This is a genomic window from Cyclobacterium sp. SOCE241 (assembly GCF_056867545.1).
This window is the reverse complement of the sequence record NZ_CP149779.1, coordinates 2076170-2306855: the sequence shown is the minus strand read 5'-3', so window position 1 is coordinate 2306855 and position 230686 is coordinate 2076170. Positions and strand designations below refer to the sequence as shown.

220 protein-coding genes, 2 tRNA genes and 23 pseudogenes (2 of these 245 cut by a window edge) are annotated in these 230686 nt (G+C 38.3%); 139 read left to right on the top strand and 106 right to left on the bottom strand.

What is annotated here, in order from left to right; translation table 11 throughout:
- Together WG932_RS11400 and WG932_RS11395 are read right to left on the bottom strand one after the other, a co-directional pair.
- A protein-coding gene (locus WG932_RS11400) for an alcohol dehydrogenase catalytic domain-containing protein (RefSeq protein WP_483088023.1) crosses the window boundary here: on the bottom strand, positions 1-659 show its 5' portion. Its footprint begins 79 nt before the window's first position; 659 of the gene's 738 nt are visible here — the first part of the coding sequence; its start codon is at positions 657-659; the stop codon falls past the left edge of the window.
- A 12-nt stretch (positions 660-671) separates the two neighbouring features.
- Positions 672-1256: a helix-turn-helix domain-containing protein gene (locus WG932_RS11395; protein WP_483088022.1), complete on the bottom strand. Its 585-nt coding sequence runs from the start codon at positions 1254-1256 to the stop codon at positions 672-674.
- Between the two features lie 222 nt (positions 1257-1478).
- On the opposite strand from WG932_RS11395, the gene WG932_RS11390 reads away from it, so the two are divergent.
- Positions 1479-2657 carry a DUF5690 family protein gene (locus tag WG932_RS11390; RefSeq protein ID WP_483088021.1) on the top strand — a complete coding sequence of 393 codons (1179 nt, stop codon included), beginning with the start codon at positions 1479-1481 and terminating at the stop codon, positions 2655-2657.
- A 314-nt stretch (positions 2658-2971) separates the two neighbouring features.
- Here the strand turns inward: WG932_RS11390 and WG932_RS11385 are convergent.
- From WG932_RS11385 to WG932_RS11355, 7 genes and pseudogenes are all read right to left on the bottom strand, one after another.
- Positions 2972-3798 (bottom strand): annotated as a pseudogene (locus WG932_RS11385) (alkaline phosphatase family protein).
- A 713-nt stretch (positions 3799-4511) separates the two neighbouring features.
- A complete protein-coding gene (locus tag WG932_RS11380; RefSeq protein ID WP_483088020.1) occupies positions 4512-5693 on the bottom strand; it encodes a DUF6786 family protein in 1182 nt (393 codons plus the stop codon).
- A 261-nt stretch (positions 5694-5954) separates the two neighbouring features.
- Positions 5955-6554: a Uma2 family endonuclease gene (locus WG932_RS11375; RefSeq protein ID WP_483088019.1), complete on the bottom strand. Its 600-nt coding sequence runs from the start codon at positions 6552-6554 to the stop codon at positions 5955-5957.
- A 158-nt stretch (positions 6555-6712) separates the two neighbouring features.
- A pseudogene (locus WG932_RS11370) lies at positions 6713-7314 on the bottom strand (Uma2 family endonuclease).
- Positions 7315-7472: 158 nt separating this feature from the next.
- The gene (locus tag WG932_RS11365) at positions 7473-8075 is read right to left on the bottom strand and encodes a Uma2 family endonuclease (RefSeq protein ID WP_483088018.1); all 603 of its coding nucleotides are present in this window, start codon (positions 8073-8075) and stop codon (positions 7473-7475) included.
- Between the two features lie 227 nt (positions 8076-8302).
- Positions 8303-8683, bottom strand: coding sequence for a hypothetical protein (locus tag WG932_RS11360; RefSeq protein WP_483088017.1), 381 nt, complete (start codon positions 8681-8683; stop codon positions 8303-8305).
- Positions 8684-8730: 47 nt separating this feature from the next.
- Positions 8731-9204, bottom strand: a complete 474-nt coding sequence (locus WG932_RS11355) for a LytR/AlgR family response regulator transcription factor (RefSeq protein WP_483088016.1) — start codon at positions 9202-9204, stop codon at positions 8731-8733.
- Positions 9205-9924: 720 nt separating this feature from the next.
- Here WG932_RS11355 and WG932_RS11350 point away from each other — a divergent pair.
- From WG932_RS11350 to WG932_RS11310, 9 genes are all read left to right on the top strand, one after another.
- The gene (locus tag WG932_RS11350; RefSeq protein WP_483088015.1) at positions 9925-10518 is read left to right on the top strand and encodes a COG1470 family protein; all 594 of its coding nucleotides are present in this window, start codon (positions 9925-9927) and stop codon (positions 10516-10518) included.
- Positions 10482-10721, top strand: a complete 240-nt coding sequence (locus WG932_RS11345; RefSeq protein WP_483088014.1) for a COG1470 family protein — start codon at positions 10482-10484, stop codon at positions 10719-10721. Before WG932_RS11350 ends, WG932_RS11345 begins: the two co-directional genes overlap by 37 nt.
- Positions 10722-10728: 7 nt before the next feature.
- Positions 10729-11205 carry an ABC transporter ATP-binding protein gene (locus tag WG932_RS11340; RefSeq protein ID WP_483088013.1) on the top strand — a complete coding sequence of 159 codons (477 nt, stop codon included), beginning with the start codon at positions 10729-10731 and terminating at the stop codon, positions 11203-11205.
- Positions 11202-11696 carry an ATP-binding cassette domain-containing protein gene (locus WG932_RS11335; protein ID WP_483088012.1) on the top strand — a complete coding sequence of 165 codons (495 nt, stop codon included), beginning with the start codon at positions 11202-11204 and terminating at the stop codon, positions 11694-11696. Before WG932_RS11340 ends, WG932_RS11335 begins: the two co-directional genes overlap by 4 nt.
- A complete protein-coding gene (locus WG932_RS11330) occupies positions 11693-11983 on the top strand; it encodes a hypothetical protein (RefSeq protein WP_483088011.1) in 291 nt (96 codons plus the stop codon). Before WG932_RS11335 ends, WG932_RS11330 begins: the two co-directional genes overlap by 4 nt.
- Positions 11984-12004: 21 nt before the next feature.
- Positions 12005-12697, top strand: coding sequence for an ABC transporter permease (locus tag WG932_RS11325; RefSeq protein ID WP_483088624.1), 693 nt, complete (start codon positions 12005-12007; stop codon positions 12695-12697).
- Positions 12698-12938: 241 nt separating this feature from the next.
- Positions 12939-13253 carry a hypothetical protein gene (locus WG932_RS11320; protein ID WP_483088010.1) on the top strand — a complete coding sequence of 105 codons (315 nt, stop codon included), beginning with the start codon at positions 12939-12941 and terminating at the stop codon, positions 13251-13253.
- 377 nt (positions 13254-13630) lie between these two features.
- A complete protein-coding gene (locus WG932_RS11315; protein ID WP_483088009.1) occupies positions 13631-15793 on the top strand; it encodes a TonB-dependent receptor in 2163 nt (720 codons plus the stop codon).
- 230 nt (positions 15794-16023) lie between these two features.
- The gene (locus tag WG932_RS11310) at positions 16024-16440 is read left to right on the top strand and encodes a hypothetical protein (protein WP_483088008.1); all 417 of its coding nucleotides are present in this window, start codon (positions 16024-16026) and stop codon (positions 16438-16440) included.
- 608 nt (positions 16441-17048) lie between these two features.
- On the opposite strand, the gene WG932_RS11305 is transcribed toward WG932_RS11310, so the two are convergent.
- Both WG932_RS11305 and WG932_RS11300 read right to left on the bottom strand, forming a co-directional pair.
- The gene (locus WG932_RS11305; RefSeq protein ID WP_483088007.1) at positions 17049-18647 is read right to left on the bottom strand and encodes a calcineurin-like phosphoesterase C-terminal domain-containing protein; all 1599 of its coding nucleotides are present in this window, start codon (positions 18645-18647) and stop codon (positions 17049-17051) included.
- Positions 18648-19134: 487 nt separating this feature from the next.
- Positions 19135-19207, bottom strand: a tRNA-Gln gene (locus WG932_RS11300).
- Between the two features lie 365 nt (positions 19208-19572).
- Here WG932_RS11300 and WG932_RS11295 point away from each other — a divergent pair.
- Positions 19573-22323 (top strand): TonB-dependent receptor, encoded by a 2751-nt coding sequence (locus tag WG932_RS11295; RefSeq protein WP_149393498.1) that lies wholly within the window; start codon positions 19573-19575, stop codon positions 22321-22323.
- Between the two features lie 59 nt (positions 22324-22382).
- Here the strand turns inward: WG932_RS11295 and WG932_RS11290 are convergent, their stop codons facing one another.
- Positions 22383-23402, bottom strand: a complete 1020-nt coding sequence (locus WG932_RS11290; protein ID WP_483088006.1) for a hypothetical protein — start codon at positions 23400-23402, stop codon at positions 22383-22385.
- Between the two features lie 453 nt (positions 23403-23855).
- Between WG932_RS11290 and WG932_RS11285 the strand changes: the two genes are divergently transcribed.
- The 12 genes from WG932_RS11285 (at position 23856) to WG932_RS11230 (ending at position 32332) form a co-directional block, all read left to right on the top strand.
- The gene (locus tag WG932_RS11285; protein ID WP_483088005.1) at positions 23856-24425 is read left to right on the top strand and encodes a uracil-DNA glycosylase family protein; all 570 of its coding nucleotides are present in this window, start codon (positions 23856-23858) and stop codon (positions 24423-24425) included.
- A 157-nt stretch (positions 24426-24582) separates the two neighbouring features.
- Positions 24583-24744 (top strand): hypothetical protein, encoded by a 162-nt coding sequence (locus WG932_RS11280; RefSeq protein WP_483088004.1) that lies wholly within the window; start codon positions 24583-24585, stop codon positions 24742-24744.
- A gap of 35 nt (positions 24745-24779) precedes the next feature.
- Positions 24780-25238, top strand: coding sequence for a Gfo/Idh/MocA family protein (locus tag WG932_RS11275; RefSeq protein ID WP_483088003.1), 459 nt, complete (start codon positions 24780-24782; stop codon positions 25236-25238).
- Positions 25166-25924, top strand: a complete 759-nt coding sequence (locus tag WG932_RS11270; protein ID WP_483088002.1) for a hypothetical protein — start codon at positions 25166-25168, stop codon at positions 25922-25924. Before WG932_RS11275 ends, WG932_RS11270 begins: the two co-directional genes overlap by 73 nt.
- 154 nt (positions 25925-26078) lie before the next feature.
- Entirely contained in the window at positions 26079-26651 is a 573-nt protein-coding gene (locus WG932_RS11265; protein WP_483088001.1) for a hypothetical protein, read from the top strand.
- Complete coding sequence (locus WG932_RS11260) at positions 26648-27841, top strand: hypothetical protein (RefSeq protein WP_483088000.1); 1194 nt, start codon at positions 26648-26650, stop codon at positions 27839-27841. The genes WG932_RS11265 and WG932_RS11260 overlap by 4 nt, the downstream gene beginning before the upstream one ends.
- A gap of 380 nt (positions 27842-28221) precedes the next feature.
- Positions 28222-28647: a hypothetical protein gene (locus tag WG932_RS11255; RefSeq protein WP_483087999.1), complete on the top strand. Its 426-nt coding sequence runs from the start codon at positions 28222-28224 to the stop codon at positions 28645-28647.
- A 66-nt stretch (positions 28648-28713) separates the two neighbouring features.
- Positions 28714-29376, top strand: a complete 663-nt coding sequence (gene hxpB, locus WG932_RS11250; protein ID WP_483087998.1) for a hexitol phosphatase HxpB — start codon at positions 28714-28716, stop codon at positions 29374-29376.
- Between the two features lie 326 nt (positions 29377-29702).
- Positions 29703-30704: an alpha/beta fold hydrolase gene (locus WG932_RS11245; RefSeq protein ID WP_483087997.1), complete on the top strand. Its 1002-nt coding sequence runs from the start codon at positions 29703-29705 to the stop codon at positions 30702-30704.
- 323 nt (positions 30705-31027) lie between these two features.
- Positions 31028-31510, top strand: coding sequence for a hemerythrin domain-containing protein (locus WG932_RS11240; RefSeq protein WP_483087996.1), 483 nt, complete (start codon positions 31028-31030; stop codon positions 31508-31510).
- Between the two features lie 9 nt (positions 31511-31519).
- Complete coding sequence (locus tag WG932_RS11235; RefSeq protein ID WP_483087995.1) at positions 31520-31960, top strand: RrF2 family transcriptional regulator; 441 nt, start codon at positions 31520-31522, stop codon at positions 31958-31960.
- Between the two features lie 18 nt (positions 31961-31978).
- Complete coding sequence (locus WG932_RS11230; protein WP_483087994.1) at positions 31979-32332, top strand: group III truncated hemoglobin; 354 nt, start codon at positions 31979-31981, stop codon at positions 32330-32332.
- A gap of 446 nt (positions 32333-32778) precedes the next feature.
- On the opposite strand, the gene WG932_RS11225 is transcribed toward WG932_RS11230, so the two are convergent.
- The gene (locus WG932_RS11225) at positions 32779-33150 is read right to left on the bottom strand and encodes a BlaI/MecI/CopY family transcriptional regulator (RefSeq protein WP_483087993.1); all 372 of its coding nucleotides are present in this window, start codon (positions 33148-33150) and stop codon (positions 32779-32781) included.
- 306 nt (positions 33151-33456) lie between these two features.
- On the opposite strand from WG932_RS11225, the gene WG932_RS11220 reads away from it, so the two are divergent.
- Positions 33457-33786 carry a hypothetical protein gene (locus WG932_RS11220; RefSeq protein WP_483087992.1) on the top strand — a complete coding sequence of 110 codons (330 nt, stop codon included), beginning with the start codon at positions 33457-33459 and terminating at the stop codon, positions 33784-33786.
- A 2-nt stretch (positions 33787-33788) separates the two neighbouring features.
- Positions 33789-34499, top strand: coding sequence for a hypothetical protein (locus WG932_RS11215; protein ID WP_483087991.1), 711 nt, complete (start codon positions 33789-33791; stop codon positions 34497-34499).
- 220 nt (positions 34500-34719) lie between these two features.
- Here the strand turns inward: WG932_RS11215 and chrA are convergent.
- Positions 34720-35926, bottom strand: a pseudogene (gene chrA, locus WG932_RS11210) (chromate efflux transporter).
- Positions 35923-36913, bottom strand: a pseudogene (locus tag WG932_RS11205) (isopenicillin N synthase family dioxygenase). The pseudogenes chrA and WG932_RS11205 overlap by 4 nt, the downstream one beginning before the upstream one ends.
- 226 nt (positions 36914-37139) lie before the next feature.
- Here WG932_RS11205 and WG932_RS11200 point away from each other — a divergent pair.
- Positions 37140-37907, top strand: a complete 768-nt coding sequence (locus WG932_RS11200) for a hypothetical protein (protein ID WP_339677884.1) — start codon at positions 37140-37142, stop codon at positions 37905-37907.
- Positions 37908-38009: 102 nt separating this feature from the next.
- Here the strand turns inward: WG932_RS11200 and recO are convergent, their stop codons facing one another.
- Together recO and WG932_RS11190 are read right to left on the bottom strand one after the other, a co-directional pair.
- Positions 38010-38609 carry a DNA repair protein RecO gene (recO, locus tag WG932_RS11195; protein WP_483087990.1) on the bottom strand — a complete coding sequence of 200 codons (600 nt, stop codon included), beginning with the start codon at positions 38607-38609 and terminating at the stop codon, positions 38010-38012.
- Between the two features lie 11 nt (positions 38610-38620).
- A pseudogene (locus tag WG932_RS11190) lies at positions 38621-39198 on the bottom strand (thymidine kinase).
- A 433-nt stretch (positions 39199-39631) separates the two neighbouring features.
- On the opposite strand from WG932_RS11190, the gene WG932_RS11185 reads away from it, so the two are divergent.
- Genes WG932_RS11185 through WG932_RS11170 form a run of 4 tightly spaced genes read left to right on the top strand, consistent with a single transcriptional unit; the run spans position 39632 to position 41395 of the window.
- A complete protein-coding gene (locus WG932_RS11185; RefSeq protein WP_483087989.1) occupies positions 39632-40174 on the top strand; it encodes a hypothetical protein in 543 nt (180 codons plus the stop codon).
- Positions 40175-40182: 8 nt separating this feature from the next.
- Positions 40183-40698, top strand: a complete 516-nt coding sequence (locus WG932_RS11180) for a hypothetical protein (protein ID WP_483087988.1) — start codon at positions 40183-40185, stop codon at positions 40696-40698.
- Positions 40698-41018, top strand: coding sequence for a hypothetical protein (locus WG932_RS11175; RefSeq protein WP_483087987.1), 321 nt, complete (start codon positions 40698-40700; stop codon positions 41016-41018). The genes WG932_RS11180 and WG932_RS11175 overlap by 1 nt, the downstream gene beginning before the upstream one ends.
- Positions 41015-41395 (top strand): 2'-5' RNA ligase family protein, encoded by a 381-nt coding sequence (locus WG932_RS11170; RefSeq protein ID WP_483087986.1) that lies wholly within the window; start codon positions 41015-41017, stop codon positions 41393-41395. Before WG932_RS11175 ends, WG932_RS11170 begins: the two co-directional genes overlap by 4 nt.
- A 14-nt stretch (positions 41396-41409) precedes the next feature.
- Here the strand turns inward: WG932_RS11170 and WG932_RS11165 are convergent, their stop codons facing one another.
- Positions 41410-43275, bottom strand: coding sequence for a hypothetical protein (locus tag WG932_RS11165; protein ID WP_483087985.1), 1866 nt, complete (start codon positions 43273-43275; stop codon positions 41410-41412).
- A 4-nt stretch (positions 43276-43279) separates the two neighbouring features.
- Entirely contained in the window at positions 43280-44377 is a 1098-nt protein-coding gene (locus WG932_RS11160) for an acyltransferase family protein (protein ID WP_014018263.1), read from the bottom strand.
- A 76-nt stretch (positions 44378-44453) separates the two neighbouring features.
- On the opposite strand from WG932_RS11160, the gene WG932_RS11155 reads away from it, so the two are divergent.
- From WG932_RS11155 to WG932_RS11085, 15 genes are all read left to right on the top strand, one after another.
- Entirely contained in the window at positions 44454-45887 is a 1434-nt protein-coding gene (locus WG932_RS11155) for a family 20 glycosylhydrolase (protein ID WP_483087984.1), read from the top strand.
- 26 nt (positions 45888-45913) lie between these two features.
- Positions 45914-46228, top strand: coding sequence for a family 20 glycosylhydrolase (locus WG932_RS11150; protein WP_483087983.1), 315 nt, complete (start codon positions 45914-45916; stop codon positions 46226-46228).
- Positions 46168-47064 (top strand): chitobiase/beta-hexosaminidase C-terminal domain-containing protein, encoded by an 897-nt coding sequence (locus WG932_RS11145; RefSeq protein ID WP_483087982.1) that lies wholly within the window; start codon positions 46168-46170, stop codon positions 47062-47064. The genes WG932_RS11150 and WG932_RS11145 overlap by 61 nt, the downstream gene beginning before the upstream one ends.
- 470 nt (positions 47065-47534) lie before the next feature.
- Positions 47535-48062 (top strand): RNA polymerase sigma factor, encoded by a 528-nt coding sequence (locus tag WG932_RS11140; RefSeq protein WP_014018261.1) that lies wholly within the window; start codon positions 47535-47537, stop codon positions 48060-48062.
- Positions 48063-48489: 427 nt separating this feature from the next.
- The gene (locus tag WG932_RS11135; RefSeq protein WP_483087981.1) at positions 48490-49911 is read left to right on the top strand and encodes a hypothetical protein; all 1422 of its coding nucleotides are present in this window, start codon (positions 48490-48492) and stop codon (positions 49909-49911) included.
- Positions 49912-50058: 147 nt separating this feature from the next.
- Positions 50059-50217, top strand: a complete 159-nt coding sequence (locus WG932_RS11130) for a hypothetical protein (protein WP_483087980.1) — start codon at positions 50059-50061, stop codon at positions 50215-50217.
- A gap of 91 nt (positions 50218-50308) precedes the next feature.
- Complete coding sequence (locus WG932_RS11125; protein ID WP_483087979.1) at positions 50309-50647, top strand: hypothetical protein; 339 nt, start codon at positions 50309-50311, stop codon at positions 50645-50647.
- Positions 50644-51351 carry a hypothetical protein gene (locus WG932_RS11120; RefSeq protein ID WP_483087978.1) on the top strand — a complete coding sequence of 236 codons (708 nt, stop codon included), beginning with the start codon at positions 50644-50646 and terminating at the stop codon, positions 51349-51351. Before WG932_RS11125 ends, WG932_RS11120 begins: the two co-directional genes overlap by 4 nt.
- Before the next feature lie 325 nt (positions 51352-51676).
- Complete coding sequence (locus tag WG932_RS11115; protein ID WP_483087977.1) at positions 51677-54871, top strand: SusC/RagA family TonB-linked outer membrane protein; 3195 nt, start codon at positions 51677-51679, stop codon at positions 54869-54871.
- 17 nt (positions 54872-54888) lie between these two features.
- Positions 54889-55689 (top strand): RagB/SusD family nutrient uptake outer membrane protein, encoded by an 801-nt coding sequence (locus WG932_RS11110; protein ID WP_483087976.1) that lies wholly within the window; start codon positions 54889-54891, stop codon positions 55687-55689.
- Entirely contained in the window at positions 55689-56369 is a 681-nt protein-coding gene (locus tag WG932_RS11105; RefSeq protein ID WP_483088623.1) for a RagB/SusD family nutrient uptake outer membrane protein, read from the top strand. Before WG932_RS11110 ends, WG932_RS11105 begins: the two co-directional genes overlap by 1 nt.
- Positions 56370-56462: 93 nt before the next feature.
- Positions 56463-57974 carry a sulfatase family protein gene (locus WG932_RS11100; protein ID WP_483087975.1) on the top strand — a complete coding sequence of 504 codons (1512 nt, stop codon included), beginning with the start codon at positions 56463-56465 and terminating at the stop codon, positions 57972-57974.
- A gap of 43 nt (positions 57975-58017) precedes the next feature.
- On the top strand, positions 58018-59028 hold the full coding sequence (locus tag WG932_RS11095) for a hypothetical protein (protein ID WP_483087974.1): 1011 nt from the start codon (positions 58018-58020) through the stop codon (positions 59026-59028).
- Positions 59029-59070: 42 nt separating this feature from the next.
- A complete protein-coding gene (locus WG932_RS11090) occupies positions 59071-59244 on the top strand; it encodes a hypothetical protein (protein ID WP_483087973.1) in 174 nt (57 codons plus the stop codon).
- Positions 59231-60256, top strand: a complete 1026-nt coding sequence (locus WG932_RS11085; RefSeq protein ID WP_483087972.1) for a sialidase family protein — start codon at positions 59231-59233, stop codon at positions 60254-60256. The genes WG932_RS11090 and WG932_RS11085 overlap by 14 nt, the downstream gene beginning before the upstream one ends.
- A 335-nt stretch (positions 60257-60591) precedes the next feature.
- Here WG932_RS11085 and WG932_RS11080 read toward each other — a convergent pair whose 3' ends face one another.
- Both WG932_RS11080 and WG932_RS11075 read right to left on the bottom strand, forming a co-directional pair.
- Positions 60592-61467: an AraC family transcriptional regulator gene (locus WG932_RS11080; protein WP_483087971.1), complete on the bottom strand. Its 876-nt coding sequence runs from the start codon at positions 61465-61467 to the stop codon at positions 60592-60594.
- A 106-nt stretch (positions 61468-61573) separates the two neighbouring features.
- Positions 61574-62014: a c-type cytochrome gene (locus WG932_RS11075; protein ID WP_339677865.1), complete on the bottom strand. Its 441-nt coding sequence runs from the start codon at positions 62012-62014 to the stop codon at positions 61574-61576.
- Positions 62015-62240: 226 nt separating this feature from the next.
- On the opposite strand from WG932_RS11075, the gene WG932_RS11070 reads away from it, so the two are divergent.
- The 5 genes from WG932_RS11070 to WG932_RS11050 all read left to right on the top strand — a co-directional run bounded on the left by WG932_RS11070 (position 62241) and on the right by WG932_RS11050 (position 68368).
- Positions 62241-63428: an amidohydrolase gene (locus WG932_RS11070; RefSeq protein ID WP_483087970.1), complete on the top strand. Its 1188-nt coding sequence runs from the start codon at positions 62241-62243 to the stop codon at positions 63426-63428.
- Positions 63429-63904: 476 nt separating this feature from the next.
- A complete protein-coding gene (locus WG932_RS11065; protein ID WP_483087969.1) occupies positions 63905-65281 on the top strand; it encodes a hypothetical protein in 1377 nt (458 codons plus the stop codon).
- A 168-nt stretch (positions 65282-65449) separates the two neighbouring features.
- Positions 65450-66700, top strand: coding sequence for a N,N-dimethylformamidase beta subunit family domain-containing protein (locus WG932_RS11060; protein ID WP_483087968.1), 1251 nt, complete (start codon positions 65450-65452; stop codon positions 66698-66700).
- A 340-nt stretch (positions 66701-67040) separates the two neighbouring features.
- Entirely contained in the window at positions 67041-67928 is an 888-nt protein-coding gene (locus WG932_RS11055; protein WP_483087967.1) for a hypothetical protein, read from the top strand.
- Positions 67844-68368, top strand: a complete 525-nt coding sequence (locus tag WG932_RS11050; protein ID WP_483087966.1) for a hypothetical protein — start codon at positions 67844-67846, stop codon at positions 68366-68368. Before WG932_RS11055 ends, WG932_RS11050 begins: the two co-directional genes overlap by 85 nt.
- A 295-nt stretch (positions 68369-68663) precedes the next feature.
- Here WG932_RS11050 and WG932_RS11045 read toward each other — a convergent pair whose 3' ends face one another.
- The 13 genes and pseudogenes from WG932_RS11045 to WG932_RS10985 all read right to left on the bottom strand — a co-directional run bounded on the left by WG932_RS11045 (position 68664) and on the right by WG932_RS10985 (position 81713).
- A complete protein-coding gene (locus tag WG932_RS11045; RefSeq protein ID WP_483087965.1) occupies positions 68664-69041 on the bottom strand; it encodes a hypothetical protein in 378 nt (125 codons plus the stop codon).
- Positions 69042-69049: 8 nt separating this feature from the next.
- The gene (locus tag WG932_RS11040; protein ID WP_483087964.1) at positions 69050-69922 is read right to left on the bottom strand and encodes a hypothetical protein; all 873 of its coding nucleotides are present in this window, start codon (positions 69920-69922) and stop codon (positions 69050-69052) included.
- Between the two features lie 169 nt (positions 69923-70091).
- A complete protein-coding gene (locus WG932_RS11035) occupies positions 70092-70865 on the bottom strand; it encodes a sugar phosphate isomerase/epimerase family protein (protein WP_483087963.1) in 774 nt (257 codons plus the stop codon).
- Between the two features lie 204 nt (positions 70866-71069).
- Positions 71070-72041: a DUF6807 domain-containing protein gene (locus WG932_RS11030; protein WP_483087962.1), complete on the bottom strand. Its 972-nt coding sequence runs from the start codon at positions 72039-72041 to the stop codon at positions 71070-71072.
- Positions 72042-72162: 121 nt separating this feature from the next.
- Positions 72163-73505, bottom strand: a pseudogene (locus WG932_RS11025) (Gfo/Idh/MocA family protein).
- Positions 73506-73613: 108 nt separating this feature from the next.
- Positions 73614-75635, bottom strand: a complete 2022-nt coding sequence (locus WG932_RS11020; protein WP_483087961.1) for a RagB/SusD family nutrient uptake outer membrane protein — start codon at positions 75633-75635, stop codon at positions 73614-73616.
- 49 nt (positions 75636-75684) lie between these two features.
- Complete coding sequence (locus WG932_RS11015) at positions 75685-77379, bottom strand: TonB-dependent receptor domain-containing protein (RefSeq protein WP_483087960.1); 1695 nt, start codon at positions 77377-77379, stop codon at positions 75685-75687.
- Complete coding sequence (locus WG932_RS11010) at positions 77376-77762, bottom strand: hypothetical protein (RefSeq protein WP_483087959.1); 387 nt, start codon at positions 77760-77762, stop codon at positions 77376-77378. The genes WG932_RS11015 and WG932_RS11010 overlap by 4 nt, the downstream gene beginning before the upstream one ends.
- Positions 77726-78946, bottom strand: coding sequence for a carboxypeptidase-like regulatory domain-containing protein (locus WG932_RS11005; RefSeq protein WP_483087958.1), 1221 nt, complete (start codon positions 78944-78946; stop codon positions 77726-77728). The genes WG932_RS11010 and WG932_RS11005 overlap by 37 nt, the downstream gene beginning before the upstream one ends.
- 788 nt (positions 78947-79734) lie before the next feature.
- Entirely contained in the window at positions 79735-80499 is a 765-nt protein-coding gene (locus WG932_RS11000) for a hypothetical protein (protein ID WP_149393528.1), read from the bottom strand.
- Between the two features lie 19 nt (positions 80500-80518).
- The gene (locus WG932_RS10995; RefSeq protein WP_483087957.1) at positions 80519-80683 is read right to left on the bottom strand and encodes a hypothetical protein; all 165 of its coding nucleotides are present in this window, start codon (positions 80681-80683) and stop codon (positions 80519-80521) included.
- Positions 80668-81186 carry a hypothetical protein gene (locus WG932_RS10990; protein ID WP_483087956.1) on the bottom strand — a complete coding sequence of 173 codons (519 nt, stop codon included), beginning with the start codon at positions 81184-81186 and terminating at the stop codon, positions 80668-80670. Before WG932_RS10990 ends, WG932_RS10995 begins: the two co-directional genes overlap by 16 nt.
- Positions 81183-81713, bottom strand: coding sequence for an RNA polymerase sigma factor (locus WG932_RS10985; RefSeq protein ID WP_149393530.1), 531 nt, complete (start codon positions 81711-81713; stop codon positions 81183-81185). Before WG932_RS10985 ends, WG932_RS10990 begins: the two co-directional genes overlap by 4 nt.
- A gap of 1056 nt (positions 81714-82769) precedes the next feature.
- Here WG932_RS10985 and WG932_RS10980 point away from each other — a divergent pair.
- From WG932_RS10980 to WG932_RS10955, 6 genes are all read left to right on the top strand, one after another.
- Positions 82770-82970: a hypothetical protein gene (locus tag WG932_RS10980; RefSeq protein ID WP_483087955.1), complete on the top strand. Its 201-nt coding sequence runs from the start codon at positions 82770-82772 to the stop codon at positions 82968-82970.
- Positions 82960-83289: a type II toxin-antitoxin system RelE/ParE family toxin gene (locus WG932_RS10975; protein WP_483087954.1), complete on the top strand. Its 330-nt coding sequence runs from the start codon at positions 82960-82962 to the stop codon at positions 83287-83289. Before WG932_RS10980 ends, WG932_RS10975 begins: the two co-directional genes overlap by 11 nt.
- 354 nt (positions 83290-83643) lie before the next feature.
- Positions 83644-84579, top strand: coding sequence for a DUF4249 domain-containing protein (locus WG932_RS10970; protein ID WP_483087953.1), 936 nt, complete (start codon positions 83644-83646; stop codon positions 84577-84579).
- Positions 84566-86065, top strand: a complete 1500-nt coding sequence (locus WG932_RS10965) for a TonB-dependent receptor (RefSeq protein ID WP_483087952.1) — start codon at positions 84566-84568, stop codon at positions 86063-86065. Before WG932_RS10970 ends, WG932_RS10965 begins: the two co-directional genes overlap by 14 nt.
- Positions 86065-86961 carry a TonB-dependent receptor domain-containing protein gene (locus tag WG932_RS10960; RefSeq protein WP_483087951.1) on the top strand — a complete coding sequence of 299 codons (897 nt, stop codon included), beginning with the start codon at positions 86065-86067 and terminating at the stop codon, positions 86959-86961. The genes WG932_RS10965 and WG932_RS10960 overlap by 1 nt, the downstream gene beginning before the upstream one ends.
- Positions 86962-87022: 61 nt before the next feature.
- Positions 87023-87409 (top strand): hypothetical protein, encoded by a 387-nt coding sequence (locus WG932_RS10955; protein ID WP_483087950.1) that lies wholly within the window; start codon positions 87023-87025, stop codon positions 87407-87409.
- Positions 87410-88088: 679 nt separating this feature from the next.
- Here WG932_RS10955 and WG932_RS10950 read toward each other — a convergent pair.
- Together WG932_RS10950 and WG932_RS10945 are read right to left on the bottom strand one after the other, a co-directional pair.
- Positions 88089-89012 (bottom strand): hypothetical protein, encoded by a 924-nt coding sequence (locus WG932_RS10950; protein ID WP_483087949.1) that lies wholly within the window; start codon positions 89010-89012, stop codon positions 88089-88091.
- A 132-nt stretch (positions 89013-89144) separates the two neighbouring features.
- Positions 89145-89417 carry a hypothetical protein gene (locus WG932_RS10945; protein ID WP_483087948.1) on the bottom strand — a complete coding sequence of 91 codons (273 nt, stop codon included), beginning with the start codon at positions 89415-89417 and terminating at the stop codon, positions 89145-89147.
- Between the two features lie 1017 nt (positions 89418-90434).
- Here WG932_RS10945 and WG932_RS10940 point away from each other — a divergent pair.
- The 5 genes from WG932_RS10940 to WG932_RS10920 all read left to right on the top strand — a co-directional run bounded on the left by WG932_RS10940 (position 90435) and on the right by WG932_RS10920 (position 97338).
- A complete protein-coding gene (locus WG932_RS10940) occupies positions 90435-93491 on the top strand; it encodes a PVC-type heme-binding CxxCH protein (protein WP_483087947.1) in 3057 nt (1018 codons plus the stop codon).
- A 38-nt stretch (positions 93492-93529) separates the two neighbouring features.
- Complete coding sequence (locus WG932_RS10935; protein WP_483087946.1) at positions 93530-93793, top strand: glycosyl hydrolase family 28-related protein; 264 nt, start codon at positions 93530-93532, stop codon at positions 93791-93793.
- Entirely contained in the window at positions 93748-94938 is a 1191-nt protein-coding gene (locus WG932_RS10930) for a right-handed parallel beta-helix repeat-containing protein (RefSeq protein WP_483087945.1), read from the top strand. Before WG932_RS10935 ends, WG932_RS10930 begins: the two co-directional genes overlap by 46 nt.
- 31 nt (positions 94939-94969) lie before the next feature.
- Positions 94970-96253 carry a dienelactone hydrolase family protein gene (locus WG932_RS10925; RefSeq protein ID WP_483087944.1) on the top strand — a complete coding sequence of 428 codons (1284 nt, stop codon included), beginning with the start codon at positions 94970-94972 and terminating at the stop codon, positions 96251-96253.
- 62 nt (positions 96254-96315) lie between these two features.
- Positions 96316-97338 carry an alpha/beta hydrolase family protein gene (locus WG932_RS10920; protein ID WP_483087943.1) on the top strand — a complete coding sequence of 341 codons (1023 nt, stop codon included), beginning with the start codon at positions 96316-96318 and terminating at the stop codon, positions 97336-97338.
- A 339-nt stretch (positions 97339-97677) separates the two neighbouring features.
- Here the strand turns inward: WG932_RS10920 and WG932_RS10915 are convergent, their stop codons facing one another.
- The 14 genes and pseudogenes from WG932_RS10915 to WG932_RS10850 form a co-directional block, all read right to left on the bottom strand.
- The gene (locus tag WG932_RS10915; RefSeq protein WP_149393537.1) at positions 97678-98196 is read right to left on the bottom strand and encodes a DinB family protein; all 519 of its coding nucleotides are present in this window, start codon (positions 98194-98196) and stop codon (positions 97678-97680) included.
- Between the two features lie 239 nt (positions 98197-98435).
- The gene (locus tag WG932_RS10910) at positions 98436-99485 is read right to left on the bottom strand and encodes an aminotransferase class III-fold pyridoxal phosphate-dependent enzyme (RefSeq protein WP_483087942.1); all 1050 of its coding nucleotides are present in this window, start codon (positions 99483-99485) and stop codon (positions 98436-98438) included.
- Between the two features lie 11 nt (positions 99486-99496).
- On the bottom strand, positions 99497-100543 hold the full coding sequence (locus tag WG932_RS10905) for an amidohydrolase family protein (protein WP_483087941.1): 1047 nt from the start codon (positions 100541-100543) through the stop codon (positions 99497-99499).
- A gap of 77 nt (positions 100544-100620) precedes the next feature.
- On the bottom strand, positions 100621-100752 hold the full coding sequence (locus tag WG932_RS10900; RefSeq protein WP_483087940.1) for a hypothetical protein: 132 nt from the start codon (positions 100750-100752) through the stop codon (positions 100621-100623).
- A gap of 123 nt (positions 100753-100875) precedes the next feature.
- Positions 100876-103374 (bottom strand): sodium:solute symporter, encoded by a 2499-nt coding sequence (locus tag WG932_RS10895; RefSeq protein ID WP_483087939.1) that lies wholly within the window; start codon positions 103372-103374, stop codon positions 100876-100878.
- Between the two features lie 5 nt (positions 103375-103379).
- Positions 103380-104111, bottom strand: a complete 732-nt coding sequence (locus WG932_RS10890; protein ID WP_483087938.1) for a phytanoyl-CoA dioxygenase family protein — start codon at positions 104109-104111, stop codon at positions 103380-103382.
- 24 nt (positions 104112-104135) lie between these two features.
- On the bottom strand, positions 104136-104273 hold the full coding sequence (locus tag WG932_RS10885; RefSeq protein ID WP_483087937.1) for a hypothetical protein: 138 nt from the start codon (positions 104271-104273) through the stop codon (positions 104136-104138).
- 32 nt (positions 104274-104305) lie between these two features.
- Complete coding sequence (locus tag WG932_RS10880; RefSeq protein WP_483087936.1) at positions 104306-104827, bottom strand: 3-hydroxyacyl-CoA dehydrogenase NAD-binding domain-containing protein; 522 nt, start codon at positions 104825-104827, stop codon at positions 104306-104308.
- A gap of 10 nt (positions 104828-104837) precedes the next feature.
- Positions 104838-105050 carry a hypothetical protein gene (locus tag WG932_RS10875; protein ID WP_483087935.1) on the bottom strand — a complete coding sequence of 71 codons (213 nt, stop codon included), beginning with the start codon at positions 105048-105050 and terminating at the stop codon, positions 104838-104840.
- The gene (locus WG932_RS10870) at positions 105040-105474 is read right to left on the bottom strand and encodes a hypothetical protein (protein ID WP_483087934.1); all 435 of its coding nucleotides are present in this window, start codon (positions 105472-105474) and stop codon (positions 105040-105042) included. Before WG932_RS10870 ends, WG932_RS10875 begins: the two co-directional genes overlap by 11 nt.
- Positions 105447-106214, bottom strand: a complete 768-nt coding sequence (locus tag WG932_RS10865; protein WP_483088622.1) for an aspartate aminotransferase family protein — start codon at positions 106212-106214, stop codon at positions 105447-105449. Before WG932_RS10865 ends, WG932_RS10870 begins: the two co-directional genes overlap by 28 nt.
- Positions 106172-106351: a hypothetical protein gene (locus WG932_RS10860; protein WP_483087933.1), complete on the bottom strand. Its 180-nt coding sequence runs from the start codon at positions 106349-106351 to the stop codon at positions 106172-106174. The genes WG932_RS10865 and WG932_RS10860 overlap by 43 nt, the downstream gene beginning before the upstream one ends.
- Before the next feature lie 12 nt (positions 106352-106363).
- Positions 106364-107235: pseudogene (locus tag WG932_RS10855) on the bottom strand (3-hydroxyacyl-CoA dehydrogenase family protein).
- A gap of 574 nt (positions 107236-107809) precedes the next feature.
- A complete protein-coding gene (locus WG932_RS10850) occupies positions 107810-107998 on the bottom strand; it encodes a CsbD family protein (RefSeq protein ID WP_149393541.1) in 189 nt (62 codons plus the stop codon).
- A gap of 241 nt (positions 107999-108239) precedes the next feature.
- Here WG932_RS10850 and WG932_RS10845 point away from each other — a divergent pair, with 241 nt between their 5' ends.
- A complete protein-coding gene (locus WG932_RS10845) occupies positions 108240-109184 on the top strand; it encodes a tetratricopeptide repeat protein (protein ID WP_483087932.1) in 945 nt (314 codons plus the stop codon).
- 406 nt (positions 109185-109590) lie between these two features.
- Here the strand turns inward: WG932_RS10845 and WG932_RS10840 are convergent, their stop codons facing one another.
- Positions 109591-110607: an acyl-CoA reductase gene (locus tag WG932_RS10840; RefSeq protein WP_149393543.1), complete on the bottom strand. Its 1017-nt coding sequence runs from the start codon at positions 110605-110607 to the stop codon at positions 109591-109593.
- 215 nt (positions 110608-110822) lie between these two features.
- On the opposite strand from WG932_RS10840, the gene WG932_RS10835 reads away from it, so the two are divergent.
- The 5 genes and pseudogenes from WG932_RS10835 to cas6 all read left to right on the top strand — a co-directional run bounded on the left by WG932_RS10835 (position 110823) and on the right by cas6 (position 115028).
- Positions 110823-111170, top strand: coding sequence for a 4Fe-4S binding protein (locus tag WG932_RS10835; RefSeq protein WP_014018211.1), 348 nt, complete (start codon positions 110823-110825; stop codon positions 111168-111170).
- Between the two features lie 178 nt (positions 111171-111348).
- Positions 111349-111702, top strand: a complete 354-nt coding sequence (locus WG932_RS10830) for a DUF3276 family protein (RefSeq protein WP_014018210.1) — start codon at positions 111349-111351, stop codon at positions 111700-111702.
- 133 nt (positions 111703-111835) lie between these two features.
- Positions 111836-112926: pseudogene (locus tag WG932_RS10825) on the top strand (AI-2E family transporter).
- A gap of 5 nt (positions 112927-112931) precedes the next feature.
- Positions 112932-114029: a redox-regulated ATPase YchF gene (gene ychF / locus WG932_RS10820; protein WP_014018208.1), complete on the top strand. Its 1098-nt coding sequence runs from the start codon at positions 112932-112934 to the stop codon at positions 114027-114029.
- A 111-nt stretch (positions 114030-114140) separates the two neighbouring features.
- A complete protein-coding gene (gene cas6, locus WG932_RS10815; protein WP_014018207.1) occupies positions 114141-115028 on the top strand; it encodes a CRISPR-associated endoribonuclease Cas6 in 888 nt (295 codons plus the stop codon).
- 371 nt (positions 115029-115399) lie between these two features.
- On the opposite strand, the pseudogene WG932_RS10810 reads toward cas6, so the two are convergent.
- The 11 genes and pseudogenes from WG932_RS10810 to WG932_RS10760 form a co-directional block, all read right to left on the bottom strand.
- Positions 115400-116673: pseudogene (locus WG932_RS10810) on the bottom strand (type IX secretion system plug protein).
- 97 nt (positions 116674-116770) lie between these two features.
- A complete protein-coding gene (locus WG932_RS10805) occupies positions 116771-117112 on the bottom strand; it encodes an ABC transporter C-terminal domain-containing protein (protein WP_483087931.1) in 342 nt (113 codons plus the stop codon).
- Positions 117028-118038, bottom strand: coding sequence for an ABC-F family ATP-binding cassette domain-containing protein (locus tag WG932_RS10800; protein WP_483087930.1), 1011 nt, complete (start codon positions 118036-118038; stop codon positions 117028-117030). The genes WG932_RS10805 and WG932_RS10800 overlap by 85 nt, the downstream gene beginning before the upstream one ends.
- Positions 118035-118688 carry an ATP-binding cassette domain-containing protein gene (locus WG932_RS10795; RefSeq protein ID WP_483087929.1) on the bottom strand — a complete coding sequence of 218 codons (654 nt, stop codon included), beginning with the start codon at positions 118686-118688 and terminating at the stop codon, positions 118035-118037. Before WG932_RS10795 ends, WG932_RS10800 begins: the two co-directional genes overlap by 4 nt.
- 78 nt (positions 118689-118766) lie before the next feature.
- Positions 118767-119588 carry an aldose 1-epimerase family protein gene (locus WG932_RS10790; protein WP_483087928.1) on the bottom strand — a complete coding sequence of 274 codons (822 nt, stop codon included), beginning with the start codon at positions 119586-119588 and terminating at the stop codon, positions 118767-118769.
- Between the two features lie 161 nt (positions 119589-119749).
- Positions 119750-119831, bottom strand: a tRNA-Leu gene (locus WG932_RS10785).
- Between the two features lie 148 nt (positions 119832-119979).
- Complete coding sequence (locus tag WG932_RS10780; protein WP_483087927.1) at positions 119980-120450, bottom strand: hypothetical protein; 471 nt, start codon at positions 120448-120450, stop codon at positions 119980-119982.
- 80 nt (positions 120451-120530) lie between these two features.
- A complete protein-coding gene (locus WG932_RS10775) occupies positions 120531-121001 on the bottom strand; it encodes an RNA polymerase sigma factor (RefSeq protein ID WP_014018202.1) in 471 nt (156 codons plus the stop codon).
- A 424-nt stretch (positions 121002-121425) separates the two neighbouring features.
- Positions 121426-121887, bottom strand: coding sequence for a GNAT family N-acetyltransferase (locus WG932_RS10770; protein WP_483087926.1), 462 nt, complete (start codon positions 121885-121887; stop codon positions 121426-121428).
- Positions 121888-121937: 50 nt separating this feature from the next.
- Complete coding sequence (locus WG932_RS10765) at positions 121938-122423, bottom strand: methylated-DNA--[protein]-cysteine S-methyltransferase (RefSeq protein WP_014018200.1); 486 nt, start codon at positions 122421-122423, stop codon at positions 121938-121940.
- A 406-nt stretch (positions 122424-122829) separates the two neighbouring features.
- On the bottom strand, positions 122830-123525 hold the full coding sequence (locus WG932_RS10760; RefSeq protein WP_483088621.1) for an XRE family transcriptional regulator: 696 nt from the start codon (positions 123523-123525) through the stop codon (positions 122830-122832).
- A 119-nt stretch (positions 123526-123644) separates the two neighbouring features.
- Between WG932_RS10760 and dinB the strand changes: the two are divergent.
- Positions 123645-124833 (top strand): annotated as a pseudogene (dinB, locus tag WG932_RS10755) (DNA polymerase IV).
- A gap of 719 nt (positions 124834-125552) precedes the next feature.
- Here dinB and WG932_RS10750 read toward each other — a convergent pair.
- The 10 genes and pseudogenes from WG932_RS10750 to WG932_RS10705 form a co-directional block, all read right to left on the bottom strand.
- On the bottom strand, positions 125553-126017 hold the full coding sequence (locus WG932_RS10750) for a hypothetical protein (RefSeq protein WP_014018194.1): 465 nt from the start codon (positions 126015-126017) through the stop codon (positions 125553-125555).
- Positions 126018-126705: 688 nt separating this feature from the next.
- Positions 126706-127758: a 2-oxoacid:ferredoxin oxidoreductase subunit beta gene (locus WG932_RS10745; protein WP_483087925.1), complete on the bottom strand. Its 1053-nt coding sequence runs from the start codon at positions 127756-127758 to the stop codon at positions 126706-126708.
- Positions 127733-129598: a 2-oxoacid:acceptor oxidoreductase subunit alpha gene (locus tag WG932_RS10740; RefSeq protein WP_149393549.1), complete on the bottom strand. Its 1866-nt coding sequence runs from the start codon at positions 129596-129598 to the stop codon at positions 127733-127735. Before WG932_RS10740 ends, WG932_RS10745 begins: the two co-directional genes overlap by 26 nt.
- A pseudogene (locus WG932_RS10735) lies at positions 129595-131375 on the bottom strand (FAD-dependent oxidoreductase). Before WG932_RS10735 ends, WG932_RS10740 begins: the two are co-directional and overlap by 4 nt.
- Positions 131376-131715: 340 nt before the next feature.
- Positions 131716-132030, bottom strand: a complete 315-nt coding sequence (locus tag WG932_RS10730; RefSeq protein WP_483087924.1) for a hypothetical protein — start codon at positions 132028-132030, stop codon at positions 131716-131718.
- Between the two features lie 77 nt (positions 132031-132107).
- Positions 132108-132419 carry a hypothetical protein gene (locus WG932_RS10725; RefSeq protein WP_483087923.1) on the bottom strand — a complete coding sequence of 104 codons (312 nt, stop codon included), beginning with the start codon at positions 132417-132419 and terminating at the stop codon, positions 132108-132110.
- A 498-nt stretch (positions 132420-132917) separates the two neighbouring features.
- On the bottom strand, positions 132918-134063 hold the full coding sequence (locus tag WG932_RS10720; RefSeq protein ID WP_483087922.1) for a 6-bladed beta-propeller: 1146 nt from the start codon (positions 134061-134063) through the stop codon (positions 132918-132920).
- A gap of 210 nt (positions 134064-134273) precedes the next feature.
- Positions 134274-134597 carry a pirin-like C-terminal cupin domain-containing protein gene (locus WG932_RS10715; protein WP_483087921.1) on the bottom strand — a complete coding sequence of 108 codons (324 nt, stop codon included), beginning with the start codon at positions 134595-134597 and terminating at the stop codon, positions 134274-134276.
- Positions 134594-135151, bottom strand: a complete 558-nt coding sequence (locus WG932_RS10710) for a pirin family protein (protein WP_483087920.1) — start codon at positions 135149-135151, stop codon at positions 134594-134596. The genes WG932_RS10715 and WG932_RS10710 overlap by 4 nt, the downstream gene beginning before the upstream one ends.
- Before the next feature lie 55 nt (positions 135152-135206).
- Positions 135207-135812 (bottom strand): Crp/Fnr family transcriptional regulator, encoded by a 606-nt coding sequence (locus tag WG932_RS10705; protein WP_483087919.1) that lies wholly within the window; start codon positions 135810-135812, stop codon positions 135207-135209.
- Between the two features lie 283 nt (positions 135813-136095).
- Between WG932_RS10705 and WG932_RS10700 the strand changes: the two genes are divergently transcribed.
- From WG932_RS10700 to WG932_RS10685, 4 genes are all read left to right on the top strand, one after another.
- Positions 136096-137331, top strand: coding sequence for a sialidase family protein (locus tag WG932_RS10700; RefSeq protein WP_483087918.1), 1236 nt, complete (start codon positions 136096-136098; stop codon positions 137329-137331).
- Between the two features lie 181 nt (positions 137332-137512).
- Positions 137513-138616, top strand: coding sequence for an acyltransferase family protein (locus tag WG932_RS10695; RefSeq protein WP_483087917.1), 1104 nt, complete (start codon positions 137513-137515; stop codon positions 138614-138616).
- 19 nt (positions 138617-138635) lie between these two features.
- The gene (locus tag WG932_RS10690) at positions 138636-139454 is read left to right on the top strand and encodes a hypothetical protein (RefSeq protein ID WP_483087916.1); all 819 of its coding nucleotides are present in this window, start codon (positions 138636-138638) and stop codon (positions 139452-139454) included.
- A complete protein-coding gene (locus WG932_RS10685) occupies positions 139451-140743 on the top strand; it encodes an FG-GAP repeat domain-containing protein (protein ID WP_483087915.1) in 1293 nt (430 codons plus the stop codon). Before WG932_RS10690 ends, WG932_RS10685 begins: the two co-directional genes overlap by 4 nt.
- Before the next feature lie 426 nt (positions 140744-141169).
- On the opposite strand, the gene WG932_RS10680 is transcribed toward WG932_RS10685, so the two are convergent.
- From WG932_RS10680 to WG932_RS10655, 6 genes are all read right to left on the bottom strand, one after another.
- Positions 141170-141847: an alpha/beta hydrolase fold domain-containing protein gene (locus WG932_RS10680; RefSeq protein ID WP_483087914.1), complete on the bottom strand. Its 678-nt coding sequence runs from the start codon at positions 141845-141847 to the stop codon at positions 141170-141172.
- 50 nt (positions 141848-141897) lie between these two features.
- Positions 141898-142083 carry a hypothetical protein gene (locus tag WG932_RS10675; RefSeq protein ID WP_483087913.1) on the bottom strand — a complete coding sequence of 62 codons (186 nt, stop codon included), beginning with the start codon at positions 142081-142083 and terminating at the stop codon, positions 141898-141900.
- Positions 142084-142130: 47 nt separating this feature from the next.
- Positions 142131-142322: a hypothetical protein gene (locus tag WG932_RS10670; RefSeq protein WP_483087912.1), complete on the bottom strand. Its 192-nt coding sequence runs from the start codon at positions 142320-142322 to the stop codon at positions 142131-142133.
- Between the two features lie 44 nt (positions 142323-142366).
- Positions 142367-143038, bottom strand: coding sequence for a hypothetical protein (locus WG932_RS10665; protein ID WP_483087911.1), 672 nt, complete (start codon positions 143036-143038; stop codon positions 142367-142369).
- A gap of 77 nt (positions 143039-143115) precedes the next feature.
- Positions 143116-143445, bottom strand: a complete 330-nt coding sequence (locus tag WG932_RS10660) for a hypothetical protein (RefSeq protein ID WP_483087910.1) — start codon at positions 143443-143445, stop codon at positions 143116-143118.
- A gap of 103 nt (positions 143446-143548) precedes the next feature.
- Entirely contained in the window at positions 143549-144751 is a 1203-nt protein-coding gene (locus WG932_RS10655; RefSeq protein WP_483087909.1) for a hypothetical protein, read from the bottom strand.
- A 442-nt stretch (positions 144752-145193) separates the two neighbouring features.
- Between WG932_RS10655 and WG932_RS10650 the strand changes: the two genes are divergently transcribed.
- From WG932_RS10650 to WG932_RS10640, 3 genes are all read left to right on the top strand, one after another.
- Positions 145194-145337: a PLDc N-terminal domain-containing protein gene (locus tag WG932_RS10650; protein ID WP_221311882.1), complete on the top strand. Its 144-nt coding sequence runs from the start codon at positions 145194-145196 to the stop codon at positions 145335-145337.
- Positions 145338-145695: 358 nt separating this feature from the next.
- Positions 145696-146229, top strand: a complete 534-nt coding sequence (locus WG932_RS10645) for a hypothetical protein (protein ID WP_483087908.1) — start codon at positions 145696-145698, stop codon at positions 146227-146229.
- A gap of 147 nt (positions 146230-146376) precedes the next feature.
- On the top strand, positions 146377-146988 hold the full coding sequence (locus tag WG932_RS10640) for an alpha/beta hydrolase (RefSeq protein ID WP_483087907.1): 612 nt from the start codon (positions 146377-146379) through the stop codon (positions 146986-146988).
- A gap of 167 nt (positions 146989-147155) precedes the next feature.
- Here WG932_RS10640 and WG932_RS10635 read toward each other — a convergent pair whose 3' ends face one another.
- Both WG932_RS10635 and WG932_RS10630 read right to left on the bottom strand, forming a co-directional pair.
- Complete coding sequence (locus WG932_RS10635) at positions 147156-147455, bottom strand: XRE family transcriptional regulator (RefSeq protein ID WP_483087906.1); 300 nt, start codon at positions 147453-147455, stop codon at positions 147156-147158.
- Positions 147442-147741, bottom strand: coding sequence for a hypothetical protein (locus WG932_RS10630; RefSeq protein ID WP_483087905.1), 300 nt, complete (start codon positions 147739-147741; stop codon positions 147442-147444). The genes WG932_RS10635 and WG932_RS10630 overlap by 14 nt, the downstream gene beginning before the upstream one ends.
- Before the next feature lie 1142 nt (positions 147742-148883).
- On the opposite strand from WG932_RS10630, the gene WG932_RS10625 reads away from it, so the two are divergent.
- From WG932_RS10625 to katG, 10 genes and pseudogenes are all read left to right on the top strand, one after another.
- Positions 148884-150440: a hypothetical protein gene (locus WG932_RS10625; protein WP_483087904.1), complete on the top strand. Its 1557-nt coding sequence runs from the start codon at positions 148884-148886 to the stop codon at positions 150438-150440.
- Positions 150441-150716: 276 nt separating this feature from the next.
- Positions 150717-151544 (top strand): helix-turn-helix domain-containing protein, encoded by an 828-nt coding sequence (locus WG932_RS10620; RefSeq protein ID WP_483087903.1) that lies wholly within the window; start codon positions 150717-150719, stop codon positions 151542-151544.
- A 63-nt stretch (positions 151545-151607) separates the two neighbouring features.
- Positions 151608-152018, top strand: a complete 411-nt coding sequence (locus WG932_RS10615) for a DUF1761 domain-containing protein (protein ID WP_483087902.1) — start codon at positions 151608-151610, stop codon at positions 152016-152018.
- A 362-nt stretch (positions 152019-152380) separates the two neighbouring features.
- Positions 152381-153874, top strand: coding sequence for a hypothetical protein (locus WG932_RS10610; protein ID WP_483087901.1), 1494 nt, complete (start codon positions 152381-152383; stop codon positions 153872-153874).
- The gene (locus WG932_RS10605) at positions 153871-154017 is read left to right on the top strand and encodes a hypothetical protein (RefSeq protein WP_483087900.1); all 147 of its coding nucleotides are present in this window, start codon (positions 153871-153873) and stop codon (positions 154015-154017) included. Before WG932_RS10610 ends, WG932_RS10605 begins: the two co-directional genes overlap by 4 nt.
- A gap of 177 nt (positions 154018-154194) precedes the next feature.
- Positions 154195-155412 carry a right-handed parallel beta-helix repeat-containing protein gene (locus WG932_RS10600; protein ID WP_483087899.1) on the top strand — a complete coding sequence of 406 codons (1218 nt, stop codon included), beginning with the start codon at positions 154195-154197 and terminating at the stop codon, positions 155410-155412.
- Positions 155406-155990, top strand: a complete 585-nt coding sequence (locus tag WG932_RS10595) for a hypothetical protein (protein WP_483087898.1) — start codon at positions 155406-155408, stop codon at positions 155988-155990. The genes WG932_RS10600 and WG932_RS10595 overlap by 7 nt, the downstream gene beginning before the upstream one ends.
- Positions 155991-156216: 226 nt before the next feature.
- Positions 156217-156591 carry a BlaI/MecI/CopY family transcriptional regulator gene (locus tag WG932_RS10590; RefSeq protein ID WP_014018133.1) on the top strand — a complete coding sequence of 125 codons (375 nt, stop codon included), beginning with the start codon at positions 156217-156219 and terminating at the stop codon, positions 156589-156591.
- A gap of 243 nt (positions 156592-156834) precedes the next feature.
- Positions 156835-158004, top strand: a complete 1170-nt coding sequence (locus tag WG932_RS10585; protein WP_483087897.1) for a POTRA domain-containing protein — start codon at positions 156835-156837, stop codon at positions 158002-158004.
- 561 nt (positions 158005-158565) lie between these two features.
- Positions 158566-160696: pseudogene (gene katG, locus WG932_RS10580) on the top strand (catalase/peroxidase HPI).
- 383 nt (positions 160697-161079) lie between these two features.
- On the opposite strand, the gene WG932_RS10575 reads toward katG, so the two are convergent.
- Positions 161080-162255, bottom strand: a complete 1176-nt coding sequence (locus WG932_RS10575; RefSeq protein ID WP_483087896.1) for a dicarboxylate/amino acid:cation symporter — start codon at positions 162253-162255, stop codon at positions 161080-161082.
- 391 nt (positions 162256-162646) lie between these two features.
- Here WG932_RS10575 and WG932_RS10570 point away from each other — a divergent pair, with 391 nt between their 5' ends.
- The 21 genes from WG932_RS10570 to WG932_RS10470 all read left to right on the top strand — a co-directional run bounded on the left by WG932_RS10570 (position 162647) and on the right by WG932_RS10470 (position 178493).
- Entirely contained in the window at positions 162647-163030 is a 384-nt protein-coding gene (locus WG932_RS10570) for a beta-galactosidase (RefSeq protein WP_483087895.1), read from the top strand.
- Entirely contained in the window at positions 163020-163529 is a 510-nt protein-coding gene (locus tag WG932_RS10565; protein ID WP_483087894.1) for a hypothetical protein, read from the top strand. The genes WG932_RS10570 and WG932_RS10565 overlap by 11 nt, the downstream gene beginning before the upstream one ends.
- Positions 163530-163728: 199 nt before the next feature.
- A complete protein-coding gene (locus WG932_RS10560; RefSeq protein WP_483087893.1) occupies positions 163729-164472 on the top strand; it encodes an alpha-glucuronidase family glycosyl hydrolase in 744 nt (247 codons plus the stop codon).
- A complete protein-coding gene (locus tag WG932_RS10555; protein WP_483087892.1) occupies positions 164442-164840 on the top strand; it encodes a hypothetical protein in 399 nt (132 codons plus the stop codon). The genes WG932_RS10560 and WG932_RS10555 overlap by 31 nt, the downstream gene beginning before the upstream one ends.
- Before the next feature lie 80 nt (positions 164841-164920).
- Positions 164921-165157 (top strand): hypothetical protein, encoded by a 237-nt coding sequence (locus tag WG932_RS10550; protein ID WP_483087891.1) that lies wholly within the window; start codon positions 164921-164923, stop codon positions 165155-165157.
- A 23-nt stretch (positions 165158-165180) separates the two neighbouring features.
- Complete coding sequence (locus tag WG932_RS10545) at positions 165181-166065, top strand: hypothetical protein (RefSeq protein ID WP_483087890.1); 885 nt, start codon at positions 165181-165183, stop codon at positions 166063-166065.
- Positions 166066-166120: 55 nt separating this feature from the next.
- Positions 166121-166957: a dihydrodipicolinate synthase family protein gene (locus tag WG932_RS10540; RefSeq protein WP_483088620.1), complete on the top strand. Its 837-nt coding sequence runs from the start codon at positions 166121-166123 to the stop codon at positions 166955-166957.
- 317 nt (positions 166958-167274) lie between these two features.
- The gene (locus tag WG932_RS10535; RefSeq protein ID WP_483087889.1) at positions 167275-168447 is read left to right on the top strand and encodes a TIGR03862 family flavoprotein; all 1173 of its coding nucleotides are present in this window, start codon (positions 167275-167277) and stop codon (positions 168445-168447) included.
- Between the two features lie 230 nt (positions 168448-168677).
- On the top strand, positions 168678-169541 hold the full coding sequence (locus WG932_RS10530; protein WP_483087888.1) for an SDR family oxidoreductase: 864 nt from the start codon (positions 168678-168680) through the stop codon (positions 169539-169541).
- Between the two features lie 118 nt (positions 169542-169659).
- Positions 169660-170352 carry an FAD-binding oxidoreductase gene (locus WG932_RS10525; protein WP_483087887.1) on the top strand — a complete coding sequence of 231 codons (693 nt, stop codon included), beginning with the start codon at positions 169660-169662 and terminating at the stop codon, positions 170350-170352.
- 259 nt (positions 170353-170611) lie between these two features.
- A complete protein-coding gene (locus WG932_RS10520) occupies positions 170612-171427 on the top strand; it encodes an HpcH/HpaI aldolase family protein (protein ID WP_483087886.1) in 816 nt (271 codons plus the stop codon).
- The gene (locus WG932_RS10515; protein ID WP_483087885.1) at positions 171417-172364 is read left to right on the top strand and encodes an aldo/keto reductase; all 948 of its coding nucleotides are present in this window, start codon (positions 171417-171419) and stop codon (positions 172362-172364) included. The genes WG932_RS10520 and WG932_RS10515 overlap by 11 nt, the downstream gene beginning before the upstream one ends.
- 52 nt (positions 172365-172416) lie before the next feature.
- A complete protein-coding gene (locus WG932_RS10510; RefSeq protein ID WP_483087884.1) occupies positions 172417-172998 on the top strand; it encodes a Gfo/Idh/MocA family oxidoreductase in 582 nt (193 codons plus the stop codon).
- Positions 172982-173350 carry a hypothetical protein gene (locus tag WG932_RS10505; RefSeq protein ID WP_483087883.1) on the top strand — a complete coding sequence of 123 codons (369 nt, stop codon included), beginning with the start codon at positions 172982-172984 and terminating at the stop codon, positions 173348-173350. The genes WG932_RS10510 and WG932_RS10505 overlap by 17 nt, the downstream gene beginning before the upstream one ends.
- Complete coding sequence (locus tag WG932_RS10500; RefSeq protein ID WP_483087882.1) at positions 173340-173870, top strand: SDR family NAD(P)-dependent oxidoreductase; 531 nt, start codon at positions 173340-173342, stop codon at positions 173868-173870. Before WG932_RS10505 ends, WG932_RS10500 begins: the two co-directional genes overlap by 11 nt.
- Positions 173871-173887: 17 nt before the next feature.
- The gene (locus tag WG932_RS10495; RefSeq protein WP_483087881.1) at positions 173888-174115 is read left to right on the top strand and encodes an SDR family oxidoreductase; all 228 of its coding nucleotides are present in this window, start codon (positions 173888-173890) and stop codon (positions 174113-174115) included.
- Positions 174096-174914 carry an SDR family oxidoreductase gene (locus tag WG932_RS10490; RefSeq protein ID WP_149393579.1) on the top strand — a complete coding sequence of 273 codons (819 nt, stop codon included), beginning with the start codon at positions 174096-174098 and terminating at the stop codon, positions 174912-174914. Before WG932_RS10495 ends, WG932_RS10490 begins: the two co-directional genes overlap by 20 nt.
- Before the next feature lie 33 nt (positions 174915-174947).
- The gene (locus tag WG932_RS10485; RefSeq protein WP_014018118.1) at positions 174948-175337 is read left to right on the top strand and encodes a RidA family protein; all 390 of its coding nucleotides are present in this window, start codon (positions 174948-174950) and stop codon (positions 175335-175337) included.
- Positions 175334-176422 carry a dipeptidase gene (locus WG932_RS10480; protein ID WP_014018117.1) on the top strand — a complete coding sequence of 363 codons (1089 nt, stop codon included), beginning with the start codon at positions 175334-175336 and terminating at the stop codon, positions 176420-176422. The genes WG932_RS10485 and WG932_RS10480 overlap by 4 nt, the downstream gene beginning before the upstream one ends.
- Before the next feature lie 29 nt (positions 176423-176451).
- A complete protein-coding gene (locus WG932_RS10475) occupies positions 176452-177831 on the top strand; it encodes a hypothetical protein (RefSeq protein WP_483087880.1) in 1380 nt (459 codons plus the stop codon).
- A 194-nt stretch (positions 177832-178025) separates the two neighbouring features.
- The gene (locus tag WG932_RS10470) at positions 178026-178493 is read left to right on the top strand and encodes a transcription elongation protein SprT (RefSeq protein ID WP_483087879.1); all 468 of its coding nucleotides are present in this window, start codon (positions 178026-178028) and stop codon (positions 178491-178493) included.
- An 81-nt stretch (positions 178494-178574) separates the two neighbouring features.
- Here WG932_RS10470 and WG932_RS10465 read toward each other — a convergent pair.
- The 4 genes and pseudogenes from WG932_RS10465 to WG932_RS10450 form a co-directional block, all read right to left on the bottom strand.
- Positions 178575-179593, bottom strand: a pseudogene (locus WG932_RS10465) (DNA recombination protein RmuC).
- A 347-nt stretch (positions 179594-179940) separates the two neighbouring features.
- Entirely contained in the window at positions 179941-180450 is a 510-nt protein-coding gene (gene rlmB, locus WG932_RS10460; protein ID WP_483088619.1) for a 23S rRNA (guanosine(2251)-2'-O)-methyltransferase RlmB, read from the bottom strand.
- On the bottom strand, positions 180447-180638 hold the full coding sequence (locus WG932_RS10455) for an RNA methyltransferase substrate-binding domain-containing protein (protein ID WP_483087878.1): 192 nt from the start codon (positions 180636-180638) through the stop codon (positions 180447-180449). The genes rlmB and WG932_RS10455 overlap by 4 nt, the downstream gene beginning before the upstream one ends.
- Positions 180607-181911 (bottom strand): GWxTD domain-containing protein, encoded by a 1305-nt coding sequence (locus tag WG932_RS10450; RefSeq protein WP_483087877.1) that lies wholly within the window; start codon positions 181909-181911, stop codon positions 180607-180609. The genes WG932_RS10455 and WG932_RS10450 overlap by 32 nt, the downstream gene beginning before the upstream one ends.
- Before the next feature lie 75 nt (positions 181912-181986).
- Between WG932_RS10450 and WG932_RS10445 the strand changes: the two are divergent.
- A pseudogene (locus tag WG932_RS10445) lies at positions 181987-182760 on the top strand (class I SAM-dependent methyltransferase); the annotation flags it as partial.
- 63 nt (positions 182761-182823) lie between these two features.
- On the opposite strand, the pseudogene WG932_RS10440 reads toward WG932_RS10445, so the two are convergent.
- Positions 182824-185797 (bottom strand): annotated as a pseudogene (locus tag WG932_RS10440) (glycosyltransferase family 117 protein).
- 409 nt (positions 185798-186206) lie between these two features.
- Here WG932_RS10440 and WG932_RS10435 point away from each other — a divergent pair.
- From WG932_RS10435 to WG932_RS10410, 6 genes and pseudogenes are all read left to right on the top strand, one after another.
- Positions 186207-187397 (top strand): oxidoreductase, encoded by a 1191-nt coding sequence (locus WG932_RS10435; RefSeq protein WP_014018109.1) that lies wholly within the window; start codon positions 186207-186209, stop codon positions 187395-187397.
- A gap of 239 nt (positions 187398-187636) precedes the next feature.
- Positions 187637-188838 (top strand): annotated as a pseudogene (locus tag WG932_RS10430) (tetratricopeptide repeat protein).
- 210 nt (positions 188839-189048) lie between these two features.
- Entirely contained in the window at positions 189049-189531 is a 483-nt protein-coding gene (locus WG932_RS10425; RefSeq protein WP_014018107.1) for an Lrp/AsnC family transcriptional regulator, read from the top strand.
- Between the two features lie 66 nt (positions 189532-189597).
- Positions 189598-190125: an NUDIX domain-containing protein gene (locus WG932_RS10420; protein ID WP_483087876.1), complete on the top strand. Its 528-nt coding sequence runs from the start codon at positions 189598-189600 to the stop codon at positions 190123-190125.
- Positions 190126-190137: 12 nt separating this feature from the next.
- Positions 190138-191505 (top strand): annotated as a pseudogene (locus WG932_RS10415) (MATE family efflux transporter).
- Between the two features lie 154 nt (positions 191506-191659).
- Complete coding sequence (locus WG932_RS10410) at positions 191660-192391, top strand: SDR family NAD(P)-dependent oxidoreductase (RefSeq protein ID WP_483087875.1); 732 nt, start codon at positions 191660-191662, stop codon at positions 192389-192391.
- Here the strand turns inward: WG932_RS10410 and WG932_RS10405 are convergent.
- Positions 192378-192881 (bottom strand): SixA phosphatase family protein, encoded by a 504-nt coding sequence (locus WG932_RS10405; protein ID WP_483087874.1) that lies wholly within the window; start codon positions 192879-192881, stop codon positions 192378-192380. The two genes, WG932_RS10410 and WG932_RS10405, sit on opposite strands and share 14 nt — an antisense overlap.
- 177 nt (positions 192882-193058) lie before the next feature.
- Here WG932_RS10405 and WG932_RS10400 point away from each other — a divergent pair.
- Positions 193059-195186, top strand: a pseudogene (locus tag WG932_RS10400) (outer membrane protein assembly factor BamB family protein).
- 4 nt (positions 195187-195190) lie between these two features.
- Here the strand turns inward: WG932_RS10400 and WG932_RS10395 are convergent.
- The 9 genes from WG932_RS10395 to sucD form a co-directional block, all read right to left on the bottom strand.
- Positions 195191-196651 carry a PhoPQ-activated protein PqaA family protein gene (locus WG932_RS10395; protein WP_483087873.1) on the bottom strand — a complete coding sequence of 487 codons (1461 nt, stop codon included), beginning with the start codon at positions 196649-196651 and terminating at the stop codon, positions 195191-195193.
- A gap of 65 nt (positions 196652-196716) precedes the next feature.
- Complete coding sequence (locus tag WG932_RS10390; RefSeq protein ID WP_483087872.1) at positions 196717-198216, bottom strand: c-type cytochrome domain-containing protein; 1500 nt, start codon at positions 198214-198216, stop codon at positions 196717-196719.
- A gap of 64 nt (positions 198217-198280) precedes the next feature.
- On the bottom strand, positions 198281-198772 hold the full coding sequence (locus WG932_RS10385) for a DUF1552 domain-containing protein (RefSeq protein ID WP_483087871.1): 492 nt from the start codon (positions 198770-198772) through the stop codon (positions 198281-198283).
- Entirely contained in the window at positions 198724-199665 is a 942-nt protein-coding gene (locus WG932_RS10380) for a DUF1552 domain-containing protein (RefSeq protein ID WP_483087870.1), read from the bottom strand. The genes WG932_RS10385 and WG932_RS10380 overlap by 49 nt, the downstream gene beginning before the upstream one ends.
- Positions 199666-199827: 162 nt before the next feature.
- The gene (locus WG932_RS10375) at positions 199828-200352 is read right to left on the bottom strand and encodes a DUF1585 domain-containing protein (RefSeq protein ID WP_317192162.1); all 525 of its coding nucleotides are present in this window, start codon (positions 200350-200352) and stop codon (positions 199828-199830) included.
- A complete protein-coding gene (locus tag WG932_RS10370) occupies positions 200253-200912 on the bottom strand; it encodes a DUF1592 domain-containing protein (RefSeq protein ID WP_483087869.1) in 660 nt (219 codons plus the stop codon). The genes WG932_RS10375 and WG932_RS10370 overlap by 100 nt, the downstream gene beginning before the upstream one ends.
- Positions 200913-200935: 23 nt before the next feature.
- Complete coding sequence (locus tag WG932_RS10365) at positions 200936-201391, bottom strand: DUF1587 domain-containing protein (RefSeq protein WP_483087868.1); 456 nt, start codon at positions 201389-201391, stop codon at positions 200936-200938.
- 26 nt (positions 201392-201417) lie between these two features.
- A complete protein-coding gene (locus WG932_RS10360) occupies positions 201418-201789 on the bottom strand; it encodes a c-type cytochrome domain-containing protein (protein WP_483087867.1) in 372 nt (123 codons plus the stop codon).
- A gap of 567 nt (positions 201790-202356) precedes the next feature.
- A complete protein-coding gene (gene sucD / locus WG932_RS10355; RefSeq protein WP_014018097.1) occupies positions 202357-203238 on the bottom strand; it encodes a succinate--CoA ligase subunit alpha in 882 nt (293 codons plus the stop codon).
- 505 nt (positions 203239-203743) lie between these two features.
- Here sucD and WG932_RS10350 point away from each other — a divergent pair.
- The 9 genes and pseudogenes from WG932_RS10350 (at position 203744) to WG932_RS10310 (ending at position 209131) form a co-directional block, all read left to right on the top strand.
- On the top strand, positions 203744-204271 hold the full coding sequence (locus tag WG932_RS10350) for a hypothetical protein (protein WP_483087866.1): 528 nt from the start codon (positions 203744-203746) through the stop codon (positions 204269-204271).
- Positions 204272-204290: 19 nt separating this feature from the next.
- Positions 204291-205055, top strand: a complete 765-nt coding sequence (locus tag WG932_RS10345; RefSeq protein ID WP_483088618.1) for a sensor histidine kinase — start codon at positions 204291-204293, stop codon at positions 205053-205055.
- 41 nt (positions 205056-205096) lie between these two features.
- Entirely contained in the window at positions 205097-206275 is a 1179-nt protein-coding gene (locus WG932_RS10340; protein WP_014018094.1) for a hybrid sensor histidine kinase/response regulator, read from the top strand.
- Positions 206276-206281: 6 nt separating this feature from the next.
- On the top strand, positions 206282-206620 hold the full coding sequence (locus tag WG932_RS10335; protein ID WP_483087865.1) for an ATP-binding cassette domain-containing protein: 339 nt from the start codon (positions 206282-206284) through the stop codon (positions 206618-206620).
- A complete protein-coding gene (locus WG932_RS10330) occupies positions 206577-206918 on the top strand; it encodes an ATP-binding cassette domain-containing protein (RefSeq protein WP_483087864.1) in 342 nt (113 codons plus the stop codon). Before WG932_RS10335 ends, WG932_RS10330 begins: the two co-directional genes overlap by 44 nt.
- Positions 206915-207349 (top strand): hypothetical protein, encoded by a 435-nt coding sequence (locus WG932_RS10325; protein ID WP_483087862.1) that lies wholly within the window; start codon positions 206915-206917, stop codon positions 207347-207349. The genes WG932_RS10330 and WG932_RS10325 overlap by 4 nt, the downstream gene beginning before the upstream one ends.
- Complete coding sequence (locus WG932_RS10320; RefSeq protein ID WP_483087861.1) at positions 207334-208134, top strand: ABC transporter permease; 801 nt, start codon at positions 207334-207336, stop codon at positions 208132-208134. The genes WG932_RS10325 and WG932_RS10320 overlap by 16 nt, the downstream gene beginning before the upstream one ends.
- Positions 208135-208144: 10 nt before the next feature.
- A pseudogene (locus WG932_RS10315) lies at positions 208145-208565 on the top strand (hypothetical protein).
- Positions 208566-208714: 149 nt separating this feature from the next.
- Complete coding sequence (locus WG932_RS10310) at positions 208715-209131, top strand: hypothetical protein (protein WP_339677197.1); 417 nt, start codon at positions 208715-208717, stop codon at positions 209129-209131.
- Here the strand turns inward: WG932_RS10310 and WG932_RS10305 are convergent, their stop codons facing one another.
- From WG932_RS10305 to WG932_RS10295, 3 genes and pseudogenes are all read right to left on the bottom strand, one after another.
- A complete protein-coding gene (locus tag WG932_RS10305; RefSeq protein WP_014018089.1) occupies positions 209132-209572 on the bottom strand; it encodes a c-type cytochrome in 441 nt (146 codons plus the stop codon).
- Positions 209553-210218, bottom strand: coding sequence for an SCO family protein (locus WG932_RS10300; protein ID WP_483087860.1), 666 nt, complete (start codon positions 210216-210218; stop codon positions 209553-209555). The genes WG932_RS10305 and WG932_RS10300 overlap by 20 nt, the downstream gene beginning before the upstream one ends.
- 32 nt (positions 210219-210250) lie before the next feature.
- Positions 210251-210786 (bottom strand): annotated as a pseudogene (locus tag WG932_RS10295) (CopD family protein).
- A gap of 49 nt (positions 210787-210835) precedes the next feature.
- Here WG932_RS10295 and WG932_RS10290 point away from each other — a divergent pair.
- Entirely contained in the window at positions 210836-211243 is a 408-nt protein-coding gene (locus WG932_RS10290) for a hypothetical protein (RefSeq protein WP_483087859.1), read from the top strand.
- Between the two features lie 30 nt (positions 211244-211273).
- On the opposite strand, the pseudogene dnaA reads toward WG932_RS10290, so the two are convergent.
- Positions 211274-212695, bottom strand: a pseudogene (gene dnaA / locus WG932_RS10285) (chromosomal replication initiator protein DnaA).
- Between the two features lie 579 nt (positions 212696-213274).
- Here dnaA and WG932_RS10280 point away from each other — a divergent pair.
- The 5 genes from WG932_RS10280 to WG932_RS10260 all read left to right on the top strand — a co-directional run bounded on the left by WG932_RS10280 (position 213275) and on the right by WG932_RS10260 (position 216373).
- A complete protein-coding gene (locus WG932_RS10280; RefSeq protein WP_483087858.1) occupies positions 213275-213832 on the top strand; it encodes a hypothetical protein in 558 nt (185 codons plus the stop codon).
- Positions 213833-213837: 5 nt separating this feature from the next.
- Positions 213838-214167, top strand: coding sequence for a hypothetical protein (locus tag WG932_RS10275; protein ID WP_483087857.1), 330 nt, complete (start codon positions 213838-213840; stop codon positions 214165-214167).
- An 11-nt stretch (positions 214168-214178) separates the two neighbouring features.
- Entirely contained in the window at positions 214179-215036 is an 858-nt protein-coding gene (locus WG932_RS10270) for a DUF389 domain-containing protein (RefSeq protein WP_483087856.1), read from the top strand.
- A gap of 194 nt (positions 215037-215230) precedes the next feature.
- Positions 215231-215668: an OsmC family protein gene (locus WG932_RS10265; protein WP_014023062.1), complete on the top strand. Its 438-nt coding sequence runs from the start codon at positions 215231-215233 to the stop codon at positions 215666-215668.
- Positions 215669-215917: 249 nt separating this feature from the next.
- A complete protein-coding gene (locus WG932_RS10260) occupies positions 215918-216373 on the top strand; it encodes a CPBP family intramembrane glutamic endopeptidase (RefSeq protein WP_483087855.1) in 456 nt (151 codons plus the stop codon).
- Positions 216374-216685: 312 nt separating this feature from the next.
- Here WG932_RS10260 and WG932_RS10255 read toward each other — a convergent pair whose 3' ends face one another.
- The 4 genes and pseudogenes from WG932_RS10255 to WG932_RS10240 all read right to left on the bottom strand — a co-directional run bounded on the left by WG932_RS10255 (position 216686) and on the right by WG932_RS10240 (position 219670).
- The gene (locus WG932_RS10255; RefSeq protein ID WP_483087854.1) at positions 216686-216889 is read right to left on the bottom strand and encodes a chitobiase/beta-hexosaminidase C-terminal domain-containing protein; all 204 of its coding nucleotides are present in this window, start codon (positions 216887-216889) and stop codon (positions 216686-216688) included.
- Positions 216890-216921: 32 nt separating this feature from the next.
- Positions 216922-218483 (bottom strand): annotated as a pseudogene (locus WG932_RS10250) (beta-N-acetylhexosaminidase).
- A 240-nt stretch (positions 218484-218723) separates the two neighbouring features.
- Entirely contained in the window at positions 218724-218846 is a 123-nt protein-coding gene (locus WG932_RS10245) for a hypothetical protein (RefSeq protein ID WP_483087853.1), read from the bottom strand.
- Between the two features lie 101 nt (positions 218847-218947).
- Complete coding sequence (locus tag WG932_RS10240) at positions 218948-219670, bottom strand: metallophosphoesterase (RefSeq protein ID WP_483087852.1); 723 nt, start codon at positions 219668-219670, stop codon at positions 218948-218950.
- Positions 219671-220150: 480 nt separating this feature from the next.
- On the opposite strand from WG932_RS10240, the gene WG932_RS10235 reads away from it, so the two are divergent.
- The 8 genes and pseudogenes from WG932_RS10235 to WG932_RS10200 all read left to right on the top strand — a co-directional run bounded on the left by WG932_RS10235 (position 220151) and on the right by WG932_RS10200 (position 228021).
- Positions 220151-220927 carry an SLC13 family permease gene (locus WG932_RS10235; RefSeq protein ID WP_483087851.1) on the top strand — a complete coding sequence of 259 codons (777 nt, stop codon included), beginning with the start codon at positions 220151-220153 and terminating at the stop codon, positions 220925-220927.
- Between the two features lie 32 nt (positions 220928-220959).
- The gene (locus WG932_RS10230) at positions 220960-221370 is read left to right on the top strand and encodes a cation:proton antiporter regulatory subunit (protein WP_483087850.1); all 411 of its coding nucleotides are present in this window, start codon (positions 220960-220962) and stop codon (positions 221368-221370) included.
- The gene (locus WG932_RS10225) at positions 221346-221906 is read left to right on the top strand and encodes an SLC13 family permease (protein ID WP_483087849.1); all 561 of its coding nucleotides are present in this window, start codon (positions 221346-221348) and stop codon (positions 221904-221906) included. The genes WG932_RS10230 and WG932_RS10225 overlap by 25 nt, the downstream gene beginning before the upstream one ends.
- A 36-nt stretch (positions 221907-221942) precedes the next feature.
- Positions 221943-222506 carry an adenylyl-sulfate kinase gene (gene cysC / locus WG932_RS10220; RefSeq protein ID WP_483087848.1) on the top strand — a complete coding sequence of 188 codons (564 nt, stop codon included), beginning with the start codon at positions 221943-221945 and terminating at the stop codon, positions 222504-222506.
- A gap of 30 nt (positions 222507-222536) precedes the next feature.
- A pseudogene (gene cysD, locus WG932_RS10215) lies at positions 222537-223441 on the top strand (sulfate adenylyltransferase subunit CysD).
- 150 nt (positions 223442-223591) lie between these two features.
- On the top strand, positions 223592-224851 hold the full coding sequence (locus WG932_RS10210) for a sulfate adenylyltransferase subunit 1 (protein ID WP_149393606.1): 1260 nt from the start codon (positions 223592-223594) through the stop codon (positions 224849-224851).
- A 146-nt stretch (positions 224852-224997) separates the two neighbouring features.
- On the top strand, positions 224998-225690 hold the full coding sequence (gene cysQ / locus WG932_RS10205) for a 3'(2'),5'-bisphosphate nucleotidase CysQ (protein ID WP_483087847.1): 693 nt from the start codon (positions 224998-225000) through the stop codon (positions 225688-225690).
- A 927-nt stretch (positions 225691-226617) separates the two neighbouring features.
- Complete coding sequence (locus WG932_RS10200) at positions 226618-228021, top strand: UDP-glucose 6-dehydrogenase (protein WP_483087846.1); 1404 nt, start codon at positions 226618-226620, stop codon at positions 228019-228021.
- 308 nt (positions 228022-228329) lie between these two features.
- Here WG932_RS10200 and WG932_RS10195 read toward each other — a convergent pair whose 3' ends face one another.
- Both WG932_RS10195 and WG932_RS10190 read right to left on the bottom strand, forming a co-directional pair.
- Entirely contained in the window at positions 228330-228695 is a 366-nt protein-coding gene (locus WG932_RS10195) for a BlaI/MecI/CopY family transcriptional regulator (protein WP_014023052.1), read from the bottom strand.
- Positions 228696-228995: 300 nt separating this feature from the next.
- The gene (locus tag WG932_RS10190; RefSeq protein ID WP_149393608.1) at positions 228996-229748 is read right to left on the bottom strand and encodes an acyl-CoA desaturase; all 753 of its coding nucleotides are present in this window, start codon (positions 229746-229748) and stop codon (positions 228996-228998) included.
- A gap of 276 nt (positions 229749-230024) precedes the next feature.
- Between WG932_RS10190 and WG932_RS10185 the strand changes: the two genes are divergently transcribed.
- Together WG932_RS10185 and WG932_RS10180 are read left to right on the top strand one after the other, a co-directional pair.
- Positions 230025-230540 carry an RNA polymerase sigma factor gene (locus tag WG932_RS10185; protein ID WP_483087845.1) on the top strand — a complete coding sequence of 172 codons (516 nt, stop codon included), beginning with the start codon at positions 230025-230027 and terminating at the stop codon, positions 230538-230540.
- A 130-nt stretch (positions 230541-230670) separates the two neighbouring features.
- Positions 230671-230686, top strand: partial view of a hypothetical protein gene (locus WG932_RS10180; protein ID WP_483087844.1) — the 5' end (the start) only. The gene runs 485 nt beyond the window's last position; only the first 16 of its 501 coding nucleotides appear in the window; it begins with the start codon at positions 230671-230673; its stop codon lies beyond the right edge, outside the window.

Sequence of the window (230686 nt, the reverse complement as noted above, 5' to 3'; positions counted from 1 at the left end):
GAGTTGGTAGCTTTTTTAGAATCGATATCCTGACTCCAAACATTCTTAGCCCCTTCCTCCTTGGCCATGGCACAGGCAGAGAGCCCAAGCATACCCACTCCGTTGACCAAAATGTTTTTATTATTCAGATCCCCTGCCAATCGCAAAGCCCCTGCAATGGTGGCATGGGTGCAATTCAATGGAGCAGCTTCTAAATTGCTCAGATTTTTTGGAAGCTTAAATAGGGTAGTGTTTTTTCGCAAATGACAATGGCTAGCAAATCCCCCATTGAGCTTGTAGGTGTCATTCATTTGCTCATGACCATATTTATATAGCGCTTCGGATTTTTGAGGATACCCCTTCTTGGCGTTTATTGAGTCTGGGTCATGGGCATATATGGTCCAGGTGATGCTGTCTCCTATATTGAGCTGATTTCCATAATAGTCATACATGTCCTTTGTGGACATTTTTTCAATGATTCCAATGATTTCATGACCCAAAACACTATGGCTGCAAGCATGCCTTCTTCCGAAAAAGGAATGCAAATCACTGGTGCAGATAGTAGAAAAATCGATTTTTACCAGTAGTTCGCCTTCTGCCAAAGAAGGGAAAGCAACTGAGCGCGTAATAAAAGGGGACTCAGGTTCAATAAAAACCTTTGCAATAGCGACTTTTTCCATGCTGTAAGTAGATTATCTGATTTCTATAAAGTATATGACTAAAAGTTGGGCATCTGTACTGTTATGGTTTTTAGGTAGGTGTGGGATGTTTCCATTGAATAATAAAGAATCTCCTTCCTCTAAATCAAATACCTTGTCTCCCAATTCATAGATAAGGCTTCCACTGATCACATACAGGTATTCAATACCATCTGTGGTGACCGGTTCTCTTTGGGAATTCCTAGCAATGGTTAGCAAGGAAATTTCCATAGAAGAACGTTCAATTTTATGATTTAAAATCAATTGGTAGTCAAACCCTATGGCTTCCTCTTCTTTCTTTACAGAGCGGTACTCATTTTTCCGCTTCAATAGGTAACCCGGAAATTCTTTTTCGGTTTGTAGGTCTGCAAAAAACACGTTTAAGTCCACATTGAGGGTAGCGAGTACTTGAATCAAAGAGGGCAAGGTTGGGAATACTCTTCCGTTTTCGATTTTTGAAAGCATGGCAATACTAATTCCAGATTTATCAGCAAGGTCACCTAACTTCAAGTGTTGTGATTTTCTGATGTCCTTTATTTTGGAGCCAATCCAAGTGGTGAGGTAAGCGGAATTATCCATCCAATTTTAATTTAATAGCTATAAATAAGCTCTTATATCCAAACAGTTTTAAAAGTTAAAGTTCTTAAAATTTTCTTTATAAGAAAAATTAATTTCCCTTAACGAAAATTTATTGTTTTGATAATACCAGAATTAGGTTTCAATTTCAGCTTTGCGTCTACATTTACAAGCGATAATTTATTAATAAAGTAATTCTGTAAAAGATAACAAGCTTCAATTTTCATGGGTAAACTTAATAAGGTTTCAATTTCCAAGACGGACGTATTATTGGTTTGCACCGCATTTATGGCATACACTGGAATGTATGCTGTTAGAAAATCATTTTTAGCGGGACAGTTTGAAGGGGTGGAAGCGGTATCCGGTTTTCATTTTAAAACCCTGTTGATTATTGGACAAGTATTGGGATATATGGTTTCAAAATTTATAGGTATACGGCTAGTGCCTGAGATCCCACCCTATAAACGTTTTGGGGCAATAGTTGGACTTGTAGGGTTTGGCCTGTTAATGTTTTTGGCATTTGCTTATGTCCCTGTCCCCCTTAAACCGCTAACCATGTTCTTAAATGGATTGCCGTTAGGGATGATTTTTGGGCTGGTTTTGGTGTATCTAGAAGGTAGAAAAAATTCAGAGCTGTTGGCAGCAGGCTTAAGTGCAACATTCATTTTTTCTACTGGGCTGGTTAAATCAACTGGTATTTGGTTGATGCAGGGTTTTCAAATAAGTGAATGGATGATGCCTTTTGTTACCGGGGCAGTTTTCTTTCCGATGCTCCTTATTGCTGCTTATGGCTTAAATAAAAGCAAACCACCCACTGCTATAGATAAGAAGCTTCGAACGGAAAGGGTTCCGATGGATAAAAAGGCGCGTTTAGATTTTATGAAGAAACATGGAGCCGTTTTTTTTGTTCTTGTGCTGGTGTATGTGTTACTGACAGTAGTTAGGGATTTTAGAGATAATTTTATTGTTGAGTTTTGGGCTTCATTTAATATGTCCCATCAGCCTGAGTTAATCACCCTGACAGAGTTACCCATAGCAATAGTGGTTTTGATTATAAGTGCTTTAGGTATATTGGTGATTGATAATAAAAAGGCTTTTCTGTTAGGTGTTTTGGCAACAATCATCAGCGCAATTCTTATGGTAATTGTAACATTCCTTTTTAAACAAGGTCAAGTTGGCCCTGTAATTTGGATGATAGGTTCGGGCTTTAGTGTATACCTGCCATATATACTATTCCACTGTTTATTGTTCGAAAGGTTGCTCGCCTTTTTGCAATACAAGGGAACGGTAGGGTTCTTATTTTATGTGGCAGATGCGCTGGGTTACTTGGCCAGTGTGGGAATATTGATTTATAAAGAGTTTTTTATACCCACTCGTCTTGGGTTGAATTTTTCACTTGGTTAAACTTAGGTGGTGGTGTACTTATCGTGATGTTGGTATTTGTATTGTTATGGAATATCAAAGTATTTTCTCCCAAGCTTCAACTTAAGTAGTGGGGGATTAATTGATCTCAATATACCCACATTTCTCACAGGAAAGTTTAGGGGGTGGAAAAAGGAGTGAATTAATGTTCACTCCTTTTAACCTGAAATAGCAAATAGGGATGCTAATCCGAATCCCATTACCTCTCCCACGTTTAAACATGGATTTCCATTATGTCTAGTTTAGATTAATTTTCAGAATCAGATCAGCCAATCAAAAGCCTCTATCAAATTTCATCAATCTTTGCCACTAAATATTCCAGAAGGAACCTTCGCAATCCAGGATTCAGGGGTGTCCTCGATTCCAAATAATTTGGCTACTACTGCAGAGGTGTTGGCATTTGAATTGGGAGAATTTAACTCAACAGATTTATTTATTTCTGGGCCTTTGATCATCCAAGGAACAATCATTTCCTGAACAGATGTACCGCCATGACTTGTGCCTATTCCCCCATGATCTGTAAAGAGTAAAAAGTTGCTTTCTTCATATAATCCTTCCGCCTTTAGTTGCTTTACAAATTCCCCGATTTTTACATCAATTTCCTCAATGGCCGTGATAAATTCCGGAGACATCCACTCGTGTCCGTGTCCGGCATGGTCTACATGCACCGAATAAAGAAAAATCAATGTTGGTACTTCTTGGTTGCTAACAATAAAATCAAAGGCTGCCTGATAATTTTGATCGTACCGATCGTCTTCCTCAAACCTATACTCATCGAGGTATTTCTTATTGAAAGGCTTGATGAGGCTTTTCCAATTAAAATAGAAAGCGGTCTTGATATTGGGGACATTGTCCTTTGCAACCTTAAATATTGAAGGGTAATAGCCATCCTGATCCATTTCCTGGGGAGCAATGGTGTGGTCTTCTTTCTCCCAGCCATTGCCGAAAACACCATGTTGCTCGGGGCCACCCCGGTTAAGTGACTGGTCCAGTTGGGCATGGTAACAGAGGGCATTACTGTTCTAGTACTGGTAGAAATCACCCCATCTGCAAACAATGCATCTATATTAGGCGTCTTTGCTTTCTGATACCCTTCCAGTGAAAAGCCATCAATTCCCAGCATAATTACTCGTTTTGCCACAGGTGCTTTTTCTTTACAGGAGATGTTTAGCAATAAAGCAATAATAAAAAGAAATGGGGTTAACTTAATTTTGAGCATAAGTGGGTGGAGATTTTTATGAATTTTTATTGAAGAAATTTCCAACAAATAAATATATAAAAATCCTTTGAGCAGTAGGTTGTTTGTACTTTAATAAAATGCTGTCTTTTTGTTAAATGGTTTAATTTTATTGTTTAGATAGTCTCCGATTCGTGCGAAAGGATTGCTAATTAACCGGTTACGAAATGATTTTGTAAGCATTGTTGCAGAATGAGGGCAACAATACCGCCAAAATCAAGTACTACCATTTCAGCAGTCTATGGTTTTCTACCCATGCTTATTTTTGATGAAGCCTTTCATTTTTTTTAGTTGATTGAGGTTTAAATCATTGCGTTGATCGAATGCCTTGATTTAAAGGCAGAAAAGTATGTAGGCATCCCTTATAAAAGAAGCTAAAGCCCTAACTTAATCAGTTTACTTTGGTGTCTGGCTTTTCTTTAACACCAAAGTGAAAAAACAAAGGAGTTTTCGCTCAAATGTCCCTTTGCCTTCGACAAGCTCAGGCACCGGGAACTCGACAAGCTCAGGTACCGACTTTTAAGTGCCTCAGGCAACACTCAGGAGACAAAATTTCTCAGGCAAGGGCCATAGAAGAAAAAACAATTGACAATTAACAATTAATCATTACCAAACGCCTCATTTATCTCTGCAATAGTAATCCCCAATAATTGGCGAGTAATTTCATCTAAAGCATTTTCGTCTCCGGTAAAGTGATAGACATTGTGGAAATGCTCCATGCTTTGGCCGGGAGAAAGGAAAGCTCCGGGAGAAACACTCTCTAATTCGTAAAAGGGACCCATCTGGTTACCATCTTCCAAGGGGCCATCATTATAAGCATTGACCGCATCCCCTTTGAAAGGATCAGCATCGGTGTTCCACTCTTGATTAAGGTAGGGCAATTCAGACGAAATATTGAAGGTAGTGATGGTCAATAATTTGTTGAGATGGTCATAGCTGGCAGCCATAGGAAGTCCTCTTTCGGGGGATACGCCCACTTTTCCTCTGCTTTGGCCATCGGCCTTTAAGAATAAGTAATTATCAGTGATGGCAATTCTTTCCTCAGGAATTTCACCGAAATAGTTGGTGGTAAGCCCTTCTTTGGTGTCATTTGGCTTGAGAGGCAATACAATGGTGGTTTTTGCGCTAGGCCTAAACATGTCCAAAACCCAAAGGCAGGGGGCTCCGGTTTCAGGGGTCCATGGGAAATCGCCGGTGTTTTGAATGGAATTGATGGTGGTATAGCCTATCATTTTGATGGCAGAGACATCGGCTGTCAAAGCAATGTTTTTTAAGATTTCTTCCTTTTCCAGAAGTGCAACAGTTCGCTGAAGCTGTAGCTTAAACTCGGTTCCCTGATAGTTGGTAATGGAGGTTGCTTTGGTCATGGCTATTTCTCTCGGGCCAGACTTGGTTTTTTCCCAGGGTTCATGGTCAATGGCTGCAGGAGTGTGCCAGTTTTCAAACACCATATTTTTACCCGGTTCAAAGTACAGGGAGTACTTGTTTCCTTCCGGCCCAAGCCAAAGGCGACTTTCACCTCCATAGGCATTCATGTGTTTGTCTAATGGGCCTTCAAATGCTTTATAGTTTATCCAGCCAAAGCTTTCTCCATTTTCACCTGCTGCGGTAGAGGTGAAAACTTTCCCTTGGTACTTAGGGGATACCAGGATTTTTGCTTGGTTGTCATCCGTACTAAGCTCCACAAGATTAGGATCAAATTTTTCTAAAAACTTTTTGTCCTGTAAAAAATTATTTGGACTGTCTTCTGTGGTCTGATTGTTTTTTGGCTTTCTGAGCAAGAATTAGCAAGGGTTAAATTACTGAGAAGGGCAAAAGCAAGGATGTATTTGTTCATTTTGGGTTGATTCTTATTCGTTTTAAACACAATAATAGCATTAAACCTTTAAGGCTACAATTGAATTAATAAAAACAATGGATACCCATCGTATTTATAGTGAGTTATAGAATGAGTTTTAATGTGATAGGGATTTGGTTTATGGAGGAAGGGGTTAAAATGGCAATGCTTTTTTGATGGTCTATGAAAACCCAATAAGTTGAACTTACAATTCCCCAAACACCTCATTCAAATCTAATTCAAACCCAGCAAGAGCCTGTGACTTTACCCGATCTCCCAAGGTAAATAGGCGGGAAGGTTGGTATTTTCCTCCTTCCAGGTTATAGATTAACAGGGTACGCTCGTCGGGATGAATGATCCAATACTCCTTCACTCCGGAGGACTCGTACACTTCATATTTCAGTTGCAGTTCTTTTTTATTATTTCCTGGCGAGAGAATTTCTACGACCAGGTCCGGGGCACCTATACAGCCCAGTTCGTCCAGTTTTTCCGGATCGCAGACCACACAGAGGTCCGGTTGCACCACGGTATCAATCTTGTCAAGATCCCTAGAGGAAACTGGTAAGGGAACGTCAAATGGAGCAGAAAATACTTCGCAGCTTTTTCCTTGAAGAAAAGTAAAGAGTTGGTGAAAAATTTTCCCTGAGATTCGTTGGTGAATTAGCCTTGGTGCCGCTGCCTGTCGAAACACTCTTCCATTAATCAATTCCACCATCTCATCCATTTGCCAAGAAAGATAATCTGCATAAGAATAGCTTCCATATGCGGTAAAGGGTTCTTTGACTTTATCTTTTGACTTTTCCATCTTTCACAAAAATCAAAGTTGCTTATTAAAGGTAACAATATTAGGACGAATTAATCGGTAGATAAAGTTTGTAATTGTTTGTAATCCTCAATTAACAATTATATAGTTCTAATTTATATTCCTCAGTTATAAAGAGATCTTATAGTTGTCGATTGAACTTACAATTCCCTAAACACCTCATCCAAATCCAACTCAAAACCAGCAAGCGCCTGAGAATTGATACAGTCTCCCATTGTGTACAACCGGGAGGAGTGGTATTTTCCTGCTTCCAAGGTATAGATCAACAAGGTACGTTCGTCAGGATGGATCACCCAATATTCCTTCACTCCTGAGGCCTCATATACCTCATATTTCAATTGCAGTTCCTTTTTATTATTTCCGGGGAGAGAATTTCTACGATCAGGTCCGGGGCACCTATACAGCCCAGCTCGTCCAGTTTTTCCCGATCGCAGACTACACATAGGTCCGGTTGCACTACGGTATCGATATCCTTGTGCTTTCTGGATGAGACCGGAAGGCGCACATCAAATGGGGCTACATATACTTTGCAGGTTTTCCCTTTTAAAAATTGATAGAGCGTATTTGAAAGCACCATAGAAACTTCTTGGTGTATCCTTCTAGGCGCTGCAGCCGCCTGCCTGAATACTTTTCCGCGAATCAGCTCCACCATTTCATCTAGTTGCCAGGAGAGGTAGTCTGCATAGGAATAGCTTCCATATGCTGAAAAGGGCTCTTTGACTTTATCTTTTGACTTTTCCATCTTTCACAAAAATCGAAGTTGCTTAATAAAGATAACAAGATTTGAACGAATTAACCTGTAGATAAAGTTTGTAATTGTATGTAATCCTCAATTAACAATTATATAGTTCTAATTTATATTCCTCAGTTATAAAGAGATCTTATAGTTGTCGTTTGAACTTACAATTCCCCAAACACCTCATCCAAATCCAACTCAAATCCGAGGAGAACCTCCGACTTGACCCTATCTCCCATGGTGTACAACCGAGAAGGACGGTAATTTCCGGTTTCCAGGGTATAGATCAACAAGGTGCGTTCATCAGGATGGATCACCCAATATTCCTTGACTCCGGAGGCCTCATACACCTCATATTTCAATTGCAGTTCTTTTTTATTATTTCCAGAGGAGAGAATTTCTATGACTAAGTCCGGGGCACCCACACAGCCTAATTCGTCCAGCTTTTCCGGATTGCAGACCACACAGAGGTCCGGCTGCACTACAGTATCGATATCCTTGTGCTTTCTGGAAGAAACCGGAAGTCGCACATCAAAGGGGGCGGTATACACCTTACAGCTTCCTCCTTTTAAATATCCATGAATTCTCGTAACCAAGGCTACCGTAAGTTCTTCATGGATTCTACGAGGAGCTGCTGCCGCCTGCCTGAATACTTTTCCCCGAATCAATTCCACCATCTCATCCAATTGCCAGGAGAGGTAGTCTGCATAGGAGTAGCTTCCATAGGCAGAAAAGGGTTCTTTGACTTTATCTTTTGACTTTTCCATCTTTTTGCATAAACCAAGCTTAACTAATAAAGATAACAAAATTTGGTTAAAATCGCTAGTGGACAAAAAGGATAGACTGTAAAGGAAAACAAAACTGTAAGTAGCTAGGCCTGTGTTTATTAAAATCATGAATTTTAATTGGATTTTCTTTTTAAAAATAGGAACAGCCCAAAGCTTATAGACTTTGGGCTTGTTTTTTTCTAAGAAAAAGTAAATTCTCGAAACGTTTATTTTTCCGCCTTTTTCTTAATCACTAGGTTCATAACGCCCTCAGGTGAATTGGCCTTACCAGTTACTTTATCGCCTTTCTGTTCCAGTACAGTTTTTACCACATTTCCTTCCACATTTACCTCAAAGGATAATTTTCCATCTTTTACATTTACATTTTTTCCTGCAACGGATTGACCGTTTTTAAAAGTAATCTTTACCGTGGTTGCTTTGTCCTTATAAGCGATATGCACAGTGCCTTCGTGATATGGGTATGGAGCATCATAGCATTCGTATGCCCATGTGCCTTCATATTCAGAAGGTATTTCAAAGGCCATCAGCTTCGCGTTAAAAAATGATACGGTGAATAATAAGAGTAATACTGCACTTAAATTTTTCATGATAGGATGTTTTTGGTTATACATAATGAAACAAAGGTATGAGCCTTTCATGTGCAGTATGAAAAATAGGGTTTTAAGCCTCTATTTAGGGGTGAGTGACAGGGATTAGTGTAATAAGTGATCGAACTCAGGGGTGAATTTGCGTGATACAGGGACGATTGACACGCTGCCTTCCAGGTGCAGGCTGACTTTACCCGAAGCTTTTTTGCCAATTTTACATTTTGCACATTGACCAGATAAGATCTATGGCACCTTTTTATGGGGAAGTCTTTAAGTTGTTCAGAGAGGGCTTTTAAAGAATTCCGAAGCATCTCTTTTTTGATGGTGTCACTATCCCTGTAATAAATAATTGAATAGTTATCTGCCGCTTCGATAAATAGTATATCGGATGATTTTAAAGATAATCTGTGGTTTCCGTATTCATCTTTTAAGCTTATAATCTTATTAATAGGCTTGAGTGTTTCAGGTAGTTTTTGGTTTTCCTTTTGTTGGCTGTATATAAAAATAAAACATAAAGCCAATGTATAAGGGATCAATAGCCCTAGAAAAGTATATTTCAGACTAATAAAATATTCAGAAAAAAGTTGGAGCCATGGCTGCCATAAAGTCCATAAAAAACTAATGATAATATCAGAATTTCAGCCATTGTCCAGAGGATAAAGTGAACCACTTTATGTATTTTTTGAATAATATAGGCTTAATAATCAGTTGTGATAGACCTATTACCACTCCGCCGATAATTCCAAACCCTGAAAGTCTAAAAAATTGGGACAGGCCTTGATCTGCCTCCCATTGATCTATCCTGAATGGTGTATAGAGGTTAATGAAGAGGATAGAAAAAAGGGTACAAAAGCTTATCAAAACCAGTTTCTTCCAGTTGTGGTTGAGTAGGTTAAAATCTGAATTTAAAAGATTATTTTTTTCAGTCATCGCCTTAAAATTAAACAATGGTAAGGTGAAAATCCTAAAAATAAATAAGACTTTAACCGGAAAACAACTAAAACTTGGTGGTATGGGCAGAGAAGAAATTTCAAATAATCGAATTGTTAAAAAAGTTAATTGCTTGTATTTTTTTTTCTGTGATTTTATAATTGGAGCCGCTATCAGAATAGCCATCATACGATAAATAGACAGAGATTTTACTTTATTAATTTAATTTATAAACTTCATTTATTTATTATTATGTCAGCCGTTAATTTACAAAAAAAGGCCTCAGAAGGGGCAAAAAATGGTTTTCACCATTGTCATTAGTCCTTTTCTTTTCCCTTTTATCAATTACAGTCTCAGCCCAAAATTCAGAATCTGAATCCTCTTTTACCGCAAGGCTGTTTAATATTGAAGCTCCTGTCAATGACACTTTTCGTTTTCAAACTACCCTGAAAAACAATGGAAACAAGGTACAGGTTTATGAACTCAGCGCAGAAGCCCCAAAAGGCTGGAGGCTGGTTTTTAAAGCCAGAGGAAGTCAAGTCACCTCTATTAATTTGGAACCCGGAAAATCCGAAAGTATCAATGTTGAGGTGAAACCGGCTCATGATGCAGCCCCAAAAAAGTATACCTTCCCTATTCAGGCAAAATCTGATAATGACTCGATAGAACTGGAGCTTGAGGCAGTTGTTGAAGGAGCCTATGATATTGAGCTTACTACTCCTTCAGGACGATTAAGTGGTGAGATTACAGAAGGAAAAAATACTGAGATTCACCTAAAAGTAATCAATACAGGTTCACTTCCCTTAAATGAAATAACCCTTACTTCGAATACCCCATCAAAGTGGGAAGTAAGCTTTTCCCCTCTGAGTTGGATGAGCTCGCTCCGGGCAAAAGTGCAGATGTAATTGCTACATTATCTGTTCCCAATAAGACTTTGGCAGGAGATTATGTAAGTAAGTTCACGGCCAAAAACTCAGAAAGCACCAGTACAGCTACCTATCGAGTGACAGTAAAAACATCCCTTTTGTCAGGAGGTATAGGTATTTTAATAATATTGATCGCTGTCGGTTTTGTTTATGTTCTGATTCGCAAGTTCGGAAGAAGATAAGAAGGTTATGGATAAGGAGGTAATAGCACTGAAAGGCCTGACGAAAAAATATGGCACTTTCACTGCAGTCAATGAATTGGATCTCTCCATTAACAGAGGCGAAATATTTGGTTTGTTGGGTCCCAACGGCGCCGGTAAGACCACCACTATTCTGATGATGATGGGGCTTACGGAGCCAAGTGCCGGAACAGCCCACGTTTGTGGGGTGAATTCAACCAAAAATCCCCTAGCTGTAAAAAAAGTGGTGGGATATATGCCGGACAATGTCGGGTTTTATGATAATATGTCTGCCTTGGAAAACCTGATGTATATCGGAGAATTGAACGGCATCCCACGTAGTGAGGTCCAAAAAGATGCGATTGAAGTAATGGAGATGGTCGGTTTGCCGGCAGAGGCTATTCATAAAAAAACTGCAGCTTATTCGAGAGGTATGAAACAGCGACTGGGTTTGGCAGAAGTACTGATAAAAAACCTCAGGTTGTGATATTGGACGAACCTACTTTAGGTATTGACCCAAGTGGGGTTAAAGAATTTCTATCTCTTATTCTACGATTAAGTAGGGAAAAAGGACTTACGGTATTGCTTTCATCACACCACCTTCACCAGGTGCAGCAAGTTTGTGATAGGGTTGGGATTTTTGTAAATGGGAAACTATTGATCGAAGGGGATATTGCCACACTTTCTAACCGGCTTTTTACCGGGAAATCCTTTGAGGTAAACGTAACATTCAAAAATCCTATTGTCTTGCCTTGGAAGCATGAACCGGAATTACTACAGTTTCCCTCAATTGAGGAAGTTTCAGTGGAGGCTCATGAAGCCTGGATTTCAGGTAGTGAAGATGTCACCCCTGATATTGTCCGGTTTTTGGTGGAAAAAGGATATCCAATCACGGGGGTCCAGAAGAAAGAATATGGACTTGAAGATATTTATCAAAAGTATTTTGAAAACACAATAAAGGAGAATATAGATCAATGAAAGGAATCATAAATGCATTGGATAATAATGCTTCTGTGCGCGATGAAAAGCAGCAGAACCCCTTTTGGATTTTGGTAAGAAAGGAGGTAGCCGGTCATATTCGCAGTTGGAGATTTATTATACTATTGGTGCTTGTGGTGCTTACCTTTTGGGGGGCAACAGCGGTGGCCATGAACAATATAAAAGACACTGTGGCAAAGGTTAAAGATCTGGAAAGCCTTTTCTTGTACCTTAAAATACTGACCACAACAGAAGGTACATTGCCACCGTTTCATGTTTTTCTTTAATTTTTAGGCCCCTTATTAGGAATCAGCCTTGGCTTTGATGCCATTAATTCGGAACAACAAAATGGTACCTTAACAAGGATAATGGCCCAGCCTATTTATCGTGACAATTTGCTTTTGTCCAAATTTGTCAGTTCGCTTCTTTTGGTAGGAACATTGTTGCTTGCACTTTCTTTATTAATGGTCGGAGGAGGAATGCTCCTTACCGGTGTAATGATAGAAGTCGAAGAGCTGATAAGAATACTATGTTTTATGCTGCTTTGCACTGTTTACGTGGGCTTTTGGTTAGGGCTTTCTATTTTACTTTCCATCGTCTTTAAGCAGGCATCTACTTCTGCACTTACAGCAATTGGTATCTGGTTATTTTTTACTGTATTCTACCAGATTGTGGTCAATATGGTGGTTACTATGCTTACCTCAGGTTCCGGAGAATTAACTCAAATGCAAGTAATGCATCTCAATGAAATAATATTGAACATTCTTCGATTGGCCCCCAGTCAACTTTACGCAGATGCAACTACCACTTTACTAATGCCCTCGGTGAGAAGTTTGGGACCTGTAACCATGGAGCAAATGGCCGGCGCCATTCCGTCACCACTTTCCATTAGGGACAGCCTGCTCATTGTTTGGCCACAATTAACCGGACTAATAGCCGCTACCTTGCTTTGTTTTGCATTTTCTTATTACCTTTTTATGAGAAGAGAAATAAGAACATAATTCTTTTTCCTGGTTTAATATAAATAAAGCTGTTTGGAGGTTTTAGCTTTGCTCCGCAAAAATAAAATCTTCAAACAGCACTTAAAAACTGATTGCTGTCTATCGTAAAAGGGTAGGGGCTGTTCTCAGTTTCAATGGAGTAGCAAGAGCATTATAGGGTAGCCTTTTGCTATTAGGGGCCAATAATTATCTGTTATAAAATCATGGCCTTTGTTCCATTATACTTTTTAAAGAACAAGAATTGGATAACTTTGCCAAACAAATTAACTCTGGCGGAAATTTATTTCCATCTATTGGCATCGTAAAAATGGAACAAAAGAACAAACAGCAAATTTTTATCAAGAGGCTATTTGTAGCCTTTTTGATACCTGTTGTGCTTTCCCTGTCCACCCTTCCTTGTTGCCCACCATCAGAAAGCTGTGCGGATGATGTGCAGCATGCTTGTGCAGACGAGCCTATACAGGGGACTTTCCCGCTTCAGGCTTATGTTCTCCCTTCTTTACTTGTGGCCATTGTCCGGGGTTTATCATTCAGCAAGTTGAATTCCCCTCATTAAATTTGGGGAAGGTTAATGAAATCGTTTCTGGAAATAGACCGGAATTCAAGCCTTTTATCCTCGTTAAATCCTTTTTTAAGCCACCAAAGGCTTAGTCTACCTACGATACATTGAGGTAATTTAAACCGGAATACTGACTTTTATTGGTAAAGATTTTGTCATTATTGTTGCCAAAAATAACGCAACAAAACGGCCTTAATCATCTTGTTCTTGTGGTTTTTCAAAGGACTTATACCCTTGGGGACAAAAAATTCACATGGAAGATCAATATAGAATAAAAGCTGAAGCTAAAATGAGTTAGATGGAATCCCCATCACTTATTTCCGGTTCAATTGCCTACCATTAATTTTCAATCAATCAACTATTAATTAATTACCGTGAAACACATTGTCACAGTACTGTTAATGCTTTGCCTATATGGCACTGCCATCTCACAAAATACATTTACAGCCACGATTAAGGATAAGGATTCCAAGGAAGCCTTATTTGGCGTGTCTGTCTATTTCCCAAAATTGGAGAAAGGAGCTTCCACTGATAGCATGGGAAAAGTTTCCATAGATGATATCCCAAGCGGGATTTATACTATTTTGGTAACCCGTTTAGGATATGAATCAATAGAATTACAGCAGTCCTTTCCTTTGGGGGAAGAGCTGATTTTATTAATGGAGCATGGTCACGAAGAAATGGAAGAGGTGCTAGTCACGTCCACCAGGAGTGGCAGAACCATAGAAGATGTACCTACAAGGGTGGAAGTTATTGCCGGAGAGGAGCTGGCGGAAAAAGGAAATATGAAACCGGGTGATATCCGTATGTTATTGAATGAAAGCACGGGGATTCAGACGCAGCAGACCTCAGCCACCAGTTATAATTCAAGTATCCGAATCCAAGGATTGGATGGAAAGTATACCCAATTACTTAGAGATGGCCTTCCATTGTATTCCGGTTATTCGGGAGGCTTGAGCCTGATGCAGATTGCTCCCCTTGACCTCAAACAGGTTGAAGTGATCAAAGGAGCTTCTTCTACGCTATATGGTGGAGGGGCCATTGCAGGTTTGGTCAACTTAATATCTAAAACCCCGGGAGAAGATCGGGAGTTGAACTTTATGGTAAACGGGACCTCCGCTTTAGGGTTGGACCTAAGTGGTTTCTATTCGGAAAGGTATGGTAAAATTGGAACCACCGTATTTGCCTCATATAACAAAGGAACGGCCTATGACCCGGCAGGAATAGGGCTTACTGCAATTCCGGAATTTGAGCGCTATACCATCAATCCTCGCATGTTTTGGTACCTCGATGAAGCAACTGAAATAAACCTTGGCTTTAATTTCACTACTGAAGATAGACTCGGTGGGAATATGGATTATATTGAAGGCAAATCTTCCTCGGGTTATTTTGAATCCAATGAAACGGATCGTCTGTCTACCCAGTTTGATGCGACCCATCGTTTTTCTGACCATTCCCGCATCCAGGTGAAAAACAGTATTAGTTTTTTTGACAGGTCTATAGCTATACCAAATTATGTTTTCAGCGGAGAACAGGTTTCTTCCTTTTCAGAACTAAACTATGTCACTTTTGGGGAAAAGATGGAGTGGATAGTAGGAGGGAACCTATGGACCGAAAAGTTTGATCAAAGGCAAGGTGATCCAGATAATGACCTTAGTTTTTCCAATACAACTACCGGGGTATTTGTTCAAAACACATGGAATATGGCTACACAATGGACTTTGGAAACCGGTTTGAGAGGAGATTACCAAAGTCAATACGGAGCTTATCTGCTTCCGCGCTTTTCACTGTTGTATGTGCCTAATGAAAGAATAACATTTAGGACAGGTGGTGGGCTTGGTTATAAAACACCCACCCAATTTACAGAAGATACTGAAAGGCTTCATTTCCGAAATATTCTCCCTATAGACTTTTCAGCAACCCGTGCAGAACGTTCTACAGGGATTAATTTGGATGTCAATTACAAATGGCCCGTAACAGAGGAATTGAGCTTAAGTACAAATGCGCTTTTATTTTATACGCAGATTGATGATCCGATGCTTTTGCAGGCCAATAGCAATGGTATGTATGTGTTCACTCAGCCTAACGGGTACATCAATACCCAAGGATTGGAAGCCAATATGAAGTGGACTTACCATGATTTCAAACTATTTATGGGTTATACTTTTGCAGATGTTAAGGAACACTATGACAGTCAGGAAAGCGAATACCCTTTGGTGGCCAAACATCGTTTGAACAATGTACTGATGTATGAGAAACACGGGAATTTTTGGATCGGGTTGGAAGCTTATTATTTCAGTCCCCAAAAGCTTTCAGATGGCAGTACCGGGAAATCTTATTGGATCATGGGTATTATGTCCGAAAAGAAAATTGGAAAGTATTTTTCCCTTTTCTTGAATTTTGAAAACATGTTGGATACCCGTCAGACCAGGTTTGATACGATTTACACCGGTAACATTAGCGATCCTCAGTTCAGGGATATTTATGCCCCCGTGGATGGCTTTGTAGTGAATGGAGGATTTAAGCTTAGTCTTTAATTGGTTTTTTTCTTTCAAAGTAGGCTTGTCAAAATCAACTGGCAAGCCTATTTTTTTTGGTAAGTTTGTTTATAAATTCCTCAATCCGCCCAATGATCACATGAAACCTTTTTCAATTAACAATTAATCGTAACCGTTCTCCTACACCTTCGACAGGCTCAGGCTCCGGTAATTCGATAGGTTAAGGCTCCGGTGGTTCGGCAAGCTTCAGGTACCGGAAATAGGTTCCGGTGGTTTATCTCTCCTATTACCAAATAATCGTAACCGTCTCCCTTCACTTTCGGCAAGCTCAGGCTCCGGTATTTCGACAGGCTCAGGCTCCGGTAATTCGACAAGCCCAGGTACCGGAAATAGGTTCCGGTGGTTTATCTCTCCAATTAACAATTAATCGTAATCGTTCCCCTACACCTTCGACAAGCTCAGGCACCGGTAATTCGATAGGTTCAGGCTCCGGTGGTTCGGCAAGCTTTGGTACTGGAAACTGGTTCCGGTGGTTTATCTCTCCAATTCACATTAATCGTAATCGTTTCCCTACACCTTCGACAGCCTCAGGCACCGGTAATTCAATAGGTTCAGGCTCCGGTAATTCGACAAGCTCAGGTACTGGAAACAGGTTCCGGTGGTCTATCTCTCCAGTTAACAATTAATCGTATCCGTTCCCCTACACCTTCGACAGGCTCAGGTTCCGGTGGTTCGATAGGTTAAGGCTCCGGTAATTCGACAAGCCCAAGTGCCGGAAATAGATTCCGGTGGTCTATTTCTCCAGTTAACAATTAATCGTAATCGTTTCCCTACACCTTCGACAGGCTCAGGCTCCGGTGGTTCGGCAAGCTTCAGGTACCGAAAATAGGTTCCGGTGGTCTATTTCTCCTATTACCAAATAATCGTAACCGTTTCCCTACACCTTCGACAGCCTCAGGCACCGGTAATTCGATAGGTTCAGGCTCCGGTAATTCGACAAGCTCAGGTACTGGAAACAGGTTCCGGTGGTCTATCTCTCCAGTTAACAATTAATCGTATCCGTTCCCCTACACCTTCGACAGGCTCAGGTTCCGGTGGTTCGATAGGTTAAGGCTCCGGTAATTCGACAAGCCCAAGTGCCGGAAATAGATTCCGGTGGTTTATCTCTCCGGTTAACAATTAATCGTAACCGTTTTCCTACACCTTCGACAGGCTCAGGCACCGGTAAACGATCACTACATCACTCGATCACTACATCACTACATCACCCCATCACTCCATCACCACATGGAATTCACTGATTATCCGGTACGATTTTAAATGTTTTATCTGTAGTGTAGGTTCTTCCTAACCAGTCCTTGGCTTGCACTTCTACGGTATGCTCTCCTAAGGGGAGGTCGGAAGGAATTCTGCCACTCCATATATGAGAAGAAATTAATGGAGTGGAGGGTCGGATTCCCCAGGGGAGTTCTTCTGCATGATCCCATTCATGAAGGATATCCAACAAATACTTGTCATATTCTGGTACGAGTTTCAAAGCTGTCCATTCTCCATCATCTATCCGGTATTTTACACTGTCCCTAGGTGTTCCCTGGAAAAAGTTTACGGTAATTTCACCTCTGTATTTTTTTGCCTGGGGTACAATTTTGGGCAGATGAAGACTCATTTTCAAGTCATTGTCTCCGGAAGGAACATATTCATAGCTGTAGGTATTGCCAGTTATATTTAGAAAGGCATAGCCTTTGGGTGTGCCGTCACGCATTATGCCTGAAGGGGTGCCATAGCTATCTTTGGGGCCGATATAAATGCCTCCTGAGGTGGCTCCGGGGTTATAGTGGTGATGAAAGCCTGCGTTGGGCCAGCCTTCTTCGGTGGTGAAAAAATGGTGATTTTGAGAATGGGTGTGCCCCGAAAGAGAAAGGGTGTATTGATAGCCTTTTAATAAATCGAAAAGTTTTTGTCGGTCGCCTTCCCTAAATTGGTCCGGACCTTTTTCAAACTCATAAATAGGGATATGAAAGGCCAGAACGATTAGCTTGTCTTTAGCAACATGTTTTAAATCGTTTTTTATAAATTCCAAAATATCCTCTCTAAAGCCTCCTATATAACTCCCTTGACCGAAAGGGTTGGGTGTGATCACATCATCCAATACAATAAAATGAGCATTGGCATAATTAAGTGCATAATTGGTAGGGCCAAAGCTGGCCTCATAGGTTTCATCTGAGAGTTGGTCTTCCTTATAGCTATTGGTGTCGTGGTTTCCTAGCAAATTGTACCATGGAATGCCTATTTTTCCAAGAGATTGAATATAGTTGTCAAATAAATTTCTAGCACCCAAATCACCCAGGCTTAGGCCAAAGGCAGCTCCTTTGCCCCCAATAAGCTCAGAAATTATGGCTTTCTCAAAATAACCGGCATTGGTAAGGTCATCGGCTTGAGGATCTCCAAATAAAATCACAGAGAAATTCGAGTCTTCTTCCTGCGCAATCAAAGGGAAATCTACAGATTTGGGAAGTTTGCCCGTGGGAAGAATCCTTTTTTCACCAGTATCAGGTGACCCATTGGGCTTGTGGATGTAAAAAAATTGAGGCTGATTGTTGGCGTCTACTGGCACAGCATAGCCTGCAGGTTTAATGACTGAAACGATCATGTCATCATTGGCCGGAAGGCTATAGCTTCCATCTTCCTTGCTAAGACTGACTTCTTTGCCATTCGTAACAGCTACGCCTTGGATGCCTTTTTCATTTTTGTCTTTTATTGCATTGTTATTGAGGTCTTCATAAACATAGCCTGTAACATTGTTTTGTGCAAGTACCGTGGAATAACTGAAAAGTAAGATGGTAATAGAGGCTGCGAAAATTCCTGAATGCAGCGCGTGTTTGAATGTAAACATGGTTTTAAAATAGATCTTTATAGAAGAAAGTTAATTCATTTGAAAACAACTTGCTATAAAAGGCTTACTTCCGGAGTGGGTAAATATTATAAAGAGATTTTGGGTAGCCAATTTCAGCATTTACAAAACTATTGATTTTTTTATTTTAACCACCTAGTGGAAATTGGAAATATAGGCTAACCCGGGATGGGTGAAATAAATTATTGCCATTTCCTTAATTATGAATGTTTTACAAGGAGTAAATGCTGGATTAATTATTTATTAAGTTTTCTTCTTATGGGGTTAATGGAGGTAAAGGCTTTCGAGAAGCCGGGTAATTTAATGGCCATGGATTAAAAAATATATTCCCTAAATCGGTAATGAGTGTTTTGAAGCGATTTCAGCACGTAATAGAAGGTCTACTGCATATATCGGGTAAAAAGTAAATTCTGTGAGATATATAACAAAAAAGTCCCAAGTTGAAGAAATCAACTTGGGACTTGGACTGTTGGCCGACCAGGGCTCGAACCTGGACTCTTCTGGACCAAAACCAGACGTGTTGCCAGTTACACCATCGGCCAATCATTTAACTTTAAAAGACTTGCTCTTTTTTAGTGTGACAAATGTAACAGGTCTTTTTTTTTAATGCAAATCCCATTTCGAAGAATTTTCTTTCAAAACCTTTAAATCGCTAATTCTCAGAAACAAATTTTATCTTTTTTGATGTCATAAAAGCAATTATTTTTTCTTAAGAGTAATTTTGATGCAATTTCCACCTGTGCGGTAACACCTACTAATTAAAGAAGTCAATAATTATCTAGTTAATTTGCCTTACAAACCTGTCAGATTCACCTTGGCATAATTGTCATTTGAATGTTATGGATGTATTGTCAATTTGCTATCGATTTAAAACAAGCCAATTGCTATTTCCATAATTTATTCATTCATGTCATTCAAATCCCCCTTATTAATAGTATTTCTTTTCTTCTCTATCATCTCCGGTATTTTTGCTCAGCAACAATTTACAGGAACCATTGTAGACAGTCAAACAAAGGAGCCATTATTTGGAGCATATGTTTTTATAAAAAACCAAGACGGAGAAACCCTTCAATCTTCTTACACTGATTTTGATGGGAAATTCAAAATCAACAGACCCATTATCAAAGAATTTCTTTTAGAGCTTTCATTTATTGGTTACCAGACCTTTCAACAAAAAATGACCTCACCGGAAGGGAATGATTTGGGTGTATTCGAAATTGTTAGTGACGGACAAGAATTAGAAGCATTTGAATTGTCAGCAGATGCCCTAACCGGTGAAGTAAGAGGAGATACTGTAGCATTTAATGCCAATGCCTTCAAAACCAGGCCTCAGGCAGATGCTGATGAGTTGGTTCGAAAAATGCCGGGAGTAGTAATCTCTAATGGAGTGATCGAAGTGCAAGGGGAAGAGGTGAAAGAGGTTTTGGTGGACGGAAGACCTTTTTTTGGGGATAACCCCGCCGCGGCCTTAAAAAATCTGCCTGCTCAGGTTGTGTTAAAAATTGAGTTTTTAGACCAAGGAAGTGAAGAAGCCAAATTAACAGGCTTTGATGATGGAGAGACAATTAAAACAATTAACATCATTACTAAGCCTGATATGCGCGCAGGAAGGTTTGGTAAATTTTATGGAGGCTATGGTACAGACAATAATTATATTGGCGGTGGGAATATGAACTTCTTCAATGGTGCCAAAAGGTTGTCCATTTTAGGTTTAAGTAACAATATCAACCAGCAAAATTTTGGTGGAGATGAGTTGGGAAGCCTGGAAAGCAGTAGTGGAGGTACCAGTGATGGACTAACTGTCGGTGAGTTGCCCGGGATTACAAATACCAATGCTTTAGGTGCTAATTTTTCTGACGAATACCTGGGGGAGAAATTAAAAGTATCCGGTAATTACCTTTTTAATGACAGGGACAATGTGCTGAATAGAACTTCGTCTAGGGAGTATATATTGCCTGATGATAGTCTTCAGCTATATAATGAGGATAGAAACTATCATACAAAAACCCAAAGTCACAGGTTTAGTGCCAGGATAGATTATGAAATCAATGAAAAGCACGCCTTGGTTCTTCGGCCGCGAATAGGATTGGATTATAGAAATTCCGTTAACCTTCTGGATGCTTATAATCTTTATGATGAAAATACCTATATCAATAGAATCCAAAACGAGACCTCCTCTTCTCGGGAGTCCACGAGTTTTGCCAATTCTTTAAATTACAGGTATAAATTTGACAAAGAAGGAAGAGCATTTTCTACTTTTGTCTATACTAGTAAGTACAATAGTGATAGTAATTCTGATTTGGTAGCAGTTACCACTAGTTTTCAGGACAGTAGCATAGATTCACTGATCCAATTTAAGGATAACAAATACAATAGTTTTTACTACAATGCAGGAGTTAGATTTTATGAGCCGTTAAGTGAGAAATCACGACTTCGTTTTGGGTATCGGATTTCAAATAACAACTCCGATACAAGGCAGGATGTAGAAATTCAAGAGGCAGAAACAGGACTTATCCAGGTTGATAGTACATTGACCAATAGGTTTGAGAATAGTTATATCACCCATAGAGGAGGAGCGGGTTATAGCTATAAAACAGAAAAGCTTTCTTTTTATACCAATATAAATTATGAATCTGCCAATATAGACAGTGACAGATTATTTCCGGGTTTTGAAAACACAAAGAAATCATTTTCTAATTTTCTACCTAGAGCTGTGATCAATTACGAAACGGGTGAGTTTAGTTCGATAAGAATTGATTACAATACCGATACTGATGCGCCATCCATTGGCCAACTGCAGGATGTAATCAGCAATGCCAATCCATTGCAACTTTCTTCAGGTAACCCTGAGCTAGAGCAAGAGTACAGTCACCGACTTTTTACAAGGTATAGGATTATCAACCCCGAGACCAACAGGTCGTGGATGTTTTTTCTATATGGAAACATTAGGAATAATTACATAGGTAATGAAACCTTTATCGCGTCTCAGGATACCCTTATTCAAAATGATGTAACCTTGGCACAAGGAGGTCAATTTACTAAACCGGTAAACCTTGATAATTACTATGTCTTTAGGGTTTATGGAAGCTATGGCTTTCCTCTTAAATTTATGAAAAGTAACCTGAGCATTAACTCTAGTTTTACTACTCGAAATAGACCTGGTATAATCAATGGTCAGTTGAATAACAATAAAAATACTTCTTACAGACAAGGGATTAATTTAAGTAGTAATATTAGTGAAAGTGTGGATTTCAACCTTTCCTCCCGTGGGACTTTCAATTGGGTGAGAAGTAGCTTACAGGAAAGTTTGGAGAATAATTATTATACTCACAGTACCAAAGCCGATCTATTCTGGAATTTTGTGGGAGGGGTTTTCTTAGGTACGAGCGTTAATCACCAGCTTTATACAGGTTTGGGTGATGAATTTGATAGGAGTATTCTGCTGGCAAATATGGATATTGGCTATAGAATTCCTCCTAGCAATAAAACTGAAATAAAGCTTACCGTTTTCGATTTGTTCAATCAAAATGCGAGCATAAGTAGGAATGTTACGGATGTTTATATAGAAGATGTAAGAACGCAGGTTTTAAAACAGTTTTTTATGCTTACAGTCACCTATAACCTCAGAAGGTTTGGAGGTTATGACATGGCTTTGTAAAAACAACATATAAGGTCTAACTCGGCTAAGCCTTTATAGGTGACTCAGAAATGGGTCACCTATTTTTCTATGATTTCTACTTTGTAAATTTTCACAAAGTCCTCTTCCTTATCCGTATTGAATTTAGAAAGCCACCATAGCGACCCGTTTCGTATCAAGAATTGACGGTGATCGAATTTGTCCGGAAGCGCTAAACTTTGTAATGTTTCTCCCTGATGATTCAATAGGAGCAAGGCTGGTTGGTATTTATTTTTTATTTTATTCTGGAAAATACTGTAATCTTCTCTATTCTTGATGGCTTTATAGGCTTCTCTATCTGCCGTTTCGTATCCGGAAGAAAATGAAGTGATAAGATAATCTTTGTAAACTTTTAAAGTATAGGTACGACCTGCAGATTCATCAAAGGCAAGGGCTTTTGGATCTGCTTTTGACCTGTCTGTACCTTCGCCTATTTGATAATTGGGATAGTCGATCCGTTTTCTATTCAGCAATTGGTGAGGTGAATTAATGTCGTAGAAATTAAGATATGGGTCTGTACCGGCAATAACCAAAAGCTTATCATCCAAAATGGTTAAGGAGGGGTTCATCTCGGAAATTTCATAGGCCCTCCCGGTGCTTCGGAAAGGGCTGTTTTCTTCAAGATTGATGATTCGTTCTGCAGTACCATTTTCAGGGTCAAATTTCACCAAAAGTTGAAATTGATTGTAATACTCATCTTCTGTTTTATTGTATTTTCCCCAAGCAACCAGACCTTTTTGGAACAATAACCCATTGTGCTCCATTAATTCGGTATCCGCAGCTGCACGGCCGGCCAATAATGGAGGGTTTTCTGAAAAGGCTTGGTGAGAGATTAAGTTTCCTTTAGCATCATATTCAAAAAAACCATTTTGTGACACCAGAGAAATATGGTCACTTTCTTTTATTTTGGCAGCACTGTATAAAAACCCTCCGTAGCTGTCTTTTTGGTCACCACCCTTTTCCATTTTGAGCAACTTGTTTCCTTTGAAATCTGTCATTAAAATAATGCCTCTTTGTCTGTCATGAAACAGTATTCGCTCACTCTTGGGTTGGATATCCATAAAATCAAGTAATCCTAAATAATCGATGCGAATGCTGTCTGTAATTGCAAGTGATAACTTGGTTGTTACTGCTTTTTCCTGTTACAAGAAAAAGTACAAGAGACAAAATGGTAATGGATACGAAGACGAAATTTGGAGAAAGCTTCATTGTATTTTTTTAACTAAATAAATAATTGTAATTAATAAAAACAAGAGGTTGGTTGATTTTAATTTTGGTAAAAATTAAAAAATAATAGTTTTAATGAAATGAAATTGTTTGTGGACCATCGAATATTCTACTAAATTGAAACAATTAGGTGTTTTATTTTTTAGGAGTTTAGGGTTTCGGCTTCTGTTTTTGATTTTGTTATTCACCAAGTAGCATTCGGCAAAAATGCCCCTAAGGGATGCGATAATGATTAGAGCATTTCACTTTAAATGTTTAGGTTTGTAATTTATAAATGAATCACATTTATGGAAGCACTTCTTAAAGAAATTCGCGCTTGTACCCTATGCGAGAAATATCTTCCTTTAGGCCCAAGGCCTGTTTTATCTGCCCATGCAAATAGTAAAATTTTAATAGTAGGGCAGGCCCCGGGGACCAAAGTGCATGCAAGTGGCCTACCTTGGGATGATGTAAGTGGAAAAAACTTACGAGCATGGATGGGTGTAGACAAAGATCTTTTTTATAATCCTGAAATTTTCGGAATTGTGCCGATGGGATTCTGTTATCCCGGAAGGGGTAAGGGAGGGGATCTTCCTCCAAGGCCGGAGTGTGCTCCCAAATGGCATCCTGACTTGATGGGTGAAATGCAAAAAATCCAATTGGTGTTACTGATAGGGCAGTACGCCCAAAATTATTACTTGGGAAAAGAGAAAAAGAAAAACTTAACCGAAACAGTAAGGAGTTACCAAGATTACCTTCCTAAGTTTTTTCCTTTAGTACATCCCTCACCCAGGAATAGAATATGGCAAATGAAAAATCCCTGGTTTGAAGAAAAGGTTGTACCGGCCTTACAGCAGGCTGTTCATTCCCTGTTATGAACGAAATAAAATAGATCATTCCATGCCATATTTTTTCATTGGGGTATTTGTTTTGTCTGCTTTTTATAATTGTCTAAAGTAGATTAATTGAAATATAATTTGTCTAATTTTTAAATTAGCATTATTTTGAGGTATGAAAAACCGAAGACGTGAATTTTTGAAAAAATCGACTTTAATGGCAGGAGGACTGCTATCTATTCCTAGCATTATTCCCGGATCTGCATTGGGAAAAAATGGTTTTGTAGCACCTTCTGATAGAATTAATCTGGGTTTTATCGGAGCGGGCAATCAGGCTGGAAATGATGTGAAAGACTTTTAAAAGACAATCGAGTCCAAGTTACTGCCATTTGTGATGTGAATAAGAAAAGTCCCGGTTATTGGAATGGAAAAGTAGCCGGTCGGGATTTTATTATGCAAGTAGTAGATGATTATTATTCAGAAAGAAACGGAAAGAGTTATCAGTCTTCAAGCGGTTATACGGATTTTAGAGAATTGTTAGCAAATAAAGACATAGATGCAGTGGAGGTGGTTACGCCAGATCATTGGCATGCCATACCTGTGATGATGGCTGCTGCTGCAGGGAAGCACATTTACTGTCAAAAACCATTGTCACTTACTGTGGATGAAGGTAGGGCCATGAGTGATGCTGTTAAAAAATACGGCGTAACTTTTCAAACGGGAGTCAGCAAAGATCCAGTTATCATTTCAGAAGAGTTTGTGAGCTGGCAAGAAATGGAAGGTTGGGTGACCTGCATACTGTCATTTGTGGGTTACCCGGAGGAACTCCTGATTTTGGGAAAACCGGACATTTGACAGAAACCATTCCGGTACCTAAAGACTTTGATTATGACATGTGGTTAGGACCTGCACCGGAAGCAGCCTATAGTCCTTGTAGAACTCACGTGAATTTTCGATGGAATCTGGATTATTCCGGTGGAAATGTTACGGATTGGGGTGGGCACCATCCGGACATTGCCCAGTGGGGAATGGGCACCGAACTGACAGGACCGGTAAGCATTCAAAACGCCCAAGCGGTCTGGTCTGATCATCCGATTTGGAATACAGCTACCAGATTTTATTTTGAGTGCCTTTATGAAAATGGTATAAAATTAATCATCCAGAGTGACAAAGATTTTGGGGTGACCTTCCAAGGAACTGAAGGGTCTGCTTGGGCTACAAGGGGAGACCATAAAATCTATCCTGAAGGTTTGAAAGACACAGTAATTACTTCGGAGGAAACCCAACTGTATGTGAGTGATAATCATTTTGAAAATTTTATTGATTGCATTTACTCCGGTAAGGAAACAGTGGCTCCGGCAGAGGTAGGTCATCGATCCATTACCCTTGCCCATTTGGGGAATATTGCCATGATGCTGGAGCAGGATTTGGTTTGGAATCCGAAAAAAGAGCAGTTCAAAGATAACTTTGCAGCCAATCAATTGCTTAGTAGAAAAATGAGGGAGCCATGGGGTGCTGTTTATCAAAGTTTAAAAGGCTGACTTTTTCTGCGGCTATAAAATTTTACCAAAATACCTGACGAAAGTCAGCCAATGAACTGAGCATGCTAAGCATTTTGAGGAAAGAATGAAGGTAATTTTGTAACTATTCAAAGGGTCATCAATAGGCCTAAAGAAATTAAACAAATTTATCAATATGCCTCAGATTCATAATTTCCATATCCCTGTAATGGGTTTGGGCTTTACTGTAGATACCCCTTTAAAAGTAGCACGTTTTGGCATTTCATCTGTCGTTTCAATTATGGATGATCAGTTGCTGGAGGATATGCGTTGCCATTACTTACGTGATACTCAGTTTGAACCAATTTCTGAAAAAGACCATGACTCCAGGGCAAAACGGATCAAGGCTTACCTGAATTTCTTGCAAAGAACTGTAGATCAGCAGATAGTGGAGTTAAAAAGCCAAAACTTTGGAGAGGGGCAGGAAATAGACAAATACTTTGATTTATTGCCTACTGATCATCCCTTGAGCAGTCTTTATTTAAATATGAAGCTTGCTACAGGTGATGAAAGACTTAATCTTCAACAAGTGCTTAGGGAGGCGATTGAGCCGGGTAGTATTGATGTCAATATAATGACCAAGGTGGACAAGCTCAATTATGACAAAGAGGGTAAGGTTTTACCTAGGGAGTATTCCGATGCTTTGTTGGCTTTAAAAGGTTTTGCAGAAAGTAATGTAAGAGGTGGAGTGGTTTTTCTGCTGGCATGAACCCTGCTTTATATGGTTATGCGGAGCAGTTTGAAGACTTCTTCCCTGATGAAAATGGACACATCAAAAAGCCAATTATTTTAAAAGTTTCCGATTATCGTTCAGCCCTTGTTCAGGGAAAATTCCTTGCAAAAAAGGGATTGTGGGTAGACGAATACCGGATTGAATCAGGTTTAAACTGTGGTGGACACGCCTTTGCGACTGATGGATTCCTTGCAGGACCTATCCTTGATCAATTTAAATCGAATAGGGAAAACCTTCGAAATGAGGTGTTTACAATCTGCCAAACGGCCCTTGATAAAAAGAACAGGCCATTGTTGACCTCAAGTGTTAAACCCAGAATCACCTACCAAGGAGGGATTGGTAATTCAGATGAAAACCGAATGTTGCTGGAGAAATATGAGTTGGATGGCACAGGCTGGGGGAGTCCATTTTTGCTTGTGCCTGAAGCTACCAGTGTTGATGAGGGCACTTTTGAAAAGCTGCTTAAAGCAAAAATATCTGATTTTTATTTGAGTAGAGCATCTCCTTTGGGGGTTCCATTCAACAACTTGAGGACAAGCACTGCGGAAGCACAAAGAAAGGAGAGAATTGCCAAAGGAAGACCCGGAAGCCCTTGCTATAAAAAACTGCTTTCTTCAAATGTTGAGTTTACTGACAAGCCTATCTGCACAGCCTCAAGACAATATCAAAACCTTAAAATTAAACAAAGAGACGCAGGAGAGATTTCTAATGCGGAACTAAACGAGGTGTTGGAAAAGGATTGCTTGTGTGAAGGATTGGGTGCTCCGGCTTTGTTGAGTGTAGGCGAAACACCTCGTAGAAATCTCAATGCGGTAACAATTTGCCCGGGACCGAATTTGGCCTATTTTAAAGGTATATTCAGCTTGAAAGAAATGGTGGATCATATTTACGGAAAGGTAAGTTTAAGTTTAGACCCGGAACGACCTCACGTGTTTGTTAAAGAACTGCAACTCTATATAAAGCACCTCAAGGCTGATATAGAAAATGCCTTGCCTGAAAATGGAAAGAAAGTAGAGGTTTATATAAATAAATTCAAGAAGAATTTATCTGAAGGCATTGCCTATTACCAAGAATTTAAAGACAGTTGGTCTAAGGAAAATTCCTTGGTCTTGGAAAGAGTAAAGGCCCAATTGGCTGAAATGAAACTAAATTTACAGCTTGCCTGAGTTTTTCGATTCGAAATTTTTTGCACTACAGCCCCTTTTAGGTTTGAAAAAATTTAAAAGGGGCATTTTTTAGTAGGATTTGTGAAGCCCTAATCAGTAAGTTTTTGAAGTTAACTAAACTTTAGTGTTTTGTTAAAAAAAGTGATCTACCAAAATCACTATCTACTTTTCCCGGGTAGTTGTCTGCAGCTTTTAGTTCATACATTCAACTTTCATACATTCAACCCGGAATTCATTGTAATTTGACTATTCCATGTGGTTTATTGAGTTTATCTTTGCTAGGACTTGTAATACATTCATTGGATAGAGAAATTCAAAAATCCCTTATTACATTAATCCAAAAAGAACCTTTTTATAACAATATTTACATTTAAAAGTACATGATTTCTGAGAAAGCAATTTTAGGTTTTTGTTTATTATTCTGTTTAGCATGTTTTGGATGCATTACAGAGGAAGAAGGGAAATTGGACATTAACGATCCGGTTATCGACATTAGAAGTCCTGCAATAAATCAGACTTACGTTGCTGAGTGGGGAGGAGCCTGGCCTGAAGGTGAACCTGTACTACTTGAAGCCAAAGGGATGGACGATGTAAAGGTAGAGTCGATACAAGTCACTATTTCAAATAGTAAAGGTGATATTGTATTGGATAAGGTTTTTGAAAATCTAACAGATAATGATTTGGAACTTATATTATCGGAAAGTTTTACTGCTAAACAAGTAGATGTTTATTCAGTAGTGTTTACTGTGATTGATTCTAGCGGAAATAGAACGACATCAAATGCAAGAACATTTTCTTATGTTTGATACAGTTGATAGATCACTTTTATAAATGTAATTTCATTGGATTAAACAGGCGTAAACTTGATGATAATGAACAATAGTAAGGCTATTATTTTTGACATGGATGGAGTATTGGTCGATTCAGAGAGCTACTGGAAGCAAGCTGAATTTGAGGTGTTTACTTCATTGGGTGTTGTGGTTTCAGATGAACTTACAAACCAGACCAAAGCCATGACTACACTTGAAGTTACCCGGTTTTGGTTTGAAAGATTTCCTTGGGACGACCTTTCTTTAGAGGTTGTCGAACAGTTGGTTGTTTCAAGGGTTATTGCGTTAATAGAGACTGAAGACTGCCTGATTAAGGGAGTGAAATCCTTTGTTGAGAAGTTAAAGGATAAAAATTATAAAATTGGTTTGGCAACCAATTCCCCGGAAAGGATTATTCCTGTCGTATTGAAAAAATTAGATGCTTTACATTTATTTGATGTTATCCTTTCTGCTGACTCAGAAATTAAAGGTAAGCCGGATCCTGCAATTTATTTAAGTGCTGCTAAAAAATTAGGGACTGAACCAGAAGCATGTTTAGTAATTGAAGATTCCTATTCGGGGATGTTAGCAGCAAAAAATGCCGGCATGAAGGTTATGGCTTTTACAAATGGAGGTGTGGCTAAAAATGCTCCACTAGCTGACTTTTATTTAAACAGCATTGAAAGTGATGAATTGGAGTTTTATGAAGGTAATAATCTTATTTAAATAGATCGGCCTTAATCTCTTGCCCGTTGGGTTCATTTAAATTCCAATAGATTTAAAAACACCTTTCTTGCTCACCGGCTAGTATTTGAATCGAACTCAGGTTATTACGATTCATGAAAAGGTCTATTTCGGGTTGAATTTTGGAAAGGAATTTGTGGAGCTTAATGGAAAAGTAGGTGGGAACATTTCTAGAGTAAACCCGTTGGCTTAAGTGAAGTAAGAATAAAAGAATGGTTTAGATGGTATGATAAGCCTTATTTATACATAACCCAATCAAAAAAAGGATAGAAGCTAGGAGATTCCATTCCGGCAAAAATATTAGAAAAATGAAGAAGTTACTAACGATTTTAATTATAGTATTAGGCAGTTACCAAGTCAGCTCGGCACAGCAAAATGATTTGCAGTGGTTGGATATTGAACTTGCCAATTATGACTACCCTTATCCCGTTTCTTATTTGCCTTTACACATTCAAAAACAAGAACTAAAAATGGCTTTTATGGATGTGAAACCTGACGATTACAATGGGAAAAATATTGTTTTGTTTCATGGTAAAAATTTCAATGGCGCTTATTGGGAAACAACGATTGAAGCCCTGACAAAGGAGGGGTATAGAGTGATCGTTCCAGATCAAATAGGTTTTGGGAAGTCTTCTAAGCCGGCCAATTTTCATTATACCTTTCAACAACTTGCACGAAATACCAAGGCCATATTAGATTCATTAAATATAAAGGAAACAGCCATTTTAGGCCATTCTATGGGTGGGATGTTGGCGAGTAGGTTCGCTTTGATGTATCCCGAGTTCACTGAGAAACTAATTTTAGAAAATCCTATTGGGCTTGAAGATTGGAAACTTAAGGTTCCTTATAGGCCTGTGGAATGGTGGTACCAAAATGAATTGAAAAAGAGTTACAAAGGAATAAAAAAATATCAGCTTGAAAATTATTATGACAATAAGTGGAAACCTGAATACGATCAGTGGGTTAACCTATTGGCTGGATGGACATTAAATTCTTCCTATGAAACAATTGCTTGGAATTCTGCGCTGACCTATGATATGATATTTACCCAGCCCGTGGTCTATGAATTCCAAAATATCTCTGCTCCAACATTATTGATTATCGGAACCCGAGATAGAACTGCACTGGGAAAAAATTTGGTGTCGGATGAAGTAAGAAAAACCATGGGGTTATATGATCAATTAGGAGGAATTACAAAGGATCGGATACCAAATGCGGAGTTGGTTGAACTTTCTAACATCGGTCATTTGCCTCATATTGAAAATTTCGATGGTTTTATTTCTCCTTTGCTTAATTTCTTAGAAAAATAATTAGTAGTTCTGTGGACAAAGGGTGATTTGAATTGTACTATTTTGAACGAATTGGAACTTATTAATATCAAGTTTAGGTTCATTTACTAAGCTTACTTCCCCAATATGTTCATACAATCTAATTTATTGGTAATCAAAATCACCGGCTATTGCACTAAGGGTAGATTTTAATTATAGGGTAGTTATTTTAGAAAGTGAATGTACAAATAAGGGAGTGGTGAATAAAAGATTGTTTTATCCTCTAAATGGCATTAAACTGCTTACCTTTGATTTGTTTCATTAAATATGGGCTTTTCGGGCTCTATTTGTAAAGTTAACCTTGTATGGGAAAACCATTAAGGAGACATCCTGCTTTTGTACCTGTTTCTAGAGATCACCATTTTGGGCTGCTGTTGGTTTGGAAGGTCCGGCAAGGACGAGAAAAAAGTATCGTACCGGAGCGACTTCTAAATTATGTAAAGTATTTTTTCTCCAATCATATGGAGCCTCACATTTCACTGGAGGAGTCGGTTATTTTTACCTATATGGCAAAAAACGATTTATTAAGGAAAGAAGTAGAAAGCCAACACCGGAATATACAGAAAGCTTATAAAGAGTTAAGTAAATTCAAAGAGGATGAGTTATTGACCAAGTTGGATGAATTTTGTCATATGGTAGAAGCTCACATCCGTTTCGAAGAAAGAAAGCTTTTTCAGTATATGCAAGTAGAATTGCTAAATAAAGAATTGGAAGAATTGGAAGGAAAAGTAGCAGCTTTTCACAAGCCTGTCACAGAGGATTGGGAGGATAAATTTTGGGTTAAATAATCAAATATTATGTTTTCAAAAGCTTGTGAATATGGCATTAAGGCAGTGATTTACATTTGGTCTAAAAGTGCAGATGGAGTCAAACTAGGTGTCAAGGATATTTGTAAGGAGATTGATACTCCGGAATTTTTTACTGCTAAGATTTTGCAATCACTAGCAAAACAAAATTTAATAAGTTCTACAAAAGGTCCAAATGGAGGGTTTTATATTAGCAAGGAGCAAGAGAATATGAAATTACTTGCTGTAGTTGAAGCGATTGATGGTGATAAACTTTTTAGAGGCTGCGGATTAGGATTGAAACATTGCAATGAAAATCACCCTTGTCCGATTCATGATGATTATAAAATAATTAGAGAAAATTTAGTTAAATTGCTCTCAGAGAAAACCATAAGAGAATTGGCAAAGGAAGTGAATGAAGGAAAAGCTACTTTGACTACTATTGGGGTATAAATTTAATAGGATTGTAAATTGGAGAAAGAAAAAGGGGATTTAAAATCCTTAACCCAAATAAAAGAATTAGTGGACCTGTTTTACGAAAAAGTTAGAATGGATCCGTTAATCGGGCCTATTTTTGAAGAAAAAATAAAAGGCAATTGGGACAAGCATTTAGAAAAAATGTATCAATTTTGGCAAACAGTATTGCTGAGTGAACATACCTATTATGGAAGCCCTTTTCCACCCCATGCCAATCTACCTATAGATCAGAATCATTTTGAACGTTGGTTGATGTTGTTTCAGGAGACCCTTCGAGAGAATTTTTTGGAGAAAAAGCAAATGAAGCAATGTGGAGAGCTTCTAAAATGGCTGAAATGTTTCAGTTGAAAATAGCCTATTACCAAAACAGAAATATTAGCCCATTGGGTTAATTTTAGGCGAATTCATTTTTAGTGTTTGCTTAATTTTATTAAAATGTTTACGATTCAATCATTACCAAATCAATAGGGTACTTTTGAGTGTTTTGGATAAGTTCATGTGCAATGATCATTTTGGTTTTTTCAGATCCTTCTTTTGTCTATCTCATTAACTTGATTAATGTATTAATTTTTTTAGCAAATAAGAGGCTGGTAATGAATACATAGTCTAAAAAATACCAAAATTCTGTAGGGATAGTATGAGGTGTCCGCGTCGCTTCTATCGCATGAGTGGTACTGCTGTGAATCAATACAGGATAGCTAAGATTAACAGCGCTTTCCTGTTAAAATTATAAGGGTAGGCTAATAAATGGTACGGCCATGGCGGAGGGAAGTAGAAGCAATAGTGCCCAAGCATCATTCTTTTCTACGTTTAATCTCCATTTCTACAAGTCCTTTCAATTCCTCCAACTCTTCTGTAGTTAAATCTGCCTTCTTGGTAAAAAAAGAGGCAAATTGAAGGGGTGAATTAGAGAAAAAATCTTTTATGATGGTTTTTACCTGTCCTGAAAAATATTCCGGCTTTTCTACAAGGGCATAGTACTGTCTAGAATTACCAAACATCTTGAATCCAACATATCCTTTTTGTTGCATACGCTTCAATAGCGTTGCAACCGTGCTAGGAGCAGGTTTCGGTACCGGGATAATCTCCAATAGCTCCTTCATGAAAATGGGCTGGTTAGACCAAATCAGCTCCATTAACTTTTCTTCAGATTTAGACAACTTCATTCTACATGTTTGAAATTTGTTCTACAAATGTAAACAAATAAATTTTATTTTCAATAACTATTATGAATGATTATTTAGTATTCGGTTTTTCTAAGATGAAAAGTTTTAAGCGAATGTAAATAGGTGATTTATATAGGGTAATAGGTGTACAGATGTTTCTTTTTTATCCTCAATGCTGCATTTACAATCTAATAAAAGATAAAATTATCCTAAAATATGGGTAGCTTTGTTTTATAGAATAGCTTGGGAATTAGGGATGCGATACGAACACTTTTCCCGAACTCATAGAATAAAATCAAGGGGTAAATGAGAAAATCTTGGCTGCTAATTTCATTGATTAACTTTTTTATTGCTGCTTTAATGGGTTTATTGCTCCGGGCTGCATTTGTATGGGATTTATATTGGATGGAATACAAAAACATGCTGCATGGACATTCCCATTTGGCACTATTGGGTTGGCTATATCTGGGTTTATTTGTTTTAATTCATGGACGCTTTTTGGATAAAGAGAAAGCTTCAAAAGCTATTTATACCCGGCTATTTTGGTTGACACAATTTTCAGTGGTTGGAATGATGCTCTCTTTTCCACTGCAGGGTTATGCAGGATTTTCAATATTTTTTCCTCACTTCACATAGTTTTGAGTTATGTATTTGTATATCGGGTATGGAAAGACCATCGAAAGGAAAGCATTCAAATAACCCTTTTATTAAGAACAGCATTGCTCTTCCTTTTGATTTCTACTTGTGGAGTTTGGGCTGTAGCTGTGATCATGGCAAATGGAGGTGGGGGAGGAGTTCTCTATCAGGTAGCCATTCAGTTTTACCTTCACTTTCAATTCAATGGTTGGCTTTTGTTCGGAGTTTTGGCCTTGATAATAAATGATTTTAAGCCTAAATTTTCACCATTTGGTTTTCAAAGCTTTTATTTCCTAATGTGCCTCAGTCAAGTCCTTACTTTTGGTTTGATTTTATTTTGGGCTTACAGATGGAATTGGACTTTTGGTGTTAATTTTATAGGAGTGGGGTTACAGTTATTGGCTTTGGGGGCGCTTCTTTCATTAAGAAAAGATTTTAGGTTTAATCTAACCAGGCTTCCTGCGGCCCACTCTTTTTTATTGCTGGCCTTTATTGTAGGGGTGATTAGGGTAGTTGCTCAAGTTTTGCTAATTTTTCCGGATATTGCTGATCTTGCTGTTTCCTTACGCACAACAATTATTGGTTTTATCCACCTGAATATGTTGGGCTTATTTTCTGCTTATTTATTGTATTCTTTCTTCAAAAATCAAGCCTTAGTTACCTATAATAAGCAATTTAAATGGGTAGTTATTCCTTTTTTATTGGCTTTATAGGTTCCGAGTTGATCTTGTTTTTCCAAGGATTTTCCACATGGCGTTCTTGGCATGTATTGTCATATTACCATGAGAGTTTGTTAGCCTTCAGTGGGTTTATTCCCCTTGGTATTGCGGTTTATATTGTATTATTCCTTAAGTATTATTCATATCGGCCGGCAGAACCATAGCTGAATGAAATCTTTACAAGCAAAAGGGAATCAAGGATTTTTAGTTGAGTCTAGATGCTATTTAAGATCCATTGGTAAATTAAGCCTATTCCTACACCCAGAACGATGATCAAAGGAGAGGGGATTTTACTATATCTCAAAAGAATATAGGTGCCGATAATAATAATTATATTAATGAAATTGTTTTCCATGGGCTCGAATAGAAGGTAAGCTGCAGCGATCAACATGCCGCAACTCACCGCATTGATGCCTTCTAAAGCTGCCCTAACTGGACGGTATTTTTTAAACCATCCCAAAATCGAATCACAAAGAAGATTAGAAAAGTTCCGGGGAGGAAAATTCCTGCAGCGGCTACCAAGCCACCTGTAATCATTCCCGCTGCTCCCCATTCTCTCATGGACAATGCTCCAATATACGAGCTAATACTAAAAGTTGGTCCAGGGATACTTTGGGATATTGCATAGCCTGTTAGGAATTCTTCAGAGCTCAGGTAGTTTTTAAACTCAACAAACTCAGTGTATAAATAGGGGACCAAAACCTGCCCTCCTCCAAATATAAGGGAACCATTTCTATAGAAGTTTTCAAATAGTCTAATGGGTAAAATTCTTGTATAATGCCCCAGTACAGCCGCTACAATCAATACCGTTGCCCAAACAATAAAATTGTCCCAAGAGATTTTAATTTCAGATTTTTCTTCAATCACAGGTTGTTTATTGTAATTATGGGTAGTGATTAAGCCTCCAATGACCAACATGATGGGAAAAATAAAGGGAGAATTATAAAAGAAAGCGATAAAGGCTGAAATCATCATTAAAATTGCAGCTTCCACTGAGTGGATCATTTTTTTTATGGTGATTTGGGAAGCATAAATTATATAGCCTATGGCCATGGGCTGAATAAATTTGGCAAAACTTAATTCACCTTTGGTATGGGACTGCAGGTATTCTATTAAAAATGCCGTACTTATCATAAGTAGGGTGCCAGGAAGTATCCATACCAATAAAGAAAGGTAGGCAAGGTTTGGGCCTCCCACTCTAAAACCTATGGCTGATACAGTCTGAGTGGAGGTAGGACCGGGCAAGACTAGGCAGAGTGCATTCAGTTCCAGCAGATCCTTTTCGGTGATATACCTCCTTTTTTAACCATTATATCGATGACCATGGCCAAAAATACCTGCGGCCCACCAAAAGCTGTCAGAGAAAGTATGAGCACATCTTTTAGATATATATAATACCTTACCTTCCTGATGGTGGTCATAAGTAAGTCTTATTTTTCAGGCCTAATTCTTTTAGTCTTTCATCTAAAAACTCACCAGCGGTGCAGTCTTCAAATGCTTTTGGATGGTCTTGATCCACACAAGAGTCTAGGCAACTAAGATCCATTTCTGATCTTGGATGTAAAAAACGGAATGGAATACCTACTTGTATTCATCAGTTCGCGTGGTGGGTTGACCACCCTGTGGATGGTTGACTTGAGCTTTTTATTGGTCAATCTTTCCAACATGTCTCCTACATTTACCACCAGCTGATCCGGTAAGGCAGTAATTGGGATCCATTTACCATCTCTTCTTAGCACTTGAAGGCCATCAGCACTGGCTCCCATCAGTAAAGTGATTAGGTTGATGTCCCCATGTTCTGCAGCTCTTACAGCATCCTCGGGCACAGCATCGGGATCTGTGATCGGAAAATAGTGGATGGAGCGAAGGATAGAATTGCCATTTTCTATTTTACTATCAAAATAGTTTTCCTTTAGACCTAAGTTCAATGCGATAGCTTGAAGCATAATCTTTCCTGCGGCTTCAAGGGTTTGGAAAACCTTAATTGAAATATCCTTGTATTCGGGAATTTCTTTAGGCCAAATATTGGCGACATATTCTTCTTTTACAGGGTCATCATTTGATATTTGGTCAAGTGGCTGACCAACATGATAAAATTCTTTTAGGTCGCCCGTATTTCTTCCTTTGGCATGTTCTTTTCCTTTTCCTGTATATCCTCTTTGAAAGCCTATCTCAGGCTTTTCATACTTGGATTTTTTTTCATCAGGAAGTGAGAAAAAGTTTTGGATGGCCGCATACAATTCATCTTGCATGGCTTGGTCAAGTCCATGATTTTTTATTGATACAAAACCAATGTTTTCATAGGCTTCTCCCAGTTTGCTAACAAATGCTGCTTTTTTACTCTTATTACCGGAGATAAAATCGGCCAAGTCTAAGCAAGGAACTTCTTCAAATAAAATATCGCTCATTTGATTTTTAAGTTTAATGCAAGGTAATTTTTTTATTGTTAAAAATAAATACCTTTGATTTTTGATTCTTTAATAGAAACTCAAATGGAATTTATTTGTAAAATAACCATGGTTTCTGTTCCCGAGGTAAAGCTCGGAATCAAAAGTAAGGTTTCTTCATAGTAATTTCCAATATATTAAAATAGAAAAGGTACCAAGCTCGTTTGCCTTTTATAAACAATCAAATATGAATTATTGGTATAAACTTCTAGGTGCAGCTATTGCTTCAGGGCTGATGGTAGCATGTGATTCATCAACCAACAATACCGAAGGATCATCTGTACAGCAAAATGAAGATCAATTGCCTGAAAAAGAACAACCTTCGGTGCTTCCGATTTTTGAGAAATTCCAACCTAAAATGAATCCGGATGCAATGCTTGACATATACAATCCTTTTGGCAATGAAGATTTTAAAATAGGTAAAGTGGCTTTTTCTTTTAATATTAGAAACCACGGTTTGGGTCGGCAAAATCCTTTGATGCTTTCTCTGAATGGGGGAACGTCTCAAGCCTATGACCAGCCAAATTTTCAATTGGACCTAAATCAAGGAACATACCGTGCTGTAGCCTATTTACTTAATGAGGAGGGTTATGCTTTAAAGGAATACGGAAATTTTTCTGCCCGTGATTTTACTGTTGGAGGTTCTAAGCCATTTCCGGAGGATGATACACCTTATTTAATTCTTCACCTTCCCAATGAAGCACAGATTTATCCATCCGATGAACCGGTAGTGGTAGACTTTTTATATTTAGGAGGAGGGCCTGAAACGGATGGGGTGGAAGTTCATGTTGTTGTAGATGATTCTGCTTTTACCTTGAAGGAAGTTGCAAGTGTTAAAATTAAAAACCTCTCAAAAGGAACACATCAGGTAAAAGTTAGTTTGAGGGATGCGAAAAGTGGAAAAGAACTAGATGGTATATTCTCAAGTTATACTCGAAACATTCAAATTCAATAAATATATCCCTTTCGGCTTAGGAGAGTAGGGTCCTTAGCACCTGAAGCGATTTTATTTCCCCAAACCCATCAATGTGAATTTTATAAAATAAGATCCAGTCATCTAAAAGTTGCCTTTTAATATTTCCCGGTACCTGGGGGCAACCTGCGGTTCCTCTACTAAAAGTTGGTTTAAAAACTGCAATTTAATTTTATAATTACTCCCTGTTTGATCAACAGGCAATTGTAAGAAAAAGTCGGCCGCATCCTCAGGTTCAAAACCTAAATATCGTGAGGTGCTTATTAAAAAGTAGAGAGCAAAAAGCCCAGGTTGGTAATCCGCTGCATCAAGGGACAAAATCTTAACCCTTAGATGATCAAAAAGTAACTCATTTTGATAGTTGTCAAAGACGACTTTCCCTAGTACTTCTGCCATAAACATACTGATTCCCGATCGAATGAAATCAAAAGGAATTCGCTGAAAGCTTAGATCTGATTTTATTTCCGAAATTCTCTGAATATTTGCATTCTCTTTGTCATAAACGACCATATCAACCAATGTTAGCGGCTGAAATAAGGCAACCTTTGAAGCGGATTTGCTTGACCTCACTCCATTTACAACATAGGATTTCAAGCCCAACTCTCGGGTGAATATCTTAGTAATAATCGATGTTTCCCTGTATTTGGTGTAACCGATTACAATTCCTATAGTTTTTTTTAGCATCTGCCGCCAATTTACAGGTTATAAAAACACTTTCGACAGCGGGCTTCATAGCTCTCTTTTTCACCCAACATTACTTTGGACTTATCTCCGGAAAGTCTGAAACTATAAGATGCAAGGTCCCCACATTTCATGCAAATCGCATGCACCTTGGTTACGTATTCTGCGATAGCCAATAATTGTGGCATAGGTTCAAAGGGCTTGCCCTCAAAATCCATGTCTAAGCCGGCAACAATAACCCTAATGCCATTCTTTGCCAATTGTTCCACCACCGGTATTATTTGCGCATCAAAAACTGAACTTCGTCAATACCCACTACATCACAATTTCCTGCAAGTAGTAAAATGTCATCTGCGAATTGGACGGGAGTAGAACGGATTATGTTTTCATTGTGTGAAACTACATTGTTTTCATCATACCTTTTGTCAATGGCAGGTTTGAATATTTCCACTCTTTGTTTGGCTATTAAGGCCCTGTTTAGCCTTCTAATCAATTCCTCAGTTTTACCGGAAAACATTGAGCCACAGATTACTTCCAGCTGTCCTTTTGGTCCGGATTTCCCGGTTTTCCCTAGCGATGGCTCAATAAACATAATTTCTGGATAAGGTAAAAAATCAATACTTCAAAAGATGCTTAATTTATAGATTGGTTAAGACCTCTTAAATTTAAGCATACGAAATTAATGGATTTAAATTTATTAATAAAATTATGTGGAATAAATGGCTTTTTCATCAACTGAACTTTGATTGATTATTTTATTGGCCTTTAGAATGTATTGGTTCAAAAGGCCGGAAGAAGCATAAGCACAAATTAAGCTCAAGTTGATTGGATGGTCTCTAAAATAAAAATGGTAATTAAATCTATTAAGGCGTTGGTTATGAATGAGGTAGGAAAGAGACTTGGCGGCATTGAATTACATGTAAATGGTTGCTTTTATTTTTGACCTTCACATTTTATCCTGCTACTTTATTTAAAGAATAAATTACATAACTTTACCCTAGTGAAATAGGGGAAAAACAAGTAACATGGCAAAACAAATGACTTTAGATCAGGATTATATTGACAGTTATTCAAAAGATTTTTCAAAGAGAATCTGTGACAATCATTTTACCAATAAAAAAAGAATCAGTGGGCAAGAGATTATAGAATTAAGCGCTTCTACCCAACTAAACCTAATGGTAATTAGGGAGCTTTTTGAGGATTGGCAAAAACAAGTGGACTCCTTTACCCAAAACCCTTATTTTGATTACAGTGACAGTATGGTCAAGGAAGCTTTGGCCTCTTTTATGAATGTACTTTCACGGGCAATAAGTATTGAAAAATCAGATTTTGAGCCCTTATTGACCAAGGCTGTTGCTAAAACCCTTCATTTGGCCATTGAGCCTGTTTCATTTATGGAACGAACCTTAGAAGAATTGACCAAAGATCCTGCCTCTCAGATAAAAGAGTTAAAGAAGTATATCAAATGGCATCGTGCAGCTTGGGAGTCAGCAGCGGATGATTTGGCTGCTGATCCGGGCAATCTTTTTGGAAACAAAAGCTTTATGAGGGTTTTGAAAAGGAAGTAGATGAGTCCATGCAACCTGTGGTTTTACTTGACCCTTTCCAAGAAATACTGCCACTGGATTTTAAACGTTTGGTTACTGAGGTGCCGGAGACTATTGTAGCACAGGTGGAACCTGAGGTGATTGAAGAAGAAAAAGTAGTTTTTTCCCATTATATCATTGAAGAAGAAACAAAAGAAGAAATACAAGGGAATGATTCATCTGAGAAAGAAGGTATAGAAACCATAGACCCGGCAATAGTTTGGGCCAAGTTTGATACAGAGGAAAACCCTTACATGAAAGGTAGTATTGCGCAACTTAAAGAGGGGATGGGAATCAATCAGCGCATCATGTTTACGAAAAGATTATTTCAAGGCAATCCTGATTTAATGGAACAAGCTATTATTGAATTGGATGAAACCGAAAGCTTTTATGAGGCCATTGATTTGCTGAATCATAGTTTTGTAAAAAGTCTAAACTGGGACATTCATTCCGATGAGGTGATGGAATTGCTGCAATTGATTTTCAGAAAATACGATTCAGAATAATGGGGCTTATAAACCATTATGCCACCCTGCATGAATCAGCTCTTTCCATCGTCAGGAAGGAGGGGTTTTCCATAGATAAGGAATTGAATAACCCAAAGGACCATAGAAGAGGACTAACCCTTTTGCTACGACCTAATCCTAGGTTAATAGAGGCCTTAAATCAATTTATTTTCGAAGGTAAGTCCCTTTTTCCGAATCAATATTTTTATCCACCTACAGACCTCCACCTGACCATAATGCCCATTATATCCTGTTATGAAGGCTTTTCTTTGGATAACCTGGATTTGAGCACTTATGATCAATTGATAAAAATTCCTTGAAAGGCATCTGTAAGTTTGAAATTAGATTTGAGGGAGTATTTGCCTCCCCATCTTGTTTGATGGTCAAAGGGTTTCCTCTTGATGAAAATTTAATGAATTTAAGACAAAATTTGAGGAAATCTTTTGCTACTTCAAATGTAGAACAATCTTTAGACAAGCGTTATAAATTGGTTGCTGCCCATAGTACTTTGGTCAGGTTTACAAAACCCATTGAAGAAAAAGAAAAGGTATTTGCCTTAATTGATGCCTATAAAAATTTCAATTTTGGGACACAGTATTTTGATCAAGTAGAATTTGTCTACAATGATTGGTACCAGAGGAGGTCTATAGTCAGAACTTTGCATACTTATCCACTTCCATTAAAGCCAATGGGATAGGCATTTTGTGTTCCTTACCTTTTTGGGAAAGCAAATACATTGTCTATATAAAATATGCCCAAAGCCACTTTTGTATCAGATCCCGGTAATGGAGGCTCAGGGTCTTCGTTGGGAGTTTTTCTATTGGGAAGATCCCTATAGGCACCTGTCCTAAAAGAAATTCTTTCTACTGATTTTACAGCAACTGTTAGCGGTAACTTTTTTGCTACTACATTATCATTCCAATACAAGTCATAAAACCCATTAATGCCTGCATGTAGGTCTAATTTTAGGCTATGCCATTTGTTATAGCCGAATTGGCCTAGATTCACTTCCTTATGTCCATCGTGATATATCAAATCTCCCAATTCTGTAAGTTTTAAACGGATTGGTCGATTGCCAAATTGGTCAGTGATCTCCATCTCCATTAAGCCTTTGTTGATTTCAGGGACCATAAAATCCCAGCCGATTTCAATATTTTGGCTGTTTTCAAATACCCTAATGGCCCTGGCATAATCATAAGGGTCCTCATCCGAAAGTTGCAAGGCCATACCTGAGTTTACGGGAGACTTTACAACGTTTACCGGAGCCCATCGAGGAGAATAAATGTTCCAGTTTGGAATGGCTCCATTTTCCGATAGTTGGTTAAAGTCTTCTTTCACAGGGCCATTTACAGCATACCTGATTGGTATGGGCACTTTACTTACCCACATGTCTTCCTTGTTCATACTGTAGGTAAGCCACATATCTTCACCCGGAGGGTTTCCATTACCTTCCACGATACCTCTGACATAACATGGACCAAAATCTTTCCATCTACCATAAAATCTTCGGGGAGGAACTTCGCCTTGAACCAAAACCATGTCATCAAAAATAATTCCGTCATCAGAGCTAACTACGATAAGCGGGTACCTGTATTCATCAATTTTTATGGGGTTATAAATCAAAGCATAGCGATTGTCTTCAGTTTGCTGCGCCCATATTTTACCACCTGCCATGGTGAGGGTTTCGGCCTTAACAGGGGTGGAAAAGTGTTTTCCCCCATCAGTAGACAAAGCAGTTGCGGATCTTTTCCAAAAACCTACTATTGCCCCATCTTTTCTTGAATAGTAAGAAAATGCTTCTCCGCCACGTTTACCTGTATAAAAGCCATCCAAACCATTGTCTTCATCTCTCCATTGTAGGGTGATCAGGGTATTGGCCAATAACTCTTCACAAGCGGCAACAAAAGCCTTGTCCTTGGATGTTTTATAAAATGGGTAAGAGGTGTTGGTTTCATTCCACTGGGTATGGCTATTGTATCGAATAAAATAAATAGGTCCATAACTACCATCTTCTTTTACCTCTCTCACCACTCTTCCGATACCTCCCTTTTCAAAAGGATCTTCTGTATGTCCATAAAAAGCAAGGGTAAGTAATTTATTGCTTTTACTTACATAGAAACCCATCCTTTGATGCATCATATAGCCATCATACCCTTCAGGAATTTTGACACCTGCAGGCGGAACATAGGGTGGGAAAATAACTTCCGGCTTTGACCATTTCCTGCCATCTTTGGAAGTAATCATTAGGGTTTGGCCGGGCGCAATGTGCTCATCTACCGGATTGCTTAGGTATTGTTGATAAAATGTACCTTTCCAATAAGCCAAGTTAGAGGCGTGGTTATAAGTCCATCCATGGTCATCTGCCATTTGGGGATGGGTTCTGTTCACCCGTAACGTTTGTCTGCTGTCAACACCAATAGCATACCTTAATCTTCCTTCGTGAAGGTCGGGATCTATGCTGTTTCCTCCTATATAGCGCACAGGTTCGTGGATGCTGCCTGTTTGGCTACAAACGGTTAGCGGTAAACTAAAGAAGAAAAATAGGCGACAATAAAAACAAAGGTTACGGGTAATCATTGAATCAGAGTTTTATAAATATTTTTTTCTTGTAAAGGATGTAAGCAGGGATGAAATTAATCATAACAAACAAAATTGCATAAAGCATACTTACCAGGTTTACAGGAAGCCCGATACCTGTGAACAGGTCCAAAAAGTGGGCGTTTAGTGATTGACCTCCAATTTCAAATCCATAAAACACCAAGGACAAAACATCAGCCAAAACGTAAACAGAAATAGCATTGGCACCGAAAATGATCCCAACAGAGGTACCTTTCTTTTTACCAAGAATATCTACCAAGAAATAGCTTGCCCCCAAACCGAGAAATCCTGCTCCACCGGTAATCAACGTAAAAGAACTGGTCCAAAGGTGCTTGTTTATAGGGAAAACTTGAGCCCAAAGTAAACCGATCAGTACAAGTACAAGCCCTATAGACATAAGGTAATTTGATTTCAAGTTTTCGTTAAAATTTGACAATAGGATTCTTCCGGCTAAAAGTCCTAGAATACCTGTTACTATAGCAGGAAGAGTTGTGAAAAATCCTTCCGGATCCCAGGTCCCTTCCCACATTTTACCAGGCAAAAACATGCGGTCGATCCATGCAGCAAGGTTTCTACCGGGTTCTAACAACACTACTCCCTCATCTGGGGTTGGAATCAATGTCATACACAGCCAGTAAAATACAAGTATACCTCCACCTAAGTAGGCTTGCTTTTTCCAGCCTACATTTAAAAATAGAAATGAACTTGCCAAAAAGACAATTGAAATTCTTTGTAAAACCCCTGCGATGCGCATGTGGGAAAAATCGAAATCGGGAATGAGATTAAGAAAAATACCTAAAACGAAAAGCTTTATCGCACGAATAATAATTTTTTTATACATACCGGCTTTGGGAACGCCTTCATCAAGTCTCTTAGAATAAGCGAAAGCCACAGACACACCTACCATGAAAATGAAGAATGGAAAAATGAAATCTGTCATTGTCATTCCATGCCATTCTGCATGCAATAAGGGTGGATATACATGACTCCATGATCCCGGGTAATTCACTAGAATCATGGCAGCTATGGTAAATCCCCGGAGCGCATCCAGAGATATCAATCTTGTAATTGTAGGCTTCATACAATATATTTTTTTTATTTAATAGTCAATTTAATACCATAAGGTGTAATAATAAGGCTACTTAAACATTTTAATTATGAATAAAATCACTCAGATCTTTACCATTTTAATTTTAATAAATGGGTTTTTTGCCTGCCAAACATCTCCGAATTGGAATGAAACGGTGGATAATATTTATATCGATTGGGAATTAAAAACCAACTTCACAGCAGAAGTAGGACAGTTCGAGGCTGTTTTTGGAATAGAAAATCAAAGCAATCATTTGCTTGGCGAAAAAGACTGGGCATTATTTTTTAGCATGTCACCAAGAGGTATAGTCTCTACTGAAAATGCTGACATCACTCATATCAATGGAGATTGGTATAAAATTACTCCTATCAAAGGTTTTTCTTTGGCCCCCGGAGAACGGATAGAAATTCCTTATGTGGGGATTGAAGGCGTGATCAAAGAAACAGATGCTCCTATGGGTATGTATTTTGTTTTTTATGAAGAAGATGGGGAGTCTGAAGAAATTGTTGCTGTAAATAATGTAGAAGTTAAGCCGTTTGTGGAGGATCAGCAGCGTTTGAGAGGGACTATGGATAAAGAATCCCCTTATTCAGCAGAGAGTCAATATGATAGCAATTCCCAGTTGGTAAAATTGGAAAATGAAGATTTAATGCCCATTATTCCTACTCCCTTCCAAGTGAAAAAAGGAGAGGGTGATTTTATTATCGAAGAAACCATTACAATTGGTTTTGAAAAAGGGCTATCCAATGAAGCTGAATACTTAATGGACAAATTAAGTGAACTGACAGGAGAAAAATTTTCAATAGAAGAGGTAAGTGGTATTCATGCCGGGATTGCTTTAAAGCTTGAAGATATCCAAGTCAACGGGAAAAGTGAAGAAGCTTATCAATTGTTAATTGACCAAACAGGAGTTACCATTTCAGGGAGCGATCCTGCTGGAGTATTTTATGGATTGCAAAGTTTATTGGCTCTTTTGGGAAATGAAGCTTACTTAAATCAAAAATTGCCATTGACTTTACCTTATATAAGTATTGCTGATGCACCAAGATTTGGTTTCAGAAGTTTACATATGGACGTAGCGAGAAATTTTCAAAGCAAAGAAACCATAAAGAAGACATTGGACATCATGTCTCATTATAAGTTAAATCATTTTCTTTTTTATACTACTGAAGATGAAGGGTGGAGGGTTGAAATCCCCGGCTTGCCGGAATTGACAGAAGTAGGCGCACAAAGAGAACATACTCAAAGCATGGATGACCCTGTGGTTCACCCGGGTTATGGATCAGGTCCATTTGCTTATGAAGAAGGAAAAAATGGGAGTGGATTTTATACTAGAGAAGAATTTGTGGATATTCTTGAATATGCTAAAGCGCGACATATAACCGTGATTCCAGTACTCAACTTTCCAGGGCATGCACGAGCAGCGATCAAGTCTATGGAAAAAAGATATTTAAGATTAATGGAGGAGGGTAAAAAGAAGAGGCAGAAGCATATCGTTTAGTAGATCCTGAAGATCAATCTGAATACATGTCTGCGCAATCATTCAAAGACAATGTGGTCAATGTAGCTAGTGCCTCAACTTATGATTTTTACCTTAAAGTAGTAGACGAGTTGGCAAAAATGTATGAGGATGCCGGATTGGAACTAAGGAAAATGCATTCAGGAGGAGATGAAGTGGCTGAAGGAGCATGGACGGCTTCTCCTCAAGCCAAGAAGCTTTTAGAAAGTTTGCCCGAAATCAGTGATCCAAAAATCTCCAAACTTACTTTTTTAGTACCCTCTTGGATAAGTTGGCGGATAGGGACTTGGAAATGCATGTGTGGGAGGAGATGGTACTGTTAAAAGATGAATCTGGTGTTTATAAACCCAATCCGGATTTTGCGGGCAAAAACGTTGTGCCTTATATATGGAACAATATGTTTGATTATCCGGATCTGGGATATCAATTAGCCAATATGGGCTATGAAGTAGTTTTATGTAATGTGTCCAATTTTTATTTTGATCTGGCCTATAGCAATGATCCTGAAGAACCGGGCTTATACTGGGCAGGGTTTGTCAATACCAAGAATGCTTGGGCCTTTGCTCCGTATGATTGGTTCAAGACTACTTATAAAACCAGTATGGGGGAAGTTATTGATAGGGAAAAAGATTTTAAAGACATGGTTAGGATTGACCCTGCTGCGAAAAACAATATTATCGGTCTGGAAGCACAATTGTGGACAGAAACGGTAAAAGGTCCTGAAATGGCAGAGTATTACATGTTTCCTAAGATGCTTGGTTTTGCAGAGAGTGCATGGGCGGCTGAAAGAGATTGGGAAAAAGAATCTGACTTGAAGAAAATGGATCAAAAAATCACCAAGGGCTGGAATGAATTCGCCAATAGAGTTGGGCAAACAGCTTTTCCAAAACTGAAATGGTGGAATGGAGGCTTAAATTACCGTGTGGCTCCTCCCGGGGCAAAAGTTGTGGATGGTAAACTGCATGCTAACGTAAATTTCCCAGGCTTGGAAATTCGGTATACCACAGATGGGACAGAACCTACTATTGCATCAAATACCTATACAGGACCTATAGAAATAAATGAAGAAGTAAAATTAAAGGTTTTTGATAATACAGGTAAAAGCAGTAGGTCCATAGTGGTGGCTCCAAAAGTATGGGAGTTGCGGGAATCAAAATAAAAAATATAATTTATTTTGATTTTCTTAAGTTATGCTTACGTTTTATACGGTTGGGCTAGTTTCGAAGTGGTGAAAAAGAATTTTATTCTATATAATGTGTGATTTTCAAAACTTTAACCCTCTTGCAGGGTTTTGGAAATCGTAAATTCTTCGATTTAATAATTCCGTGATACAATGAAAAAATAAAATAAAAACTTAATGTATAATAATATAACACAATTTTAATTTTGGGGTAATATTTAGACAAATTTTGTAATCAATTCATTAAATTTTTATAAATAAAATCATAAACCATTCATTTACAATTATTAGCGATTTCTCATTTTTCGCAAAATGAAGATTTAAATACGTGATTTGCGCAGAAATTACCAATTTATTCCTTGATATTCATGAATAATTAGATGGCCAAATAGGATTTGAATATTCTATTTGGTCTCTAAATACTTTACCAAAACATAAATACTTGGAATATGGAACAGCCTGACAAAAAAGTAATGGATGGTTTTCGAAATGGTGATAGAAAAGCCTTTGAAAAAATTTACCAATATTACAGAGTACCTGTAATTCGCTTCAGTGTTTCCATAATTAAGGATGAACAGGAAGCTGAGAATATCTACCATGAGGTATTCATGAAAATTCTTAAAAGGAGAAAAAATATCAAACCGGAATTAAATTTTAATTCTTATGTTTTTACTTCTGTAAAAAATGAAATTTTTGACTACCTCAAGGCCTTAAACAAAAACAAAACTTTGAAAGAACAGTTTTGGGACAGGGTTCATCAGCAAGAAGATGATTGCGCTCAAGTAAAGGAGGAGCAGTTAACCAAAATGGAGCAAATTATCAGAAACCTATCCCCCAAAAGAAGGCAGATATTGGAGATGAACTATTTTGAGAAAAAGTCTTACAACGAAATAGCAGACCTTTTGATGATTTCGAAAAATACGGTAAAAAATCAATTGGTAAAGGCAAAGTTTATCCTTCGAAAGGAGATGGAGTAATTTAATTTATTGAATTTTTTGAAATGGATTAAACGAAGTTGGATTCAATTGAGCAACTTTGTTTTCATGGGATTTTTATTGCCCAAATTTATTTTTTCTTCCACTGCTTGCATAAGGAATTGGGCCTGAAATCGGTAGGACTCAGGACGTATTTTTTCATTTCGTTAGACCTTGGACTCACCATTGCTATTAATTATAAATTTTGGTGGTGAATTATCCAAGAATCCATGATTGCTCGCAAATAATAATATTTATTTTTTACGATTTAGTTTATACCTCGGTCTGGTAAAGAAAGCTTTTACGAATAAATCTTCTGTAAAATTGTATAAGAATAGTAAATAATAGTAGGAGAAATTACATTTTTCAAAGTATAACTTTAGTGTATGCCTTTAATACAGTGTTTTAATCTTATAAATTAAATGGTCTCATGACTAAGGTCAATTGGTTTTTACTGCTTTTTATTTTCACACTTAGTTTTCAGGGATTTTCTCAACATACCTTTATTGGGAGCAATAGAGAGCTATTTGTCGATGATTTTTTAATTGATCGGCTAGATGGGGCAAGCCTGAAAATGCACGTACCCACAGATGAAGGAGTTGCCTTTTATTTAGACAAACCTTGGGAAGGAAAATTTTCGACCTACACAACAATTATCCATGACCAAGGAGTTTTTAGAGCTTATTATCGTGGTTTGCCTGATGTGGTAGAGGGAAATAATCAAAGGTTGACCTGTTATGCAGAATCCAAAGATGGAATTGATTGGTACAAACCAAATTTGGGTATTCATGAAATTAAAGGATCGAAAGACAACAACGTGATTTTGGTTGATGAAGAGTTAACGCCGAATTTCACTCCTTTTTTGGATACAAACCCTAATGCAAAAGCTGAAGAGAAATTCAAAGCATTAGCCGGAAAACAAGCTACCGGTTTATTTGCTCTTTCATCAGCAGATGGGATACACTGGGTTAAAATCCAGGATAAGCCAGTTTTGCAGGAGGGTAATCTTGACTCCCAAAATGTAAGTTTTTGGTCTACTACTGAGAATAAATACTTGGTATTCTTCAGATCTACTGACTCAGGATTTAGGTCGGTGAGCAGGTCTACTTCTACTGATTTTAAATCGTGGGATAAAGGGATTGCAATGACCTTTGGTTCTGCTCCTTTGGAACATATATATACACAACAGACAAGCCCTTATTTTAGGGCTCCACAAATATATTTAGCCGTTGGAGCTAGGTTTATGCCGGACAAACAGGTTTTGACTGATGGACAAGCTACTGAAATGGGGATTGACCCTAATTATTATAAGGCCTGTTCAGATGCTTTTTTGATGACTTCCAGGGGAGGGAATCAATACCGAAGGTATTTTATGGAATCCTATATTAGGCCCGGGATTGGGTTAAATAATTGGGTGTCAAGGACCAATTATCCGGCTTTGAATGTAGTTCAAACCAGTCCTTATGAAATGTCCATTTATGTAAATCAAGATTATGCACAATCTACAGCTCATTTAAGAAGGTACTCCATAAGATTGGATGGCTTTGCCTCTCTGTCTGCAGGATTTGCCGGTGGGGAAATGATTACCAAGCCTTTTGTTTTTGAGGGCAATGCCTTGGAGTTAAATTATTCCACCTCTGCTGCAGGTGAGATATATGTAGAATTACTTGATGAAGATGGCAATAAAATTCCTGGCTTTTCCAAAGAAGAATGTCAGCCAATTATAGGAAACGAGTTATCTAGACCGGTATATTGGAATAATTCTACCAATGTTTCTCGGCTTTCCGGCACAGCTGTCAGGATGAAAATATATTTAAAAGACGCAGCTATTTATTCATTTAGATTTTATTAAAATGTTGGTATTAAAGAAAAACACACTATTTGCCTTATTCCTTTTTGTTCAAAGCCTCGCCTTGGCTCAAATCCCTAATATTGGCACAAACCGGGAGTTGTTTGTCGATGATTACCTGATAGAAAAGTTAGGGGGGCTGAATTAACTTTGCATGAACCAATTGATCAAGGAGAAGTGATAAGGTTTGAAAAGCCTTGGGAAGGGGCTTTTTCAGCTTATTTCACAGTCATTAAGGATGGGGATACCTATAGGGCCTATTACAGGGGGTGCCCGAAGCAGGCAGTGATGGGAATGATGCAGAGGTAACTTGTTATGCCGAATCCAAAGATGGAATTAATTGGGTCAAGCCGGATCTTAAACTATTCACGGTGAATGGCACCAAAAAAACAATGTAATATTGGCAAATGCTGCACCGGTTACCCATAATTTCAGCCCATTTGTGGATAGCAACCCCTTGGCCAAAAGCTCCCAAAAATACAAGGCCTTAGGCGGTACAAAAAAAAGTGGCTTGGTAGCTTATGTTTCCGCAGATGGAAAGGAGTGGAGGAAGATGCAGGAGGAGCCGGTTTTTAGGGATGGGGTTTTTGATTCTCAAAATGTAGTTTTTGGTCTGCTAGTGAAGAACAATACGTTTGTTACTTTCGAACCTGGACAGGGGATGGTTACACCGGATTTCGCTCAGTTGGAAGAACCACCTCAAAGGACTTTATCAATTGGACAAGCCCGGTTCAAATGAGTTTTGGAAACACACCCTATGAGCATTTGTATACCCAACAAACAAGTCCTTACTTTCGTGCCCCTCATATTTATTTGGCCATTGGGGCTCGATTTATGCCTAACAGGAAAGTAGTAAATGACGAAGAAGCCAAGAAATTGGGAGTAAATCCTAAATATTATAATGATTGTTCAGATGCCATATTAATGTCCTCTAGAGGTGGAGGGGCTTATCAAAGACAGTTTATGGAATCTTTTATAAAGCCCGGAATAGGTTTGCAAAACTGGGTTTCAAGGTCCAATTATCCTGCGTTGAATATTGTGCAAACGGGCCCTACCGAAATGTCTGTTTATGTAAACCAAGATTATGCCCAGCCTACTGCACATCTTAGACGGTACGCTATGAGACTGGATGGTTTTGCTTCTTTGTCTGCCGGTTATTCCGGAGGTGAAATGACCACTAAGCCATTTATATTTGATGGAGGAACCTTGGAATTGAATTATTCAACCTCTGCTGCCGGAGAAATTTTAGTTGAGCTATTGGATGAAAATGGAAATAAATTACCCGGATTTTCCAAGGAGGAATGTCAGCCTATCATAGGTAATGAGATTTCGAGAACAGTTTATTGGAACAAATCCTATGACCTGACCAAGCTAGCAGGTAAGCCCATTAAAATGAGGATTTATTTGAAAGATGCGGACATATACTCTTTTAAATTTGATTGATAATTCTTGAGAATGGTAAGGGGCTAATTTTATACCAAATTAACTTATAAAGCAGAGGGGACATTTGCTTATTGCAGGAATGTAATTCCTAATTTCAGATAAGATTGTATTAAGTGAATCCTAAGAAGCCAACAAATATTTACATGAAGAGCATGAACCATATTTAAATTATAATATTGTTAAAATTCACTTAAAATCTTTGTAGATCTCAGATTTAATTCATTGAAATATTGTATTAATAATGTAAAATAAAGTATAAGAAAACAATTAATTCATATAATATCTTTGGTATGTACATTAATGTACCGTATTAAATTATTATTATATGAAAAAATATATACAAGAATTACGTCTCTTTGGGCTAATGATCCTGTTAATGGTCATTGCTGGATCGGAAGGTTATTCACAGGGTGCCAGAGAGGTTACCGGGACCATCACAGATGAGTCTGGAGAGTCTCTACCCGGAGTGAATATTTTGGTAAAAGGTACCGCTGTAGGTACAGTTTCAAACATTGATGGAACGTTTAAGATTGCCGTTCCGTCAGACAATGATATACTGGTATTTTCATTTATAGGATACAACAATCAAGAGATAAATATCGGGAATAAAAGCTCAATAAATATAACCCTTACCTCCACTCTTTCAGACATGGAGGAAGTTGTAGTTATTGGTTTTGGAGAGCAATCTAGGGAATTATTAACCACATCTGTATCTAAAATGGATGAGCGTGTTCTTGATAATGTTCCATATTCCAATGCTGCCTCCGCTATGCAGGGAACATTGGCAGGAGTGAGAGTGCAGACAACTTCTGGGCAGCCCGGAGCAGCTCCTCAAGTGATTGTTAGGGGAGGGACATCTATTAATAATCCAAATGGAGCAGCTCCTTTGTATGTTGTGGATGGAGTAATCAGGCCCGATATCAATAATATAGCACCAGGAGATATTGAGTCATTTCAGGTACTAAAAGATGCTGCATCTACTTCGATCTACGGTGCCAGAGGATCCAATGGTGTGGTTGTCATTACCACGAAGTCTGCAAAATCAGGCTTTGTGTCAGCAACCTATTCGGGGAGTTATTCCTTGTCACAACCCGGTAGTTTATATGACCTTGCTTCGGCAAGGGATTATTTAACTTTTGCAAGAAGGGCGATGATAGTCCAGGATATCTTTCCTGATGCATCCTTTAGACTGACCAATCCGGTGGGATTCGGAACAGGAAATGACCTGACCAATAATACGGCTTATACTACACAGTATTTAACTTCAGAAAATGAATACAAATTAAATGAGGGATGGGAAAGCATGCCCGATCCCTTGGATCCTTCCAAAACATTGATCTTTCAAGATACTGACTGGCAGGATGTATTGTTTAGAACGGCAGCCATCCAGAATCATCATGTTTCCGTTTCCGGAGGAACAGAAAAGGCAAAAGTCAGTGCAAGCTTAGGGTATCTTGACAATGAAGGGATAGCGATTACTACAGGATACAAGCGCTACACCATGAATGTAAACGGAGATTTTAAGGTGAGTGACAAATTTAGCTTTTATGGCATTGTCAATTACGCCAATTCAAAAGACAATCAAGTAAACAGTATTACCAATATTTTTGCTAGGGCAATTACTTTACCACCAACGACCAAGTACACATTTGAGGATGGTACTTTGGCACCAGGGCAGGCATTGAGTGAGGGTAATCCTGAGTATGTTTTAAGAAACAGGGTGGCAGAAAATAGGGTAGAAAACCTTACCTTCTCCGTTGGATCAAGATGGCAGATAACACCGGAGTTTAGTTTTGACCCTCAACTTTCCATCTATAACAGGACGAGTGATTCTTACAATTTTCAGCCGGCTGTCTTAAATGGGCCAACTAACCTGGTTGACAACAGGGCAGCCAGTGCTACTATATCTAAGTGGAGACAAACACAAGTGGATGCAGTTTTTCATTATTCCAAAACCTTTGGTGATGCCCATAATGTAAATGCAACAGCTGGATATGCGTATTTTGGAAGAAATACATCTTCCCTTTATGCTGCAGGACAAGGTGCTTCTACAGACCTTATCCCTACTTTAAACGCTTCAGCTGAGGCGACAAGTGTTAGCAGTTCTATTTCGGATCAAGTCATTCATGGTTATTTCGGTAGGGTTAATTATGATTTTAACTACAAGTATTTGGTTTCAGTAAATGCAAGATACGATGGTGCCTCTAATTTAGGAGCCAATTATCAGTGGGGCTTTTTCCCAGGCGTGGCATTGGGTTGGAACATGCATAATGAGACCTTTTGGGAAACTTTGCCACAAAATATTTTCAGCAAGCTTAAAATCAGAACAAGTTATGGTATCAATGGAAATATTGGAAATTTAGGTGATTTTGCAGCGCAAGGAGCTTATGGTGTTGGTTATAGGTACGGTGGATATGCAGGTATTCAAAATACAATAATTCCTAACCCTGAATTGAAATGGGAGCGGTCTAAAACTTTGAATTTCGGTGCGGATCTTACATTATTTGACCGTTTAGGGATTATTTTGGATGTGTATAGGAGAGTTACAGATAACCTGATAACCGATCTGGCCTTGGCACCATCCACTGGTTTTGCCAGTACCCTTACCAATCTGGGAAGCTTAGAAAATAAAGGGGTTGAAATCGAAGTTAACTACAATATTTTACCGGCAGCGTCTGATTTTCAATGGAATCTGGCAGCGAATCTGGCAACCCTTCAAAATAAAATTTTAAAACTTCCTGAAAATGGTGTGGAGAACAACCGAGTTGGAGGGTATTATGTATGGGATGCGTCTATTGGTGATTATGCCTGGAAAGGTGGTCTTCAAGAAGGAGGACAACTTGGAGAGTATTATTCTCACTTGGAATTAGGTGTTTATGCAACTGATCAGGATGCAGAAAGTGCACCATCTGATATCTACAAAAGGTACCCAGATATTTCTTTTGGCGGAGATTATATATGGGACGATTTAGATGACAATGGAGTCGTAGATGAAAAGGACATGGCATATGTGGGTACTGAATTTCCTACACTAACAGGAGGTTTTACAAATACTTTTTCCTACAAAAACTTAATGCTTTCCCTGCGAATGGATTATACCATGGGCCATACTATATTTAACTATGCCCGGGCATTTATGGAAGGGCAGTGGAAGCTAAACATGAACATGACCCAAAACCTTATAGACAATGGATGGCAAGAACAAGGTGATATCGCCAGCTTGCCAAGATACGATTGGGAAAGTACCAGGGCACAATACAATGTCTTTCCAACACGTACAGGACAGGGGTATTATGAGTCTGGTGATTATCTGGCCATACGAGAACTTAGCATCAGTTACAACTTGCCGCAAAGCTTGTTAACGCCTGTGCATTTGCAAAATGTCAGGCTAAGTGTAACCGGAAACAATCTTTATTATTTCACCAAATATCAAGGACTAAATCCGGAATTTGGTGGACGAGATTACGGTAGGTACCCCATTCCGAGAAACTTTATTTTCGGACTAAATATTACCTTTTAATTTAAAATTAAGGAATCATGAAAAACTTTATTATAGCTTTTATATTAAGCCTATTTCTCTTCGGCTCCTGTTCCGATCTGCTGGATGTGTCACCTACTAGTGTGATTACCACAGCGTCATTCTGGGAAACAGAAGGGGATGCAGAGGGTGCTTTGATAGGTATGTACGTTAACCTTAGAAGTATTTCAAATTCTACCTTGTATTATTTAGGTGAAGCAAGAGCAGATGTTGTTGGTTTGGGAACTGTAGGTGATGGTGGCTGGTCCAAGTATTACCTAAATCGTTTGCACCAGGATGATGCTGGACCAACATGGCAGAGTCTATTTACACTAGTAAACAGTGCCAATCTAATCATCAAGTATGTACCTGAAATTGAATTCGCATCTGAAGATAGAAAAAACAATATCTTAGCAGAAGCCTATGCCATGCGGGCATACACTTACTTCGTTATGACTAAAACTTGGGGAGATTTGCCTTTACGGCAAGAACCGACAGAAAGTGAAAACCCCGAATTTACTCAAATTGAAAGAACCGCACAAAGCGAAATTTTCCAATTTATTAAAGGAGACATTGACCAAGCATTACAGTTATTTCCCGACAATAGTTATGCGGAAAACAAAATGTTCTGGTCCAAGCCGGCCACCAATGCATTGAAAGGAGAAGTTTACCTTTGGACTGCCAAACAAATGGGGGAGGCACTGCTGATCTTCAAACTGCCCTTACGGCATTGGAAGCAATTCAAACTACGAACGTGTCTTTGTTGGATAACTTTGAAGATGTATTTGATTATAGCAATAAAGGAAATGATGAAATCATAATGGCCGTTAGATTTGCCGAGCTCGAGTCTGCAGGGAATAATTATTTCAATGCCATGTATTTGATAGGTAGTGCCATACCAACCAATATTTCCACTGAAGCTAGAGAAACCATAGGAGCCATAGGTGGAGGAAGTAATAATATCGTGGTACCTACCGACTATGTCAAGTCCTTGTATTCAGATGCTGATCAAAGAAAGGATGCCTCTTTCTATGAAATCTTTACCATTAATGAAGACGAATCTCTAAGTTACTATACGACCATCGTAACCAAAGGTAGTGGAACAGTAATAGGGGGAAGTAGGAATTTTATCGATGATATTATATTGTTTCGATATGCTGATGTTTTATTGATGATAGCTGAGGCAAAAAATGCCCTTGGGGAAGACCCTTCTATGGAAATAAACGAAGTCAGAATGCGTGCTTATGGAGAAAATTATAATGAATTTGCTTTTACTTCCGGTACCATGGAAGAAAACGATGCAATCATTCTTGAAGAAAGGTTAAGAGAGATGGCATTTGAAGGTAAGAGATGGTGGGATTTGGTTCGTTTTGATAAAGCCATTGAAATGCTCCCTACTTTAAGTGAGAAGGAGAATGCAGAACAAAAAATTCTTTGGCCTATTGCTACAAGTGTTTTAAGTTTAGAAAACAAAGTCCTACAAAATCCAGGATACGAATAAATATTAGATTTTTATAAAATTCGCTTGAGCCCTTGTTTTGAGGGTCAAGCGAATTTTGTTCAATCATTGAGAGCATTTATAATCAGAATATTAATGAGTGTAAAACAATTGCATGTCAATTTGGTTGCAGCTGTACTATTATGCGGTGTAGCATTGGGCTGTAGTCCGAAAGGAACACAAAATGTTAAGCCAAATATTTTGTTAATAGTTTCTGAGGATAATAGTTCAGATTTGGGTAGTTATGGGAATACATTGGTGCATACTCCTAACATAGACAAACTTGCTAAAAAAGGAGTAAAATTTCTAAATGCCTATACCACTTATTCAGTATGCAGCCCTTCAAGAAGTAGTATTTTTACAGGTTTGTATCCACATCAGAACGGACAACTGGGATGGGCTACCCATCATTACGGACTATATTCAGGAATAACAGTATTGCCCAATTACCTAAAGGAAACAGGTTATAGAACAGGGGTTTTAGGGAAAATCCATGTAAATCCTGCAGAAAGGTTCGACTTTGATTATGAAGCATTGTCTGGATCTAATTTTCAAAAAGAGAGTCTAAAGGACTATGCTATAAAGGCAAAGGAATTTGTTAATCAGTCCGATACCCCATATTTTTTAATGGTTAATTTTCCGGATGCACATTTGCCTTTTCAGAATGAAGTTGAAGGTTTGCCCACTATAAAAGTAAACCGGGATAGGATCAAGGAAACACTTCCATTTGTAGGGGTAAATAATGAACGATTATTGGATGAAACCGAAGCTTATTACAATTGCATGAACCGTCTGGATGAATCCATAGGTATGTTATTGGACAGTTTGGGAGATTTATCCAATACTTGCATCATCTATTTAAGTGACCATGGAGCCCAATTCAGTAGAGGTAAATTAACCAACTATGAAGGTGGATTAAAAATACCTTTTATAATATCCTATCCAGAGGTCATTGATGAAATTGGTTCCAGCCGAGACGAACTAATATCAGTTATTGATATATTACCAACTGTATTGGATCTTTCTGATACCCCTTTAGATGTTGATTTGCCGGGTAAATCTTTGATGGACCTGTTTACTAAGGAGGATTATGAAATAAATTGGAGAACCACATTGGGTGCAGATGGGGAAGGCGCTTCGCCTGTTTTTTATTATCCACGAAGGAGTATCAGAAACAAACGATATAAACTTATACGGAATATAGATGTGGGCAGAGGAGATTTTCCGGCATTTACTGCTTATGCGAGCCCTGACTTTGGTTCAGGGGCTACGGTGGAGGAAATCGAAGGGTCAAATGAAAAAGTTCGTGATGCTTATGAAACTTGGAGAACACCTCCTGAATGGGAGCTGTATGATTTGCAGAATGATCCATGGGAGTTTGAGAATTTGGCTGGTAAACCGGAATTTGCTGAGGTTTTAATTTCCATGAAGGAAGCCCTTTACAAGTGGAGAGTAGATACCAATGATCCGTTTTTATCAAAAGATAAATTGATGAAGTTTACCTTTGAAATGGATTCAGTAAATGCCCTTTATCCGGACCACAGTTATAGGGAAGTTGATGGGTTTAAATGGAAATACTTGGACTACCTGAAAAATGAAAGTAGTTAAGATTTAAAAATTCAAACAATTGATAATTAACCCTTTATATATTATGAGAACTTGTTTTTTATTTTTATTAATGTGTGTGCTTCAGTTGACATATGGGTTTTCTGAGGAGATCATGAAGGATTCATTGGAGGTAGACAAAATTTGGGACAAGGCTCCTCACAATGCTTTTCCCGATATGATCAGGTTTAAAGGGGACTTTTATGTGGCCCTTAGAGAAGGCAATAACCATATGCCGGACAAAAGCGGGGCAGTTAGAATACTTAAATCAAAAAATGGAAAGAGTTGGAAAAGTGTAGGTTTATTGGAAGAAGAGGATAGGGATGTAAGGGAAGCAAGGCTATCTGTAACACCGCAAGGTAAAATAATGGTCATTACAGCTGTTGGGGTGTATGATGAGGGCTATACTGTCTTGTATCCAATGGTTTCTTTTTCAGATACAAAAGGAGAGAATTTCACCTCACTCAAAAGAGTGAATATGGACATGGAACCAAACCTAGATTGGATGTGGAGAGTTACCTGGCACATTAATGTGGGATATGGCATAGTCTATAGAAATTACAATGCCGAGAAAGAGGTTCATTTGCTTAAAACCACTGATGGGATAAATTTTAATCATGTTGCTCAATTGCCGATAGATGGCGGCCCCAATGAATCTACAATCAGGTTTGATGATAAAGGTAAAATGTATGTGTTGGTAAGAAGAGAGGATGATGATAAAATGGGGGTGTTGGCAAAAAGCAACTATCCTTATAAAAGCTGGACAACAAAAAAGTTAACCAAGAGACTTGGTGGTCCCAATTTTATGTTCTTAGATGATAGTTCCCTTGTGATGGGCACAAGAGATTATCGTAAAGACGGGGCTAAAACTGTAATTCACCTGACAAACCTTGAAGGAAAGATCAATAAAAGCATAGATTTACCTAGCGGTGGTGACACAAGTTATCCGGGTTTGGTGATATTTAAAAATAAGCTTTGGATAGTTTATTATTCAAGTCATGAAGAAAAAACAAGCATTTATTTAACGAAAATTCCGCTTAAAACACTGAAACAATAAGGTTATTGTTTCAATAAATAAGATTACTAATTAATAAAACACATGAAAAAACTACTGCTAATTATTACTGTTTTGATACTAAACAGCATGACAGTCCACGCATTTGACCCGGTGGATAGTACCAAGGCCATGGGGCCTGCTACCAAAATAAAAGATTTTATTATTTATCAAGACCAAAGCTATTATTCCACTTTTCCCTCGGTTGTTAAAAAATAACGGTGAATACCTGGTAGCATTTAGAAGAGCCCCGGATAGACAAGTGGTTTTTAAGGAAGAAGGGAATAGTCATGTAGATCCAAACAGTTATTTGGTAGGAGTGACTTCAAAAGATGGTGTCAATTGGACCGAAGAGCCTGAACTGATTTATTCTCATGCATTTGGAGGTTCACAGGATCCTTGCTTATTGCAATTGAAAGACGGTACCCTTTTGTGTGCCAGTTATGGATGGGCATTTTTAGAAAAGGATGGCTTGGAAAATATTAAAAAGCCCCACTTTGCCAATAAATACGGAACGGTGTTTTTGGGTGGATACCTGGTTAAATCTGTAGATGGAGGAGAAACTTGGAAAGGTCCCATTTACCCTCCTTCTATCGCTCCTGAGGTAAACCATACCCCGATGGGGAACAAAGTCCCGGCCTATAACAGAGGCGCCATGTACGAAGGAAAAAGCGGAAGAATATTTTGGATTGTTGCAGCAAGTGATACTGAGAAAAGAGGGAAAACCTCTAATTACCTTATGGTTTCCGATGATAAAGGAAATACCTGGGAACACCTAAGTACGGTTGCTGTAGATGATGAAGTAATCTTTAATGAAGCTTCCGCTTATGAAACGCCAAAAGGAGATATTGTAGCTTTTATTCGAACTGCCAAATACGATGATCAAGCAGTGATAGCCAGATCGAAAGATGGAGGCAAAACCTTTGATAAGTGGGAATCTATGGGTTTCCAGGGCCACCCCCTGCAAGCTTTGAGGTTGCCGGATAATAGGGTGTTCTTGGTTTATGGTTACCGACACAAACCATATGGTATAAGAGCAAGAATTTTAAACCCTGAATGTACCGATTTTGCCACTGCAGAAGAGATTATTATAAGAGAAGATGGAGGAAGCACAGATATTGGATACCCATGGGCGGTAAATATGGGAGATGATAAGGTATTGGTTACTTATTATTTTAATAAAGACAATAAAAACAGGCATATTGCAGGTAGCATTTTAAAAATCAACTAATTTTTAAGAAAAAAACTTTAATCCGGATTATATTACAGGCTTCAGCGCCCTGACTATTGTCAGGGCGCTGAAGCCTGTTCTGTGTTTACTGGAAGCATTGCAACCACAAGAAAATCAGTCTGGAGATTTTGGCATAGCACCCAAATGGTATAATTGGAAGCAATAAAAAATGGTTGGTTTTGAAGCGATTTCAGCACGGAATAGATTGTCTATTGCACATTTGATGTTTAAATGAAAACCTTTGAATAAATAAAAACCCTCTTCTAAGATCCATAGAAGGGGGTTTTTGATTGAATATTGCTATGAATTAGTAAATCAATTTATTGGCCCAGTCTTTAAGCGACTTCTTGAATATTAACCGTTTTTCTAAAATCAGAGGGAGTCATTTTCTTTAGTTTTTTAAATTGCCGGTTAAAATTAGCCAGGTTATTAAATCCACAGGCATAGGCCACCTCTACAATGTTCATGTCTTCTTTTGCCAAAAGTTTACAAGCATGGCCAATTCTTACCGTGTTTAAGTACTCAATAAATGTGATTCGGTATTGTTCTTTAAAGTAGTTGCAGAAGGTAGTTACTCCCATATTTGCCATAGAAGCAATTTCTGAAAGTGTGATCTCTTGATCAAAGTTATTCAGTATATGGTTTTTTATCTTGGTTAATCGGTCAGAACCTTCAGGTTCACTATCTATAAAACCCGGACTTGCCAAAAGTTGGTAGTCTTTATTTTGCGATAGGATATCAAATATTGACAATAGACTTGAAAGGCGCTGGATACCATTCATATGGATCATGGCTTTCATTAATTCAGTAATTTTTTCTTTTGTCTTTCCGGTGAATGCCATGCCTCTACTAGCTAGGCCAAGAATGTTTTTGATATTTTCCATTTCCGGGATTTGCAAAAAATCAGCACCCAAAAAATCGGCCTGAAACTGGATGACGATTGCCTCAGCTTCATGGTCTGCCTCCCCTTTGGTGTAAATGGGATCATTGACCCATACATGTGGTAAATAGGGGCCCATACAGACCAAGTCTCCGGGTTTAAAATAGCCTATATGATCTCCAACCATTCTTGTTCCGGTGCTCTTTAGTACCAGTACCAATTCATATTCTGGATGATAGTGCCAAGGGCAAGGGAAATAGGTCCCTTTTTCTTTAAATACTATAAATGATTTATCAAATTCTTGCGGTAGCCTTACTTCGATGGTTTTCATAGTCCTCTAATTAACCCTATTAATTTAGCGAATTTAGAGGCAAAAGAAAACTACTGAATGCCAAAAGGCAAAATACGTGTATAAATCTAAATATAATGGTAAGAATTTAATCTTCTTGCTCTAAAGAAAGGATAAAATACGCCATTGTTTGTGCATTTTCCATGCTGATGTGGGGATGAGGGACCATAACAGGGTTACCCCAAGATCCATAACCTCCCGAAATGATTTTTCTGGCCAACAAATCCCTATAAGCAGGTTGAATTGGATACCGTTTGGCAATATCTATAAACGCCGGTCCTTTGGACTTTTTATCAATTCGGTGACAATCATAACATCCGGCATAGGCAATTAGCACCTCACCTTTTGCCACAATTTCTTCAGGTACATGCTCATCTTTTCCTGGTATTTTTCGAATATAATCCCTATGACGTTTTTCACCCTCAGAAAGCACATCTTTTTGAACCTTCTTTTGATCACAAGCAATCATCGAAAGACCGAATATCAAAAGGCCAATGGTTAGCTTTCTGGTTGCACTAGATAGGATCATTACCAAATCTAATATAAAAAGATAAAATTGTCTTTAAATTTTTACTTAATTTTTTTGTTGCATGTCAATCTACTGATTGTTTATTTTTAAATTTGGGTATGAGGAGAATATTTAGATTAGATTTTATTTTGGCAGGTATTGCCTTTCTCTGTACGGCAAGTTCTTTGATTGCCCAGAGTAAATTGGAAAAAAAGTCAATGAAAGTGCTCAGGAAATAGAAGGGAAGGTGATCGAGTGGAGGAGAGATTTTCATGAGCATCCCGAACTGGGGAATGAAGAAGTTAGGACAGCAGGTAAAATTGCCGCCCACTTAAAAAGTTTGGGAATGGAAGTTACTGAAGGGGTAGCTGTTACAGGTGTAATTGGTATTCTAAAGGGAGGAAAACCGGGCCCCACAGTTGCTTTGAGAGCTGATATGGATGCGTTACCAGTGACTGAACGGGTGGATGTTCCTTTTAAATCTCAAGTAAAGACCACATATAATGGGCAGGAAAGTGGAGTAATGCATGCTTGTGGCCATGATTCCCATATGGCCATTCTAATGGGGGTAGCAGAAGTATTAAAAGGCATGCAAAAAGACCTCAAAGGAACAGTCAAATTTATTTTCCAACCTTCAGAGGAGGGGCTGGAAGACAAATCCATTGATACTTGGGGAGCCAAACAAATGGTAGAAGAAGGAGTGATGGAAGATGTAGATGTGATTTTTGGATTGCATATAAATTCTCAAACTCCGGCTGGTGTAATTAAATACAAACCCGGACCTGCCATGGCAGCAGTTGATGAGCTGGAAATCACAGTTAAGGGACAACAAGCCCATGGGGCTTATCCCTGGTCTTCCATAGACCCCATTGTAACTTCCTCTCAGATTGTAATGGGATTACAAACCATTGTAAGTAGAAATGTAAAAATTATTGAGATTCCTGCCATCGTAACCATAGGGGCAATCCATGGTGGAGTAAGACACAATATTATTCCCGAACAAGTAGATATGATTGGAACCATTCGTACCTATAGCCAGCCCCAACAAGAACTTATTCATCGCAGAATTAGAGAAATAGGAGAAAACATCGCAAAAAGTGCAGGGGCAGAGGCTGATATTAGCATCAATAAAATGTACCCGGTTACCTATAATGATGAAGCCTTAACCGCTAAAATGCAACCCACTTTAGAAAGAGTGGCAGGCAAAGACAATTTGTGGGTGCATGACCCTGTCACAGGAGCGGAAGATTTTAGCTTTTTTCAACTAGAAAAACCCGGGTTATTTTTCTTCTTGGGAGGAATGCCCCCAGCAGAAGATCCGGGAAAAGCCGCCTCTCACCATACCCCTGATTTTTACCTTGATGAAAGCGGATTTGTCTTAGGTGTACGGGCATTGTCACAATTGACAGTTGATTATATGGAGATGTCAAAATAATGGAAAGGTGGCGCAGCCATTAATTTCACTAAATAATCTTTATTAGGGGAATAGGTCAACTATTTCCCTTTTTTTATCTCGAACTTCCCTATAATCTGGATTTTTTAAATTGTCATAGGAGGATTTTATTTCTCAGAAATAAGGGTGTTGGAAGACTATCAATTATATCTTTAGAATAAAAATGGATCTGTTCTCAAATAAGTCGTAGACAACAAGTAACCCGATAGGATATGATGCGAATAAAGCGGTAGTGTTGCTTCTATTATTTGTTTCTATTTATATAAAATAAGGTAAAGCCATACTCCAGCCATTCAATTCTACTGACTATCCCCTAAACATTGCATTAATATAATATTGAGTCCAACAAAATAAAACGTTTTAATTTTTTGCTAAAATCTAATTATTTTAGGTAAATAATGCACTACTCAATACTTTTATCAATCTACAAAACCACAAACAACCAAAACATGATTTTAATGAACCTCGCCGATTGGAATTTTAAGTCAAAGCTCGAGAAATACCTGTGCTTATTACTCACTTTAATTTTTTTAATAGCAGGGGTAGGGAACCTTACCGCTCAAAATGAAGGGGCAGCAAAAATTTTTAAGGCTGGTGCTGCACTAAGTGTAATTACTCCAAAAATTGGTACCTCTATCAACGGGAATTTTCAAGAAGGTTTCACCCAACATATTCATGACGATACCCATGCTAGAGGCTTGGTTTTAGATGATGGGAAAACAAGAATAGCAATGGTTACTTTAGACCTATGCATGGTTTACAGAGAAACGGTAGACAATGCCAAGAAAAGAGCCGAGGAATACACGGGAATTCCTGTAGAGAATATGATGATTTCGGCCATACACACCCATTCAGGAGGTACAGCCTGTGCGGTCTTTGGCAGTACACCAGATCCGGACTATTTACTTTTTCTCGAAGAACGTGCCGCTGATGCAATTATTAGGGCCAATAATAACCTTGAACCTGCCAAAATTGGTTGGGGTGTAGGTCAGGAGCCCAGTGAGGTTTTTAACCGTCGGTGGAAATTGAAAGAAGGAAAGACATTTACCAATCCTTTCGGCGGAGAAGATAAAGTAAGAATGAACCCCGGCTTTGAAAACCCGGACCTTACAAGCCCTGCTGGGCCAATTGATCCCGAGGTGCCTATTATTTCTGTTCAATCTCTAAGCGGTGAGCCCATTGCCTTACTTGCAAATTATTCCTTGCACTATGTAGGAGGTACTAGAAGCGGGGATATTTCTGCCGATTATTTTGGGATGTTTGCCCAACGAATAGGAAAAATGATAGGTGCAGATCGCCAAAGCCCTGAATTTGTTGGGATTATGACCAATGGAACCAGCGGAGATATCAATAATATAAATTTTGGTGGGCCAGCGCCAAAACCGATGGGAAAATATGAGAAAATGGCCATCGTTGCCAATAAGGTAGCGGCAGAGGCTTATAAAGTATACCAAAGTATTACTTACCATGATTGGGTTCCCTTAGCAAGTGCACAGACAGAAGTTACGCTAGGCGTAAGAAAACCTGATGCTGCTGAACTTGAAAGAGCGAAAAAACTCATAGCGGATGCTAAGGATCCTCTTTTACTTAAAAGAGATGAATTATATGCAAGAGAAACCATTTTTCTAAATGACTATCCGGATCAAAAACAATTGATCCTTCAGGCGATACAAATTGGCGATTTGGCAATTACTGCTGTTCCATGTGAGGTTTTTGTGGAAATAGGTTTAGAAATAAAAGCCAAAAGTCCATTTAAACAAACCTTTAGTGTTTCCCTGGCCAATGGATACAATGGTTATTTACCTACCCCTCAGCACCATGAATGGGGGGTATGAGACTTGGAGGGCTCGGTCCAGTTATTTGGAAGTAGATGCTTCCAATGTAATAACTTCTGAATTATTGGGTCTATTAGACAAGTTAAAATCTTCTTCGGTCACTTCCAGGTAACCACCTGAAGTTGTTTACGAAGATTGGTATACAAAATAAACCATTAATTTCTAAAAATGGCGAAGGAAAATAAACTTAGCAGAAGGGAGGCGATAAAATTAAGTGCCGGCAGTGGATTTGCTTTGGCTTTAGGTACAACACCCGCTTTTTCCAAGCCTGCTAATAAAAAGAAAAACCTCATACTGGAAGAAAATAAAAAGGAAGGAACCATTTCCTGGCAGTTGACCAGGGTAAGGCCCGACGAAAAACAATACCGTACTGCACTTATTGAAGGGTATTGTTCCAGACAAAGTTTAATGGCGGGTGAAAGTTTGGACATCATGGTGTCAGTTGATCCGGAAGAGGATTTCCAGATTGATTTTTACCGTACAGGGTATTACAATGGAACCGGAGGCAGATGGTTGAAGAAAGTGGGTCCATTAAAAGGGAAAAAGCAGGTTACTCCTAAACCTGGTGAAATGAATATTCATGAATGTAAATGGGAGGTTTCCACTTCTATAACGATTCCTGAAGATTGGCTGAGTGGTGTTTATTTGGGTAAATTGCGCACCTTGCCAAAAAGCCCTAGTGAAGCTTATTGGGAGAGTTATATTATCTTTATTGTAAAGGATGAGCGAGAGACAGACCTTTTGTTTCAATGCTCTGACAATACTTGGCAAGCTTATAATAAATGGCCGAATAATTATTCCATTTATACCCACCCGAAGGGCACACAAGGCCCATGGGCAAAGGTTAGTTTTGATCGGCCCTATGCCCGGCAAGGGCAATATAATGCCATTGTAAATGATCCACTTTCATTTGGGTCAGGAGAGTTTATCTCCTTTGAAATGCCATTCGCCTATTTTTTGGAAAAGCATGGCTATGATGTAAGTTATTGTTCCAATGTAGATTTGTTGACCCCTGACCGAGGATTAAAAGCCAAGGCTTTCTTAAGCATAGGGCATGATGAATATTGGGACATCAGGCAATTTAGAAGTGTGGAGAAACTTAAAGAACAAGGAGTAAATTTATTGTTTTTCTCCGGCAATTCTATTTGTTGGGTGGCACCCTATACCTCAAGTGAAGCCGGCCAACCTAACCGTAGGATATTTAGAGGCGGGCCTTATGGTGCCAATAATGATTATGCAGTATTGAGGGAAAAGTTAAATGGCCCTTTTCCCGAACGAGGGCCTGACGAAGGGCTCTTAATGGGAGTAAGAAATACAGAACCTATTAATGGTGGAGGGGATTGGACAGTGATAAAACCTGACCATTGGATTTTTAAAGGTACAGGCATGAAAAAGGGGACAGTATTCCCGGGCTTATAGGTTGGGAGTATCAGGCAGATGCAGCAGACATTGAGGGATTAGAGATAGTTGCCGAAGGCACGGCCTGGCAAGGTGGGGATAACCCATGTCCCTACCAGTCAGTTGTTTATCCTGGGCCAAAAGGCAATTTTATTTTCAGTGCAGCAACTATTTTCTGGGCAATGGGTTTGAGTAGCCCTCCCGGGCATACCTTGCCTTGGTCCCATTATAGCAGGCCGCATGGTCCGGATCCCAGGGTGCAAAAGATCACCCATAACCTACTAGAAAAAGCCATAAACTCATAGGAAAGTTTTTCTTTCCATTTAATTTACCATACTATAAATATTTTAGCACATAAAACATGACATTAAAGGCAGGGAATAGAAAACATGGCCAGGTAAATCGTGTTGTCCTTTTGGGCTTTATGGCGGGAATTATGCTTTCAGGATTAATTTCCGGACATAAAGTAATCGCTCAGCAGTCGGGTTTGAAAGCCGGAATGGTAAAAGCTGAAATTACTCCTTCACAAGCCGGTTATCCTCATTATAGGGGACCGAGTACCGGTACACACGATCCATTGTATGCCAAGGCAGTGGTTTTTCAGCAAAAAGGAGAGAAAGTAGCTTTAGTGGTGGGAGATCTTTTATGGGTGGAGAGAGACTTGTCGGTTAGAGCTAGGATGCGCATTGAGAAGGAAACAGGTATACCTTTTCAGAATATTATTATTGCAGGAACTCATTCCCATACCTCTCCGGCCTATCATCCCAATATAAGGGAGCTTACCGGAAGGTTAAGACCACCATTTGACACGCAACTGGATACAGGCGAAGCCGATGACTATCCTAAGCAGCTTGAAGATGGTATCGTTAAGGCTGTGGTAAAAGCCTATGAGCAAAGAGAGGAAGTAGTACTGGAAGTGTTTGGAGAAGAAGTAAATGACCTGGCATTTAACAGACGCTTTATTATGAAAGATGGAAAGTTGATCACCAATCCAGGTAGACGCAATCCTTCCATTAGGGAAACGGAAGGACCTACAGATTCGGAATTGGCCGTGGTTATGCTACAAAGGAAAAAGACAAGCATCCAATTGGGACGGTCTCTAATTTTTCTTTACATGCCGATACCTTTGGTGGAACGGCTTTCAGTGCCGATTACCCGGGCTTTTTGGCCTATAATTTACAAAGGCATTTTCACAAAGATTTTGTATCGCTATTTGCAGCAGGAGCTTGTGGTAATATTAACCATATAGATGTTACCGGTACCAAGGAAGAAGTAAAAAGTTCTTCTGAAATAGGCGAAATTCTCTCTGCTGCAATCCTTCAAAAACCCAATAAATTTCAAAAAGTCAATGGAACAGAACTAAAGGCAATAGCTAAAGTCATTTATGTTCCCATCCAACATTTCACTCCTGAGGAATTGGAATGGGCCAATACAGAAACTGGAGCTCCACGACTTTATGAAGAAACAGCCTTTCTGGAAAGAAGAAGACGGTTAAAAATCAGGTCTCTTGAGAGAATGAGAAGAACAGAAGCAGTTCCTCCTGCAATTGGGGATCAACCATGGAGAATCCCATTGGAGGTGCAGGTGTTTCAAATTAACGAAGACCTGGCCATTGTAGGCCTTCCCGGAGAGTTGTTTGTAGATTTAGGTTTGGCTATCAAAGAGAATTCCCTTATGAAAATACAATAGTGGTTGAATTGACCCATAGCCATATTGCTTATGTCCCCACAAAGGAGGCATTTACCCGTGGAGGATATGAAACCATTAATTCAAGACTGGCCCCGGGTGGGGAGAATTGCTTGCAGAAACTGCTATTGAACTATTGAAAGAAATGAACGAGAAACCATAGAAAGTCGAATCTGAAGTTATCTACCCGGCGACTGAGCGGAATCGAAGCTATAGAGTAAAACATTTTAATACCTAAACCCTCTGCTCCGCCCAAGATCCGGTGACCTTTCATATCGCTAGTTTTCTATAATATAATTCACTGCAATTCCTTCAACCGGATCAAAAACATTTGACGAGTGCCATTCTTGTCAATTCCGGGTACTAAGATGGCATCATTGCTTCTGTTCCAACGCGGCGCAGGGTCTATACGGATGTCACCACTGTAAAGTCCTTTGTCGATTCCTTCACTTCGGGCAAAGGCACCATCACTTCTTCGGTATACAGCATAGTAGTTTTTATTGTTATCACTGTATCCATTGACGAATAGATCACCATTTGGTGAAAGGGAAATGTCTCCCTCCGGTTTGGGAAACATTTCCGGAGTTCCCAAGCTTCCTATGATTTCCTTGCTGTCAACATTGTAACGAATTTGCTCGTCTGGACCTTTCCCATCATTGTATTTGATGCCGATCAATACATTACCTAAATCCCACTCCGGATGACCACCAATATGGGTTTCATGCAGTTGAAGACCGGTACCATCTGCATGAATGGAGGCAGGTACATTGATTCTTTCCTTGCCTTGACCATTCCATCCAGCCCTAATAAAAAATAAATGCGATTGGCATCACGATTCCAGAGAGTGTGATTGATAAATAAGCCACTGTGGTCAAGTTTAGGATTGGTTTCTTTTAGTTTTTCCTCCATTTGATAGTAGGAAACCAACAGTTTCTTATTTCCGGTTTGTACATCCACGAGAAATATCCCATCATTCTCAGGAGCCAATTGGTCCTTGGACCAGTCCAGTGCCCCGGGATATCCGGTAACGAGTCTAAGTCTTGCCAAGCGGCCATAATTCAGGCCGAGCCAAGCTGAACCATCAGCTGCGACACCACCATTCCCGATTGGGCTGTCTTCATAACGGTATTCCTTAACTCGTTTTCTTTGATTGATATCATACAGTACTGTAAATACTTTTCCTGTAGTAAGGTCGCGGTCATTAAAGAAAAACTGGTTTTCGGGTGCTAAAGGGTTCCAATAAAACATAGTGCCCTGCTGAGGATTCCATGCGTGAGATTTGTCCAGCCGGATTAGCTTGTTTTTATTCTGGGTGTCGATAAGAATTACAGTAGCAGACTCTTCAGGAAGAGGCATCCTGTCTATGGTTTCAATTTCAAGACCTAATATATATCTTCCTGATTCATTCCAAGGGATGGTTTGACATTGGCCTATATAACCAAAAAAATGATGCTTTTTGCCTTTAGTTAGCTGTTCAATGCTCAACTCAAAAGGGTCTGATTGAGCCGGGCTAGGTAAATAGGACGCCAAGTAAAAGGCAATAAATAAAGAATACAAAAGGCCTTTTTCTGAAAAAAGGATCCTTCTATATTCTTTAGGATATTGATTAAATAATTCATGAAATGAATGGAGAGTTGTTTTGGGTAAACACTTTATTGTCTTTTAAATATAAACAATAATTGTTAACCTTTTAACCTACAAACCTTTCAAATCTTCGTATTGTTTATTACTTGGCATTGGCCAACATGGTATTGAATATTTCCAGTTGTTCTTTCATGGCAGCTACCTTATCTGCAGGGGATGTGCGTGCTTCCAATAGAATCCAACCTTTATAATTCATGTCTGAAAACAACTTCATCAACTCTTGGTAAGGGTAATTCCCCTCATTTAACTCACGGATATGAACCGTGTCACCAAACCATTTTTTAACTGAGTTGAAGTTGGCTTCCAATCCCGGGGCCATTAAATCTTGGTCGTTAGAATTCCAGCAAACCTTCACACTTTTTTCAGTTATCTGATCAAATATAGCTTTCATATTGGGCAGTTGCTGGGTTAATTTCCCATGAACTTCCACCCGAACCAATTGTCCCAGGTCACTGGCTGTTTTTCCTACTTCGTTAAGGGATTGGGCTATTTGCGCAATGGTTTTCTCTTTGGAAACCTCTGCAGGCAATCCGTTAGGCTTTACCTTGATTCCGCTGGCACCAATGTCTTTACATAGTTGAAGATAATTTTTTGTCCCTTCGATGTTTTCTCTGACTTGAGCTTGGTCAGTATAGTGATAAGCATAGTTTGAACCATAGCCTAAACATTTTACAGGACTGTCTTTAAAGCGCTTTTTTACTTCCTTTCTTTCTTGAGCAGAAAGGCTTGTTTCTACGCCATGTGCATGTTCGGTACGTAATTCCACACCTAATAACCCGGCTTCTTCACAATTAGCCAGTAGGGTAGGGAGATCCCAGTCTTTTCCCCATTGATAGGTTACCAGGCCAAGATTCATTTTGGGTTTTTTGGCAAATACTGCAGCAGGTTCTAAAAAGGAGAGTCCTATACCTGCAGCAAGGCTTTTTGAATAAAGCTACGCCTTGATTGATTATTTTCCATTGGGATTATTCAATTATTAATGGTTTTTTGAATTACTTTTTAGCGTATTCATCTGCCAAAGCATTGATTTCACTTTCGCTAAGGTGGCCTGAAGTAACTATCAAACGGTATTTGAAAGTAGCTTTTTCTCCTTTTTTAGGGAGTAGTTCAATTCATCCTTGCCATCAGAAAGTGCTTTTTGACCCAGGGTATTGGCTGAAAACAAACCATAGTCTCTGGCATGCCAGTAGGTAGGATAACCGGGGTTTTTTGGGTGATCGATGATGATAAGTGAAACATCTTCACCTTTAACTTCACTGGATAATTCCATCCACCTTGCTCGGGTTCCCCAAACATCCCCTCCTGTAATTCCTTCAGAACTTTTATAGTCGCCTTTCACGTAAGTATTGTCCATTTTGTCTACTTTGGTTGCAACTCCATGGGAATCCATTAAGGTAGTAGGTTTTTCTGAGGGTAATTCAAGCTCTCGGGCAACCCTTATGGCAAACATACCTTCTTTATTATCTGTAAATTTAACCTCATCTACCAGCGCTTTTAATGTGGTGGTTCGGTCAATGATTCGAATATCTTTACCTGCAGTGAAGGTGAAAGTGGTTTTTTCTTCCAATAAAGAAGTGTTGTCCGGAGCGTTCCAAAGTGAGTTGGTTACCAAGGTGGCTTTACCATTTCCACCTTTTGCTTTTTTAATAGACTGGTGGGCAATTGCACCATAGCCATCTTTTTTTGAAGCAGGAATTGCTTCTGAATTGTTCCAGAAATCAAGTCCGTTCACATCTCCGTAATTCAACCAGATACCTACGTGATGAGGATGATCGGTTCTGTCCCCTTCTTTATTAATCATAGGATAACTTCTGGTTAGCATATTTCCGTCCGGAGAAATTACCGGCCAAAGAACGGGTTTCATCACATTGTCCGGGTAGATATATGAGGTGAAAAGCTTACCGTCCACTATTACATCTACTTTCTTCTCTGATTCGTTTACTTCAATTTCAATGGGTTCTTTGTCTTGTTGACCGAAGCTAAGAAAATTGCTACTCATCGCCATTATTGTTACTAATGCTATGTATTTCATTTGATAACTTTGTTTATATCTGAAATATTATTTTTATTCCCTTTACAAGAAAAACCTGTCAGGATAATTTTTCCTGGCAGGTTTTTCAAAAAAGGCAATCAATATTTTAATTTATGATTGTTTAAACCTTGTCTGGAACTTCAAAACCTGGTCTGTAATTACGTGTAAGCATGGCATCTGCTTCCGGATCATTGACAAAAGTCTCAGATTTTGGATTGAACGTCAATACACGATCCAATTGGTAAGCTATATTTCCTAAGTGAGCCAACCCTGAAGACAGGTGAGCTGTTTCTACAGGGCCGTTTAGGATGGAAGCATCATGCTTACGAACTGCCTCAATAAAATTAGCAAAGTGACCGTCAGTTCCACCGGCTCCACGATCCATTTCTGAACCTGATTTTCCGCCATCGCTGCCTGATTTTCCAGGTGTTCTGTCTTTTCCAAGGAATGTTTGGTATTTATCGTATCCATCAACTACCAAATAACCTTTGTCACCATAGAAAATATTACCTACAGTAGCTCCATCTTCAGCATTGGTACACCATGGTCTTACTTCAAACTGAATGATTTTGTTCTCATCAGGATATTTGTACACAGATGTCAATACTTCCGGTACTGTTTTGGCATCATCCCATAGGAATTTCCCTCCCATGGAAGTGATTTTAGTAGGTAGTCCTACATCCAATCCCCACATACACAGATCCGTTTCGTGGATTCCTTGGTTACCAACATCTCCATTGCCATAATCAAAATTCCAGTGCCAGTTGTAGTGCACAAGGTTTTCTGTAAATGGAGTTTTTGGAGCCGGTCCTGTCCATAAATCATAATCCAATCCTTCTGGTACAGGAGAAAATCCTTTGTCACCAATGCTCGGTCTCCATCTAAAAACTAGACCCCTGGCCATGTAAACATTGCCAATATAGCCATCACGGATCAGTTGAATGGCTTCCTGAACTGCAGGAGAACTTCGAAGTTGCACACCATGTTGTACGATACGATCGTATTTATGGGCTGCTTCTACCATTTTTCTACCTTCCCAAATATTATGAGACCCGGGTTTCTCCACATATACATCTTTCCCTGCTTGACAAGCCCAGATAGTAGTCAGTGCATGCCAGTGATTTGGGGAGGCAATACTGATAACATCAATGTCTTTGTCATCCATTACCCTGCGCAGATCCTGTTCAAGAACTACATCTGCATTGTATTTTTCTTTAAAGCTTTTTGACGTTCCTTAAGAATATTCATGTCAGGATCACAAAACGTCTTGATTTGAACATTTTTTTGTGACATAAAGCCTTGGATGTGGCTTTTACCTCGACCATTTAATCCTAAAACTGCTGCATTGATTCTATCATTGGCTCCAAATACACTGGATGGTACAATGGTAGGTGCTATAAGAGCAGCTGAACCGGCTACGGCTGATTTCTTAATAAAGGATCTTCTTGATGATTCCTTATTCATATTAATTTTTGGTTAATTATTGAAGTTATAACTATATCGACCCTTTAAATTAATAAATTCCCTGATGAAATGATGACATCAGGGGAATTAATTGATTAAAGGTAACTTTTATTCACCAATGGCTCTCATAGGGTCCTCATTGGGAGCTCCTGCAGGTTGCACCACATGAACCAATGGTTCAATATTTTCTTCTGCACCATTGTAACCGGTAGTTTGGTTTAAGGTTGCATCCACATTACCTACAAGGTATGGCTGATAAACAGGCCAGTACACATGCATAGGGTCCATGGTGTATTTCGTTGTGTTATAAGTAGCCCACGGCACTTCGTCTCTGAAGAAAGTGTTTTTTTCCATCATTCTGTCATAGTAGAAACTATCTGCTGAAATGGATTTTTCTATATCCGAACCTGAGATAGAGTAGGTCTTGCCATTGTAGGCCATTTTACCACTCTTGGCGAAAATAACTGAAATACGAACCAACTCATCGTGACGGTATTCTTCACCAAACAATTCCCTGTTTCTTTCATCCAGTACAGCACCAATTCCGTCTGTCTGAACATCAGCAACCGTATACATGTCGATTGCATTGGCTCTTTGGCGAATGGTGTTGATGTCTTCAGTTGCTCCGGCAAAATCGTCTTGCCATAAACGTGCTTCAGCCCTTACCAAATAAGCTTCAGCGATTCTCATGATGTACATGTCCATTTTACCTCCATCTTGACGATCAGGTCTATCTTGTTGGTTTACAGAGTAAAACTTATATCTTGGGTAACCATACCAACACCTGATGGTATCTTGGCAAGTTAGGTTCCCATTGTCATCATAAAGTCGAAGTGGTTCTAGGTAATATTCGCTTCCATCTTCTAATAGAGAAGGGTTGTCGTACAAAACGTCCTCCATTTCAAACCAGTTGAGGTCCTTGTGACGGTAATCTTGTTCGTCAATTTTGCCTTTGAAATTCCAGATATCATATTGTGAATAATTGGTAGGTCTGGCAAATCCTTGACCTCTTCCCCATTTTTTCATCATACGACCTCTTTCATCACTGGTAGATTGCTGCACATCAGTTCCTGTTCTGGTGGTACCGGGTTCCCAAACTCCAAGATTTGTACTCACAAAGTTTGGACCCCAGGCCCTGATTCTTGCCGACCTTCCTTGTGTACCCAATACAAAAGGCTCATTGACAACCAACCAAATCCCTTCAGGATTACTGGTTTTTTGTGCTCCCTTGTCCATGTGTAAATAATTGACAGCATCTGCAGGAGCATAGCCACTTCTACCTGGTAAAGGATTTCCTGTATTTGGGTTGACTGTATTGGCCACTTCTACTTCCGAAACATCAGATGGAATCATGTCGTCTGTGAAAAGTTGTGATTCACCGCCATTGATAACATCATCCATTAATTGTTCTGCATCGGCAAAACGTAAGTTGAGCATATAGTATTTAGCCAAAAGGATACGTACTGCATCTTTAGGCGCTTGTCCCACAGGTAATTGACTTTTTGGTTTCACATGCTGTACTGCATATTCCAAATCCACAATCATTTGGTCCCATATCCCCTGCATATTAAAGGCTTTAAAATCTCTTCTTGCTTCGGATACTACATTTAATGGAAAAGCAACATTTCCAAAATCCATGGTCAATTGCATATAAAAGAATGCCCTAAGGAAATAGGCTGAACCTAATAAATGATTTCTTTCAGGATCATTTGCACCACCTTCCCACTCAGGAATATCTATATAATCAATTACTGTATTTGCTTTCTTGATATGATCATAATTGTCTGCATAAAATGACCTTGCTCTACCGGCATCATTGTTTCTACTGTTGGTAGGCGTAGCGTATACACGTAAATCTACAAATGCATCCGGCTTATCTGTGGCAGATACCACTGAGGCATCACTCATATTGCTGTTGAACATTAGTTCCCTTGTGTCTCCATTCCATTGTGTAAAAACCCCACGATAAGCAGCGTCCAATGCTGTTTGTAAACCTGAAGCGTCAACAAATGTGTTTTCAGGACTTAGGAATGATAGAGGTTTTTCATCCAAGAAGTCTTCGTTACATGAGAACGAAAATATCAAGAATACAGGAAGAATTATTCCTTTTAATATATTTATCTTTTTCATTTCTTTCTTTTTTAAAATTGTGTTTCTAAAACTATAAGTGTACTTAGTTTTAGAAAGTTACATCCAAACTAAATGAATAAGTTCTTGGCATTTCTCTGGCAGATTCAGGATCACCTAACTCCTTAATCCAAGGCGTGAAAACTGCTACGTTTTCAATGTTAACTGCTAGTCTTACCCTATTAGCTTTCACTTTTTCCAAAATATTTTGAGGCAAGCTATAGCCCACGGAAATATTTTGAAGCCTTACATAGGATTTACTCAACCAAGCACTACCACCACCTAAATTTATGGAATTGATTCGGGCAAAGTCATTTTGTCCGTTAATTGGAGTCCAATAAGGGATGTCATACCAGTTGTGGTTTTTGATGTATTGTTGGGAATTGTTAAAAGGTTCAGAGGTTCCTCCTTTATATCCTAGTCTGGCAAGGAATATTACACCTAAATCAAAACCCTTGTACTCCATGTCATTTCTTAGGGTGATGTACCAAGGGTTGTTGGTTAGGCCAAGGAATACCTTGTCATCAATATCGATGTCACCATCACCATCCTGATCAACAAACCTGAAGTCTCCGGGGAAAAGGCCATACTGAGCTGCCTCTGCTTCTTCTCCCAATTGGTAAACTCCATCTAGTTCCCAATCCCAAATGATATCTTTATTTTCACCGATAAACCATCCGTTTTGCAAATCGTCGGCTTCTTTCATTACCGTATTTCCTTCACTATCGGTAGTCTCCGTTGGTGCATTTCCTAAAGTTGTGATTTTATTCACTCGATAGGTAACGTTAAATGCAGTAGTCCAAACAAAATTGGCAGTGGATACATTGATGGAATTTAATCCCAAATCAAAGCCTCTGTTTTGTAAATTCCCTACATTTGTTTTAACTGAACCAAAGCCGGTCAATTCTGGTAATTTTTGATCCAATAACAAATCTCTTGTTTCTGATTGATACGCATCAAATGAACCGCTTAATCTATCATTGAAAAGACCAAAATCTATACCTACGTTAAAAGAACCGGTTCTCTCCCAAGAAAGCATAGGGTTAGCTATTCGAGTGATTTCTGTATATGGGGTAGGAATATATCCACCATCATAATTCAAAAACACACCATTACTTAATCTTGCATAAGCATTGTAATCTTCCAATCCACTACTGTTGCCATTCACACCATAACTTAACCTTAATTTCAAGTAGTTAAGTGTTCTGCTCTGCATAAAATCTTCATTACTGATGGTCCATGCGGCAGATACTGAAGGGAAATTACCATAGATATTTTGCAAACCAAATCTAGAGTAACCGTCCCTTCTGATGGATGCAGAGAAGTTGTATTTGTCACTATAGGCATAATTAACCCTACCCATTAAACCAGTTCTGGAATTTGTTTCGTCATATGAAGACATGGTTGGATTAAGACCAAGTTGTACTGCGTGATAACCAAGTGCAGATGTTGGTGAGAAATTATTCGTCATTGCTCTTGTTTCCCATCTTTGGTTCCTTTCTGCATTATACAAGCCTGTAAAGTTGATCCTGTGTTCCCCAAAAGACTTGTTCCAGTTTAAGGTGGTGTTGGACTGCCAAGAAAAGTAATCATTGTACCTTCTTTCTGCTTTATCTACAGCTTCTTGAGGGTTTCCTTTTTCATCCAAATCAAATCTTTTATATACATCAAATCGAGGAGTGTAATCTGTTCTTAAAGTAAAGTTTCCCGGTAAGTTAACTGAAGCATACAAAGTAGGATTGATCATAAACCTAGAATAACTTCTTGTATTCCAAGAGGGGTTTGATAAGGATTACTAATGTTAGACCCAGCTGCCTGATCATTCAAGTTTTCTCTTGTTCTAGGCAGGCCATTTTTCCAAGGCTGATCATATGGTGAGTATACCCTGTAACTACCACTTTCTACTGGTTCTTGTCCTTCATTTTGGTAAGTAAAAGAAGCGTTTGCTCCAATGGTGAAAAACTCTGCCAAGTTGACATCCAAATTCAATCGGGAAGTGATGGTTTCAAATGATTCACCTATTTGAACGGACTCTCTGTTGCTATACCCCAAAGAGTAAAAATAAGACACCCTTTCATTTCTTCCGGAAACACTTACATCATAATCTTGTCTGACGCCTGTGTGAAACAAGAAGTCTTGCCAATCGTAAGAAACACCATTCTGGTAATTCTCAATTTCATTTTCCAAAAACCAAAATTATTTACCCTAGCAAGATTGATTGCATTTGGGTCTGTCTCACCGGGGATACCATTAGCTGCCAACCAATCATCTTGGTATTGGGCATCAATGCTGTAATAATCCCTAAACCTGGTCCAAGGCTCGGTAATGGTATTGGTAATCGACTCATTCATATCTGTCAACCAATTCAATACGTCATCTCCTCCTTTATGGGTTTGCTGTCTTCTTGCTCCGGTTACCAGTCCAATTCTAGAACTAAAAGAAATTTGTGGTTTGCCATATTCACCTCTTTTGGTAGTGAAAATAACAACGCCATTGGTTGCTTGGGAACCATATACGGCGGCCGCACTTGCATCTTTCAAAACATCCACACTTTCAATGGTGTTTGGATTGATCTCTGCAAGGTCGCCACGGAAAATTACTCCATCTAATACAATAAGTGGTTGGTTAGCCGCTCTTTCTTCTTCCTTGTCACCATCTCCATCCAAATCGGCTTTAATTGAAGCGTCTCCTCGCACATTGAAACTAGGAATATTTTTTGCACTAGTAGAGTAACCCACACTCAAACCCGGTACTGTTGTTCTTAAGATTTCAGAAACTGAGGTAGGTTTGTATTTCATTACCTCTTCGGCCTGCACGTTGATTACAGCTCCGGTAAGGTCTTTCTTCTTTTGCGTACCATAACCAATAACAACCACTTCATCCAAGGCTTGGGTACTCATGGTAAGCGTTACATCTATGGTAGATTGATTGCCAACTTCTACAGTTTGGCTTTCAAAACCAATAAATGAAATAACAATAGATGAATTGTCCGGTACGGTGAGGGTGTATTTACCGTCTAGATCGGTTGCGGTGCCTATGGAGGTTCCCGGAACAGAGACAGTGGCACCAGGAATCGGCTGGCCATTGTTGTCTAATACGGTACCTGATATCGTAACATCAAACAAGTCTGCTATTTTCGTTTTACCTACTTTGGAAATAGAGGCAGTCGATAATGCGTTTTGTTCGATGTTTTTTAAGTTGTTGTCCAAACTTGTTTGCTGAGCCATTAAGCTCCCTGAAAACAAGCAGAACGATAAAGTCGCTAGTGATGATATCGGTTTCACCACTAGTCGCATGAGTAGTTTTCTTTTCATAATGGATTATTGTTAATTGTTTTAGATTCAAATGGGAATCCTTACTTATATTTGGGTTTTGGGCAATTTTATTTATTTCATTGGCAAATAGTTTGGTGATGAACGGTTAAATATTTATTTGAAAGAACGGTTAAATGTTTTGTTTAGAGTAATTATTGATATAAAAAACAAATATTATATTGTATATAATGCATTTAACATTGAAAAAGACAGGTTTAACGTTTATTTTTACCTTTTTATTGTCTTTTTCATTATTGCATATTAAAAATTTTTTCTCTTAAAAAAAATATAACTTAAAATTTATCTCAATGCCTTTAAAACCGCGTTTTTTAGAGTTGGATGGATAAAAATAAACTATGCCTGATTCAAATTATTGTCATTTAATTAATATTCATTAAGAATGAGGGAAGTAATGTTTTCGATATCATTTTATCTTATTTTAATGGTCATATTTAAAGGTAGGTCTAAAGATAGGATGCTGTTTTTCTACGCGTCGAAAATTACCTGTTTGTGTAAACCAAATTGGGTAATAGATCTATTATTACATGATGAAATTATTTCAAATTAGTGGATTTCGTTGTAGTTCTCACCTTCAACTTAGGGAGGTTAAAACTCAAAGATTTGAAAGACTTTTCTCCGGTTTTAAACAAATCATTTAGGGCGCTTTCTTATAAGTGACTGTAGTATGGGTTGGTTAATTGTTTGTAGTTTTTTGTTTAGTTATTAGATTTATACATTCGAAGAAATATCCCTCCTATTATAAATTTAGGAGGGGATCTGATTATTTTTCACCAAAACCGAACACCAATTGTAGGATAGAAGGTGTTCAAATTGTTCGTCCCCACTAATCCTACTTGTATGGAAATGACCTGGCTGACTTGCCTTCTGTAGAAAGCTTTGATGGTGGTTTGGTCAAAAAGCTGGCTTTTCTCTTCATTCAATAGATAGCCAACCCCTATCATGTTTTTATTATTGGATTTAGGGTTGAATAGTTCCCAACTGAATTCGGCATTCAAAAACCAATTGTGATTGACCGATACTTTGTTTTCAATCTTTTCGGGGAAAAAAACGGAATTGGTAATCGAAGCTCCAATATCGAATTTTCTCCAGGATATTTTACTCCTAAACCCAATTTCGGGGGTAAAATAGCCTCCCGTATAATCTAGCCCTACAGGAAAGGTTAACTCTAGTCGGTCTGCATAAGGGACATAATTTTTTTCAATGTTGAGAAGCACCCTGTCCAGACTGGTCTGAGGGAATGCTTCAGCCAACCTGTAGGTAATGGTTTTAAATTCCGGGAAATCAGTTGCCTTTTTTAGAATGGGTTTGAATTTTAATGTCAAATCCTCCGGATTGTGCTCCTCGGCATTGAATAATATCAAGAGTTTACCTTGGTTTGGTAATTCAAAAGCCAAAGAATCAGTAATCGGCCAATCTTCGTCCATCCAGTCTTGGGTGTTTTTGGGCAATTGGTTTTCTACCTCCTGAGCAAGAATTTCAAATTGGATTGCGCATAGCAATGCCATTAAAGACAATTGAATTGATCTTTTCATAACGTGAGAATTTAGAATATTAGTTTTTTGATTTATTGAACTTAACTTGAATTGTTGCCGTCGGGTAATTGACGTTTTCTACTTGTATTTTTTCTTTTCTTCCAAAAGGAGAACCGCTTGATTTTGGTTTTTCTGCTTCCCAAGTGATTTTCACTTCATGGTAAGTTTTTATATTGTCTGCCATAGGCCGGTAGATACTTGCTTTGGCAATGGTGTGTTCTTTTTTATTTGGAATGGGCTCAATACAATTGGTTCTGCCTCTATGGGTACTATTTTCTCACGTTTCAAAGTGGAAGAAATGGCTACCTTTGAAGGAGGAAGTTCATTCGTTGTTATTTTTTCACTGGTCTTGGACAGCGGATTTATAGATTTCCTTGCAGCTGAATCTTCGGGAGCAGTGGACGCTGTTTTTTCTGTAAGCAAAGGTGTTTTTTCATCCACCTTAGCGGGGAAGAAATAAGCAATTCCTGAAAAAAGCATGAACATGGCAATGACCGCAGCGCCTAAATAATACCAGATTACCAGCCTTTTCGGTTCCTCAAGCCTTTTTTCAATCTGTCGTCCCCAGATCTCAGTATTAGGCTCCCTGATGGGAAGTTTTCGACTATTTTCTTCCAGCTGTTTGTCGAAGGTTTTCCTTTCTAAAATCTTATTCCAAAGCTCTGGGTTGGGGTTGTGTGTCTTCATGCCTTAAGGAGCTTAGTGATTCTACTTTTAAGTAATGATTTGGCATAGTGCAACTGAGATTTTGAAGTGCTCACTGTGATATTTAGTAGTTTTGCAGCTTCCTTATGCGAATAGCCTTCCACTGTCGTGAGTAGAAAAACAGCCTTGGCCCCAGAAGGAAGACTTAGTATGGCTTGATCCAGTATTTCTGCATCAAACCAGGAATCGAATGCTTCGGTGGTCTCCATTTCCTGATTTTCTACCGGTTCAAAATAGATTTTCTTTTTGCTATGGTGTATTGCCTTGCGTACGGCTATGGTCTTCATCCATGAGATTAAGGCCTCAGGGTTTTTAAGTTTCCTAATGTTTTGAAAAACTTCTACATATACCTCTTGTAAGATGTCATGCGCCTCTTCCTCATCACCGATTATTCTAAAGCAAGTTGAGTACAACATGCCTTTGGTCATTTCAAACAACTGAAATTGAGCATTTCGATCATTTTGGTTGATCTTTTTTATCAGTGTCGCATCTGGCTTTGGTATACTCATTTTTCGTCCGTATGTATAAAAGAGTCAGAAACCCGGCAAAAGGTTGGAAACGGAAGGTAAAATATTTTATAATATTATTCTGAGAAGAATCAAGTTAATCTTTTTCCCCGGAGGGTTCATTAATAGGCCTTCTTACGGAAATATTTGTCTTTCGATAATAAGGAGTAGATGCAATCTACTCCTAGTGGTGTACAATTTATTGACCTGGACTGAGTTTGCAACTACACTCAAATATTCGGCACTATTTGAAATTGGAAAAGTAGATACAATCAATTCCTAGTGTAGTTGTGGGCCAAAGCGAACTTGTTTTTCGTATCACTGTTCAACCCCATTCGGGGTTGAGGAAAAGGTAGGTAAGTGCTTTTCCGTGAGTTGCCACTCACGGTTATTATTGTTCAGGTCTTTCAGACCTGAGGTTTTAGTAGTGATTGAAGTTAACAATTTAGTTCTTTCGAATGGTCCATTATCACGAAACCAAAGAAGCCTAAATGGCTTCAACAACAATAGCCATGGGTGGCAACCCATGGACGGTGTCCAGCCCAGGAATTCCTCAACCCCAAGTTGGGTTGAACAGGGTTCGTTTAATCATTTAAAGCAACAGATGGTCTTCCGGATGTTCTTTTCTATTGACAATAAGGAGTAGATGCATATATTTTTGGTTTGATTTTTGGCGAGAGCCCTAGAAGGGCGAAACCTTTGTAGCCACGGGTATCGCCCGTGGTCAATGCAACAGAATAGCTGGTACCAGGTTTTCCTGGTTAAAGTTTGAATCAAGTCCAGAGGTAGATGCAATCTACTCCTAGCATAGAGTGAGGGCATGATATCAAATAGTTATTTTGGTTTATGGTTCAATCCTATTGTAATTTAGTCCTGTACCACCCACTTATTGGTTGGAATTAACATTAGGGATGTTCTTAAATGGATGACTATTGAATTTCTATTTTCGATTCTAGTGTTTTTTAACTATTTTCGTTGGATAACATTATTATTTACATGCTCGTTTATCAATACTAGTTTAGGTTATGGGTAGAGATAAAGCCAACGGATTATTAAAAAATGAAGCAGCTTACGATCAATATCGCAGACAATAAATTCGAAGTTTTCCTGGAGTTCATCAAAACCCTGGATTATGTGAAGGTGGAAGATGACGAAGAAAAAGCATTGGAAGAACTGCAAAATAGCCTGATACAAGTAAAACTAATGAAGGAAGGAAAACTACCCAAGCAATCGACCGAAGACTTCCTCAATGAGTTATAAGGTAATCCCTACGCCTGAATTTAAAAAGCTGGTTAAAAAACTGGCCAAAAGGTATCCTTCCCTAAAAACCGACTTACAACAACTGATTGAGACCCTGGTCGAAAATCCTGCATCCGGAATCCGTCTTGGACATAATCTTTATAAGATTCGGATGAAGATATCTTCAAAAAATAGAGGAAAGTCTGGAGGGGCCAGAGTGATCACCTTTATTGTAACCGATGACAGGGAAGTTTATTTGTTGCACATCTACGATAAGAGTCAGCTCGAAAATTTGACCAAGGAACAGATCATCGAATTGATCAATAATGCTGGTTTGTAAATGAGCAGAAAACTTTAGGTTAAATACAAAGTGGCGCATTATTTTTTCAAATATTTTGAACCTTAAAGTTCATCCTATCAGAGGGTTGAACAGGGTTTTATCAATTCTTTTAAGCAACAGATGGTCTTCCAGATGTTCTTTTCTTTTGAAAATTAAGGAATAGATGCCATCTACTCCTAGTGGCAAAAAAAGGCGGAAATCATTCGAATAACTAAATTTTTATATCAATAAAAATTTAGTTATTTTTATTGAATTAATAGTTACAGCCTAAGCAAGGGGAAATGATCTTAATTTATGTTTATTGATTTTATACCCTAACTCCCCGTGAATTTATTTGAGATTAATTGTTTTTGAATGAGGATTGTTTTTTATACAGTATGTTGCCTTTTATTTTCCAGTTGCATTACAGAATATACTTTGGACGGATCAGAGGATTTTGAGGAGCAATACAGTGTCAATGGGCTGATCAGGCCAGGTGTTCCAGCATCACTTTATATTCATAAAGTTGGTGATTTGGGAAAAATGGAAACAATATCTGATCCGTCCAAACTTAGGGTTTGGATTACTTGGAATTGGGAAGGTGAGGAAAGAATCGATTCTTTACAGTTTTCGGTAGATTACTTTGAAGGAGATGCCGAACTCAAGTCCAATACTACTTATCACCTAAATGTACTTCTTCCTGATGGAAAATTGATAAAGGCCACAACTAACATTCCTTCACCGGCTCCTTCCTATGATGTTTATTTAAAATTCCCGGCTGGCTTTGTTCAGTTGGATAATATTACCGGACCATTTTCCAGGTTTGTGTTGACGATGCCTGATTCATTGATTGAGGTTAAATATTATGAATCCATGCTTTTGCAGGTAGAGGAGAATGATGCGTCAAACTTTAATATACAGTACTGTCGAAACGATGATACAGCGACATTAATCGAAAATTTGCCCTCAAATTACCTGCCTTATTTCCTTTTCCAAAACAACAAAGGAGACAAGCTTCCCATGATCTTAAATTTTGATAGCGTTAAAGCTAATCCTTTTTCTAATAGATTTATTTTTCGACTATCCTCCGTGTCCGAACAGTATTTTAGGTATAAAAAATCTCTACTTCAACACCTAGATGTCTTGTCTCATACTTCTGAATTTGACGCCCCCATGCTATTTTTCCCTGATATTTTTAAAGAGCTGCAACCTGTTTATTCCAATATTGAGGGGGCTGAAGGCGTTTTTGCCGGCTACAACCCTACCGATCTTTCTGTAACCTGCAATCTGTCCGGCTATGAGTGTATTTAAAGCTGCTATTACAGGTTTTCTTTGCCTAATGAGTATCAGTTTATTGGCTCAAAATACTACACTAAAGGGAAAAGTCAAAGATGCCGAAAGTGGAGAGGTATTGATAGGAGCAACTATATATGATACTGAATCCGAAACCGGAACCTTTACCAATGATTTCGGTTATTTTCAGTTGTCTTTGCCTGACGATTCCGCAGGAGTTCTCCGAATAAGTCATTTAGGTTATGAAATGTTTGTTCTGGAATACTCTACAGCCGACACAAAAAAAATGCTTTCGGTGGAATTAATTCCTCTAAACCTAAATGAAGTTGTGGTGCAGGCAGAACGCTTGGTAGCAATAAAATCAGGATCTGCGATCACTATAAATGATCCCTCCGAACTTTCCTTACCAACCTTAAAACCTGAGATTGATATTTTGGATATAATAAAAAATCAACCGGGGGTTCAACAAACATTGGAGGGATCTACAGGATTTTCTGTGCGTGGTGGCAATCCTGACCAGAACCTCGTGGTAATGGATGGCATCCCCGTATACAACGGTGGACATTTTGGTGGGTTTGTATCTATTTTTGATCCTTTTGCGATAAGTAAACTCACTTTTTATAAAGGTGGTTTTCCTGCCAGATTTGGAGGAAGAGCCTCTTCGGTACTGGATGTCCATCTCAAGCAAGGGGATATGAACGCCTATCATGGGGAATTTGTGATCGGGCCATTGTTCAGTAAGTTTTCTCTCGAAGGGCCTATTAAAAAGGGGAAATCCTCCTTTTTGGTGTCTTTTCGTAAGTCCAATGTTGATCTAGTTCTTGGTTCTTTATATTTAATCAACAAACCTGAGGAAAGATATGGCTTGAAGTTTCATGATTTGACTGTAAAACTAAATCATCAATTTAGTGATAAAAGCAACCTTTATTTTTCCTTTTATCAGGGAAGGGATAGGATTTGGGAAAAGCTGGACAGAGATTATTTTTCCGGAGACCAACCTGCAAATTTTTCCTTCAACCGAACCAACTCCTGGGGTAATTTATTTGCCAATCTAAGATGGGGGAAGGTTATTGGAAATAAACTTCATTTGAACACATCGGTAGCGCTTTCAAGTTATAATTATGATTATTCCCAAGAGGACCATTCTACAAGAGAAGAGAGTACCGATATGAGAAATATCAATAATTATGGAGTGGCTGTAAAAGATTACCTTTTCAAATCAGAATTGGAATATTACCTAAAGAAGAATGTCCAAGTGGATGTGGGTGGTCAATTAATTTTTCATGAATTTATGCCAGTAGATACTTACAGGTATCAACTGGATCAATCTGGATTTGGAGCAACAGAAAGGCAAGAAAATGTAAATTTAAATGCCTTTGAGGCCTTTGGTTATGCGCAGGCCTCCATTCACAATAAAAAAAGAAATCTTCATTTTAGGCCCGGACTGAGATTTGGGGTTTACGCTATTGATGACAACAATTTTTTTCACTTCAGCCTCGAATAATGTTAACCTATCAAGTCCGAGAGGATATAGGAATGGAATTGGACTACAGCAAATCTTTTCAGCCGGTGCACTCGCTTAATTCTTCCGGCACCTCTCTGGAACCGGATATTTGGATTCCTGCCACCAGGAAGTTGGCTCCGGTAGAAAGCCATACTGTTTCTTTTTCAGTGACAAAGAACCATAAAAATTGGTCAGCAAGTGGCGGTTTGTTCTATAGAAGGCTAGAGAATTTAATTGAGGTCAACAGAAACAATGGTTTGTCCATAGCAACCACCGAATGGGAAGAGTCAATATTGGGTGGGGGAGAGGGAAGTGCATATGGCCTGGAGATTGGAGGGGACAGGCGTTTTGAGCGGTTGCTGGTTTCAGCCAATTATACCTTTAGCAGGTCATTCCGAAAATTTGACCTGATCAATAATGGTGAAAAATTTCCATTTATCTTTGACCGGCCACATTCCTTTAACCTGGAAGGCAACTACAAAATATCTTCCCGATCATCCCTATCATTAATTGGGACCATTCAATCTGGTCAACCTTTTACCCTAACCAATAAAAGCAATTTTCTTATAACAAATGCCTATTTCAGCAATGTAGCTGGAGCTGATATTGCTAACAATTATGACTTGAATACTCCCTTTCCTGTATTTTTTCAGGAAACGTTGGTTACAGAAAATATTAATGCGCTAAGAATGCCAATCTACCACCGAATAGATCTGGCTTATTCAAATAAAAAAAGGTGGAAAAATGGGTTCTTACGTGAATGGAATGTTTCTGTATACAATGTAATGAACAGAAAAAACCCCTATTTTATTTATTTGAATGCCAATAGCAATGGTTTTGAACAATTTACCCTGATGCCTATTTTGCCTTCCATTAGTTATAAATTAAAATTTTAATTTCCATGAAAAAACTACCTAATCTTTTTTCAAGTACCTTACCTATTCCCTATTAATTTTAATGATTGGCTGTGGAGAGGATTTTGAACCTAACTTTCTAGAAAAACCAGATTTAACGATTCTTCCCGGAGAGGAAACACAGAAAGCAATAATTGGTCAGGAAATAGTATATGACATATTGCTAACGGGAGAGGATACCAAGTTCACATCGCTTACTGTAAAATTGTCTTATGGTGACGCAATCGAGGAGTACAAACTGGTAGACAATGAAATCGATGATTTTATCGAAACTCCCTTCAGTGAAAAGTTTTCCTTTCAGCCCACTCAGGAGATGGTTGGAAAGCCGGTTACCTTACAATTTAGCTATATGATAGCATTAACAACCAATTCAGGTGGTGAGGTATTCTCCGAAAAGAGTAAAACTATCAATGTACTTGTTGAGGAATAGGCAAGGTATTGATGTTAGATGAAGACATGATTCCCTTGGCTAAGCATTTAGGTTAAACTGCGACCAGGCTTTGAAAATGGTATTTGTTAAAAACTTTTACCACATTAATTATTAAACCAATCCTAGAAGTAGAATCAATCTACGACTAGGCTTATAGCGAAAGTGAACTTGTTTTTCGCGGCACTGTTCAACCCCATCCGGGGTTGTGGGAAAGGTAGGTAACAGCTTTTCCGTGAGTTGCCACTCACGGTTATTATTGTTCAGGTCCTTCAGACCTGGGATTTGTGAGATAATTGATTTAACGATTTAGGTTTTCCAATAGTCCATTATACCGAAACCAAAGAAGCCTAAAGGGCTTCAACAACAATAGCCATGGGTGGCAACCCATGGACGGTGAATACTCGATCAAATCCTCAACCCCGGAGTGGGTTGAACAAGGTTTTTTCAATTAGCATATGGTCTTCCGGAAATACATGTCTTTTGATAATAAGGAATAGATGGCATCTACTCCTAAAATCCTCACTCCATTTAGATATTTGAAAGGTCTAATTCGCCAATTTTAACGTTGTCAAAATGTCCTTTATGTCATATTTGAAAAACTCATCCGAGTGTACATCAAAGGTGTAAAGTTCTTGATTAATAAAATCAATATCAAAACTTGTAATATGGTTTTCAAGCTTCAATTCCGCCAAAGGATGTCCATTCCAGTCAAACAGTAATATTGACGGTAGTTTTGTTCTATTGGTTTGGTAATTCTTTTTCCTTCATTAATAAAAACTACACCAAGAAAATCGTCATAAATTCGTGAATTTGCAAAAGTATATATTCTTTCTTCTGGGCTTTGTTTTTGAATCTCTTCAATGTCATATAATTTTTCCCCAATACATATAGTTTTGGCAATAGTGCTGTCTAAGGAATAGATATTTAAATAATTCAATCCTATTGGCATTTCTAAAAATACATTATTTTTATTATTATATTTCGTTATGGTTGACAAAATATTATAATCTTCTCCCTGCACAATAGATGCCTGATTAAGCTTTTTAAGAATGCTTATTTCGGATTCATGACCATCTTTTATAAAAGAACGTATTTGTTGCCTATTTGAATTCTCAATTTTTTTAATTAAATATCTTGAACTGTCAATAAATGTGAAATTAAATAAGAATGGAGGTAAATCATCATTTAAAATTGAAAGCTGCTGATTATTGGTCTCAATAGATTTTGTAATATTAAGCTTTAATAGCCTTCCTTTTTGGAAATCATACAGAAATGCAACTAACTGGTCTCCTTCATTGGTTATTTTGGAATTTGAAGAAGCACTTGGCCCCTGCATAAACTCTAAAGGCCCTTCTCCTCTTTTGAGATGGTCACCATACTTCTGATAATTTAACAAGGAGTAAAATGACCAAAGCCCATTTGGCTTAGTTGTGTTAAGAATCAATATACTATCATAAATGGCAAAATTTCTCATCCCAATTATATCGATGTTTGGAATTGACTTGTTTTGGAGCGAAAAGGTCTCAGGAAATTCAGTCACATACTCTACATTGTTAAAAGCCATGTAGTTGGGATGTTCAAATGAATCATTCTCACAACCCATAAGAATAAATGTGACTATTAATGAAAAAAGTATAGCATTTAATGACTTTGATAGATAATTTATAAACATGTATTATGGAATTTATTATGAAAGAAAAAGGGGGCGTCAATTTCAAAAAACGCCCCCTACTAATTAACTTGAACAAGTACTTGTACTCGACACCCATGAATTTGTACTATCCATTACCCAAGAACAGGTTCCGCAATATAGAATTTGGCTTCCTTCTTGAGTAGTAATTGTATTATAACAAGTACCTCCTGTCCCACTCCCAGCAATCGCCTTCTCCAAAGCCACTTCCTTTTCCGAAAAAGGTGCTTCTGTACTAACTATTCCAAACTGCCAGCCGGCCACCAGCATAAAAGCTACTGCGCCAAAATCCGCCATTAATTTCTTTGAATTTTTCAACCATTTTTTCCTATTAATATGGGTTTATATAAAACATTAATTAAACAGCAGTTAAATTGAAAAAAAAATGATAGTTGTAACTATTTTATTAAATATAAACAAATAAAAGTAAATTTTTATCTTTGATTAAGCATATATTGTGTTTTTAGGTAATGCCAGTATTTTATTTGACACTAAAACTTATTGCTGTTGGACTGAATTTAAGTAAGAGTGTTTAAATAATTAACTAAACTACTACTGTAAACTATTTCTGCGACTGGTAAAGTAAAATCTCTTTTTTCTACAATATTTAACTTCGCCCAGGCATTATAAACGAATTATTATTACGCTAAAGATAATAAGGAGTAAATGCAATCTACTCCTAGTGAGCGATATAGGTTGGTTGTAAAAATGCAAATTTGTATTTATATAATATTATTGGAATCCTCTAAAATGAAAATGTAATTGGATAAAATGCAATTGTAAGCTGCTAAAACGGAAATGTAAGCTGCTAAAATGGAAATGTAAGTGGGAAAAACGCAATTGTATGTGGAAAAAACAGAGATGTAAGCAGCTAAAACGCAATTGCAAGGGGAAAAAATAGAGATGTAACCTGAGAAAATGCATTTGTAAGGTGCGAAAACCAAAATGTAACGGGCATTTTTCTTATAGCAATGATGATTAACCCAAGCTTATTTTCACATCGGCGTCAAACCCATAAAAAATTGATGCCTTCATGACATAAAAGCTGTGTGGAAACCTGAATTTTGGCTAAGGTTTTAGTCCAGACCGTTTATCAAATTTAGGCATGCCTAAACCGATCTAAAAGCGTCTATTGTAGGTCTTTTGTATAAATATGATTAAATTAATTGCTGTTTATTTCACTCCAGATTAGGTTAGAATATCCCGGTTCTTTTAGGGCCGTGAATGCAATTGGTATTAGAAAAGCAATAGCAAATCTCTGGTTCAATACAATTATAAAATATAACAATAGCACATGCAGGTCCATTGACTCATGTGGTACAATTTTAATCTACTATGCATCTAAAACATTTAAGGGGATCCATTTGGTTTTTGCTGCCCCTGCTTATTTTCGCCTGTAAGAAAGAGTCTGAAGTCGGAATCAAGGACCTTGCGGCCAATGAAGACGTGGCCAATTTTATGGAAAATTACAAGGGAAGAGGTGTGTTGACCGATAGCCTTGCAACCCCTACGGCTCCTGAAGATGTGCTAAAGGATTTCACTATTCCGGAAGATTTGTCTTTGGAACTGGTGCTTTCAGAACCTGAAATTGTGCAGCCCATACAGGTTAGTTTTGATCATAAGGGTAGAATGTGGGTGGTGCAATACCAGCAATACCCTTACCCCAAAGGTTTGAAAATTACGGCCATTGACAACCATACCCGTGTAAAGTTTGACAAAAAATTGGATCCCCCACCGGCAGGAGCAAAAGGAGCAGATAGGATTACCTTTTTTGAAGATACAGATGGGGATGGCAAATACGATAAAAGCACAGATGCCATCTCGGGTTTGAATATTACCACAGGAGTAGCTCTGGGAAGAAAGAAAATATGGGTGCTTAGTCCTCCTTTTTTATTGGCCTATGCGGATGAGAATGAAGATGGATTACCCGAAGGCGATCCTGAAGTACATTTGGAAGGTTTTGGTTTGGAAGACACCCATGCAGTAGCTAATAGCTTGAGATGGGGGCCTGATGGTTGGCTTTATGGCGCTCAAGGAAGTACGACTACCGCTAATATCAACTCAAAAGTTTCTAAAAACGTAGCTTTCCTTGGCCAAGCAATCTGGCGTTACCATCCGGAGACCTATGTTTTTGAGCTTTTCTCCGAAGGAGGAGGAAACAATGCCTTTAATGTGGAATTTGATCGGAAAGGCAGGATATTTTCAGGAACCAATGGCTATGACAGAGGTCCATATTACAAACAAGGCGCCTACTATATCAAAAGCTGGGGCAAACATGGACCTTTAACCAACCCTTATGCTTTTGGCTACCTGCCCAATATGCCTTTGGAAGGAGAGAAGAAAAGATTTACCCATTCATTGATCAAATATGAGGGAGCGGCTTTGCCGGCCCATTACAATGATCTGATGTTTGCGATCAATCCCTTGCATAATTTTATTCAACTGACTGCATTTACTGAAAAGGGTTCCTCTTTTGGGAATGTTGACAAGGAAATCGTTTTGTCCACCACGGACAAATGGTTTAGGCCTGTGGATATCAAATTGGGGCCTGATGGAGGTATTTACATTGCTGACTGGTACGATAGCAGGTTGTCCCATGTGGATCCAAGAGATACCTGGCACAAAACAAGTGGAAGAATCTACAGACTAGGGCCTAAAAATGAGGACAAGCCCATGCAATCCTTTGATATAAGCAGCTATTCTAACGAAAAGTTGGTGCAATTGCTTTCCCATGAAAACAAATGGTTCTGTCAGGAAGCCTTGAGACAGTTTGGCGACCGGAAAGATCCAAGTAGTCTTCCGCTATTGGTCAAATTGCTACAGACAGGAAATGAACAAGAAGTATTGGAAGCCCTTTGGGCCATAAACCTTACAGCGGGCATAAACGATGAAATCGGCAAAATGGGATTGAATCACAAGGACCCTTTTGTAAGGATGTGGACGGTAAGGCTGCTTGGCGACAAGCAATCCCTTAGCCCGGCCATGTTCCAGGAACTTCAAAAACTTGCTGAAAAGGAGACGCATCCAGAGGTGAGGTCCCAACTGATGGCCTCGGCCAAAAGACTGCCTTCAACCCAAACTTTTTCACTTATAGAAAACTTGCTGAACAACCATGAGGATAGCGAGGACCCTGATATTCCATTGTTGACCTGGTGGGCATTGGAAGAAAAAGCAACCTCGGATAGAGAAGGTGTTTTGGCCATGATGGCGGATGATAAAATATGGCAACATCCAATTATGGAAAAGGTACTGCTAGGTCGGTTAATGCAGCGGTACATTATGGAAGGTGGTGAGGAAAACTTTACCATGGCTACCCAATTATTGGAAGAAGCACCTTCACCTAAACATGTTAAGATACTGATTGAAGGACTTCAGGAAGGTTTGTTGGGAAGAGAGATGGTAACCCTTCCAGATAATTTGCTGAAAATATTAGAGAAAAACAACAAGGAATTGGGCGATTCTCCGCTTACCTTAGCCCTAAGGCGCAGGGAAGAAAAAGCCTTGGCAGAAGCATTGAAGATCATCAATGATCCTAATGCGGAAATCGGATTAAGGTTGTCCTATATTCAGGTCTTGGGAGAAATCAATCAGGATGAAGTGGTTCCTGACCTATTAAACCTGATTAAAAATGGCCAATCTTCTGCCGTTATAAAGCAAACCGCGCTACATGCATTGCAATCCTACAACCAAAAGGAAATTGGAGAACAACTGTCAAAGGCATACCCGGGATTCAGGGACAATGTCTATGTGAGGGAAGCTGCCATTTCTTTGTTTGCCAGTAGAAAGGAATGGGCGATGGACTTTTTCAATGAAATCGAACAGCCCAAAACCATAAGCCCAGATGACGTAGAGTATCACCTTGCCAGGCGATTCAGGTTGCTCCAAGATGAGGAAATCAACGAAAGAGCTGACAGAATATGGCCGAGCAGTAAGTTGTTGACTTCGGAAGAAAAGACCAAAAGAATCAATGCCTACGGAAAGTTAATTGGTAAAGGTGAGCAGAATGTAAAGAAGGGGCGAACACTCTTTTTAAGTAATTGTGGTTCCTGTCACCAATTGAATGGAGAGGGTGGGGTATCCGGTCCGGAGCTTACCGGCTATGATCGATCCAACCCAGATTACCTGCTTTTGCATATTGTTGATCCAAATGCAGACATCAGAGAAGGGTATGAAGTGCAACGAATTGTGACAACGGATGGACGTATTCTAGAAGGAAGGCTAAAATCACAGAGTGGAGGAACGGTTACCATTGAACCACCGCTAGGGGTAAATCTACCGTTTTGTCTCAGGAAAGAATTGCGGCCATGGAAGTACAGCAAACGACCTATATGCCAGAGCGGATATTGGAACCCCTTTCTGATGAGGAAGTTAGTGACCTTTTTGCCTATTTGATGCAGGTTAAATAATTGTAAACCCAATACTATTTTAATATGATAAATTCCGGTAAAAGGAGAAAGTTTTTGACGGTTGCTGCTACAACATTGGCCTCATTTGCCGGGGCACATCAGTTGTTTGGTAAGTCTACAGTTGACCTTTCTTCTAACTTAAAGGGTGAGGAAACTAACGTAAAGCATTTTGGTGCCAAAGGAGATGGCAAAACAGATGACACAGCAGCGATCCAAAAGCAGTTGCTACAACAGGGAATCGTTTGTTTTTCCCCAAAGGACATTATAAGATTTCTAAAACCATTTTAATTGATCTGGCAAAAATGGGGTACGCCAGCATTAGGGGAAATGGTGATGCACAGGTGATTATGGCTGGAGCCGGTCCGGCATTTAAAATTGCAGGGACTCATTTTGGTTCAGCTGATCCGGAGAGATTTGATAAGAAGGTTTGGTCTTCAGAGCGAATGCCTGTTGTGGAAGGTTTGTCTATAGAAGGACAGCATCAAGCGGCTGTAGGCATTGAAGCCATAGGCACCATGCAGTTGACCATCACAAGGGTACAAGTAAGGCAAACCCTTCATGCCATTCACCTGAGGGAAAACAATAGGAATTTAATCATTGCTGATTGTCACCTTTACGAAAACCATGGCATTGGCGTCTTTTATGATGGAGTCAATTTGCACCAATCCAATATTACGGGAAGTCATATCAGTTATAACAAGGAAGGTGGAATTGTCACCAAAGGGGGCAATATCAGGAATATACACATCACAGGTTGTGACATAGAAAGCAATATGGGTTCAGACAAAGCCCCAACTGCGAATGTGCTGATTGATTGCTCAGGTAGTGCAGTTGGAACCGCAGAAGTCGCCATTACGGGTTGTACCATTCAGCATAACCGCAATGCGCCCAATTCAGCAAATATTCGAATTATTGGAAAAGATCAATCGGGAATTGGCAGTGAAAAAGAGCGCTGGGGAAATGTAACCATCACCGGAAATGTGTTGAGTGATGTAATGGTAAATATTGACTTGCAATATTGCAGGGGAGTGGTAGTTACCGGCAATACCATTTGGCAAGGCTATGATTACGGCTTATTGATGGAGGGCTGTAGCAATGTAGTGTTTGGATCAAATTTATTTGATGCCAATGCCAATTATCCCTCCGGTACGCTTCCATCCAATAAGTTATTGGTCACCAATAGTGAGGATTGTACCTTCACTGGAGTGCAGGTTTATGGTTCCAAGGACAGCCCAAGTCTTGTTGTGCGTGATTCAAAGCGTATAAATATTGGGAATTGCAGCCTACTGAGTTGTGAAAAGGTGGGACTCTTGTTGGACAATGTTACAGATAGCAAGGTTTCGGGATGCATGATTACCGCCTTAAACCCAAATGATTATTCCTTTGAACCCATTCAATCCATTGGTGGACATGGAAATAAAATAACGGATTAGCCTCAGAGGTTTAAACAAAATAGAATAAAAAATGCATGTAATTTGCTTTACAAGGAGTAGGATTTGGCTTGTTATTTTATTGATGATGACAGGAGTCTTTGGGGAAAGTTTGGGCCAAACTGAACATGAATTCCCTTTTCAGGCGCGTTTGTTGGACGAGAAATTTGACTTGCCCAATACCATGATGAAGGGAGTAGGGGATTTTTTGGACCAGGCCCTTCAGAAAAGCAAGGCAGCAAGAAATGATTTTTGGCAAAGGGATTTTACAAGTCCTGCAGCTTTCAATCAATCAATTGCCTCCCAAAGACAGGAATTGCAACAGATTCTAGGGCTTATAGACAAGAGATCGGCTCCTTTTATGAGCTACCAGGAAAGTGGAGCGCTCGAACCCTATACTTTCGAGAATGAAAAATACACCATCTCTGCAGTAAAATGGCGGGTATTTGACGGAGTGTTTGGCGATTTTTATGCTGAAGGTTTGTTGATCAGCCCCATAGGGGAGACCAAAGCCAGGGTAGTCTATGTTCCAGATGCAGCCACATCGCCAGAGGTTGTCGCGGGTATGACAGGGGAAGGTGAACCAGGTTTTGGCAGGGCTGCACATATGGCAAGAAATGGGGTTGAAGTATTGGTTCCTGTTTTACTTAACCGAAAAGACACTTTTTCAGGAAGTTCTATACAAGGGAAATTCACCAACCAAACCCATAGAGAGTACATTTACAGACAAGGCTTTATTCTAGGCAGGCATGTGATAGGCTATGAATTGCAAAAAGTATTGGCAGCAGTAGATTGGTTCAAGGCAAAAAATGAACAGACGGGAAAACCACTGAAAATCGGTGTTGCTGGCCATGGAGAAGGAGGGATGCTGTCCCTTTATGCAGCGGCCTTGGATTCTAGGGTTTCCGCCTCATTGGTAAGTGGTTATTTTGACCAAAGAGAAAATATATGGAATGAACCTATATATAGAAATGTCTTTGGTTTGCTGAAGAAATTTGGGGATGCCGAGCTGGCGGTCATGAGTTGGCCGCAAAAGTTAAACATTGAAGATTCTTTGTATCCGGAAGCTTCAGGCCCACCGGCACCATCAGCCGGAAGGACTGGTGCTGCTCCTGGAGTCTTATCAATTCCGGAACTTTCTTCGGTGAAGGCAGAGTGGCAAAGGGCAGAAGCAATGCTTCCCAAAGGCAAAAGTAACCTTCGGTTTTTTGAGGGAAATAATTCAGCAAATAGAAGGCAATCCGATAAAGCATTAATAGCATTCCTGGAAGACATGGGGGTAGAAGCTGAATTAAATGAAAAAATATTTCTTTATTAAGCCGTGGCTTACCAAGTCATTGGCCAAATGCAGCAGACAGGCAAGAAAGGGCTGTACGAGCTATGGAAGGCCATATGCAACAACTTATTCCCGCTTCTGAGACTATCCGGAACACTACTTTTTGGCAGACGCTTGATAGCAATTCGGGAGATTTGAAAGCCATAAAATCAGCCCATAGGGCAAGGTTATGGGAAGAATTAGGGAAGTTGCCCGATCCGAATGTGCCAAACAATACAGAAGCGAGATTTTATGCGGAAACAGAAGGTTGGACAGCCTATGAAGTGAAACTGGATGTTTGGAAAGGTGTTTTTAGCTGGGGGATTTTATTGGTACCTAAAGGAGTAGACCTAACAAAACCTTTGCCGGCTGTGGTTACCCAGCATGGCTTAGAAGGTTTACCCAAAGATGTCTTGACCAAAGATAAGACTGAAAGGGCTTATAAAGCTTATAAAGGATTTGCTTCAGACTTGGCAGATAGGGGCTATGTGGTATTTGCACCACACAATTTGTATTGGGGTCAAGATAATTTTAGGGTATTACAAAGAAAAGCCAACCCATTGGGTTTGTCCCTTTACTCTATCATTACAGGTCAGCACCAACGTATTGTAGACTGGTTAGGTCAGCAGGATTTTGTGGATTCGGAGAGAATTGGGTTTTATGGCCTGTCCTATGGAGGAAAAACAGCCATGCGGGTTCCAGCCCTGGTGGAAGGTTATGCATTGTCTATTTGTTCAGGTGATTTCAATGAATGGGTGCGAAAAGTAGCAAGCACAGATTATGAGGCATTCAACAGTTATCCCTTTACCGGAGAGTATGAAATTCCAGAGTGGGACCTGGCCAACACATTCAATTATGCTGAAATGGCAGCCTTAATCGCTCCGAGACCATTTATGGTGGAAAGAGGCCATAAGGATGCTGTCGGTACAGACAAATGGGTGGCTTATGAATATGCCAAAGTCAGAAGGCATTACGCGAATATTCAACAGGAAGGTGCCACCACCATCGCGTATTTTAATGATGGACATACCATTAACGGGAAGGAAAGCTTTGCCTTTTTGGACAAGTTTTTAAAGAATGCTAAATGAGTTTGAATCTCAAGGATTAAAATATCACGGGAAAAAATCCCCTTGGTCCCTCCGCCACGGCGGAGGGATTTTTGTGCTTTCAGGATTGACGATTACGTTAATAAGTTTACATTAGGTCAGCCCATTTTAAGGTAACCAATTCAGCAATAAAATATCTTTTGCCGCAACTCCCCCTTGACAAGGGGGAAGGGGGAGTTATACGGTTATGTCATTGTATGTCAGTATGTTGTTTATTTTCGAGATCATCCGTATTAACGGTTTCTGAGCAGATTCGAAGGAGTAGGTTTTACGCATGCGTTACCCTAAGGCTTCGGCTCCGCTCAGCCACCGGTAGAGAAATTAAATTCCCCTATAACCCGGAGGATCAATTCCTTGCGCCCTGATATAAGCAATGGCCGCTCCCCTATGGTGAGTAGTATGGTCATCTAGCAATCCTACCATTTGTCTACGGGTGATTTTTCCGGCGAAAGAATCTATTTTTTCGGATAATTGTGCCTCAGTGAGAGAAGCAATGGTCTTTTTACCATAGTCATAAGCATTATTGATAAATTCTTTCATCTCTGCTTTGGTTTGAGGCTTTGCAGAAGGATCGAAATCCATTTCACCACCTAGCAAAAATCCCTTTGAGATATTGGCTGCAGCAGCACCTATGTGTGTGATTTGCTCCCTGAAAGACATGGCAGATTCATGGAGTTTGTCGTCTAACTTGTCATCAGGCATTTTATCAATGGCTTCAAGGGTAAAAGCCTTGCTGTTTTCCCATTTGGCCAGAAACTCTTCCATGGTAGTTTGGGCATGGCTACTCGCCATTCCAATAAGAAGAAAAAGAGCGGTCAGTAGAATGTTTGTTTTTTTCATTGTTTTTGGGTTTGGATTAAAGCTAAAGTTCGGGAATTATTTTTGTATTTCTATGGGCTGTCATACTATCTCAAGCTAATACTTTAGATTGTTTACGTGAAAAATCCCCTTGGTCCCTCCGCCGCGGCGGAGGGATTTTGTACTTTCAGGATTGATGGGTTCGTTAATAACTTTCAATTGAGTCAGCCCATTTCAACTTCAGCCATTCAGCCATAAATTCTCATTTCCGCAAATCCCACCTACAACAACCGAGAAAAGCCACTATGGGCCTTTTCTTCTTTGGGCCATTTTTCAAAACTGTTCTCTTTTATGACCTGACTTAAGCTTCCAAAGGTTTCAGCCAAGGCCTGTTTGTAGGCAGCGATGATTTTTTCATTGTGCGCAAGCGTAGGGTAAAAGGAAGTGCCTGCAAGAAAGCCTTTGGAAAGCATCTGTTGAGTGAAGATGGTTCTTAATATTTCACTTTCAGGATGGTCAAAACTAAAGCTTGTCAAAGCAGGGAAGCCTTTGACTTGTAGGGGAAGGTTTTCACTAGCAGCGGTTGTTTGCAAGATACCCTGAACTTGTTGGCCAGAATGCTCAATTGCCTTTTGAATATCCCGCTTTTCCATTGCTGCAATAGTAGCCAATGCGGCTACTGAACCTAAACTCTCTGTCCAATAAGTGCTACTGATAAAGGATCGCTGAGCTCCTTCCATGGAAGCCTTGCTTCCTATAACTGCCCCAATGGGATACCCATTTCCTAAAGCTTTGGCAAAAACAGCCATGTCAGGTTCAATGCCATACTTCAAATGCATGCCCCCAAAATGCAAACGCCAACCCACTGTAATCTCGTCCATGATCAGCAAGATACCATGTTTCCTAGTGATTGACCTGATGGCTTCCAAAAAGCCGTCCGCAGGATTCTCATACCTGCAAGGTTCCATTATCACTGCTGCCAGGTCCGGTTGTTGGTCAATGATTTCCTGAAAGGCCTCCAGGTCATTGTATATGAAGGCGAAGCTGGTGTTTCTCAGGGCATCAGGAACACCTTCGGGACTTAATCCGGGTAATAAATGGCCTTTGAGGGCATCATTTTCTCCCAGGTTCGCGGCTAGGTACCAGTCCTGCCAGCCATGGTAACCACAAAGGGCGATTTTATCCTTGCCGGTAGTTGCTCTCGCGATTCTTACTGCCACTGCGCAGGCTTCACCACCGCCTCTGACAAACCTGGCTTGATCGGCCCAAGGATGAATCTCACAAAGTTTGTCTGCCAATGCTACCTCCTCAGGAGGGTTGAGCGAACACATATTCCCCAGGTTTACTTTTTAATTATGGCCTTATTTATTTCGGGGTGGGCATAACCCAGAATGCAAGAACCCACGGCATTGGTGGAGAAGTCATAAAAGTGTTTCCCATCCAAATCCCAAATCTCACATCCTGAAGCCTTCTTAAAATAGGGTGGCCAATGATTGGGAGCCATGTTCTCAGGTCTTTTGCTCAGTAGCTGGGTACCTCCGGGGATTCTGGTTTTTGCATGTTTGTAATAAGCTTGATTAGTTGTTGGCGAATGCTCATTTAAATTGAGTAAATGCATGGCATTTCCCCCCCAAAAAATCAAATTCAAATCCGATTTATCCAAACCAAAATTATTCGCAGTTTCCTGCAAGGCTGTTAGAGATTCTAATCCTACCAAGGTAGGCTTGCCCCATGCCTGGTCCCAATTGCAATTGTTTTCATCTAGCCAGATAAAACCATTGCCTATGCTTACACATTTTCCTCGAATTTGTGAGACCGGAAAGTCTGTCCCGAACATTAATTTTTCCGGACCGAAGTGTTTCAATATGGGTAATATTGCCTGCATTTCGCAGATCCCTGACATGTCAAACCATATATTAGGAATGCTGTTCAGGAATTTTGCTCCTTCTGCATGCAAGGCATGAAAACTCCTTCCACAATGCGCCAGAATCAGTTTTACATTGGGGTATTTCAAACAGAGCCTTCTAATGTCTTCAAAGTTTTTAGGATCAAGCAAGGCCTTGTCCTTCATGATGTGCAACATGATTACTGCTCCGTGTTCGTGTGCCCTAGCCCAGATAGGTTCTGGCAAAAAACCTGTTATGCCCGACTGAGAAGTTGGAGTTTCGGTACTATACACATGGTAGGGTTTGAATCCGACTACTTTGGCATGTGAAAGCCCCAGCTCCAATTCCTTTTGGGAGGTTTCCGGTTTCACCAGCATCAATCCTCTGGATAAGGTTGACTTTTCAAGTTCATCAAACAGGAATTGATTGGCAGCGGATAAATTAACCTTAGGCAAGGGAGCAGGGAAAAACAAGCCACCCAGGAGGGATGTTTTTGGAAGCAATTGTTGGGTGTAATTTTCCCACTGCTCATGACCAGCTATCTCCGGGCCACTGTTCCAAAAACTGTTTTCAGGAGCATTTAGGTCTTCTTTCTATACCAATGGGCATGAATATCATAGAATTTCTCTGGAACAAAGGAGGTTAGTTCTTCTATAGTGGCCAAATCTTCAGGGCGCAATTGCCAGGGTTTGTTCTCTTTTTCGAGCATCATAAAAGAGTTTTCATATTATGAATTTATGCCTACTTAGAAGCTTTCTATTGATTGTGGAGATAATTAAATGAAATTATTTGCAATTATCATCTAATATTGGGAAGTCACCAGAATTTACCAATCCTATTTACCTATTATTTTTTCACTCCTTTTCTGCATCGTTTCTTGATTTCCTAAAAACTTATGGTCAATATAACTGAACACTACACCTGCTACTATTCCGGAAAACAGTGAAGCTGGCGTAATAAAGAGCACTTCTATTCCCAAAAATTTAAAGAAAGCCACTGCAATGGCCATGGCAATACTTATCAATCCTCCAATCAATACCCCTCTTGCTGTAGCAAAGGGGATAAAAAATGCCATAAAAAACAACACAAAAAGTGGGGAAACGAAAAGGTTTACCACTTTGACAACAACATCATACAAATTGCCTTCCACTCGGCTAATCAGAAGGCTTAAGGCAAGGGTAAAGATGCCAACAAATAAAGAAAGAATTCTAATCCTCTTGAGTTGGTCAACCTTTTCAGGTTTTGATTTTCTAGAAAACCTTTTGAAAAGATCTTCTGAGATGACAGAGGAGGTTGCACTTAATCCGGAGGACAAGCTAGACATGGCTGCAGCAAGAATTCCGGCAGCCACTAAGCCTGAAATACCTATGGGTAGACCAACAAGTATGAACTTTGGAAATAAAATATCAGCATGGGTAGACACTGACTCTCCGGCAGCAAGGAATTGCGGATTGTCCAAGAAGTAGGCCAGCACAGCAAGGCCTACGAGTCCCAAAAGGAATTGAGCTACAAAGGAGGTGATCAATGAGACGGCAAAGGTTTTTCTGGCTGTTTGAATATTTTCCGTAGCAAGAAAACGCTGAATGGACATTTGGTCAGAACCCGATGAAGCCACATACCAAATAACTGTCATCAGTAAGGCGTTCCCTATGCTCAAACGTTCCCTGGCATCTATACCCCATTTGTATTCACCCCAATGATCCAGCCAATGTGTCGGTATCCATGAAGTAGCTGAACCAAAATAAACACTTATCAAAACAATGGTTAGCAAGGCTCCTCCCAGCAAAACGCAAGATTGTATCACATCTGTAAATACTACAGCCTTCAAACCACCCATGGTGGTATAAATAATGGTTACCCCTATTAAAATTATACTGATCCAAAGTATGTTTGAGGTAGTATCTTCAAAGCCAAAAATTGAGATGATTGCTGTATTTACTGTGATGAAAATAATGGTGCCCATCCAAAGAAACCGTAATGACAAAAACAGAAAAGTAGCCAGTAATCGAATGCTTACCCCCAAATTAATCTCCAAAATCTCATAGGCAGAGGTTACTTTTAATTTCATGAAACGTGGTATTAGAAACCACCCAACGATATAATAAATTAAAGGAAAAGCCAAAACACCTGAAAAGATCACAGGTCCGTATTTGATCATCTCTCCAGGGTAGGAGAGGTAGCTCAAGGAACTTAGTAAAGTAGCAAAAAGCGATAAACCTACAGCTATAGGATTCATCTTGCCGCCGCCTAATAAAAAATCCTTTTCATTTTTATTTTTCTTAGAAAAGATGTATCCAATTATCATCATTCCAAGCATATAGATCAGAACGATAGCCCAATCTATGGTGGACAATTGGTGGGTCGTTTGCTCCATGTGAAGCAAGGCAAAAGCTGCAGTTGCCATCACATCGGCATTTGAAGCTTTTGTTTCAGCATTAATCTCAGTACCTATGGGATTGTCGTTACGTAAGTACTCTAGCAAAATGGAATGATGTGACCAATCCCCCTTATGTGCGATGGTTAATGCCAGTGCCATTCTATCGCCTTTATTATCAGATTGCTGTAGGGCAAATATTAAATCTTCAATTTTTTTGTAGGACTCAGACTTTTGAAGTTCAGGTTCTGCCCAATAGTAAGCGGCAGTAAGCAGGTGAATTTTTGCAATGGAAGAACTGGGTTCATCGAGTGCCATTGTTGCAAGGGATTCCCATCTTTCTTCTGGAATATTTCCTTCCATTTTCAGGGCATAGGCAGCTTGTAGTCTAGGAATTTCATCTTCGATGCCTGACATCAAGGCTTCTAACATTGGGTTGTTAGATTTTTCTTTGCCTTGCATACTGGCCCAAAGGGTATATACCCAGAGACTTCCTTTTTCTCCTTTAAGGATTTTGTCCGTGGTAGCTTTGGCTAAAGTACTGACGGGGACTCCCAACTTGGCTAAGGTTTCTGCTGCATGTATTCTGTCGCTGGCTTCTGTATCGTTAAATACGGCTATGATTTTGTCAATGTATTGCTGTCTTTCAGCTTCTGTAGGAGCAGATTTAGCCAACACTCTCCAGATGCCAATTCTATAGGGAGCCTGATTTTCATGCAGAGCAAGTTGCTTTAGAAATGTATCGTATACACCCTCAGGTAGTCCTACTTGTAATTTATACTCGGCAGCATGAACTTTCACCCATTGTTCTTCCTCCTGCATCACCCTGTCCAGCACCTCATAAGAAAGATTTTTATCCTCTTCTGCGAGCATATTGTTTTTTTCTCCACAAGAAAAGAGGACCATCGAAGTGATTAAAAGGAAGCTTAAATAAGCAATTATTCTTAAGGAGTGACGCATTGATATTAATTGTTTAAGGCGGCTATGTAAGCTTTTTTGGCAACAAGGTCTTCTTTGGCGGATTCTCCAAAATAAATCAGTCCTAATGCTTTCCTACTTCTATTTATACTTGTGTTTGGTGCTGCTCTATGGATGGTAAGGGCATGATGAAGTAACAGGTCTCCAGGATTTGTTGGCATGAATACTTCATTTTCTAAATCTAATGGAGTTCCAAAGTCTTGAATTTCCTGAGAAAACCCCAAGGTTTGAGATTTGCTATGTGCTCTTATACCTTTTAAGTGAGAGCCTTTCACATAGCTAACCCAGCCGTTTTCTTCATTTACGTCTTCTAATGAGAGCCAAAAAGTAACCGCAGCCATAGGGTTTAACATAAAATAATATCCGTCTTGATGTGGAGGTGTTGCCTTTCCTATTTTTGCGGGTTTGTTGAAGAATTCTACTGTTTTTCCTTGCACCGGCTCACCAAGGATTTGTTCAGCCATTGCGGAAAATTTACTTTCAAAAAGCAGATGCTTAAAAAATGTATCATAGACATGAAGGTCTTGGATCATTTTCAACCCTTGTTTGTTTTCAGGATCTTCAAATTTGTAATGCCTGGTTGATATTTGTGATAAGCATGAAGCTACAATCTCATTAATTTTTAAATTAATAGCATCAATTTCGTTATTGCTTAGAAAGTTAGGTAAATACAGGAAACCCTCTTTATCAAATTTAGACTTGTTTATTTTTTCGGTCATAAGAATTGGGGTTATAAGTGTTATTTAGACCACTTCTTCAGGGTTTTTAAATGGATATTTGTCCATTAGCCCTTTAATTTTTTTATTAAAAATTAAGAAATCTTCTTCTTTATCTTGCATTTCATTTTCTGAGTAGGAATAAAAACCCTCACCCTTGTCCATGCCTAATTTACCGGCATTGATCTTATCATCTATTATTTTTGAGGGGTTTTGTCGTTTGAAAGTTCCGGGTTGAGATCTTTCATTACCAGGCCGTATATGAATGTTCCCATTAAATCCATATAGCGGAAGTTTCCCGCAAACGGCAAGTAATAGCCGGGATCATTCCGACAAGCCCTGTCGATATCTATTGGTTCAGCATAGCCTTTGTCTATTAAATGGAATGATTCTCTAGCCATGGCTGCCAGCAGCCTGCTTCTAATTCCTTTTCCTTTGCATAGCAGATAAGGGTCCTTGTCCCAGTAGGACTTGGCCATTTTCATTAATTTTTCTACAGGTTCAGGCTTCGTTTTTTCGTTGGTAATTATTTCTAGAAAAAGGGTTTGGTGCGCCGGATATACCCAATTGAGGCCTATTAGTCGTTCTGGAGCAGGAAAACCTTCTTGCAAATCGGTCAGTGCATAACTTTCAGAATTGATACCAACAAGTACCGTAGCGGAAGCTAAATCGGAAATTTTACCTAAGAGCTCTTTTTTAGTAATATATTTTCTGAGCAATGGATAATAATCAGGTCTGCATTAGGTAGGGAGGACCAGTTAGGATCCAAAAAATATTATTTTGTGCTTCCAGTGCTTGTGTCAAGTAGCATTTTGGCAATGCATCTCCCGGAAGAAAAACCTTATGTCCGGAATTGCCCAAACACAAGGCAATTCCGGAAAGGTTTTTTCCATCACCCAATAAACAGATGTTTATTTCTGACGGGGTCATATTATTTTTCATTCATTTTCATCAATACCTTTTCAACACTTTTTAAGGCAAAAAGAATATCTTCTTCGGTGTGTACAGCTGAAAGGTACCAAAGCCCTCTTCCAATGACACGAACGCCGTCGTCATGCAAACCGGAGATGAATTGACCCAATTTAGCCTTGTCTAATTTCAATACATCTCTAAACTCACTTAGGGCTTCTCCATCCGAAAAGCCTGTGTGAATGATAGGTCCAATTCCGGAAACGATCATATTATGTCCTGTTTTTTGGGCAATTTCTTTTAATCCGGCACGTAGCTGATCACCTAATTCGAACATTTTGGCATAAGGATCTTCTCTTTCAAGTACAGAAACAGTCGCCATGGCTGCGGCTACAGTTGGGTTGGCTGTATTCATAGTGCCTGCATGAATCACCCTTGCAGAAGATATTTCTTCCATCCATTCTTTTTTCCAACAATGGCACTGATTGGGTAGCCACTTCCAATTGCTTTTGCAAAAATGGACATGTCAGGGGTGATGCCAAAATAGGTCTGAGCTCCTTTTAGCCCTATCCTAAAACCTGTGATTACTTCATCAAAAATTAGAGCGATGTTATATTCATCACACAATTCCCTCAGACCCTGCAAAAATCCTTCTTTGGGTACAATGCAACCATTGTTACACATGATAGGCTCTGTAATAATTGCAGCGATTTCATGATGACTTTCAGCCAGTTTAGCCTTTACTAAATCCAGGTCATTCCATGGAAGCAAATGAAATTCATTGATAGCATCCGGTGGTAAACCTTGGCTCCAAGGGCTTGGGGTAGGTGCTTTTCTTGGCCCTAGAGCTTCGGGTGAAGGGGTGGAAATCCCAAAACAAACGTTGTCTAACCAGCCATGGTAATGCCCCTCAAACCTTAAAAATTTGCTTTTACCGGTTTTTGATCTTGCCACACGAAATGCAGTTTGAACTGCTTCGGAACCATCCAAACAGAATCGCATCATTTCTGCAGAAGGAATGAGCTCCTGAAGCTTCTCTGCCAATTCAAGCTCCATGATATGTTGCCCCGCAAACAATTGTCCCTTGGAGGAATAATCATGGACGGCTTTCAATACTTCTGGATGGGAATGGCCTAAGATCAATGGACCTTGACTTAGGGTGAAATCTCTGTACTCATTTCCGTCAACATCATATATACGGCTACCACTTCCGTGGCTGTAAAATAAAGCATGTGGGTGATTGTATTTTCTAAATTCTGAGGAAACTCCCCTGCCAATACATTTTTTGCTCTGGCGAGTAGATCTGCTGATTTCTGGTACTTTTCTGTAGTCATTATTCTATTGATTTAATTCCGGATATTGCGCTGCCAATTGGAAGATTTCGTGGTTAAAGCTTTTAAAGGCCTCTTCCCATTCAGCAGCTTCTTTTTTGTATAGTTGTAAAATCCTTTACCGTTATTTATTCCTTTACCTTTTTGTAATACAATTTTTTGCATGGTTGGAGGAACAGTTGAAGAATTGTTTAGTTCTTTAAATAAGTTGTCATAAATCTCTTTGAAATCAGGAAGACCGAGTTGATCCATTCTTTTAAAAAGGCCCATATATGTGATCCAAGAGCCAGCATCATACCTGAAGGCTTTGTCGATATCGTCCATAGAGGCTTCCCCACTTTCTAAAATAGCAAACATTTCACGGTATACTGCATAAAGCATTCGGTTGGTGACAAATCCTCGAATATCTTTTTTAAGGTAGGTGGGTTCTTTTCTCCAAGAGTAAGAAAGGGATAGTACCCATTCTGCAGTTTTTTCATCCGTCAAATCCCCTTTGGTAACTTCCAGAAAACGAGTCATATAAGCAGGTTCGGCCCAGTGAATTCCAATAAATTGAGAAGGATATTTTACGTTTTTTGTAATTCACTGATCGGAATGGCCGAAGTATTGGTAGCAATGACGGTTGTAGGTGAGGTATGCTGATTAATTTTCTTGTAAACCTCAGTTTTAATAGAAATGATTTCCGTAACACATTCCTGCACTAGGCTACAGTGTTTTAGATCTTTATAATTTTTTGAAAGGTGAAGCCTTTGGAGGTAATGGTTAAGCGGTTCTCTTAAGAGACCTGCTTCACCTGCATGTTCCAATTGGCTCTTGATACGGTCTATAGCACCATCCATGTCTTCAGGAAGCGGCGCAATGCCCGTTACCTTATGACCACTTACCAAGAGTGAGACCAATATGCTTGTGCCCATTAATCCTAACCCTACTACACCTATTTCTAAGGTTGAAAAATCGTGATTTTCTTTCAATGATATATACTCGGTTGTTTTAAAATTGCCTATTAAAGCCTATTTTGAAGGCTATATTTTTATAGACATGCGCTTGTTCAAATTTATTATTGATCTGATTAATTTGCTATTAATATTATGTAGAAAAGTGATACTATTTTTTATTCCATTAATTATTCATCATTCTTTTCTTCTAGATTCAAATCTTGGGAGCAATTCCGCCCCTATTATAATCGGTAAATTAAAATTCTCTCAACTTGGGTGGAAATGTAACCTGTTTTTAAACCAAAATTCTAACAAAACTTGAACTTGGCATTGTAAAGCCATGTGAAATTCGGGATTTTCCTTGAAATAAAAGTCAATTAGGGTAGGATCTTTTTGAAAAAAGTTGGGCTTGGGAAATGCGGGAGCCTGATCTTGTAGGTCATAGAGTAGGGGGTAAGGATCATTTTTTGGATAGACTAAAAAAAGCTCGGTAATGATTTACCGAGCTTAATGCATTCACAAACTGTTATTCTGAGAACAAAAACTTTTTAAGTTTTTCCTTACTTTCGCCTGTTTTTTGCTGCAACTTACCTAAAAGTTGGTCTTCTTGACCCTCAGCATAAACCAGATCATCATCGGTAAGCTCACCGTATTTTTCTTTAAGCTTACCTTTCATTTCATTCCATTCTCCTTTTAATTCTAATTTAGATGCCATAATATTTTTATTTTATTCGTTAAAGATTAATTCTTATTCTTTAGATCTAGCATATGCAATATCCATACCAAGATGTGATTAAGGATTTATGATTTGACTTCTTAAATATTTTTTACCTAGGTCTCAAATTCTTTGTTGCTACCTTTGTAATCCAAAAAGAGGAGAGGTGGTTGCTAAAATGTCCGCACCAATCCATTGTAAATTTTGTTTCAATTGTTGGTTAAAGTTAATTTAGTGTTAGATGATAAAGTATAAGATATTTTTGATTGGTTTGGTATTCCTTGTTGTTCTTTCATGCACTTCAAATGAAGACAAAAAGGGAAGGTTTTTATTGAAAGGGAACAATGAATTAAAGGAAGGCAATTATAAAGGGGCCATTACTTATTATAATGAAGCCATAGAAATAGATCCGGATTTTAAAGATGCATTTTATAATCGTGGAATGGCCAAGCATCAACAAGCAAAATATGTAGAGGCCATTGCTGATTATTCTCAAGCTATCAACATAGACAACAGCTATGTGCCGGCATTGCAACAAAGAGCCATGGCCCATCTTGATTTTGGAGAAAACTATAAGGCTTTAGAAGATACTGAAGCCTTGCTTCGAATAAACAAGAAAGATGAACAAGCCTATTTTATAAAAGGGTTGGTGCACGCGGCTATGAGGTCTTATGAAGAAGCATTGGGTGCTTTTAAACAAGCCATAGCAATTAATCCAAATAATGCTGAGTTGTACATCAATAGTGCCACAGTTTATTACTATATGGGTCATCTTGACGCTGCAACATTAGATCTTGAAAAAGCTCAAAAGTTGAATTCGGAAGAGAGCAAATTACACAACCTTTGGTCTCTGATTCACTTCGAAAAAGAGGCTTACGCCAAAGCACTTGAATCAGTCGAAAAAGCCATTGGCTTAGATAAAGACCAATCCTATTATTATAACAACAGGGGACTTTATAAATTGTATTTAGATCGACCGGAAGAAGCTTTGGAAGACATTAACCTAAGTCTTAAACAAAATAATAAAAATTATTACGCCATACGAAACAAAGGAATTTATTATTTCAAAAAAGGAGATATGGCCTTGGCGGGTAAATTTTTGAATGAAGCTTATAAAGCAGATCCTGAAATGCCACTATTATCGGAATATTTGACTCAAGTAAAAGACCGTGTCGATTCAGAATGATTCGCCATTGGAGGTGAAAAACTGAATACCCAATTCTCTTTCACCAAAACGTGAGTTGGGCTTTCCTTAAACGGTTTCAAAACCAATGCACTAGAAATACGTATGGGCAAGTCATATTAAAGGGGAAGGCTACAATTCTCATTGCAGCCTTCCGATTATTATGAACATAAGCTGGCAAGTAATGGCCAGAAAAAGTGTTTTTATTTGGGCTATTGATAATCAGAGAACATGCAAAGCTATCAATCAGTTCTATTTTATTTAAAGGTTTGAATTTAAATTATCTCAAAGGTTTGCTTTTCCTTTCACTATACGATAAACAAGAATTTTTTAATATAGTTTGAATTGATTTCAACACGTAATAAAGATCAAATGCCTATTTGGATTTAGTAATACCTAAGTTCTGTTCTTAGTTTAGTTCCAAAAGAAATTTTAAAGTGTCCACTTTGTCCGCATAGTCATTGACTTCTGGGGCTTGGGCAGACCCTAAGGCAATACTTTCATTAAACCAACCATCTTTAGAAACCAGGCATTGAATTTTACCTTCCAATCCGGCTAAACTTTCTTGAAGATCAGTAAGAGATTCATATATTTCATAATAAATAACAGAAATTGGCGATACCAAATCTTTTGATTCTACCAATAGCAGGTGCCCATTGTCATAGTGGGGAATACTATTGATGAGGTACTTGGACTTGTTGTATTCGTAATTGTTAAAGTATTTGTGGTGTTCCAACGCCTCATTTACTTTTTCCATGGCTTTCATGAAATCCTGAATCTGAGAAATATCACTAAAAAAAACTTTAGAGACATTTCTACAGCCCAAGCCATAATAAGTAAAGATGTCTTTGGCTAATAATTCTAAGTCAGCTTCAGACTCTTTTCCGTTAAGAATAGCGACGGAGGTTCTGTTTTTTCTAATAATATGAGGGTATTTCCCGAAATAGTAATCAAAATACCTAGCGGAATTATCACTACCGGTGGCGATATATGCATCCATTCCACTAAGCCTTTCTTCAAAAGAAATATTAGCTGCAAGTTCCGGAGATAGGTCTTTCAACTGTTCTACCAGCCAGGGAATAAGGATATTGTCTGATGATCCCAATTTTACCCTTGCCCTGTGGCCGGCCACTAAGGTGCAAAGTAAGTCATGAAATCCAACACCGGGAATATTGCCGGCCATAATGATCCCAATGTTTTTGGGAATACTATTATTATCAATAGAGTAGGGTTCAATCCAATTGGTCAGTTGCTGATAATCTAGGTACCGACAAATCCCTTCAAGAGCTATTGCGGATTGTTTTGGGGTAAACCAATTGTTGTAATTTTGCATTTTAGCATACAATTCTGCTTTTGACTCTCCGCTTAAATTTTGTAAATGGTTACCTAACGAAGCAAGAATAGTTACTCTTTGATTGACATCCATAATTTAATAGTGGGTACATGTTTAAAATTATACCGTAGCAATTGCTATATTTTTTTCAAATATACTTATTAAGAAAGGAAAGCGAATGAATAAATGAAATCAAATAGTTAGCATAACAAATAATGTCTATGAGATATTTTTTGAAAGGAGAATCATTTTGCTTGTGAGATTGTGAATTGGTTAGTAGTTTTGCGTTCAATCAAAAATGAAGCACAATGGCAATAATGATAACAGACGAATGCATCAATTGTGGTGCATGTGAACCTGAATGCCCTAATACCGCCATTTATGAAGGGGGAATAGAATGGACATGGAGTGGTGGTACTGAGTTAGATCAGGTAAAACTTGAGGATGGCACAGTAGTAGATGGTGATGAGAGTCAAGAGCCCGTCTCTGATGAGTTCTATTATATTGTAACTCAGAAATGTACAGAATGTACGGGTTTTCATGAGGAACCACAATGCGCGGCAGTTTGTCCGGTAGATTGTTGTGTTGATGATCCGGATAATCGCGAAACTGAAGAGGAGTTAATTGCTAAAAAGAAATTCCTTCACGGAGAATAATCTTTAATAAGAACGAAATCAAAATTTTGTAGTCAGAAAATTGTCTTTTCCAATAGGTATTTTGAAGAATATCCCATATTTTTAAGAAAAAAATTAGGAATAACTTGAATTTAATATTTGAATTGATTTAACTTGGCATTAAATTAATTTTTAAAAAAAATAATTAAATATTTGGATTGTGGAAGATAATAAAGATTACGAAAGAGATGAGATTTTCACCAAAAGGGTAAAGGCAGGTAAGAGAACCTATTTTTTTGATGTTAAAGCCACCCGGTCCAATGATTACTATTTGACCATTACTGAGAGCAAAAGGAAAATCAAGGATGATAATTTCTATTATGAAAAACACAAAATTTTCTTGTATAAGGAAGATTTTGGTAAGTTCGTAGATGCTTTACAGGAGGCTGTAGATCATGTTAAAAACGACCTGATGTCGGATTTTGATTTTTCTCAATTTGATTCTGAAGCTGAAACCTCCGAAACTAATAGTGAAAATCCCAATAAGTTTGGGGAAGATCTAAAATGGGATTAACATCTTTCTGTTCTAATTAGAACAGATCAGAACATTTAAACCTGCAAAATATACCAATCGAACCTTGGAAATGTTTTTCTTCAATTAGAGAAAAGCATGATACAGGGTTCGATTTTTTTGTTATTTTTGAACCATGCTAAAGGTAATATTAACAGCTATTGTTGCAACCCTTCTTGTCTTTGTATTAGGATGGTATTTTTCCAATATAAGCCTGTATTTTGTATTTTCACTGGTCATTGCTGCAGCCCTTCGTCCCTTAACGAATAAAATCAACAACCTTTTTATCATGGGGCAACATATTCCCCGGGCAATGGCAATTTTAATTTCTTTTTTAGCCATTATTTCTATTGTGTTTTTCTTTGTTTTGTTGTTTATTCCGTTGTTCCGGTCTCAGGTAGAGTTGTTAAAAGATTTGGATATCAATTATCTTTACGATCAGATCCAAAGGCCGATAGAAAACCTAGAAACAATTTTGATTCAATTGAATCTAATTGATAATGAGCCTGGATATTTGATACAACAAGTCAAGGATAGCTTGATTGATAGGATCAATGAGATGAACTTTCAGGGATTTATCAATGGGGTAATCTCTACCACAAGTAGTTTTTTTATAAGTATTTTAGCCATAGGATTTATCACCTTTTTCCTGCTTCTGGAGAATGGTCTATTGCGAAGAAATTTATTGAATTTCATACCCAATAAATACTTTGAATTGTCAGTAGCAACATTTCACAAGGTGGAAAGGCTATTGTCAAATTATTTGATTGGGTTATTAATTCAAATGTCGGTTATTTTCACCATTGCCTCAGTGGGTTTAACCATTGGTAATATTCAATATGCAATGACGATCGCAGTATTTGCTGCTGTGGCCAACTTAATTCCTTATGCAGGGCCCTTACTGGGAGCTACCTTTGGCGTTTTGGTAGGCTTGTCTACAGGCGACTTTAATACTGCCAATGAAGTATATTTGTTTTTATTTAAAGTACTGACTGTTTTTTCCGTGGTACAAATATGTGATAATGTAGTATTGCAGCCAATTATTTTTCGAAATCCGTAAAAGCTCACCCTCTTGAGATATTTGTTATTATCTTTGTGGGGGCAAAAATTGCCGGTGTATTGGGTATGATATTCGCCATACCGGTTTATACTATATTTAGGGTTTCTATAAAGGAATTTTACAAAGGGTATAGAGAATACAAAATATTTAGAATAGATAAGATTTAACATTAATGGGACTCAAATGTGGAATTGTTGGCTTACCTAATGTAGGTAAGTCAACTTTATTTAATGCCTTGTCAAGTGCAAAGGCAGAAGCAGCAAATTTTCCTTTTTGTACCATCGAGCCCAATGTAGGGGTGGTGACGGTGCCAGATAAGCGATTACAAATTTTGGAAGGTCTGGTAAATCCACAAAAAGTTGTTCCGACAGTGATCGAGTTTGTAGATATAGCTGGATTAGTAAAAGGAGCAAGTAAAGGAGAAGGTTTAGGCAATAAGTTTTTAGGCAATATCAGGGAGGTTGATGCCGTTATCCATGTCATCAGGTGCTTTGATGATCCCAATGTCGTACACGTTGCTGGAGGCGTTGATCCTATTTTTGATAAGGAGGTAATTGATACTGAATTACAATTAAAAGATATCGAATCAGTAGATAAAAAATTACTGAGGATAGAGAAGGTGGCAAAAAGTGGGGATGCCAAGGCTAAAAAAGCAATTGAAAGTTTACATAAATTTAAAGAAGCACTGAAAGAAGGGAAGAATGCTCGGGTGGTAGATGCTGATGAAGATGATTTGGAAGCCATTGCTGATATCCATTTATTGACTATCAAACCGGTATTGTACGTTGCTAATGTAGATGAAGATAGCATTAAGGAAGGAAATGCATATGTGGAAAAGCTAAAGGCGGAAGTAAGCCAAGAAAATGCAGAGGTAATCGTTTTATGTGCCGCCTTGGAGGAGCAGATTGCTGAATTCGAAGATCCTGAAGAAAAGGAAATGTTCTTGGGAGAATACGGTCTCGAGGAGAGCGGATTGAACAGATTGATTGCAGCAGGATATAAATTATTGAACCTTATCACTTATTTTACTGCCGGTGTTCAGGAGGTAAGGGCTTGGACAATTACCAAGGGGTGGAAGGCTCCCGCAGCAGCAGGTGTAATCCATACTGATTTTGAGAAAGGATTTATCAAGGCAGAAGTGATTAAGCTTAGAGATTTTGAAACCTACAAAACCGAGGCGGTTTGCCGTGAAAACGGGAAAATTGCAGTTGAAGGTAAAGAATATGTAGTTTGTGACGGAGATATCATGCATTTTAGGTTCAATGTGTAAATAAATTAAAATATTATTATTAAGTTTGTTGCAACTTATTTGCTCAACTGTCAGTTAGTTCAGGTAGTATGATGAAATAAAATTTTTGTTTAACTTTTCATTTTTAAAGTCGTGAGAATTAGATTAATATTTTCCTTAAAGAACAAAGGTGCTTACTTACCCTTTCACCATCAGTACATCTTAGCTCAGTTTCTAAAAGGCCTGATTGTAAAAGGAGGCCAGGAAGAATTTTTTAACTACAATTACTTTAACTTTTCCGGGCTAAAAGGCCAAACAAAAGTTAGTAGAAGTGGGTTGCATTATTATTCCAGTTTGGTTACTCTAGTAGTTTCAGCGCCTGATGAACCTTTTATAGATTATCTATTAAAGCAGGTTTTTAAAACCCCCAAAATTGAATTGGGGAATTTAATATTGTCTCCAGAGTATACTGAGAAAGAGATTGAGCCACCATTAGAGACATCCAATAAGTTTGTTTGTATCTCCCCTTTGGTTTTACTTACTCCTACATTTGATGATGAGTCAGGTAAAAGGTTTATCAATCCGGATACAGATGAGTTTTCAGATCTGTTGTATGAGTCTACGCTCACTAGAATGGAGAAATCGGGTTGGTACAACCAAGAACAAATGGAGTCTTTCTATAAATTTCAAGTAGTTCCTGACATGGTTTACGTTAACAAACTTCGGGAACAACAAAAGAAGTTTGCTAGAATCTACTCCGTCTATGATATGGATGTGAAATATGAAGTAAGAGGCTATACCTTGCCATTTACATTGTATGCTGCAAGTGAAGTGCAGGAGTTTGTATTCAAGTGTGGACTTGGTGCTTTTACCCATAAAGGGTTTGGAATGCTGGATTTAGCGAACAATATGCCAAGCCAGCGTACAGAACCATACAAATTTAAAAGAGAAGGATTTGTACCTTACAGAGCCCAAGGGCATGAACCACGTAAAAACGACGAAAGAGCGGATGGTGGAGAAAGCAAATCTGTAGAAGAATAACAATTAATAAAAAATACCCGGGAGAAATCACCGGGTATTTTTTTGCCTTATACTGAAGTTTCAGCGCCTTCGAAGACCAAATACCAAAAGTTTAACTGGAATTATCTGATGGAATGAATTCATTCTTAATGGTGGAAATGCGAGACAATTTGGCTGTTTTTAAGAGTTAAAATTGCCTGCCAAAAGGTAAAGGTAAAATAATGTGATAAAGCTTAGATTTAAGTTGATTTTATAGTGGTTTAAATTATTAAGCTCCTTAGAATAAGGGTACAGAAGCCCTTAAAAAGCACTGAAAAACTAGTCGAAAGACAGACCGTCTTCAATAATTGCTCTCTAAAATCTTAAAGGACTGTTGTTAGATACAGCTAACCTTAAAACCTCCTTTTATTTGGATTAATCACCGTATAGCCTATCAATTCGTCATACCTGGAACCCATGGCTCGGTAATAGAAAAATATTTCATATTCATTTTCAGTCTGGAAGTGATTGTCCTCAAATGCTGCCATATTCCAACCCTCCGCACCTTTAAGGCCATATTGATAGTCATACCATCCCTGTTTTAAAAATAAACTGGCTTGGTACAATCCTCTTTTTTGTTATAGACCATTTTCGCTTCAGGGTCTTTTCCCCAGTTGGTCAAGGCGCCCAAAACATATGGGGGAGAAGGCAATTCAGGAGATTCAAGGTTTAGGGTCAAAAGCACATATTCACTTTCTAATAGGTGATTTTGACGCTCCATATTGAAAATACCAAACTGTCCATTTAGATCCAGGTATTCAAGGTAGGCAAGGGCATTTCTTCCTTTGTCTATGGCTGCTTCTGCAAAAACAACATCTTTTTCCATGCTTACACTTGAAATGTTACGTCCTCTGGTGCGTACAAAGCGCAAGTCAACAAAGCGAAATTCATTGCCTGCCGGAAAAGTATTGGAACCATCAAATAGTTGGTATTGCAATTGTTTGATGTCATCCCTTATATTGGTAAACCTTAGGCCGTAAATGGCATTGTCCCATCGCTGGTTTTGGCGAATGACTACAAGGGTATTATTCAGCGGGTCAATTAATTCACGTTGGCTGTAGCCAACATTGATATTAATTTGCTGGCTTGTTCTTCTGTCTTCGTTAAGGCTGGGAGGAACGACTTCAGCACCTATGCCTACTTGATTTTGGTAAACCATAAATCTTTTGGTGAAAATTACATCTTCTTCGTTTCTCCCTCTGTAAACTTTTAAAAGGTAATTTCCGGACCTTTTTACACTTGGTACCTCGAAGGTGTAATGGATGTATGGAATCCTTGTATTGATGCCATAATCATAGGAATTGATATTAAACTCATTGAATTGGCTAAGAAAATCCGGATCCTTTAGACCTGAAGTAGTCCAGTCGGCGTTGCAGTGAATAATTTTGGCCAGATAACGGTCCGTTTCAAAAGCAATGTCATCAAAATGTAGTTCCAATGGAGTAGTTCCACCCAAAGGAATAACAGGAGTTGTCATTTGGGCTGAAAATTCAGTACTTGAGGGGTAAAGCTGTACCGTTCGGATGTTTTCATCATACACTCGGTCTTCATGGATCTCTTGAGCTGATAAAGGCCCCATTGCAACCAGAATAAATACTATTACAAGTTTAATCAATGGATATTTCATGGGTCTCGATTAGGTTAATTTTCAGTGATGTCCATATGAAGTAAAAGTATCCCAAATAAAAGGGATACTATCTCCCAAGTGCTCAGATGCTTAAACCTTAATTTTGCAAGCTTTCTATTTGCTCTGCCAGGTCTTCCCATTTTTTGTTGAGGGCAGCTTCTTCTTCTTGGATTTTACTATAAGCTTCATTCAGCTGCTGCATTTTTGCTTCATCTTCATAAACGGAAGGTTGAGCCAGTAGATGTTCCAAATCTGTTTTTTTCTTTTCCAGCGCAGTGATTTGTTGCTCAATACTTTCTAAATTCTTTTCTTTTTCTTTTATGGCCTTTTTATGGGCATGATCCTCCTGTTTGTTTACTGAACTTTTTGGTGCAGGCTTGGGAGCTTTTTTACAATGTTTTGCGGTTTGGCTTCCTTTTCTACTTGATTTTCTCTCCAATAAACGTATTCGTCGTAGGTTCCCGGATATTCCTTAATTTGCTCGTCCTCAATGTACCAAATTTTATTAGCTACACCTTTGATAAACAAACGATCGTGAGAAACGGTAACAAAGGTTCCTTCGTATTGCTGCAAGGCTTGAATCAGAATGTTTACTGATTGAATGTCAAGGTGATTAGTAGGTTCATCAAGTAATAAAAAGTTGGCTTCAGAAATTAGAGTTTTAGCCAATGCTACCCTAGATTTTTCACCACCGGAAAGTACTTTTATTTTCTTGAAAACATCATCATTTGTAAACAAGAAACAGCCCAGCACATTCCTTAATTCTGTTTCAGATTTCCTGCTACCTGCCTGCATCATCTCTTGCAGGATTTCATTGTTAATGCCCAAAGCTTCTAGCTGATGTTGGGCAAAGAACGATTTAATAAGGTTATAACCTTCTTCTCTCTTTCCTTCTATGGGTTCTGATCCATCAATGATTCTCAAGACCGTGGATTTTCCCTTACCGTTGGCACCAATAAGTGCTATCTTATCACCTCTTTCAATGCGTGCTGTAGTATTTTTGAGAATTTGCAGGTCTCCAAAAGATTTGGATACATTTTCTAAAGTAATAACATCACGACCTGATTGTTGAGAAAAAGTAAATTTAAAATTAACAGATACTTCGTCCCTTTCTACCTCTGCTATTTTTTCCAGTTTATCCAATGCTTTCACCCGTGATTGAACTTGATTGGATTTTGAAGCTTTGGCACGGAAACGTTCAATGAAACGTTCCGTTTGCTTGATCATTTGCTGCTGGTTCTCATAGGCATTTTGCTGGATTTCTTCTCTTTCAACTTTCTCCTTTTTATAGAAAGCATAATTACCTGCATAGCTGGTGAGATTGCCGCGAGAAACTTCTACAGTGGTTTCTGTGCCATTGTTCAAAAAGTCTGGTCATGGGAAACGACAATAACTGCTCCTTCATAAGATTTAAGGTAGTTTTCCACCCATTGGATAGAAGGTAAATCCAAGTGGTTGGTAGGCTCATCAAGCATCAGTAAAGAAGGCTTTTCTAAAAGTAGCTTGGCCAACATCACCCGCATTCTCCAGCCACCGGAGAATGTTTTCAGGGGTCGACTAAGATCAGCGGTTTTAAAACCAATGCCTTCCAGTACTTCTTCCGCTTTGGCTTTGATGGTATACCCTTCCAAAGCTTCGAATCTTTCCTGAAGATTGGCCAGTTTCTGTATGATTTCATCGGAATAGTCGGTTTCCATCGCTTTAAGCACCTTGTCAATCTCGTCTTGAAGTGACAGGGTTTCCTTAAATGCTTCTAGGGCCACATCCAGGATACTGTCCTCTGATTGATAGGACAATAGGTCTTGGTTAAGAAACCCTACGCTACAGTCTTTGGACTTTTGGATTTCACCTGAGCTGGGTTGAAGGTCACCATAAATGATTTTTAAAAGTGTAGACTTGCCGGTGCCATTGAGCCCTACCAAGCCAATTTTATCCTTTGGTTTGATGTGTAGGGAAGCATTTTCATAAAGGGGGCGACCCCCAATATAGTAAGAGAGATTGTTGATGGATAACATGCCGCAAAATTAAGAAAACTATGCGGTATATGGCAGCATTAGAAAAAGGAATTCGTTAAAGTAGCGATTTTTCCTCTTTTAGCCCATGAGTTCCACCTTAAATTCGGCCGTGTGAAGGCCTTGTGGTAACAATTTTTCGATTCCCAATTTATTTTCCAAGCTCCCATCATGATCTGTGGTAGCGGCAATCCCATTCCAAGGTTCCAGGCAAACGAATTTTGCGCCTTTTTCTTTGGTCCATATTCCCAGCCATTTAAAGTCTGAAAATTCCATGGCAAAACCTTTGCCTGTTTTTTGACTGATAACGCTTACATGGGTAATGGGGGCTACATCTAAAATCAATGCATCCTTTTCAAACAGCTTATAATCCAAGGCTATTTTTCCGGCATCTAGAGCTAAAGTTTTTCTTTGAGCGGAAATCAGCCCATCATCTAAAGTGTACAAGGGAAGCTTGTTAATCTCCTTTTGACCAAAATCTATTAGGTAATCAGAAAAAGATTCCTTTTCAGCTTCCAGAGGGCAGGCAAAACCGGGATGTGCCCCAATACTAAAAAGCAGGTTTTCATTTTCAGATGGATTGCGCACATTATAGGTTACATGCATACCATTGTCAGTAAGACGATATTTGATGGAAAGTTCAAAATCAAAAGGATAAACTTTTTTACTGAGTTCGTCTGCCTTAAGTACCATGGTAAGTTCCTGTTCGGTTTTTTCAATCAATTCAAAATCCCGATCTCTGGCAAAACCATGTTGGCCCATGGTGTAGGTTTTGCCGTTATGGGAATATTGATTGTCTTTTAATTTGCCCACTATTGGAAACAATACAGGGGCATGGCGGCCCCATACCTTTGGATTAGCTTGCCATAGGAATTCCAGTCCATTTTTTTGAGCGAAATACATTCTGCGCCCATGGTAGCTATTTGGGCTTCTATTTGGCCAAGAGATAAACGATGAATACTAGGGGAAGACATGATTGAAGGGTTGAAAAAGGTGAATAAAAATGAAATTTATAATAAAATGACATCAAAAAAAAACCTTTCCAAATTTCAGGAAAGGTTTAGTGCGCACGAGAAGATTCGAACTTCCACACCCGAAGGCACCACCCCCTCAAGATGGCGTGTCTACCAATTCCACCACGTGCGCAGATGGGAAGTGCAAAAGTAGAAGATAATTTCAGCAGTGCAAACAAAAATGATTACAAATTAATTGGAAAGGTATGATGTGGAGAAAATAATTGAAATAGAACCCAGGATCTATTAATCTGTATCCAATAGTGGTTCAGTATACCTAATTAAACATCAAATTCCTTTAGGTTGGTTTTTATTTTACTAATTCTTTTGCTCCAATTTCTACTTGATAAATAGACTAAAAGAAACAAGGATAGAAGCATACAGGCAATTGAAGCATATTTTCCTTTTGTAAAGTCAATAGACGAAGAGAAAAAGGAAATCACCGCACAGCCAAAAAGAAAGGAAGTCAGAACAATAGCTATAGTTATTTGCTTTAATTTCGATTGAAAATTAAGAAGTGATTGTTTTAAATTGTCGCCATTGATAGGGTTTCTTAAAATGATCCATCCAATAAAACGGACAAAAATGTATAAACTGGTAGCGCCTATCAAAAGTAAATTTGCCCACAAGGGTTTAGTTCCCCCATCAAAACCATCGTAGTAAACGGCCATAAAAACAATCAAAAGAAGGGCCTCAATAAAAAATTTAAGCTTCATCTTTTTAATCGTCGGGTGGTTTTCCACTTTTGTCATTATTAATAATTCATTTTGGTTTTTTCTCCAGTACTTGATTGATCCCAGGTTGATTTTAATTTATCGAGTTCCATAGCTTATTATTTTAAGATGATTTTGAGTTTTTCCTTTATTCTATTGATTTTCACACCAACGTAATTTTCAGTTATTCCTGTGATTTCGCCAATTTCCTTATAATTAAAGCCTTCTAAGAATAATGCGATGATGGCCCTTTCAGTTTGATTCAATGTCCTTATGGCATCAAACAGCCTTTCTTCATTTTCTGATTGTTCACTTTCCTGATTTGAGTAAATCTCTTTTGGCGTATATTCGTTGAATTCGATTTCTATTTTGTGCTTCCGGAACATTGCTATAGCGGTATTTAATGCAATACGGTACATCCATGTGCTTACTTTTGATTCCTTTCGAAACTTTGGGAATGCCCTCCACAGTTGAAGCACAATTTCTTGGAACAAGTCCTCCTGGTCCTCTTTACTGTTTCGGTATAGTTTACAGACTTTAAAGATTATCCCCTGATTCGCTTCTACTATATTTAGAAATTCCCTTTCCATAGCCTAATGTCTAGAATGATTTGAAAGCCAAATTTGATAATTACAGCCTTTATATCAGTTATTACATTATTTGTGAATCCTAAAATGATTTCAGTAGCATTTTTCTTATCGCAAGCAATTGACGTCTTTTTATGTATTTCATTTTTTAACTTAACCTGCTTGATTAACGACAGGTCAAATATGGATGTGCGGAGGGATGGAGATATTGCTAAAGACATAAGGAGAAGATTGAAATTTTCATTTCCTAATAAGTTGTCCAAAAAGTAGCAAATCTTACAAATGCCAATTATATTTTTCAAGTGTTTGTCGGTAGTTGACTTGAACCAACTTTCCTATAGTTCTTTTTGATGTAAGGGTTACTTATTTGTTTAGCTGCCAAAGAGTAGTGTTTTTGATTAAAAACCTTGAAAATCAGAAGAAAAAATCAAAAAATATACTCCATTTTAATGTCACAGCGCTCATAGGTGCCACATTCCATGGGGATTTCTTTAAAGCCCATTTTTCGGTAAAGGGCTATTGCAGGAGCTAATAGACTGTTGCTGTACAAGATCACTTTCGTAGCACCTTGACCTTTGGCCCAGTTCAGTGCGGCTTCTCCAAGTTGAAAACCAATGTTTTTGCCTTGGGCTTTGGGCGATACACCCATTTTAATTAATTCGTACTGAGCTTCATTTATTTTTTTTAAAGCCACTGTCCCTACAATTTCCTTGTCCCATTCGGCAAACAATACTTCACCGCCATGATCCCGGATGGTTTCCTGAGGTTTTTGCAGTTGGGCAATGTCAAAAGCTTCCATGGTAAAATACTTTTCTATCCATTCCTGATTGATGGAGAGAAAATAACAAGCCAATTGAGGTGTGTAAAGATGAATTTTTGCCTTTTCCATCTTTAAAAATAGGGATGTTGATAAAAAGAAGAAAGCGTTTGACCGGAAAATTAAAAGCCCAAATTATACTGCTGACCAGGCTGGTCTATGGCTTCCATTTGTAGCAGCTTAAGCTTTCTCCACAGACCTCCTGCATAGCCGGTCAACTCTCCCGTACTGGCAATGATCCTGTGACAAGGGATAACAATTAATAGTGGATTGGTGCCATTGGCGGCACCTACAGCACGGGCAGCAGTAGGTTTAGAAAGGGCATTGGCAATCTCCTGGTAAGAAGCCGTCTGTCCAAAAGGGATCTTATTTACTTCCATCCATACTTTTTTCTGGAATGTGCTGCCTCCAATGGCTACCGGAATATCGAAAACCCTGAGGTCTCCATCGAAATAACGATTCAATTGACTGATGATGTCTAGAAAAAACAGGTTATTTATCTTTTCTGTTACAGGCTCTTCCGTAAAGCTACAGGACAGCAAAAAACCATCTGCAGCGACAAGTCTGATATTTCCTAAGGGCGACGTAATGACTACTGTTTCTTTCATGTCCTCTACGATTTTAAAACCAACAAAAGGTTTAAATGCTACTAATTCAGTATTACTGCTGACGCTTCAATGAAATATACTATTATTCAATCCTTTAGCCTGGAATAGGCATTTGTCAATTTGCAACTCCGCCTCTGAGTTTTAGCTTTCCTTCATGCGATTAGCTTTTCTCTTGAGCATTGTCAGAGCCCATTGAAAAGGGTAGGGAAAGCCCTGTGGCTTCATGCATTTCAAAATAAAAATAATTGCAATCGACCTTCTGCCTGCCCTATTCATGGGGATTTAGAAGGTTGTATGTTATTAACAGGTAACAGCGTAAAATGTTGCTGTAAATTATACGGATGGTGATTGTCTATTGGACTAAAGGTAACTTTAATTTCTGCTTTTACCAATTTATTTGAGATACTTATACCATCATCATCCGGTATTTCCATACTTCCCTTACTGCCTCTGCTTTTACTTCAAAAGGGGGATATAAGGGGTTGCTTGAACAGAGTAAAAGCTGCTTTTTATTGCTTAATTGGTTGTAAGTCAGCTTGAACGTAACCCCATCCTGCTCGGTGACAATAACGTATTTATCACCATCACGAATGCCAGTCCAGTCGTCTATGTATTCACAAATGATCCATGCCCCGTCAGGGATCGGTTCCATAGAGTCTCCGTCTACCTGAAAAACCCTGTATTTTTTGTCCTGTGGGAGAAAGGGGAGGTGAAACCGAGGCAAATCCCCAATAAAGTCCGGGTCTGAAAATCCTGCCAGATAACTGGCTTTTGCTTTCTGAGAAACCACTTCTATTAATTCACGACCTTGGGCATCCACCGTGGTGGTGAGTATGCGTAAATCTCGGCCTTTGAGGTAGCGACTGGTTTCCAACACCTCCCTGAGCTTGTGCGCAGGATATTTTTCCAGGTTTTCCTTCAAGATCAGATCTACCGATACCTCCAGGTATTCACAAATCTTCACCAATGTATCCAGCGGAGGGCTGATACTTAGTTCATAGCCGGCAAGCTTGGACCTGCTGATTTTCAGTGACTCAGACATTATGGACTGTGTGATTCCTTTTCTTTTGCGCAGTAATTTGATATTGCTGTGGAGGTACATGGTCAAATTTTTTAATGAAATCAATGGTTTAAATATAAAACAATTGTTTAAATTATAAACAATAAAATGTCAATAAAATTAACAAAACAGATTGTAAATCATAGTAGGAGAGGAAGGTAATGGCAGAAAGACGGAACATTGTACACATGGATTTGGACAGTTTTTTCGTGTCCGTTGAGCGCCTGTATGACAGCCGGCTTATGGGCAAGCCTATCCTGATCGGAGGGTCCGGAGACAGGGGAGTGGTGGCTTCTTGCAGCTATGAGGCCCGGAAGTTTGGTATTCATTCTGCCATGCCCATGCGTACGGCCAGGCAGCTTTGTCCGGAGGCTTTGCAGATAAGAGGTGATTTTGCTAAATACAGCCAGAAGTCTAGTGAGATCACTGACATTGTCCGTGAGAGTGTGCCGCTTTTTGAAAAATCATCTATAGATGAGTTTTATGTGGATTATACGGGCATGGACCGGTTTTTTGGCTGTTATAAGATGGCGCAGGAGCTGCGACAAAAGATTATCAAAGAAAGTGGTTTGCCCATTTCTTTAGGGCTCTCACAAAATAAAACCGTATCCAAAGTGGCCACGGGAGAAGCCAAGCCCAATAATGAGAAACAGGTGCCTTATGGAGAAGAGAAACCTTTTTGGCGCCATTATCTGTGAGAAAGATTCCCATGATAGGGAAGAAAACTTCCCATACCCTATACAACATGGGGGTAAAGAAAATCCACACCCTGCAGACTATGCCTGCGGAATTGTTGGAAGCTGCTTTTGGCAAAAACGGGCTGATGATTTGGGAGAAAGCCAATGGTATCGACAGCTCGCCCATTACGCCTTATTCGGAAGCCAAATCCATTTCTACAGAAAACACCTTCGAGCAAGATACCATTGATGTAGGCCTGCTGGAAGCCACACTTACGGCCATGACTGAACAGCTGGCAAGTAAGCTGAGGCAGCAGCAAAAACTCACTTCTACCGTATCCGTAAAGATTCGGTATTCTGATTTTGATACCCATACGGTACAGCGCCGGGTATTTTATACTTCGGCAGATCATGTGCTTCTTCCCTGGTTAAAGCACTTTTTCAGCAATTGTACCAACGCCGTCTGCTGATTCGGTTGATCGGTGTTCGCTTTAGCGGACTGGTGCATGGGCATTATCAGATCAACCTGTTTGAAGATACCGAAGAACAAATCTCTTTGTACCAGGCCTTGGATCGACTCAATGGCAAGTATGGAGACAAGACCGTCTGCAGGGCCATAGGAATGGACGTAGGGAGTAGGAAATTTAACCCGTTTAATGGGAAGGAAAACTGAGTCAGGGCTATCTAGAAATTCTAAGGCATAGAGAAATTTAACGTTACTTATTTTTTGCCAATTTATACCAAGTAAAATAATCAGCGGGTGAATTTCTAATTGAACTTGGTCATCTAAGGATGCCATTCAAAGCAATGAAAAGAACGGAATTACGAGAATATTCTTTTACAATGATAGTTCGAACCCTGCCAACCAATTCAAAGAAGACCCTGAACTTTGGGGTGATTACTTCGAAAAATCGAAAAAACTATCAAACCCAAACTGTACTATTAAATATTGTTTATTGATAAACTAAAAAAATATTATTTGGAACTAGGATTGAGTAGTTACCATCTTAAAATTTAGCTCTTTTTTCTTACGGTCTAAAGTGGTTTTAAAGTAGTTTCGATTCTCGTAATTCTCTTTTGAGCACTTTTAATTTCATCTTTAGAAAGATTTGATTTTCCAAGTTTTCCTACCTTGGGATGCAATGCTGTCAAAAAAAGGGAATCGTTGATCTCGATAATATAATAATAAATCCGAAACCCACCCTGCCTTCAATTCTCTTTTTGATAAATGGATTAGGAGAAGAGCAATTTAATCTTTTTCCATGGTAACTATTATTGCCATTGTTTATACCATCAAAAAAATCGAATAACTCAGTGTTGAGATTTTTGTAACTACTTTTTTAGATAGTTTATAGATTTTGATCTTTTACTTGTGGGATACAAAAAAATCATTTAGAAATTTGATATTTGTTTATCCAGATCGTTAAAATCAGAGTCAGTTCTTAACTCAAAAAAGATCATTTCTGTATCCACAATATTCTCTTCTAACAATTCTATCTCGTCCCTAAACTTTGACACTGTAGAAGGACAATCTTGGTCAATCTTACCTTCCTCCATGGCTTTCAAATCATTTTTAAAACCAGAAAGCATTCCCCTACTAATGTGTAGGATCGAACTCACTTTTTGTAGTGTATCATCGTTCGAAGTGGTTTCTATCCACGTTAATTTTTCAAGTTGAGAAGAAACCACTTCCATTAACTGAACCTTTTGATCGATTATATTAATGAAATCGGTAATTGTGTCCAAATAATGGTTTAAGACCTGCTGATAGCGAATATCCAAGCCTCGCGCTTTCAATGAGCTTTCTCCAATTTCATCAAAAGCACCTCCAATTGTTGGGTTTAATGTTTTGCTCATGGATTTATAAGTTAGTATAAAAAGATTAAAGTCAATAAAAGCCTTAATTTTCAATCCATTGCGTAGTTATTTTCGCAACGTAACTTCACAAATATGGTAATCTTATTGTTACAATACAATACTTTTTATACGACAAATTGTTAATATTTAACGTTTATTTCTCAGGCTTTATACCCATAAATGATTGATTTTTTTTTCAATTTTTATTATAAAATTATCTGAATATCTCCAAAATCACATCTTCACCCTAGCCACCACTTCTGGCTTTCTGGGTCACCTTACGTGACTTCTTCAGGACTTGTGCATCATTAGGTATTTAAAGCAATCAGAGGCATTGGTGCTCTCAATAGCTAGCCGATGTATGGGTAGTTTTTCGCTACCCTATCGAGTACAGGTAAAAGTCTTCTGACCGTGAAGCTTGTAATATGCAAGGAACTTGTCTGCCAACTTCCAGATCGACTCTGGTGTTAAGGTGTAGATGAATTTTTGAACGTAGTAGTACTTGTCTGTCTCCTGAGCCAATGTCATGGAGTTTGTGTTCTCAAAGTATTAGTCTACTGGTTTTTATCCTGTCATGGCACTTGTGGATCCTGCAATCTTCCTCATCCTTAAAAGAAACCCCATCTCTAGTAAAAGCGATGGGGTTTTGTAATGGTGTTTGTTCGAATACGATGATGTCAGGATTTGCTTACCTGAATCCGGCATTGATGGTGTCCAGTTTTTCCGTGCCCGGACACAGCGTATTTTCCTTCATGGTGTTTAAAGCTGTATCGGAAGTGTTGATGATGTCATGCAGGTCACCATATTCGGTATTGATATAGAGCAAGCCGGTGAGTATTTCATCCTTTAACCGTGCTTGCTGAATGGCATTGGCTGCGGATACCCGGTCTTCGGGATCCCAGTCCGGTGCCAATTTGTGTAACTTCATCTCAGAGCCATCATGTAGCGATACAGCCGTGCCTGTACCTTCCTCGTACTCGGCATGAATGGGTTTTTCTTCGGGGACAAAATCCAGCGTTCCCGTGGCTTGCATGTGTTCACGTACATAATCATAGGATTTGGTTGATCCGGGATTGTTATTGAAAGTGACACAAGGGGACATCACATTGATAAAGGCCAGGCCTTTGTGTTGTATTCCGGCCTTGATAAGGGGAACCAGTTGTTGTTTGTCGCCACTGAAACTCTGGGCCACAAAGGTAGCTCCCAATTCTACTGCCAGGCTGGCAAGATCCACAGGTTGGAATGGATTGATAGATCCTGCTTTGCTCTTAGACCCTAAGTCGGCAGTAGCTGAATCTTGTCCTTTGGTAAGGCCATAGCAGCCATTGTTCATCACGATATAGACCATGTTGAGGTTTCTTCGGATGGCATGCACAAACTGCCCCATACCGATGGAAGCTGTGTCTCCATCTCCTGAAACGCCAAAGTACACCAGATTTTTATTGGCCATATTGGCACCTGTAGCCACAGAAGGCATCCTGCCATGCACAGAGTTAAAACCATGGGAATTGCCTAGAAAGTAGGCAGGGGTTTTGGAAGAGCAACCAATGCCGGAGATTTTAGCTACCAGATGGGGCTCAATGTCTAGTTCGTAACAAGCCTGTACGATGGTGGCGCTGATACTGTCATGTCCACAACCTGCACAGAGCGTAGAAATACTGCCTTCGTATTCTTTAAGGGTGTATCCAAGTTTATTTTTGGGAAGCTTGGGATGTCTAAATAAAGGTTTCAGATAAGTCATGAGCTACGGCGGTTTTTTGCTTTAAATAATTGGTGATTTGTGAAGCGATGTCGTCTGCAGTGATGGGCATGCCATCATAATTCAGTACAGGGGCAAGTTTTGCAGGATTGGTTTGCATTTCATTAATGATCAGGCTGCGAAGCTGCCCATCCCTGTTTTGCTCGATGACAAATACAAGCTTGTGAGATTGAATAAAGGCCTCAGTAGCTTCTCCAAAAGGGAAGGCTTTGATGCGAATGGCATCCAGGTGAATGCCTTTTTCTTCCAGTAAATCTTTGGCTTCTTCTGAAGAATAGGTGGAGGTTCCGAAGAACAACATGCCGATTTCCTGCCGATTTTCTTCTTGATACAAGTGGGGTTCGGGCATTATTTTTTTTGCCGTTTCCCACTTGGTTTGCAGGCGTTTCATATTGCGCACATAGGCTTCACTGTTTTCAGTGTACACGGCATACTCATCTCGGGAGGTTCCTCTGGTGGTGAAGGCGCCTTTGGATGGATGGGTGCCGGGATAGGTTCTGTAAGGAATACCATCTCCTTCATTGTCCAGGTATCTGCCGTACCTGCCCATGGCTTCCAACTCTTCCCTGTTCAATACCTTTCCTCTGTCATATTTCTTTTCAGCATCCCATGTAAATGGCTCGCTCATATGATCGTTCATGCCCAAGTCCAGATCAGTCATCAAAATGATTGGCGTTTGAAGGCGATCTGCCAAGTCAAATGAGATGGCTGTCATGTCAAAACACTCCTTGGGAGTAGAGGGGAATAACAATGGATGCTTGCTGTCTCCATGGGAGGCGTATGCAGCGATGGTGATGTCCGATTGTTGCGTTCTTGTAGGCATGCCGGTACTGGGGCCGGCTCTTTCCACGTCTATCAGTACAGCAGGTACTTCTGCAAAATAGGCCAAGCCTATAAATTCACTCATTAATGAGACCCCCGGGCCACTTGTAGCTGTTAGGGATCTTGCCCCATTCCAGTTGGCACCGATGACCATTCCCATGGCTGCCAATTCATCTTCAGCCTGAACGATGGCATAGTTTTTCTTTCCTGTTTCGGGATCTAAGCGGTATTTGCTTGCGAACTTCTCAAATGCCTCGGCCACAGAAGTTGAAGGGGTGATGGGGTACCAAGCCATGACCGTTGCGCCACCATATACGGCACCCAGTCCACAGGCTGTATTGCCATCTACCAATATTTTATCCTTGACAAGGTCTCTTCTTTCCAGTCTTATGGGTAGGGGGTAGGCAAAATTCTTTTTGGCATAATCCATTCCCAGTTGCAGGGCTTTTACATTCGGGGCAATCAGCTTTTCCTTGCCGGCAAATTGCTCCTTGAGCAATGTTTCCAATACCTCAAACTCTATGTTTAGCAAAACAGAAAGGGCGCCTACATAGATAATGTTTTTAAACAGTTGCCGCTGTCTTGGGTTGCTGTAGTTTTCATTGGCCATTTCCATCATGGGGACTCCCAAATAATGGATGTCCCCTCGGATCATATCTGTATGCAGTTTTTTTGTGCTGTCATACATGAGGTAGCCTCCGGGATGTACACTTTCTATGTCCTGCATCATGCTTTGGGCATTGACTGCCACGAGCAGGTCTATGCCTTCTCTACGTCCCAGATAGCCCTTTTCACTGACCCTTACCTCATACCAGGTAGGAAGCCCTTGTATATTGGAAGGGAAAATATTTTTAGGGGTGACCGGAATCCCCATCCTGAAGATGGCTTTGGCAAATAGAAAATTGGCACTTGCTGAGCCGGTGCCGTTGACATTGGCAAACCGTGCTACGAAATCATTTACTCTTGCTTGAGGGTGGGCAATGGTTTGTTGCTCCTTCATATACTTCCTGCTTTTGTTACACTGTAAAAATATTGTTGCATGTCCCAGGCGGAGGTAGGACATCTTTCGGCACATAAGCCGCAGTGAAGACAAACATCTTCATCTTTTACCATGACCCTGCCGGTCTTGAGTGTGTCTGATACCAAAATATCCTGAGATTTGTTGGTTGCCGGTACCAGTAATTTTGCCCTCAATTGGTCTTCTTCCTGTTCATTTCCGGTAAAGGTGATGCAAGAAGTGGGACAAACGTCCATGCAGGCATCGCATTCTATGCAGCGGTCTTCCGTGAATGCCGTTTGTACATCACAGTTCAGGCAACGTTGGGCTTCTTTAAAGCCTGTGGGCAGGTTAAATCCCAGTTCGACTTCTTTTTTCTGTCTACCAAGGTTAGGGATTTCTCTGCCTGAGGTACTACAAACCGTTGGTCTACGGTGACAGGACTGTCGTAACTCCATTCATGGATGCCCATTTTGGTACTGAAGAGCTTGGTAAACGGAGCAGGCCGTTTTGTAAGGTCTCTTTGCTCGCAGAATAAATGCATGGATACTGCTGCCTGGTGTCCGTGCGCCACAGCAGTGATCACATTCTCGGGTCCAAAGGCTGCATCACCGCCAAAAAAGACCCTTGGATTTGTAGATTGGAAAGTAACCTTATCTACCGTAGGCATTTCCCATTCGTTAAACTCAAGTCCTATGTCTCTTTCTATCCAAGGGAAGCTGTTTTCCTGACCTATGGCAATCAAAACTTCGTCTGCTTCTATAAAAACGTCCGGCTCGCCGGTGGGGATTAGTCTTCTCTTGCCTTTGTCGTCATAGACGGCGTCTACTTTTTGGAATTTCATACCAATCAGCTTGCCATTTTCTACTTCGAAACTAAGGGGAACATGGTTGTCGAAGATATCAATGTCTTCATGTTGGGCGTCTTCTTTCTCCCAAGGAGAGGCTTTCATGTCCTTAAATGGACTTCTAACCACCACTTTTACACTTTCTCCACCCAGACGGCGAGAGGTACGGCAACAATCCATGGCGGTATTTCCTCCGCCGAGTACAATTACTTTTTTGCCGATTTTTTTGGTGTGTTCAAAAGCCACACTGGCCAGCCATTCTATGCCTATATGGATGTTTGCATCTGCTTCTTGTCTGCCGGGAAGTTTGGGCAGGTCACGACCTCTGGGGGCTCCTGTACCTACAAATACCGCATCATAATCTTGTTCCAGCACACCTTTTAGGCTGTCTACATAATGCATAAACTGGGTATGGATGCCTAGATCCAGGATATAATTGACTTCTTCATTGAGTACTTCTTCAGGAAGCCGGAATGCCGGTATCTGGCTTCGCATCATACCGCCTCCGGCAATCTGCTCGTCAAACAAGTGGATTTCATAGCCCAGAGGTGCCAGATCTCTGGCTACTGTTAATGAAGCTGGACCACCGCCTATCAAAGCTATTTTTTTACCATTCGAAGGGAATGGTGCATGCGGCATTAGGGCTTTTACATCTCCTTTATTGTCTGCAGCCACCCGCTTTAACCTGCAAATGGCTACGGGTTCCTCTTCTACTCTTCCCCTTCTGCATGCAGGTTCACAGGGGCGGTCACAGGTTCTGCCTAAAACTCCGGGGAATACATTGGATTCCCAATTGATCATATAGGCTTCGGTGTACTTTTCTTCTGCAATTTTTCGGATGTACTCAGGGACCGGTGTGTGGGCTGGACAGGCGTACTGACAGTCCACTACCTTGTGGTAATACTCCGGATTACTCGTATCGGTAGGCTTCATGTATTATTTTGGGTTTTGACCTTTACTTTGTGGGAGGAAAGGTCGTTGTTGCTAATTCAGATTAATTTTAGAAAACTTAACCCTGCAAACCAAATTATTGGTGAACATTTTTATCACTTAGCCCATTTTCCCTCCTGTATTTTTTATTTTCCGGCCTGTTTTGTATTCATTTTCTCCCGTTTCTGTTAGGTAAAATTGGCTCAGCTTTGTCCAACACTAAAGCCCTAAAAAAAATGGTTTCATAGAGACGGTATTCATAACCTCTCTTTATACCGAGACTTTTGCGTAGAGAAAGCAGAACATTTTCATCAAGATCAATACTACTTTGTATTTGAACATTTTAGGCATAATTAATCCTCTCTACTCCGGCGTAAATATCAAGTACTTTCAACATATCCTCATTATATTCAGGGTTAAATGGATTGTTTGCAGAAATGTACAATCCTTTCTCACCTACAAAATGGTTATTTAATGAATAAACCTGAAATTTATCAAAAATATGTTCTCCGATAATATTCAGTTCGCTATCCAAAACCATCACACCCGAATAGGGTCTCGAGAATTCGAGGTCTAAATGATTGTATTCTTCCTCCAAGTTTTCGGGGTCAGGAGAAATTAAAGAAAAACCTGTAAAATACGTTTCTGTACTTATCATAAAGAAGGCTTTTATAATGGTCTGAAGAAAAAGAATTTGCTAACGCTTTTTCCATTGGTAAGATTTCATTGACGTAATCAAGGTTTGTTGACATGATTAGACTTCACCTCCTTTCGCTGTATTATAGTCTCAGGGGCCATATCAAAAACCTGAATCTCATGGTCGTACCAGGGAGCAATGTATAAATTCCCATCCCTTTTCCGTCCATGAGTACCCGGAAGGCTTTTGCCATTATCCCAATAGTCTTCTCTGTAAAACACATCGTACCACTCCACATCTCCTGTATTAATATCTAAACTAAAGACCAATCTTTGCCTTTGAATGGCATCTTTATTCATCCCATGATGGTCCATGAAAAGTGGCTGTGAGCCGAAAATTTTTGTTTCCATATTGATGCATTCGCCGATCAAATTCAGACCTTATTACGGTAAGTGGTCTTTGATCGTCAATAATAGTCACCTTTTTTAATACTTCTCCGCTAAAGTTAGTTAAAACTAAGCTTGGAGGCCTGTTAGTTGCAAGAGAATCTTGCAGAAGTAACTGTTCCGGCATTAAACCCTAAATCCCATTTTCTCCCTCGCTGAATTGTTATTTCATGAGCGATCCCTCCTGAGGAAGTTCAAGAAATTGGAATTTATCCTTAAAGTCGTTTAAAAGTAAAAGGTATTCTCCCGAGTCAGAGCAATCAACTGAGTATACCGAGGATTAACCAGGTAGTTTCTAAAAGCTTAATTTCAAGAAAATTGGTCTTAAAATCAATTTCTTTCTTTTACTGAATCTTTACATCCGGTAGCTATCAATATCAACAACAGAAAAAATATTCTCATTCTCACAAGCAATTAATGGTACTTAATAACCTACAAAATTTTAAAACGGTCATTTAATTTTTAATTCACCAAAACCCATGTATCCTCTTTTAACCTTTTTTTATTCGTTTGAAAAAAGGAATGAATATTACCTTCCATTATTTTAACTTTTTTATTTCCATACAACTCCACATATTTATTAAAGAAGTTAGATGAATGAAACCTAAAAACTAAATGATCATCTGTTCCTGTCCAAGGGAAAACATATGGCATTCCATCAATATCATTTTCAAGGTTTTTCCATTGATTAAGAATATTAAATTCATGGTCCATGAAAATATAATGTCTTTGATCAAGACCTTGCCTAACAAACAATACATATTTATCTAAATACGAATGAATTAAATCAATCCCACTAACCAATTTTCGATCTCTGACTAAAACTTTTAATTCTTCTCTTTTTTCAAATCCTCTTTTTTCATCAGCTACATTGTGTTTTCCAAAATCAAAAAAATAAGTATCCTTCAAAAACCCTGAAAATTTATCTATAAAAACGACTTTTGTAGCATGTGGCATTGAAAAATATAGAAGATCTTTTGATTCTATTTCTTTAAGTCCATTTAAGTTATCGACCCTTACAATATTCTCTAATGGTTTGTCTATCTTATAAAAAAACTCTTCTTTACCTGTTGAGTTATCCCTTCTAACAAAATTATATCCTTTAAAATCAGTTTTATAGGACATAAAGTAAATGGAATAAGTATCTGCTACATAAAAGTTGGTATTTTGGTAGCTGTTTTTTATTTCTTTAATAAATTCCCCATTGCTATCAAATTCAAGTTGTTTTTGTAAATGAGTGTCTTGAATATAAATTCGATCCTCAGTAACATGAAAGTCATCCATTTGTATATATTCTCCCGGCCCCATACCATTGGCATTAATTGTATTGACAACATGGCCTTCTTCATCAAAGACAAATAAATTATGAGATCTATTGTCTCTAATAAAAATCAATCCATCTCTAAAAACTACATTATAAAGGTTAATTACAGGGTTGCTGTCCGGGTAATCCAAAATAATATATTCGGGTTTTGCAAAATGATCTGATAGTTTCCCTTGTTTGGATTGATCCAGATCTATTTCGATTGTTATGAGCTCTTGATCTGAATCAACTTTTTCTGAGCAGGACCAAACAATCATTGTCAGTATAAAGAATATTTTTTTCAACCTTTGTTAGAATATTTTAATTATTCATTATAACAATAACAAAACTAATGACAAAGTTATTTAACTGTTATTATAAATAATTAGGCAGGAGAAAACCCGGTGGCTGAGCGGAGTCGAAGCCATAGGGTGGCGTATCGGAAACACCTACACCTTCGGCTCCGCTCAGGAAGCGGTAACCCCACACTTCCGGATTTGTTTTTTCATAGACTATTAATCTTCTAAATAGCCAAATTTACCATTGTTGAAATCATTGAAGGCTTCCATTAACTCCTCCTTGCTGTTCATAACAAAAGGACCATGCGCAGCAATGGGTTCATCAATTGGTGCTCCACTGAGAACCAATACCACAGCATCTTCGCCGGCTTCGATTGTGAAGTTTTCTCCATCATTTGCCATCAATGCCAAATGATTGGTTGGCATTTTTTCGCTTCCGTTGATCACAATACTCCCTTCCAATACAAGCAATACCGTATTGTAATGAGCGGGAAATTCAAAATCTGCTTTTCCACCCTTGTTTAGTTTTGCATTCATCATATGCAAGGGGTAAAAGTGGAGGCAACGCCTTTGACATCTTTGTAGGCACCTGCTATCACTTCAATCTGCCCTGCATTGTCTTCCAACACATGGCGGGGGATTGTCTTATTTTTTATGGCCTGGTACTTAGGGGGACTCATTTTGTACTTTGCGGGCAGGTTAACCCATAGTTGTACCATCTGAAATTCTCCACCGGACTTGCTCCATTCTCTTTCATGGTATTCTTTGTGCAATACACCACTTGCTGCAGTCATCCATTGCACATCGCCTTCGCCGATCACTCCGCCACCACCACTGCTGTCGTGGTGTTCAACTTTGCCTTTGTAAGCAATAGTGACGGTTTCAAATCCTCTGTGTGGGTGTACGCCCACCCCTTTTGGTTGACTTGAAGGAGGGAATTTATAAGGTGAATTATAATCCAACAAAATAAAAGGGTTTACCCTTTGCATATCTAGCCTGTAACCACTAGGGATAAAATTATGCACACGAAAGCCATCACCTACAAAGTGAGGCTCTTTGGGACTTGCTACCAATTCTACTGTTCTTGTTTTCATAGCTCTTATTGTTTATACTACAAATTTACCAAGTAGAGAACCCCTGTGCATTGATCTATGATAAGAAGCTATCCCTTGAAATTTTTTTCGCCAGTTCTTTACGAACCCGGCTTAGGCTTTCCGGCGTAATGCCCAGATAAGAGGCCACCATTGTTTGTGGAACCCTCAAAAGTATGTCCGGGTACATTTTTACAAACTGTAAATACCTGTCTTCTGCATTTGTACTTAGCAATAGGTTGATTCTGTTTTGCAAATGACGGATATGATTGTGTAGCAGTCTATTGTTGAAGTCCGTGAAATGTGGGACTTTATTTGAAAGCATTTGAATAAAGCTTTCGTCTAGAAAAATCACTTGACTGTCTTCTAATGCCTGGATATAATAAGCAGAAGGCTGGTTAAAATAACTGCTTTCCCGATCGGTTACAAACCAGTTTTCAGGTGCAAAGGACAAAACATGCTCCTTGCCTTTATTGTCAATAGAATATTGTCTTAACAGTCCTTTTTCCACGAAAAAAGTATGGCTGCAATGTTCGTTCTTTCTCAGTAAAAATTCATCTTTTTTCACCTGTTTTACCTTACAATTTTCAAGGATTGATATAATTTCCTTTTCTTCAATCATTAGGTTTGAAGTCAAGAAAGTTTTAAACGTGGTGTGTTTCATTGTTTTCGGTAAGCTGAGGTTTGCTGCGTTAGGCCGAGGCATTGCCAAGACCTGAATTTACAGAAATATACCGGCCATCTGAAAAATAAGCGGTGAAAATCTGCTTTATGATTTCCTTTCGATTGGTAGTATTACTTTAGAACCACCCTTATAAGGAGTTTGGTATTTACCAATCAGATAATAGTATTGTTAATTTGTGAAAAAACGGTGGTTTGTAAGGGTGTTTTTCCGTATGTTTCCTTAATATTGGTTCATTAATCTCCATTACCCAAAAATCTTTAGAATGGCTAATCGAAGAGAATTTCTTTTGAAAAGTAGTGTGTCTGTTTTAGCAATAGGTCTACCACAGGTAGGTTTTTCCTTTTCCAAAGCCCCATTTGCTCCTAAGTTTAGCCATAGCCTGGATGTGGTGGCCAAGTTGTTTGACGGCAAACAATGCTGGGTGCATCCAAGAGCAGGCACAGTGGATGGGTCAAAGGAAGTAGTCATGACCATGAGTACATTGGATTTGGAAGGGAGTGATGTTTTTAAGGGCATGTACCAGATCCTGAGCAAAGATGGAGGGAAAACCTGGACCGAACCCCGAAAATCTGAACCTTTGGCTCCTAGAATGGAAACAGTAGATGGTGTTGAGCACCCGGTTGCTGCGGCTGATTTTTGGCCCAAGTGGCACAGTAAAACCGGTGTATTGCTAGGGATAGGGCATACCATCGTGTATACTCCGGAATGGAAAGTGGCAAGTCCAAGGCCCAGGCATACCGCCTATTCAGTATATGATCCCCAAGCAGAAGACTGGTTGCCTTGGAAAAAACTTGAAATGCCGGAAGGTGAAGTGTTTTTCAGCGCAGGCGCCGGCTGTGTGCAGCGATTGGATTTACCTGATGGTTCTATCTTATTGCCCATTTACTATAAGCCTCCGGGGAAAAATTCAAGGGTGGTGGTCTGTCATTGCAGTTTTGACGGTAAGGAGTTGCGCTTTTTGAAAAAAGGCAATTCCCTAAAGGTGGACAATGATACAAGAGGTTTGCACGAGCCTTCTTTGATGGAATTTGGGGGTAAATATTTTCTAACCATTCGGAATGACTTGCAAGGTTATATCACAACCAGTGCGGATGGTTTGCATTATACGGCCATTAAACCTTGGACTTTTGACGATGGTTCTCTATTAGGCAATTACAATACCCAACAGCATTGGGTCAGGCATTCCGATGCTTTGTTTTTGGTTTATACCAGAAAAGGTGCGGACAATGACCATGTGTTTAGGCATCGGGCACCTTTATTTATGGCACAAGTTGACACGGAGAAGCTGGCAGTAATTCGGGATACTGAAGTGGTACTGGTACCAGAAAGAGGAGCCAGGCTAGGGAATTTTGGTGTTACGGAGATTAGTCCCAAAGAAACATGGGTGACTGTTTCCGAATGGATGCAGCCGGAAGGAGTAGAGCAATACGGTAGTGACGGCAGTGTTTATGTAGCCAAGATTAAATGGAAAAAGCGGAACAAACTTTTTGGGAAATAGCCTTTTTCTCGGATGCTACGATTGTATTGCTGATAGATAATTAATTACTTATTTAGGTTTTAGTTCCTGAATTTCACATAGACCAAACACGGAGGGTAAGGGTATTTACCTATAGTGTTTGGACACTTTAAATGAATGAAAACGATTTATTGATACCATTAACCACCAAAACCAAGTTTTTATGATTGAACAAGCCATTAAGCCAAACAGAATCCTCTCCATAGATGCTCTTAGGGGATTTGATATGTTGTTTATTATTTTTGCTGACCGTTTCTTTGCCTTGCTACACAAAGGAGGGCAAACCCCTTTTACAGGTTTTTTGGCCAATCAATTCAGTCATCCCGATTGGTTTGGATCCACCTTTTATGATATTATCATGCCACTATTCTTATTTATGGTGGGGGCCGTTATCCCTTTTTCTTTGTCCAAAAGAATGCAGGAAAATACGGGCAAAGCCCAAATTTATAAAAAGCTCTTCAAGCGGGTTTTGATCCTGTTTTTTTTGGGTTGGATTGTGCAAGGGAATTTATTGGCTTTGGATATCAATACCTTTAAAATCTTTAGCAATACCCTTCAAGCGATTGCTGTAGGCTATTTCTTTTCTTGTCTGGCTTTTATTTATTTGAGCAGGAATGGGCGCTATATTATGTTTGCTGCCTGTTTGATCATTTATGCCTTGATACTCACAGTTCCCAATGTTCCGGGAGTTGGTCAAAGTGTGATTCTTCCTGATAAAAATTATGCTTTGTATTTTGACCATCTAGTATTGGGGCGGTTTGACGATGGCTATCAATATACTTGGGTATTGACAGGTTTTGGCTTTATTGCCACAACGCTTTCCGGTTTATTTGCAGGAGAACTGATAAAATCCAACTTGCCACGAAAAAAAGTAGCTCTTTATCTTTTGTTGGTCGGAATAGCAGGGCTTGCCTTAGGCATGATTTGGGGTGTCTGGCATCCTATCGTCAAAAAAATATGGACCAGTTCATTTGTATTGGCATCCTCAGGGGTATGTTTTATTTTATTAGCCATTTTTTACTGGATCATAGATGTCAAAGGCAAGTATAAATGGGCCTTTATGTTCAAGGTGATTGGAATGAACGCGATTACTGCTTATGTACTTTCCCATGTGATAAGCTTCCCTGATATTGCAGATTTCCTAATGTTCGGACTAGAACAATATACAGGTGCCTATTATGGGGCTTTGACTACCCTTGGTGGTTTTGGTTTGCTCTACCTGATCCTTTGGTACATGTACAAAAACAATACTTATATTAAAATATAGCAATAAACATTTTACAATAATGATTGAACCCATTAAAACCCGGCTACCTATTTTAGCAATAGGTAGCCTTTTCCTATTTTCCTGTGAAGCAGATCAGCAGGCAATAGAATCAAGTATCTATAGGGACGATATGCTCCACAAGCTTGCCTACAATAATCCCGGCCTGCTGGTAGATCTGGATGCTGGTTTTAAAGCCGTACCCATGCCCATGGACTTTGATGGGGATGGAGATCTGGATTTGTTGATTTCAGAATCCGGAAGCTATACGGAATCCGGAATTTTCTACTTTGAGAATATTACAGGCAATACAGGAATGCCTGTATTTAGAAGAAGGATGAAAGTTTCCTTTGAGCGAAGGAGACTTGGAGACGATGGTTCCAGATTTCAAACCTCCTATGTGGGGGAAGGAGTGCACGTGCTTACCCCTGATCGGGTTAGAGAAAAGCTTTTGATTTATAAAAATGTGCCTCAAAATGTCTTTTGGGATGAAAATGAAGTGCATTTACCTGACGAAGGCTATGATTACCTGCACAACTGCAAAACAGAATGGAAAATTATCGATTTTGATGGGGATGGTGTGTATGATTTGATGGCGGTAGCCACACGGGACAAACCCAGAACTTATCGAGGGAAGTTGGGCAAAGCGGCAGAAAAGCTAGATTTTGTAACAGATGGAAAAAACCATGTGTTGTTTCTGAAAAACAGCGGTACCAATGAGGATCCTGTGTATGAAAATCCCCAAAGGCTTTTGAAATCAGATGGATCTCCTTTATCCGAAGGGTTATCGATGAAACCCATGTTTGCAGATTTTGACAATGATGGAGACTATGATTTTTGAGTATTGGTAAAAATCATGAAAATTTTGACATCGACTGGAACGATGATTTTATCATTTACTTCGAAAATACCGGTTCTGCTACAGAATATGAGTTCGGCCAAGGTAGGGCTTTGAAAATGGATGGTCTGCCCATACAATACGAGTCCAGGGCCACCATGCACCAGACTGCAATTGATTGGAACAGAGATGGTTTTATGGACATTTTAGCCGGAGATGAAGACGGGAAAATCTCCTACCTAAGGAACACCGGTGAAATGGTTGATGGATTGCCACAATTTGCCGCTCCCGTGTTTATCCAACAGGAAGCAAAATACGTTGATTTTGGGGCTTTGGTAGCTCCTAGGATTTTCGATTGGGATGATGATGGATTGGACGATATTATCAGTGGAAATGCAGTTGGAAATATAGGCTTTATTAAAAATTTGGGTGGAAAAGATCCTGTCTGGGATGCTCCCAAATTACTTGAAGTTGATGGAGAACCGATTAGATTGATCCAAGATGAAGCACTTCCCAATACTGAGCGACCTTTTTGGGGCTATAGCACCATTGATGTGGGTTATTGGGATGAAGATGATTTGCCGGATATTCTGGCCAATGAACACAATGGAAATATTGTGTTTTTTAAAAATACTGGTAGCAAGAAAGCCCCTAAACTGGCAGCACCACAGCCATTGTACGTGGAATGGGAAGGCGAACCACTTCGGCCAGCCTGGGTGCCGGGCATAGCGCAAGCAGACAATGAATTATTGGCTCCTTGGAGAACATCTCCATTGATTATGGATTTTAATGAAGATGGGTTAAATGATTTGGTGATGCTGGACCATGAAGGTTATTTGGCAGTGTATCCTCGTAAAAAGGTTAATGATAAACTAGTATTGACGCATCCGCAGCGGAATTTTGTCTTTCCTGATGGTCAACCCATTTTGCTCAATCAGCGTACAGGGTCGAGCAGTGGGCGGTTAAAAATAACCTTCCATGACTGGGATGGTGATGGCCTGGAAGATTTGATTGTATCTTCTAAGCCGGCAGTAGATTGGATGAGGAATAAGGGTATGAAGGATGGTAAATTGGTTTTGGAATACATGGGAAGGGTTTTGTCCAAAACCTTGATGGGGCATACCGATGGCCCTGTGGTGTCTGATTTTAATAAAGACGGTGTGCCTGATCTTGTAGTGGGGACCGAAACAGGTCAATTTTATTATTGGCAACGCTCAAGTTTTGACATTACCTCTACCATGACCACAGAAGGAAAACAAGGCCCTGCCAAGTACCCTTATTTTAAGCGGTAAATCCCTTTTTATAAATATTAAGAACGAGGATATATGCAGATGTGCGTATATCCTCTTTTCTTTAGTTTTAACAGGGATGCTTAAACATGTATAATCAACGTTTTGAATCTAATATTCCTTGAGATTTTGTCATTATTGTTGCAGAAAAATAGCAACAATACCGCCAAAATCGTGTTGAAATCAATGGTTTCAACAGGGGCTCACGCCCCTGTCTACAAATTTGCCACCCCTCTGGGGTTTTCGGATTCATTAAACTTTAAAATCAGCATTTGCATAGATATTTTTGTTAACCTGTTGGAGTCATGTAGAATTTTTCAATGGAATCTTAATTAATTGTAGTTTTCAAAAAATGGGTTTTATTTAGCTATAGGAGAATTTTACAAATGTTTTTCCAAAAAGCATCAATATAAAATTGGGCATATTCATTTACTTTTTGGCAGCATCCATGGTATGTGGCCAACCTTTGAGTCGGTGGTAATCATGGTCTACACCGGCCTGATCTAACCAACTGGCAAGGGAATCGGATTGGCTGACAGGAACCAAGGAATCAATGGTTCCTTGGAAAATTAATGTAGGTGGATCATCAGTACTGATAAAGGTACTTGGTGAGGCAAGTTTGTACATCTCAGGGATTTCTTCATAAGTAGCGCCCATAAAACTAAGTACCTGCTCTGTGGTAATGGCATAGGGAGTAGTGATGTCTACAGGGCCATAAAAATCTACAATCGCCTTTACCTTACTATCTGTACCAAGCTCCTTACAGTCTTGGTTGAATAATGTTTCATCCCCTCCATAACCCAGCAATAGCGAAAGGTGTCCACCCGCAGAGCCACCTATCAGCACCATGTGTTCCGGGTCAATGTCATATTCAGCAGCATGTTGCTTAACCCATTTGATTCCACAGTTGACATCCTGGGCAGCTGCCGGAAATTTCGCGACACCTGATAGCCTATAGGAGAGGGTTACCGTCACATAACCTTTTTGGGCGTAATCGATCATATAGGGCAAATAATCCTGCCGCTTACCTTTTTTCCAGGCTCCACCATGGATAAATACCATTGTAGGTGCAGGACCTTCCAAGCCTTTCTTTTTGTAGATATCCAATTGTAAGTCAACATCACCTACGGTTTTATAAGTAACATTTTTTATAGCCTCTAAATCATCCGGTACAGGGGCTTAGAATCTATTAGATCTAACATTCCCAAACCGTAGGCCATTTTGAGGAGCGTTTCATTCATGTATCCTTTGGGTGCTTTGAGAGGGCGTTCCGGATCTGTCTCTGCAGTTTTGCATGCCAATACACTGGAAAAAATCAATAAAATTATAAATAGCTTCTTCATTTTTATTTTTTTACCCTGATGATTTTATTTACAAATGAATAGAATTTTCAATATACATAAATAGGATTGGTGTAAATCCATGGGACCCATTCTTTTTTCAGCTCAAGCCTAGCCACTATCCGGTAGTTTCCTTTGTCTCGAATCCTATATTTATAATCATAATTTTCCTCCGTCTCCTCAATCAACTGCCCATTCCGGTAAAGTTGAAATTTTACAGGAAATGGGGAAAGGGCCTTCAATTTAGAAGCAGCAGCCAGACTTACTGAATCTCCTAATATGGCTGTTAAGCTATCTTTTTATTCACCGCAAGAAATTGAAAACCTTCACCTTTTGCCAAGCTTTCAAAGGATACAAAGACATGCCCCAATTTAATATGGTCCCTAATATTTACATTGGTAAAAGTATCGCAGTACACATAGTTATTGGCATGGTTAAAAGAGTTGAAATAGGGATCCAACTCCCATTTAAATGCCCAGCCGTATTTATCTTCTTCTCCCATTAGCAGTTTGTCAAACCAATTGGGCTCTCTTATTACTAAGGTGTCGGCATTTGGGCCAACCCATTCTATTTTTTCGTCTTCAAGCTGCCTGGCCCTGAAACTTTGATTGTTGTGCGCATCAACTCCGGCTACCCCTACAATCTTACGGTTTTGGTTTAGTCGGTCCCAGTTGGCCAGGATTTCTGTTTGTTCATCATAGAGATCCCTAAACATCCAATGGGTGTATTTTTTTGGATTCAATAACCTATTGAGAAGAATGGGGAATACCCCTTCTTCATCTTTCATGTCCGTATGGATATTGTAAATTTCCATGGCTTGATAATCAGGATTGTCCCAATCGTGTTCGTCTTCCGAATGCACATAAATCGCCAATCCATCGTTTTCCACAATCTCCTGAATAATCTCTTTTTCAGGCCTATCCCAGTCAATTACAGTGCTGTCAAATGGGCTAATCATTAAACCTGACCTATGTTCTGTACCGGATTCAATGATGATGCCTTCGTAAATTCCTTGATATCCTCTTGGAAAGGTGTCTAGCTGATGCCGCTTGTGATCGGAGTTAAAAATAAATTGGAGTTCGGCTTTTTTGCCCCATCCATTATCTCAGGTAACAAACCCCGGCTATCGTGGGACCAGAAAGTATGGGAATGTACAGCTCCCTGATACAAGGGCATCGGGATACGTTGTGGCGGTTTTCTGTATTGTTGCCATAACTCATTTCTTGCCTGTTCTAACCCGGGATAAGTTACCCATCGGTTCCATAGGGCCGGTGAGATTTTTACTAGGATCAGTAGCAACAAAAGGACAATTGCGCCCAAAAACAAGTATTTGAGCCATTTCAATATGCCGGATTTACCCCTCATGTTATTAATTTAAATATTGAGAAAAGGTAGCAACTTTTCAGGATTCTTTACTGTAAGCAATAGGCTGGTATTTTTATTTTAATATTAAATCAAATCCGAATTATTAATGCTTATTCAGCACCCGGACTTTTTCGATCAATTGAAGGGCTTCCTCTATATAGATCTCTGCAGTATCTTCACCGAGACTGGTTTTGCTGATGTATTCATAACGTTTGAAACTATTGAAATCAACCTTGGTGAGCATGTACCCAAAGGCATCATTGGTCAGGCCAAATAAAAATGGTTGGTTGGTTTTCATCTTTCTTTTCAAGTAATAACCAATATTCGGCAGCGCCTCTCCAGGAATGGTAAGGATTTGGGCTGAGCCAATGTTCAGAAGGTTTATCCTTGTTTTTAGCAGATAGTCCTCGGATACCTTTAGCCCTATTTCAGAATGGTCTATCAGCATTTTCATCAGGGGAGAAGTCACAGGTAGATTGATTTCCTTTGCGCTGGTAAACAAGACAGGCGCAGTTTGCAGGGGAGCCTTGTCTACAATCGCCAGGGCCTGGTCTGCCAATAATTCACCAATCCGGATACATTCTTCCCAATCCCCGGCCTCTCTGCCTTCAGGTCTTCGGTTGTCGGCAGTCACCATGCCTCCTTGGGCACCATTCATAAAAATTGCTATTCCTCCTGCTTTGGCTTCAATTCGATCGTAAAGAGGACCACAAAGATCTGGAGATAAAATACCTTTTTTATTGCCAATGACTTCAGGGTGGATGGCGTAATTGACCAAGGTGGCTATGGCCTTGTCTTTGTTCTTTCCAGAAGTACCAAAAGCCTGGATGACCCCACAACGTGGGTCATAAAGATCCGGTGCATAATAATTATAGGCAATCTTTCCCTGGGCTTCTCCCACGGCAATTTTTAATGCAGCAGGCTCCACGTTTTCCATGGCTTCATTTACCGCGTCGGCCACCTGCTTGACACACCATCCCAGGTAGTCAAAATCTGCCAGTACCTCACCCTTTTCATTGGGAAAACCATAGGCATCGGGCGCACTGTGGGTATGGGTGGCGCCAATAAGGATGTTTTCAGGAGGAATTCCTTTGATCAAGGCGCGTGACTGGTCGCCAAGTACTGCGGGCCATCCTAAGTTGTCTATGCCTACAATGGCCACCCTGACGCCATTTTGTTCCATCACCATTGCCCGAACGAAAAGGTCTCCCATTTTCTCCGTCGCCGGACTAGGTGTTCCCACTCCACCAGAAACGGGAATCAGGGGATCAGGCGTAATTACCCGCAGGGCAGCTCCCACTTTCAATTCTTGGGAATATAGGGAGTGGAACAAAAAAGTATAAGTGCGAGTAGGTAAATAATTTTTTTCATGGGCTGTATTATTCGGTTAAACCTCAAAGGTTCACTTAGATTACGGGTAATTATAGTTTTAGTACTACTGGAAAATTCCCATTCCTATTGAATTTGTTGTTGGTTTACCTTTGTCTATGCTTAGAATGAGGAATTCCACTTTTATCAATAGCCCTAGCTTTAGCTGGAGGTTGGTAGCTATATTTTTTTTAGTGCTAGAGTCCGGATTTTTCTATATGGGATCATGCTTACGCTTCATTAAACTTTAACCAGAGTAGGGGGATTTGAACGATAAATTTTAAATATTTAAATTTACTATAATTCCAAACACACTTTAATTGAAGAGATAAGATGGACGATTCAAATACTTTTCCCCTGTTTTTTTATTAATAATTGGTTTGATTTGGTTAATTCCACTTATCTCAATCAGCCTTTCTAGTAAAACGCGAGGTAGCGAGAAACTAGCATGGGTTCTTGCGGTGCTTTTTATCTCTTGGTTTGCCTGGATCTTTTATTTACTTCTTGCACCAATAAAAAAATGACTAGATTTTCATTTATAGTAGTATTACTTTTCGTACCTCTATTGTCTTTTGGATAAAATAATAAATACTTTGATAAAGAACTTAAAAAATATAATAATTACATTTTTGCCAACGAACAAGATGTTGGTCATTTACTAAATTGGCCAAAATTTAAACGAAAAGAAATTGTGCTGTGGGAAGGTAAAGGCCAATCAACCATGATGCTTGGAAGTGCCACTTTCCTTTATGACTATCCCAAAAAAACTATGCAGATTTCAATGTGATCATAATTAAATCTAAACCACAATGGCAAATAAGATTTAGTTTTAGTGGGACGTCAATAGATGTTTACAAAAGATTGCTATATAAAAAACAATGGATGGATAATTACGCATATCAAAAGCCTGAGAGTTACAGATTGGTCTATGGGTTTGATCAAGAAGATAATAGATTAAATAAAGCATTAAGTGTACTTCATTTTTACTATTCACAAAGCAATATCAGCTATCAAACGGATATCGATCATGGTCTACTTGAGTTTGATGTTATCGAGATAGAAAAAAATCAAAATGATTTTGCATCCCTTTACTTCTACAGTCCATCCTCTTTATATATTAGTTTTTATGTAGGGAATTATGATTTAAAACGCAATGATTCAACAATCTATGAACTAAGAAAAGATAAGCCAGCAATGGTTAAAGTGAAAAATGATGGGGTTTATACTTTGAGTGCAAAGACTAGTAAACGAACGGATGTTAAGTTGAATATTGAAAAGGGCCGTAGTTATTTTATCAGATGTGGAATTGACAAATCATCTTTTCTAGGTAAACCAAAGATTCATCTTGTAATCCAAGAATATGGAAAGCCAGAATATTGGGCATGTGTCGAACGATCAAAAAAACAGAATAAATAACCGAGGTTATCAGGTCAGAGCATTTAGCATTTTAAACTTCGTAACTTGAAACCCTGACTTAGCTATTTAATGAAGCATAAAAACGAAATATAATTTGAAAATTTATGGGATAAGTGGACTTGGAGCTGACAAGCGAGTTTTCAACTTTTGAAATTGAATCATACGCTAATTCCTATTGAATGGATCAAGCCTTACAAAAGGGAACCATTACAAGACTATTCAGCTAGACTTTCGAAAATTATTGACCCTAAATCAGATTTTGTACTTATTGGTGTTAGTTTTGGAGGATTAGTGGCTGTCGAGATTAGCAAAATTTTGAAACCTTGCTTAACAATATTGATATCTTCGGTAGAAACTAAAATTGAATTAAGACCCATTTACAGAGGTTTTGGCAAACTGAATATCATAAAAAAAATACCGGCAAAATTATTTGACCCACCAAGATACATCGCATCCTCTCTATTTGGTACAGCCAATAAAGAACTTCTAAATGATATCTTAGAGGATACTGATTTACAGTTTGCAAAATGGGCCGTTAATGAATTGGTAAATTGGGACAACCAAAACCAAGTTGAAAACTTAATTCGTATTCATGGTACAAAAGACAAGTTGATTCCTTGGAGAGGTTTGGGTAAAGTTGAATTAATTGAAGATGGGGAACATTTTATGATTGTTGATAGGGCTAAAGAAATAAGTAAATTTATAAATGAAAAAATAAAAGATAGGTCCCATCAATTAAGGCTTAATTCAAATAGTTAAGCCTTAATTTACTAATGTCTTTTTGCCAAGAAAGGATGTTCATTGAGGTGGAAAAGCCCTAATTTTTTCTACTTTCATGAAAATTGGAAACTTTCGGTATTATGGATCCTAGTTAGGCTTCGCTAAACTCAGACCAGATAGGAGCAGAAGCAAATGTGAAACTTACTTCACCAAAGAATCGTCAAAATCTTCCACTGATACATTGGATTTTTTTCTAGTTTAAATGAAGGATACATACCGACCTTTAGCGCAATTTGAATGACTTTTTCTAAACTAAAATTAATATCACCATCGTTTAAAATCTGGGATACACGCCCCTGACTTATATTTAAATGTGCCGCTAAATCCTTTTGCTTCATGTTATGTTGCTCCATATAATCCACAATAGCATTGTATAATAATGCATTGATATTTTCAATCCAATAGGAGGGTTGATTTAAAATTTGTTCTCTCTTATTTACTTTCATTGTTGAAGTTTTTAATCGTTTGAAGCACTGATTTAATGTCTTCTTTTTGATTGCCCTTTTTTCCACCAGTTACTATAACTCTTCCTGTATTTTCTTCATGGAATAAGTACAATCTTATAATCCCTGATTTAGCTTCATACACTTTACAGTTCATTCCATGTCCCTCAATCAATCTAAATTTGGTTTTAGGTAATCGTAATAGAATAGATGTAATTTCGATAATACTAAGTGCACCGGCTATTTTGTCAAATATTAAGGCGTCATTTTGATGTTCATCAATAAACATTTGCAAAAGACTTTTACCGTACTTGCACAATTCCCAAATGTCAATTTTGGTTGGATTTGGAATATTTTCTGTATGGATTGACGAATATTTTTCCCAAAATGTTTAGGTATAGCTAAACTTATTAATCACCTAATTTACACAAATGTTTAATTATAACAAGAAGCCACCTTTATATCATAAGTAGGTGGTCAAAACAATAGTGATGACTTGATAAGTCAAATGAGATTCCTTCTCAGAGTGATTTTTTGTTTCAAATTTGAGGTAGCCACAAATCAAACCCTTTCGATCACTAATCTTTGGCTAAAGCCAGATGATATTTTGTAACCTTAAAAATGGGCTAAACCCCATTCCTATGAATTGATTTCTTTGATTTATTGGGTTTCCGATCTTAAAGTCCAGCCGAAGGGGTAGGCATTGCAAGATCTTCAGCCTAAGGCTTCGGCTCCGCTCAGCCGCCGGTGAAACGAGAGGGGCCAGGTAAAGATGTATAATAATAATAATAATAATAATAATAATAATAAAGCCATTCTTTTTTCTTTAATAGCCCCCTGATATAGCTTGCGGATGGCATGGATTTACTCGCTTTCGTGGCTTTAGGCAAATTATTATGGCAAGAATCTATCTGACTAATTATGGGATTGGAACAGCTTGTTCTTCTTTGATGGAAGTTGAAAACTTTCGGCATTATAGGTCTAATTTACACTTCGCTAAACTTATACCAGATTGGATTTGAACTACCTTATAATTTATCGTAAAACATTTTTTTACATTTAAAATACAAAAAAGTTGGTTTAAAAAATATTTATTTCTTAGTTTTGCTACCAGTAATTATTGCTATGAAAAGACAAGGGAAATCAGGTTGAGGGGAGAAGTATTTAGGAAGATAAAAAACTGTCTTAGCTTATCACCTAGTGAGAAAATTCCTCTCAAAATTAAACCCAAATTTTCTTTCAATTTGAATGCATACCAAGCGACAAAACCGGGAGGTAATTTATAAAGTAGCTACATTTCTTCAGAGTTGTGATTTTGTGAGGAATAGAATTAAGTACAATCTTAAAAATTCTCCTACTCAACTTCTTTGAATTGGGAATCATAATTTTTATAAAAGTTTAATATAATTTTTACCATAAATCAATAAGAGAATGAAAGTAAAATTTTACCTAGCAGCATTAATTTTTCTATCGCTTCAACTTGAATTGTTTGCTCAAGAGAAGACGATAAATGTGGAAATTACAGATCCAACTTCAAAAGGACTGTTAACGGGTACAATAGGCGTTATTGGAACGGTAGATGATGGACACTTTTTATTGCGGGCTATTTCCAAAGGTTTCTCATTGTATGGAAAAGGAGTGGGGACAAAAGGTGTGTTGGTCGTGGAAAAGCTTAACCAAAAGTATGAACTTGAGAAAAGCCGAAAAATAGAAGATATTCCGATGACTGTCATGAATAAAGCGAAAGACAAAAGCTTCGAATTCTTCTACCAGGACAAGGAAAAAGACATATGGTTGTTTTATTCAGATGCGTTTAACAATAAAAATCGTTTGTTCAGGAAAAAACTGGACCAAGAAACCTTGGCTTTTGAAGCGCCAATATTGGTTTCAGAATTGCCCATCATTAATAAGAAACTAGACCGAAGGTCAAATTACAATATTATTCGTTCAGAAGATAATAGCAAATTCGCCGTTTTCTCCTTTGTGGGTAGTAAGAGCAATGATGGGTCTGAAGCATATGTTGAGGTATTTGATGCTTTGATGAACTCAGAATGGCAAATGAATACGAGTATTCCTGAATACGACAAGAGTGGACCGGATACCAAGTTATTTGGCATGATAAAATCTTTAAATAGCAATGGAAATATTCGCCTTTCCAATGAAGGGGTGTTTAATATGTTGAGTAAGGTGGACATAGTAAAAGGAGGCAATGAATTTATGCACTTTATGTATTCATTTTATAGGGGCATTGATGACCCTGTTATCACTTATCTTAAAAATACGGACAAGTATTTGTTAAGGATGTCCCTTATTCAGGATAAAAACAAAGATGTAAGATTGGCCGGTTATTATTCCAATGATAAGAAGCTTAAGCAAATTGATGGCTTGTTTGTTCAGAGTTTAAACCCTTTTACATTGGCAATTGACAAGCAAAAATTCATTCCCTTTTCCAATGAAAATAAAATGGATTTTTTGTACCAAAGCGAAGATTATTTATCAGGAAAAGAAAAACGAAAGCTTGAAAACGGTAAAGAGATGGAGGTCCCTTCCAACACTTATATCAAATCTATATTTGTTAACGAGGACAATAGCATTACGCTGGCCTCAGAGTACTATGAGTCCTATACGTACAATGGTAAAATTTACCATGTAAACAATGATTTTCAATTCACCAATATTTCTCAAAATGGTGAAATCAATTGGATTCAAAATTTTAATAAACAACAAAAAGACATTACTCTTAACACCAATGGGATCTATCAAATGTATGAGAGTGGTACCATCTATTTTATTTACAATGAACCACTTGAAAGAGAAATCCGTGTTGGACAAATAAATTCCAAAGGAGAAGTAAGTGCTAAAACGATTTTGAAATCCAGCAAAGGTGGTGAATTAAAAAAGTTCTGGTTGATTCCCGGAACCATATCCAAAGTAGGAGACAATACCTATTTAGGAGTAGCAGCAAAATTTTTAAAGAAAGACTGGTGAAGATTGAGATCAATTGATTGAGTACATTATTTGGATTCTAAAAATTCTTGACCTTCAATAATGAGTTATTGATATTTATAATCGAGGGCTTTCCGCTCACGGTTATAAATATCAATCATTTTAGATGATTATAAGGTTAGTCAAATGGTTGGGTTTTTCTTGGTTTTAAAGATTAGTGAGCTGGTTAATCTAAATCTAATCTTATAAAACTGCATTATTTTACATTTCAATCCTTGAATTGTCTATATTGATAAGAATAACCAATCAGAATCAGCAGTGCCACTTGAAAGACACTTACTCAAAGGAATATTAAATCAATATATCGAGGCCATATTTCATTTGACGGATTTTATGCCGGATCACTCCATTGAACGGGTGGTTCCCACTGGACACGTATTTATTATTTTTGAGTTAGATGGCTTCCAAAGAAGTACCTATAACAATGAAACTTTAGAACCGATTGCCACTTTTAGGGAAGTTTGGGTTTCAGGTATGCAAAAAAATCATATTTCCATTTCTGCACACCAACAGTCCGAATTGTTTGTAATCCAATTTAAAGCTTTTGGCGCTTTTCCATTTTTTCACTTTCCCATACAAGAGTTGAATGACAGCGTAATTTCCGGGAAGGAGGTGTTTGGTGCAGAAATCCTTGCTTTAAGGGAGGAGATATTGACCCGGAAAACGACTGAAGAAAAGTTTCAAAGTGCTGAGAACTGGTTGCTCAACAGGTTTCGGCAAGATAAAATCCCTCCGACTGATTTATTAGAGGTTTTGGAAAAGCTACAGAATGAACCGGTAATCAATTCGGTAGAAATTTTTGAAGGCTATTCAAAATCTCAAAAACACCTGATAGACCAATTCAAAAAATATGTGGGTTTGACGCCCAAATATTATCAACGCATGCTTCGTTTCAATGAAATTTTACGGCAAATCCATCAAGCTAACAAAATAGAATGGGCGCAGGTTGCTTATCAAATGGAATACACAGATCAGTCACATTTCATCAAGGAATTTAAGCATTTTTCAGGAATTAATCCTTTGAAATTTATTCAACAAGGTTTTCAAGAGGGAACGAATTTTTTTCCACTGGATAAGAAAGGTTAATTTTTTACTATTTCAGGATTTCAAATACCACTAGTATTGTAAAGAACAAAATAACAATGCATTATGGATATGGTATCAGCTTTTGCAAACATCAATTGGTTATCGGTCATAGTTGCCTCAGGATCCTCCTTCTTGGTAGGAGGGATTTGGTATGGACCATTATTTGGTAAGGCTTGGATGCGTGCATTTGGATTTACAGAATCGGACTTGAATACTAGGAATATGTCTAAGGTATTTGGCTTGTCATTATTATTGGCCTTTGTTGCTGCTTTGAACCTAGAGTTGTTTATTGGAGTAAATGCCGATATGTCCTATGGTCTGATTGCTGGATTCTTGGCAGGTTTTGGTTGGGTGGCTACTTTATTGGGAATCTTGTATCTATTTGAAAACCGGTCCTTCAAGGCATTCTTAATCAATGCAGGTTATTGCATCCTTGCTCTTACTTTAATGGGAGGGATTCTAGGGGCTTGGTGAAATTTGATTACATTATCTCTGTTTAAATAATGCTTTTTCTAGTTTTGCCTAAGGAGAGCCGGCTATTAATCTTTTTGGAAACAATTTGGGAGTAATTTTTTCTCCCATACCAATACTTACGTATCTCACTTAAAATCAATTAAATAGATGTATGGGTGGCATGGTATTGAGCAAATATCCTTTTGTTTAGTTCTCTTGATTATCATTTTTCAAGTAAGAACCCTTGTAATTTAAAATTTACAATTTATTTTTAAGTTAAAATCAGTAGATAAAACTGAAAAATTTCCCCCAAAATCACCTCATGTTTCATCCTTGTTTTTTGACTTTAGTTTTTAAGTAATTTCCTAATCATAATTTTTAATATGAATAAAATAAGCATTTTTCTTATTTCAATATTGTTATTGGTGGGTTGTGACAGTGTGGAGCCTGAGATGGAACCCACATGGCCCATAGCAGAGACAAAAGATTTTAATGTATCGCTAAATTTACCTGAGAATACCTCTCTCAAATTATCTGAGTTAACTGTTTCATCGCTTTTTACCAATGAGAATCAGCTAGCCAATGGTGAGGGTTCAGTAGAACTGTTTGATGACAATGCGATGGAATTGGTCTATGCCACTAACCCTGAAGGTGATATAGTATTGATGAATATCGTAAATCCAATGACTACTGAAGAGGTGATTCTGGATTCCAAAACTACAGCTCAGAGTCTTGCCATGATACACCCTTGGGTCATGAACCTTTCCGTAGAGGCAAGGCAAGAAGCCTTTGATGAGATCGCTTTGTTGCCGGAATTCAATGCTTACCATGATTTGATTGTCCAAGGAATTAATTCTGGCGAAATTAATCCTTTGGCCAGTGATGTTATTGTTGAAGCTATAGGTGATTTTCAGCATTCCTTGTTGAGTAGGATTGAAGTTGAAATTGCCCCATTGGTAATGGAAATAGACAATGATGCCGTAAACCTTACCAATAAGTCGAGTAGCATGGCTTATTCCCTTCAATTGTATGATGAAAACAATAAGGAATTTGGAGATCCCTATCTGGTGGATGGGGTTAACAAAGAGATTTTATCTTGGGGAACGATTGGTAATTTTGTGACGGGTAATTTTGACTTGTTTACACCCCAGGAAATAAAGTTTCAAGTTCCTTCAGCAGCGCAGGTTTATACATTAAAAGCCGATTCTTGGGCAGGTGATGCGGCCTGGAGAAATGGTGCCAATATAAGTTCGTCAATTGTAGGGATTGTATCTACCACCCTAGGGAAACTGATGAAAAATTCAGAATGTGCCATAAGTATTGGCTCCTTTTTTTATGGTCATGCGGGAACAGTTCTCCAACAAATGACTCAAAATGAACTCTCTACTTCTCAAGGGATGGGGCAACTTATTTCTATTATTGGAAATACAAGCAATAGTTTACACGGAGTGATAAATTCCTGCCCCGGTAACTATTCTATTGGATCACAAGCTTTTAATCAAGCGATTAAAGCTCTTTCATTGGTTGGGAATCTGGAGAATGGTGTCCTCTTTTTTAATGCAGTGGACATCTCACAGTATGATTCGCAGATAGACTTTTGCTTTGAAAAATCTGAGGATGATATCATTGATTGCAGCAATAAAATGACAGGAACTTGGGGATTTGAGTTTATGAACAGTGCTTGTTCGGCTAAAGGAACCATTACCTTCGAGGAGGATGGTTCAATTACCATAGAAAACCCTTTAAGCATTGATGGGTTTAACGAGGGGGAAGTAACTAGTTTTTACGACTTTAATGGTGAGACATTGACTATAAATTATGAAAGAGACTATGACTTGTGTGCTGCCCTCCCGGGTCTCCGGATTTTGTTGATGTGATAGAGCACTTAACAATTCAGGTCGAAGTAGATGAGGACGATGGTTTTCAGGGAACTTATACCTACGCTTATTCAGGGGATGGAATTAAAACCTGTAATATTCAAACGCCCAATTGCAATGGGGAAATAGTTGTTTTTAAATAAGCTGCATTTTGATGGGAAAATAAGCTTAGCGTTTGTAGGGTAGAGAATGATTTAATTTCAAGTTTAAAATTTTCAACGGTTTATAGGTTTAATTAACAATTAATTGGTTTATTTTAAGTTAGATTTTACCCTAGCTTAGGATTAGTATATACAATTAATAATTAGCCCAATACCTACATGATAACAAAATCATTCTTATCAATAATAGCCCTTATTTTTAGCTATAATTTCAGTGTTGCCCAAGATGAAGCATCTAAGGAAGCGTCTGAAATAAATCAAAGTGTTTTTTATATTAAGGATATTTTACAGGATGGAAAGGGGGATTTTGACCCTTGGAATACCGACCGTTGGGCTGCCTGGTACAATGATAAAGGAGAGTTGATCCGTCAGTTTGATGTGGATACTTCTGTTAAATTCAAATCAAGGAAAGAACCCTGGTTGGTGAAAATAAGTAAGCAGTTTACCAATAAATCTCTTTTTACCATCGCAAAACAAGGTATTGTGATGGATGGCAATGGATTGGTTATGGATGTAAGAACCACCAACCAAAGCCTTCCTCTTGATGAATTGTATGCCTTAAGAAAGGAACCATGGAAAGAAGGAAATGAACTTCGAGGCATATTCTATAATCTTCCTGAAGCAGCAGGGATCCAGCCAACTCAAATAAAGAGATTTACATTTATGGGGTGGAAGCGAGGTGTTAAAATAAATGGTTCAGGAGATCAGGAGCAACATCGTTTGATTGTGGAAAATTGTGTTTTCACCCGCAACAGGGTAGGTTTTTATACCAATGGATATAACACATTGATGAAGAATTGCCGGCTGTATGAAAATGGCTATGGAGCCATATACTCCGGGAGTAAAAGTCGTAGAAATCAATTTATTGGCAATTTTTTTAGGGACAATACCCTCAGTCAGCATCAGCATTCCTATGGGGATTTTATTGGGGACACTTTTTTCGACAGTGAAATCAGTAACAATGAATTTGCTAAATCCCATATAAAATCAGAACAAAGGAGAATTGGCATTTCCATGTTTAGGAATATGGGGGAAAGCAATAATTTGCGGGAGCAGATGCCTCACTATAATATTATCCGCGGCAATCAATTTGATGGTTATTCGGTAGCCATACATATAGGCTCACGCATGGGAAGAGACACAAGAAATGACATTACAGACGAAGGACGTGACTATGCTTTTTATAATCTTATATCAGACAATACCATTGCCAATTCAACAATAGGAATAAAAATCAACACCGAAGGAAACACCGTAAGTCGGAATAGGTTTATCCACGTAAAAGAAGAAATTGTATTGCATTGTGTGTTCTTTTCTTTGGAAAACACCACAATTAACCACCAAAAAATGCTTTCGTTAAACTTTGGTATGTGTTAGATGATTATGCACCTTATGCAGACTGGTTCAAATTTCAGGATGATTTAAATGGAAGTATTAATAGAGATGAGAAATTGATTTCGGTTAACTCACTTACAGAGGGTCCAAATTTCTCAGCTATCATAAGCGGAAATTTCAAGCTAAATCAGGAGCAGCCTGATCCGGAGAATCTATTGACAGATTTTAGGCTTGGAGCTCCAATAGCCACCGAGGAGGGAGAGTTTAGCTTGGATTTACCAGGAAATGAATTTGTAGCCATTTATAATCGACCAATTTCCCGCATAGGGGAAAAGGATTATTACAGCATCCTCTTTTTTGACAAGAAGGGAACAGAGATCAATAGGTGCGGAAGGTCTGCGGTTAAATGGAAAGAGATTGCTGTAGGATATTTCACAAAAAACAATGGGGAGATGGAGGTAGCAGCTATACCTGCAGAAGCAATTGATGGAAAATACCCTGTTTATATTTTTGATCGAGGGTTCAAAATACCTAAGGAAGTTCGTTTTAGGGACAATGAGAATTCAGGAATTACCCTACTGACAGGTAAAGATCAGAAGCTGCAGGTGATCATTCAATAGCGCTAGCAGAGGTTGTTAGTGTTAATCAAAGCTTTTTGGTATAGCCGGACTTTTTGTAATCAGTTATCAGGTCCCATCGCTATATAAGGTAATCATCCAAAAAAATTTCGGTTACAATAACCAATCCACAGCATTTAACCTTTTTAAGGAATATTTTAACGCAATTTAACGTTATATAACTCATTCATGAGTTGAATAACTCAAGTATGCGTTATATATTTGTTCTATGAAAGAATTAACACAAAGAGAATTAGCAGTATTGGAGATACTTTGGGATATCGAAAGGGGTTTTGTAAATGATGTCCTTGATAAGTTTCCAGACCCAAAACCACCGTATACTACAGTGTCTTCAATAATTAGAATTTTGGAAACCAAAGGATACGTAAATCATAGGGCCTTTGGAAAAACTCATGAATACGCACCTTGTATTTCAAAAGTAAAGTACAAGAAAGGGCTATTGAAAAATATGGTATCACATTTTTTTGAAGGTTCATTTGATAATGTGGTTTCATTCATGGCTAAAGAAAACGAACTAACAGAAAAAGAAATTACGGAGATTTCATCCCTTATTGAACATTATAAAAACAAAGGAGATGAATAACTGGCTTATATATTTGATTGAAGTCTCAGTTTGTCAGACACTATTTGGTCTTCTTTTTTGGACAGTCTTTCGTCATCTTTCTTTTTTTAAGCCAATAGGATCTATCTGTTAACAGTTACCATTATTAGTTTTATTATTCCTTTAATTAGTATCCCTTTTTGGAATGCACCTGCGAGTGACGCATCAATAAGTGTTTTTCATAGACTTGGGCATATAGAATTGCCAATTGTACCGGACAAAAATATGTCTATACATGCTACAATTTTTAATGTTAACTGGTTGATGACCATTTTAAGTTTGGTTTATTTAATTGGATTTTCATACCGATTTTGGAAACTCTTTAGTGGAATTATTGCAGTTATAAAACTTACCCGGAACCATGCATTTTCTGAAGAGGATGGCATTAAAATCATTTTCATAGATCGGGGCCCCTCATTTTTTTCATTTTTGAATTATATATTTATAAATAGGAGCCATTTAGCTATTTCGGAGGAGGAGTTTACACAGGTAATTGAACATGAAAAAGCACATGTTACTCAACGTCACACGTTAGATAATCTCTTAATGGAGCTTTCCATCTTAATATGTTGGTTTAATCCAGTTCTTAGACTAATGAAAAAGGAGCTCAATAATGTCCACGAGTATTATGCCGATGCAAAAGCCAATGCATTTAAAGGGAATACTGAAAGCTATTCTAAGCTCATATTAAAACTTGCCTCTAACAAAGGGAGTAGTTTCTTAACCCATCAATTTTCAATGAACACTATAAAAAAACGAATCATTATGCTAAATAAAACCAAATACAAAAAGCGTATCGCTCTGCGGTACATTCTGGTAGGGCCGTGCTTAATGCTATTAATGGTAGCATTCTCCTTTGTCCCAAAAAGTAGTAGTACTCAGAAAAATATTGAAGCCAAAGGTATTCCTTATGTTATTGGAAACATTTTTTGGGAAGGGAATTCACACTACTCCGATGATTATTTATCAGGATATTTAGGACTTAAAACTGGAGATCCGTTTAATGAAGAAGTGATTAATGAAAAGCTTTCCTATCAGCCGGAAGGACGTGATTTGGGTTCTTTATTTATGGATCAAGGCTACCTGTACTTCGCTATAGAAATGAATAAAGAAATCATAGGCAATAAAGTTGACATAACCTTTAACATTTTCGAGGGAAAGGTTTCCGAAATTGACAAAATTTTAATTACTGGAAACAAAAAGGTGTCGACAGAAAAAATCCTTAAAATGGTAGATATTGCAAAGGGTGACTTGTTCTCTAGAAGTAAATTGATGTCTTCTCAAAAGAAAATCATTGAATCAGGTCTTTTTGATTCAGATAAACTTACTCCGAATATTATTCCTCATCCAAACGATGGAACGGTTGACATTGAATTTAATGTGGTAGAACTATAAGGAGTACTTACAGCCATTTCTACGTGTAAGCTTTCAAGTTTATTTTTGGATCAGGGAATGGCTGTTATCTTTATTGACTATATCTAAAGTCTGTAAAATCTAAAAAATGATTTTTTCTTCGTTCTATTGCTGAAATTCTTTAATAAATTGCTATTTTGTAAAACGGCAATAAGCATTTAAACCGATTATTATCAGGGACTTTTTTAATTTAGTAACTGTAAGTAGGTGAAATTAATTTGTTGAAAATTCTTTCCTGAATAATGGGGTCTTTGTTGATTGTCTAACGTGAAGCTTTTATTAGTTCAAAATTTTAAAAATGACTTTTTTCATAAAATAAGGTCATTTAAATCTTGAGTTGATAATTGAGCATGTGTTTGAATTTGATTGGTAAAAATTTTACAGTAATAAACCTTTTCAACTATGGACAAAAATGAAAACCCAAAAGCATCACAGGAAGAAAGCAAATGCCCGCACCATGAAAAACAGGATGAAGGCGTAACCATTGCTGAAGGCAACGATAATACCTCTGCCAATGGTAGTTCGGCCGGTAAATGCCCTGTAATGCATGGCGGAAATACTTCAGTCAACGCATCCGTTATGAGTTGGTGGCCCAATGCCCTCAATCTTGATATTCTGCATCAACACGACAGCAAAACAAATCCTTTAGGTCAGGACTTTGATTACCAGGAGGAGTTAAAAAAGCTTGATGTTGAAGCATTAAAAAAGACATGCATGCGCTCATGACTGATAGTCAGGAATGGTGGCCGGCAGATTGGGGACATTATGGTGGCTTATTTATTCGTATGTCTTGGCATTCAGCCGGATCCTATAGAATTTCTGACGGGCGTGGTGGCGGAGGTGCAGGAAACCTTCGGTTCGCACCCTTAAATTCTTGGCCCGATAACGTTAGCTTGGACAAAGCCAGAAGATTGCTTTGGCCCATTAAGAAAAAATATGGCAATAAAGTCAGTTGGGCGGATTTAATTATACTGGCAGGAACCATTGCCTATGAGAGCATGGGGTTAAAAACCTATGGTTTCTCCTTTGGAAGGGAAGATATTTGGCATCCTGAAAAAGATACTTATTGGGGAGCTGAGAAAGAATGGTTGGCACCAAGTGATGAGCGATATGATAATGTGGAGAATCCATCAACCATGGAAAACCCTTTGGCAGCTGTGCAAATGGGGTTAATTTATGTGAACCCGGAGGAGTCAATGGTAAACAAGATCCTTTAAAAACTGCAGCGCATATCCGTGAAACCTTTGCCCGGATGGCCATGAATGATGAAGAGACTGCTGCCTTAACTGCCGGAGGACATACGGTAGGCAAAACCCATGGCAACGGTGATGCAAGCATTTTGGGCCCGGCACCTGAGGCTGCGGATGTGGAAGAACAAGGGTTGGGATGGCACAATCCTACCAAAACCGGAAAAGGTCGCTATGCAGTGACAAGTGGCCTAGAAGGTGCATGGACAACGCATCCTACCAAATTTGACAATGGTTTTTTTGAAATGCTGTTCAATCATGAATGGGAGCCTCGTCAAAGTCCTGCAGGAGCTTGGCAGTGGGAACCGGTAAGCATAAAAGAGGAGGACAAACCGGTAGATGTTGAAGATCCAAGTATCCGTTTAAATCCAATGATGACGGATGCCGATATGGCGATGAAGGTGGACCCTATCTACAGAGAGATCTGCTTGAAATTCATGAATGATCACGAATATTTTTCAGAAACCTTTGCACGTGCTTGGTTCAAATTAACCCACAGGGATATGGGACCAAAAGTTAGGTATTTTGGACCTGATGTGCCGGAGGAAGATTTGATATGGCAAGACCCTGTTCCTGCCGGAAAAGCGGATTATGATGTGGCAGCTGTAAAAGGGAAAATTGCCGATTCCGGTTTATCAATTGCAGAGATGGTGGCCACCGCATGGGACAGTGCACGCACCTATCGGGATTCTGATAAGCGGGGTGGAGCAAATGGCGCCAGAATACGTTTAGCCCCTCAAAAAGATTGGGAAGGCAATGAACCTGAGCGATTGGACCATGTATTGTCTGTACTCGAACCTATCGCTGCTGAATTTGGGATCAGTATTGCTGATACCATTGTATTGGCAGGGAATCTATGTGTAGAGCAAGCCATCAAAGCGGCAGGTTTTGATATTACTGTTCCTTTTTCACCCGGTAGGGGAGACGCTACCGATGAAATGACAGATGCAGATTCATTTGATCCACTAGAACCATTGGCTGATGGATATCGCAACTACAGCAAAAAAGACTACGTCGTAAGTTCTGAAGAATTGATGCTCGATCGAACCCAGCTAATGGGACTAACTGCGCCGGAAATGACCGTGCTCGTTGGAGGTATGCGAATGCTAGGCACAAATTATGGCAATACCAAACATGGTGTCTTTACCGATAATGTCGGTGCTTTGACAAACGATTTCTTTGTTAATCTTACAGATATGGCGAACACATGGAAACCGAAGGAGCAGGGGCTTTATGATATTTGCGACCGAAATACGGGTGAAGTAAAATGGACCGCTACGCGTATGGATCTGGTTTTTGGTTCCAATTCTATTTTACGTTCGTATGCCGAAGTTTATGCTCAAGACGATAGCAAAGAAAAGTTTGTAAATGACTTTGTAAAGGCCTGGACGAAGGTAATGGATGCTGATCGGTTTGATTTGAAATAATCTAGTTGCTTCAGTTTATAATAAAAATCGGCTTTGATATACTATCGAAGCCGATTTTTTATTTTTTGAGAAACCATGCAAAGAGTTATGGGATTTTCAAAGCTCAATTAAAGTCGAGATTTTGTCAGTATAATTGCAGGAAAAAAGCAACTATACCGCCAAAATCGTATCTTTTTCTTTGTTATACCAGGAGCTCACACCTCTTTCTACAAAAATCTCACTCTTCCGGAGTTTTCCGAATGAACGAATTTTCACAGTCAGCTTTAACACAGAAATGTATGTTTAGCTATAAAAAGTTATAGGGCGTTTTACAATAGGATTTCTTGAGGTAGTTTTTTCCAGCGAAGTGATCTGTCCCTAAATCGGTACTTCCTATTTCAGTATTAAGCGACCAACTTTTCTTTGGTTACCTTATCCATCACTATAGCTATTGCCCCGTCTCCGGTCACATTGCAGGCGGTGCCAAAACTATCCATGGCAATGTACAAAGCGATCATTATGCCAATCATCTCTTCATTAAAGCCTAACATGGATTGAAGGATACCAACAGCGGCCATAATGGCTCCTCCGGGAACTCCCGGTGCGGCGATCATGGCAATGCCCAAAACAAAAATAAATCCGGTAAAGAGTGTGAAACCAAAAGGCATTCCATATAGAATCATCAAGGCCATGGCACAAGCAGTGATTTTCATAATACTGCCAGACAGGTGAATGGTCGCACATAAGGGAATTACAAAGCCTGCAATTTTCTCAGAAACACCATTTTTTAGCGCTTGTTCTAAGGTTACAGGAATGGTGGCTGCAGAAGATTGGGTGCCCAATGCTGTGAAATAGGCAGGCATCATTGTGATCAGTAACTTAAAAGGATTTTTCTTTGAAACCAAACCTGCAATGATATATTGAAGCAATAACAGTAAAACGTGCAAGGCAAAAATCACCCCAATAATGCTTATAAACACAGATAGAATTGAAAAGACTTGTCCGCTAAAGGACATTTTTGCAAAAATACCCAAAATGAAAAGCGGCAAGAGTGGGATGATTACATTTTCAATCAATTGCATGATGATTTTTTGGAAGTCTCTCACCATCAATTTTAGATTTGATTCTTCCTGGGTGGAAAGACCTATTCCAACTACAAAGGCTAAAACAAGGGCTGACATGACGTCGAGTATGGGAGGAATGCTAATACTAAAGTAAGGTGTAAGTTTAGGTCCTTCTTCTGCTATTGGAGCAGCTCCGTTGGCATGTGATTCCAAAAGCATGGGGAATATCCCTGAAGTAGTTAGATAGGTCATAAAACCTGAGAACAAGGTCGAACCATATGCAATGGCAGCAGCCATTAACAATAATTTTCCTGCACCTTTTCCCAAATCAGCTATTGCAGGCATTATTAATCCCATAATAATTAAGGGTATAGCGAAATTTAGAAACTGTCCGAAAAAAGCATTAAAGGTGGTGAAGATCCGATTGATGGATTCAGGTAAATACTGTCCGAAAAGAATGCCCAATATTATGGCAAGAAAAACTTTAAACAATAAATTTGAAAATAGTTGTTTCATGATCTACACTAATTATCCCAATAGGAAATGTCTGCTTTATAATAAACTTTAGGAAGGCTAATATACAGCCATTGTCCGGAAGGAGGGTTTTTGTTTTGGTAAATTGATCTTAAAATACATTCTATAGGCTAAGTTATGAGTATCAATTAATTTATAACATTTTCTTTTTTGATGGAAAAGGCATTGTAAAATATTATTTATACAAAATTTAATCGTTTATTTTAAGGATAATTAAACTTTTGCCTAAAATGCGGGTCTTACCGTAATCAATCTTAAATATAATGTGAATGAGAAGGTTTTTTTAACTTTCTTCTATTTGGTTTGCCTTTCATGCAATCGTATTGAAGCACCCAAAGTTGAAAATAACAGCGGTATTTACAAACCAAAGGGTTTGTATTCAAGTTCAATTGGAAATGAAACAGCCTTGGATAATGCCCATGTCAATGGTGCTTTAATTCGTGTGAAATGGAATGATATTGAACCGGAGGAAGGTATATATGATTTTTCATTGATTGATCAATTTCTTTTATCAATTAAAGAAAGAAATCTGGAATGGAGTTTAGGAATTATTGCGGGAGAAAGTAGCCCTTTATGGTTGTTTGAAGATGAAAAAGTTGACTCATTTGAAATTACTGATTTTTATGGCAATGTAAAGGTAATACCGAAAATGTGGGACAATCAGGTTATTCTCAAATTAAATCAATTGGCTTTGGCCTTGGCAGCTAAATATGGAAATGATGAAGACCTAGGTCTATGTCCCGCAAATGACTGCTAATGGCATTGAAGGCCACTTTAATGGAGTGTCCGAAACTGTTCTTATCAATGCAGGATTCACTGCTGACAAATGGGTGAATGCCGTTAAGTCAACAGCTGTAAACTTTGCAATGGCCTTCCCTGATAAAGCCATTGCAGTAGAAGTCCATGACCTTATCAATGACAGTGCTATTCCAAACCAAATGTTAACAGACTTATGGAATGACAGTTCTTTGAATCAGCGAGTTGGAGCCGCAATTTGGTGGATTTCCGGTAAGACAACTTACCAACCCAATTTATTGGCCGCATTAACCGCTTTTCCGGGTGATATTTATGCCCAAGCAATTGGCAGGTCTGATCAAAGAGAAAGATTTAAAGACGGTGATTACAGCACAATGTTGGCTCAGGCAAAGGCCATGGGGGTAAGGTATATAGAACTTTGGGAATATGAATTTGTAAACAATACTTTTCCAAATGAATTTTCTGATTTTAATGCCTACGCCAATGCTACTTATGATTAGCAATGGGCGAGAATAAGGCTTCAATTCAATTCTTGTTAGTAGGCAGTTTATTAACTTTTTCATTCAATGGGCTAATCTTGTCCCCCACCCACCATGGTAGGTTTTGTCCAGTTAGCAGTAGTTAAGGTTGAGGTTAGAAAGGTATCATTATACAGAATGAGATGAAGCCTTTCTTTCAATGGAGTAAAAGCTACATGAAATGAAGACAATTACAAAGTTTTGGGCTGTAACTATAGCATTGATTGCCCTGATATCCTGTGTCAATGAAGATCAAGAAAAGCTTGATTTGTCAAAGGCAAATATTTTAATATCTCCACAGATCAAATCGCCTATCCAGCAAACCGCAGGGGAGGTCTTGGTCGAAGAAATTGAAAAACGCACTGCACTTCATCTGAGAGTTTCAGATAAATGGGAAAGCAATACTACCATTGCCATAGCTTTGGAAAATGACAATGAGTTATTTGGCAAGACACCTCCTTCGAAGAGCAATAGCATTCCCGAAGACTTGAAGGCAGAAGGTTACCATATTTTTCATGAGAGGGATGAAAACCAAAATATAATATGGATTCTGGGTAGCGATACTAGAGGCATCTTATTTGGTGTAGGTAAGTTGCTGAGATTGGCGAATATGAAGGATGGTGAAATCACAATCAATTCAGCCATCAATATTTCGGAAGCACCGGAATATCCTCTACGTGGTCATCAATTCGGTTATCGAAATACTGCCAATTCTTGGGACGCTTGGACTGTGGAACAATTTGATCAACATTTTAGAGAGCAAGTGCTTTTTGGAGCCAATAGTTTTGAGAATATACCCTTTCAGAAGGTTAACTCTAGTCCGCACTTTAAGGTCAATCCTCAGCTTATGGAGGTTGAGCTTAGCAAAATATGTGAGAAATATGATGCTGAGTATTGGGTTTGGACCCTGCTCCGCATGATTTGACCATTGAAAATGCCCATCAGGAAGGACTTGATGAACAGGAAGCATTTTATGCCAAATGTCCAAGGTTAGATGGTGTCTTTGTACCTGGAGGAGATCCGGGAGAAAACCACCCTGCGCAATTGATTCCCTATTTAAATGATTTATCAGCTATATTGAAGAAGTATCATCCGGAGGCAGGGATTTGGGTTTCCTTGCAGGGATTTAACAAGGAAAAAGTTGATTATTTCTTCGATTATTTGGAACAGCATAATCCTGATTGGCTCAAAGGATTGGTATATGGGCCAAGTAGTCCTCCAATAGCGTTAGAGAGGAAGTTGTTGCCAAAAAATACCTGCACCGCTTTTATCCTGATATTACCCATACCGTAAGGTGTCAGTATCCTGTAGACAATTGGGACCAAGCTTTTGCCTTGACATTGGGCAGGGAGCCATGCAATCCTCAACCCTTAATGTATACTGATCTGTTTGTTAGAGATAGCCAATTTACCGATGGATTCATCACGTATTCAGATGGTACCCATGATGATGTCAATAAGGTGTTGTGGAGCCAGCTGGGCGTCAATCCCCAAAAGGACCCCAAAGAAATTATCATGGAGTATAGCCGATTTTTCTTTGGCGAGGAAGTCGCCGAGGAAGCTACTGAAGGAATATTTGCTCTAGAAAAAATTGGGACGGGCCGATTATAAGCAATGATGCGATTAAAAAAACCTTGGAATTATGGAAAAGATTGGAAGTGGACAACCCACAATTGGCCGAAAATTGGAGATGGCAGCAATTGGTGATGCGGGCTTATTATGATGCTTATATAAAAGATAGGTTGGTCTTTGAAAAAGGATTGGAAGCTGAAGCCTATAAAATATTGGCTCGAGCCGAGACCATAGGTGCAGACGAGGCCATGCATGATGCCCTTCAACAATTAAAAAAAGCAACCATTGAAATGGTCTCCCAAGACTTGAAGGAAAAAGTATTTGTTTATGGGGAAAAACTTTTTCAATCCATCGGAGCGCAATTAAGCGTAGAAAAGTACCAGGCACGAAGTGCGGAAAGAGGTGCGATTCTGGATTTTATTGATTACCCTTTGAACAACAGGTGGTGGTTGGAAGATGAATTTGAAAAAGTAAAGGAATTGGAGAGTGAAGAGGAAAAGTTGGCAAGACTGGATTTTATTAGGACTTATGACTCTCCGGGAGAGGGAAGTTTTTATGATAACATTTCAAGTGCAGATGCCGAACATGTTACCTCCAAAACAGACGATGCCATAGACTTCTTGTGGGAAAATGATGGTTTGAGCAGAAAGCGCCTTTCTACACAGTTGTTTCAATTTACCCCAACCTTGGAATACCATGATTTAGATCCTAATACCAATTACCTGATTAGGGTTTCCGGATTTGGTGAAGCATTGTTGAGAGCAAATGACCTACGTCTTGTGCCGACCAAATATGAAAAAGGATTTGAGGAGTTTAAAGAGTTTCCGCTTCCAAAAGATATTATCAAAGATGGAACATTAAAGCTAAGCTTTGACAAGCCGGATGAGGAGCACCTAAACTGGAGGAAGCAATCCAGGGTAACAGACGTTTGGCTGATCAAAAGATAAGTATGGATAGAGAAAAAAATTCCAGCCAAGGCAGGAGCTTTATCCTTTAAAAGGAATTGTTACGGTACTCAATACGCCATTTACGAAATACGATAGCATTGATTTTGATTCCCTAGAAAGGAATGTTAATGAAGCGCTGAAGGCTGGTGTAGCAGGTTTTTTGGTGCCTGCAATGGCAGCAGAAGTATATAAATTGACAGCTTCTGAACGACAAAGCATGTTAGCTTTGGTGTTAGAAACTGTGAATGGTAAAGTGCCTGTGATTGGTGGAGCCGGAGAACAGGATTTGGACAATAGTAAAAAGCTTTTAAAATCATATTTGGATTTAGGCTGTAAAAATGTATTGTTCCAAATTCCTTTTGTTGACGAAAATCAGTTTCGAAAGCACTTTATGGATTTGGCGGATTTATCCCCTGAAATGATTATGCTTCAGGATTGGGATGCTACCGGAAGTGGCTTGCCGGATAAATTGATCTGTGAGTTATTCGATGAGGTCCCTACTTTTCGTTGTCTAAAAATAGAAACTGTTCCTGCCGGGCCCAAATACTCACGTATTCTAAAACTTACCCAAGGAAAACTAAATGTCAGTGGAGGTTGGGCTGTTTCTCAAATGATGGACGGGCTTAATAGGGGTGTCCATGCATTTATGCCCACCGGTATGCATTGGATTTACACCAAAATATACCACCAATTTGAAATGGGCGAAACTCAGGAGGCTGAATCCTTATTCAAAACAATTTTACCTGTATTGAATTTTTCTAATCAGAGTTTAGACCTTTCAATCCATTTTTTAAGCGATTATTATACAGGCAAGGCATCTATACACAGCCTAATGTTCGGTTCCCAATTGGACCATTTGATGGTGAACAAAGAAGGCAGGCTGACATGCTAATTGATCAAGTTATACAGATTGAGGATGAACTAAAAACGGAAAAAGGCTAGACTGATATCGCTAATTCTATTGCTGAATAGGTCTGTAAGGCTTGAAGGGTGGCTTTATTTGTTCTTCAAGCAGTATAAATTGAGTTTCGGTATTAGAAGATAAAAATATCAGGGTAAATTTGCTGTTACATTTCTGGCCTCTTCTTTAGTGCCAATTTATCGAGCAACCATTGAAAAATAATTGATGCAAATAGGTGGCTGTAAGTCGACCAACTATTTTATAGCTGAATCTGCTTATTACCAACTTTCTAATCCCGTATTTTGTAGATGAAAAAAATTACCATTATAGGTGGAGGTGCTGCAGCGCTGCTATTCGCTGCGCATATTGACACGGCAAAATATAAGGTAACCTTGTGTGAGCAAAAAAAGACCTTGGGAAGGAAGTTTTTGGTAGCCGGGGAAGGTGGTTTGAATTTGACTTACCATACTAGTTTGGAATCACTTATTAAACCCTATGTGCCAAGTGAATTTATGTCGCCCGCTTTGCAACGGTTTACAAATAAGGATCTGATAAATTGGTTGAAAAAGCTTAATGTACCCACCTTTGTAGGGTCAAGTAACCGTGTTTTTCCTGAAAGGGGAATAAAACCCATTGAGGTGCTCAATAAAATTACAGCCTATTTAGTTGCCAAGGACATTCAGTTCCGATTGAATACCCAGTGGTTGGGCTGGGATAAAGATGGACAATTACAATTTGATAAGGACCAAAAAATCGATTCCGATATTGTAGTTTTTGCTTTAGGTGGGGCAAGTTGGAAAGTGACTGGGGCTGATGGAGTATGGAAGAAGAAATTTGAAAATAAAGGAATAAAGGTCCAACCACTCAGGGCTGCCAATTGCGCCTTTGAAGTTGCTTGGGGCAAGGAATTTATTGAAGCACATGAAGGTAAACCTCTAAAAAATATTGCTTTGTCCTTTGGTAATCAATCGATTAAGGGTGAGTTAAATATTTCTAAGTTTGGACTGGAGGGCAATGCGATCTATGCCCTAAGTCGTGAAATTCAAGATGTCTTGAGGTTAAAAAAGGAGGCTATTGTCTATTTGGATTTGAAGCCCGGGCTAACGATGGCTCAGTTGAAAGCGAAATTCAATAGTTCGCGGCAGACTAAAATAACAGGTGTTTTAAGTAAAGCGCTCAACCTTGATCGTACTTCCATTGGTTTATTAAAACAATTTTGTGACAAATATACATTTTCAAATCCCGATTTACTTCTTCAAACGATCAAAGCTGTGCCCATTAAGCTTAAATCTGCCGGACCATTGGACGAAGCAATTTCTACCATTGGTGGAATAGCGTTGGATGAAATTGATTCACATTTTCAAGTAAAAAAATCCCCAATGTTTATGCCATTGGGGAGATGCTGGACTGGTATGCGCCCACTGGAGGGTATTTACTTCAAGGCTGCTTCAGTATGGGCTATACACTGGCTGATTTCTTGAATGGATTAAATGTTGAGGAAGTATAGTTTCCACTGCAATAGAGGACCATTTTTCCTGATAGAAGAATTAATCTTCTTTTACAGGTAGGCCTGAGATTTCAATTCCCATATTTACCATTTATAGCTAAGGATTAACCTTTATAGAACGAAGGCTTCTTACGATCTTTGATAAATAAAGTAAAACAGGTGTTTGTTTGCACCATTTCAGGATCGAAACAAAGAAAAAATATCATGAAAATAGCAGTTACATCAGCCAGTGGGAAATTAGGAGCTTCCATTGTGAACGAATTGATTAAAGAAGTGGGTGATAACCAAGTCATCGGAATTGCCAGAACCCCGAAAAATGCGAAACAACTTGGAATTGAGATCAGGAAAGGAGATTACAACAGTCGAGATCAATTCAACGAAGCATTGAAAGGAATTGATACCATGTTATTGGTTTCGGGAATGGATGACCCTGAAAAGAGAATCCAGCAACATAGAAATGTGATTGACGCAGCAAAACAAAACGGCGTTAAAAAAATTGTTTATACCAGTATTATTGGGGACGAAGAAAACACTGCATTTAGTCCTATCGTTAAAAGCAACAGGCAAACTGAGAAGGATATTCAAGCATCAGGTCTTCTTTGGGCAATCGGAAGAAATGGGATTTACATCGAACCTGATATTGAATACATTGGGCACTATATCGAAGAGGGTGAAATCAGAAATTGTGCAGGTACGGGCAAATGTTCTTATACAAGTAGAGGTGAATTAGCCAAGGCTTATACCCAAATGTTGTTGGAAGATGAACACAATGGACAAATTTATAACCTAGGAGGAAGACCTATTACTCAACAAGAATTGGCTGACATTATCAATGAAGTGTATGGAACCCGGTTGTTTTACCATCAGGTGTCGGTAGAAGCCTATAGGAAAGAAAGAACAGCAGCCCTAGGTGATTTTATAGGGACTGTAATCGCCGGAATTTATGAAGGCATAGAGCAGGGGGCCAATGACGTGCCTTCTGATTTCGAAAAGGCAATTGGTAGACCCCACCAAGAACCATTGGCAATGGTGAAAGCAGTAAAGGATGGGATGACAAGAGCGGAGTAGCCAGTCCTAAACTCAGTTTTTTATTTATTAAGAAAAGAATAAAATACGGGTAACTATTAAAAAATAAGCTAAGGTTTAACAGTGATACAATGGGGATAATTGAGAACATAATAAAAAAGTGGTGCTTCAGGAAGCATTGATAGTGGACAAAACCAAATTGTCGGAAGCAGTCTATAAGATTCGTTTGAAATCAGACACTTTCACTAAGGTAGATTTTGTTCCGGGGTATTTTTTACGTTTGGGGATTGGAATTGGCAAGGAAGACCTTTCCATGAAAGACAAAATTAGAAGTTATAGTGTATGGGATCTTAACATACAGGAAGGTTTTTTGGATTTGGCCATAGCTACCCACAGCAAGGGTATAGGAGCCCAGTGGGTAGAAAAAAGCCAACCAGGTGATCAAGTCTATTTTAAATGGAAAAAAGGAAAATTTCTAGTTGACCATTCCGCTGATAGTTACCTTATGGTAGGAGATTTATCCGCTTTGTCTCATTTGTATGTCATTCAGAGAAACCTAGAGAAAGGGAAGCAAATTGAAGGTATTATTTACAGTTCTAACAAAAAGGAAATGTTTTCAGATACTGACAAATCCAAACCATTTGGTTTCTATGAAATGCCTTTAAATCCCCAAAAAGAAATTATAGCCTTGGTCAAAGAAAAGGTAGAAAAGATGGAAGGGAAGAAAATGGTTTATATTGCCGGAGACAGTAGAATTTGTGTTCAGTTAAATAATTTTTTAGAAAAGAGTTGGGCTGGGACAGCAATCAAGTCAAAACCAAGCCATTTTGGAATCCTCAGAAAAAGGTCTTGAGTAAAAGGTTTTATCCCCAATTTTGTTGTGGGGAGCATGGATAATAAGACTGAGGCTTAATATACCGGAGCCTTCTAGGTTATACAAATAGGATGCCTTTTGATGACACCATTTTTCTTACTCGTTTTCTGCTAGTTTTCCTATAAATAGTATTGTCCTTGAATTCGAAAAATAGTATCATTATTTAAAATAAAAGTAATAGTGTCTCTAATAGTCCTTTGGTATATTTGATCAAGCAAATACCGATATGACTATAAAAATGAGAGAAAGCCTAGTGCTTAAGAAATTAAGGAACGGAGAGAATGTTTGTTCTTTCAAAGTAAACTTGGCAGACGCCCGCGTTGTTGAAATTGCTGCACAAGCAGGATTCGACTGTTTGTGGCTGGATCAGGAGCACATTGGCCAGGATTGGTCCATATTGGCTTCTCAAATTTGGGCTGCTAAATCTCAGGGGAAAGATACTCTAGTAAGGGTTCCTAGGGGAAGTTACAGTGATTATGTAAAACCCTTAGAGCTCGATGCCAGTGGGATAATGGTTCCTCATGTCATGAGCCTGGCCGATGCCAAAAAGGTCATTGAGATGACACGTTTTCATCCCATTGGAAAACGTGCAATTGATGGGGGAAATGCGGATGGAGCTTATGCTGCCGGAAATTTTAAAGCGTACCTAAAGGATGCTAACCAACAGCGTTTCGTTATTTTTCAAATTGAAGATCCTGAACCATTAGAAGATTTGGAGGAAATCGCCAAATTAGATGGTTTTGATATGTTGTTTTTTGGTCCGGGAGATTTCAGTCAGGCCATTGGAGCTCCAGGAGACATGGACCACCCAAAGATTCAAGAAGCCAGAAAAAAGGTGGTAGAAGTCGCAAGGAAATATGGTAAATTTGCCGGGACCACAGGCCCTATAACCAAGGTAGCTGAATACCAAGATATGGGATATCAGTTTATAAGCATCGGAGCAGATGTTTTGACTCTCACGAAGTATTGTGCTGACCTGGTAGCTGGTTTTGGAAATGCAGCTGAGAAGGTGGACAATGAAAAGGGGTATTACGGCGCCAAAAATGAAGCGTAGTGTATTAGGAAATACCGGAATAGAAGTCTCCCAAATTGCTTTCGGGGGTGTGGAAATCGGTCTGCCATATGGCCCCGGGATTCATTCAGAGAAAGATATGTTGCAGGAAACGGAGGCGATTGCTCTATTGCTTCAAGCCCTGGATAAAGGGGTTAATTTTTTTGATACAGCTAGGATGTATGGCAAAAGTGAGGAATTGATTGGCAAAGCTTTTCGCCATAGGCGGGAGGAAGTCGTTATTTGCACCAAATGTCAACATTTGAAAAATTCTGCCGGAGAATTGCCTGATGACAAAACCCTGGCGCACATAATAAGAGGCTCACTTGAAGAGAGTTTAGTAGCCTTGAGGATGGATTATGTGGATGTACTGATGTTACACCAAGCGGATTTAAGCATTTTAAAGAATGAGACAGTCTGCAGAACCTTTGAAGATTTGAAAAAGGAAGGTTTAACCAAGTCCATAGGGGCTTCCACCTATACGGTAAAGGAGTCGGAAACAGCAATCAACTCAGGTTTGTGGGAAGTTATTCAACTACCTTTTAACTTATTGGATCAGCGGCAGGCGGAGATTTTTGATTTGGGAGCTAAAAAAGGCGTAGGTATGGTTGTTCGCTCAGTATTGATGAGAGGAATGTTAAGTGACCGAGGAAAAAACCTTAAAGCACCCTTGGCTGCAATAGAACATCATATTTCGCAATATGCGAACTTGGCTGCGAAAGAGGGCATGACATTGCCCGAATATGCCACCCGCTATGTGTTAGACCAAGACAAAATTACTTCGGTATTGGTGGGGATTGATAAACCTGTTTATTTAGAAAATGCCCTAGAAACTGCAGGTTTGCCTGCCTTAAATAAAAAACTGCTTGCAGGTGCCATCCCTTTTCCGGATCCGGAATTTATCAATATTCCTTATTGGGACAGGATGGGTTGGCTTTAGTGTCAAGGAAAAATTAGGACATGAAATTGCTTTTACTAATAACCAAAAGAAAATGCTAAAAATAGGAATGATAGGAATGAGTCCTGGAAATGCCCACCCTTATTCCTGGTCATCGATCATCAATGGAACTTTTGATGAGGATATAATTAATGAAATAGGGTATCCTGCAGTTTCGGATTATTTACAAGCCAATCAAGATACCCTTGGCATTCCAGGAGCCAAAGTAAGTCATGTGTGGACGCAAGATCTTGAGATTAGCAATAGTATTGCTAAAAATGCAGGGATTACCCATGTAGTGGAGAATTTGGAAGACATGATTGGAGAGGTGGATGCGGTTATCCTTGGTAGAGATGATCCTGAACATCACGTGGCGATGGCTAAGCCTTTTTTAGAGGCAAATGTACCTCTTTTTATAGACAAGCCATTGGTTTATTCCAGAGAGGATCTGGCCTATTTCACTGAACAGCATCAATTGGGAAAAGTATTTATGTCATGTTCATCCATGAGGTATTCACAGGAATGCAGAACAGTCAAAACAGGGATAAAGCCTCTTGGGAAAATTAGTTTGGTGACAGCGGTAGGCAAAAAAAGATTGGAAAAAATATGGTGTACACCTCTTGGAAGCACTATTTAGCACCTTAGATGATCCACAGCCGGTTAAGGTACAGCATATAGGGGAAGTAGATGAAGACATTGTTTTGGTTACCTTCGAGAATGGAGTCAAGGCAACGGTTCATTTGTTCAAGGATATTTGTGGCACTTTTCAATTAAGCTTTTTTGGAGAAAATGGTTGGAAGATGGCTGATATACAGAATTCCTATTCCATGTTTAGGGACAATCTAATTGTATTTATTGAAGCATTGAAAGGAGAGAAGCCCTATTTGGGATTTGAAAAAACCTCTGCGATTATGGAAGTGGTCATTGGAGCCAAGGAGAGTTTTGAAAATGGGGGTATAGTTGTTAATATAGCAAAAGATGGACGTTAAAGAATTATTGAGCTTAAAGGGTAAGGTCATTGTTGTTACCGGAGGTTCCGGTCAATATGGTAAATGCTTGGTAGAAGGGTTGGCAGAAGCAGGTGGAACTGTGATCACCACATCCAGGGATTTAACTTCTGCAGAAAAAACGGCTGCCACCTTCAAAGCCAAAGGACTGGATGTTTTTGCCATGGAAGTGGACCAAGGGGACAGCACTTCAGTAGAAAAGTTTACCCAACAGTTAAAGGAGAAATTTGGGAAACTTCATGTGTTTGTAAACAATGCTGTGTCTAGGCCTATGAAGGGTTACAACCGCCCTCTGGAAGAGTTTGATGAATCAATGCGGGTAAATGCAACAGGAATGTGGGATTTACTAAAGGCAATGACAGACTTGATTATCGCTAGTGGAGGTGGGTCTGTGATTAATATTAGTTCGATGATGGGTATGAAAGGTCCGGACCTCTCCAATTATGAAGGTACCAGTATGGGAGACTTGCCTCCTGATTATTTTTTCATAACGCAGGCTTAATCAATTTAAGTCGGTTCATGGCTAAAATGAATGCAGGGAAAAATATCCGATTCAATTGTATTTCTCCCGGAGGTTTGTTCAACAACCAACCTGAGCGATTTGTTGCCAATTACAATAAGAAGGTACCAATGGGTAGGATGGCCAATACTGATGATATCAAAGGTTTGGCAGTTTTATTGGCTTCTGAAGCAGGAGCTTATATCAATGGCGAGAATATATTAATGGATGGAGGACTTAATGCCTGATTCAATATCCGCTGATTTCACTGCCTCTCCGTTTTCTCTGGAAGGGAAAACTATTTGGGTTGTGGGAGGGGCTGGGTATTTGGGGCAAGCCGTAACCCATTTCCTTTGTAGGGAAGGCGCCAAGGTTTTATGCATTGACCGGGAGGACAAGTCCTTTGTTTTTGCGGAGGAAGCCAAATTGGGAAGTCTTTTGATTCCTTCTAAATTTGACCTTTCAGTTACTAAAGCTATCCCCGGATTTGTAGCTGAGAATAATGAGAAATATGGGTGCCCTGATGGTTTGGTAAACCTTGCCTTTGCGGCCAGTGGAAAGTCCCTAGACAAGTTGGAAGCACAGGACTTTGACCAAGTAATCCATAGTGAACTTACCGCCACCTTTTTACTTGCAAGGGCCGTAGGGCTATTGATGGAGGTCAAGCAATCGGGCAGCATCGTATTGTTCGGGAGTATGTACGGAATGGGCTCACCTGACCAAAATATATATGCACCTCCTTTGGTACCTAATCCTATTGAATACGGAGTAGGTAAGGCCGGGATCATTCAGATGGCGCGGTACCTAGGCATGCATTTTGGTCCCAAGAATATACGGTGCAACAGTATTTCCCCGGGTCCATTCCCCAACGGTAAGGTTCAAAAAGATCATCCGGATTTTATCAAATGTTTGGAGAAAAGGACATTTTTAGGAAGGGTTGGTAGGGCCACTGAAGTGGCTGGATCTGTAGGTTTTTTGCTCTCCAATGCTTCTACATATATTACCGGGCACAACTTGGTGGTAGATGGCGGATGGACAGCATGGTAAATATAAAGTTTAAACAATTAAAAAATACAAATAATGAAAAAGATAGTACACCCTAAAAGAGATTTAAGTTTTGATACCGGCGCTTATTCTGACGCCATTTTGGTTGATGGATTTTTATTCGTTTCCGGCCAAGCTTCGGTAGATTTTGAAACTTCAGAATTTAAACTTGGAACCATCGAAGAGGAGACCCAGAGAACTTTGGAAAATATTAAGGCAATTATAGAAGCTGCAGGAGGTACGATGGATAATGTGGTAAAATGCACGGTTCATTTATCAGATATTTCTGAGTTTGACCGATACAATAAGGTTTATGCCAGCTTTTTTAAAAATACCAAGCCTGCACGAATTACGGTTCAATCTGTATTGGCTGAAAACCTTAAAGTAGAGATCGATTGTACTGCTAAAATACCTGATTCAAAATGAGTAAAAGGCTGATTCTGGATGCGCATTTGGATTTATCTATGAATGCCATTGAGTGGAATAGGGACCTAAGTAAGCCGCTTTCTGAGATTAGAAAGGCTGAAATGCATATGCCTGACAAGCCTGATAGGGGAAGAGGTACAGTCTGTTTGCCGGAATTGAGAAAAGGAAAAATTGGTATTGTTGTGGCCACACAATTGGCCAGGTATTCCCCTCTGGACTCCGCACTTGCCGGATGGAATTCTCCTCAACAAGCCTGGGCGATGACTCAAGCCCAACTGGCCTGGTACAGGGAAATGGAAGCAATAGGTGAAATGAAACAGATCTTGACAAGAAAAGACCTGAATCAGATGGTAGCACTTTGGGAGGATAGCAGTATTCCTGATGAAGATAAAGCTATTGGCTATATTTTGAATCTTGAAGGCGGAGATTCTTTGGTGACACCTTCTTATTTAGACAGGGCTTACGATTATGGGCTAAGGGCTTTGGGATTGTCTCATTTCGGTCCGGGAAGATACGCGCCGGGAACCAAATCAGAAGGTCCCATTACTGAATTAGGCAAAGAGCTGCTAACGAAAATGGAGCAGTACAAAATGATTTTAGACTTTACCCACCTTACGGATCAAGGCTTTGAACAAGCATTGGATTTATATGGAGGGCCTATTTGGGCAAGTCACCACAATGTCCGGAAAATTGTACCCAATCAGCGACAGTTGACTGATGAACAGATTAAAAAACTAGTAAAAAGAGGTGCTGTAATAGGTGGTATGTTGGATTGCTGGGCTATGGACATTCGCTTTATAGATACTATTTCTGATCCTTGGCAATTGGATATTAAATTGGAACATTTGGTGGATCATTGGGATCACATTTGCCAATTGGTTGGAGATAGTGAACACATCGGTATAGGTAGTGATTTGGACGGTATCTTTGGTACAGAGCAGTCTCCATGGGACCTCAACTCAATTGCAGATCTTCAGAAATATGAAGAGATTCTGGATAAAAGAGGATATTCTGATAAGGATATTGATAATATTTTTCACGGAAATTTTCTTCGTTTCTTAGGAAAGTCGCTTCCTACAGGTTAAAGTTTTTCAATGGTTAATTCTATATTCTCATGTCAAATATCCTTCAGGCTGGTGCAGCCGCTATCGAAACAACACCTCCATTAGGTTCCATTATTAATGGTGATTTTGTCACACATTATGCTCAAAAGATACATGATCCTCTACACGCCAAAGCCCTGGTATTGAAAAATGATGATACCTGCTTGGTCATTGTAGTTGTGGATATATGTGTAATGGGAAAAGCGTTTTTGGATGAAACCAAAAATATCATTGAGGGACAATATGGAATACCTCCCATGCAAGTATTAATTTCGGCCACGCACACCCATGCTTCCGGAGCCGTTGAGGATGTTCACATGGTGCCTGCAGACATGGCCTATAGAAAACGATTGCCGGGTCTGATAGCAAAGGCTGTAGGTAAAGCCTTGGTCGGCCTAAAACCCGCTAAATTGGCCTTTGGCTCTATAGATGTTCCTGAATATGTGATGTGTCGCAGGTATTGGATGAAGGAAAGCTATTCACCTATAAACCCCGTAACAGGAAATACAGATCAGATCAAAACCAATCCGTTTGGGGTGGAAGACCAAATCATAAAACCATTGAATACTCCCGATCCTGAGTTAAGTTTTATGGCCGTTAAAGGTTTGGACGGGCAATGGATCTCCATACTGGGCAACTACTCCCTACATTATGTTGGGGACTGGGAAAACGGAACCATATCAGCTGATTATTTTGGTATGTTTTCCAATGCATTGAAAGAAAAGCTGGGTGCCGGGGAGGCTTTTGTGGGGATGATGAGCAATGGCACTAGTGGAGATATAAATATCTGGGATTTCAGTGGTCGAATTAAATTTCCTGAAGGTGAGTTGGCCAAGAGTAGAAAAATAGGAGGTGAGTTGGCAGAAAAGGTTTTGGAAAGGATCCAAGCTCTTAAATGGGAACAATCACCTGCGCTAAAAAGCAGTTTTAGCTTATTAAAAACTGAGAGAAGGATGCCTAATTCAGGCGAAATAGAAAAAGCTAAGGCCATCTTGGCTACCGGAGGCTTGGAAGAATTGAAACCGGACACTGAAGGTTGGCAAAAACTTTATGCACGTGAACAACTGTTGCTTAAGGAATTTCCTGAAGAAGCAACTTGCCCGATTCAGGTTTTACATATAGGGAAAGGAAAAATAGGGGCTTTACCTGGAGAGTTTTTTGCAGAAACGGGACTTAAAATAAAGGCAGGGCTCGATTTTCCTTATTTCACAATTAGCCTGGCCAATGACAATGTAGGCTATGTGCCACCGTCCCATGAAATAGAAAAAGGGGGTATGAAACCTGGAGATGTAGGATCAGTAACCTTTCTACAGATTCAGAAGAATTATTCAGAAAAAAACTACTTGAGCTTATTCACGAAGGTAAAAATTTTTAATTTTGATTTCAGTTAACAAGTAATCGTGAAAGAAGAAAAATGGTTGGAAAATTTAAAAGGCAGGGTGCCGGATAAGGCCTTGACCTATTGCTTTTCCCTTTGGGAGAAAGAACCTTTTATCTTTGAAATCACCAAATCAAGAAGGTCAAAACTGGGAGATTTTCGCTATAAAAGGGGGGCGACATACAGAAGATCACGATTAATAATGATTTGAATCAGTACCAATTTTTGATTACTTATATCCATGAGGTAGCTCATCATCGGGTTTTTAGTCAATACAAAGACAGAATAGGGAAAGGATTATTGCCACATGGAATCGAATGGAAGCAAAATTTCAAGTTTTTGATGGCCCCTATGTTGCAGGAAGGGGTGTTCCCTAATGATATTTTGATTCCTCTAAGGCGATACATGAATAACCCGAAAGCTTCTACAGGTTCGGATTTATTCTTGATGAAGGAATTACGAAAATATGATAAAAACACCTGTATTTATGAAGAACCGGTTTTAGGAGACCTATCCATAAATGCTCACTTTCTATTAAGAAAAAGACAATTTAAGAAATTACGTACGCAAAGAACCAGGGTGCTTTGTCAGGAATTGGCAACAGGTCGGAATTACCTAATTTCCGCACATGCGGTGGTCAAGGAAATAGACAAGCCTGAAGACCTTCCATTTTGATTAAAATCTATCTGTTAAATTTTGCAACCCACCCTTACATGTTTTTTTCAGATCCAGAATTTGTGGCAATTCCTCGCCAATCTATTGATTTCCTGAAATTTTATTTCGAGCATTGACACCTAATTCTCTGAGCTTTTCTGCTTGTGAAATTAAATTACCTTTGCCGGTTTTGAGTTGCTTGACAGCGGTAGAATAACTTTCTTGAGACCTTTCTAAGTGTTTTCCAATGTCTTCCAGACTGTGTAAAAAAGTGGCAAGCTTGTCATAAACTTTGCCTCCTCTTTCGGCAATTTCTAATGCATTTTTGGATTGATCATCCCTTATCCATAAATCTTTGATCATCTTTAAGGCAGCAATCAAGTTGCTGCTACTGATCAATAGCACCCTTTTTTATAGGCGTATTCCCAAAGTTGAGGGTCAGCCTGTAGGGCCACGATATAAGCCGCTTCTAGTGGGATAAACATGATCACAAAATCCAGCGCCTTGGCGTAAGCTTCGTACTGCTTGGCAGACAACTGGTCGATATGGGTTTTAATGGCTTTTAAGTGAAATTCTAAAGCAGATTTTTGATCTGCATCTTCCAGGGAACTGCTGTATTTCTCATAGGCAATTAATGATATTTTACTGTCGATGATAACTTTCTTGTCATCCGGATAATGAATGATAACATCCGGTTGCATTTTTTTACCATCCGGTCCAAAGAGGGCTTGTCCATTTTCGTCCTTTAAAAAGCCTTGAATACTGTAGTGTCTATCTTTTTCTAAGCCGGAATTTTGTAATATGGTTTCCAAAATCGCCTCTCCCCAATTCCCTCGAATCTTTGAATTACCCTTCAAGGCATTGGTTAAGTTTTTGGCTTCTTGACTAATTTGTTGGTTCAGTTCAGCAAGCTCCTTTACTTTTCTTTCCAAAGAGAACCTTTCTCTTGACTCCATGGCATAAGCCTCCTGCACTTGCTTTTTAAATGCGTTCAATTCTTTCCCTAGGGGCTGGAGAAAGCTTTCTATATTTTCTTGATTTTGACTGGTGAATTTTTTAGATTTTTCTTCTAGAATTTTGTTAGCCAATAATTCAAATTCTTGTTGAAATTGACCACGCATTTTTTCGATTTCCTGCTTTTGAAAAATTAATTTCTCATGCATATATTGAACCTCACTATCTAGTTTTCCTTTATCTAAAGCAAGATGGTAATTCTCTTTTTCTAAGGATTTGTAAAGCAAAGATATTTCCTCTAGCTCCCTTTGAACTTCACCATATTTTCCCAAAAGAAATTGGTGCTTTTCGCTGAGTCTTTCCTTTTCCAGACTAAGATCTCCAAGATCTTCCTTCAATTGGTCGCGCTTTTTGTAGGCTTGAATCAGTAATGAAGCCAACAAAGCTATTATGCCGGCCATCAATACCAAAAGCGCAACCAGTTCTAATGCCATTTGATTAGAAATTTAGGAGTTTATTGTTTTCTTTGTCGGATGGCTTCGTAAATTACTATTCCAGTGGCAACAGAAACATTTAGACTTTCTATTTGTCCGTGAACAGGTACTTTGACAAATTCATCGCACAATCCCATAAGTTCATCTGAAACCCCATCTTCTTCTGACCCCATTACCAAAACTGTAGGCGTAGTTAGGTCTGCTTGGTACATCATTCGGTCTGTTTTCTCTGTCACACCAACGACTTTCAGTCCGGATTTTTTAAGATCTTTTAAGGTGTAATAGAGGTTTCTAACCCTACTTACCGGTAGAAAATTTAAAGCTCCGGCAGATGTTTTAACCGCATCTGAGTTAATTTGAGCACTACCCTTCTCCGGAATTATTATTCCATGGACTCCTGCTACCTCTGCTGTTCTTGCGATGGCTCCAAAATTACGGACATCTGTAACCCTATCAAGCATCAAAATAAGAGGTGCTTCCCCTTTGGTGTAGGTACTGTCCACTACATTTTCCCATGAAGCATATGCTATGGATGAAATATAAGCAATGACTCCTGATGGTTTTTTCTGGTTATCCGGTTGAGTTTGCTTTCAGGAACTTTAGTTACCGGAAGCTTTTTCTCTTTAGTTAGTGCAAGTAATTCTTTTAAGAGATCACCTTTTAGTTCTTTGTTTACCAGTATTTTATCAATTTCTCTGTCCGCATTCAAAGCCTCCATGATGGACCTGATGCCAAAGATAAAATCCTTTTGGTCTTCGCTTTTGTTGATTAAAAACCATCCTTCCGTTTCTCCATGCTGTGATAGTTTTGAACCATACAGGCTGGTAGGCTCTGGATCGGTTCAATGTATAATATTGTGGGGTTAATATATTCTTTACACGTGCAAAGGTAAAGGTTATTTTTGAATTTGAATCCTCAGACAAGTAAACCCAAGTTTCTTTGTCTAAATTAAAGTAAACTTCCTGGGGAGGGCCCATAATAATGTAGACCATACCTCGGTCAGTTGCCCAACCTTCTTTGAAATCAGTAAATAAGATATTGGCAAATTCCACTTGCCTAAAATATTCTTTGATTAATTTTTTAGCGGCCTCTTCGTCTCGGGTCATTCTGATCCAATATTCATCTAAAGCTAATTTTTTGTTTTCTGCTGCCAATAAAGCCTCATGTTCCTTTCTGGTAGAAATATAAGCAACCATTTGGATCATTTCTTCCCATGTGGAGACCTTTGGAAAAGATTTTCCCGCCGTTTTGATCAGTAACCCACTGGCGGTAGTAGTGTCCTTTTGAATGAAGTAGTAGCCTGATTTGTCAAATGATACAGGTACATTCAATAAGAAATCTCCTTCATTGATTACTTCGGTTTCTTTGGCTATATCTGGAACCTTAGTTTCCATAGGAGGGAGCGGTATTGGGAAATCTTGTGGGTAAAAGTACCTGTACAAGCTTACTCCTTGGTCACTTTTGAACAGTAAAGATTCTTCTGCATTTAAAAAATTCTGATCAAAGGGAATATCATTCCCAAAGTAGGCACCAAAAGAAGGTTGATCTACCACAAAAGGGCTAATTAAATCCGCATGATAAACATATTCATCCTCTTGTCTGGTGTCTGTCGCTCTAAAAATTACATAGGCCTGTTCTCTTGTACTCGGGATTTCTACAGTTTCTTCAAAATAAAAGTGGCCGCTGGTATTCTTTTTTAGCATGTCTTGATCCAAGGCAATGACCTGCTCATCATCGATTCTCTGGTCAAAACTATGGACAATCGTGTAAGAGAATAAATAATCGTCAAAATTTGGTTCCTCTTCAATTTTTTCCACCAGCATTTGTAATTTAAAAGTTCTTTCTGCGGTTTTTATGGGTATTACCTTCAAAGAAATTCTTGAATACCTGGAATACCTTAAACTCTGGTTAATACTTTGCAGATTGTTTTGAGCAAAAGAGGGTAGGGACAAGAGGATTAATATAAATAATAACCCAATATTTCGTTTCATATACAATGACTTTATTTTTTCCATAGTTGGTTTTAAAAATTAACCTTAATTTTGTTGAAAATAATAAAATTTTAGATGGCTACCTATACAACGGAAATTACTTCCGATAAGTTGATCAGTGACAATCCTATTCATCAACGTCTTTTTAAAGCATACATTGTTGCTAAAGATTACGTTTCCGGCAATTTGTTGGAGATTGGCTGTGGCGAAGGCAGAGGGGTACACGCCCTTGGCCCGTTGGTAAATCATTACCACGGCTTGGACAAGATAGGAGAAATCTTGGATAGACTAAAGGATAAATACCCGGAATTTACTTTTGAGCAAGCAATTATTCCCCCTTTGGCCGGACTAAAGGATAATTCCTTTGATACAGTCGTAAGTTTTCAGGTTATTGAACATATAGATGATGACAAGCAATATTTGGAAGAAATTTATCGTGTGTTAAAACCGGGAGGCATGGCCTTAATTTCCACCCCCAATATTAGATTTTCATTGTCCAGAAATCCATGGCATATTAGAGAGTATACTCCTACTCAACTTCAAAATCTGTGTCAATCCATATTCGATAAAGTGGAGACAAAAGGGATTGGTGGCAATGCCAAAGTTTGGGATTATTACGAAGCCAATAAGGTTTCTGTTAATAAAATTACTCGTTGGGATATTTTTAATCTTCAATACAGGCTACCGGCAGGATTGCTTAAGGTCCCTTATGAAGTGCTAAATAGAATCAATAGGAATAAACTGCATAAGCATCAAGGAGCGGCTGTAGAACAACTGCATCATGAAGATTATTTGTATGTAGATAACCCAGAGGAAGCATTGGACTTGTACTATATTCTGCACAAAAAATTCGGCTGCTTAATTGATAAGCAGCCGATTGAATTTTTTTGTTTATTTTCTATTGAATGGCCATCACCTTCTTTGGATTTGTGGAGTTCCAGCTGCCGCTCCAAAGATGCGTTCGTAATCTTGCTGAATTTGATCTGCCTTTTCTTTATAGCCTTGTTCTCGTAATTGAGGCACAAAGTAATTCAACATCTGCATAGAAATTTGGGCTTCTCTGTCCATAGCTCTACCTGTTTCTTGGTAAAAGTCAAGCATCTCTACAGAACGTTTAGACATTTGGTCAATGATGTCTAAGGCTTCATCATCCATACCTAATTCAAATAAGACCGGTACGGCTTGTCCGCTTGCTAAATCATAAGGTATGGCCTCACCGGGAAGTTTCTCTAGGCTCAATCTCATAATGTCTTCTGCTCTCTCTTTATCTTGTTCATCCAATAAGGCTATGGCAATGCTATTAAGTACACTTCGATGATTGGAGGTGAATCTCCTGAACTCGTCATCAAAGTAGTTGTCCGGATTGTCCATTCCTCTAAAAGCGAATTTTTCAGTGACATTTTTAAAAGCCAAATCGGTATTGATTAATTCATCTTGGTTGTCCGGCTTTTGAATGGGGAGTAACCTGTAAGTAAGGCCTTCCATTACCACATGGTCACTCATGTCAAAGCCTATGGTTGCCAAAGAGGTATTGTTGAAATATATGGGTCGTTCCCAATTGTTAGTAGCGATAAGGTCCAATAGCATCAAATTCCCTTTGGTTACATAATTTCCTTTAATCCTAATATTGATGTTTGGAATTTGTAAATCTTTAAACTGCTGGGGTACTATTCCGAATTTCTCTACATTTTCAGTATTTACGGGTAGGGTTAAAATTCTAGATGGTACAGTATTGATATTACTGCTTGATCTGCTACTGGTCAATTTAAGTAAATCACTGTTGTTTTTTAATAACTTAAGGTATTCCACCAGAGGCAAACTTTCGATTCTGTCTGTTACGTAAAGCACATCATTGGTACCCTTTTTAAAGTTGTCAAAATCCAATGTAAAATCCAAAGCGGCAGACTCATTGACAGGTCGGGCCATTTGTTTTACATACCAATCGGTGTCAAAGTAACTTAATACAATCACTCTCACATCCGTCCTGAAGCCTTCCACCTCCTGCACATACCATAGCGGGAAGGTGTCATTGTCTCCGCCAGTAAATAATATAGCATTTGGGGCACATGAAGCTAGAAAGTTTCTAGCTGAATCTACAGAGAAATACCTGTCGGATCTGTCATGGTCGTTCCAGTTTTCTGTAGCCATTAAGATAGGTACCGGTAGTGTAATCAGTGCAGCATAAACTCCTGCCATTACCATACCTTTTTTCAATTTCCTAAGTTGATTGCTAATAGCCATTACACTAAAGCCAATCCAAATAGCAAAGGCATAAAAGGATCCTACATAAATGTAATCTCTTTCTCTTGGTTCTACAGGTGGTGAATTAAGGTAGAGGACCAAGACTACTCCCATCATCAGGAATAACATCAAGGTAAGCCAGAAAGATTCTGGATCATGCTTGGCTTGAAAAACATACCTATAAGCCCCAAAATTAGAGGAAGCATAAAATAATTGTTATGTCCCTTGTTTTCTTTTATATAATTTGGGAATTCTGTGGTGATGGTATTCCATATACTTAAATACGGAGCATTACTGAAATCACTCTCTCTTCCACTAAAATTCCACATAAAATACCTCCAATACATGTGGCCAAGTTGGTGGTCAAACATGAAATAGATATTGTCAAAGAAAGTTGGGTCTTGGCCTTCTCTTAATCCAAGCTTGGATCTATAAATTTGTTTATGACGTTCTTGGGTAGAGTATATTCTTGGAAGAATGGTTGTTTTTTCAGGATCATAAATGTTTTCAAGTTGGTAATCTACCACTTCATATTTGTCCTCACCTTTGGCATAAACAGGATCCCCCTCTACCTGATCAATTATATCAGCAGTGAAGTACTGTCCTTGCATCAAGGGACGGTAGCCGTATTGTTCTCTTTTTAGATAGCTTACAAAGCTGATAATGTCCTTCGGGTCATTTTCATTGATTACTGGTTCAGCATTGGCGCGAATTACGATTAATGCATAAGAGCTATATCCAATCAGTATAAAGGAGAAGCAAATTAAAATTGTATTTAAAATTACTTTTTCTTTCTTGTGAGAATGTATCACAGCAAAAATCAGCCCTCCTAAAAAGACGATAGAAAAGAATATAATTCCTGAGCCAAATGGTAGCCCTAAACTATTGACGAAGAAAATTTCTAGAGAACCAGCTATGCTAGGCAAGCCGGGAATAATAAAATTATTGATTACAACCAGCGCTACCCCTCCTAATAAAAAGGCAATAATTCCTCCCTTAAGGGTATGATTTTTATGTTTTTTAAAATAGACAACAAGTGCTAAAGCAGGAAGGGTTACCAGGTTTAAAAGGTGTACCCCAATTGACAATCCCACCAAGTAAGCGATGAAAATCATGTATTTGTTTTCTTCCTGAGGATCTTTGATGATGTCCCACTTTAAGAATGCCCAAATTACGATGGCAGTAAAAAAGGAAGACATAGCGTAAACTTCAGCCTCTACAGCAGAAAACCAAAAACTATCGGTAAAAGTATAAGCCAATGCTCCAATAAATCCTGCTCCTATCAAAGTGTAAATTTGCTCTTGATTGGGCTCTTCACTTTTTTGAGCAATAGTTTTCTCCCTAATAAAGTGATGGTCCAAAAAAGGAATAGAATTGTGAATGCCGAAAGCAGCGCACTCCCCACGTTCATCCAATAGGCAATTTCTAACCCATCACCGAGCGCTAAAAAGCTAAACATACGGTAAATCAATAGAAAGAAAGGTGCCCCTGGAGGATGTGGAACTTGTAATTTATAGGCGACCGCTATAAATTCTCCCGGATCCCAGAAACTGGCAGTCTCTTCGATGGTGAGCAGATATGTTATAAATGCAATAAAGAAGGCGGTCCAACCTGCAAGATTGTTAACCCTGGCATATTTTAGCATGTTACCTGAATATTTATGAATGGCGAAAATAAAAAATATATGAATTACAGTTGAATTTCTCCATTTAAAAATTCTTAAGAAGACCTTTCAACTAAAATTAGGAGTAAAAATTTAAATTAATTGAAGGCGGAGGAAAGAAAAAAATATATTGTCATGACGATATAAAAAATTGTGTAAAATGTGAAATAGAATATAAAAGAATGGTTACTTCAATTTTTAAGTAATAAAATTATTGTTTTACTATTTTTAGCTTGAATCGCTCAAAGCATGCCTTTAAGTGTTTTAAAATATTTTTAATGTATTTTAAATACAATAAAATGGTTTTTAGATTTTTTTTACTACCTTTACATCGTCAAGTTTAAACAGCGGACAAACAGCAAGAAAAGCAGCAATTAAAATTTTTAAGATTATGAAAAATAGGATCAGTAAAAAATTAAGAATTGGAATAGTAGGAACCGGAGGGATAGGTAGAGGATTGGCAAAACTTATTGCCAGGCGTGAGGATATGGTAATTTCCAAAATACTGACCAGAAGGGCTGGAGAGATTAGTGATTTGGGTGTAAGCCAAAATTTTTTAACTAGTTCACCCGAAAAATTGTTTGACTGCTCTGATCTAGTGGTAGTAAGTACGGGAGATCCAATTTATTCAACAGAAATTATAGATAAGGCTTTTGTGTATGGGCTTCCGGTGGTAACCATGGATGCAGATACTCAGGTTCTTACCGGATCATGGTTGTCCAAGAGAGGCGTGATTACAGAAGCCAATGGGGATCAGCCCGGTTGCTTGGCTGCACTCAATAAGGAAGTGATACAAATGGGGTTTAAACCATTGGTTTATGGGAATATCAAAGGATTTTTAAACAAAAACCCTAGCTTAGAAGATATGCTGTTTTGGGCACAGAAGCAAGGCTATAGTTTAAGTTCTGTAACCTCCTTTACAGATGGAACAAAACTTCAAATTGAACAAGCATTTATAGCCAACGGTCTAGGTTTAGATATTGTTAAACCGGGTTTAGTAGGGTATGAGACAAGTGATTTTGAAGCTGGGGCTTTTGCGTTGGGAGAAATCGCTCAAAAAGAAAATGCGGTTATTAGTGATTATATCATTTCTAAAGAATCTCCTCCAGGTGTATTCATCACTGCGACTCATCAAGAAGACCTGGCGGAAGAATTGACCACTTATAAAATGGGAAAAGGTCCTTTCTATTTGCTTTATAAGCCGATGCACTTATGCTTTTTTGAAATACCGAACAGTATTTTAAACCTGGTTAACCACAATGAGATTTTATTAGATAATGGTGATGTCCCATCTGTGAGCGTGGGAACTATAGCTAAGAAAAAATTGACTTCAGGTTCTGTAATTGACAAAGGGATAGGTGGTATGGAAGTTAGAGGGGAAGCTATTAAAATTGCTGATTTTCCCAATCACGTTCCTATTGGCCTGATGAGTAAGGTTCAATTGAAAAGAAATATTGAAGAAGGAGAAATAATTACATTTGATGATATAGATATACCTGATTCTTTGGCATTAAAAGCTTGGAGGAGTACACTTTCTGAGGTTGTTACAAAAAATCGTTTGGGTATAAAGGTAAGCTGTTAATTTTTTTATCTTATTGCTGTTTACAGATCCATTGATTGAAGTCACCTCTAAAGTGATTTTGGTTCGTGGGTCTGTTTTTTTATGCCCTAATTAAAATTATTTCACTCGTTTTTTTTGATTTAAATCCTCAGCGCTTTGTTTTTTGTAATGACGCAAATATTTTTTTAGTTTTTCGAAATTAATTATCGTCATATAGCGTTTAAGGTATACAAAAATCAATTTGATTGAAAAATTTCTTAATGAATTATACAACTATTGTATTGTCCCTTTTGTTTTTCCTTTTTGGATTTATTCCTAAGGAAGTGCAGGCACAGCTGGAGCCTGTGACGGATATCAACAAGAAAGAAGAAGGGTATCTTTTGCTTGATAAAGGTCTTCAGTTTAGAATTACAGATGCAATTAATAGCATGTATAATTTTGATTTTGAGAAGGCAGAAAGAGGTTTTAATGTTTTGCGCTATACCTATCCGGAGCACCCTCTTCCTTATTTTCTAATGGGGTTGAGCCAATGGTGGAAAATTGTCATAGCTATAGATAACAAGAGTCATGATGCAGCTATGTTGGGCTATATGGATAAGGCCATAGAGAAGGCTGAGGTTTTGATAGATACAGACCCGGATAATAAGGAAGCTGCATTTTTCTTGCCGGTGCTTATGGATTTCAAGGGAGGTTGTATAGCGAAAGAAAAAACTGGACAAGCGCCACCTTTGCGAGCAAAAATGCTTTGAAATACTTGGAACTTAGTAGAGGAGAAGAAGAACTCAGCCCGGAATTATTGCTGGGAGACGCTTTGTACAATTATTTTTCCGTCTGGATCCGTGACAATTACCCCTTATTAAAGCCGATCATGCTTCTTTTTCCAAAGGGAGATCAGCAGCTGGGGTTAAAGCAGTTAGAAGAAGTGGCTAAAAGCTCATTTTATGCGAGGATAGAGGCGCAATATTTTTTGTTTAGACTTTATGCAACAGAAGAGAAAAAGCCTTTCAAAGCATTAGAAATTACAAAGTACTTAAATAGTAAATATCCCAACAACCCCTATTTTCATCGACATTTTGCAAGGCAATTGTATGCCGTCGGAAGAGGGCGAGAGGCCAAGGAAGTTTCTTTGGAAATCTTAAAGCGGATTGATGAAAATTGGACAGGATATGAGGCTACCAGTGGGAGGTATGCCGCATTTTTTATTGCCCAGAATTATGACCGGATGAGGAACTATGAAAATTCCATTCACTATTACTTAAGAACTATAGCTTTTGGTGATGAGTTAGGGGCTCAGGAAAGCGGATATTATTTGTTTTCAGCCCTTCAATTGGGAAAAAATTACTTTAGGCAAGGGGATAAAAGTAAAGCCAAACGTTATTTAGATTTGGTAAAAGAATATTCTAAGAGACGACATCCTGCAAATAAAGAAGCTAGAGAATTTTTGAAAAAGAATAAACTTTGATGAGTACTAATTTGTTCATTATTAGTCTAATCGAGTTGAAATACAGGTTTTTTCAGAATTTACAAAAGAGTAAGTGCAATAATTTTAATTTTTTTAGCAATTAAACAACAATATTTCGTCCGCGCTTGCGTTTTTTTCGTAAATGACTTTAAAATAAATATAAATTAGATTACCTTTGTACCACATATAATTCGGTAAATTCTTTACAATATGGATAATAGCATAAAAGTGAAATTTGACAAAATCGACCGTAAAATTTTAGAAATTCTACAAGGCAATGCAAAAATAACAAATGCACAGCTTTCAAAAGATATAGGATTATCTCCGGCACCTACCTTAGAAAGGGTGAAAAAATTGGAGCAATCAGGAATAATTAAAAGTTACCATGCCAAATTAGATCCTGAAAAAATAGGTCTTGGCGTGAGTACTTTTGTCTTGGTAGGGTTGATTGGTCACAATAAATCTAATATTGATGCCTTTATGAAGGAAATCAATCAGATACCAGAAGTAATCGAATGCCACCATATCACTGGTACAGGAGATTTTATTTTGAAAATCATCTCTAAAGATATAAATTCTTATCAGAAGTTGATGTTGGAGCAAGTAAGTGAAATTAAGGAGGTAGATTCTATGCAGTCTATGGTTATCCTTTCTACTTTTAAAGACAGTAAAGTATTGCCTATCCCGGCTTAAATTAACATTTATTTAAAGCATTTGAAGGGTGGCTGTTAGTCACCCTTTTTTTATTATGAAAAATCCGTGGACAACAATTTCAAAAAAGAAGTGTATGACAATCCTTGGATTAGGGTTGAAGAACACCAAGTGATCACCCCTACCCAAAAGAAGGGGATTTATGGAAAGGTAAGTTTTAAAAATCTGGCCGTGGGGATTTTGCCTTTGGATGAAAATGGTTATACATGGCTAGTAGGCCAATACAGGTATACTTTGGATGAATATACTTGGGAAATACCAATGGGAGGAGGTGCTATTGGTCAAACTGCCTTGGAAAGTGCTAAGCGGGAGCTTAAAGAAGAAACCGGGTTGCAAGCGAATGAATGGACTGAAATACTGAAAATCCATACTTCAAATTCCGTTACGGATGAAGTGGGTTATGTCTTTTTGGCCAAGGAATTGGTTCAAGGAGAAACAGCTTTTGATGATACAGAAGACATCAAAGTGTGGCACTTGCCTTTTCAAGAGGCCTATGATATGGTATTAGACGGTCAAATCACAGACGCTATAAGCATGGCTGCAATTTTCAAAGCTTCTGTATTGTTAAAAAAATAAACCCAAATTTTGATGTTTACTGGTTTCAAAAATAACTTTAATAAGACATTTACTTTGGCTTACCCGGTGATGTTAAGTCAGCTTGGGCAGGTGATGGTTGGGGTGGCTGACAATATCATGGTAGGTAGATTGGGTGCCGTTCCGCTTGCTGCTGCCTCTCTTGCCAATAGTATTTTTTATGATATTAATGTTTGGAATTGGTATTTCAATGGCTGTCACTCCCATGGTTGCGGCAGCTGATGGAGAAGGGAAGAAAGGTAAAATCGGTAGGTTTTTAAACCATGGTTTTGTCATCAATTCGGTAGCTTCTGTCATTTTGTTTTTGCTTATATTAGCCATTTCCCTGGATTGAAATTGATCAACCAACCGCAAGAAGTAGTGGTGCTAGCCATACCTTATTTGTTGATCATCACATTTTCGCTAATCCCATTCATGTTTTTTCAAACCTATAAACAGTTTATTGAAGGTTTATCTCAAACCAAGCAAGCCATGTTTATAACGGTTTTATTTAATCTACTAAACATCGGATTGAATTATTTATTGATCTATGGGAATTGGGGATTTCCTGAATTAGGGCTTAATGGAGCCGGGTGGGCCACATTGATTTCTAGAATTCTGATGGCTTGGGTTTTGTACCTCTATGTAACCAGGTCAAGAAGGTATGAAAAATACATTCGCAGTATAAAATTGAAGCAAATTAGGTATTCTGTCATTAAAAAAATGTTAGGGATAGGGATTCCAACCGGCTTGCAATTTGTATTTGAAGTTGGGGCTTTCAGTTCAGCTGCCATCATGATGGGTTGGATAGGGGTCAATGCTTTGGCGGCTCATCAAATAGCCATAAATCTTGCATCAATAAGCTATATGATGGCCTCAGGACTTTCTGCAGCTGCAATGGTGAGGATTGGAAACCAATTAGGAAGAAGAGATATTCCAAAATTACGAGAAGTTGGTTTTTCAATTTTCGGCAACGTATTGATTTTCATGTCCTTTTTTGCAGTTATGTTTTTAATGTTTAAAAATTATTTGCCTTTGCTATACATTGAAGATATCCAAGTAGTGGAAATGGCAGCTAGTTTATTAATAATTGCTGCGGTTTTTCAGCTCTCAGATGGACTTCAAGTGGTTGCTCTGGGAGCTTTGAGGGGGCTTTCTGATGTGAAGGTTCCTACATTGGTAACCTTACTTGCCTATTGGGTAGTTGGACTTCCTCTCGGTTATCTTTTGGCATTTAAATTTCATTACAACGAATTGGGTATATGGATTGGCTTATTAATAGGTCTTACCCTTACAGCAATTATGTTGTTTTATAGATTTCATTCTTTAAGTTTGAAATTACAGAAGGAATTTTCTAAACCTGAATCAGTAAGCTTCCCTTAAGATAAATGCAATTATTTTAAGGACTCATTCCGTGGACAAGAATTTAGTTCCGGTGCAAATGTATTCTATCTGTTATGGGGAGGTTTTATTTTGTACATTATATTTGATGATTTCAATAGGGAAAACGCTGCGTTTAAATTAAAAGACATTTCTAATGGAGAAAAAATCGCTTTATATATTAACAGGGGCCAGTAAGGGACTCGGCCAAGCTCTAAAAAATGCTTTAATAAAAAAATCTGGATCCTGCGTTATAGGTGTTTCTAGAAGCTCCCTAAAAGAAGAAAGAAATTTTACTCCCATACAATTAGATTTAGAGGACTCAGAAAGTATAATTAACAGGTTCTCAGAAATTTTCCCCGATGGAGAATATAAAGAGATCGTACTGATAAACAATGCAGGCTGGATAGGGGAAATCGCTTATAACGGAAACTTATCCGCTGATTCAATTGTGTCGATTCATGCTGTGAATGTTATTGCTCCGGCCTTATTAATGAATGCCTTTATGAAGAAATACAAGCATCATACAGGATCAAAAATAGTAGTGAATATAAGCTCTGGTGCAGCAGCAAAGGTAGTAGACGGATGGTCCGGCTATAGTGCTTCCAAAGCTGCATTGAATCAAATGACATTAATTGCTCAACGAGAGTCTGAGCTCAATAATTTGGGTTTTAAATTATTTGCCTTATCCCCAGGAGTGATTGATACGCCTATGCAAGCTTCCATAAGGGCTGCAAGCCCCACTGAATTTAGCAATCTTTCAAAATTTAAGTCCTTAAAAAATGATGGAGAATTGAGTACTCCTGAAGCCATCGCCCAAAAGGTACTTTATTTAATAGCCCATCCCAATGAATTCAAAGAAGTGTTGCAAGATGTCAGGAAGTTTTAGTGCTTAAGTTTTTAGGGTAATCATACATCCAGAACTCGGCATTTTCCTGTGCAATATCTTTCCAATTCTCCACATTGAACTTAAAACCAAAAACTGCTCCCGTAGGAAGGTTTTCTAGTTTTTCTCCAAAGTAATTAATTAGCAATGTCAAGGTAGGGTTATGGCCAAAAATAAATAGGGTATCGATCTTATTGCTTGTTTTTTTGACCTCATCAAGGTGTTCTTTAACAGAAGTCATATAAAGGTTTGTGCTAATCTCGTAGATGATGTCTAATTTTTCAAAGGATTTTAGGTAAAATGCAGCTGTCATTTTTGCCCTTAAAGCATCTGATGACAGGATTTTTTCCGGAATAATATGGTTAGAATGAGCCCTTTTGGCCATCATTGGAGCATCATACAAGCCCCTTTTGGCCAATGGTCTTTGGTGATCAGTTAAGTTAGGATCACCCCAGAATGATTTTCCATGTCTACAAATCAGTAATTTTTTCATAATAATGACTTAATTAATTGTGATCAAAATATAAATGAGATTGAAGAGCAAGCAGTAAATTTCAAACTGCTATTGGTCAATTATCTTGCCAACCCATTGTTTAGGACTAATCATAAGTTTCACCTTTTAGCTTCCAACAAAAATGATATATTTGTTGAGAATCATAATTTTAAATGGATGCTTAAGATAAGAATGCGTAAATATATTTGTTTATTAATGGGTTTTTCCATTTTATTTTCTTGTGGTACTGATAAGCTTTCGGAGATAAAGGCGAATGAGAATTGGCCTGCATATCTTGGGAGCAAGGGAAGTTCGCAATATTCTTCCTTAAAACAAATAAATAAAAGTAACGTCAGTCGATTAACGCCTGTTTGGCAATTTCGAACGGGTGGGCATTCGGTGAATGGGAAAAGCCAAATTCAATGTAACCCGCTGATTATTGACGGAGTGCTCTACGGAACAAGTCCGGATCTGAAAGCCTTTGCCTTGGATGCGGCCTCCGGCGAAGAATTATGGGTGTATGACCCTCACAAAGATTTCAAGTTTGGCAATAGTGTGAACAGAGGTTTGGTCTTTTGGGAATCAGAAACCGAATCAAGATTGTTTTATTCTGCAGGTTCCTTTCTTTTGGCATTGAATGCCAAAACGGGTAAGCTTGTACATGGATTCGGTCAAAGTGGTAAAGTTTCCTTAAAAGAAGGATTGGGGGATTGGGCTCAGGACTATTATGTTGGATCTTCTACCCCCGGTGTAATTTACAAGGACAAGTTGATCGTAGGGACAAGGGTTTCAGAGAGTACAGATGCTGCACCCGGCTATATTCGCGCATTTAATGTGGTATCAGGTGATGTAGAATGGATTTTTCATACCATACCCAAACCAGGGGAATTTGGTTATGATACTTGGCCCAAAGATGCCTACAAAAATAGGGGGAGCCAATAGTTGGGCGGGAATGACCTTGGATGAAAGTACAGGGGTAGTTTACATCCCAACCGGCTCAGCAGCTTTTGATTTTGGGGAGGACACCGCGTGGGCGAGAATCTTTTTGCAAATTCATTACTTGCACTAAATGCATCTACCGGAAAACGTATTTGGCATTATCAAACCATCAGACATGATATATGGGATAGGGATTTGCCTGCCCCACCCAATTTAGTTCAAATCAATAGAGGAGACAGTAGTATTGCGGCAGTTGCCCAAATTACTAAGTCAGGAAGGGTTTTTGTTTTTGATCGATCTGATGGCACACCTCTTTACCCTATTGAGGAAATTGAGGCCCCTGCCTCCAAATTAATGGGGGAAGATGCTTGGCCAAGTCAACCTTTACCTACTTCTCCACCTCCCTTTGCTAGGCAGCTTTTTACGGATGAAGAAGTTACCAATATTTCTCCTGAAGCCACAGCTTATGTTCAGGAGAAAATAAAGCACTTAAATTATGGGGCTTACTTTATGCCTCCAAGTATTGAAGGAACTGTCATACTGCCGGGGTTTGATGGAGGAGCAGAATGGGGAGGAGCTGCTTATGATGAAGGGTCAGGCTTATTGTACGTAAATGCCAATGAGATGCCTTGGATTTTAACCATGGTACCTACCAATAGCGGCAAACGCTCATTAGGAAATGTAGCTTACCTAACCAATTGCGCCATGTGCCATGGACCGGAAAAGGGGGGACGAAACTGGGGCATATCCATCACTATTAGCATTGGATAAAAGGTTGGCTAGAGCCGAGGTAAGCGAAATGATAAAAAATGGAAAAGGTAGAATGCCTGCATTCAAGCAATTATCCTCGGAGGTAAGGGAGCAAATTATTGATTATTTATTCAGTACAGAGGGTCCGGAAGATTTTCAAAATCCGGAGAAAACTGCTGATGTTAATGTTTTGCCCTACACAACCACAGGATACAATAGGTTTTTTGATCAAGAAGGGTATCCGGCCATAAAACCACCTTGGGGTACACTGAATGCCATCAACTTGAATAAAGGTGAAATAGCATGGTCTGTACCATTGGGAGAATTTGCTGAACTAACAGAGAAAGGAATCCCTCAAACTGGAACAGAGAATTACGGAGGTCCGGTTGTCACAGCAGGAGGTTTGGTATTTATCGCTGCTTCAAAGGATGAATACTTTAGGGCATTTGACAAAGATTCCGGGGAAGAACTTTGGAAATATAAATTGCCTGTAGGAGGTTATGCTACTCCTTCGGTTTATTCTGTTGCAGGAAAACAATATGTAGTAATCGCCGCAGGAGGCGGAAAAATGGGCACTCCTTCCGGAGATTACTACATAGCTTTTGCTCTAAATTAGTAGATCAATCATTTGGTGTACCTTTTCTTTCCTTAGGTACATATAAATCGTGATCATATGTTTCCGGAAGAACTTTTATTCCGGTGGTAAATTTTAATGGTGCTTGACCCGCATAGGTAAGTTCTACAAAATGACCGGTCCAGCCTTTGGCAGGAGCTTCAATTGGAATAGTATAATCACCATCTGCTTCAAATGGGATATTTGTAGCTTTCCATTTTGGGCCTAGGGCATCAATTCTGAAATCTCTGGTAGCTTCATTTGTAGCGGTCCACAACTTTATTGCAACCGGCGGATTGTTGATGTCTGTTTTAACTGTTATGGCATCCTCTTTTACCTCCCAGCTATAGGAAGGTCGCTTGACATTATTGATGATTTGTGAATAAAAGCTTAGAAGAATTTGGGGAGCATCGGAATTTTTAAGTCCATGACCCGCATTGGGTATATAAGCTATATGGCTTTCGCCGGGAAGGTCATTCCAATAATATCTCCAACTGTCCGGTAGGAAGAACTGATCCCCTGAACCATTGATAAGTAATTTAGGGATGTCTGTGTACTCTTCCAAGAACTGGTACGGTTCTACGATTTCAATTAGACGGTCAAATTCTTTACTGTCCATCCAGTCAAATATTTTTTCATGCTTGTAGTCATTAACTGCCGGAGCCCAGAACCCATAAGTTTGCCAATGGTGTTTGAATGAAGGTGTCAAATTAAGCATATCGATTACAATAGGAACCATGCCAATTACTCGATCATCTACTGCTGCAGTGGTCCAGGTAGTCCAGCCTCTCTTAGATGCCCCAGCTACCACATATTTGTCTAGGGACAAGTCCAAATTATTTTTTGAATAGTCAACCACAGCATCCATGGCTGAAACAACAGCCTTGGTCATCGGAAATCTAGCCAACCAAATGGCATCTTCATCTTTAGCACCTCTCTCCATAAACTCTCTCCAACCATATGCAATGATAGCATCTTCTGTCCTTAACCCTAAGGTGTCACCTACAAACTCTACAGGCTGAAATGGGATATTGTGGACTTTGATTGCAGTAGAACCTGTCGCCAGCGCAGCTTGGAGAATCATGTCATCAGGTTTCTCCGGGAGGGTGGTGTTTTTGCTGCCTCCTGATATGATTAATAAAGAGGTATTGTGTTTGAGCTCGTTGGGAACGACAAACGAAACCCAATGCCACCATTTGGTTTCATTCACTTCATTTTCAGTTAACCAATTTTGAGAGATGACTTTGAGAACATAGTAAGAGTAATCTTCTCCTTTAGACTCATAGGCCAATTCATAATCATATACATCCAAATCTTCTTCTATATAGGCCTTTAGAAGGTCTATACCTTTAACTTTATCTGCTGTTTCGACTTGGTTTTCAGAGCTTACTTGGGATTGGCAATGGGTGAAACTAAAAAGGCTAATGCCAATTAAGAATACCAGGTGTAATGCTTTGTGGATCTTCATTGTATGAAACTTAAATTTTAAAAGTATTTAATGACAATAATACCTAATAATTTAAAAAAAGACCATTAATAAAATGGACCTTCTTCTAAAATTATTTCTAATTCAGGCTTATGTTTTTGGAGGGCAGAAATTACTTCCGGTTTTACCGGTGTTCCAAAGAGATAGACTTTTTGTAAGTTTTTAAAACCAATAAGGTAAAGCAAATTTCCTTCATCGAGAGGAGTAAACGATAAATTCAGTTCTTCAAGGTTTTCAAGATCTTTTAAATAGGGTAGTCCTTCTCCATTAATATTTGTTTTTTGTAAGATTAACCTGCGGAGTTGAGACATTTTCCCTAAATCAAATAATGCATCGTCATCTATGTTTGATGAGGCTAATGAGACCCGCGAAAAGTAAGGGAAGTAAGGTGAAAAGGCTTTGATTTCATCATTGTTGACGTGTGCCGGTGGGAATCTCATTTTCAATCCGAAAAACTTACCATTGGAGCGTTCATCGATTGAAATGTCAATTCCTATTGGATCTCCTATTTGCCTAAGTTCTTGTAAAGCGGCTTCAAATGCCTCTTTTTCCTTAATTATTTTATATTGTGCCTGCCGAATATCTGGCATTAAGGCTTCTATTTCTGTCAATACTTTTTCATCGTTTATGTCTCCATATGTTAATGTATCTGAGGCCCCACTGCTTATCCAATAGGACAATAAGCTGATTTCTTCATCAGTCAAGCCCGGTTTACCTTCCGGAGGCATCCTTTCATCATGGTCATCAGGAAGCAATACTCTTACCATCAACTCACTATTTGACGTATCACCGGGGATTATTGCTTGCTTTTTGCTTTTTCCTTTTGCAAAAACTTCCTCGTAATTATTGAGAAGCAGGTCTCCCTTTGTTTTGTTTTCATTATGACAGGAAACACATTTTGTTTCGAAAATAGTGGCAATCATGTCTTCGAAGAGTAGCATGTCTTCAGGGGCTTTATCTATCTTTTTAGCTGGTAAAAGGGCATCCAGCGGAGCAGTTAAAAAATCCTCTCCATGTGTCAATGAGCCTCCCATATGACTTGTATATGCTAAAGAAAAGTTGGCGACTATCAGTAAGAAATAAAAAACAAAACTTCCTTTCAATTTCCTTTGATAATTTAATTCGTAAATGATAAGACAAAGTGAGATAGAAATACCTGTGGCCAAAGCTCCATTGAGATGGTTGCTCACTAAATTGCCTGAATAGGACTCCGATATATAAAGTAAATAGCCGGCAAGAATAGAGACAAATGAGAAGAATACAGAAGCCCAAAGTAGGGAACGAATAATAACCGGTTTATTAAAGTTGGGATTAAAAAAACCCATCAATAAAAAACCTGTTGTAACAAGGATCAATACTATAGGGAAGTGTAGCACAAGTGGGTGGAACCTACCTAAGAAAACAAACCAATGGTTTTGCTCATCAAAATTAGTAGGCACCAATAGCATAAAAAGGTAAGATATGATAAAAAATGATGGTATAATTATTCTTTTACCGGCTAACTGTATCCACAAATTAGTGGTGGAGGGCAATTCTTTGTTATCCATATGATTCCTGTATAGCAGACATTTATAGCCTGTTATGGTGCGTTTTTTATGATAAGTTAATAGCTTAGGCTAAAATTCCTTCTAAGGTACCTGTGCTGTCTGCAAATTTAGTTTCATTCATCCCAACAGCTTGCATCCAGGAAGTGTATAGGTTAGCCAACGGAGTGTTTTCTTTATAAATAAGATTTTGTCCGGATTTTATTTTATTTCCCCCATGTCCTCCAACTATAATCGGCAGGTCCCTAGGTGAATGTCTGTTGCCATCCCTTAGGCCGGATGCAAACATGACCAAAGAATTGTCTAAAAGGGTGCCGTTCCCTTCCTTAATGGACTTTAATTTGTCTAAAAAGTAGGCATATTGCTCAAGATGCCATTTGGTAATGCGATCATACTGCTCCATTTTGCCAGGATGATTCATATGGTGGGAGATTGAGTGATGGGCTCCATTTACACCTTCCAAGAAAGAAAAGTTTCTATTACTTACGGAGTTTCCAAACATAAAAGTAGCTACTCTACTAGCATCACTCCACATGGCCAAGGCGATAATATCGAACATAAGCCGGGTTTTTCAGTTACATTTACACCACTGTGCACCTCTGCATACTCTTCTATATCTTGGTTTACTCTGATTAATTCACGTTTGATATCAGGAGTGATATTGCTGGCAAAGTCTTTTAAGCTTTCCTGGTTGTTGATCCTCTTTTCTATTGACCGGATAGATTCCAAATATTCTTCCAATTTATCTTGATCGGATCTTCCCAAATTATTTTTAAGAGATTTGGCATCCGCCAAAACGGCATCAAGAATACTGCTTTTATATGGGTTTTCTTGTTTATTATTTCCCGGAATAAATGTTCTAAATAGCCTGTCAAAAGCCATTCTAGGGTCAATCTCTTTGGAAAGCGGAGTCATGGCATTTTTCCAAGAAATGCTACTTGCATATAACCTTGTAAAGCCTACATTGATGTCTACCCCAGTTTGTATTCTATCCAACCCATATTCTAGGGATGGGAAAAGAGTTTCATTTTTATAGTGGTTGGCTATCAATTGGTCAATGGAAATGCCCCCACTATTGATATTGTCTCCTGCAGTCTTTTGTATTGGAAGGCAGGTAAGGAGGTTAGCTGTCTTGGCATAGTGTCCATCGGCACCTTGAAAAATAGAATGTTTGTTCATCAATTGGCCTAGTACTAAAATATCATCTTTCAAATGAGACAGAGGAGCTAAAGTGGGAGAAAGGGTATAATCTCTTCCCACTCCTTCTGGGGTCCATCTTCCCGGATGCACTCCATTGGGCATAAACATAAATGTGGACCGTACCGGAAATCCATCATTGCTATAGCTTCTTAAACCCAATGGAGTAGCCATTGCCTCCATAAAAGGTAAGGCTATAGCTGCTCCAACACCTTTCAATAATTTCCTTCTAGATATTTGCCACTTCTTATTCATATCATATAATATTTAAAGCAAAATTATGCTTGAAAATAATATTTACACCAAGCGAAATTAAAGCCGACCATAATTTTAAAATATTGTTAATCAGTAATTCAGCATAAAAATCGCTTATTTAGCAAGCCTATTTTTACTATTTTTCAAGTTTTTTCAGTATTATCAATCAATTTCGTTCACTTTTTTCTGAAAATCTTTTATTTTCATTCTAAAGGGATAGCTTTGAACCAAAGTAGAAATAAATACATCCGGATTAAAGTCATTTTCTATCAATGCAGTAGACAATTCCCGGATTGCAGTTTCATCTGTGAAAGTTGTGCCTCTACCGATTGCAAAAGACAAAGATTTTTTTGAAAGATTACGAGCAAACTTTTCCTTTTCTTTCATTAGTAAACGCTTCAGCTCTCCCGGCCCTTCAAAAGTTTCTCCTGAAGCAAGAACACCTGCAGGATCAATGGGTGTACTTCCATAACTTTCTCTCCATTTACCATCCGCACCGAAATTCTCCAGACCAAGTCCTAATGGATCCATTTTTTCGTGGCAGGACTGGCAGGCCGGATCCTCTCGATGTTTCTCTAAAAGGGCTTTTAATCCAAGTTCTTCATGCAAAGCTTCATCTTCAGGCAATTCTGCAACATCCGGTGGTGGTGGTGGGGGGAAGTACCCAAAATTTCTTCTAAGACCCACTTTCCTCTTAATACCGGACTGGTGCGTGTAGGCAACGAGGTAACTGCCTGCACGCTTCCTAAGCCTAAAAATCCACCTCTTGTATTGTTAGTTAATGCAACTTTCTTGAAATTATCTCCTTTGACGCCTTCAATTCCATAGTAATTTGCCAAGTCCTCATTGAGAAAAGAGTAATCACTATTAATCAAATCCATAAAATTTTTACTTTCTGTCATCACATGGTGAAAAAAAGATATGGTCTCCTCAAACATTGCCTCTCTAATGGAAGGCGTGAATTCTGGGAATCGCACCAAATCTGCCAGTGGAGCATTGGGGTCTTTCAATTTGTTTATGCCTAACCATTGGCTTACAAAAGATTCAGAGAATCTTCTTGACTTGGGGTCATTAAGCATTCTCTTAACCTGAATTTCTATTTCTCCAGGAGCTTGTAATTTGCCTTCCATTGCCAATTTAAATAGTTCATCATCTGGCATACTAGACCATAAAAAGTAGGACAACCTAGTGGCCAACTCAAAGTCTCCCAAAGCAATAGGTTCAGGACCTAAAGGCTCTTCTTCCATCTTATAAAGAAAAGAAGGGGAAATTAATATGGCTTTAAAAACTTCGGCAACAGATGTGTTGAATCTTTGTGGATCCGGTTCTTCAGAATTTTCATAATATACGGATGAAAAAGCCTGATGAACAACTCTTTTTCTTCTGTCTTAATTAACCTTCTATAGGCCTTACTGGCAAAAGGAAAAAGAACTTTCTCTGCTGCTTTTTCTGCTGAATTTAAGGGTTCAAAATCACTGATGAACTTAGGCAAAAGCCAGTTTAAAAAGCGTTGCAAAATATTTTGTCTGTAAGTTTCCGGAACTAATTCAGACCATTTGTTATGATCTTCTTGAAGCCTGTTTACAATTTCCTCAGCTGCATCATAATACCTTTCCATCTTGAGTGGAGTGAAAAACAAGGAGCCTCCTTGATTGTCGAATCCCCCTCCAGATCCGTCTGCAGGAAACCTGTTTACCGCATCAAAATTGACCCCTGTTAAATCCAAGATGGTATAATGATATTCTCTATGACTTAATCTCCTGATGATAACTTTTCCGGGGTTCTTTTTTCCAGAGACTTTATCAGTATGCCATTGATGCCGTCGAGAAGAACATGGTAATCTTTCTCATTTAATTCAGGCTTATTGGAGGGTGGCATTTCTTTCGACTTGATCTGGTCTACCACTTTTAGCCAAAATTGCCCATCTTTGACTATCCGGCCTTCCTCTTCATATCTCTTTAGATTTACCCCTCCTTTGGGGTTTCCTGTGTTATGACAAGAGTAGCAGTGCTTATCCAATACCGGAATGATATCAGATTGGTAATCTAAAGTTTCCTGTGCTTCAGCCACAAAAATATAAAGAGAAGCTAAAACCATCAAAATATAAGTTTTGATCAATGGCATAGGTTTTATTTGGATTTGTTATCAGGTTATGCATTAAATTTAATGTAAATAATTGAATATTTCCAATACTATTTTGATGGATGGTGTGGTGAAGTGTAATAAAAATGAATTAGACCTATCAATTTCTTAGTAAAAAAAGGATTGCTCAAAAATCAATTCATAATAGTTGTAAAGGCAAGTGTATTTGAGAAATATTTAACCTAAAAAGAATTAAGCCTTTTTATTTCATTAAAAATTAGTTCTACAAGTTGAATTCTGATTATAAAATAGGGTAATGCCTTTCCTGAGCTTTCTCAAGGAGTGATGTATCCTAATAAAATCATAGGCTGTTTGGGAGGAGTCCCGGTATCGCTATGGTGAACAATTGTGCTAACAGGTAGGGTAAAAAAAGAATAGAAATCGGTATTTTTTCAAGTGGTTTATATGGGCAGATAGTTTGTCTGTTGCATATTTTAAGTTGAATAGAGAATTTCTAACACCATGGTGAATTGATAAAACAAAAAAGGAGATCTATTGATCTCCTTTTTTATTCGTTTGGATATAATTTATTGCAATAGCAAATTAGAATTAGGCATCTACACCTAGTGCTTTTGCCATTACTTCACCAATTTCAGCAGGTGATTCTGCAACAAAAATTCCATTTTCTTTCATAATACGCATTTTAGCAATCGCAGTATCATCTTTTCCACCTATAATTGCTCCTGCATGTCCCATTCTTCTACCTGGAGGTGCAGTTTGGCCGGCTATAAAGCCTACAACAGGTTTTTTGTTGCCATTTTCTTTGATCCATTGGGCAGCTTCTGCTTCGTAATTTCCACCAATTTCACCAATCATAACGATGGCATCAGTTTCAGGATCTTCCATTAGCAATTGAACAGCCTCTTTAGTAGATGTACCGATGATCGGGTCTCCACCAATACCAATGGCGGTAGAAACACCTAATCCTGCTTTTGTTATTTGGTCAGCTGCTTCATAAGTAAGGGTTCCAGATTTGGATACTACACCTACTCTTCCTTGTTTGAATACAAAGCCCGGCATAATTCCTACTTTAGCTTCACCTGGGGTGATTACACCCGGACAGTTAGGACCTATCAAAATAGCACCTTTTTTCTTAACATACGGCTTGGCTTTCATCATGTCCTTAACAGGAATTCCTTCAGTAATGGCGATGATCACTTTGATTCCTGCATCTGCAGCCTCCATAATTGCATCTGCTGCAAAAGCAGGAGGAACAAAAATTATAGTTGTATCTGCTCCCTTTGTTTTTACAGCATCTTCCACCGTGTTGAACACAGGCTTACCTAAATGGGTACTGCCACCTTTACCAGGAGTTACACCTCCTACAACGTTGGTACCATATTCTATCATCTGTTGGGCGTGAAAAGAACCTTCAGTTCCTGTGAACCCCTGTACAATTACTTTGGAATTTTTATTTACCAATACGCTCATAAGTCTACTTTTAATTATTTTGCTACAAAAATAGGAGATAAAGAGTGATCACAAAAAGAAATTGCAAACAATATCAATTTAATTTAAACTATGAATAACTTTTTATATTTTTAGGGAAGATAATTGACCCTATGAATTTAATATTGCCAAATTACCTCTTTTTACTTTTAGAGTCTTTTTATTTTTGGAAGGGCTTTGTTAATAATAACGTTTTAACCTTATTGAAAATTGATTTGTCTCTTTTTTTGTTAAGAAATAATTTGAATTTTTGTTTAAAATTGATAAATACCTATTTTTCTTTGGTAATTGCCGGGCGCAAACTTGTGGAAATTATAAAGTGTTGGATTGATTTTATATTTCTGAATAGTCATCTGGAAAAGATGTATGGTGGATTTTGTTTCTTTGAGGCAAGACTTTTTAATCGTCAAACTTTTGTGAATTTGAAATGAATCGATCGCCATTAATAATAAATAGCTTCCGTTATGGTTGGCATTTTTTGAAAAAAATGCCTTACCATAAAAATTGGTGTTTGACACTTTTGGCCTTGCCAACAGACCAAACACTACTTGAGGATGGGCAATTGATTTTGGAAATTCCTTTTTATAGCAATTTTTGGTTTCTCTTTATTATGTTCACCATTTTGATAGCAATTATCTATGGTGTTTGTTTTTTCGTTCGGCAGACAAAAGACAAAGGGGTTTTAAAGAACAAACTGCACAAAAAAAATATAGAAATTGCAGAAAGGGAAGACCGGTTTAAGGTGGTATGGGACAATTCACAAGACGGCTTGTTACTTTCCATTCAAGGAGGAGCCGTTTTAGCGGCAAACCCTTCCTTTTGTTCACTTGCTGAAGTTAGTGAAGCACAGCTTCAGGAAAATGGCTTACAATATTTGTTTAGAGACAATAAAACCTTTGAAAGGCTTAGGGGAGAAATTGTTAGTGGACTGAAAAAAGTGATAAAGTTATTAAAGAGTTTGAATTGTCTTTACCATCAGGGGATAAAGAAATTGAAGTTTCAATTTCAAAGATGAATGAAGAATTTGAAGGTAAATTGATGTATTTAAATGTATTCCGGGATGTTTCCAAAAAAAGGCCTATGAAAGGGGCCTGGAAATAGCCAAAGGAAAAGCCGAGGAAATAAGCCATCTTAAAAGCAATATTATTTCCAATATGAGTCATGAAATCCGAACCCCATTGAATGGTATACTTGGAAGCACGGAATATATTATTCAAACAAGGTCAAATGACAAGGAATTAATTGAACATTTAAATATAATTAAGGAAAGTGGCGACAGGTTGTTGCATACCATAACTAACTTTTTAGACCTTTCTTCACTTGAATCAGATGAGTTGAGTGCTGTGATGGAAAAAACCAATGTTAATGATTTTATTTCAAAAATATTGATTAATCATAAATCCATAGGAATAAAAAAAGGTATCTTAGTCACTTCAAAATTTCTAACAAAACCGTTTTATGCCAATTTAGAGCGCAAATACCTTCAAATTATTATTAATAATATTGTAGGTAATGCCATTAAGTATTCAGAAAAAGGCATGATACTAGTCGTAGTGGAAAAGGTTGAAAATGACATGATTATTAAAGTTCATGATCAAGGAATTGGAATAAGTAAAGAATATTTGAATAAATTGTTTTATCCATTTGAACAAGAAAGTAAAGGTTTTAACCGTAAATTTGAAGGTTCAGGATTGGGTTTGGCCATTACAAAGCATTTGGTAGAAAAGCTCAATGGTAACATTGAAGTAGAAAGTGAAAAGGGCAATGGCACATTAGTAAGGATTTTATTACCGGTATAATTATTACCATTTTGGGGCACATTTTTAATTAATTTTGTAGTATGTTTTCTCTTAAGATTTTAATAACCGAAGACGATACCGTTTCGGCACTTTTATTAAAAAAAGCACTTGAAAAGAATCACCACCAGATTATTGGTATGGCTGACTCGGGTGAGATAGCCTTGGAAATTCTAGAAAAGAATCATGCAGACATTGTCATGATGGATATCAATCTCTCAGGAAAACTGGATGGTATAAAGACAACGGAAATTATTAATGAGAAATATAATATCCCTGTGGTATACCTTACAGCTAGCTCTGATAGTGAAACCCTTCAGAAAGTAGCTGTGACCAATCCTAGTGCTTATGTGATCAAGCCTTTCAATATAAGAGAGTTAAATATGGTGATTGAGTTGGCCATTTTTAAGGATAAAAAAGAAAAGGAGCTCCAAAGCTTAAATAATGAATTAGAAGAAAAAGTTAAAAAACGTACTGCTGACCTCAATGAAGCCAATAAAGAGCTACAAAAAGCTTTAGAAAAAGAAAGGGAACTCAGTGAATTAAAATCTAGAATTGTTCAGAATGTTTCACATGGTTTCAAGACCCCATTGACATCTATTTTAAGTTCTGCACAATTGTTAAAACTTTATGCTGAAAAAGATCATCCGTTTAAAGCAAAATTGGTTAAACATGCCAATAAAATTGAGAATTCTGTTAGAAACCTAAATAGTCTATTGACTAGTGTACTGTTTTTTGGAAAAGCAGATGCGGACAAGATGAACTACAAACCGGTAAGGATTTATACCTCGGCATTTCTCAATGAAGTTGTAGATATGGTAAAGGCCGGAATAGATAATAATGTAAAAATTAACTTAGACTTCGATAAGCTGCCTAAGATGATCACCTCTGATATGGATCTACTGTATCAGATTTTAGAAAACCTTTTATCAAATGCTGTAAAGTATTCAAAGGATGGAGGGAATGTTTATTTCAAAGTGAGACATGAAAACGATACCCTTTTCTTACAAATAAAAGATGAGGGTATAGGTATCAATGAAGCCGAACAATCTCAGCTTTTTGATCGATTTTTTAGGGCGAAAAATGTAGGCCTCAGAGAGGGGTCAGGGCTTGGCCTCTCCATTGTGAAAAAATGTATTGAAGTTATAGGTGGTAAAATTGATTTTAAAAGTAAGGTAAACAAAGGCACTGAATTCTTTTTAGAAATTCCTGCAAAAAAATAGCCATTTATGATTGTTGTCGAAGACCTACAGTTTTCTTATGAGAATCAGCTAAATATTGAAATTCCTAACATTAAATTGAAATTGGGTGAAGAGCTATTGATTTTGGGAAAATCCGGCTCAGGAAAGACAACTTTATTAAATATTTTAGGAGGGCTTTTGGCCCCCAAAAAAGGTGAGGTAATAATTGATGGTACCTCCCTGTACCAATTAAAAGAAAACGAATTAGATCAATTTAGGGGGAGGAATATAGGCATTGTTTTTCAAAAACCTCATCTTTTAAAACCACTGACAGTTTCAGAGAATGTGGCCCTTCCATATTTTTTTCAAAAACCTTGCTGCAGATAAAGTTCAATATTACCTAGATCAACTTGGAATACTAAACAAGCAACATGCTCGCATACATACTTTGAGCGAAGGGGAGGCTCAGAGGGTATCGATTGCCAGGGCATTGATTAATGGACCAAAAGTCATTTTGGCAGATGAGCCTACTGCTAGTTTGGATGATGAAAATGCAAATTTGGTGGTTGAATTGCTTAAAAGCCAGGCCAAAAAACTTGGGGCTGCACTAATAATAGTCACTCATGATTCTCGAATTAAAAATCAGATAGTTAATCGAATAACTTTAAATTCCTCCGGTGTATGAGTGTATTTAAGTTAAGTTGGAAATACCTGATAGATAGGCCTTTAAATACAATTTTAAATGTGTTACTTCTTGCTTTAGGCTTGTCTATAATAACTGTTTTGCTATTGGTGGAAGAACAATTTGAGAATAAAGTGAACAGAGATGCTGCGGGAATTGATATGGTGATTGGGGCCAAGGGTAGTCCATTACAACTGGTGCTTTCCTCTGTTTATCATGTGGATTTCCCAACTGGAAATATTCCTCTAAAAGAAGCACAGAAAGTTTCCAGAAATAGACTTATAAAAAATGCCATACCAATGGCTCTTGGGGATAACTATGAGGGGTTTAGAATTGTTGGGTCGAACCACGATTACCTAAATATATACCAAGCGGAACTTATTGATGGAAAAAATGGGAAAAACCGTTTGAGGTGGTCGTGGGTAGCAAGGTAGCGAAAGCAAAGGGTTTTAAGGTAGGTGATACATTTATCGGTGCCCATGGCATAGAGGCAGCCAGCCATCAGCACGATCAGCACGCTTTTCAAGTAGTGGGGATTTTAGCTCCTTCCAATAATGTTTTGGATCAACTAATTGTCACTAGTGTAGAGTCCGTGTGGTATGCTCATGATGAGGAAATTGGTTCTGAAAAATTAGAAAACCAAGTAAATGCAACAGGTTTTCCAGAATCAGACGAAACCAGAGAGTTGACCACAGTATTGATTGCTTACAGAAGCCCAATGGCTGCTATTCAGCTACCCAGAATGATCAATGGTAGAACGTCTTTGCAAGCAGCCTCTCCTACCTTTGAAATGTCCAGACTTTTTGAATTGCTGGGAATAGGGGTGGTGGTAATGAAAGGTTTGGCACTCCTCATTATTTTTATAGCAGGTTTAGGGATTTTTATTGCGTTGTACAATTCAATGAAGGAAAGAAAATATGATTTGGCTGTAATGAGAGCCATAGGAGCAGCTAAAAGTCAACTCTTTCTTCTGATTCTATCGGAAGGAATAATTTTAACATTTTTAGGCGCCATTGGAGGATTAATACTTGGACACTTTTTTCTGTTATTAATAGTTATTACCAATGAACAAGGTTTGGTAGCAGGCTTAAATGCGATAACATTTACCGATAAAGAATGGTGGGTTATAGTTTATGCATTGATGGTCGGTGTGTTGGCGTCAATTATTCCTGCTTGGAATGCTTATAAAGAAGATATTGCAGGTCAATTAAGTAAGTAAATAAAACAATATGAAGTACTTGGTTTTAATTATTGGTATGCTTTCCTTTTCCGCTTATGGTCAACAGGAAAATGTATGGAAATACCTGTCGAAAGTAAGTTACGAGGTTGAAGAGGATGAATTTGGGGAATTGTTTGTGCCGGTTTTTGGAGAGAAAACCTTGGAATTGGAAGGTAGGGAAATAACTGCCGATGGATATATTATACCATTTGAAGGCATGTTTAAACCAAAACATATAATTCTGTCAGCTCTTCCTTTAGCAGAATGTTTTTTTGTGGAACCGGAGGCCCTGAAACCGTTATGGAAGTAATATTAAATGAACCCATAAAGTATACCTCCAAAAAGTAAGCGTGGTAGGGGAGTTGGTTTTAAATGCCAATGATCCCGAAAAATTAATGTATATCCTGGAAAACGCAAAAATTATTGACTGATTAGCTTTTCTTAGGCTCCTCAAAAAATCCTTACCCTTAAATTTTAAGGAATTATGAGAATTTATCAGACTCACTTTTTTTGTATCAATATTTTCATAATCTTTGAAAATCTCAAAAAATAAATTGTTCAATTTTATTTCTGCCAACCAATGAGAAATACGCCTTTTTTACTGTTGTTTTTACTTTGTGTTTCTGTTTTTTCTTGTAGCCCAAAGAAAAGTCAAAATGACCTATTGAAAGAAAAGGTAATTCAAGTTCATGATGAGGTGATGCCTAAAATAGGAGAATTGAAGACCTCTCAAAAGAAATTAAACGAGATGGCTGAAAATCTTGAACAATCAGATGAGGTGGAAGATGCGGAAAAGGCTACAGAATTGAAAGCAGTAGCAGCAGATTGTGGAAATGCTTATGATGAAATGTTTGTTTGGATGCGCCAGTTTGATCCTAATTTAGAGGACATGTCAGAAGAACAGGCCAAAACATACCTTGAAGAACAACTGGAAAAAGTTGGTGAAGTGAAAAAAGACATCCTTCAAGCCCTCGAAAAGAGTCAAAAACTTTTGTAATTACGGTGTCGCACTGAGTGCTTCTTTTACTTTTTCGGGAGTAATTAAGCCATGCTCATTTCCCCAAACATTGTATATGTAGGTAGCGACTTGCGCAATTTCGATTGGGCTAAGCTTGCTGTTTTCAGGCATGGGTTGATTGTACTCTACACCGTTAACTTTAATGCTACCTTTCATACCATTCTTGATGATATATAGACTTCGGTTCACATCATTTAGCATATAATCAGCATTTTTTAGTGGAGGGATAAGCCTATTTAATCCTGTCCCATCTTCTTGATGACAGTTGCTGCAATATTGTAAATAAAGTTGTTGGCCCTGAATGGCATATTGTCTTGTTTTAAGGTCTTTTATATTACGAATACCTTCATTTTTATTGTCATCCCCTCCTTTACAAGCGATGATTAATAAAAATAGTAAACTACTTACTGCTGTTTTCATTGTTGTTGAGAAGTTTGGGTAAATCTTTGATGAGAACATTGACCTGCGTTTCCTTGGTACCATCATATATACCTCTGATTCTCCCTTCTCTATCAATTAAAACAAAAGCTCCTGAGTGCAAAAATCCCCCGGGTTCATTCTTGTCATTCATGGCTGTGGTAAGGTAGCTTGTCTGTCCAATTTCAAAGATCTTTTCTTGTTCTCCTGTAAGAAAATTCCATGTACTAGCATCTTCTATACCTAGTCGAAGTGAGTAGTCTTTAAGAAGGGCTACCGTATCGTATTCAGGGTCTATTGTATGACTTAATATCATAAAGTCAGGATTGTCTTTAAAAGTTTCATAAACCCTCAGCATTTGCTTTTTCATAATGGGACAAATGGTTGGGCAGCTGGTGAAAAAGAAATCTGCCACATACACTTTTCCCTTTACATCTTCATTGGTAATTTGTTGCCCATTTTGATTGGTAAATCGGAAATCGGCTATTTTATGATAAATAGTGTCTGTTGTGGTTTCTCCATCCACGACTACTTCTTCTACATGCCGATTGCCTAGCACAGGCAAAGAATTAGGATTATTGTTTGTATGGCAAGCACTTAAAGCCAAAACCCCTAAAATTATAAGATTTAAATAATGAGATCGAAGCATTTTTTATTTAATATGACATCTTAAAGAATTGATTAGTTCCGCTCTCTGAATCTTTTGTACCATTTAGTAGCTAACATCAGACTTGCCCCTAATAATATCAATCCTGCGATACCCCAAAGCATGTTTAAAAGGCTTTTAAGCACAATTAAAAAGACAATGGCAAAAAGAAGTAATGTAGCTATTTCATTCCAAAGTCTTAGTTTTGAACTATTCCATATTCGCTTCCCATTTTGAAGGGATTTAAAAATATAATGACATCGAAAATGGTAGATGTATAATAGTGCCACAAAGGTAAGTTTAGCGTGCATAAATGGCATGGATAAATAGGTAGGACGGTGAAGCAATACCCAAGTTCCAAAAATAAGGGTTAATACAGCTGATGGCCAGGTGATGATGTACCATAATCGGCTTGCCATTAGGTCAAGTTGAGGTTTTAGGATATTTTTTCAGCTTCAGGTCGGTCCAAAGCCTCTGTTTGATAAATAAAAAGCCTTACAATATAAAATAAGCCTGCAAACCAGGTTACAATAAAAATAATGTGTAAAGCTTTGATGTATTCGAATGTCATTCTTACTATTTTTGGCTAAATTAATGGTTTAAGCTCGTTATTGGGACAAATGAAAACAAAAAATATAATTTATTTAATTGCTGTCATGGTTGGTGTTTTACTGGTGGTGATTGTTTACCAGAGTTTGAATCAACCTGGGGTTAATGATCTTAATGGCGATTATACTGAATTGGCAGTATATAGAAACGAAAACAATACAGGTCCTGTAGTTCGAATTTTTGCTGTTTATACTCAGGATGAATTATGGGATGATATGCGTGCCTATGGAGATTTTATGCCCCATACTAAATACGGAAATACAAAGGTTTTCTTTTTTGATAAAGCCTTGGAAGGTTTAGAACTGTCCCCAAACTCACCTTATTTTCCCGAACGTTTTCAAGAAGCTTGTTTGGCTGTCTATGAAAAAACAGCAATGGGTGGAAGCAGTTTTAAAGAATACCCCTTTATAGCTAAGTGAATTTTATACTGGAATTAAGAAATAAACTTATTAGTAGGATCTAATTTTGAACTGTTTTTTTTGCTCTTGGATGGCATTCCTAAATGAAGGATCCGTTTCCATAAGGTCATTGATGGCCTGCACAGCATGAATCACTGTGCTATGGTCTCTTCCTCCAAAATGATACCCAATAGACTTTAAGGAATGGTTGGTAAATTCTTTGCTAAAATACATCGCTACTTGCCTGGCAATAACAATTTCTTTTTTCTTGTTTTCGCTTTTAAGTCTTCGACTTTGATGCCATAATAGTCGGCACAAGATTGTTGGATAAACTCTATGCTCACTTCAGTCTCAATGTCCTTTACGATATTTTTCATTATCGTCTTTGCCAGTTCAAGACTGATTTCTACCCGGCTAAGTGAAGCATGTGCAATTAAAGAAATCATCACCCCTTCCAATTCCCTTACATTGGTATCTACCGTATAAGCAAGGTACTCTATTACATTGTCAGGTATATTTATCCCTTCAGATTGCATTTTTTCTTTATGATTGCAATTCTGGTTTCAAAGTCCGGCATTTGTAGATCAGCTGTCAGCCCCCATTTGAAGCGTGACAATAAACGATCTTCCAAGCCCATCAAGTCCTTCGGTGCACAATCCGAGGTCATGATGATTTGTTTTTTATTTTGATGAAGGTGATTAAATATATGGAAAAACATTTCCTGTGTTCTTCCTTTACCTGCCAAAAATTGAATGTCGTCAATAATTAATACATCCACTTGCATGTAAAAATTAGTGAAGGACTTTATATTACCGTCTTTAATGCCATCCATAAATTGGTTGACAAATTTCTCAGAGGAAACATACAATACAAATTTGTCATCCGGCCCATTTTTGATTTCATTACCTATGGCCTGTACCAAATGGGTCTTTCCTAGTCCTACTCCCCCATAAACCATTAATGGATTAAAAGAAGTAATTCCCGGTTTATTGGCTACCGCAAATCCGGCAGATCTTGCCAGTCGGTTACAATCTCCTTCAATAAAAGAAGTAAAAGTATAGTTGGCACTTAGGTTGGATTGAAGCGTTGTTTGTTCATCCAAACTGGACAAGTCAAATGGACTGTGAGCAGAGGCGAGATTTTCTTTTTCTTGGCATTCGCAGGACTATTCACCCCTTGAGGGTAACTTACCATATAAGGCTGGTTTTGTGAATTGCCCTTGTCTACTACTACCGCGTATTCTAATTTTCCATTCGCCCCCAATATGGTTTTTATGGCTAATTTCAATACTTCCACATAGTTGTCTTCCAACCATTCATAAAAAAATTGACTGGGAACTTGAATAGTGAGGACAGAACCATCGATTCTCGCAGGGATAATTGGCTTAAACCAAGTTGAAAAACTCTGCTCATTGACGTGCTTTTCGACTACCCGCAAACATTCAGTCCATATAGCATTAGCCTCTGAATTCATTGAATTTATTTTAACCGAAAGTTGAAAAATTGTGAATACTCCTTTTTTAGGGGGTAACAAAATTGTGGAAAAATATCTTAAATAAAAAATGGACTTTTACTTGATTTTTTTACTTTATGGGTAAATCGTCTTATCTGCCATCTTTTGATTTTTAATTATTTGAAAATTCAAATCTTTTCATTGTTTTACAATAGCAATAATTACTTTTATAGTAAGAATAGGAAGGCAATATGGCCATTCCTAAACCAGATAAAGTTGGAGCAGTATTTGCGTGGTCAATTTCTAATTGTCACTTTTTCTCTTTTAAGCTATCTCCTCAAGTTGGAATCGAATTGGTGTTGAATAATGCATCCTATTCAGTACATTGAATATTCCAAATTGGATAGGGTTTTAAACTTGACAGGTATTGTTTAATCCGAGTTTTGCTAAATGAATTTTTACTGAATAATTTTACTGTAAGCAAGTATAAATGAAAAGGAGGATACTCTTATTTGATAGTAAGGAAAAGATTTTGTAGAAAACCAGATTGTACCAAATTTTGGTTCAAATCTGGCTTCTACCATCCCTTTCACTAAAGATGTGAAACTTGAATTAAAGGAAGGTGTTCAAATTATTGCCTACCTATCAGATGATCAACTTAAAGCCTTTCTGGACTTAGCAGAAGGTCAATACCTTGAACTTGCCTTATTGCCTCACCCTGAAATGATCCATGGTAAGAAAAGCTATGGGATAAAGTCGGGCATTGAAGAAAATATTGATCATATTTTGCAGGAGGAGGAGTTGATTAAAGTGGATGTATTAGAGGCCAATGGAAGCATTGTTTTTAATACGATAATAATAGGCGAGTCGTTAAGCCTAATGAGTGGATCAGTAGCGAAATATGCTTGGCAAAGGTTTTGGAAAAAGTTAGGGTATTTTTTAAAACTGTTTTGGAATACCAGGCTGAATAGCTTTACAATAAAAGCTGAAAATCAAGATGAAATAAATACTGCAGCCATTGGTTTAATCATTGTTCACCATGCCCAGAGCAGTATTCTAAGTAAAAAATACTGGACCACTCATTCATTAATGATGGCAAGTTACATGCCTTGGTATTGGCTCCAAAAAGTACAAGTGGTCTTCTGTGGTTTGGCTTAAATAGTATGTTCAGAACCAAGCGAAACTATAATTTACCACCTTTTGCTGCCCATATTAAAACAGGTAACCTTTTCATTAAGGGGGACAAACCTATAAATTATTCCCAAGATGGTATTTTGCTTTCCGCTGATACCTTGCAGGTTTCTATCCGAAAAGCTGCATTTAACATGGTTCCGGGCCAAAATCTTGATTTGGAGTCCAATGGTGCCGTAGATGATGTTTATAAAATAAAAGCATTACCTAGAGGGGATGCAAAAAATGAATTATTGCAAAGGAAACTCCCGCTAATTAATCATGCTACCACAGAGGAATTCAAAGATCTTTTTCCAATTTGAGGTCAAGTTCCATGGCTTCAAGTATTTACCTTGTATTAATGTTTTTGGCAACATTCATTGCAACCTTAGGTCTTTTTGGTAATTCTTCTCCTGTCATCATTGGGGCCATGATTTTAGCTCCTCTAATGGCTCCCATTATATCCCTTTCTATGGGAGTTTTGAGGCAGGAGCGCCTGCTTATAGTTAATAGTGCAAAGACTATAGGATGGGGTGTGCTAATAGGGTATTTATGTGCCATTTTAATTACTTGGCTTACCCCATTGAATATTGCCAATGATGAGATTTTAGCAAGAATAAGACCTAACTTATTGGATTTGGGGGTAGCTGTAGGTTCAGGGATTGCAGGGGCTTACGCCAGTGCAAAATCTGAAATATCGAAAACACTCGCCGGAGTTGCCATAGCTGTTGCATTGGTGCCACCTTTGGCCGTTTCCGGAATTGGATTTGGTTGGGCAAATTGGGATATATTCCAAGGCGCTTTCCTACTCTTTCTAACGAACTTATCGGGGATGGTATTGGCCGCTGCCACAACCTTTTTATTTTTAGGTTTTAGTCCCTTTCGTTTGGCGAGAAGGGGAATTGTTTACTCCTTAGTTATTGTCGGGCTGGTTAGTTTTCCTTTGTTTTTTGGTTTTATGGATATGGTAAAGGAAAACAATGTTATATCTAAATTAAACGGACATGAAATCAATGACGTGGTATTAAGGGATATTTCGGTTCGCAGTTTTAAACCTTTGAGACTAACTGTCAAAATTGTGGGGGATGCGCCTCCGGATAAAAATAAACTTGAATTAATTAAGTCAGAAATTGAGACACTGATAGGTGAGGAGGTTGAGCTTGAAGTTACCTTGGCCATGAAAGTTTACTAAATGGAATAAGCTACTTTAAATTTTTGCCGATGGACTTGTAGGCAATAAAAAGTGATAACTATTTATTGTTTTTCAAAATTAACCTTGAATTTGTTTTGAAACCCAAAAGCTAAATATTTTAGTTTTTATGGTAGATATTTGATACATTGAGTATTCAATTAACGAACTTTAAACCAATTAAAATTATTGAGAAAATGAAAAGAAAAGCAACAGCAATATGGAAAGGTACCGGATTGGAAGGAAGTGGAACCCTGTCCTCTCCAAGCGGTTTTTTTGACAAGTCCCCATATAGCTTTAAAACCAGATTTGAGAATGAAGATGGTTCCAAAGGCACCAATCCTGAAGAAATGATTGCAGCTGCTCATGCAGGGTGTTTTAATATGGCCCTTAGCTTTCAGATTGCCGGTAAAGACTTAGAAGCGGAAGAACTAAACACTACTGCTACAGTAAGTATTGAAAAGGGGGATGCTGGATTTGCCATTACCGGGATAGTATTAAACCTTACTGGGAAAGTTCCCGGAATGAATGAAGAACAATTTATTGAATTGGCCAACGTGGCAAAGGAAGGCTGTCCTATCAGCAAGGCACTGAGCTCAGTGCCAATTACATTGAATATTACCTTTAATGAATAGGTTTCCCCATTAAATAAATATTTGGGCAAATCGTTTGAATCGTTGAGTGATTTGCCTTCAATGATAAAAGTACCAAAATAGACATTTTGGTACTTTTTACTTTTAGGTGAAATGTTTACAAATCTTCTTGGCTTGGAGAAAGAAAAACTACTAAATTATGAGTAAAAGAATGCTAATTCTGGGTTGGGTGACTCTCTTAGGTTTTGGATTCCTAGGGCTTGCAATGGTTTATTTTTTCAAACCACCACTTTGTTAGAGCTACTAAAAGGGAAATGGCCATTAGGTCAACAGCTATTGGCAGGTACCCTGACGGGTGTGCTTGGAGCGGTCGTAGCCATAATTTTGATCAATGCCACATTTTTCAAAAATGAAAGACAAAAATACCATAGAATCCTAAATCATTGGTCTTGGAATGATTTAGGGATTGTTTTTATATCCATATGTGCAGGTGTTGGAGAGGAATTGTTGTTCAGGGCAGGGTTGCAACCATTTTTGGGATTGTGGATCACCTCTATCCTTTTTGTTGCCATCCATGGTTATTTAAACCCTTTGAATTGGAAAATTAGCGTATATGGAATTATTATGATTGGCTTTATTGCAGCCTTAGGATATTTATTCAAAACAGCCGGAATTATAGCTGCCATTACGGCGCATTCTGTTTTTGATGCCATTTTGCTTTTCCAATTAGTTGAAAAAAATCATTAAATAGTGTATAGTGGCTGATGAATAGGGATTTTCTTGGTTAAACTCCGATTATTATAGAATTCCAAATGAGTATTGTTGTTTCAGTCAAATCAATCTGGTAAGGGATTTCACCATAGCATTACTATGGTGAAATCCAAAACACCAACGTATTGGCTGATTTTAAAATAATTTCTGTGGGAAATAGAATTTCTATTGCATGTTACCAACCTTCCTTTTTTAATAAAAAAAGCGTGCACAATCAAAATTGTACACGCTGATCAAGTTTTGTGATAATTGTTTAGAAATCCAATTTGTTATCCCTAAGGAATAGACTTACTCTAGGGTCACACTGAATTCATTACTACTTCTTCCAGCCGGGCTGATGGTAACATAACGGATGGTAATTGGATCTTGCCCTTTTCCTGCAATTGGTGCCAATACCGGTCCTGTGTAAAGTAATGCTGTTTGGTCTGCTTTGTGTCCATCAAAGGTATAGTAAACAGTTGCATTAGCTATTAAAGGATTGATTTCAACCAAATACCTTCCACTTTTTTCATCTTTACTAAATTCTACTTTAGCCTCTGGAATTCTAAAAACACGTTGTCTTCTTCCAATTGACGTAACCTTTCAGGTAATCTTTCTAGGCTGAAGGATTCATAATTTTTATTTTCATTCTTTTTCCAAGCCACTTCAGCCAAGGCAAAAGCCCTTGGAAATAGGAAGTACTCCAGTTTGTTATTAGAAGGGATGTATTCGGTCCATAAATTGGCCTGTACTCCCAGAACATGTTTAGATTCTTCCTCATTTAATTCACTAGGAATAGGAGAGTAACTGTACACTTTTTCAAGAGGAAGAAAACCTCCTATAGCCAAAGGTTCTGTTGTTTTGTCTTCTGCTTGATAATGGTCAAAATACATATGGCTATTGGGTGTCATGATTACATCATGGCCCATTTTAGCTGCTTGAATTCCTCCTTTTTCTCCTCTCCAACTCATTACCGTGGCATTTGGAGCTAAACCACCTTCGAGGATCTCATCCCATCCTATCAGCTTCCTGTTGTTTTTGTTAAGAAACATTTCAATCTGTTGAATAAAATGGCTTTGTAATTCATGTTCATCAGCTAATTTTTCTTTTTTGATAACTTTTTGTGCTATTTCTGAGGTTTTCCAATGATCTTTAGGGACTTCATCTCCTCCAATATGGATGTATTCACTTGGGAAAATTTCCATCACCTCCGACAACACATCCTCTAAAAATGCAAAAGCTTTTGGCGTAGGGCCATAAATATTATAATGAACTCCCCAGAAGCCTGGGACTTCTTGGTTGATATCATTATCGTATTTTTTTCCATTTTCATTTACTGCGGCAATTGTACCTGTTCCGATACCTTGAAAAGAATCAAAACTTCCTAGTTCCGGGTAAGCAGCCAATACGGCCGAACTGTGGCCTGGAAGCTCTATTTCAGGAATTACTGTAATTTTTCTATCTGCAGCATACTTAACTATTTCCTTGGCTTCTTCTTGGGTATAATACCCACCATGAGGCTTTCCGTCGTAAATAAATGGTTTGAAATCGTAGTACTGTCCAATGATGGTGGAATCTCTCCAAGCACTTACCTGTGTAAGTTTCGGATATTTTTTATCTCTAATCTCCAACCTTGATCATCCGTTAGGTGCCAGTGTAAGGTGTTTAATTTTAATTGGGCCATTAAATCAAGTATTTTTTTAACCTGATCAGTGCCAATGAAGTGACGTGAAACATCAAGCATAATACCTCTGTACCCAAACGCCGGAGCATCATTGATTACTAATTGAGGAACGATGGCTTGTCCTCCATTCATTTCAACCAACTGGTACAAGGATTGCAATCCATAGAAGATACCTTTTGGTGATCCTTTTATATGAATTTTGTTTCCGTCAATATTTAAAGAGTATCCTTCTTCATTTTGAGCGTCTTGAATTTCTTCTAGAACAACTAAGGCATCACTTCTTTGAGGAGCAATTTGAATAAGTAGATTCAAGCCTGTTTTGGCTTCCAACATTTCATTGAAAATTGCAGCGGATTTTCTACTGCTTTCCGTTTTTGCCGCAATTACACTTCCCTCTTTTAAGACCAAATGGCCTTCTCCCATTTCAATGGACTCGGGTAATGGAATGATATTTAGGTTTTGGGCTTTTAGGTTAGCTGCATTTAAAAAGAATAAAAGGCAGGCTAAGGTTAGGACTTTATTCATGATAATTTATTTGATAAACTTTTATTTTAGATAAATATAAGGAAGTTTATCAAAAAAATTACTTAACAATAATCTGATTTTGTAAAATATTTTTTATCGGTCAAATTTATATCGGGATTGGGCTGAATGCTGTGTGGTTCAGTTACCTTTAATATAAAATGGATTTATCTCGAAAAGATTAGGGTTTTCAGGTGCCACTTTGATTTCTACAGCGTGGAGATCATGGTCTCCAAAGACTTGAACTGCTGTGAAATTAGTCATGGTTTTTCCGTTATTGTCCCTAAGAGGTTTGGATACTAAAAAGCGGTGCTGGTCGCCATATAATAATAGAACCGATTTGTCGAATGCTTGGACTTGTTGTCTTAATAATGTAACAAAACTGGCATGTCCATTTTTTCGTCTTTGTTGTTATAATTTAACCCTGCATGTAAAACAAGTACTAAACCTTTACTGTTGTCTTTTTTAGCTGCTTCGAATAGTGATTTTAGCCAAAAATTATTCGCCAGTTCTCTTTCATAAAATTCATCATTTATGGCTTCAACTCCGGTGTCGAAATTATTATTTGACCCAATTACATGCAATGTTCCGAAGGTGATACCTGATTTGATCCAAGTTGAATTTTCAGGAAATTTTTCAAAGCCTTCAAATTTATTTTGCCTGCTAAGAATTATTGGCATTTTTCCTTGACTAATACTATCTGAAAAAAACAATTGTCTTAATTTGTCAAGCCGTTCTTCCGGATCATAACTCCCACATAATTCTCTATCACAATCCGTCCATTCGTTATCTCCCGGTGTGTAGATTAATGGTTTCTCGAAAGCATTAAAATAGTTTTTAATCTTTTCGTAATATTCATCTGAACAAGGAACTTTTCCTGATTTTATGTCCCCAACATGCAAGGTGAAAGCCGGATTGACATCATTAATTTGTTGGATCATGCGTTCAAACCTTTCAAAATCATCAGGAAGGTGATAGGGCAGATCACCAATGGCCATGAAATGAAAGGAATCACTATTCTCATTTTTACAAGAACATAAAAATGTACAGGACAATAATAAAAAGAGGAAAAAGCCGTATGTTTTCATTGTGGAAAGGTAATTATTAATAGGTAAATTTTAATGGTTGGGTATTTGAAGGTTTCGTTAAATTTGAGTAAACAATTCATTTGCCACTTGTGCCGGTTGAAAGTTTATTATGAAGCATTATAATTAAATACTGTTATTAAACCAATAAGTCTACTAGTGCAAAGGGTTACTTTTCTTTTCATAGGAACCATATTGTGATTTTAAACTTAATTATGAGGTTAAAACTTTGAATTAGAATTTTGCCCTACTACTTTTATATTTGCTTTAAATATCCAAAGTTGTGGGTGAAAAAATAAGGTGATTTTAATGGTTTTGTTTTAAAAATCTTCAATTCATTAACATTAGAAAGTTAAAAACCTTACTTTTAGTATTCTACCAAATTGAATTAATTAAAACCACTGTTAAAGTATACTCTTGACCCCTTCATATCCTTATGCTCAGCCTTTCAGGGAAAATTATGACCAATAAATTTACATTCTTATGTCTTTTCCAGGCCTGATAACCATTTCCATAGTCATTGTCCTGGTATTTGTGTTGTACAGGGATCTGTTAAGGCCTTCTTTTGCATTTTTGGGGGCAGTGTTTTTGCTTTTAGTTTTACAAATCATTACACCTGAGGATTTTTTGATGGGGCTGGCAAATAAGCAGATCATAGTTATATTTCTATTGATAGGCTTAACTTCTGGAATCCAACAGAACATAGGTACAGGATTTTTTTTTAAAATTTTCAGCCAAAAGTTAAAACCGGGTACATTTAGACTTAGGCTCATGTTGCTGGTAAGTAGCCTTTCCGCAATTTTAAACAATACTCCGGTTGTTGCCTTTATGATCCCCTATGTGAAGAAATGGACCAAAACAAATAATTTCCCTGCTTCGAAATTTCTTATTCCGCTTTCTTATTCCACTATTTTGGGGGGTATGATTACGGTTGTTGGAACCTCTACAAACTTGGTCTTAAACGGGTTAATTAGTCAATTCGGTTACCCATTGCTAGGGTTTGAAGATTTTTTGTATTTAGGGGTCTTGGTGGCATCAATTGGTATGGTGTATTTAAGTATCGCCTCCAATTATTTGTTGCCCTCTAGAGAGGAAAACAAAAGTGAAGTTATTGAGCATCTTAATGAATATTTGGTTGAAACCTATATCCCTATAGGTTCATCCATGCATGACAAGACAGTCAAAGAAGCAGGGCTAAGGAAATTGAAAGAAATTTTCCTTGCCGAAATTAGAAGGGGAAAAAAGAGATCTCCCCTGTAGGCCCCAATGAAGTTTTACAAGAAGGAGACAAGTTGTTTTTTGCCGGTAACTCAGAAGCCATATTAAAACTAATTCAAGGAGAGCAAGGATTAAGTTTGCCTGAAGATGGGCATGTATCTAATTATGGATTTTTTCAATTAACGGAAGCGGTGGTTCCAGCCTCTTCATCCTTGATTGGTCTTAAGGTAAAAGACAGCGACTTTAGAAACAAATACCAAGGTTCTATCATTTCTATTCACAGAAATGGAACACAATTGAAAGGAAATATAGGAGAAACAAGGGTACATGCCGGAGACCTATTTTTAATGTTAACCGGTAAAGACCACAACAGAAATGATTATTATAAAGATTTAATAATTGTTACCCTCAGAGGTGAGATTAGTGCAGACAGAGGAAATTTAAAAAGACTCCTTCACTATTGGCTTTGTCTGTATTGTTTATAGGGATTATTGGGTGGATAGATCTTTTTATAGCAGCTTTTGCAGGAATCCTTATTTTGTATCTATTTAAAGTGTTAAATTTGCAGACTTTAAAGAAAGCGGTTGATTTGGATCTATTACTGATTCTAGTTTGTTCACTTTCTTTAGGATTGGCATTAAATAGTTCCGGTGCAGCAGGTGTATTGGTTAATTTCTTGATTCAATTGACAGAAGGGGCAGTTCCTATGGTTGGCTTGGTAATATTGTTTATTATTACTTTGGTCTTAACTAGTTTAATTACCAATGCGGCAGCAGTTTCGATTATGTTTCCGATTGCATTGGAGCTTGGTAATCAATTAGAGCAGCCTTTAACTCCCTTTTTCGTTGCAATTGCCTTTGCAGCATCAGGGGACTTTATGACCCCAATTGGCTATCAAACCAATTTAATGGTGATGGGGCCTGGGAATTATAAGTTTAAAGATTATTTTGTTATTGGATTTCCTTTGACTTTAATTTACGCTGTTGTAGTATTATTATTTATAAATTGGTATTACTTATAATTGAAATTAAAAGTGTTACATTAATTTTACTTCCAAATGCCTAAGAATATTCATCCATCCGTATTTAAAGTGAATAGCGAACACCGGGTCAAAGCTTTAGGGCAGAGGCCAAAACTAATTTGGTTTACAGGTCTTTCAGGTTCGGGCAAATCTACTTTGGCAAATGCAACTGAAGATGCACTTTATGGTATGGGATATCATACCTATCTATTGGATGGAGACAATGTTAGGACAGGCTTGAATAAAGATTTAACCTTTTCAGATAAAGACAGGGTGGAAAATATTCGAAGGATAGGAGAAGTAGCCAACTTAATGTTAGATGCAGGTTTAATAGTGATATCTGCATTTATTTCTCCTTTTATATCGGATAGGGAATTGATTAGAAACCTAGTAGGTAAAGATAATTTCTTAGAAGTTTATTTGGATTGTCCATTGGAAATATGCGAAGAGCGAGATGTCAAAGGATTGTATAAAAAGGCCAGACAAGGTTTGATTAAAGACCTCACTGGAATTGGCTCACCTTATGAGCCCCCATTAGCCCCATTTGAGGTGGTGCATACAGCTGAAGAAAAATGGAAGATGCAGTGGCAAGATTGGTAGAGAAAATAAATAAAAAAATAAAAATTTAATATGGCACAATACTATTTATCCCATCTGGAAGAGTTAGAGGCAGAGGCAATTTTTGTAATTAGAGAAGTTGTATCTCAATTTGAAAAACCAGCCTTGTTATTTTCAGGCGGAAAGGATAGCATCGTTTTGGCTCATTTATCCAAAAAGCTTTTTATCCATCCAGAATCCCGTTTCCTTTAATTCATATCGATACGGGGCATAATTTTCCGGAAACAATAGCTTTTAGGGACGAGCTTGTAAAAGACTTAGGTGTACAACTCATTGTCGGTTCTGTTCAGAAAAGTATAGATGATGGAAAGGTCAGAGAAGAAACAGGAGCTAATGCAAGTAGGAATGCCTTGCAAACGGTTACTTTATTAGATACCCTAGAGGAAAATAAAATTGATGCTGCCATGGGTGGTGCCAGAAGAGATGAAGAAAAAGCACGCGCTAAGGAGCGGTTTTTCTCGCATAGGGATGAATTTGGGCAATGGGATCCTAAAAACCAAAGACCGGAGTTATGGAACTTGTTCAATGGAAAAAAACACATGGGTGAACATTTTAGAGTGTTTCCGATATCCAACTGGACAGAAATGGATGTTTGGCAGTATATTCAACACCAAAACATAGCGTTGCCTTCATTGTATTTTTCACATCAAAGAGATTGTGTGGTTAGAGATGGTGTTATTTTGGCCAAATCTGATTTTATTCAATTGAAACCTGATGAAGAAATTAAAAATTTAACAGTAAGGTACAGAACCTGTGGAGATATGCCTATCACCGGAGCAGTTGAGTCTGATGCCGATGATTTAGATAAAATCATTGCTGAAGTGGCCACTACTAGAACTACTGAAAGAGGTACCAGAGCTGATGATAAAAGGGGAGAGACTGCCATGGAAGACAGGAAAAAAAGTGGTTATTTTTAGGCCAACGAAATTTAAATGTATATCCCTGCCGAGGATGAAATAAGCTTTCGATGATTTTACCTATCAATTTGAAATTGAGAAACACAGTTGTCTAAGGATCCGGCAAAAGTTGATTTATAAAAAAATTCTAGAGAATAGTATACATACAATATGAGCATACAGGAAACCAATCAATTGTTAAGATTTACCACCGCGGGATCTGTTGATGATGGAAAAAGTACCTTAATAGGTAGATTGCTATATGATTCAAAATCTATTTTTGAAGATCAGATTGAGGCAGTAAAAACTTCTAGTGAAAAGAAAGGGTTTGATTATGTTGACCTATCTTTGCTTACTGATGGCCTTAAATCCGAAAGAGAACAGGGGATTACTATTGATGTGGCCTACAGGTATTTCGCTACCCCTAAGCGGAAATTTATAATTGCAGATACTCCAGGTCATATTCAATATACCAGAAATATGGTGACGGGTGCATCTACTGCCAATCTTGCCATCATTCTAATAGATGCTAGAAAGGGTTTGTTGGAACAAACTTTTAGACACAGTTTTATCGCCTCTTTGCTGAAAATACCTCATGTTATAGTATGTGTGAATAAAATGGATTTGGTAGATTATGATGAGGAGGTTTATCAAAAAATAGTGAAAAGCTATAAAGATTTTGCCAGCAAAATGGAAATCAAAGATGTTCATTTTGTTCCAATTTCTGCTCTTAATGGAGACAATGTGGTGGATAGGTCTACCAATATGAAATGGTATGAAGGGCCGACTTTGCTATATTTGTTAGAAAATGTACACATTGCTTCAGACTTCAATCATATCGATTGCAGGTTCCCAGTTCAAATGGTCATTAGACCACATACTCATGAACATCAGGATTTTAGAGGCTATGCAGGAAGAATTGAAGGTGGGATTTTCAAGCCAGGGGATGATGTTAAAGTTTTACCTACTGGCTTTACTTCAAAAATAAAAAGTATAGAATTAGACGGAGAAGCAATCGAGGAAGCTTTTTCTCCAATGTCTGTTACCATGACTCTTGAGGATGAATTGGATATTAGCAGAGGAGATATGCTAGTAAGACCTAATAATGTGCCAAATGTGGGTCAAGATCTTGATGTTATGGTATGTTGGATGAGTACGGGTTCATTGAAAGGAAGAACCAAGCTTATACTTAAACATACAACCCAAGAATGTCAAGTAATGGTACGAGAGATCTTATACAAAGTAAATGTTAATACGCTGCATAGGGAAGAAGGGATTGAAGAAATAGGAATGAATGATATTGCAAGAATAAGTATCAGGTCAGCCAAACCTTTGTTTTTTGATGCTTATAGAAGAAATAGGCAAACAGGATCTATTATTTTAATAGATCCCAATACCAACGAAACCGTTGCGGCTGGAATGGTAATATGAATCCATCAAGGAATGGATAAATAATAATTCAAATAATTAGAAATAGTCAAGCTAAATAAGTTTGACTATTTCTTTTTTAATGCCCTCCTACTTATATTTAACCTTAATCAATAGGTTCGCAATAGTATTACTTATAAAAATACCTTATGGAAATTAATCAGAAATTGTTTACAGATATTGCTTTAGAAGCAGCAAAAGCTGCAGGACAAGAGATTCTAAAAATATATAATAGTGCCGATATAGGGGTTGAATTTAAAGCAGATGATTCACCACTTACCAAAGCGGATTTGGCTGCCCATCAAATAATATCTGATTTTCTTTCTGAAACAAATTTGCCAATTCTATCTGAAGAGGGGAAAAGTATTGGCTATAGCGAGAGGGAAAATTGGGAATATTTTTGGATGGTTGACCCATTGGATGGCACCAAAGAATTTGTAAAGAGGAATGGTGAGTTTACAGTAAATATAGCCCTTATTCATAAAGGGGCACCCGTAATTGGGGTAGTTTATGCCCCGGTTTTGGATTGGTTGTTTTGGGGCAATAGTGAAGGGGCATGGAAAGTTGAGGGAGCTAATCCAGTGGTGGTCGACCTTCAAAAGAAAACGGGAGAACCTATCCAAACTATTGTGGCCTCTAGATCTCATTTAAGTTCGGAAACCCAAGAAATTATAGATCAATATCCTCAGGCTGATGTGGTAAGTATGGGCTCGTCTTTGAAATTTATGCTTTTAGCTGAAGGTAAGGCGCAGCTTTACCCAAGGTTTGCACCTACCATGGAATGGGATACGGCGGCTGCCCATGGGGTTTTAAAGGCTTTAGGATATGAAATAAAAAAATAGATATTGACGAACCCCTGAGCTATAATAAAGAAAATTTGTTAAATCCTTGGTTTATTGCCTCTTGAATAGCCTTTTCCCAGGGGCTAGGTTAATTAATTTCTACGGGTTTTGAGCGATTGCCAGTTCTATGACCTATTATATGATTACTTTTGCTTAAGGATTAAGTTTAAAAACCTGTTTTTAAGAATTGGAATAATTGATTATTTTGTCACAAAAAATGGCATAATAATTAAGATTATAATCATTGTACTAGGATTGGTCAATATAATTTTGTCCAAATTGAACGCTTTTAGCAAAAGTTTACAGCCGAAATTAATTGTTGCCAAATGCGAATTTTATTATTTAAAAATACTTTTTTTAGTATAAATGAGGAATTGTCGTTTTTTTATTTTTAATTAGAAAAATTATTATAATTAATAATATATTTGTCAATTATTAAGTAATATTCAGGGATTGCAGCAAGACAATTGAAATTCCCTTCCTTTAATTGATGTTAATTGGTGGTGAATAGGAGGTTGGATTGTTAACATCTTAAAAGGCAAATAAGTATTCCTTTTATTGCAATTACTAAAAATAAATGCGAGAATGCATGAAGCCCATTTACTCTATGCAGGATACGATTTTTTAAAATCTGCCTTGAAAATTTGAATATTTGACGATAAAAATTCGTATTTTGAATACCCATAAAAACCTACTTATAAATACTATAATTAAAAGTTAAACCAAAAAATATAGAAAGATTAAAATAGGGTATAAATTTATACTTCCCCTTAATTGTCGATTTAGATTTTAAAAACCAGAATAACGATAGCGAAGATTAAAGGTTTAATGGTTTGATTTTAGTATTTTTGTTTTATTTTTAATTATTGGAGTGTTAGGGTATGGATGAGATTGCCCTTATTTATAAAATGTTTTAAACTATAAGAAATGAAGATCCAAAGTATTTGTTGTATTGGTGCTGGTTACGTTGGTGGTCCAACCATGGCCGTAATTGCAAAAAAATGTCCTGATATTAGAGTTACCGTTGTAGATCTCAATGAGGCTCGTATTGCAGCTTGGAATGATGAAGATGTTTCCAAGATTCCTGTATATGAGCCAGGCCTTTCAGATGTAGTAGCTGAAGCGAGAGGAAGAAATTTATTTTTCTCAACTGATGTGGACAAGGCGATTGACGAAGCCGAAATGATTTTTATTTCTGTTAATACGCCAACAAAGACCTATGGTGAAGGAAAAGGACAAGCCGCTGATCTAAAATGGATTGAACTTTGCGCAAGGCAAATTGCCAGAGTTGCAAAGGGTGATAAAATAGTAGTCGAAAAATCTACACTTCCAGTAAGAACTGCTAGTACACTTAAGGATATCCTAGAAAATACAGGTAATGGTATGAATTTTCAAATCCTTTCTAATCCTGAGTTTTTAGCTGAAGGAACTGCAGTTGAAGACCTTATGGCACCTGATAGGGTTTTGATAGGTGGGGACCAAACAGAAGAAGGATTGAAGGCAATTGAAGCATTGGTTAATGTGTATGCCAACTGGGTACCTAAAGAGCGAATACTTACTACAAATGTATGGTCTTCTGAATTATCAAAATTAACTGCCAATGCTTTTCTAGCGCAACGTGTATCTTCCATCAATTCACTTTCAGAACTTTGTGAACACACTGAAGCTGATGTAAATGAAGTTTCTAGAGCGATAGGAACTGATTCCCGAATAGGGCCTAAATTCCTTAAAGCCTCTGTTGGTTTTGGCGGTTCATGTTTCCAAAAGGATATACTAAACCTTGTTTATATTTCAAGATCTTATGGGCTTAATGAAGTTGCTGACTATTGGGAGCAGGTAATCATCATGAACGATTATCAGAAAAAACGCTTTTCGAAGAAGATTATTAATAACTTATACAATACGGTAAGTGGTAAAAAAATAGCATTTTTGGGTTGGGCATTTAAGAAAGATACAAATGATACTAGAGAATCTGCAGCTATTTATGTAGCAGATCATTTGTTAAATGAACAATCAAATGTTGTAGTATATGATCCTAAGGTAACAGAGCAACAAATTTATACTGATTTGGATTATTTAGGTAGTAGGGCTCCTGAAGAAAATAAAGAATCCCTTAAAGTAGTCAATGACCCTTACGAAGTTTGTAAAGGTGCGCATGCTGTGGCTGTACTTACTGAATGGGATGAATTTAAGTCATATGACTGGCAAAAAATTTATGACAATATGTTGAAGCCTGCTCATGTTTTTGATGGACGTAACATCATGGACAAGAAAGCTTTAAGAGACATTGGTTTTAAAGTACATGCCATAGGTACAGCGGATGACAATTGAAAGATAAGTTGTTGTACCCAAGGAACTGGTTAGGTAAAAATTTATAGGAAAGCCTATAAAGATACCATAAATAAAAAAAGGTGAACTTTAATTCGTTCACCTTTTTTTGTTTTCTAATATCAATTTAAGCCAATAGTCACCTGACTAGATTAAGGTTTTACCTTTCCTTGTAAAAAGGTAATCTTATATAATGGATTGCCACTTAAGAACTACTCGAAGCATCAATAGATGTTCCTAGCTTAATATTGTGGAAATCTTTCTAGAAGGTTTTACTGATTAGGGTTAACTATTGCGCTTGTTAAAGATTATTAGTCTTTAACATCATCTTTAACCTCGTCCATTATTTTCTCCAAAGCTTTAACATCTAGTTTTTCATCTTTGGCAAAAAATGAAGCTAAATTTGCAAAAGATCCACTGAAATAACCAGTTAATAAATTTTTAATGGTAAAGCTGCGGTATTCATCCTTTGAAACAATAGGATAATATTCATGGGACTTGCCATAAGCTTTGTGTTTAACAAAGCCTTTTCTTTCCAAGATACGTATGATTGTGGATACAGTGTTATACGCTGGTTTTGGAGCTGTCATTTTTTCGAGGACATCTTTGACAAAGCCTTTCTCAATGTCCCATAGAATCTGCATAATTTGCTCTTCTGCTCTTGTTAGTTCTCTCATATCTGTTTTAAAGTAGGTGATTTCGGATCAACTTAACCATTTAGTTTTATAAATGCAATTATTTTTATAAAAACATAACAATTTTTATGCTTTAAGGTTAAATTTTGCTTTTAAACCAACAATTCAAATGGCTTTTTGAAATTTTTAAGGTTTGATTTTTTAATTAGCAACTACTCTCATAGTTTATTTTATTAATGCTTTTGGCGACAATATTTGCAAAAAAAAATCCCTTCTCAACGAAACAAAAATGTTTCATTGGGAAGGGGGATTTTTTAGGGTATTCCATTTTTAAGTCATCAATTAATTGGTAGGTTTTAATTTTATTATACCCGTGGCATGTAAAAGTTTTACAATTGGATAGGTTGGATCAAATTCATACCATTTGACTGCGAAATTTACCCTTTTAGGAAGCCTGTGGTGGTTGTTCTGGAAAAGTTCACCCAACATTAAAAAATCTAAAATCAATGAATTTTTAGATTTGTCATTGTTATCAAAATTAGCATAACCGTATTTGTGACCACTCCAATTAACTATTGCACCATGAACCGGCCCCATCATAAAGTGGATAGGTAAAAGGAAATACATCCACCAGTGAGTACCTGCTAGTTCAAAAACACTAATACTTAAAACATAAATCAAGACATATACTAAAACCCAACCAATTCGGATTCCCATCGTATCTGCAAACTTGTCAAAACGGTTCCAATCTGGAACATCTTTTATAAATCTTTCTTCTGGTTTTGCCCTAAAAGTAAAATGTTCATTGTAAATCTTTTTAGTTTTCCACATCATGGTAAAAAGGTTTTCAGTATGGTGTGGACTATGTGGGTCTAAGGGTGTATCACTATAGGCGTGATGCATCCTGTGAAGAATAGCATAAGCTCTGGGAGAAAGGTAAGAACTGCCTTGGCAGAACCAAGTAAAAATGTAGAAAAATTTCTCCCAATACTTGTTCATGACAAACATTTGATGTGCAGCATACCTATGTAGGAAAAAGCTTTGGCAAAACAGAGAGAAATACCAGTGTAATAGAAAGAAAATTATTAGAATCACTTTAATTGGAATTTGATATACCTTACAAAATTAAATCCTTTCTTTGTTAAATAAGCAATCCCCGGCTTATTTTTTATAAAAGGTGATTTTATTCATATTTTCTGCTTGGAATTCACCTTTTTTTGGTCCAACGGGTATTCTTTTTAAATAATGAGAAGATTATTATACATTTAAGGATTCAATGAATAAACCCACCCAAAATACCAGGCATTATTCCGGAAAAACGGATTTGCAGTCATTTCCCAATGACGTGCCGGTAATTGATGATGCCAAGCTTTGGCAACAATTCAAGGGGGAAGTGAGACTGCTTTCATCAAGATTTACAATGAAAATTTTGATGTTCTTTTAAGTTATGGTTGCCAATTTTCGAGGAATCAGGAGCTTGTCGAAGATTGTATTCAGGATGTCTTTATTTACCTGAGGCAGAAAAGAAAATCCTTAGGTGCCACAGATTGCATACGTTTTTACCTAATGAAATGTATGAAGCGAAAACTTTTTGATGAAATCAAAAGTTCAAATAAACCATTATCGGAAATCCACCAAGATGGATTTCAGGTAGTTTACTCTCATGAAGACTTTCTAATAGATCGACAAATTCAAAAAGAAAGGTCAGATCAATTAAATAAAGCCTTAAGTATTCTTTCTCGCAAGCAAAGGGAAGCTATTTATTATTTTTATTTTCAAAGTTTAAACTATTCCCAAATTAGTGAGTTGTTAGGCTTTGATCATGTCAAATCTGCTCGAAATCTTGTTTACAAGGCTCTTTCAATGCTAAAGTCAGCAATGAAATAATTTTTTTGTCTACTAAAAGAGCATTGGGATTGTCTTAATTTTAAGCTTTAGAAAAATTAATTTTATTTTTTTGTTAAAAAATGATGTCATTTTGACTTTTCAGCCCTTATGGGATTGAAGGATCAAAAGAATGGACAAAAAGGAAG

What these genes read in the sequence shown, in the direction of transcription:
- WG932_RS11175 (WP_483087987.1), top strand. Translation starts at nt 40,698, where the DNA reads ATGGGGCTTATAAACCATTATGCCACCCTGCATGAATCAGCTCTTTCC.
- WG932_RS10270 (WP_483087856.1), top strand. Translation starts at nt 214,179, where the DNA reads ATGGCTTCAAGTATTTACCTTGTATTAATGTTTTTGGCAACATTCATT.
- WG932_RS10490 (WP_149393579.1), top strand. Translation starts at nt 174,096, where the DNA reads ATGGAGGACTTAATGCCTGATTCAATATCCGCTGATTTCACTGCCTCT.
- WG932_RS10935 (WP_483087946.1), top strand. Translation starts at nt 93,530, where the DNA reads ATGATAAATTCCGGTAAAAGGAGAAAGTTTTTGACGGTTGCTGCTACA.
- WG932_RS11295 (WP_149393498.1), top strand. Translation starts at nt 19,573, where the DNA reads ATGTCATTCAAATCCCCCTTATTAATAGTATTTCTTTTCTTCTCTATC.
- WG932_RS11160 (WP_014018263.1), bottom strand. Translation starts at nt 44,377, where the DNA reads ATGAAGCCTACAATTACAAGATTGATATCTCTGGATGCGCTCCGGGGA.
- WG932_RS11220 (WP_483087992.1), top strand. Translation starts at nt 33,457, where the DNA reads ATGAGAAAATCTTGGCTGCTAATTTCATTGATTAACTTTTTTATTGCT.
- WG932_RS10475 (WP_483087880.1), top strand. Translation starts at nt 176,452, where the DNA reads ATGTCAAATATCCTTCAGGCTGGTGCAGCCGCTATCGAAACAACACCT.
- WG932_RS10485 (WP_014018118.1), top strand. Translation starts at nt 174,948, where the DNA reads ATGAAAAAGATAGTACACCCTAAAAGAGATTTAAGTTTTGATACCGGC.
- WG932_RS11115 (WP_483087977.1), top strand. Translation starts at nt 51,677, where the DNA reads ATGAAAAAATATATACAAGAATTACGTCTCTTTGGGCTAATGATCCTG.
- WG932_RS11055 (WP_483087967.1), top strand. Translation starts at nt 67,041, where the DNA reads ATGACATTAAAGGCAGGGAATAGAAAACATGGCCAGGTAAATCGTGTT.
- WG932_RS11060 (WP_483087968.1), top strand. Translation starts at nt 65,450, where the DNA reads ATGGCGAAGGAAAATAAACTTAGCAGAAGGGAGGCGATAAAATTAAGT.
- WG932_RS10910 (WP_483087942.1), bottom strand. Translation starts at nt 99,485, where the DNA reads ATGTGTTCGCTCAACCCTCCTGAGGAGGTAGCATTGGCAGACAAACTT.
- WG932_RS10960 (WP_483087951.1), top strand. Translation starts at nt 86,065, where the DNA reads ATGTTAACCTATCAAGTCCGAGAGGATATAGGAATGGAATTGGACTAC.
- WG932_RS10360 (WP_483087867.1), bottom strand. Translation starts at nt 201,789, where the DNA reads ATGCCATTGATCAAAACTTATATTTTGATGGTTTTAGCTTCTCTTTAT.
- WG932_RS10265 (WP_014023062.1), top strand. Translation starts at nt 215,231, where the DNA reads ATGAAAAGAAAAGCAACAGCAATATGGAAAGGTACCGGATTGGAAGGA.
- WG932_RS10790 (WP_483087928.1), bottom strand. Translation starts at nt 119,588, where the DNA reads ATGTATTTCGCTCAAAAAAATGGACTGGAATTCCTATGGCAAGCTAAT.
- WG932_RS10795 (WP_483087929.1), bottom strand. Translation starts at nt 118,688, where the DNA reads ATGTTATCCATCAACAATCTCTCTTACTATATTGGGGGTCGCCCCCTT.
- WG932_RS10695 (WP_483087917.1), top strand. Translation starts at nt 137,513, where the DNA reads ATGATTGAACAAGCCATTAAGCCAAACAGAATCCTCTCCATAGATGCT.
- WG932_RS10860 (WP_483087933.1), bottom strand. Translation starts at nt 106,351, where the DNA reads ATGACTACAGAAAAGTACCAGAAATCAGCAGATCTACTCGCCAGAGCA.
- WG932_RS11360 (WP_483088017.1), bottom strand. Translation starts at nt 8,683, where the DNA reads ATGAAAAATTTAAGTGCAGTATTACTCTTATTATTCACCGTATCATTT.
- WG932_RS10455 (WP_483087878.1), bottom strand. Translation starts at nt 180,638, where the DNA reads ATGGAGGCTTTGAATGCGGACAGAGAAATTGATAAAATACTGGTAAAC.
- WG932_RS10925 (WP_483087944.1), top strand. Translation starts at nt 94,970, where the DNA reads ATGCATGTAATTTGCTTTACAAGGAGTAGGATTTGGCTTGTTATTTTA.
- WG932_RS10550 (WP_483087891.1), top strand. Translation starts at nt 164,921, where the DNA reads ATGTATACTGATCTGTTTGTTAGAGATAGCCAATTTACCGATGGATTC.
- WG932_RS10700 (WP_483087918.1), top strand. Translation starts at nt 136,096, where the DNA reads ATGGCTAATCGAAGAGAATTTCTTTTGAAAAGTAGTGTGTCTGTTTTA.
- WG932_RS11155 (WP_483087984.1), top strand. Translation starts at nt 44,454, where the DNA reads ATGAATAAAATCACTCAGATCTTTACCATTTTAATTTTAATAAATGGG.
- WG932_RS10690 (WP_483087916.1), top strand. Translation starts at nt 138,636, where the DNA reads ATGATTGAACCCATTAAAACCCGGCTACCTATTTTAGCAATAGGTAGC.
- WG932_RS10425 (WP_014018107.1), top strand. Translation starts at nt 189,049, where the DNA reads ATGGATAATAGCATAAAAGTGAAATTTGACAAAATCGACCGTAAAATT.
- WG932_RS10675 (WP_483087913.1), bottom strand. Translation starts at nt 142,083, where the DNA reads ATGAAGAAGCTATTTATAATTTTATTGATTTTTTCCAGTGTATTGGCA.
- WG932_RS10335 (WP_483087865.1), top strand. Translation starts at nt 206,282, where the DNA reads ATGATTGTTGTCGAAGACCTACAGTTTTCTTATGAGAATCAGCTAAAT.
- WG932_RS10740 (WP_149393549.1), bottom strand. Translation starts at nt 129,598, where the DNA reads ATGAAGGAGCAACAAACCATTGCCCACCCTCAAGCAAGAGTAAATGAT.
- WG932_RS10775 (WP_014018202.1), bottom strand. Translation starts at nt 121,001, where the DNA reads ATGGAAAGGGAATTTCTAAATATAGTAGAAGCGAATCAGGGGATAATC.
- WG932_RS10765 (WP_014018200.1), bottom strand. Translation starts at nt 122,423, where the DNA reads ATGAAAGAAACAGTAGTCATTACGTCGCCCTTAGGAAATATCAGACTT.
- WG932_RS10575 (WP_483087896.1), bottom strand. Translation starts at nt 162,255, where the DNA reads ATGAAACAACTATTTTCAAATTTATTGTTTAAAGTTTTTCTTGCCATA.
- WG932_RS10975 (WP_483087954.1), top strand. Translation starts at nt 82,960, where the DNA reads ATGAGTTATAAGGTAATCCCTACGCCTGAATTTAAAAAGCTGGTTAAA.
- WG932_RS10560 (WP_483087893.1), top strand. Translation starts at nt 163,729, where the DNA reads ATGAAGACAATTACAAAGTTTTGGGCTGTAACTATAGCATTGATTGCC.
- WG932_RS10515 (WP_483087885.1), top strand. Translation starts at nt 171,417, where the DNA reads ATGAAGCGTAGTGTATTAGGAAATACCGGAATAGAAGTCTCCCAAATT.
- WG932_RS10410 (WP_483087875.1), top strand. Translation starts at nt 191,660, where the DNA reads ATGGAGAAAAAATCGCTTTATATATTAACAGGGGCCAGTAAGGGACTC.
- WG932_RS10590 (WP_014018133.1), top strand. Translation starts at nt 156,217, where the DNA reads ATGAAAGAATTAACACAAAGAGAATTAGCAGTATTGGAGATACTTTGG.
- WG932_RS10390 (WP_483087872.1), bottom strand. Translation starts at nt 198,216, where the DNA reads ATGGATAACAAAGAATTGCCCTCCACCACTAATTTGTGGATACAGTTA.
- WG932_RS10660 (WP_483087910.1), bottom strand. Translation starts at nt 143,445, where the DNA reads ATGAGGGGTAAATCCGGCATATTGAAATGGCTCAAATACTTGTTTTTG.
- WG932_RS11235 (WP_483087995.1), top strand. Translation starts at nt 31,520, where the DNA reads ATGTTTTCAAAAGCTTGTGAATATGGCATTAAGGCAGTGATTTACATT.
- WG932_RS10875 (WP_483087935.1), bottom strand. Translation starts at nt 105,050, where the DNA reads ATGAAAAATAATATGACCCCGTCAGAAATAAACATCTGTTTATTGGGT.
- WG932_RS10385 (WP_483087871.1), bottom strand. Translation starts at nt 198,772, where the DNA reads ATGTTCGATATTATCGCCTTGGCCATGTGGAGTGATGCTAGTAGAGTA.
- WG932_RS10635 (WP_483087906.1), bottom strand. Translation starts at nt 147,455, where the DNA reads ATGAAAGTAAATAAGAGAGAACAAATTTTAAATCAACCCTCCTATTGG.
- WG932_RS11340 (WP_483088013.1), top strand. Translation starts at nt 10,729, where the DNA reads ATGGATAAGGAGGTAATAGCACTGAAAGGCCTGACGAAAAAATATGGC.
- WG932_RS10965 (WP_483087952.1), top strand. Translation starts at nt 84,566, where the DNA reads ATGAGTGTATTTAAAGCTGCTATTACAGGTTTTCTTTGCCTAATGAGT.
- cysC (WP_483087848.1), top strand. Translation starts at nt 221,943, where the DNA reads ATGCCTAAGAATATTCATCCATCCGTATTTAAAGTGAATAGCGAACAC.
- WG932_RS11095 (WP_483087974.1), top strand. Translation starts at nt 58,018, where the DNA reads ATGAGAACTTGTTTTTTATTTTTATTAATGTGTGTGCTTCAGTTGACA.
- WG932_RS11255 (WP_483087999.1), top strand. Translation starts at nt 28,222, where the DNA reads ATGATTTCTGAGAAAGCAATTTTAGGTTTTTGTTTATTATTCTGTTTA.
- WG932_RS10535 (WP_483087889.1), top strand. Translation starts at nt 167,275, where the DNA reads ATGAAAAAAATTACCATTATAGGTGGAGGTGCTGCAGCGCTGCTATTC.
- WG932_RS11330 (WP_483088011.1), top strand. Translation starts at nt 11,693, where the DNA reads ATGAAAGGAATCATAAATGCATTGGATAATAATGCTTCTGTGCGCGAT.
- WG932_RS10955 (WP_483087950.1), top strand. Translation starts at nt 87,023, where the DNA reads ATGATTGGCTGTGGAGAGGATTTTGAACCTAACTTTCTAGAAAAACCA.
- WG932_RS11365 (WP_483088018.1), bottom strand. Translation starts at nt 8,075, where the DNA reads ATGGAAAAGTCAAAAGATAAAGTCAAAGAACCCTTTTCTGCCTATGGA.
- WG932_RS11240 (WP_483087996.1), top strand. Translation starts at nt 31,028, where the DNA reads ATGGGAAAACCATTAAGGAGACATCCTGCTTTTGTACCTGTTTCTAGA.
- hxpB (WP_483087998.1), top strand. Translation starts at nt 28,714, where the DNA reads ATGAACAATAGTAAGGCTATTATTTTTGACATGGATGGAGTATTGGTC.
- WG932_RS10235 (WP_483087851.1), top strand. Translation starts at nt 220,151, where the DNA reads ATGTCTTTTCCAGGCCTGATAACCATTTCCATAGTCATTGTCCTGGTA.
- WG932_RS10395 (WP_483087873.1), bottom strand. Translation starts at nt 196,651, where the DNA reads ATGAAGATCCACAAAGCATTACACCTGGTATTCTTAATTGGCATTAGC.
- WG932_RS10610 (WP_483087901.1), top strand. Translation starts at nt 152,381, where the DNA reads ATGAATAAAATAAGCATTTTTCTTATTTCAATATTGTTATTGGTGGGT.
- WG932_RS10510 (WP_483087884.1), top strand. Translation starts at nt 172,417, where the DNA reads ATGCTAAAAATAGGAATGATAGGAATGAGTCCTGGAAATGCCCACCCT.
- WG932_RS11165 (WP_483087985.1), bottom strand. Translation starts at nt 43,275, where the DNA reads ATGATTACCCGTAACCTTTGTTTTTATTGTCGCCTATTTTTCTTCTTT.
- WG932_RS11285 (WP_483088005.1), top strand. Translation starts at nt 23,856, where the DNA reads ATGGAAGCACTTCTTAAAGAAATTCGCGCTTGTACCCTATGCGAGAAA.
- WG932_RS10890 (WP_483087938.1), bottom strand. Translation starts at nt 104,111, where the DNA reads ATGACCGAAAAAATAAACAAGTCTAAATTTGATAAAGAGGGTTTCCTG.
- WG932_RS10750 (WP_014018194.1), bottom strand. Translation starts at nt 126,017, where the DNA reads ATGAGCAAAACATTAAACCCAACAATTGGAGGTGCTTTTGATGAAATT.
- WG932_RS10275 (WP_483087857.1), top strand. Translation starts at nt 213,838, where the DNA reads ATGTTCAGAACCAAGCGAAACTATAATTTACCACCTTTTGCTGCCCAT.
- WG932_RS11225 (WP_483087993.1), bottom strand. Translation starts at nt 33,150, where the DNA reads ATGAAGTTGTCTAAATCTGAAGAAAAGTTAATGGAGCTGATTTGGTCT.
- WG932_RS11185 (WP_483087989.1), top strand. Translation starts at nt 39,632, where the DNA reads ATGGCAAAACAAATGACTTTAGATCAGGATTATATTGACAGTTATTCA.
- WG932_RS10850 (WP_149393541.1), bottom strand. Translation starts at nt 107,998, where the DNA reads ATGGCATCTAAATTAGAATTAAAAGGAGAATGGAATGAAATGAAAGGT.
- WG932_RS10500 (WP_483087882.1), top strand. Translation starts at nt 173,340, where the DNA reads ATGGACGTTAAAGAATTATTGAGCTTAAAGGGTAAGGTCATTGTTGTT.
- WG932_RS11090 (WP_483087973.1), top strand. Translation starts at nt 59,071, where the DNA reads ATGAAAAAACTACTGCTAATTATTACTGTTTTGATACTAAACAGCATG.
- WG932_RS10405 (WP_483087874.1), bottom strand. Translation starts at nt 192,881, where the DNA reads ATGAAAAAATTACTGATTTGTAGACATGGAAAATCATTCTGGGGTGAT.
- WG932_RS10350 (WP_483087866.1), top strand. Translation starts at nt 203,744, where the DNA reads ATGCCTTACCATAAAAATTGGTGTTTGACACTTTTGGCCTTGCCAACA.
- WG932_RS11135 (WP_483087981.1), top strand. Translation starts at nt 48,490, where the DNA reads ATGACTAAGGTCAATTGGTTTTTACTGCTTTTTATTTTCACACTTAGT.
- WG932_RS11265 (WP_483088001.1), top strand. Translation starts at nt 26,079, where the DNA reads ATGCCTCAGATTCATAATTTCCATATCCCTGTAATGGGTTTGGGCTTT.
- cysQ (WP_483087847.1), top strand. Translation starts at nt 224,998, where the DNA reads ATGGAAATTAATCAGAAATTGTTTACAGATATTGCTTTAGAAGCAGCA.
- WG932_RS11375 (WP_483088019.1), bottom strand. Translation starts at nt 6,554, where the DNA reads ATGGAAAAGTCAAAAGATAAAGTCAAAGAACCCTTTACCGCATATGGA.
- WG932_RS10615 (WP_483087902.1), top strand. Translation starts at nt 151,608, where the DNA reads ATGGATATGGTATCAGCTTTTGCAAACATCAATTGGTTATCGGTCATA.
- WG932_RS10210 (WP_149393606.1), top strand. Translation starts at nt 223,592, where the DNA reads ATGAGCATACAGGAAACCAATCAATTGTTAAGATTTACCACCGCGGGA.
- WG932_RS11200 (WP_339677884.1), top strand. Translation starts at nt 37,140, where the DNA reads ATGAATTATTGGTATAAACTTCTAGGTGCAGCTATTGCTTCAGGGCTG.
- WG932_RS10435 (WP_014018109.1), top strand. Translation starts at nt 186,207, where the DNA reads ATGAAAAATAGGATCAGTAAAAAATTAAGAATTGGAATAGTAGGAACC.
- WG932_RS10990 (WP_483087956.1), bottom strand. Translation starts at nt 81,186, where the DNA reads ATGAAGACACACAACCCCAACCCAGAGCTTTGGAATAAGATTTTAGAA.
- WG932_RS11395 (WP_483088022.1), bottom strand. Translation starts at nt 1,256, where the DNA reads ATGGATAATTCCGCTTACCTCACCACTTGGATTGGCTCCAAAATAAAG.
- WG932_RS10985 (WP_149393530.1), bottom strand. Translation starts at nt 81,713, where the DNA reads ATGAGTATACCAAAGCCAGATGCGACACTGATAAAAAAGATCAACCAA.
- WG932_RS10300 (WP_483087860.1), bottom strand. Translation starts at nt 210,218, where the DNA reads ATGCTTCGATCTCATTATTTAAATCTTATAATTTTAGGGGTTTTGGCT.
- WG932_RS11305 (WP_483088007.1), bottom strand. Translation starts at nt 18,647, where the DNA reads ATGTTTACATTCAAACACGCGCTGCATTCAGGAATTTTCGCAGCCTCT.
- WG932_RS11030 (WP_483087962.1), bottom strand. Translation starts at nt 72,041, where the DNA reads ATGAAATACATAGCATTAGTAACAATAATGGCGATGAGTAGCAATTTT.
- WG932_RS11065 (WP_483087969.1), top strand. Translation starts at nt 63,905, where the DNA reads ATGAACCTCGCCGATTGGAATTTTAAGTCAAAGCTCGAGAAATACCTG.
- WG932_RS10340 (WP_014018094.1), top strand. Translation starts at nt 205,097, where the DNA reads ATGTTTTCTCTTAAGATTTTAATAACCGAAGACGATACCGTTTCGGCA.
- WG932_RS11180 (WP_483087988.1), top strand. Translation starts at nt 40,183, where the DNA reads ATGCAACCTGTGGTTTTACTTGACCCTTTCCAAGAAATACTGCCACTG.
- WG932_RS10870 (WP_483087934.1), bottom strand. Translation starts at nt 105,474, where the DNA reads ATGGAAGAAATATCTTCTGCAAGGGTGATTCATGCAGGCACTATGAAT.
- WG932_RS10950 (WP_483087949.1), bottom strand. Translation starts at nt 89,012, where the DNA reads ATGGGTTGTGAGAATGATTCATTTGAACATCCCAACTACATGGCTTTT.
- WG932_RS10290 (WP_483087859.1), top strand. Translation starts at nt 210,836, where the DNA reads ATGAAAACAAAAAATATAATTTATTTAATTGCTGTCATGGTTGGTGTT.
- WG932_RS11290 (WP_483088006.1), bottom strand. Translation starts at nt 23,402, where the DNA reads ATGGATATCCAACCCAAGAGTGAGCGAATACTGTTTCATGACAGACAA.
- WG932_RS10845 (WP_483087932.1), top strand. Translation starts at nt 108,240, where the DNA reads ATGATAAAGTATAAGATATTTTTGATTGGTTTGGTATTCCTTGTTGTT.
- WG932_RS10940 (WP_483087947.1), top strand. Translation starts at nt 90,435, where the DNA reads ATGCATCTAAAACATTTAAGGGGATCCATTTGGTTTTTGCTGCCCCTG.
- WG932_RS10495 (WP_483087881.1), top strand. Translation starts at nt 173,888, where the DNA reads ATGGCTAAAATGAATGCAGGGAAAAATATCCGATTCAATTGTATTTCT.
- WG932_RS11105 (WP_483088623.1), top strand. Translation starts at nt 55,689, where the DNA reads ATGGCCGTTAGATTTGCCGAGCTCGAGTCTGCAGGGAATAATTATTTC.
- WG932_RS10780 (WP_483087927.1), bottom strand. Translation starts at nt 120,450, where the DNA reads ATGACAAAAGTGGAAAACCACCCGACGATTAAAAAGATGAAGCTTAAA.
- WG932_RS10530 (WP_483087888.1), top strand. Translation starts at nt 168,678, where the DNA reads ATGAAAATAGCAGTTACATCAGCCAGTGGGAAATTAGGAGCTTCCATT.
- WG932_RS10885 (WP_483087937.1), bottom strand. Translation starts at nt 104,273, where the DNA reads ATGGACAAGGGTGAGGGTTTTTATTCCTACTCAGAAAATGAAATGCAA.
- WG932_RS11110 (WP_483087976.1), top strand. Translation starts at nt 54,889, where the DNA reads ATGAAAAACTTTATTATAGCTTTTATATTAAGCCTATTTCTCTTCGGC.
- WG932_RS10480 (WP_014018117.1), top strand. Translation starts at nt 175,334, where the DNA reads ATGAGTAAAAGGCTGATTCTGGATGCGCATTTGGATTTATCTATGAAT.
- WG932_RS10600 (WP_483087899.1), top strand. Translation starts at nt 154,195, where the DNA reads ATGATAACAAAATCATTCTTATCAATAATAGCCCTTATTTTTAGCTAT.
- WG932_RS11390 (WP_483088021.1), top strand. Translation starts at nt 1,479, where the DNA reads ATGGGTAAACTTAATAAGGTTTCAATTTCCAAGACGGACGTATTATTG.
- WG932_RS11000 (WP_149393528.1), bottom strand. Translation starts at nt 80,499, where the DNA reads ATGAAAAGATCAATTCAATTGTCTTTAATGGCATTGCTATGCGCAATC.
- WG932_RS11120 (WP_483087978.1), top strand. Translation starts at nt 50,644, where the DNA reads ATGAGTTTTGGAAACACACCCTATGAGCATTTGTATACCCAACAAACA.
- recO (WP_483087990.1), bottom strand. Translation starts at nt 38,609, where the DNA reads ATGCTAAAAAAAACTATAGGAATTGTAATCGGTTACACCAAATACAGG.
- WG932_RS10715 (WP_483087921.1), bottom strand. Translation starts at nt 134,597, where the DNA reads ATGATGAATGCAAAACTAAACAAGGGTGGAAAAGCAGATTTTGAATTT.
- WG932_RS11020 (WP_483087961.1), bottom strand. Translation starts at nt 75,635, where the DNA reads ATGAAAAAGATAAATATATTAAAAGGAATAATTCTTCCTGTATTCTTG.
- WG932_RS10240 (WP_483087852.1), bottom strand. Translation starts at nt 219,670, where the DNA reads ATGAAAACATACGGCTTTTTCCTCTTTTTATTATTGTCCTGTACATTT.
- WG932_RS10920 (WP_483087943.1), top strand. Translation starts at nt 96,316, where the DNA reads ATGGAAGGCCATATGCAACAACTTATTCCCGCTTCTGAGACTATCCGG.
- WG932_RS10980 (WP_483087955.1), top strand. Translation starts at nt 82,770, where the DNA reads ATGAAGCAGCTTACGATCAATATCGCAGACAATAAATTCGAAGTTTTC.
- WG932_RS11015 (WP_483087960.1), bottom strand. Translation starts at nt 77,379, where the DNA reads ATGATCAATCCTACTTTGTATGCTTCAGTTAACTTACCGGGAAACTTT.
- WG932_RS11100 (WP_483087975.1), top strand. Translation starts at nt 56,463, where the DNA reads ATGAGTGTAAAACAATTGCATGTCAATTTGGTTGCAGCTGTACTATTA.
- WG932_RS10970 (WP_483087953.1), top strand. Translation starts at nt 83,644, where the DNA reads ATGAGGATTGTTTTTTATACAGTATGTTGCCTTTTATTTTCCAGTTGC.
- WG932_RS10760 (WP_483088621.1), bottom strand. Translation starts at nt 123,525, where the DNA reads ATGTACCTCCACAGCAATATCAAATTACTGCGCAAAAGAAAAGGAATC.
- WG932_RS10305 (WP_014018089.1), bottom strand. Translation starts at nt 209,572, where the DNA reads ATGAAAACAGCAGTAAGTAGTTTACTATTTTTATTAATCATCGCTTGT.
- WG932_RS10380 (WP_483087870.1), bottom strand. Translation starts at nt 199,665, where the DNA reads ATGAATAAGAAGTGGCAAATATCTAGAAGGAAATTATTGAAAGGTGTT.
- WG932_RS10840 (WP_149393543.1), bottom strand. Translation starts at nt 110,607, where the DNA reads ATGGATGTCAATCAAAGAGTAACTATTCTTGCTTCGTTAGGTAACCAT.
- WG932_RS11035 (WP_483087963.1), bottom strand. Translation starts at nt 70,865, where the DNA reads ATGAATCTTGGCCTGGTAACCTATCAATGGGGAAAAGACTGGGATCTC.
- WG932_RS10625 (WP_483087904.1), top strand. Translation starts at nt 148,884, where the DNA reads ATGAAAGTAAAATTTTACCTAGCAGCATTAATTTTTCTATCGCTTCAA.
- WG932_RS10725 (WP_483087923.1), bottom strand. Translation starts at nt 132,419, where the DNA reads ATGGAAACAAAAATTTTCGGCTCACAGCCACTTTTCATGGACCATCAT.
- WG932_RS10195 (WP_014023052.1), bottom strand. Translation starts at nt 228,695, where the DNA reads ATGAGAGAACTAACAAGAGCAGAAGAGCAAATTATGCAGATTCTATGG.
- WG932_RS11080 (WP_483087971.1), bottom strand. Translation starts at nt 61,467, where the DNA reads ATGAAAACCATCGAAGTAAGGCTACCGCAAGAATTTGATAAATCATTT.
- WG932_RS10900 (WP_483087940.1), bottom strand. Translation starts at nt 100,752, where the DNA reads ATGATGCTCGAAAAAGAGAACAAACCCTGGCAATTGCGCCCTGAAGAT.
- WG932_RS10450 (WP_483087877.1), bottom strand. Translation starts at nt 181,911, where the DNA reads ATGAAACGAAATATTGGGTTATTATTTATATTAATCCTCTTGTCCCTA.
- WG932_RS10520 (WP_483087886.1), top strand. Translation starts at nt 170,612, where the DNA reads ATGAGAGAAAGCCTAGTGCTTAAGAAATTAAGGAACGGAGAGAATGTT.
- WG932_RS10770 (WP_483087926.1), bottom strand. Translation starts at nt 121,887, where the DNA reads ATGGAAAAGGCAAAAATTCATCTTTACACACCTCAATTGGCTTGTTAT.
- sucD (WP_014018097.1), bottom strand. Translation starts at nt 203,238, where the DNA reads ATGAGCGTATTGGTAAATAAAAATTCCAAAGTAATTGTACAGGGGTTC.
- WG932_RS10730 (WP_483087924.1), bottom strand. Translation starts at nt 132,030, where the DNA reads ATGATAAGTACAGAAACGTATTTTACAGGTTTTTCTTTAATTTCTCCT.
- WG932_RS10585 (WP_483087897.1), top strand. Translation starts at nt 156,835, where the DNA reads ATGTCTATACATGCTACAATTTTTAATGTTAACTGGTTGATGACCATT.
- WG932_RS11260 (WP_483088000.1), top strand. Translation starts at nt 26,648, where the DNA reads ATGAACCCTGCTTTATATGGTTATGCGGAGCAGTTTGAAGACTTCTTC.
- ychF (WP_014018208.1), top strand. Translation starts at nt 112,932, where the DNA reads ATGGGACTCAAATGTGGAATTGTTGGCTTACCTAATGTAGGTAAGTCA.
- WG932_RS10705 (WP_483087919.1), bottom strand. Translation starts at nt 135,812, where the DNA reads ATGAAACACACCACGTTTAAAACTTTCTTGACTTCAAACCTAATGATT.
- WG932_RS10645 (WP_483087908.1), top strand. Translation starts at nt 145,696, where the DNA reads ATGGATAATTACGCATATCAAAAGCCTGAGAGTTACAGATTGGTCTAT.
- WG932_RS10565 (WP_483087894.1), top strand. Translation starts at nt 163,020, where the DNA reads ATGACTGCTAATGGCATTGAAGGCCACTTTAATGGAGTGTCCGAAACT.
- WG932_RS10665 (WP_483087911.1), bottom strand. Translation starts at nt 143,038, where the DNA reads ATGATTAGCCCATTTGACAGCACTGTAATTGACTGGGATAGGCCTGAA.
- WG932_RS11245 (WP_483087997.1), top strand. Translation starts at nt 29,703, where the DNA reads ATGAAGAAGTTACTAACGATTTTAATTATAGTATTAGGCAGTTACCAA.
- WG932_RS11005 (WP_483087958.1), bottom strand. Translation starts at nt 78,946, where the DNA reads ATGAAAAGAAAACTACTCATGCGACTAGTGGTGAAACCGATATCATCA.
- WG932_RS10245 (WP_483087853.1), bottom strand. Translation starts at nt 218,846, where the DNA reads ATGACTAATTTCACAGCAGTTCAAGTCTTTGGAGACCATGATCTCCAC.
- WG932_RS10330 (WP_483087864.1), top strand. Translation starts at nt 206,577, where the DNA reads ATGTGGCCCTTCCATATTTTTTTCAAAAACCTTGCTGCAGATAAAGTT.
- WG932_RS10310 (WP_339677197.1), top strand. Translation starts at nt 208,715, where the DNA reads ATGAGAAATACGCCTTTTTTACTGTTGTTTTTACTTTGTGTTTCTGTT.
- WG932_RS10200 (WP_483087846.1), top strand. Translation starts at nt 226,618, where the DNA reads ATGAAGATCCAAAGTATTTGTTGTATTGGTGCTGGTTACGTTGGTGGT.
- WG932_RS10630 (WP_483087905.1), bottom strand. Translation starts at nt 147,741, where the DNA reads ATGTTTATTGATGAACATCAAAATGACGCCTTAATATTTGACAAAATA.
- WG932_RS10895 (WP_483087939.1), bottom strand. Translation starts at nt 103,374, where the DNA reads ATGCGTCACTCCTTAAGAATAATTGCTTATTTAAGCTTCCTTTTAATC.
- WG932_RS10370 (WP_483087869.1), bottom strand. Translation starts at nt 200,912, where the DNA reads ATGGAAGAAGAGCCTTTAGGTCCTGAACCTATTGCTTTGGGAGACTTT.
- WG932_RS11075 (WP_339677865.1), bottom strand. Translation starts at nt 62,014, where the DNA reads ATGATCCTATCTAGTGCAACCAGAAAGCTAACCATTGGCCTTTTGATA.
- WG932_RS11150 (WP_483087983.1), top strand. Translation starts at nt 45,914, where the DNA reads ATGTCTGCGCAATCATTCAAAGACAATGTGGTCAATGTAGCTAGTGCC.
- WG932_RS10745 (WP_483087925.1), bottom strand. Translation starts at nt 127,758, where the DNA reads ATGACTTATCTGAAACCTTTATTTAGACATCCCAAGCTTCCCAAAAAT.
- WG932_RS10835 (WP_014018211.1), top strand. Translation starts at nt 110,823, where the DNA reads ATGGCAATAATGATAACAGACGAATGCATCAATTGTGGTGCATGTGAA.
- WG932_RS10325 (WP_483087862.1), top strand. Translation starts at nt 206,915, where the DNA reads ATGAGTGTATTTAAGTTAAGTTGGAAATACCTGATAGATAGGCCTTTA.
- WG932_RS10915 (WP_149393537.1), bottom strand. Translation starts at nt 98,196, where the DNA reads ATGAAAAAAACAAACATTCTACTGACCGCTCTTTTTCTTCTTATTGGA.
- WG932_RS10710 (WP_483087920.1), bottom strand. Translation starts at nt 135,151, where the DNA reads ATGAAAACAAGAACAGTAGAATTGGTAGCAAGTCCCAAAGAGCCTCAC.
- WG932_RS11140 (WP_014018261.1), top strand. Translation starts at nt 47,535, where the DNA reads ATGGAACAGCCTGACAAAAAAGTAATGGATGGTTTTCGAAATGGTGAT.
- WG932_RS10995 (WP_483087957.1), bottom strand. Translation starts at nt 80,683, where the DNA reads ATGGCAGACAATATAAAAACTTACCATGAAGTGAAAATCACTTGGGAA.